The sequence below is a fragment of the Paenibacillus sp. GD4 genome, from assembly GCF_030846225.1.
Taxonomy (GTDB): Bacteria; Bacillota; Bacilli; order Paenibacillales; family NBRC-103111; genus Paenibacillus_G; species Paenibacillus_G silviterrae.
The window spans coordinates 3,990,247-4,220,932 of sequence record NZ_JAVCYK010000001.1 but is presented as its reverse complement, the minus strand read 5'-3'; the positions used below and the strand labels follow the sequence as shown (position 1 = coordinate 4,220,932).

Genomic DNA, 230,686 nt, shown 5'->3' with positions numbered 1-230,686 from the left:
TCTGCACTATAGCAGAATTGTATCCCTTACTTGGGGCATTTCAAGAAAAAGCTGTCCATTGACATAAAAAAAAAGCCGCCACCGAAAGCAGATCAATCTACTTTCAGCGACAGCCTCTTTAAAGTCTTACTTCTTATTGGAATCGATCAATTTCTGAGTACGATCCTGCGAATTTTTCAGCATGGCATCGAGGTTTTGCTTATCGAGAATCAGCTTCTCATATTCTTCGTTGATCACTTTATACACATCCGCTTGGAACGATGTCGGAGGAACCAGTTTGGATGCACGGGAGTTCGCCAGAACCGACTTCAGCGACTCTTTATCGACTTTATCCGGAGATTTCGTGCCGGCCAGGATCGTATCGATGATCTTGCTCATATCTTCATTCTTCACCTTGTTCCAGGACGGAACGTATTTGCCTTGAGCGATGGTGCCTTCGGTTGTGAAGTAGCGAATAAACTGATACGCTTCTTGCTTATGCTTGGAGTTTGCTGCAACCGCCATAAAGTCGGTTGTCACCATGGAATAGCCGCTTGGATCGGAAGCGTTATTTTTCGGGAACGGAGCTACCGCTACATTAAAGTTCAGCGGGAACTGATCCGTACCGCCGATTTCCGAGTTCATCCAGCTGCCGATTACGACCATACTTGCGGATTGGTTAAAGAACTGCGGACGGTAGTGCAGCTTCTGCGAAATCATATCCGCATAAGGAACGGAGGACTTGTCAACCTTCTCCATTTGGTAACGAAGCTCAATCGACTTCTTGAACAAAGGATTCGTTAGGTTGGAAGTGCCGTCTGCTTTCAAGTAATCGGAATTATCCGGCTGATTGGCCAATGCCAGTCTTGTATACTCGAGCCAGCCGCCGCCCTGAGGACCGTGGAAATAGGTGCCGTAACGCTTGCTGGCGCCTTCGCCCTTCGTCAGCTTCTTCGCATAGTCGGCGAATTGATCCCAAGTCCAGTCCTTCGGTACCTCAAGACCCGCTTCTTTCAAATGATCCTTATTCAGGAGCACATACCAAGGGTTGAACTTCCCTGGGAGCGCATAATATTTGCCGTTCAGCGCCGTATCTACCTTATACTCCTCGTTTACCTTGTAGCCTTCCTTTTGGATAAACTCGTCAATAGGCGCTACCATGCCAAGCGCTACACGCTGTGCGTACATCCCTGCTTCACTGAACATCATAACATCCATTGCTTCGCCGGATGCCGCAGCCAGGTCGAGCTTCTTCGCGTATTCCTGTGTGTCGCCCTTCTCGCTCAGGTTAACAAGCTCCACCTTGATGTTCGGATATTTAGCTTCGAAAGAGCTGATAACCTTCGTCCAAGCCTGCTGAGCTTCGCTGCCGAAGGCATGAAACTTGATCGTAACCGGCCCTGCTGCCGCACCGCCGTTAGCCGCTCCTGCGGACGGCGCCTCCTTCTCAGCTCCGCAGCCTGCAAGCAAGCTCACGGCAGCCAAACCCGAAATCATGCTGGTCCATACTTTTCTTTTCATTTTAGCCCCTCCATCATGGTATTGACTATGATTTTTATATTAGTTGTCTACATGCTCATTATAGCTACTGGAGGAAGCTGTCGTATGACGCGATATTTACCACTATCAACGTTATTTTTACTTCCTCCGAGAATACTATCCCTTCACGCCGCCTACGGCAATGCCTTCGATAACGCTTTTCTGACCTATAATGAATACGATCAGCAATGGCAGAATCGCAGAAACCGCCGCCGCCATGATGAGAGAATAGAACTCGCCGTTCATCGATGCGAACTTATCCACCGCAAGCGGAATGGTATACAGTTTGTCCGTACGAATAAAGATGAGCGGGTTCTGATAATCGTTCCAGGTCCAGATGAAACGAAGGATCGCATAGGTTGCGATGGCCGGACGAACGAGCGGGAAAGCAATTTGCCAGAAGATGCGCCAGTGGCCCGCACCGTCGATTTTGGCCGATTCAATAAAGTCGTTGTGCAGTCCCATAAAAAACTGGCGAAGCATGAACGTCCCCAGCACACTGAAGCTTCCTAGCAGGATCAGGCCCAAATGACTGTCGAACAGTCCGATATTGCGGTACAAAATAAATTGCGGAATCAAAATCGCCTGGGATGGAACCATATAGGTAGCAAGCACGATCAGAAATAACCATTTGCCGGCAGGAAAATCTACCTTAGAGAAGCCGTACGCCGCCAGCGCGGACACCGCGCAAGAGATCAAGGTGGTTAAGACGGAAACCTTAATGGAATTCCAATAATATACATAGAAGGCATATTGCCCGGCCCAAATTTCTTTATAATTCTCCACCAAATTCCAGCGTTCCGGAATCCACTGAATTGGATATTTGAAGACATCCGCCTCTATTTTGAAGGAAGCGGAGAGCATCCAGATGAACGGCATGAGAAACAAAATGCTCACACCCAGCATGATGATCGTCGTCACCAGCTTCGATACATTGATAGATTGTTTCACGGGAAGTCCCTCCTAGTAATTAACCCATTTCTTTTGACCGAACCACTGCAATACCGTAATCAGCAATACGCAGAGGAACAGGACAACCGCAACCGAAGATGCATAGCCTACACGGAGACTGACGAACGCTTGATCGTACAAGTAGTAGACAAGCATACTAGTGGACTGCATCGGTCCGCCTTTGGTCAGAACCATAATCAGGTCAAATACCTTGAATGTCGAAATGATCCCCGTTACGAGCAGGAAGAAAGACGTCGGTGACAACATCGGAACCGTGATTTTCGTAAATTGCACCCAGCCGTTCGCACCGTCGATATCGGCAGCCTCGTAAAGATCCTTAGGAATCGATTGCAGAGCCGCCATATAAACGATCATATTATAACCGATCGAGATCCACACGGAGATCATCATGACGGAGGGTAAGGCAAATGCCGGGTCAGCAATCCATTTCGGCGGGTTATCGAATCCGAGCGACATCAAAAATTGATTTACCGGTCCGGCCGACGGATGGAACAAGACCTGCCATACAATCGCTACCGCAACCACGCTGGAGATATAAGGCATGAAGTACGCGACCTTGAAAAAGCTCTTCATATAGACATGCTTGTTAATGAGTATCGCCAGCAGCAGCGAGACGAGCATATAGATCGGTACTGTAAAAATAAAGATGAAATTGTTCTTTAAGGAGATGAGGAAGCTTTCCTCCGAGAACAGCTTGGTGAAATTGTCAAAGCCGGTCCATTTGATTCCCTTCATACCGGCAACGAAGTTCCAATCTGCAAAGCTGAGCACAAATGTAGCCAGGATCGGCAGCAAGGTCAGTAGAGTGACCCCGATTAACATTGGACTTACGAATAAAAAGCCTGCAATGCTTTCTTTGCGACGCAAGGCATTGCGCTTCAGGCTGGCCTTTTTTCGGTCGGATAGTGAGACAGATGTGGTGGTAGTATTCACTGTGCGACTCACCTTTCATTCATATAATAGGTTTGTATGCATTCATTATAGGTTGTTGCCGCAGCCCGAGCATAACGTTATCTTGATTTTTTCACTGCATATTTTGACTTTCTTTCAATAAACAAAGCAGGCTAACGGGGCTGAACCCGTTAGCCTGCTTTGTTTAAAGGTGAAGCTGTATTCATGGTGTGCTCACGCCAATATGGCGTCGATAGCCGCCAATTCCTCCTCGGTGAAATCCAGGGACTGAAGCGCCCCTATGGCATCCTCAATATGGCCGACCTTGCTGGCGCCGATCAACGCGGAGGTCACTCTTCCTCCCCGCAGTACCCAAGCCAAGGCCATCTGCGAAAGCTTCTGACCGCGCTGGGCCGCAAGCTCCGTCAATCGCTTCACCTTGTCCATTCGCTCTTCACTGATATGCTCCGGCCGTAAGAACGGGCTCGGTCCCGCAGCTCGCGAATCCGGTGAAATACCGTTTACATAGCGATCGGTCAAGATTCCGTGCTCCAGCGGAGAGTAGACGATCGAGCCGATGCCCTCCTCCTCCAGGACATCCTGCAGTCCGGCTTCGATATGCCGTGTAAACATGGAATATCTTGGCTGATGGATCAGGCAAGGCGTCCCCAGCTCCTTCAAGATGCGTGAAGCCTCCCGGGTCATCTCGGGATTGTAGTTCGAGATCCCGACATAAAGCGCTTTGCCCTGACGGACGATCTGGTCGAGCGCTCCCATGGTTTCCTCCAGGGGCGTGTTCGGATCCGGGCGATGATGGTAGAAAATATCGACATACTCCAGCTTCATTCGTTTCAAGCTTTGATTGAGGCTTGCAATGAGATTTTTTTTGGAGCCCCATTCTCCGTAAGGACCGGGCCACATGTAATACCCCGCTTTGGTGGAGACGATAATCTCATCGCGGTAAGGGGCCAGGTCCGCTTGCAGCATCCTGCCGAACGTCTCTTCGGCTGACCCGGGCGGCGGACCGTAATTATTCGCCAAATCAAAATGGGTAATGCCGGAATCAAACGCCTTCCTAACGAGATTTCTTCCGTTCTCGTAAGAATCGATGCCTCCGAAATTGTGCCATAGTCCAAGTGAAATCGCCGGCAGCCTTAGCCCGCTTCTTCCGCAGCGGCGATATAGCATGGTGTCATATCGAGTGTCGCTTGCTTGATATACCATCCAGTCAACCCTCCTAAATGAATTACCCTCATTGTAGCGGAACGGCTCGTCTGAGGCTATGTCAACAAGGAAGAACTTTATGGACTTATGTCAGATTCGAAGCTATGCACGGTAATGCTTTGGAGCAACACCTTTGATCTTCTTGAACATTCGGGAAAACAACAGCGAATCCGGATAACCGACGGAACGAGCCACTTCCCCGATGGAATAGTTCCCTTTCCCTAACAGCTCGCAAGCCTTGTCCATCCGGTAATGAAGCAAATATTGCTGTGGCGGCATCCCAACGGATTGTTTAAATAATGCGGATAAATACTTGCGGTCCAGCTTAAGGTACGCGGCGAGCTGGTGAATCGAAATCGGTTCACTATAATGGGCATGCAAATATTCGATGCACTGCATAATATACGCATCCTGCTTTCTCCAGCTCAAGTCCGCCGGGACTGTATGCAGGTAGACCTCCGTAAGAACGGCAAAAAAGTGGTACATTAACGCTTTGATTTGCAAATCGGTTCCCGGCCCTTGCGTGGAAGCGAGCGTCAGCTGCTCGAACATCGTCGGCATGACCTTGACGTCCATGGGGAAGACCGGCTGCTCCGGACTCAGCCGGGTACGTGCCAGGATCGATTCGACCTGCTCCCCTCGGAAGGCCAGCCAGGAATACACCCAAGGCGTCTGCCGGTCCGCTTCATAATAAGTTAAGACATCCGGATAGATAAGGAACGCCTGACCCGGACCAAGGGAGTACGTATGGTCCCCGACTTGTACGATCCCCGTTCCGCTATGAATGAAATGGATTTTGTACATATCGCGGACCATCGGCCCGACGGCATGCCCGGGAGCGCAGTCCTCCCTGCCCCAGTACAGCAGGTGAACATCCGGGTCCTGTCGATACGGATTTTCCGGATTATAATAATATGTTTTCATTGGATCCTCTCCGTCAGTCCTGTAAAGCTTCCTTCAAGCAGGCCATGAGAGCCAGCGCCTCTTCATGCTCCGGCTCCAATGCCAACGCCTTCTGCAGATATTCCACTGCAGCCTCTTCCATCCCAAGCTCATAGCTGCAGATCGCGAGGCACTGGAACACTGTGGGTACCGTGCCCTCTTCATCCGCCTCAACGGAGATATCCAGAAAATACTTCGCATCCTCGTACAAATTCATCTCGAACAGCACCAAGCCGGCGTCCAGCGCCAAGTCATATCCTAGCTTCAGCTCAAAGTACGAAGACCACATGATACGGATTCCGGCTTGAATATCGAGCAAATCCTCGTCGCTTGCTTCCGGGAGCAAGCCGGTGATACGCTTCGCGTTTTGGATGAAAAACTCCGCATCGTACCCGCCCAATCGCCAGAAAGCTATCAACTGCTGCAATTCCATCGTTTCCGTATTCCGGTCTACCCATTCCTTCAGGCTAAAGAACTCGTCCGGTCCGAATCGCTCGATAAACCGCCGGTACGCAAGCCGGGTCTGGGCATAGCTCTTCGCGTTCTCCAGCATGAAGATGCAGCCTACATTAATATTTCTATAATGCTGGGCGGGGAACAGAGAGAAGGCTCCTCTCTGCTCAAACTCATACCAAAGCGCATGGTAGTTGGCCGTTAACGAAAAGCTGCCGTGATGAATCAATTGGGGCGGCTCCGCGAATCTCCAGTTATCCAGCCGATGATCGCCTTTGTCCGAGGTGATGAGGAGGAAGCCCGACACGGACAATCGGCCTAGCCGCTCCATACAGCGTAAACCGGCAACCGGAAGCAGGATATGCGAATCCTCCAGCTCCTGCCGATAAAGGGAAATCAGCTCTTGATATGGGTAATCCTCCGCTTCATAGAGGGGCTCATGCCGATACTCATAGGTCATCGTAATGCTTTGCAATGCTTCCGACGGCGGCAGCTCACCGTAATGCTCAGGAAACTCCAGCACGACATCGCATTCGTAAATGCTGCCGTCTCCTACATAAATGAGCTCTTGCGGGATCCCGTCGAAAAAGTAATTCGCGATCACCAAGAGGGGCTGCTTCAAGTCCCCAGGCCGGATGGTCGTTTCCGATACGACCAAATGCAGCTCCGTGTCCTTCACGGCATCGAACCTTGCGAAATCCAGCAGTCCCTCCTGGACCCATGCTTGCAGGGAAGGATGGCTTTGCCAATCCTTGATATGATTCCAAGAGAAATCCGTGAGTACGTAGCGAAAAGGGGGCAGCTCCAATCCCGCTTCTTCCTTTAGCTCGCATAAGCACTTCAAGATATGATACGCCAGGCGCCCAGAGCCTGCTCCAAGCTCAAGCAGGGTAACCGGCTCCGAAACTTCCCCTTTTGCCGCCAAGTCTTGAAGAAACCCGAAGATCATCTCTGCGTAGGCTGTGGCCATCTTGGGGTTGTTCGTTATATACTGCGGAACCTGGCTCCAAGCCCTTGTTCCTTGTTGCTCGTAATATGCTAGCTGCAGCTCCCAGATGGGTGCTTCGCTGAATCGATAGGTTTGTTTGCCTTCCATCTTCAATCGTTTAGTCCCGCTTTCTTTAGATTCATCAGGGATCAAATGGTGCGCGTCCACCGTCAGTAAAATTATGTTATCACATCTGTTGCAGCGATTACCACTTAAGGAATAAGGGAATCACAGACCATCCCCTCATGAAAAAACCCAAGCACCATATTAGGCACTTGGGTTCGTGGATGATTACGATCCGATGATCGCTCGAAGGTGGCGGCTTATATGTTCTCCCATCAGCATATGGCCGTAGTCCGAGGGATGAAGCAAATCCCAAGCCAGCCCCGAGAAGCCCGGAAGAATATCCGATCCTTCCAGAAGATAAAGCCGTTGATGCTTGCTGCTCTGCACCAGCTCGCGAAGGATGTCGCTGTAAGCCGCCTGATTTTGCCCTGCTATGCTCGGGGTGGTTTCGTAAGTGGCTCCGTTCGGGTATACGGTAATGACGGCTACAGGCTTTTTCGGGTGCTTCGAGCAGATCGACTCGATAAGATACTCCGCCCGTTCCCGGAACTGCTCCGGCGTGAAGGAGCCGCGCATGTTCACCCCGAGCTCGAGAGTAGCGAAGTCCCAATCGACCCGTGAGCTCAAGTAGTCCGAAACGGCCGGCTCGCATAAGCATGCCCCGCTTAACCCCAGATTGAGCACATCCACACCGAGCCTGCGGGCAGCCAGCTGAATATAGGAGTGATAATTGTTCAGCGCGATCCCCCCATGCGTGATCGAGGAGCCGTAGGCAATCCAGCGGCGAGCCGGAAGCTCCTCCGTGGCAGGCGGACGAACCTCATGGCCGAAGGCTTCGAGCCCGTGAAACCGTGCTGTGTACCGGCATAGAAACAAGCGCCAGACCTTAGGAGAAAACCGCTGTCCCTCCAGCACCTTAGGCTCTACCTTGCTCAGATCAAGCTTTCGCTCCAGATGAAGCGTATGCAGTACACCGGCTTGGAGTCTATGATGGGAGTGAAAGAAGTCCCCCTGAAACACCATTACGTCTCCGTCTCCCTCGACCGCCGTCAACCCGACTCTCAGGTTAGCGGCCTCCGTCACGAAGCGGATTTCGCAGCCGCTTGCCTGCTGCGCGATAAACCTGCCTCGTTCGCTCAAGGCTTCCCTAACGTGACGGGGGTATCGCTGCAGGGTCAAGCCCGGAGTGAGCTCGTTTGCCTCCACCTCCGCCACGTTGTGCAGCTCCATATTATTCCACAGCATTCCGATACGCTCCCTTCTAGCCTGCCGTTCGTTCCGCGAATCGGCGCAGTGCCCCTTTGAGGGTCTCCACCATCCGCAGCTGGCATTGAATAACGTAATCCCGCGCAGCGAGTGCTTTGCGCTTAGCCTCCTCGGGCTGCTTCGCGAGCTCCAGCGCCGCTGCAACCAACCGGCTCCGGTCTGCTTCCGAATCCATATCGAACAACCATTCCCCAAGTCCGATGTCACGCCACATATAGCCCTTGCTGGTCTGCTCCTCCCACCGGCAGACAATGGCGGGGATGCCGTTGCCGATGCACATGATCGGAGAATGCATCTCATTGCCGAACAATCCCGCAGAGCGAACATAGACGCTCAGGGCCTCGTCCGTTAACCAGAAGCTTTCCTTCCAAACGACATGACGGCGTACATCCTCAGGAAGCTTCTCCAGGATCATCTCCCGGCCGACCTCCATCTGGGTGCTATCCTCCGGACAGAGCAGGATTTTCTTGCCGGTCTCACGGACGATGGCGATAATGGCCTCACGGAGCAGCACATGGTCGTGCTCCTTCATCTGCTCATTCCGCTGATGTCTGTCTTCGAGGAAGGCACTGTTCCTTATTTTCCAATAGGGGGTATACCGCAGCTTCGGAATACAGCACAGGAAGGCTCCTTCCTCCAGCCCGTTTGCCTGCAAAAATTGCTCCGCCCTCTCCTCGTCACGCAGATCAACGGAGAAGGCTCCGTCCGGACCGAACTCCATGAACGGACAAGCAACGCCCATTTCCTTCGCCTTAGCCAAGGAGACCGAGTCTCGGAAATAGATAAAATCCGCCTGATTCAACATGTCCTTCTCGATGAGGTTGCCGGAATAGGTGATGCCGAAAACGCCGAACGGCTTCCCCGTGGCCGCTACGAAAGCCCTTACATCTTCGGTCGCTACCAGATAAGGACCGGAGCCGTGCAGCAGAAAATCGCACCAGGCTACCGCATCGGCCAGCTCCTTGTTCGTGGCCCTGCCGGTAGCATCGAAGCGTCCCTTGACAATACGTAAATTCGGGAAGCGTTTATGCTCCATGGCCATGACCTCCTCCGTAATGTCGTCGGACGCCCACAGGATGATTTCCGCCTCGGGGATTTGCTGCTCCAGCAGGGCAAGCACCCCCGGGGTATGAGCGATGTCTCCAATGTTGACGACCTGCCAAGAGGAACGAAGCAAAATCCGGGGGGCTCTTCTCTCATTCAGCCTTAACTGCATAGGGTCAACCACGTTATCTCCTCCAACTATATGCTCGATTGTTACTGCGCTATACTCATCATATAGGCTGATATTATGGAGGTAAATGGACGATTAATCTGGATATATAGACAATTGTAACGGTTTTCTAGCCCTTCCTGTACTCACTGGGAGAACGTCCTGTCTCCCGGGAAAAAATGCGTGCAAAATAGAGGGCGTCATCAAAGCCGACCTCCTTGGCAATCAGAGCGATCGGCTCCCTCGTGCTGCGAAGAAGCAGCTTGGCCTTATCCATGCGCAGCTTATGAATATATTGCGTTAGCGTAAAGCCCGAGTATTTTTTAAACAGAATGGAAAAATAGCTCGGCGACACGGCAGCCGCTCTGGCCAGCTCGTCGCGCTGGAGCGGTTCGCGATAGTGATGCTTGATATAGTTCATGGCCGCATGAATCAGCTTGGCATTGGGATCCTCACTCGTTCTTCGCTCCTGAAGCGTAACCAAGAGCTCGTAGATCATTTTCTGAAACACGTGACTCGTATGAGCTTCATAGTCCGCTCCTTTGGAGGTCCACAAACGATGCAGCTCCTCCATTCGGTCCTTCACTTGATATTCATCGGCGGATTCAATCCGGTTGAACGGCAGACCCTCCTCCGGACCTTCGATCATGCGCAAGTCCGAGCCGGCCCAAGACAGAAGCTTATATGTATAATGGATCGTAATATATTGAAGGGGATCCTCCTGTGGCACCGTGAAATGGATCTGCTGATGATTGGCAAAGTGAAACAGCCGGTTCGCGCGAACCTCGTGCTCTTGCCCGTTGACGACCAGCCTCCCCCTGCCGGCAAAGGCATAGCCGAAGTTGCAAAACTGGGTATGATTCTGGTGCACAACGTAGTGCTGATCCTCCCAGAATTGGTTATCTCTTATATGAACACTAATGACCTTAGGATAAAAATGGTACAAAAATTCATACCCCAATGTATGAATCCTCCCCGTCCAGCGGCTTGACTTCCCAAACGATAACAATGACCCGCAGTGGGTCCTTAACAATAGCAACCTGATGCGAGTCATTGTCATTTATAACATCTTCCTCTTACTTTTTGCCGGATTGTTGTGCCTTGTAGGTCGCATTGACCTCATTCGTAATTTCTTCTCCGCCCGCTCTCTTCCAGGACTCCACGAATTTATCGAAGCCCTTATCCAGATCGATTTCACCGGTAATAAATTTGATGAAATGCTCCTTCTCCAAATTCGGCAGATCCGGGTACTTCTGCACTGCGTTGATATTGAACTTGATGTTGAACAGCATTTCAACCCCTTGCGTAACCTGTTCCCGAAGAGCAAGGTCGCTTGCCGGGAAGGAGTACGTCTCGAACGCTTTGGCCTTCTTCGAGAGCAGCCCATAGTAGCTTCCGAGGCCTGCGGAAATTTTCTTCTTCGTATCGACGTACTCCTCTTTGGGCACAGGCATACCGTTTTGCATTGTGTAATGTACGCCCTCCTCCCCGTATTGAGTCGCCATAAAGCTCTCTTTATCCGAATACATGGAATTCAGGATTTCGTAAATTTTCGCTTTTTTCTTCGGATCCTTGCCCGCATCCACGCTCATGCCCAAGTAATTGCCGGTCAGCCCCCAAGCCGACAGCTTGCCTGTGCCGTAAGGACCGTCGAGTGCTTTCCCCGCCGCAATCTTGACGCCGTTCTTGGCGGCAGCCAAGCCGATCACGCCGTTCGGACGGAAGTTAGACCAGTTATGTGTGTCTACGCCGACGCGTTTGTTAACGAACTCTCCCCGCTTCCCGTCGCTAGTGAGGAATTCCGGATCCAGCACCCCATCCTTAAACCATTTGTTCAGAGATCGGAACGCCTCTCGGGATTGCTCGGTCACCATCCCGTACACAAGCTTGCCCTCTTTGTCCTTCACCCAATAGCTCGGGTTTGTTTGGTACGCACCGAACACATACTGCAGCGATTCCGCGATATTCGTTTTGCCTAGTGCCGTAAGTCCGTAAGTATCCTTCTTGCCGTTCCCGTCCGGATCGTTATTCCTGAATTTATAGATGACATCCTCGAATTCCTTCAGTGTCTTCGGCGGCTCATTGTATCCGACAGCCTTAAGCCAGTCCTGATTGTAGAAAGGGTTCAGCGGAATGACACCCTCTAGGTTGGTAATGGGAATTCCATAGCTTTTTCCGTTAATGACCCCGTCATTCCATGCCTCCGGCTGATTTTTGTCAACGAACTCGGCCAAGGTCGGCATATTCTTCTTGATTTCATCAATAGGCAGCTCGGCGAGCAATCCCTGCTGCGAATAGGCGCGGACATCCGCCAAGCCCCAGAGCAGCCATACGTCCGGCAGCTCGTTGGTAGCAAGACGCACATTCAGCTGATCCTTCCAGTTCGTACGGTCGATCCGTATATTTTTGATTTTGACATTGAACTTTTTCTCCATCCATTGCTGAACGTATGAGCCGTCTTCCTCCGGAAAATCAAAGCTAAGCCAGCTGATTTCTATAGGTTTCTCGGCTGAGCTCTTGCCGTTATCGGCCGAAGGAGCCGGAGCCTTGCTGCAGCCCGCCGCCAATATCGATAAGGACAAGGCGATGGCAGCCGTGGACTTGGATAAACGTTTCATATAAAGACCTCCCTAAGCTTCATTTTCATCATACCATGTACTTGTACAACCGGGATAAAGAACCGTTCGATCACCCGTTTCTCTGCTAAGGACATCCCCCCTTTCAGGCAGCCTTCGCATTACCCTTTCACAGACCCGATCAGCGCGCCTTTGACGAAATATTTTTGAATAAACGGATACACCACAAGAATCGGCAGCGTAGCAATCATCAGCACGGCTGCCTTGACGCTCTCGGCCACTACCTCCTGCTCCGACGCTTGATCCATCAGCTGCTTTGTCTCGAGGTCGCTGCTCTCCACAATTAGCCGGCGAAGATAAATTTGAAGCACCAGCTTGGATTGATCCTGGATATAAATCAGCCCTTGAAACCACTCATTCCAATGATGGACGGCAAGCCATAAGCTTATCGTTGCCAGGATGGGCTTGGAGATCGGCAGGACGATCCGAAACAGAATTTGAAAATCGTGCGCTCCGTCCATCTTGGCGGAATCCTCCAGCTCCTGGGGCAGCCCTAGAAAGAAATTGCGCATGATCAGCATATAGAAGGTGTTAATCAATCCGGGAATGATTAGCGCCCAGAGCGAGTCGTATAAGCCTAAGCCCCTTATCAGCAGAAACGTTGGAATCAACCCGCCGCTAAAGAACATGGTGATCACGATGAACATGGTATAAAATCCCCGGTGCGGCAAATATTTTTTCGACAGCGCGTAAGCCCCCATGGTCATGACAATCAAAGAGAGAAGCGTGCCGACAACCGTACGAAAGATCGTATTGTAGTAGCCCATCCAGATGCCCTTCGTCTGCAGCGCCTGCTCGTAAGCGGCGAAGGTGAACTCCTTGGGATAGAGATGAATACCGGGCCGGATCGCTTCGGACGGTGTGCTTAAGGAAACCGACAGCACATGTAAGAAAGGATAGAGCACGGTGATACAAAAGAAAGTAATGACCGCCAGATTCACATATTGAAAAACGCGCTCCGGTTTGCTGAGTCGTGTGGCCGGCATTAGAGAATCCCCTCCTGTCCAAGCTTCTTGACCATGTAATTCGTCAGGAGCACCAGGGTGAACGCCACCACATTCTTAAACAGCCCGACGGCTGCGGTCAAGCTGTATTGCAGCTGGGTAAGACCGGCGCGATATACATACGTATCCAGAATATCTCCCACACTGTACGTATTCGGACTATACAAATTCAGCACTTGGTCAAAGCCGGCATTCAGTACCGCGCCGATCCGGAAAATAAACATGATCGTGATGACCGGAATAATGCCCGGCAGAGTGATGTGCCACGTTTGCTTCCAGCGGTTGGCTCCATCCATTACCGCCGCTTCATACAGCGCGGGATCGACACCTGCAAGCGCTGCCAAATAAATGATCGTCCCCCAGCCCACTTCCTTCCATATGGAAGAAACGACTAAGGTGAAACGGAAATACTGAGGATCTCCCAGGAAATAAATCGGCTCCATCCCGACCATCGACAAGAGCAGATTGACCGTGCCCGTCGTCGGGGAAAGAATCGTGATCAAAAGCCCGCTCAGTACGACCCACGACAAAAAGTGAGGCAAATAGCTGATGGTTTGCGTAATCCGCTTGAACATCTCGATACGAATTTCATTAAATAAAAGCGCCAGCACAATAGGCGCCGGAAACCCGAACACAATGTGGTAAAAGCTGAGCAGCAGGGTGTTCTTCATAATGCGCAAAAAATCCGGCGACGCGGTAAACAAATAAATAAAGTGCTTGAAGCCAACCCATGGGCTCCCTAGGATCCCTTCCCTGATGCGGTAATCCTTGAATGCAATCTGTACGCCGTACAACGGGCCGTACTCGAAGATGATGTAGTAGAGCAGGACCGGTGCCAGCATCAAAAATAAATACTTGCACTTGCGGTATTCCTTTCTCACATCCGCGTTAAACCATGCTGTTATCGCTCTCAAGATGTTTGTCCCCTTTCCTGTAGCTGTTTCTTAAGCTGATCTTATATGCGGAATCGCACTGTTTTCAATTTCAATATCTGAATTGAGCTTACAGGATATGAATTAGCGCCGGCGAGGTACGAAAAAAACAGCCCCTGCCTCAGGTTCAGGCGGGGGCTACGGCTTATTGATTTCGATATTGGGCAGGGGTTACTCCCCAGCATTGCTTAAATTTTGTAGTGAAATACGGAACGCTACGGAACCCGCTCATTCTGGCGACCTCTGCAATCGAATGCGTTTTTTCGGACAACAGCTTCCGTGCCAGCTCCAGCCGCTGCCTGCTCATATATTCAGCAAGCGTGCAGTGATACTGCTCCTTGAACACTCTGCCGATAAACTGCTTGGAGTATCCCGCATAGTCCGCCAAATCATCCAGGGACAAATCGCGTTCCAGCTGCAGATCGATATATTCCTTCAACTGCTGGGCGACGCGTTCGTACTGAGTGTCTCCCATTTCCTTCTGGCACGACATAAACTCGATGCTGGTTTCCTCTAAATAGGCTACGGTTTCTTTCAGCGAGCCTCTGCGATAGCCGGCAATGATATCCGAAGACGTCAGCCTGAAGCTGCCTTTCCCAGTATCCATCACCACCTTCGCCAGCGTCAGCGCCAAGTGATGCAGCAGCATTTCATAAGACTCCAGAGTGAGGTTCGCTTCGAGCAGGTACTTCGAGCATTCCCGATAATGCTCCCGCACCAGAGCCTCGTCTCCTGACCGAAGCTTGTTCTCCAGAGCTTGGCTCTCCAGCAGCTCAATCGATATCGGCTGCTTCTCTTCCAGCTCCTCATAAGCTATGAGAAGTGCCATCCCCTCGACGAATACGTAGGCCATGGCCTCCTGCGCCTCCATATAGGAGACCTGAATCTGCTCCAGCCCTTGAACGACACTGCCTACCGCCGCGGCAAAGCGAATGTCGCCGTTCAGTTTGACTCTCCAATGCTCCAGATCATGACGCACGTGCCGGACGGCATCCCATGCATGGAGATGATCGACACAATAAATCACCGCGGTCTGATAACCGTTCACCTGGATGGCATAGCTCGGTATGGCGTGATTCTTCATCTCGAATTGCTGCTGCAATACCGCCGAGGAATGACCCGATTCCGCCTGCAGGAGAGACACAACAAAGCTGCCGTGGGGCTGTATGGGCAGCTGCTCCCCTTCCGCAGGCAGCTTGCCGACAAGCAAATCCTGCAGATGCTTGTTGTGCTGCACCTCAAGCATCTGCTGAAGACGCAGCATCAGCCCCTGCATCCGTTTATGAAAGCCGATCGACATGACATAAGATAGAATCACGCCGAGCAGCAGCACGACAAGGCTGATGACCCACACCTTGCTCTGCAGCCGATTCGCAAGCAGCATGGTGGAATCGATAGGCCGAAGGCTGACATACTTCCACCCGCTTTCCGATTCGTAGGCCGACAGGCTGATCTCCCTTCCTTCTTTCGTCAACCTAAGTGTCTTGTACTCCTGTTCCCCAAGCTTACTCTCCAGTTCTACTACGGGCGGCTCCGGCAGAGGTCCCCGAGTCAGCATCGTGTTGGAAACCGCAAGGGCCCCCTTCTCGGTATAAATATAGTACCTGTCATCGGCATTCTGAATCAGTGCCTGCAGCTTGCCGACCACATCCATCACATTCAGATCGATGATCATATAACCTTTTACCTGCGTTCCCTTGGACCGGTAGGGCAGCGTATAAATGTAGCTCAGCAGCCGCTTTTCCGCCCCATCGTTGTCTCTGACCGTTCGGGCGAACCATCTGTGCGGCTCGGCTTTGTCGATATCCTTGAGCAGCTCATGATTCGGAGAGCTTGCCGGGGACTCGTAATAATAGTCCTGATCTACCACCATGTTCGAATGCTTATAATAGATCGAGATGTTATCCAAGCCGGGAGAAGCCATAATCAGCGTTCGAAGGTCATTGGTAAGCCTTACGATTTTATAGTAATTTCCTTCCATCCCGTTCTCCAGGAAGAAGTTGATCTCCTCCGTACTGGACGAACGTATGGTGGTCATAGCCTTATTGAGAACGGACATCTCGTACCGATTCAAGTAATTTTCTTCCACGAAATTTTGGACGCGCTGCAGCTGATGGAGATTCTCCTGAGCGAGCTCGCGGGTATAAAGCTCCTGTGCCTGCTTCGTAAGATAGCCGCCGATGGCTAAAATAATAACAATCGTCAGGGCTAAGTAGGACAGGATCAGCCTCCGCCAGTCCGCGGAACGGTTACCCGGAAAAAACTTCATAACGGAACCCCCCTCTTCTGTGCCTCTCTCTACAGTATGCGCTTACATTTTGCCGCGTAAAAGCTGCGCAACATTGTTTGTACCTTATTATATAGACCGTGCTCTCTAGAGTAAATACACGATCATTTCCACAGTATGGACAATTGTTTACAGAAACCAACCCGCCTTCTCTCTACTAAGAAAAGGCGGGTTGGTTCTACAAGTCATGCATGCTTGGCTTCTCAGCTGCCGGAAATGTCCTCTACCACAATATCGTCGAAGTACGTTTTCTGGTTGTAAGCGTACAAGCCGGGATAACCTTCCGAGAAGGAGAAATCCTGAGCCGACAGCACCTCGTTGCCGTCTAAATACAGTCTTAGCGAGGTACCCACAAGATCCAGCTTCATCTCCCGATAACCGGCGGTAAAGTCGGTCGGCATAACCGCAGAGGAAGCGATGGTGCTAACCGTTCCATTGACGATTTTAAACAGCTTGAATCTCTGTGTGGTTTGCTCGTATGCCGCATAATAGAAGTTCGTGCTATTTACGTATCTTCCGATCAAGCCGAGCCGCACCGGATTTCCTGTCCCCCATGCGTCTGCCTTCATTCGCGCCTTAAGCGAATAGTCGGAGCGAATGATGTGCCCCAGATAGCTTCGGGCCGTGTTCGCTGTATTCGTATTCTGATAAGCATGATTATCGCCATCCTCGGCGATCTGCCAGGTTCCCGAAAGCGATACCCAGCCCCCGATGCCGGACCCTTCGAAATCATACGTTTCCAGCTCCGTGGAGGTCACATACACTTCTATCGGCTTGCTGACCGTATAGACGTTTCCTGCCACGGTGACCTGGGCGGACAATACCGCTGTGCCTGTGCCGGTTCCCGTGACCTGACCATTCGAATCAACCGCAGCCACCGTCGGCGAGCTGCTTGCATATTGAACCGATGCACCGGTTACATCGACGTATCTCCCCAAGGCGGAGACGCCGTATACATCCGCATGGACAGAGGCCCCGACCTGCATGCTGTCCGGAAAATGGATCCCTACCGAAGCCAAGCTATCATTAACCAATACATCGAAGCTCGTCGTCTTCGTTACCCCGTTGTGTGTTGCGGAAATCGTAATCGTCGCGGCTCCGGAACCGATCGCTTGAACAACGCCGGACGAGCTCACGGTGGCCACGCTTGGATGACTGGAAGCAAAGCTGATCGATGAGTGTGCGGGTTTGATGAAGTACCCTTGCGCAGTTCGCCCGGATACTTTCAGCTTAGCGCTCTGACTCGGTTCCAGCACGGTCCATGCCTTGTTCGTCGATTCCCCTGCTTTTTTAACGAACAGGACTGCAAGCGGGTCGTTCGGATCGGCGTACGGGTAGTCGCCCTTTAGCCCCATGCTCTGACGATCAAGGTCTATCATTCCCAGCTTGTAGGCTGGCGAATCGTACCTCAGCCGGTAGTCGTGCTCCGCAGCGTTCATGAAACGGGGATCCTCCGCCACGATGGAATGCTGATCGAATTTCCCAAGCTGCAGCTCGAGCCAGCGATCATAATGGGGGGCAGGAATGGAACCGCCGAATTCATAAGTCCCTTTTGTTGTATAGTACACGTTATGATCCGCGTGAGTAAACTTGTTTTCATCCCAATAATTGATGGAGTACAGCTTGGCATCGTTCTGGTACAAAATATTACGGGTAATCTCCAGCTCGGAAGAGATTTCCCCCCCGGTTTGCGTGGAGCCGATCGTCCCGTTCTGCTCTCGGTTACCGGCAATAATGTTATTGTCGAGCCGAATGCCGATGCCCTTCAGCATCACGGAGCTGTTTAGGTAACCGCCCCCCGTCTGCTGCAGGCTGTGAACGATATTCCCTTGAAGCAGCACATCATCGGAGTTGTCGTCGAAATAGAGTCCATACCCGAAGGAACGGCTTGGAACCTCCGTGAGCAGCTGCAGGTCGCTGTCATGAACCAGATTGTAACGGACGATGTTGCCGGTACCCGTGCCCCAGCCTGCGATAATCCCCGCATCCTGTGAATCCGTCGTGGCATTGGAAACATCGTTGTACTCCACAAGATTGTTGCGGGCATGCTGGTAATCGCGATAGTTGTTTTCCGTTACGAGCACATTCTCTATGGTCGTTCCGACCAGATAGCCCTTGCGCTGTGCTTTGATGTGAATGGCATAACGCGGAGAGTGATGAATCCGGTTATGGGAAACAATATTTTCCCCGCTGTCATAGATGCGTACCCCTCCGCTGTTACCGTAAAATTTACCTACGTGATGCACATGATTATTGGTTACGATATTCCCGGAGCTGACATGCTGGGCTGTCTTGGCCAAGCCTTCGATGCTGACTCCGTTGTAGCCGATATTTTGTATTTCGTTGCCCTCAATCCGGTTTGACTTCGCCCAGCCCAGCAGCTGAATGCCGTGTTCCCCCGTGTTGTAGATGCGGCTGTTCAGAACATGGACGCGCTCGAGGTTCTCCCCGTGGATGCCATCCTTACCGACATTGGTGTTGCGGATGGTCAATCCCTCCAGCGTGATATCCGTAACCGGAGCGGAAGTCGAGCTGCCGGTAAGCCTGACGGCCTCTCCCGCGAACGGGGCCGATATGCCTCCAATCAGCTGAGCGGTATCATGAGGATAATAATAAACCGTGCCGGTGCTCCGATCCAGGAAAAATTCACCCGGCTGATCGAGCAGCTCCAGCGCTCCCTGCATGAAATAACGTGACCCCGGACCGATGACATATCCTACAGGCTTGGTTAAGGTAACCGTTCGATTCGCATAGTTGATAGCGCTTACACCGACGGTGTAGGAATACCAGTATTGATATCCTTGCGCGCCTCCGGGCCAAATATACGTCTCCAGAGTAGTCGGATTCGTCACCGACGGAATATCGCTTTGAGCGAAGACAAAGCTTTTCCGGTCATCCCCGGCTACAATCGCCTCCACCCGGTGGTATACATTCGTATCTCCCTGAATATTCGGATATCGGGCCTTCATCGCCTGCACCTGATTTTCGAACAGGACGTCAAAGCTCCAAGATGTACCGACATTGGCCTTATAGATGTTTCCGTTATAAAGCTGCCAGCCTGTAATCGGCTTGCTGGCATCCAGCACCGCACTCTCTCCCGGGTAGCTCCGATAGGTAATGCGATGTCCGTCCCGGCCGGAATCCAGCTCATTGAACGCTAAGGTGCTCTCCAAATGGTAGGTACCTCCCCGCAGCATCACCGTAATATCCTCGTTCATGCCTCCGGCGATCTGCTGCCTCACCACATCTCTTGCCTTGTGAGGCGTTCGGAACGGCGCCTCCAGCGTTCCCGTTCCGGTGTCATCGCTGCCCGTTGTTGAGACATAATAGGTGATTCCGCTTGAAGCGTTCACGACATTCACTCCCTCCGTCAACGATATTCCTACCGTAGAGGCGGCAACTACCATAGCCAGACTTGCGTGAAGACTAAGCTTTCTGCTCCTGCTGAACATCCCCATACCTCCCATGAAATAGATCTGCTCTCAAACGCGACGGTTTTTTTAAAAGGATCACCCCCTTCCCTGGGAAGCTTGACGGCGTGTTACTTGGACTTTTCCGTTGTAATGGCCCGGTTGATCGCTTCCTCCGCAGCTCTCAACGCACTGTTCAAGTCCTTGCCTTCCACAATGACCTTCTCCAGCTCCTTCATGAGCGGCGTCTGAGCGTCAACGTTTACCAAGCCGGCCTTACGTCCGGGAGCTCCGGGTCCTACTTTATTCACGAAATGAGCTGCGATGTTTTTATCTTTATAGAGCGGGTCGTTTTTCTGGAAGTTCTTCCGGACAGCATCGCTTGTTACGACGGGGAATACTCCGAAATCCGCCGCCAGCTTGGACTGCATGTCGTCCGAGGTCAGCCAAGAGGCGATCTGGAAGGCTGCGTCTTTACTCTTGCTGCTGCTCATCACATACAGATTGCGGAAATCAGCAGGTCTTCCGATGCCGGGCTTATCCTTGTAGGTAGGAAGACTGACAATATCCCAACGGAAGTTCCAGTTCATAAAATTGCGGGAGGAGAATACGGACATAGCAGCTCTTCCTTCGATAAACACCTTCCAATCCTGCTCTTTGTTTATCGTTTTCGCATCAAATTTCAATCCCGGGATGGTATAGAAGCGAGCGAAATTCTCGGCAATCCGTTTCCAGCCCTCCGTATTCACGTTGGCCTTATCCTCCGTCAAGCTCAAGTACGACTCCCCATAAGGATTCATCGCAAAAAACGTATCCATCCATCGCTCGGCCAACCCCCGATACTGTACTCCGTCTTCGTTGCGTGTCATCAGCTTGGAGATCTCATAAATTTCGTCCCATGTCATCCCATCCTTGGGATAAGGGACACCAAAACGATCAAACAAATCCTTGTTGTAATGCAAAATTCCTCCTGTCGTGCCGCTAAGAGGAACGCCCGCGATGATTCCTCCCGTTTCATTCTTCATCTGCTCAAGGGCCAATGGATCCAGACGGGAGCTGTCAAATTTATGCTTTTTCATTAAATCGCTTACATCATACAGCAGTCCACGCTTCACCAGCTCTTGGGTAGCCACGCCGCGTGCCGCGAACAAGTCGGGAAGCGCACCCGCCGTCACCATAGTGTCGAGACTCGGTCCACCGGCGTTTGTGTTCGGAATCGCTTTCAAAGTGATGTGCGGAAATTTCGTCTTGGCCTGTTCCGCAATGAAATCGAATTCCGCTTGCGGCATCGTCCATAAATAGATACTGACCTCTGCAGGCTCATTGCTAACCACGGCAGACGGTTCTTCCGGCTTCGTTTCCGTTTGTTTCTCTCCGGTGCAGGCCGTAAGAAGCAAGGCGAAGGCCGTTAAGGCCGCCATACCGGTTGATACTTTTTTGATCATAAGGACACCCTCCGATTTCATCCATATTTTAACTCTACTAGCTATTGTTCCTTGATTATAATAACGGGGTACGCCAGAGTAAATGCATAATTATTCTGCTTGTATGGACGATTGTTACGAGAAATTTTCACTTTATTGCAGCATCCTGGATGGCTCTGTAATGGATTGACAATAGCTGTCATAGAGGGATATTCTATGGTTGGAATCGATACAGCGGGGGGAGTGACGCGGATGCTCGCCGAACATTATCAGTTAACCGGATACGTATATGCCGGACCTCAGGCGGCGTTTCGACATACGGAACAAACGCTGGACCATCCTACCTTGATTGCGATTGAAGCAGGCGAATTCGAGTTTGAAATGGGACAGACCGCCGGGCAGGCCGCCCTTGGGGATCTCGTGTTTTGTCCTGCCGGTGTCAGCTTTAAGCGTAGAGCCTTAAGCAGCATTACGTTTCATCATATCCACTTTGAAGAGATAAAGCGGGACCTGGCCGGTTGTCCGTTTCCTCTTGGCAAAATAATGATCCAGGATGTAATCCGGCTTTCCTCGACCTATCATTACCTACGCCATCTTGCGCACCTGACGAATAACCCTGACATCCGCTTTCGTCTGATGCGGCAGTACGTCGTTCCTGACCTGCTTCTGCTTACGGAGCTCGAGCTGCTCCAGCATAAGAGGCGGCACAAAACGAACGATCTGCTGATGCAGCAGGCATTCCGTTATCTACAGACCCATGCTTGCCGCCCGTTCAGTATGAAGCAGCTGGCTGCAGACCTTGGCATGAGTCCCTCGCAGCTGACCCGCCGTTTCCAGTCGGCCTACGGTGTGGGACCCGCCGCCTATGTAACCACCCTCCGTCTGGAGGAAGCGAAGCGGCTGCTGCTGGAAACGGAGGATACCCTGGAAGCGATCGCTTTCCAATGCGGGTATGAAAGCGGTTCCTATTTGTGCCGGATTTTTACCGCGAAGACAGGGCTTAATCCTTCGCTCTTCCGACAGAAGTACAGGATATAACGCCTTAGGGCTTTCCTTAAAGGTGGATATTTGGGGGGATATTGATTTTGAGAAAAGGACTTATTCAGGCGAAATCGCGGAGGATACCTAAGCGCCCCGCCCTATCTAATTCGCGAAATTTTGCAACATCGATCCACAAATCGATTTCGAAGGGACGGGTGAAGTCGCTTCAGATTCTCAATTCGTACTGCTCGGGCTGTCTCGGCCACAGTCACCTTGCCGATTGGCGAATGGCGCGGTACCGTAAGAGTCAGCAGCAAACCGCCCTTAGCTTAAACGCTGAAGGGCGGTAGTTTTTGTTACATATGAACATAGATTTGATCTTCATCGACGGTAATATCATACTTTTCTACGGTAACGTCGTACGTCATCGTCCTCATCTTGAGATCGACAATCATACAGCCGGTTTTCAAATGAAACTCCCATTGATGCCACGGACAACGGACAATTTCGCCTTCCTTCTCGAATTCGAAATGGCCCGGTCCGTTAGAGGTAACGTAGGATGAGGTCATTCCCGCGCAGAGCGGTGCGCCCTGATGCGGACATAAATTCCTAATCGCATAATACTGACCGTCCACTTGATACACTCCGATGCTTTTTCCGCCTGCTTCGATGATCTTCTTGGAGCCCGGGGTGAATTCACTCACGTTTCCTACATAGTATTTCGTAGTCATCGCCCGGCCCCCGATTCGCTGCGCCGCTGCGGCAATCCGTACAGCTCCGCCGCATTCTGGTAGAAAATCCGCTCCCACAGCTGCTCATCGAGCTTGGGGAACGCTAAGGTAGGGGAATCGAAGTCCCAATGCGGAAAGTCCGTCGCGAACATTAAGTTCGTATCTGCGTTGATCGCTTCCAGCATCGGCAGAAACATCGACGGCTTCGGCGGCAGCTCAATCGGCTGGGAGGTGACGCGGAAATGCTTGCGGTAATATTCGCTAGGCGGCTCCTTTACCCATGGGGTCTGGCTGCGCAGCGCCTTCCAATCCTGGTCGAGCCTCCACAGCAGCGGTGCGATCCAGAGCGTCCCCGCCTCAATCATGACCACCTTCAGCGTAGGGAATTTCTCAAACACGCCTTCAAAAATAAAGCTTGCCAGGTGCGTCGCCATAATCTGCGCCCGGGCTGCCCGGTATTCGATGTAATGACTTACTTGCCCTGCACCTGTAGGCGCGGGATTGATGCCGATGCCTTCCATGCTGACATGAATGGCGAACGGCAATTCGTTACGAACGCACGCTTCGTAGATCGGATGATAGAACCGGTTCCCGTAAGGCTTCTCCGCTCCATTAGCAACAATCACCTGCACCATGTCCGGATTCGAGCCGACTCGATCGATTTCTTGGGCCGACAGGATCGGATCCTGCTTCGGTATGAGGATCGAGCCTTTAATCCGCTCATCCTGTGACAGCAGTTTATCGATTCCGTAATTGTTGTAGGCCGAGCACACCGCCGCCGCATAATCGGCATCGGGGCTGGTTTGAATAGAATAGCTTCCGGTTCCAGTCAAAATGCCGTATTCGATATTGTATTTCTCGAGAAAATTTGTTTGAAAATATTTCAGATAGCTTGCCGAGCCGCCTTCCTTGGGAAAGCTTTCGTCCTGCTTGACTCCTTTGCCCGTGCCGTTCAAATACATCGCATTCTGACTGGGCAAACGCCAGCCGAAGGTCTTGATCTGCTCCCGGTACACCCGGGGCAAATAGTCCATCACCTCATCGCTGAATGAGCCTGCATGAATATCGCAGTCGATAATGGAACGTTTCGTCTTGCGCTCCTTGCTTCCTTGCTGTTGCTGTTGCAGCTGATCCGTCGCTTCCATGGCTTCACTCTCCCCTAGCAGCATAGATTTGTAATCAAATCGCTTGCTTGGGTTTATTATAAAGCCTGGTATTACGGGAGATATATACACTTTTCAAGCGACTATTTTCACTTTATTGCAAATAAATCGGCAGCCCCGGACAATGATTAGGTCCAGGACTGCCGTTCTCACGCGCGTAATTTTGTGTTACCGCTGAAAGGTTCCTTGAAACGATTTGACGAAAGTACTATAGAGCGGCTCCTGACCGCTGCCGTTGAGGCCCCAAAGCTGTAAACTCAGCAAGGCTGCCTCTTTCCCGTTCTTTCCTTCGCTAACCGCCATCATACGTACCCTATAGCGATTACCTTGCGGATCAGTAGCGGTCGTCTGCCAATACGTTTGATCTCCTTCAATAACAAGCCACTCTACCGTTTCCCCTCGAAGCTCCAGTCCAAGCGGTTCGGCATGGAGCCGCAGTTGACCGGTGAGGCTGCCGCCGGCCTGCTGTTCCCAATGGATATTGACATGCAGCTTCTTGGCTTTCGGGCCGAAGAGGCTTCCCGCCTCATCAAGCGGGATGAACCCGTTCATGTCCAAGCCTCTTTGCGTTCTATCGTATACGGCGGCGGTTACTACTGCCGATGTTGTTTGATAGTACGCATTCGGCTGGATGTCGAACCGAATTTCATATAATCCTGCCGGAAGCTGTGCGGGAATGTGTGCAATTCCTGCCTCGTCGGTCGCATACACGGCTTCGGTCACGGATACGGCAATGCGGGAGCCGTCCGGATGAATGCGAGTAACAAGGGCAGTCACCGGGATTCCCTCCCTGCGGCCAAGCTCCGCATCGTCTTGCTGTAAGGTAACCTCTATCGTTTGCAGACCTCCTGCGGCGAAAACCTGTGGATCTGTCGCCCGGAGGAAAGCCTGTTCTTTACGGACGATCAGCTTGGATTCGGACGTGCTTCCTTGGTATTCCGCCCGGATCGGCCATTCTCCGGCATCAGCCGTACTATCCGCAGCTTGTTGAATGGTATATCTCATCGTGGCAACTCCTGCATGATCCGTAACGGCAGAGCCAATCCGCTCCTGCTCGACTTGGAATTCAACCGTCTCGCCGGCGATCGGCTTGCCGTTCGCATCCGTCAAGCTTGCCTTCAGCTCTACGGAATCGCTATACGTTCCTTCGGCCTGCTCCAGGACAAGCTGCGTTCCTTGCTTCATCCACTCCAGGGTGCGGAACAGCTTCGGCTCCTTCGTACCGCCGATGCCCGATCCCCATTCAATATATCCTTTGCGCTGCACACCGTCGTTGTCGTTCAGCAGAAGCGAGAAGCTGACCGCTTCGTTCGCTTCCGACCGGATCGGGGCCAGCTCAGACCAAGGAAGCGCGAGCTCATATAGAGTGGTTTGCTGGGCCTCATCCCGGCTAATCCTCAGGTTTCCCTTGTCGACCAGTCCCGTTGAGTAACCCGACGGTGAAAGAAAACGATAGATTTGCGGCCCGGCAGGAGTCTGAGCAACCCCGTATTCATACCATTGCTTGCTCTCGCCCGGTATGCCCGGTGCCAGGGCAAACTGGATGCCGTCGTTCTGCCACTGGTCGCCGCCTCCGGCCGGGTATGCCCAGACATTGTCGGTAATCTTAGCGGTCATATAAAAATGCTCCCGGTCCCAATGCACCCATACGAGTCCACTGGCATCGGCCGGACCGGAGTAGCCGGATATTTTGTTATTTGCCTTGGACAGATCGATGAGGGCCTCATCTAAGGCTTCATCAATCGTTCCGTCCACTTGAATGGTCCGGTGAGCTACCGGGTTAAATTCAAGGGTACCGGATACGGGGATAGGTCCGAAGCCTTCCAGCCATACCGTTGCCTTAAATGTGTAGCTTTTCCCATATTCAACTGTTGCGGCTTCCCATGAGAACGTTTCTTTCGTTGCCGGCGCGATCACTTTAGCTACATTCGTCGTTCCGGTTCGGCTGCCCATCTCCCAATCAACTTTGACTACCTTCAGCGGCTTGGCGCTAAAATGATTGGTAATGTCCACCCTCAGGCTGCCGGAACGAGAAGCCTCGTCTTCAATCACCGGCCGTACACGAACAGCATAAGGCTCACCGATGCGAACCTGCCTGAGAACATAGCCGATTCTTTTGCCCCCCGAGTGCAAATCGCCCTGGATGCGCTTGACCCCCAGCCGATCCATCGCCCCGAGCTGCATCGTCCGGTTGACGGTAGCATTCGGCCCAGCCGTTAATTCCATCGTCTGGTTTTCGGAAGATAAAGTAACCGTCAGCGGCTCACCTAACGGATTCGTCAGACGTACGCCGAGCTGCACCGGCTCCGTGAGTACGGCCTGATCGCTTGACGTAACGATAAACGTATCATCCGGTACCATGCCCTGGATCGTTCCTTTGATGTACACCGGTTCGCCGTTCAATGTCACGTACACTTTGCCATGAAGCGGCTCATACACCTTCGTGTTGCCCATGATGTCTGTAATTTCCAGCGGCTGGGTCGTAGCAATGGCCATGGCTTGGGGGCTGATCGACCACGCAACGCGTATATCCGAGTTATCCTTTCGGAATGAGTAACTATAGACACCCTCTTGCGTCGTATCCTTGGCTACGTACTCCGCCCCGGTCAGCTGCCGGGTCATCGCTGCATAGGCTGCATAAGCCGGTTTAGGCGTATGCTTGCCCTGCGCATCAGAAGCGTTGCGGATGACTCCGAAGTTGTCTTCGTTATAATCTATTTTCGTGCCGTCATTCATAAAGTCGTACCAGAAAATTTTCTCGATTCCCGAAGCAAGTGCCAATACGTGGCCGCGTACCAAATAGTCGGCTTGCGGCAGCTCTTCCGTCCCCCTGCCTCCGAGATGCGTAGGCCATCCGAACTCGGTAATCCAGACCGGCTTCAGCTGTCCGTTATTGTATTTACGAATCAGCTGCTTTACGTTCTCCAGCTGTTCCGTTAACCCTTCCGGTGCGGCCGGATATTGATACGGATGTATGGAGATTGCATCCATATATTGGAGTCCGCCAAGCTTAAATACGTCCTCCATCCAGGTCAGCGGTACGCCGGCCGTCGCCATACCGACTATGGTCACGTCGGGCCGCTCCGCTTTAACCGTTTCGAAGGTCTTTTTCAGCAGAGGATAGTAATAATCCGGTCTTGAATCGGCAGGACCGTTGCCGCGATCGCCGAAGCCGATGTTAAACTCGTTGTATACCTCCAGCCATTTCAGCTGACTGCCGTAATGATCGAAATACGATTTGGCGTAACGGGCGAAGCCTTCCCGGCCTTCATCCGTATACGGAGTGCTGTTGTTGTCATACAGTGGATTGTTGTAGCCGGCAACAAACAGCATATTTTCCTGCTGCTCCTTCAGCTTTGTCATGTAATTGTCCGGAACCGGCGAGAAGGTATATACGCCCTTCTGCTTTTCAATCCCGTTCCACTCGATTCCATCCCTCACATTTTTCGCTCCGGAGTATTTAATGAGATCAATCAAGTCCGCGCCCCATCCAAATCCCGTTCTATGCAAGTGTGTTGCGAAGCCGAAGGGGGAGTCCTGCACCTGATTTAAATCAAAAGACGACAGCACGGCAAAAGGAGTACTCAGCACGACAGGCTGCAAGCCGGGTGCCTCCAAACTTACCTTCATAGTAAAATAACCCTTTTGCTCTAATGGGATGGAGAGCTCTAGCTCCCCGCCGCTTACCGGCGAAGCCCCCCGGGTCACCTCGCGTCCCCAAGCGTCCTCCACAAGCCAGTTCACCGTACTTCTTCCGGTACGAATTCGGAATTGCACCGGATCGGGCTGCACGAATACATTACCTAGCCTCACTTGCAGCAGCTCATTCCCCGACGTCCGTACCGTAACGAACGGTCCGTCCGTACTCCAGCGACCGGCGCTGTCCCCTGCCTGCACCTGGAAGGTGTAGCTTTGGTTGCTTTTCAAATCGCTTACAGCTATCGACGGGGAAGCCGCTGCAGGCAGCTCCTGCAGTAGCTCGCCGTCCTTATACACCCTGTACGCCGAAACGTCCGCCCCGCCGGTTGTTTGCGGCTTCGTCCAGGTAAGGGCAAGCGACGTCTCCTGAACGTTCTGGGGTTCCAGCTTACTGCCTTGAGGCCAATGAGGGGCCTGTAGATCCGAAGGGAGTGCCGAGATAAGCAAATACGGCTTATGGATATCCTCTTTGCTTTTGAACACAGTGGCATAGCCCGGATTGATGTCCTGGAATAAGGAGAGCGTAGCGTACCCGCCCTCGGAAGCCTGCTTGCGGATATAAGACGTAACGTCGATTTGGTTCCACCTCATGGTCCGGTTCATGTCAAACCTTCCCAGGAAATGCTCCGTCTCCGGTTTATTGTTCCAGGTTAGAGCCTGCTCGGTCCAATCGTGCCGCTCCCCTCCCGCAACCGAGGTGCTTAGTGAAGTCGGTCCGGGCTCCGTAATCGCACCGTAGATCATCAGCTTGGCGGAGCCGATATCCTCCGTCCGTACGCCGTTTAAGTCAAAACGAAGATAGGATCGCCGTGTCAGATCCGGCACGTTGTTTTTCACAAGCAAATCAACCGTTTGGCCGAAATTCCGGTCCCCGGCGGATCCCGCGTTGCCGTAGGCATCATCCGTCGGCACTTTGGTCTGTGTCGTGCTGTAGAGAGGCCCGTCAGTCGTCCAATGTCCGTCCGCATCTCCGGCCTGAATCTGGAACGTATACGGCTTGCCGCTTTGTAAGCCCGTCACCATAAATTCTCGTGAAGTCCCCGGCAGCGTCTGAAGAAGCGTGCCGTTCCGGTAAACCCGGTAACCCATTACCTGAGTCTGATGATCAGCTGGTGTCCACTGCAGGGCAAGATTGCTCCCGGCCGCGCCACCCCCGGTTAAGCTGCTGCCTGATGGCCATGTCGGCATTTCGGGCATTGCGGGAGCCCCTGATATGACCAGTTGAGGCTGGTACGCAGAGCTTTCCTTGCTTTTGAAGGTCGTTACATATCCCGGTGATGTTTCCTGAGTTAGAATCAGGGTGGCGCTCCCATCGCCCTGAGCCTGCTTGCGGATGAACGAAGTTACGTCCACTTCATGCCAACGTGCTGTAGGGGTGACTGCGAATTGGCCGAGCCAATATTCGGCCTCCGGCTTGCTGCCCCAATTCATCGTTGATTCGGACCAGCCGTCCTGCTCCCCGCCAAGCACGGAAATGCCGACCGACGTAACCCCCGGCTCCGTGACACTGCCATAAATTCTAAGCTTGGCAGAGCCAATGGTTTCCAATGAATACGGTTTCAAATCAAACCGCAGGAAGGCTTGACGCGTCACATTGGGATCCGCTGCCTGGTACTTGACCAAGAGGTCCGCGGATGCTCCAAAATTTTGCTCGGATTTGCTTCCGGCATTGACGTAGGTGTCATCCGTCGGGGACAACGTGCCTGCCTCCGCGGCGAAAACCAGTGAGCATTCATATGCTGCGGCTGTACACAAGAGAGCGGCTGTAAGCATCGCCGCCAAGATCCTGCTGTGAGTCAACCTTCGCCAGCTTCGTAACCCTTTCATGCTACATTTCCTCCTCGCTATGTTGGGAATCGTGCGCTAACCTCTTTAGTTAACGCCAAATCGGAGGACGTATCCATAGACAAGAATCGTTCGATAAGCAATAATCCCGATTGGTCGAAACTGTATATGGTGGAAAAGTGTTGATGGCCGGCTCCGGCTGAACAAAAGATAGCCCTAGGTGCCTCCTAATCGCACATTTGCCACTACACATGCCTATCTCGGCCCTCCGGGCACCTGTAATGGCACATTTGCAATAACCGTGCCATAGAGCGCGAAATCCGGCCATACCTCCTGACTAATCGCACATTTGCCACTACACATGCCTATCTCGGCCCTCCGGGCACCTGTAATGGCACATTTGCGATTACCCGGGGCATAGAGCGCGCACCTCTTTATTCCCTATAGATAAGAAAAACCCGGCCAGCGGCCGGGCGTGCTAAACTCATACTATCGGCGCGTAAAGTGGCATGCTCATCGGATCCCGCCCCACTCCACTCCCGCTCCTATGGCTACTCTACAACTCCCGTCCCTTCAGCTGCAAAGCGCTGTTCTTCCGATAATCTCCAGGAGTTACCTTCATGACCTTCTTAAACATCCGGATGAACGACAAAGAATGCGTATAGCCTACCTTCATCGCAATGTCCTGAATGGGAGCCTTCGTTTCCTCCAGCAGCTCCTTCGCATGCCTTATTCGCAGAAGAGCCAAGTAATCGATGAACTTCTCGCCCATCTCATCCTTAAACAGCTGACTGACATACTTCGTGTTCAGCTGAAAGTGATCGCTGATCATTTGCAGGGATAAATTAGGATCCGCATAGCGCTCTTCGATATACGCCTTGATTTCCAGGATCAAGGTATGGCCGCTGCGTTTCTCCCGCATATGATTCAGATGCTCGAACGCCTTGCGCAGCAGCTCGTAGAATTGGGACTCCACCTCGTCCAGCGTTTCGAAGGTTTCCACCGCCGCCGTGAGCCGGGGATGAATTTCCTGCTCCCACAGCCCCCGGTAGTCTTGGGCCATCTCCTTGAGGGACTGGTTGAGATCATAGCTTAAATAGTTGGCCGCAATGACGATTTCTTCCTTTGAGCTCAGGTTGAGGCGCAAATTCGCGAACACTTCCCTGAACACCGTCTCCCACTCTTCATTATTTTGCCTGAAGCAGGAAGTCAGCTTACGGATCACATCTAGATTGTCGTAAATCGTACTTTCGGACTTCGCTTTCATCTCGGAATAGAGAAAGGTCCCCGAGCCCCCAAGCACCGTCTTGTATTTCAATGCATTCATCGCGTCCTCGTAGGAAAGAGGAATTTCATTGACCTCCTCTACCCCTGAACCGAAGCCGGCGGTGACGGAGAAATGAAGATTGCTCGTCACCCAAGCATTTAGCTCTTTCCCGACGGCTTTCAAAGCTTGCAAGCTCTCTTCTTCATCGCCGGTCATTCCGAACAGAACGCCTAAACGATCATTCGCGATCCATTCCGTCCACACCGCGATGTCATGCTTCCCGCCGATTTCATTGACCACGCTCTTCACAACAAATTTCAGCAGGCTCTGGTCCCGTTGATTATAAATATTGACAAAGTCCTGATGTTTATCGATCTCCACCACCGCTGCAATGAAAAGGGGCTTCTCTCCCCCGAAGGACAATCCGTTCAGCTCCCCGCTCCAATCGTCAGCAGAAATCGCCCTGCTGCCGGTCATCACCTCCTGGAAAAAGTACTGGCGCCGATATAGCAAATCCTCCTGAAACTGCTGATCGTATTTATTGGACTGCTCAATTAACCGGTTCAAGGCCGTCTCTATAAAAACAAATTCATCATTCCCGCTGGAGGCCGTGAGCGTTTGGCTGCGCTGTACAGCGAACTGCCGTATTTGTTCCACGATCATCTCCACCGGCCGGTAATTACGCCTTGTTACAATGATGAGTCCAATCGCGCCAATAAGTAATGTCACCGCGGTAATGCCGAGCCAGATCCAGTGGATATGGGAAAACACGTAGAACAAGCCGCCATCGCGTAAGCCGCTGTGAATGATCCAGCCGGTATAGCCGGAAACCGCAGAGTTGATCTCGGATCCCACCCGCGGAGCATTCGCGTTCAGGATGTCATTGCCGTTCTGGTCCTCCAGTCGAATGTAACTGAATTTGGAGCTGTACATCTCCATTACGTACTTGGAGATCATATCCGCTCCCACGTTAACCACGACGAACCCCTTTTCCCCGCTCAGCAAAGGCACATTGCGAACGAGCGTGACGACGCGCCTCGGCGCCTGATCGGCGAACTCTCTATAAGAGCGGACGGGAAGCCACTTGGTCGGCGCCCCTTTCTGCAGGATCGTTTGGGCAAACTCCTGATCCCCGAATTGACTTAGCGGCATAAGGGAGTTGGTGCTGAGCACCATGCCGTCGGCCATCCGATATAAGTACATCGAATCGATGAGAGGCAGGGCTCCCACGATCTCTCGGAGCTTCTCCGAAGGGACAACAAGGCTGCCGAACGTATCCGCAGGCGGCTTAAAGTAATAATCCCTCACGCCTTCGTTGAAATTCGATTCCTTCATGATCTGCTGGTTGATGAGCTCGAGCGTCCGGTCCAGCTGAACGAGCACTTGCTCCATGAACACCTCGTTCGCCCGCTGGGCCTGCTCGCGCGATACATTGTTGACGATGATAAAAAATACGATCGACAAGCTGAATATGACAAGGAGAAAAATCGGCAAATAAGAAAACAACAGCCGTTTAAACCACTTACCCGGCATTCAATATCCCCCAATAACTGCGTTATAACCAATTCTTTACTGAAGTGTTCATTATGATCAATATACACCTTTCCGTCAATATACTTTATTATAGATCGGACGGGTATCAGAAGCTATTTGACTGCGCCTTCATGCAGAAACGGCACCCTCCTCAGAGGGCGCCGTCTCGTATACCGGGTTACTTTTTCTCGTAAATATCCATGACATTCACGATCTTATCTTTGTTCTTGTTATAGTACGTGTTGTACCATTCGTCGATCTTCCCGCCGCCGGCCTTGGTCCACATGTCCTTCGCCGTTTGGGTTGCTTTCTCGGCGGTGTAATCCTTGGTGACGATCGCCTTCGTATACTCATCCCCCAGCTTGGAAACGCTTTGTACAATTAGATTCAAGTCGTTCGGCATGGCAGGGGCATTCAGGAAAAAGCCGGGCATAGGGGTGGCCGGATTCAAGTAAATTTTACGGGCCGTCTCCAGAATCTCTTTGTATTCTTTACCGACCGTTGTAGCTGTGTCAATCTCCATTAAACGAGGATCGCATTTGCGGGTAGCATCGGTCGAGCTGCTGATCATCGAGTAGTCAACGTTCCAATCTCTTTCCTTTTTATTTTTTTCCATGTCTATCGGTGCCGGACAGCCGCTCGCGTCCAGTTTATAGTGCTCGCCCTCGACTCCCCATTTGAGCTTCTTCACCGTGTCCTCTTTGTTCAGGAAGTCAATATACTTGATGACGGATACGGGATCCTTCGCCGCAGCGTTGACAACACCCGGCGTTTGGGCTGGCGCGGAAATCGCCGGAGCAAACTGGCCGAAGGAGCTCTTGGGAAGCACAATCGGGATAACCTGCGCTTCAGGCACGTTTTTCTTCAAGGCCTCAAAGGTTGATTTCACGTCAGCCCACTGCATCGTGTAGAAGCCAATCTTTCCGTTGACAAAATCGCGTTTGGCCTTCTCCCCGTTCGCATCGGCTGCAAAATCTTTATCGATCAGGCCGTCCTGATACAATCGTTTCTTAAAATCGGTAATTGCCTCCAGCTGCTTCCACGGATAGACCATCTTTCCGTCCTCCAGCGCGTGGCCGGCACCCGGCAGTCCGAAGATCCAGTTGAAAATATTTTGGTTAAACCCGCCGCCAAGCGACATCCCGAACGTATCCTTCTTCCCGTTACCGTCCGGATCGTTCTCGGTAAACGCTTTAGCGACGGCAAACAATTCCTCGGTCGTTTTCGGAGCTTCCAGATTCAGCTTCTTGAGCCAGTCCGCCCTCACCAGGAATACCCAGTTGATATCCGTCTGGGTAAACGCGCCGACCTCGTAGAGCTTACCGTCATCCTGTGTCCCCAGCTTGCGCAGGATCGGATATTTGCTCAGCAGCGCCTTATATTCCACGCTGTGCTTCTCGATCAAATCGTCCAACGGCATAAGCTGCTTGGATGCGTACCAGGCATTTTTATTCAGCGGATTGTAGTCCTGGATGAAATCCGGCGCAGAGCCCGAGGCGAGAAGGACATTCAGCTTATCCTCCGGCTTGTTGCGCGGTATCGGCACAAAGGTAACCTCTGCCGGCGCATTTTTGTTAATCCATTCGGTCCAGCGGTTCTTCTCATAATTGCCCTCTTCCGCAGGAACGCGGCCCCTATCGTAGACCATGACGGAAATTTTCCCTTTTTTCGTGCCCGGCGAATCGCCTGAGCTTCCCGCCGTTTGCCCTTTGCCCGCTTCCTGACTGCAGCCTGCTAGAACGGCCCCCGCAGCCAGTACGGAAGTAAGTGCTAACGCGATCGTTTTCTTTTTTTGTTGCATACCGATTCCTCCCTTTTGTAGTGACGAACGAAAAGCTATCTATCTTAACGCTAACCGTATCCTCTTTTTTTCATCACCTCCAACTATAATCAAACCTCGACCAAACATCTAGCCCTTGATGGAACCGATCATGACGCCCTTCACGAAATACTTCTGCAGGAAAGGATACACCAGAAGCATAGGAAGCAGCATGGCGATAACGCCGGCCGATTGAATCGACTGTGGAGTAACCGACTGGGTCATATCCTCGCTGAGCCTTCCTTCCGTAACCTGCTGCGACAGCTGGCTGTTCATAATCATCTGTTGGACAAGAACGGTAAGATTATGCTTTTCCGACGAGTTGATATAAATCATGACGTTGAAGAACGAATTCCAATGCCCGACCGCGTAGAACAAGATCAGGGTAGCAATCACCGGCATGGACAAGGGCAGCATAATTTGCATGATCAGGCGGGTTTCGCTGCAGCCGTCTATGCGGGCGGCGTCCTCGAGCTCTCCCGGGATATTCTCGAAGAAGGTTTTGAGCACCAGCAGGTTGTATACACTGACCAAGGCGGGGAGCCAAAGCGCTCCATAAGTATTGACCAGCCCCAAGCTCTTGATCAGTAAATAGCTTGGAATCAATCCGGCCGTAAACAGCATCGTAAAGACGATCAGCAGGGTAAACGGCTTTCTCCAGTAAAAATAAGTGCGCGATAACGGGTACGCGGCGAGGATCGTAAACAATAGGTTCAGGACGGTACCCACCACCGTAATCACCACGCTGTTCTGAAAGGCTTTCACAATCTGGGTTCCTTCCACCAGCAGCTTGTAGGAATCCAGCGTAAAGCCGACCGGCCAAAGACCCACAAAGCCCGACAGGACGGCGTGCTCGGAGCTTAAGGAAAGCGATGCGATATGCAAAATAGGCAGGATGCAGCTGATGCCGAACAGACCGAGCAGCACATAATTGAAGCCGTAAAAAAGCTTTTCACCGAATGACGGTCTCATGATCTCTTCTCCTTTACCACAGGCCTTCGCCGAATTTTCGAGCGATTTTGTTTGCAAGCAGCACCAGCACCAGTCCGACCAGCGATTGGAAAAATCCCAGAGCGGTAGTAATGCTGAATTGACCGCGTCCCAGCCCCACCTCATAGCTCCAGACACTAATGACGTTCGCAATATCCCCTACCATCGGATTTTTTAGCACAAAGATTTGGTCAAAGCCGACGTCCATGACATGCTCCAAGGAAAGAATCAGCATCAGGATAATAACCGGTCGAATGCCGGGAAGCGTAATATGCCACATTTGCCTGAATTTGTTCGCTCCGTCCAGGCTCGAGGATTCGTACAAGCTCGGATCGATATTGCCGAGTGCCGCCAAATAAATGATGGCGCCGAAGCCTGCTTCCTTCCAGATGCCTGAGCCGAGAAAGACGCCCAGCCACGTCGATTTGTCATACAGGAACGCAATCTTTTCTCCGCCGAAGGCCGTAATGATTTTGTTGACGATTCCCTGCTCCTGGGCAAAGATCAGCACGACAAACGATCCGATGATGACCCAGTTTAAAAAATGCGGCAAATAGACGAGCGTCTGAATCGTCCGTTTATAGAGCATCCCGCGAATTTCGTTTAACAGGATGGCCAGAAGGATCGGAAACGGGAACGAAACGAGAATGGACAGCAGGCTGATAAAAAACGTGTTTTTGATAATATCCAGCATCATGGGGCTGTTGAACAATAGCCGGAAGTTATCCAGCCCTGCCCAAGGGCTGTTAAGGATGCCGTCCGCCATATTATAGTTTTTGAAGGCGATGATCAGTCCCCCCATCGGTATATATTTGAACGTAATAAAATACACCAGGATCGGAGCAAACATCATAATAAGCGGGACATTCATTTTGAAGCGCCGCCTCCGTTGAAGTGCTTTGGCCGTGTGACCTGCAGCCGCCAATTGAACATTGTGATTCCTCATGTACTCTTCTCCTTATCCGTGTAGGATTCCATGCAGTATGCTGTCGTGGTACACCTCTCATTCAAACGCATGCCGAGGCTGAAATCCATACACAAGTTTCATGCCGGTATACGATAATCCGGTTACGGCACGCTTTTGCTGAAATTGTATATCGGCGATTTTTGAATACTGGCGGCGTTTACGGGCACGACAAAAAGCCTGCCCCTGAAGGCAGGCCCGATAACGGGTTATGTTTGGATATATTCATGAAGGACGAACGGCGGTACACTTACCCTTCCTCGCGGTATTGCCCCGGCGTCATGCCTACCGTTTTGCGGAAGGATCGAATAAAGTTGGCGGAGTTGTTGTACTGCAATCGCTCGGCGATTTCGACAATCTTCAGATCGGACTCCTTCAGCCATTTCTTGGCCATATCGATCCGATACTGCGTTAAATACTCGCCGAAATTAATGCCGGTCTCTTGGCGGAATACGCGACTCACGTAGTGAGGGTGATAATTGATGCGGGAAGAGCACAACTCCAGTGTAAGCTCCGAATCGAACTCGCGATGAATCATATCGATAACCGCTTCCGAAATATGCTTGAATTGGGAATCCCGTCGATTGCCCAGCTCCTGTATGTAGGGCAGTACGAACATCGAAAGGAACCAGTGCTCTATCTCTTCTACGTTCCGCAGCTTGAACAGAGACTGAATCAAGGAGGCTTCATCCTCGGCGATCCGGTCCATCGGGATGGACAATTCCTGGCCGAATTTGAGGAGGTCAACCAGCAGCCGCAGCAGTGACAGCTGATAATCCTGATGCTGCGCACGAGGCTGGAACAGCTCTCCGATCAATTGCTTCAAGGCTTGCTCCGACTGCTCCGGGTCTCCTGCCCGGATTGCATCGAGGAGCGCCTGCTCCCCCTCTTGCGGATACATATACAGATTGCTCTTCTGCGGCTGCACATCCTCGATAAACAAGATCGATTCCTGCCCGAGCCCTACTCTGTATTTTAACGATGTCATCGCTTCATGCAAAGCCTGCCGGGCGTCTGCGAACGAGCTGAAGGGACGGCTGATGCCGATGCTGACTTTCATATTTAAGTATTGATAAATCGCCTTTTGAATCTCATCGGACAAGGTGAAAATCTGCTCTTTAAACTCCGCCCCTTCTTCCGATGATCCGATCAGGGTGACCTGGCAATCCGATTTGACAACCGGGACCAGCCGCTGCTCCGTCAGTACAAGCTCACCGACGATGTTACTGATGGCGAACATAAGCAAATCGCGGTCCGTCTCCGCATAGCGGGTTTCCTTCAATGTATCGATTTGAACGGCTAACACGCACATGGAAGGCCAAGGCTTCTCCAAGCCGTATAAGCTCAATTTTTCTTCGAAATCCGACGGATGGATGGCGCCGCTAAACAATTTTTGCATAAAAAATTCCTTAAGCTGCACCTGCTGCCCCTTGAGCTCATTCATAATCAGCGATTGATTCCTGATCAAATAGTCGACGCGTTCCCCGATCACCTGCAGCTCTTCCTCGCTCTTCGGCTTCTCTTCATCCTGGGAGGAAGGAATGCTGGTGAGCGCGGTATAGATCGATTGAATGGGACTGTACATCTTCTTCGACCCGAACCAAGCGAGAATCAGCGTGACCAGCAAAATCACCACACATACGAGAAGCGTCATCCAGCCGATGATTTGGTTCTGCCCGTTCACTTCCTCGTTAGAGGCGACGGAGACGTAGCTCCAGCCGTTGTAGGAAGACTTCCGGTAGGTGACGGTCACGGTCTCGCCATCCAATTCGGCGGCATATTGGCCGAAGGCCTCCTTCGACTCGATGAGGGGCTTTAAGTAGGATTGCCCCGACAGGCTCGTCCCCAGTTGATTACGGTCGTGATGACCGATCACATGGAAGCTCGGATCCATTATGAAGGCGCTGCCGACCTTGCCGTTCTGGAATGTGATCAAATCCTTCATCACATCGGAAGAAAGCATAACGCAGATGATCCCTTTCGGATTGACGGCGTTAAAGGGATACTTTTTCACAAAATAGATGGACTGAAAGGAATTCGTCGGGTCGTCCGGTCCGCTGGTCCAGAAGGAGCCACCCCCCATTCGCGAGAATGTCTCCAGCTGCGGCCTGAAGTCCGGGGAGCTGTATTCATTCACTCCATTACTCGTTACTATCCAATGTTTGCTTAAGCTGAACAGAAAAATATCCTTGATGCCCAGCTCATAGGTTTGAATTTGGGATATTCCTTTATACAGCTCATGCACCATCTCATAATCGTGGTTCGTTATGTCTTTATCGAAGGCGCCGGTAACGACGGGAGACTGCAGCAGCTGGGTTGCCGAGGTGTCAATCGTTCTGAGCGTTTGCTCGACACGCATCTGTGTTTGCTGCAAAAGCTGCTTATTGCCCTCGTTTACTTTCTCCTGCACGGTCCGCGTGGAATTATAGTAGGCAAAGGCACCCAGCACAATGACCGGAATGGTGCCGATCAGGATGGAAAACAACATCAGCTTCAATAAATAAGACGGGGATCGAAATCTCATAATGCCTCCAAGTCATGGTTCCCTGAGTGTACTTCAAGTTTACATAAAATCACTCCATTTTGCCATACACTCCTTACGGAAAAGAGGAAAGGGCCTTATGTCCCTTTCCTCACAACAACAAGCCTCATTACTTCGCCGCTTTGGCGTATTCCGCGTTGAATTCCTCAATGACCTTGCTTCCGCCGCCTTGCTGCCATTTCTCCACTGCTTGCTTCCAGCCGGCCTCATCGATCGAACCCATGATGAACTTCACGGCAGCATCCTCGATAATCTTGGCAAGCTCCTTGCCCTTCTCAATCTCCGTATTGGAGATAAACGGCGCTGCAGGGTTAGCCAGTGCGATGGTAACGTTGTCCTGGAACAGCTTCGTACTCAGCTTTTCGAGCTCCGTGCCGTAGTTGACCACTTCATTTTGCAAAATCATAAACTGGTTGCCGTCCGTAATTTCCGCCTTGATCTTCGGATCCTGATTTGGCTTATAGCTGCCGTTCTCGACCGTATACTGCTTCCCTTCGATACCGTACTTCATCAAATTCTGAATGTCCTTCTCGGATACTTTATCGAAGTAAGCAAGAATTTGCTTGAGCTCCGCTTCCGTCTTCACGCTCGTTTTCGGGATCATGTACATGCCCAGATAGCCTGCGCCGGCGCGGGTTCTTTCGCCCTTCGGACCGGAAATGCGGTTGAGCAGGTTAATCTTCGCGTTCGGATCCACCTTCTTAAGGTTGTCCTCGATTCCTTTGCCGTCCAGCATATTATCGATCCAAAGCCCCGCTTGCCCTTTATTCATAACGGCCCGGCCGTCTTTGACGAGCGCGAAGTCCTGATTGATGATTTTCTCGTCGTACAGCTTCTTGTAGAACTTCAATGTATCCAGGTAGGCAGCCGTCATATGAGCCGGAACCAGCTTGCCGTCCTTCAGCTCCCACTCATTTGGACCACCCATATACACAAGCATATCTTTAAACCCGGCGATGACATTCCCCTGCATCCCCACAGCAAGCCCGATCGTGTCCTGTTTGCCGTTCTTATCCGGGTCGCCCGTTGCGAAAGCCTTCAGAACCGTGTACAGCTCATCTACGTTCTTCGGCGCCTGTAAGCCCAGGTTCGTCAACCAATCCTGACGGATCATCAATCCGAAGCGGGCGAGATCGCGCTCACGGTACACGCCGTAAATTTTGCCGTCGATCGATACGTTCTTCAGGACGATATCCGACATCTTGCTCAGGTTCGGATAGCTTTTCAGATACGGTCCGACCTCCCAGAACATGCCGGTTCGGGCGGCATTCACAATGAAGGAGGCCTTCGGCTCCAGCGCAACGAACGTTTTCGGGAGCTCTCCGGATGCAACGGTAGCGCTTAATTTGTCCGTGTAGGACGAGGAAGGCACCCACGATACCGTCAGCTTCGTATTGGTTTTTTCCTCGAGCTGCTTTAGCACCTGGCTGTCTGCGGGCATTTGCTCGGGATTATAGGTCGGCAGCATCATTGTCAGCTGAAGCGGTCCTTGATCTGCTCCGGCTTTGCCGCTCCCTTGAGAAGCGGACGGCTCCTTCCCTCCGCAGGCGGTAATGACCAAGGCGGATGCGGCAAGCAACGCTCCGGCTTTGGCCCATGTCTTCCGATGTCTTCTGTTCATCTGTAAATCCTCCCTTTTCTCATAAGACTATTATATCTTCAACCTTTAACCGAGCCCAGCAGTACCCCTTTGGCAAAATGCTTCTGCAAAAACGGGTATACCAGCAGGATCGGCAGCGTCGATACCACAATGACCGCCATCTTCACCGACTGCTCCGGCGGAGGGACATAATCCGCTTCCATGGCGGCGGAATCGCCTATACCGCCGGAAGCCAGAATCACGATCTGTCGTAGGAGCACTTGAATCGGCCACTTCGTATTATCGTTGATATACAGCACCGCGTTGAAGAACGTATTCCAGTGACCTACCGCGTAAAATAACGAGAAGGTCGCAATGGCGGGCATAGACAGAGGCAGCACGATGCGGAAAAAGATGCCCAAGTCGTTGCAGCCGTCAATTTTGGCCGATTCCTCAAGGCCGTCCGGCAGCTGCTGGAAGAAATTCCGCATAATGATCAGGTTGAAGGCGCTGATAGCGCCTGGAATCAACAGGGACCAATAGGTGTTGATCATTCCCAGCTGCTTAACGACCAGAAACGTCGGGATCATTCCGCCGCCGAACAGCATCGTGAACACGACCAGCATCAGGATCGGCTTGCGGAAATCCATATCCTTTCGGGCCAGCGGATACGCCATCAGACACGTAAAGAAGATATTGATCAGCGTTCCTGCAACCGTTATGTAAACGGTAACCAGCAAGCTTCTGACAAGGGTTTGCGTAGAGAAAATATACTTGTACGCATCCAGCGTGAACTCCGTCGGGAATAAGATGAATCCCCGCAGCAGCAATTCCTTCTGTGTAGCGAACGAGCCGGCGATGACATAAATAAAGGGGATGACGGTAAGCAAAGCGAACACAATCAACAGCAGCATGTTCAAGCTATCGAATATTCGGCTACCCCAGCTTGGCTTGAGCGGCATGGCCTTTCAACGCTCCTTTTCTAGTAAATACCTTCTTCTCCGAATTTCTTGGCTAAATAATTGGAAACAACGACTAGGATCAGCCCGATTACCGATTTAAACAATCCGACCGCCGTACTGAAGCTGTATTGTCCTTGGCTGATCCCGACCGAGTAGACATACGTATCGAATACTTCTCCTACCTCGCGGTTCATCGCGTTCAGCATCAGGAAGATTTGCTCGAAGCCCGTATCTAGAAAATGCCCCAGCCTAAGGATCAACAAGATGATAATCGTGCTGCGAATGGCCGGCAGTGTAATATGCCACAGCTGGCGAAGGCGGTTCGCCCCATCCATTCGTGCCGCTTCATACAGCTGCGGGTCAACGCCAGCCAGCGCCGCCAGGAAGATGATCGTGCCCCAGCCGGTTTCCTTCCATATCACTTCAGCGGTAATGATCGTCCGGAACCATTCGTTGCTGACAAGGAAATTGATTTTTTCCCCGCCGAAACGGACAAGCAGTTCATTCACGATGCCGCCTTCCGTCGTTAAGAAGATATAAGCTATCCCGACGACGACGACCCATGACATGAAGTGAGGAATATAAACCAGCGTTTGAACCATGCGCTTCATGAACTCCTGCCTCAGCTCGTTGAGCATCAGCGCGATCACGATCGGCAGCGGGAAAAAAAACAAAATATTATAGGTGGCTAAAATCAACGTATTCCGAAACAGAACGATAAAGTTCGAATCGCCGAAAAGACGCTCGAAGTGCTTAAGTCCTACAAACGGACTGTCCCAGAAGCCCAGAAACGGCTGGTAGTCTTTAAATGCGATGAAGATTCCGTACATCGGCCAGTACTTGAAAATGAGAAAGTACAGGAGGCCGGGGAGGACCATGAAATAAAGCCAACGGTTCCGCGCCAGCCTGCCCATCATTGTCGACGTCCTGACATTCGATGACCTAACGGCCCGCGCTTTCATACTTGTTTGCATGCTGCTTCCTTCCTTTCATTTCACCATAAATCCATTCTGCTTATCTGCTAGAGGCTTGTGAAACTGTAGCTCCATCATACCGGGGGTCATCGATTGCCGTCGATAGTCCCTGCTTGTTCAGATCGCTGGCCTCCTGCCGCTTTTGCCTCGATGAGCCTGCGATTGTCATTAGTTGCACTCGTTGTCACTGGTTGCTTTTTCGTTGTCGGAACGCCAAAAAAGCCACTTCCCGGGGAAGCGGCTCCTGCTCTTATGGACAGCAGTCCGGCATTATTTTAGCGGCTATTTCAACACTGTTCTTCCATCTCCTGCCTTAGCAAATCGATCCCCTCTTCAACCCAATCCTGGTTTCCCGTTTGATTTCCCTCCAGCACATAACGGAGCTGATCAAAGGTAACCCATAGCGAAACCTTCCTGATACAGGCATCCGGATCGGCTACACCTCTATAAATCATCACTTGGCGTGCAAACGTCTCCCCGCCATCCTCCAGCAGGTACACATAGTCATAATCCCTATCGCACACGACAGCATCGCCAAAATCGATAATTCCTGTCAGGTCGCCGGTATTCGGATCGATGAGAAAATGATCCGGAGACAGGTCGCCATGAATTAGCGCGGGAACATAACGGAAGTAGTCCGGGTTACCCAAATACGATTCAAAGCGGCTTGCAATGTACCGCTGCAAGGCTTCGTCGAGCCTCGGGAATACCTGTTCCTGCACATCGGTCCATAAGTTAATACAATCCGTCTTCATACAGCGTTCAGGAACGCCTGCCTCCCTTGCCCACCCCACCGGAAAAGAGCTTACCTCCTCCATGAACACGGCAATTTGAGCGGCCAATCTGTTCTGCGCTTCATCGGAAAGGGACGGAAGCTCATCCTCTCCAAGCAGCTGTCCGGGCAGCTTACGATAACCCACGAAGGGCATTCCATTGTCTTGCTTTCCGACATGCACGAATTCCGGAATGGCTGCCTTTACATGGGGGATTAATCGCGGCAACAGCTGAATCTCCTTCCCTAGCTCATCTGCTGCCTGCAGGCTCTTCGGAAATCGGAAAACCCACTCATCATTGATAAGCAGAGCAGTGCTCCGCATGCCTTCGCCCAGCCATTCCATCGTATGAATCTCTACCTCCGGAAAGCAATTCCTGATGACCCTTTCAAACTCCCTATCCTGATCACGTATCATTGCTTCACCTCGTTTGGAGAATAATGGTTTTCCTTATTTTCCTGCTCCGATCTGAAATTTTACACAAGCGCTTCCTTCAAATACCGCTCCAGCTGATCGAACGTGCCGCCGAAGCCCATCTTCATGGACTCGAACATGCCTTCGTAGAATGCACGTTCTTCTTCGGTCGCCTGGAGAGGACCTCCCCGCAGCGTTAACAGCGTACGACCTTCCATCTCTGTAAGCGTCAACGTATTAAGAATTTCGAGCGGGTAAATCTCACTGAAGGGCGAACGTACGACGTCCCCCGCTTCGTTAGAGAAAGCATTGATGAAGACAATCCTCTCAGGAGCTTTCACCTCACGGTATTCGAAGCGTCCCCACATCACCTGTCCTTCGGCGGAGCTCATCTTGTAGTGAAAATGTCCCCCCGGCTTTACTTCCAAATGAGCTACGGTAAGCTCAAAGCCTCTAGGACCCCACCAATGCTTCAAATGCTCGGCTTCCGTCCAAACCTTAAACACCAATTCACGAGGCGCTTGGATTTCGCGGGTGATGACCAGTTGCCCGTTCTCTTGCGTCGTCTGATTGATTGTCATGATTCTCCTCCTCATGCTATTTATCGATCATAATTGAATATAACATTCTAGGAATATTCCCGTCAACGCATATTGATTTTTCAGTTCCCAAAACGAAGAAGGGGCTGTCCCAAAAGTCATAGATGACTGAGGGACTGCCCCTTTTTCTCAATTTTGTAAAACAAAAAGAAACCAATCCTTGGTAAAATGGAAGTGTCGAGCAACCATTGAAAGGAGAGGTTTCTTTGTTTATTCAATATACCATGGATCAGCTATGTCTGCCAATGGATTTGGAAATGGACATCCCACCACGTCACGTAGCGCGAGTTATTAATAGCTTCATCAATCGTTTGGACGACAGCTTGTTTACAGCTGCGTATCCCGGAGGCGGTCGGGATAGCTATCACCCTAAAATGCTTACTAAAATCATTGTGTATGCTTATTCTCAACGTATCTACTCCTCTAGACAGATTGCCAAGGCCGTGCGTGAGAATATCCCTTTCATGTGGCTGGCAGGTCGCCAACAGCCGGACTTCCGGACCATCAATCGGTTTCGCTCCGAGCGGATGAAGGAGCAGCTCGAGAAGATTTTTGCAGGAATGCTGGAACTACTAACGGCCGAGGGGTACATCAAGCTGGAGAACTACTTCGTTGACGGCACCAAAATCGAAGCGAATGCGAACCGGTATACGTTTGTCTGGGGAAAAGCTGTCAAGAAACAGAAAGCCAGACTGGAAGAGAAAGTGAAGCAGCTCTTTATTGAGATTGACCAGCAGGAGATTCAGGAAGACAAAGAGCACAACGGTAAGGACCTGCTCGAGCTGGGCGGAGATGTCGATCTAACAAGCGAGGGCATGGAGGCGGCCTTAACGAAGCTGGAAGCCAAGTTGAAAAGTGAACCAAAGAACAAAACGGTTAAGAAAGCGGTACGGCAGCTGCGTAAGGATTTTGTTCCCCGCCAGCGGAAGTACGAAACTCAGCTTCAGATCCTTGGCGAACGAAACAGTTTCAGCAAAACGGATCCAGATGCGACGTTTATGCGAATGAAGGAAGACCACATGGGTAACGGTCAACTCAAGCCTGGCTACAACGTACAAGTCGGCACAGAGAACCAATTTATCGTAGGTTACTCCCTCCACCAGCGTCCGACAGATACGCGTTGCCTTATTCCGCACCTTAACAAGGTAAAAGAGACGCTTGGTCGTCTTCCTAAAACCGTCATCGCCGATGCCGGTTACGGTGGTGAGGAAAATTATGCGTACCTAGAGAAAGAAAACGTGGAAGCGCTCGTGAAGTACAATTCCTTTCATAAGGAAGTATCAAGGGCATGGCGAAACGACGTATCCCGCTTAGAAAACTGGACGTACAACGAGGACAAAGACATCTGGGTATGCCCAAACGGAAGAACACTACATTTTATTAAGGAAAGCAAGAACAAGACTGATAGTGGGTACGGGGTCAAATTGCGGATCTACCGAAATGAGAACTGTGAGGGGTGTCCGTTCAAAGAGAAATGCACCAAGTCTGAACGCAGCCGTGAAATAAGGGTCAGCATGGAGTATCTTCGCTACAAAAAAGTGGCTAGAGAAAAATTAAGAAGCGAAGATGGACGCAAGCTCTCGGTTCAGCGAATGATCGAAGTGGAAAGTGTGTTTGGGCAAATGAAAAATAACCGGGGATTCCGGAGGTTCCTGCTTCGCGGCTTACCAAAAGTAAGCTTGGAGGTCGGGTGGCTTTCGCTTGCCCACAATTTGCTTAAGGTGGTGACCACGGAGCAAAAAAGACAAATAGCCGGGCAAGAATAAACCCTGCCCGGCCATTTTTATTGCGATATACGAAGTTGTAAAATAAGAGGCGGTCCCCTCGAGTAGATTTTACGCTACTTTTGGGACAGCCTCTTTAGCAAAGCTATATGCGATAATGGGTTATTTCGCGTTCTGACTCGATGTGTAAGCGGCGTTGTATTCTTCCGTAATTTTGTCTCCGCCTTCCTTACGCCATCTCTCCACCTCTTTCTTGAACCCCTGCTCGTCCAGACTGCCAAGCATAAACCGGTAAGTCGCGTCCTTTATGATCTCTTGAAGCTTAGCCGCCCGCTCCGTGTAGGTCGCGGAAAACAGTGGAGCGGTAGGATCATGAATTAAAAATTTCTCATTGTCCTTTACTAGCCCCTCTGCTTTTTTCTGGATCGGATTGCTATAGAATTGCTCCAGAAGCTTAATGGTGCTCGGACCTCCGATGCGAAGCGAATTGTAAGGCTTCACTTCCTTATCGATAAGCTTATTATCCTCAACCCTGGACACTTTGGACCCTTCCACCAGCTTATAGTGGGTATTCTCTACTCCGTAAACGAGCAGGTTTGCAAGCTCCGGGCTCATTAATTTATCATAGAACGCCAGTATGTCCTTTAGCTCCTTCTCAGTCTTCACAGATGATTTCGGGAATAAGACCACCGCTCCATAGCCCGGAAGCGCCCAGATGCCTTCGCCTTTCGGCCCTTTGATGCGGTTCAGTACGTCAAGCTGAGCCTTTGGATTCACTCCGGCAATCTTATCCTGAAGGCTGACAACATCCTGCATGGATCCGATATAAACGCCGGCTTTACCCGAGATAAACAGGTTTTGTTGATCCGTCTTGCTGGTTACAGGGAAATCCTGATTGATGATGCCTTCTTTGTGAAGCTTCTGGATGTACTTCATTGTCTCGATGTAAGCAGGGAACATGAAGTCAGGCTGCAGCTTGCCATCCTGCACTCCCCAATTGTTAGGCGTTCCATGGTAGGAAGCGAGCGTCTTGAACGCACCGTACACGAAGTCATTGCGGTCCGTTAAACCGATGGTGTCGTTTTTCCCATTCTTATCCGGATCGTTTTCCTTAAACTGCTTCATCATGCTGTAGAGCTCTTCCAGCGTCTCCGGAGCTTTAATTCCCAATTGATCGGCCCAATCCTTCCGGTAAATGACTCCCTGGCGCGAGATAGGCGATTCCTGGTACATGGAGTAAATTTTCCCGTTCACCGCCGTATTCTTCAGCACCTCCGGTTGAAACCGGTTCAGGTTCGGATAATCCTTAAGCAAAGGGCCCACTTCCCAGAACTGACCGTCAATAATGGCTTCGCGGAAGTTGCTGATTTGCGTGTATACCACCTGCGGCAAGGAGCCGGTAGCAAACGCTGCATAGAGTTTATCGTTATAAGTACCGTCGGGTACCCATTGGATGTCCAGCTGCGTGTTCGTTTTTTCCTCCAGTAATTTTTCAATTTTGTCGGACGGCACCTCCGGGTTGTGAAGATTGATCATGATGCTGATGCTTCCGGTGCCCGCGTCGTTTCCGGCTGTGTTATCGCTTCCGTTGGTTTTTCCCGGAGCTTGCGCGCAGCCCGCTGCCAAGGATAGTACCAGTACGGGAGCGAGGACGGTTTTACTGAAATTGTTTCTCATGCTTTGACCTCCTGGTTATGTCATAGTCGTCTTGTTCGTCTTGCCCCATCACTGTACCAGCAACCTCCCCATGCCTCAATGCCCACTATTTATATGCCGTTTTTATTAAGAATGGCGGCCCGCAGGCTTCCCTAATCGCATTTCTGCCACTGCAGAGGCTTATTCCGGCTTTCGGGACATCAACAATCGCACATTTGCCACTATAGGGTCCCCGGAGCTGGAAAAAGCCCCCACCGATCACGCCTAATCAAAGAAAAAGGACCAGTCCCGAAGAACTAGTCCCTTCCCGCTCCCGCACGATATTCACCTGGGGTCATACCCACCAATTGCTTAAAACGCCGGATAAAGCTGGATACGTTATAGTAGCCGACCTGCTCCGCGATGGTCTTCAGCGGCCAATCCTGCTCGATAAGCAGCTGCTTCGCAGCTTCCATTCTTAAGCCGGTCGTATAATCCAATAACGTCTCCCCGGTGTGGTCCTTAAAATATTGGCTTAAATTCGGGAGCGCCATTTGGAAATGCAAAGCCATGCTCTGAAAGGTAAACTCGCACTCCCGGTAATGATCCCGAATGTAATCCTTCATCTGCTCCACCGAACGCTGAACCGATCCCGAACCTTCCTCTTGTACGCTCCTAAAGGCGGCGCACAGGTCGAAGCACATAGATTTGATCAGCTGCTCAAAATCATCAATCGTATCCAGCTGCTCCAGAGAAAAAACGTCGGGGTACCCGCTTGAGCCTTGGTCCTGCAGCTCCAGCTCATTCCAGGACCTGTTGACGGTTCGGATGATGTCTAAACAGAGACTCCGAGCGACAATAAGCGGCGGCTGCTTCTCCCTTATAAATTGCAGCATCGCAGATAGACAGGCTTCCACCTTGGCTCCGTTCCCCGTTCGAATGGACTGTGCCAAGCTCTCCATGTCATCAAGCGGATACTCTTCCAAATGGCGGTTGGACGGAATGTCTTTATACTCTATGACCCGGTCGACCCCTTGCAGGAAGCGGTAGCCGATGGCTGTATTGGCTTCCAGGTACGACCGGGGAATTTCCGGCAAAGTGCTCTCGTTCCCTGCCCCCAGCGTGACGGCGTCTTGGGAGACGGCACGCAGAGACTCCCTAAATTCGCGGACTATGGCAGTAAATACGTGGTCCTCCATTTCGTCCGTTGCCATAAGAAATATATATTTATTTTGCTCTACATGCTCGGTACCCAGCCCTTGCCACTGCTTCGGCAATAAATCCTCAATTCTGTGAAACGTCAAATCCGAATCCCGTTCCTGAATCCTCGAAGCAAGCTGAACGATGACCACCCGGAAACGCGTTCCGTGAATCGGCAGCCCCATCTCTTCGCCATAAAGCCGCAGCTCCTCCGAGGAAGTGAAGTCCCCCTTAATCAAGGAGAGGACCAGCTGCTTTCGCGCCGCAGCGTCACGACTTCTTACCTGCTCGCCCAGCTTCCGGTTCTGAAGGGACAGAGAGCTGATGGCATATCGCACGGTTTCCAGCTCGTTCATCGGCTCAACAGCCGAAAGCATTTGCTCCGTTTCCCTTTTCAGCAGGCGAATCGGCCAGTAATTCCAGCGCATGCCTAAGAATACAATGACACAGCCAATGAATAAGACGGCGGCAACCCCATAAATAAAGATCGTTTGGGCCTGCTCCACCTTGCCGAGCACATTCGTAACAGGCAGCAGGGTAACGTATTTCCAGCCGGTTTGCTTCGATTGCATAATAAAAAGATACTGCTCTTCCTTACCCAGTGTAATCCTTTGGGAGGATTGCCCTGAATGCGCGAGGGATAGAGCACTGATGCTGTCCGGAGTAAGCTCAGCTGTACTTCCTACCCCGGCGATGACCCGGTTATCCTGGTCAAGAACCCAGGTGGATCCCCCGGTGGAGCTGTAGCTCTCGAGCAGCTGTTCGACGGATTTCTCTTTAATTAAGTAAACAACGGTCGCATAAGGCTTATTCTCGTAAGGAAGCACAGGAACCACAATTCGCAGATAACGGTCCTGTCCGCGCAGGTCCTGGGCGGGGGGCTTAACCAGCTGCTTGGATAAGGTGCTGAGATCCTTGACCAGCTGATCCTTAGGCCAATCAGCAAACTGATATATATCCCCGGCGAGCAGCGAAAGCGAATACACGCTGCTATTGGAATAAACCGAGGCTTCTCCGTGATAATACAACCATATTTCATGGACAAACGGATTGATTTTTTGATATTTCTTTATTTCTCTAACAATCCCCCAAGCCTTATACCCGTGTTCCTCGGAAACCCTATATTGGGAAAGGCGATTATCTTCGATCATCAATTGATAGGTGGTATCCTCCACTCGCTTCAGCTGCTCATCCATAGCATACCTGACTTTATCAAGCGTGTTCAGGTTGCCTAGGATGGCTTCGTTCTGCAGCTTGTTAACGAACACATTGTAGACCAGGAAGGTCATCACAGTAATCGGTACGAGCAGAATCAGCAAATAAGTAAGCAGATAGCTGACAAAAACCCGGTAAGCTCTCGCCTTCCCCACAGGGCTCCTCCTCTCACGGACAGGGTACGAACGGAATGCAGGGCTGGATACCCAGGTTGTATCCAGCCCATGCTGTCATTATTTTCGGTTTTGGTATCGGTCGTAGGCTGCCTGTTGAATTTTTACAGCCTCCTCAATACCCATCTTTTTTAAGGTAGCGACAAATTTATCGTAGTTCTCAATCGGCTCCGTACCCATAATGAATTTGATCCACATTTCCTTCACATAGGTATTCACCTCGCTCATGATGCTGCCGAGCCGCTGGCTTTCCTCGCCGTTAAGAGATAACGGAGGAATCAAGAGGGATCGATCGGCCTTGAACCAGGTATCATTAGCCTCAACCGCTTCGGGATACCGTAATTCGAAGGCTGCCCAGGCATTATAATCCATCACCTTGACCATCCCGGAGGTCGGCAATGCGTATTTCTTGACCGCTTCCGTCGGTTCGAAGCCGTCCGGATTTTTGAACACCTCGTCCGTGAAGATCTTCTTCCCGTTCTCCACTTTATAGCTTTTCCCCTCGATACCCCAGTTCTGAAGATCGCTGCCCTCCGGTCCGATCATGAAATCCAGCAGCTTGATCGCCGCTACCGGGTCCTTCGCTTGGGAGCTGATGAACGCCCCGTCCAGCGGAACATTCTGAACCATTTGCGAGTGATTGCTGTAGGATTTACCGGCTGGCCCGATAGGCGGAGCCACCCCGATCAGCTTGAAGTCAGGCAGGTTTCCTTTCATCTGATCCTTGAAGGTGTTAATTCCACTTATCACTCCACCGTAGGCACCAATCGTATTCTTGGCAAATTTGGCCTCGAACGCTTTCCGGTCCGTCGCAGCAAATTCGGAATCAATCAGCCCTTCTTTAAACCATTTGTTTAAGGTGGAAACATAGCTTTTGAACTCCGGCTCGATCGGTCCGAAGGTTACCTTGCCCGTTTTGGCATGGAGGTGAAACCGATCGGCTAGGATCCCCCAGCTCGTTGCAAAGGAGCTAATACTGCCCAGACCGTCACCGCGGTCGCCCAGAGGAATCTCGTCATTCATCCCGTTCCCGTTCGGGTCCTTCTCTTTGAAGGCTTTAAGAACAGTATACCATTCATCGATGGTCGTCGGCGCCTTCAGCCCGACTTTTTTCAGCCAATCCTCTCTGACCATGTGTCCGGAATAGGAGACTCGGTGAAGATCGATATCGATTTGCGGGAATTTGGCGATCGTCCCGTCATCCAGAACGACCTGCTTGCGGATTTCAGGATGATCGTTTAATAATTTTTTATAATTTGGAGCGTGTTTGTCAATCAGATCGTTGAGCTTAATGGCAACGCCATCCTGCACCAGCTTGGCAATGCCCCCCGGGTAATTGTTTGGGGCGTACACAATGTCGGGATACGTACCCGAAGCCAGCATAATGTTGAATTGCGAACCGTCGCCGGGCTGCTGGAATTTAATCTTCGTATTCGTCCGCTTTTGGATTTCTTTGAAGGCCTCGATGTCCTCAAAACCCTTCACCGCCTTGGCCGTCAGGTTCGTATTCATGAAAAAGGTCAGCTCCGCCGGCCCTGCGTTCGTTCCGGTGCCATTACCCGTCTGTGTGTTCGTACCGTCCGCACCGCCGGAGCACCCTGCAATCGCCCCGATGCCAAGAGTGAGCGTTACCAAAAGACCCGTTGCTTGTTTTTTGTTCATAGGGAACCTTCCTCTCTATCACCGTATAAATGGAATGGGGAAACCAACCAGATCGAGCGTTATCCTTTCAAAGCGCCAATCATAACTCCTTTGGTAAAATGCTTCTGGATGATCGGGTACACAACCAAAATCGGAAGCGTTGCGACAATGATGGTGGCATACTTCACGACCTCCCCCAGGAACGGATCGCTTGCCGTCGATAAATTGGTTGTCTCCGTGGTGCTGTTCTGAATCAATATCTCGCGCAGCACCAGCTGTAGAGGGAACAGCTCCCGATCCCTCAGGTAGATCAAGGCATTCGCCCACGCATTCCAATGGGCCACTCCGTAGAACAAGACCATAACGGCCAGAAGCGGAACCGATAGCGGCATGATGACCTTCCAGAACACCGTCCAGTCGGAAGCGCCGTCCATCTTGGCCGCTTCCTCCAATTCATATGGGATGGATTGGAACGAGGTGCGCATGATAATCAGGTTCCAGGTTGCAATCAAACCGGGAATGATGAGGGACCACCTGGTGTCGAGCATCCCCAAATTTTTTACCAGCATGTATTCGGGAATGAGCCCTCCGCTGAAGAACATCGTAAATACGATCATCATCATCATGTATTTTTTCCAGTACAGATCCTTACGGGAAAGCACAAAGGCAAAGAGTGCGGTGAAAAATACGTTCAGTACCGTTCCGATGGTAACATAAATCAACGTATTTTTATATCCGATGCCGATCATAGGATTTTTCAAAACCAGCTTATAGCCTTCCAGAAAAAAGCCCATCGGCTTCCATAAGATCCCCGTTTGCTTAACAAGCTCTGACGGCGTGCTTAAGGAAGCAAACAGCACAAAGAGGAAAGGATACAAGGTCACAAGCATGAGGAAACTGAGAATCACATAATTGCAAGCATCAAAGATTTTATCACCCAAGCTTCTTTTTATCATGGTTGCAATCCCCTTGATTGGCCAAATTTGCGGATACCCGGAAGCGCTCCGAATATATTTGTAACCGTTTGCACACATTTGTTAAAAGCACGACATTCCCGCTCGCACCATCACCCTAACCGTACCAGCCTGAACAGAGCGGCACAATGCACAATATTTATATGCCGAATTTATCAAGGTAGGGTTTGGGTGAGAGCGGCATGCCGCCCCACCCAAGGTTGTTTACTGCACATGCCGCAACACTCGAATCGATTGACCGGCCACTAGGTGCAGGGTAATGCTGGAATTCCCGTTTTTGCGGTATGGATAAGCCTTCTGATCTTGGCCTTGTACCGTCACCGGCTCCTGTGTTCTGACGACGCATTCTCCATCATATGCGGCCCTGATCACAGCTTCCTTCAGCTTCCCGCCGCTCCAATGGATATCGACCGTGTAACCGCCTCGAGCCTTGATTCCGCGAATGCTGCCCTCCGTCCAGCGATCCGGCAGCGCAGGAAGCAGATGCAGCTCTGCTCTATGACTTTGCAGCAGCATCTCTGCGATAGCTGCGCTTCCTCCGAAATTACCGTCGATTTGGAACGGAGGATGGTTGTCGAACAAGTTGGGGAGCGTCGATTTGGTTAGCAGCTTACACAAGTGGTCGTAAGCTTCGTTCCCGTTCTCAAGCCGGGCCCAAAAGTTAATGATCCAAGCCCGGCTCCACCCGGTATGACCTCCCCCGTTAGCCAGCCTGCGCCGAAGCGTCGTCTCTGCTGCCTCAGCCAGCTCCGGCGTTTCATGTCGGTTGATCTGCGTTCCGGGGTGCAGAGCAAACAAGTGAGAGATATGGCGGTGTCCCGGATCGGCCTCCTCGTAATCCTCAAGCCACTCCTGGATTTGCCCGTGCTTCCCGATCTTCGCGGCCGGCAGCCTGAGCAGAATGCTCTCAAGCTCGGCGCGAAGCGTCTCATCCTTCCCCAGCAGCTTGGACGCCTCGATGCAGCCAAGAAACAGCTCCGTAATGATCTGGCTGTCCATGGCCGGACCGTAACACAAGGTGCCCGACTCACCGTTAGGCAGCCGATACCGATTCTCCGGAGAAACAGAGGGTGCCGTCACAAGGTGCCCATCAGGCGCTTCCGTTAGGAAATCGACGAAGAACAGCGCCGCTTCCTTCATAGCTTCATAAGCGGAGGCTAAGAAGCTGCGATCCTGTGTGAACATATAATGCTCCCACAGATGCAGGCACAGCCAGGCGGCCCCCATTGTCCAGTACGTTGCCGGCGGATAAATATCCTGTGGTGACGTATCCGCCCAAATGTCCGTATTATGATGGGCGACGAAGCCGCGGCAGCCGTACATCACCGATGCCGTACGGCGCCCCCGCTCCCGCATGCGTTCGATTAACTCGAACAACGGCTCGTGGCACTCCGACAAATGGCAGCTCTCGGCCAACCAATAATTCATCTGCGAATTGATATTGATTGTATATTTACTGTCCCAAGGCGGCTTCATTTCGTCATTCCATATGCCTTGCAGATTGGCTGGAAGCGAGCCCGGACGGCTGCTGGCAATGAGCAGATACCTTCCGAATTGATAATATAGCGCCAGCAGCTCATGGTCCTCTTCTCCGAGCTTCATTCGCTCGATCCGCTCGGGTGTCGGCAGCTCGTTACCTGCTTCAGCAGAAGCCGTCGGCCCTGACAAATCAAGGGAGACCCGTCGGAATAAAGCCTGATGATCATCCACGTGTCTTTGCAGCAGCTCCGGGTACGGGAAGGCGGACGCGGCCTCTAATGCTGCTCTGCAGGCTTTTTCCGGATCTTCAGCTCGGAACGTCGTTGCCGCGGCTAAGCGGAAGGTAATATCCCTTGCACCGGACACCACGATGTGCTCACCGATCGTTTCGACCTTCCCCGTATCCGACGAAGCCTTGACCATAAGTGCATAGTCCGTTCCGTCCGTTCCATAGCAGCTGTTCAGCATCACGATCGTATCGGTTCCTCTTTTGTCTACCTTGTCTACGTACTTGCCCTTCTTGCGGTCAAGCCTTGCATAGAGAGAGATGCCATCGGGAGAGTCGGTTTCCAAACGGAAGCTTAGAATCCCGTCCGGGTTACTGATAAAGGCCTCCCTCCGGTACTTATGCCCATTAAGCTCGTAAGACGTTACGGCAACGGCACGGTCCAAATCCAGCTCCCGGCGATACTGCTGCACCTCTCCCTCGTGCCCGTCGATGAACAGGAGCAGATCCCCGGCCGTCATATAATGGCGCTGGCTGCAGGGAGTTCCCGAGAACGCGGTCTCCGCCAGCCTGTGCGCCTCCCGAAGCCGGCCTTCAAAGAGCAGCTCGCGGATCGCCGGAAGATTCGCCAGGGCATCCGGATTGTCCCTGTTCTGGGGTCCTCCGTACCAAACACTGTCTTCGTTCAATTGAATTCTTTCCTTGCTTAGCTGGCCGAACACCATGGCTCCCAGTCTGCCGTTACCCAAGGGGAGCGCTTCATTCCAATCTGCGGCAGGCTCTTTAAACCAAATTTTGTTCTCCATGGATACCACCTTTACTTAATTTGATCCGTCTCGATTCCTTACCAGAGACTGGTTTCATTCACTTTCCGGCTAATCCGGTTGGCAATGATCAGCAGCAGGAAGTTCACTGCGGAATTGAACAGCCCTACAGCGGTACTGTAGCTGTAATTCGCCTCCAATATGCCTCTGCGATACACGAAGCTCGAAATTACATCCGCCGTTTCGTAGGTTTGCGAATTGTAGAGCAGAATGATTTTCTCAAAGCCTACATTCATCATGCCGCCGATTTGCAGGATAAGCAAAATGACAATGGTCGGCATAATGCCCGGTATGGTCACGTGGAGCATTTGCTTCCAGCGTCCGGCGCCGTCCACCGTAGCGGCATCGTATAGCTGTGTGTCGATGGAGGTCAGCGCAGCCAAATAAATGATCGAGCCCCAGCCGATTCCCTGCCAAATGCCTGAGCCGATAAAGATCGTACGGAAAAATTCAGGGTTCAGCAGAAGATTTTGGCGTTCCATTCCAAACCAGGTCAGAATGGTCGTCAGCAGGCCGGCTTTTTGCGAAAAGTCAACCAGCATCCCGCAAATCACAACCATCGATACAAAGTGAGGTAGGTATGTAACCGTTTGCACTAATCGCTTAAAGACAGTTCTCCGTACTTCGTTCAACATTAGCGCCAGTACGATCGGTGCCGGGAAGGCGAAGAGCAATTCATACACATTGATCAGCAGCGTGTTTCGCAAAATCCTCCAGAAATAATGGCTGCCGAAAAAGTCCTCGAAATGCTTAAACCCTACCCAAGGGCTTCCCCATATCCCTTTTGACGGCAAATAATTTTTGAAAGCAATGATCGCTCCGTACATGGGGACATACTTAAAAATAATGTAATACGCAATCCCCGCGAGCGCCAAAAGATAAAGATATTTGTTTTTGACGAAATCTTTTCTGACCGTCGCTATCCATCCCGTACCCGTCCGTGTACCCCCGACACCGTGAGCCGTAGCCATTGCTTTGACCATGGATTGCCCCATCCTTTCTTTACGGAATGCACCTGCTTCCCTTGCTCTCTATGCATCCCTACGGTATCAGGAAGGAAGCGATTTCACAATGTACATTATTTATGTGCGAATTTTATTCGGGAACAATGCAGGACAAAATTAACCCACCCTAGTGAGGAACCAGGCGGTGGGTTACATTGGGGGTCCTATTAGGCTGCTAAAGGGTTATTTCCACCCGTCACAATGGGGATAATTACAGCTGAACCACTTTGGTAGCGATATTTGTGCAAAATTCCCTGTCGTGCTCCACAAAGAGAATCGTAGGGGCATACTCGAGAAGAAGCTCTTCAATCTGCATCCTGGAAATGATATCGATAAAGTTCAGCGGTTCATCCCACACCAGCAAATGAGCCTTCTCGCAAAGACTTCGGGCAATCAGCACCTTCTTCTTCTGGCCGCCGCTGAAGGCGGACATATCCTTTTCAAATTGAATTCTGGAAAAATCCAGCTTTCGCAAAATGGATTTAAACAGACTCTCCTCGATCCCGTGGCTTCTTGCATAGTCGGTCAAGCTGCCCTGCAGATGCGAGGTATCCTGCGATACATAGCTCAGCTTCAGCTGACTTCCTTTCCGAAAGGTGCCGGTATAGCTCATCTCCTCACCGCAGATGAGCTTCAGAATGCTCGATTTGCCCGAGCCGTTTTTCCCGGAAAGCGCAATTCGCTCCCCTTGCTCGATCGTAAAGCTTACATCGGAGCAAACCTTTTTCTCTCCGTAATACATCGAAACCCGCTCCAGCTCGACAAGCTGATGCTTATGATACGGAAGCTGGGTGAGCTTTAAGCTTTCCGAGGCTTCTATATTTTTCAATAGCTTCGACTTTTCCTCCAGAGCGGATTGCTGCCGCTGCTCAATCGACTTCGAGCGCTTCATCATTTTCGCAGCCTTGTGGCCGATATAGCCTTTGTCTACCTTGGAGCCGGAATTGGTTGTGCCGTTTTTCGTTTTCTCCACCTCGTGCGACCAGCTGCTCGTTCGTTTCGCCGCTTCCGACAACCGTCTGATATCTTTGCGAAGTTTCTCGTTCTCCCCCAGCTCGAAGTGATCCTGACGCTGTTTATTTTCCCACCAATCGGAGAAATTTCCCTTTTGAATATCAATATGGGTCCTGTTGATGGACAGGATATGATCTACACAGTTGTCCAGAAAGGCCCTGTCGTGGGAAACGAGAATAAAGCCGCGTTTGGTCTTCAAATAATCACTTACCAGCCTTCTGCCGTCCATATCGAGATGGTTGGTCGGCTCATCGATTAACAGAAACCGATTTTCCTTAAGAAACAAGGCGGCAAGCATGACCTTCGTTTGCTCCCCGTTGGACAACGATGCAAAAGGCCGGTACAGAACGTCCTCGGCTACCTGCAGCAGGGAAAGCTCCCGCAGCAGCTCCCAGTGTTGGTAGTCCGTAAGCATGTCGCCCACTACATCCAGCGTATGCTGTTCCTTGTTCGGGACAGGAAAAGGAAAATACTCGAACCCGACGCCGGCCGATATGGTGCCGCTGTACTCATACTTACCCAGCAGCAGGTTCAGAAACGTCGTTTTGCCCCTGCCGTTCCTTCCCGTGAACCCCAGCTTCCAATCGGTATCGATGTGAAAGCTGACCTTTTCGAATATATTATCATAGCTGCCTTCATAGGCGAACGTCAGGTTCGTAACCTTAATTAATGACATAATTCCAGCCTCCTGTATTCAAAAAAATAAGAGCCGCAAGAAAGTTACTTCTCGCAGCTCAAAGAAATACAGCAAATCCAACCTGAAACAAAGGGAGGATGAGGATATATCGTTTGAGTGAAAGGATACAGTAACTTTCTTGCGCAGCACAAATAAAACAATGGGCGAAAAATCGCTTTTTTGTTTTAATCGATTAGCAAGAAAGCTCCATTATCCTAATCACTCCGTTCATCATTCGTCGCACACTCAATTATCTCCATTGTATAGCCCCCCCTCAGGTGGGAGAAAGGGAAAGTTTCATTATAAACAAGTGTTCTTCTGCAATCGATTATCACGACACCGAAGGATCAGGCTGCACCATGCCGCGGTTCCCGAATTCCCGAATATGGACTTGTACGGAAATGTCGACGGATAATCCGCTACCTCCTTCCATGTACGAGGGTAGTGGATGCTAAGCTGCTTGCCGAACCCCGCAATATCCGCCCCCAATTCTTTTTGCGTCTTATTCAGCAGTGCCTTGACGGCTTGTTGAATGGTGTCTGCAGCGGCCTTCTCCGATTGCTTAATGAACCGGCTGTCGAAGGCATTGCCTTGTAACCGCCAATCCTCGCGCATTCTGCCTTCCGTTTGTACCGAAACAACAAAAGAGATCTGCTTTCCTTGGACCACCGGGATCAGGTTGGCTCGGATTTTGCGAAGTTCATAGATGAACTGTTGTTCACTTTCCGGATCGAAGACCTTTACAATCGCGGATTTTTTGTTGTTGTTCGGCAGAATGAAGTTCAGTCCTCTCGTCTCCTCCTCGGTTAAGGACCCGATCACTTTCCCGGTGGTCCCTTTGACTGCGACAGCCCCGGATAATACGGCTTCACGATTGGCGTTCAACTCGCTTCTCTGCACGTAAAAGCTTGTCTTGGACGTTAGTTTGGAGGAAACCTCACCAAGGGTGGTTTTAGGCGGAAGCTCTAAGAGCTGTTCGGATCGATCCGCTATTTCGGACAGCTTATACGCGGGATTCATATCGAGAGGACTGGTTACCTTCAGCATTTCGCCGGCTTTCCCCTTGGATACCACCAGCTTCACGGATCTTCTGGATTCGGGGTTACGGAGCAAGTAATCCGTCATTTGCTTCAACGGAACCGATCGCCCCAGCTCCTCGCTAATCACAATGACCTTCAAATGCTCATATGTCGGGAAACGTATGCTGCTTTTGACCAGCCCTCGAACATTTTCGCTTACCAGGTCTCCTGTGTTTTCAAGATTCACCCACTTCTCCGATTTTACATCACTTTTCTCACTGGAGGTTTTCGGCAAGGCAAAGGTATGCAGTGTGGAAATTTGATTGCTTTGTTTGTCGAAGGCTACACCCAGGACAATCCCCAATTCATCGATTTCCTTACGGTCCCAGCAGCCTAGCAGCATCATCATTAGTAAACAAGAAATGCCCGCTTTAAGGATGCGCAATGCCGATCCTCCTTACCATGGCTATGATCAAGCAAAGGACAGGGATGGCTCCTCCGATTATGAGGTCAAAGTACGCAACGGAGGATCCGAGCTTGAATACGGCATTCATATGTTCCGAAGCTGCCGCTACTATGTATATGAACGGAAGCATAGCGAACATAAACAGACGGTAATCCAGATTGGAGAGCGAACTCATCCCCAAGCATCCAAGATAGAAATTGGGGACAAACGAGGTATAGTTTGCGATGACCCACATCACAGAGATTAATATTTCGAACCGGTTGAAAAAAGCACCGGGAATATCGATGGATTTGGCCAGAGACATCAAGGGCCAGGTCAAGCTTCTTACCTCATCGAACGATAATACCCCGTAAGAGACAAAAACAATAAGCGCGTACAGGACAACAACCATGCTAATCCCCAAGGCTGCCGCTTTGACCGCCTTTTTGGGCTCTGCCATAAAAGCGGGGATAATCAACATCACCTCGAAGCCGGTAAAGGAAAGCGAAGTGCTCTTTACCCCCGAGATGACGGGAGCAATGCCCTCTCCCAGAACGGGACGGAGGTAATCCAGCTTGAAGTCCTGCATCGAGAGAAGGAGGACAGAGATCAAGGAAAGCAGAATGACGATAAATACGATTTCACAAAATCGCGCAATCGGTTCTATTCCCCCGCCGACCAAGTAAATGCCGATCCATAAAAATATAAGCATGATCATTTCGATCGGCGTATTGTTAAGTAAATAAAAGCGAATCAATTCCCCCATCGCCCGAATTTGCCAAGCAGAGATCATCAGGAAATACACGCTTAGCAAAAGGGCGAGAAGGGTCCCGGCAGGCTTTCCAAGAATATAATCGTATTCACAACAATCATCATCGCTTGGATGGAAGTAACGGTTCTTTTCGCCGGCTCGCTCATCTGCGGACTCCTTTCGGTAGACGTTTATTTATGCTTTTTTTTATTGAAGGGCGTCCCGATATTCAAAAATGGGATCGGCATACGTATCAAGGAATCCTTCCACTCCACCGGCTTCATCGGACCGAAGGGCAGGGTGTAAGGTACACCGAAGCTCTTTAATTTGACAAGATGAGCGGTAATAAAGATACCAAACAGAACGATCCCGTAGATGCCGAAGATGCCAGCGGAAATCATAGAGAAAAATCGGAGCAGCCGAATACTGATTCCCATCTCATATTGGGCGATGGCGAAGGAGGACATCGCGGTCAGTGCAACAATGATCACCATAACCGGACTGACGATTCCGGCTTGAACGGCAGCTTGACCGATTACTAAGCCTCCGACAATGCCGACGGCCTGGCCGATCGGTTTAGGTAATCGGAGTCCGGCTTCGCGAAGAATTTCAATGGTGATTTCCATCATGAGCGCTTCAAACAGGGATGGAAAAGGAACCCCTTCCCGGCCGGAAGCAATGGATATCGCCAGCTTCGTCGGAAGGAGTCCGTGATTATAGGAAATCATCGCTATGTAAATAGAAGGAAGGAACAAGGCGATGCCTGCGGCCAAATAACGCAATAATCGTACGAATGTGCCAGGCAGCCAGCGTTCATAGTAATCATCCGGTGCAGACATAAACGTGGGAATGGTTACCGGTACGATGAGCGCCATGGGTGTGCCGTCGGTTAATATGGCGATACGTCCTTCCATAAGAGCGCCTACTACACGATCGGGACGCTCCGTGGTCTGCACTTGAGGAAAAAAGGATAAGTAATTATCTTCCATTATCTGCTCAATGTAGCCCGATTCCAACACGTTATCGATTTCTATTGAATTCAATCGCCGTTTCACTTCGTTGAGTATTGCTTCGTCGCATAGATCATTCATAAATACAAGCGATACCGCTGTCAGTGATCGCCTCCCGATGGTATAGGGGATGACGGACAATTGGTGATCTTTGATTCGCTTCCGGAGCAATCCGATATTCAGGCTTAGGATTTCAACAAAGCCCTCATGCGCTCCCCGGATAACCGCCTCCGTCACCGGCTCATCAATGGATCGTCCCTTTTCTTTCGGTGTCGACAGAACCACGGCCCGGTTGGTACCATTGATGAGCAGCACGGTATTCCCGGTTACGATTTCACGAACGCATTGCTCTATATTCGTAACAACGTTGATATGTGCAGCTTGGATCACATGCTGCAATAAATATTGTTTGGTTTGTTCCGCAGAAGCCTCTGTTTCATCCTGAGCCCCCCTTATTCTACCGACCTCCATAATCGGCCTGATAATATGGTCCTGAAGTGCGGATTGGTTGACCAATCCCTCTATATAAACGACTGCGATATTCCTTCGGCCTTCGTCAACAGACAAGCTTCGGAACCTCACGTCCGAGCTGTGACCTATGACTTCTTTTAAGACAAGCAGGTTGTCTTCCAGCGACGGGCGGACCGGTTGATCGATGATAGATTTGCCCTTCGTCCCACCGTCAACACGCTTATCTCTACCTTTCCGCCGCCTCTTCCTTTGATTCTTCAGCCAATAAAATACATAGGAAAGCCCGAACGGGACGATAAAAGCCAGGATGGCGCCAACCCATAATTGTAAGTTGAGGATCGAACTTGATATCTGTTGCAGCATCCGGCAAGTGTCCTTCCTGACAAATATTCTCGATTACTATTTCCAAAACCAAAAAATGTATTCCTTTTTCTTCCTTGGACGTCAAAAAGGCGTGGCACCAAAGCCACGCCCTACTTTTAAATTTCTATTTATAGCCAAGCTCAAGTCCCGCCAGGATAAACGGTGAGATTGCTTTAGGGTCATCCTCTACAATAGGCTCCCCGATGTAATAGGCGAAGGAGCCGTCTCGATAAGGCGAACCCCCGAGGCCGGCCACGCTGTTGCATTGTATGAGATGCACTTGGCCTTGTTCATCCGCTTTCACCATTTGTCGAAGCAGGCCTTCATACCCTCTGCGTGCGGCGTCGCCTGCTCCGCCCGTCAAGTAACCGAGCCGCCTGCCCTTGGCCAAGGCGTAGGCGAACATCGCGGTACCCGACGATTCCAAATAATTGCCTTCCCGGCCGGGCTGATCGAGCACTTGGGGCCATATCCCGGTCTCGACGTCCTGTACGCGGACAAGCGCATCGGCCATCCGAAGCAGCAGGCCGATCAACAGCCCCCGCTTCGGATGATCCGCCGGAAAATGCTCCAGCGAATCGACCACAGCCATAGCGTACCAGCCCATTGCCCGGCTCCACACATGAGGGGACCGTCCTGTAAGGCTGTCGGCCCAGCGCTGTTCCGAGGAGGCATCCCAGCCGTGATGCAGCAGGCCGCTCTCCGGATTGCGGGTTTTCTTCTCTACCAGGATAAGCTGTTCCGCCGCCGTGTTGAACCAGACGCCTTCCCCTGTCAACCTCCCGTATAACGCCATGACCGGAGAAGCCATATACAAGCCGTCCAGCCACATTTGGAAAGGATACCCTTTCTTATGCCAGAAGCCGCCTTCCTCCGTACGGGGATGCCCCTTCAGCTGAGTGATGAGCAGCTCAATCGCCTTCCGATACTTGGCTTCTCCTGTTTTTTCCCATAGGAGAAACAGCAACTTGCCCTGATTGATCTGATCCAAATTGTAATCCTCAAGCGCATAGGTCCTGATGCCTCCGTCCTCCTGAACATACAGATCCATGATCTCGCGAATGTAGTCGAAATAGGCTTCGTTACCGGTTCTCTTATAACACTCCTCGAGCGCCTTCAAGAAACAACCGTTTTCGTAATGCCAGCGCTTCGTCAAATTTCCGATGCCGTCCGCTTGCCGATAGCGGTGCATGAATTGTTCGGCCCAATGCAGCGGGCTGTTGAGCTGATCTGTTCCCATGCTTTTCCTGCCTCCATTATTCAATCATGTTACCTGCCGATGTTCTTTTTTCCGTCGGGGAAGTTCGAATAATCACAAAAATATGCTAAAATAAGCATTGTGATTAAAGAACTTTTTCAATTTTATTGTTCATTGTTGCTCTAAGATTCAGGGGGACTTAGCAGATGAATGACCTTATCGAAAAAAAATATATGATTGGCGACGGTTCGTTTGCCATACAGCGGATGCGCCGCTACGGCTTCTCCGCCATGCAGCGCCCTCATTCGCATTCGTTCTATGAGCTGTACTGCTTGCTCGAAGGGGAACGGGTTTACTTTATGAACGGCAAGGTGCATACCGCACAAAAAGGCGACATCGTCATCGTCGTCCCCCACGACCTCCATTCCACCGCCAGCTCGCAGGTGGAGCAGTTCGAACGGGTGTTGATCCATTTCACGCCGGAATTTCTTCATGAAGCGGACGGTGACATCCTGCGAATGAATCCCTTCTTGGAATCCACGCTGCTGCGGATTCCCCCCAAGGAGCAGCCGGAGCTTGAGCGTCTCCTGCTGCAAATGGTCGGGGAATGCAAGGAAGAGCAGCCCCTGCACGATGCCTATGTGCGCCATCTGCTTCTGGAGCTTCTGATCCGGCTGCACCGGATCAACGCGGACATTCCTGTATCGCCGGCCCCGAGTCATCCGATGCACCAGAAGGTGTCCGAAATTACGGCGTATATCCAAACCAACTACCGTGAGGCACTCACGCTGGAGCAACTGGCGAAGCAATTCTTCATCAGCCCGGCCTATTTAAGCCGCATCTTCCTTAAGCTGACCGGCTTCCATATCAGCGAGTATATTCGGGTGGTCCGGATCCGCGAAGCGCAGAAGCTGCTTAGGACGACCCGTCAGAAGGTGCACGCCGTTGCCGAGCAGGTCGGCTTCGAGCATATTTCTCATTTCAACAAAACGTTCAAGAAGGTGACTGGGGTTTCTCCCCTCCACTACAGACAAGATCATCGTTATTAGCTCAAGCGAATTACTTTGCCATCCACCTCGGGAGCTGTAGAAACAGCCCTGTGTGTAGGCAGAGTCTGCGGATCGCGGCATTCGATTTGGGTAGAGCTGCTGCCGGATACCGCAAGCATCCGATTGTCCGCGGCTCCTCCCGCTCCCCTTAAGCGGACGATCTCGACCTCACGGCTTTGGTGCAGCTTCACCAAAGGGCCTTCCGTCGTGAAGAGGCTCACGTCCTCCAGCGCCAGCTTCGTAACGTTGTGGCACACGATGCCTTCCTTTGCCGTAGCGGTGTAGTTCTGCAGCGTTACCCCTTCCAGAGGCATTTCCGCAAGTCCGTTCACGAGGAACGCCTTCTCCGCCCCGGTGCAGTCCACATCCTGGATGTGAATGTTACGGAAAACCGGGGTCTCGACCGTAACCGGAAAGCTCTCTTCCCTGGCTGTTCCCGATCCTTCCACTCCTTCGTAAAAAAGGTGGAAGGAGATCGCTTCGCCGACAATATCCGTCATACGGATCCGCTCGATGAAGATCTCCTCAACGACACCCCCGCGTCCTCTGGCACTCTTGAAGCGAAGTCCGATATCCGTCCCCATGAACGTGCAATCGCTGATGTGTACGCGGCGCACTCCCCCAGACATCTCGCTGCCGATGACGAAGCCTCCGTGCCCATGGTATACGGTGCAATCCTTGATCGTAATGTATTCACTCGGAATGCCCAGCGCACGGCCGGCCTCGTCCTTGCCCGACTTCATGCAGATCGCATCGTCGCCCACGTCGAATGAGCATGCTTCCACATGAGCATAACGGCAGGAATCGAGATCTAGCCCGTCGCCGTTTTGCGCATACCACGGATTACGCACGGTTACATTCCGGATCGTCACATGCTCCGATGCCCATGGATGCAGATTCCAAGCCGCTGAATTCTGAAAGGTCGGTCCGTCCAGCAAAATATGCTTGCATCTCCGAAAGCTTAACAGATTCGGCCTCAAGTAGTCGCGGTAGGGCAGAAAATCCGCCGTATCCGACTTCTCTTCCCGAAGCAGCTGTTCCACGCGGGATGCTCCCTTCAGCGCTGCATCAGTCGGCCACCACATTTCTTGCGCTTCATCAACAACGCCGCCGGAGCGAACGAGACGGGCCCACTGCTTATCCGTCATCTTCCAGCGCTTCACCGGCCGCCAAGCATCTCCACCGGCGTCGAACACGCCTTTGCCCGTTATGGCGATATGCTCCTCGCCTTCGGCATCCAGCGGAGACTGGCAGCGGATCGACGGCTTCCCTTCAAATGTCGATCGAATAAGCGGATAATCCGCAAACCGTTTGCTGAACAGCACCGTTGCACCCGCCTCCGTGTGAAGCTCCAGCCGGCTCGTCAGCTTCAGAGGTCCGGTCAGCCACAACCCGGGAGGGATCACGACCCTGCCTCCTCCGGCTTGGGCACACGCTTCGATGGCTTGGCGGAAGGCTCCTGTATTGTCCGTTCGGCCGTCCCCAACGGCACCGAAGTCCGTTAATCTTACGGAACGGTCCGGTATTTCCGGAAGCAGCACCTCCGGCATGGTCCACTGTCGTTCCGTTCTTGATTTCTGCGATTTCATGGTATGGCATTCCCTTCTCATCCGTCGGATTCTTTTTCTCACCATCATTATAGAGCAAGAATCTGCTAATTGAATGGGATAATTTTTGACCCTTTTTCTTAAAACTTAAATATTTTTGTCATTGTATATTTGAATCCGGAAAGTTCTCTGCGAATCCTTTGCTATATAGGCCAATTCAGCTTCGAAAGGACATTTCTGCCAAACTGCAAGTTGTATATTCTCACAAATCACGTTCTGAACGTCGATTGGGTTCGTCGATTTCTGTACTTTAAGTCAATTTCATAATAATATTGACTTCAATCGCACAAATTGAGCTTTGGCAGCGCAAATCTGCTTGCGAAATTTACCCATTAAGATGATTTTCCATAACGTTACAAGGAGCATTACCGGCCCGATATAGCGCCAGACGCCTGTAACGCGATGTGTTCATCTTACGGTGGCAGATGAACACATTTTTGGTACAGTATGGTGATTTCATAACGTTACAGGGAGCGTTACCGGCCCGTGTTAAGCACCAGACGCATTGTAAGGCGATTTTTTCATCTTACAGTGGAAGATGAACACATTTTTGGTACAGTAAGGTGATTTCATAACGTTACAGGGAGCATTACCGGGCCGTGTTACGCGCCAGACGCCCTGTAACGCCATCTATCTGCCACAGGTAACCGATTTCGAGTTGTACATTGAGTTCGAGATCGACAAAAGCCCGTTTTTTGCGCCTTCGTGTTGCCCATGCCATTGGGTAACCTTAACATCGAGAATGTGGGGAGGTACTCCTGCTTTTGTATGCCGAATACCCTTATTCAACAAGGGCTTTCTAATTATGAAATTGACTTTTTTAGCGGCCTTGCATCCTTTTGTTGGGCACGTTGCAGCCTAGGACTAATTATCATTAGATAGAGAGTATCGGGCGATTTCGAAGAAAAAACTCCGGATCCGTTTCAACCGGCTCCGGAGTCTTTTTAGCTGTACTTTTTATTGCTTTTTAAAGATTCTGTACAGGATGGCAGCCGTTTCAGCTCTGGTGGCATTGTCTTGCGGGTGGAGAAGGTTCCCATCTCCGGTCACGATGCCTTCCTTCACCATAGTGCGGATGTCTTCAACCGCATAGGAAGCAACACTCGATTGATCACTGAACTTCTGAATCACTTCAGCGCTGCCCTGATTTGTACTCATCCCGGCAATTTTTAACGCTCTTGCGCTGAGAACCATCAAATCCTGACGAGAGATATATTCCATGGGATGGAAGACATTCGCGCCGGTTCCATTTGCGATCCCGAGTTGTTTGGCAATGCCCAACGCCTCATAGTAGTAATCGGATGGGCTGACATCACTGAAGTTGTCACTGAAGTCCGCTGATATTCCCAATGTCTTCACCAGGAGCAGCAGGAAGTCCGCCCTTGTTATCTTCTCCGCGGGATTGAACGCAGTTGCAGAAACCCCGTTGATGATTCCTTTAGAAGCCAGCACTTCAATCGGAACTTGTGCCCATGGATATATACCCGCATCGTCGAAGGTCTTAAAGTCATAGGAAATAGCATATTGACTGAAATGGGTCGTAGTAAAGGTTACCGTTCCCGCTGCGGCATTGTATTTGGCATTCGGAACCTTGACGGCTTTCCCGGCGCCATCGATATACCAAATCACAATATGCTCGTTATTCTTTATTTCCTCGGGTTTGGGTGTGTACTTGACAGACACCTTAACGGCTGCATCCTTATTTGCCCAGCTTATGAGCTTACCGTCCACTTTCAGATTCAATTCTATTATCGGCCTGTCACCTATCGCATCTCTCAATTTCGGGTCTGCTATAAAGGATTTATCAACCGCTTCAATCGGAACGGAAATGATCGTACCGGCTGCAGCCGAAGAAGCTTTGACCATGTTGCCGGGTAATTCCACGCTTCCTATAGGGGTATTTACTTTGATAATCTGCTTTTTGTCTCCCTGTACCAGCACGCTTGCCGGCAAAGTCGGCTCGTACGCTTTGGCACCGTCTACTTTGTCCAGGTTGATTGTGACTGTTCTGATACCCTTAATGTCAGTCGCTGCATTGGCAAAGGCGGAATCGATTACCGCTGCCGCGATTTCCGCTTTCGCTGTAGTTGTGGAACGATCGAGCTTAGGTGTCACGGTAATCGATGCTTGGTTAGCACCTCCGTTGCTGCCGCCGCCGCTGGCGCCGCCGCCGTTGTCGCCGCCACCGTTGTCGCCGCCGCCGTTGTTACCGCCACCGTTGTTACCGCCGCCGTTGTCCCCGCCGCCGTTGTTCCCGCCGCCGTTGTTACCGCCGCCGTTGTCGCCGCCGCCGTTGTCGCCGCCGCCGTTGTTCCCGCCGCCGTTGTCGCCGCCGCCGTTGTTCCCGCCGCCGTTGTTACCGCCGCCGTTGTTACCGCCGCCGTTGTTACCGCCGCCGTTGTCGCCGCCGCCGTTGTCGCCGCCGCCAGTGTTGCTTTCACCGACCTGCAAGCTCAATCTCACCGTTTCGCTGCTGCCGTTCACTTTACCGATAGCGGTAAACTGACCGGATACGTCCGTTGATGGAACATGTGTCCACTGTACGCCGACCTCTCTATTGGCTCCGTCATCAAAAATGGCAATGACGGAGCTTGGCAATACTACCGATGCGCCCTTTGCAACAGCAATGGCCTTCAGCGGTCGGAATCCGACGATGCTCTCTTCTTTCACGATACTGAAGTCCTGAAGATTGACCTTATTGCTGCTTGCGGAACCAACAAATCCGGTATAATCCCCTTTGGGCAATAAGGTAATAAACGTAGCCGCTCCGCCCGCAAGGCTCGCTTGATCCGCAAATACAAGCGAGTTCGTCTGCTTTTGCAGGATGACTATGGTTACCGGATCATTGGATGCCGCCGTATCCGTTACTTTAAATTCGGCTCTATTATTTTCAATCGTTTGCTGAACGGTTAGAGCTGAAGCGGCGAATCCTTTTATAGTGCTTGCATTGACCATCATTGCCGAAAATAGCAGCACCGCTATGAAAGCTCGAAAATACTTTAAATTCATCTTACTCATATGCTCGCCCCTAACTTAGATTCCGCACCGGTCTCCTAGTTACCCCAGTCCGACTAATGAACCGTAATTTCATTTGAAATTTTCATTCCATCTGTCATTTTGTTGATCACGAAAGCTTTGATCTTGAGTCCCTCCAAATGCATCGGAGTGCTGAAGCCCGCTTTCACCGTTTTGGTTTGTCCCGCGCTAAACGGCGATTCTACATAGGAAGTACCCAGTACGTTATCGTTCGCGTCACAAAGCTGAATGGCAATGACAGCAGTTTGATTCGCGCTGGAATTTTTATTTACCGTAACTGCGGCTACCGCATTCAATCCAGGCGTAAGACCGACGACAGGTTTGCCCCAAATATCGGTGATCTTTACATCGCTTACAGTAAAGGAATTCGTAAGCCGAATAGCTGAGAACTTCGCCGTATTGTAATACACATTGGCAATGGACGGCTGCGTCGCATCGACCGCAAAACCGATATAGGCTTCCTTCCCCATGGCAAAGGCCTTCCTCGCAAGCTCCTTCCAGGCAAACCCGTCCGTGGAGGTGTACGCAATTACCGTGTTGTCGACCCGCTCGATTTTCAGCCAGATAGGTAAGTTGTGATCCGTTAAAGCCGGCAGATAGTCCTGAGGATAGGCGGCACCATCCAATGTTTTTACCGCTTCACCCTTATTCATTCTCGTTGAAAAATAAGTCGCATAGTAGGTATCGTCTTTGTCGCCGTTCATATTCTCATCCCTGTCCGCCTTGACGATGGAGGAACTGATGAATGCCTCGGCCGCATCGGGCTCCAGACTTTCCCGGATCATGAGACCGGAAATCGCATTGTTATCCAAGAGTGCGATCGAATCAAGTCGGGCCGTTAATGCTGCATTGCCGCTGATAGGCTGATAGACGAAGTGGAAGCTGTCCTTTGTTCCTGTAATCTTCCCGGATCCCTTAACGGTCAAAACACCGGAGGCATCCAAGCTTCCGCTTCCTTGTACGGGAGTGTTCCCAATGTCCGCTGAATTCCAGGGAGCCGTAACCTCAGGACCATTCACATGGATTGGCATAGAGGTGCTCTGCGTCGCATTTCCTTTGTTATCGTAAGCTCTTGCTGAGATATAATAGGTACCTTCTTCAGCTTGCTCCAAAATATAGCTATACGGAGCTTCCAAGTCTTCACCGAGCTTAGCGTCATTCTTATAAAATTCTACCTTTGCAATTCCATCGGCATCGGAGGCATCTACATCCACTTGTATGGGGCCGCCTGCACCATATAAAGCGTTATAGGTTGGGGTTGTCACCTTCACGACCGGATTCTCCGGTGCATAAGACCAATCCACCAAGCTGTTCAAATAAATTTCCAAATTGCTGTAGCCGCTGGCCGTGATGGCTTTGCCGTCAGAAGCATCGTTCTTGTTCAAGCCATGCGACTCCTCCCATGCATCGGGCATTCCGTCATGATCCGTATCATCTGGAATGGCTCCTGTTCCCAATTCGGGGTAACCGCCGACCTCATATTCCCGATTGATGATTCTTCCTGTTCCATCGATCACATCCTGAATGATTCGGGCATCGGCCGCATCCCGCTTGGGCAGGACCGCGCCTACTTGACGTATCACATGGTTATAGGCTGCCTGAGGATCCTCCACATTCAACAAATTGTACCCATTGTCTTGAAAGGGAGTATTGGAAATCACTGTGGATGCACTTTGGTCTTGAATCCCCTTTCGATTGTCAGCACTTGCCTCGGGATTGCCAAACATGAAATTACCGTTGATATAAAATTCCCCGTCGCCAGGGTTTATGATTCTCCCTTTTACGGAACTATCGGTGGAAGGACCCGGTTTGTAGTAGTTATTGACTACATTGGATTTAAGCCCGATCGTTCCTCCATACGTGTTATTAAAGCCCCAGTTATAGATCACATTATTAGCCATGGTTACAGTGCCTGGGGTCGTACCGTTTCCGAGCCTTGGCATCCGGCTCGTATGGTTAACAAACATATTGTGATGGAAGCTTGTCGCATTTCCTCCCCAGATACCGCCGTATCCATGTTTTCCCTTAATGTGACCGGATACCGTCAGGCTCTCGCTGATCAAGCTCCACTGAACCGTCATATTGTTGTTCTCGTAGAAGGATAGTGTTTCGTCCGTAGACCAGCTTGCTGATACGTGGTCAATCATCAAGTAATTGGAGCCTCTGCCGCCAAGGGAATCCGGTTCACTATGAATATTCGCCGAGCCGGGTCTAAAACGCAGGTAGCGAATGATGATGTTATTCGCATTGCTTACATCCGTGTTGTATCCGGCCACTGCGATCCCGTCCCCCGGGGCGGTTTGCCCCGCGACGGTAATATTTTTTCTGCCCGAAAAGCTTAATGAGCTTGATAAGTGAACGGTTCCCGAAACACGAAACACAACCATTCGGTTATCGCTGCTTATGGCATCTCTTAACGACCCCGGACCGGAGTCATTCAAATTGGTAACTTCATATACATCATAGCCGCGGCCGCCGCTGGCATACATGCCTCCGCCTTCGGCACCGGGAAATGCCGGGATGGTAGAAGGGGCTCCTGCACTCTCGGCTTTGACCGTTACATCAGGAGCCAGTGATGAAAAGCCCACTAGAGCGCACATCACGGCAAATACAAATTTCTTTCTCATGGTAAGCTATCCTCCTAGTTTGGTCCTACTTCAACACGGTCACATCAGATACAGGATTCATATCCATGAAGCTGTCCCATATGAAAGCTTTTACTGTGTAGCCGCTCACATCATCCGGCAGCTTTATCCGTGCAGCGAACTGTTCTGTTTCCCCGTTCGATAAAGTCTTGGCCGCATACACAAATTTCATCAGGTTGTTATGCTCGTCGTATAGGCCAAGAACCATGACAGCATCCTTCGTAGAAGCAATGTAATTTTCAACCTGAGCCTTGACAACAATGTCCTTGCCTGCCGCCAATTCGGTAACTGCTTGACCGTTCGCATCATAGAAGGCAAGGTTTGCCGCTTTATAGGTATAAGTTACATGATACTTCTTCGTGGTTTCATTCCCGTAAGTATCCACCGCTTTGATTTCGATGTCATTCACACCCGGCACCAGAATCAAAGTGACGTTGAAGGCTCCGTTCTTGCTAAGGGATAAGCTTGTTTTCTCTCCATCGAGTTTTACAGGGACGCCGTTATTACTGATGGTTAAGACGCTTTGTTTGTCTACGGCTCCGCTAAGAGGCAGCACAGCGCTGAATACCTGACCTGCCGGCTCAGCGGAGGTCATGGTGATGACCGGCGGCACTAATGCGGAGGCGGTAGGAACAGTGCTTACCACTTGGGACGGAATACTTTCCCCGCTTGCATTGCTTGCAGTTACGACAAAATAGTACGTCTTTTCATTTTCCAGACCGCTGATCTGGGCCTGATATACAGAACCGGTAACCGTTTGTACCTCCGTAAATGGACCTTGCGCACTTGTGCTCTGTTTTACCGTATAGGACGTCGCTGTAGCAAGAGGGTTCCAAGTAACGAGCGCACTCTTATCATATGGCTTTACTGCAACGCTTTTGGGTGCGATCGGCTTCCCCTCATTCGAATCAAAAGCGACTGTGCCGTCAGCCATGACAATGGTTACATCTTCAAAAGTCCCCGTAACGGACCTGGTTGTATTCGCTGAGGTCGCCATCAAACCTACGTAAAGCTCTTTTGGATTTCCGCTGGCATCCAGACCTAATCTTGTGGCAGTAGCACTGATGATTTTCAACGTATCGGATGCTACCGGATTCTCAGGAATGGGTGCAGAACTAACAATCGCTGTGATCTTATCCCCAACCTTGGTTAGCTTCAAATAGGCTGTACCTTGAAGAATAATGGTTTCATTGGAGCCGTTTGATTGTCCGCTGTATCTATACATTTTTCTTGCGTTCGATGTACTATTGAATTGCCCGAAGAGCGAATAGTGGTAGCTGTTGGCATCCAAGCTCTCCCTTACGGTTAACCCCAAATTGCCGTAAGACGCAGATCCGGAGCCTACCAAATTAGCTTTTGCACTGATGGAATAATCCCCCTTGAGCTTAACAGCCTTCAAGTAGAACTGGTCCAATCCGGTTGCGTTTTTATCAATCCCTTTTCCTGACCCTGTTAGAGTGAATACATTTGTATCATCATCAAAGCTTGATGAACCGGCTAGGGTCGGACTACCGATATCGGCGCCAATGAAGTCCTCCGGCTTGATTTTCCCATTGGAGCCCGGTGTTGCTCCCGGCGTAACGCTGACCATGTTCGAATTGGCGCTTTCACCGTAGCTATTGGACGCGGTTACAACAAAATCATATGCCGTTCCATTGATCAAGCCTGAGTAAGTGTAAGAAGTTACCGTCGGACTGTTCAACGTATATACCATGCTGTACACTGTACTTCCCGTCGGCTTGCCCTTTACCGTGAAGTATGTTGCGCCCGTTACGGTGCTCCACGTAATGTTAGCTGTGCCGTTACCGGCGGTTGCCGCGATCGTCGGTGCCGCAGGGACACCTGCAGAAACAGCCGTTGTGGTCGCTTGAACCACCGCACTCGCCGCCGTATTGCCCGCTGTGCTCGTAGCCGTTACATGAAAGCTGTAAGCCGTAGACGGAGCAAGTCCCCCAACTGCGTATTTCGTTTCCGTTGTAGTGGCGATCTTCTGACCATTCTGATGGACGGCATAAATCACTGAGCCAAGCGTACTGGCGGAAGGCTGCCAGCTAAGGTCGATCTGGGTTGAGGATTTTGAGTCAGCTTGCACATTAGGTGCCGTCACGCTTCCAGGTGTGAAATACTTCGGCGTCCAGTCACTGCCCAAATAATAAGTGACATCCGTAACAGCGGCCTCGCCTGTGAGCACCTTTCCCCTTCTTGCCGAGGTGTCCGCCGGAACCCCGTTATAGGTGGTGTTATATTCGTAAAAGCCGGCATTTTCAGGGGTAGAGCTGCTCATGGACGCCCACCCTTCAGGTGTAATAAGAGAGCTGTCCTGAAGCTTCGAGTCCAAAAATTTCACCTTTGCCTCTTGTCCCCAAGGTCTTCCGAAATGGCCGGAGGTCTGCATTTTGCTGCTCGTCGCCGTTATGATGGAATCTCGGAACAAATATCCGAAGGCGGTTCCCGCAGAAGGCTTGGCAGCGGTAATGTAACCCCCCGAGGCTTGATCGCTGTACCCTGCGAAATTCAAGATGCAATTATCGAATACGACATTCCCATCGCCGAAAATATAATCCGTATTTCCTTCGATAAAGCAATCCTTAAAGTATTGATTGGTTGCCGAGTTTCCGGTATACAGCGTATCCTGATTGGAAAGAAATTTGCTTTTGTAAAATTCAACATTATCGGCCTCGATTCCGATCGCCGCAGCTCTTTCGGTAGCTGCCCTCGAAGTCACGTCAAGGCCCATCTTTCTTACGGTAAGATTGGTCGGTGTGCTGATTTTGGTAACCTCGACTCCGTCATCGAGCTCTTCCTGGGTCACGTACTTATTAAACGAATTTTCAAAGGTAATGCTTTCCGCGCGAAACCCTTTCGCTTCTTTCGCCAGAAAAACGGTAGCTCCCCACTTGAAATTTCCGGGAAAACCTTTGGCATATTTGTCAAAAGCTCGATCCTCGTTGTAGGTACCGTCGGGCCCGGCACTGTAGTAATCATATCCGACGCCGTAGTACCACGTGATTTTTACCTCCTGGTTCGGATCTGTGTTGACAAAGCTGATATAGGGAGTTTTCACGATCAGTTGTTCCCGATAAATACCCGGGGCAATATGGATCGTAATTCTTTGCGCTTCACTGGTCGGGTTCATCCGGGCTGCAGCTGCGAGCGCTTCCTTTACTGTCGCAAAGTTATTCGCCTTGGAGCTGTCTCCTACATACAAATCGGAAACTCTTGGAAGTGCGGTAGGAGGTGTGGTCGTCGAGAATTTGACATCCTTCGTTACGCTGCTTCCATTCACCACAACATGCCCGATCGTTGAATAGGTAGGGTCTGAGGAAACCGCCGTGATGGCGTAGGCACCGTCTCTGAGAGTGACCGTGTATCCCCCATCCACCCCGTTCCCAGAGCCGGTAACGATACCGGTATAGCCATAGCCGTCACTCACATTTGTAAATTTGATGCTGGAAACGGTTACGGTTGACGGCAGCCCTACAAACGTCCCCGATGCCGTATAGACCGCCTTTTTGGCTACTGTGATATTTTGTGTTATGTTCACAGTTGTATTGACGCTGCCTCCGCTTATGAGTTCATAATCGTTGACACCGGAAAGCGTTACGGAGTATGCTACCCCTGCCCGGACATCCGCGGTATACGTCATATCGGTTTTATTGACTGCAGCCTCAACGACCGGAGCAAGGCTTCCTTCCGGCGGGTTTAACGTGAGTTTGAAGTTATTCAAGCTGTACCCGCTATCGAACCCGATCATGTTTCCGCTTACATTGGCCATAGCGGTTTGAGCAACATCCAAGGTTTTATTTCCGATTCCATTCGCAATATCCGACGCCGAGGCGGTCAATGTCTTCGAAGTGTCGGAAATCGAGTATTCGGAGCTGACGCCTTGCAGAACGGCAGTGTAGGAATAACCCGCATGAAGAATTGCATCATAAGTACCGTCCGGGTTTAGCGTTGCCTTGAGGACATCTCCGGTTGAATTGTTCTGAAATACAAGCGAATGGCCTGAAAGCGCATACCCGTTCATATTCAAATTACCGCTTACTTTCACGCCGGGCGTTCTGGTAATTCTAGCGACATTCGGTTTAACACTTCCTGTAGACTCTGTAAAATAGATTTTTAAGGTCCCGGACTCTTGAGCCAAATACGTAACCTTTTTTCCGTCCTGATCCACTGTATCCGTATTTTTTCTAGTAGTTACGTTTGCCGCGTTGGTCAAATCAAAATTTACTTTGGTGGTGCCGGTACCATTCGTGACGAATCCATAAAGAGTAATGGTGTCCCCGGCAACCACATTGTCAATCCTCATATACTTGGCTGTATCGTCCCCGTTACCGCCGGAGTAGATGGAGCCTTTCGAAACATATCCGTCACTAAAGGTTTTGCTAGTGGGGTTGCCGTAGGATAACGCACCGTTCGCATTTCCGTCATAATAGTAAAGTCTGTTATGAGTTCCCGATGTGAACAGGGTTAATTCGCCGAAAGGAGCGTTGGCTTTAAACACTCCTTTCGCAGGCGACCCGCCCGCTGAAACATAGTCGGTAAAACCATTCAGCAAGCTGACTGTAATGTGATTTACGTAGGCTTCCCCCGCTTCCGGCACTCCGCCGAAATCCCACACGTCGAAGCCTCTGGTATTGGTCGTGCTGCCGGCCAGTACATGGACGCTGCCCGTGCCAAAAAGCGTTGTCATCAGCATGATAAGCACAAGGAGTCTGCTTATGTTGCGTTGGTATCGATTGTACATTCGATTCTCTCCTATAATCATTTGGTGAAACACAAGTACCTCTTTCCGATTGCTGTAACTGCAAACTGCCAGATCGAAGCTTTCGTTCCACCCCCTTTCCTCGACTGCAGCGTATTCGCCTGCCGTTCCGTTTTCATTATGGCGCCGAAAACTATTGCAATCTATACGTCGCAGATAACCTGTTACGTTAAAACCGCTGTTGAAATGTAACCGCTTAAAAAAGTTTCCTGCCGCATATCGCTTGTTTCCCTCAGGCATATGACATGACATATAGAAGAAAACCGTCTTACCTAGCCATTGCTTGCTAAGACGGTTCTCTTGTTCCTAACGCTGTTATTTCTTCGCTTTTAAATAAGCCGCTTTGTATTCCTCCATCATTTTGTCTCCACCGGCTTTTTTCCATTTGTCGATTTCCGCTTTCCAGCCGGCTTCATCCAATTTGCCCATGATGAACTTCGTTTCCGCATCCGTGATCATTTGCTCCAGCTCTTTGCCGCGTTCTGTAAACATGGCCGAATCTAAGGTGAGAGCCGGATTGCTTACTACATACTTATCATTATCGCTGACCGTCTTTTTGTTCTTCTGGAACAGCTCGGTTTCTTTCATCGGCTTATCCATATTATAGTTGTCGCCGCGTTGAAGCATGGTATCGCGGTAAGGCTTCACTTCCTTGGCGTCCGCGTCCTTATCGAGCGGAAGGGTGAATTCGCCTTCCACCTTGTAATGCTTGCCTTCGATACCCTTGTTAAGAAGGTAGACCATCTCTTTATCCAGCAGCTTATCAAGGAACGTCAGGATCTTCTTCATTTCCGCTTCGGTCTTTACCGTCGATTTCGGAATAGCCAGGATTCCTGCATTACCGCTCTCAGCCGGTACGCGAATGCCTGCTTTCCCTTCCAGTGGAGCTACGTCCATCTGGGCGGTAGGCACCACCTTCACCAGGTTGGTCAGCATGCTCTGAGCGTTACCGCCCGAGATACGCAGGGCCACGCGGCCGGATTCATACGCTTTATCATTCGTCGTAGCATCCACAACGGCAAAATCCTGATTGATCAGCTTCTCATCATAAAGCCGCTTGAACAGCTTCAAGGTGCTGAAGAACTCATCGGTCATGAATTCGGGGGTGAAATTGCCCTGGGCATCGACCTTCCATTTATTCGGACCGCCCTGAGCAACACTGAGTCGAGTCAAGGTTGAGGCCGTACCCTGGTTATAGTTCTTGTCCAGCAGGTAGCCGTACGTGTCATTCTTGCCGTTCTTATCCGGATCGCTCTCCGCTACATACTTCATAACATTGTACCAATCGTCAAGCGTTTTCGGCACTTTCAGACCCGCCGCATCCAGCCAATCCTTGCGATAATGGACTACTGCACGGCCCAAGTCGCGGTAGATCGGAACGCCGTACAGCTTGCCTTCCACCAGAATGTTGTCATAGAACGTTTGGGGCTGAGCGGCCAGGTTTTTATAATTTTTGAGATGAGAGCCGATTTCCCAGAACTGGTCTGATTTCATTGCATTGATGATAGTAGGAACATAGTTAACCTTCATGAGCTTCGGAAGCTCGCCGGAAGCCATCATGATGTTAATCTTCTCGTCATAGGCAGAGGTCGGAATCCATTGGTATTCCAGATTGGTGTTCGTGTATTTGGCGATGCCCTGTTCCATTGGGTTGCCTTTAGGCGGGATTTCCCCTACCTGATTGACGACGATCGACAGATCAAGCGGCTTCGTATCCTCAACCGGCGACGGAGTGCTTCCGCTGCCTGCCTTGTCGCCGCCGGAGCTGCAGGCGGACAGCACGGTCGTTGCCAGCAGGACGCCACCCATGATTACTGCTGCTTTTTTCTTCATTTTTTGTACCCCTCCAGGAATGTTAAAGTTTCTATGTGATCTCCACACGAGCAAGAGCCTGTTCAAGCATCTGATCATGCGGGAGGTTCATAGCCTTACGGCAAAGGCTGCAAGCAACCGCTTACCCTTTCACGGACCCCAGCATGACTCCCTTGGCAAAGTGCTTCTGAAGAAACGGGTAAACGAGCAGGATCGGGACGGTTGCGAATACGATGACCGCCATCCGGATGGTGAGCGGCTGAATATCCGCGCTGTCGATCGTGTTGTCCCCAATGCTGCTTGAGGCCAGGATGACAATTTCTCTGAGCAGCACTTGAATCGGCCATTTGGTGTTGTCGCTAATATAAAGAATAGCGTTGAAAAACTGATTCCAGTGGCCCACGGCATAGAACAGCCCGAAGGTCGCCATGGCCGGCAGCGATAACGGGAGCACGATCCGGAACAGTACACCCACATCGTTACAACCGTCGATCCGGGCCGAATCCTCGAGACCGTCCGGAATTTGCTGGAAGAAATTTTTCAGAACAATCAGGTTGAAGGCGCTGATCGCACTTGGAATCATAAGAGACCAGAGCGTATTCGTCAGATGAAGCGCCTTAACAACAAAATAAGTCGGAATCAGCCCGCCGCCGAACAGCATCGTAAACAATACGCCAAGGAGAATCGTCTGGCGTCCTCTCAGGTGAGACTTCGCCAGCGGGTAGGCCATTAGCGAGGTGAAGAGCAAGTTAATGAGCGTTCCGAGCACCGTGATATAAATGGAAACCATCATACTTCGGAACAGCGTATCCGTAGAAAAAATGTACTTATAAGACGCAAGAGACCATTCCTTCGGCCACAGGATCAAGCCGCCTCTGGCTACCTCGGCGGGACTTGTGAAGGATACGGCCAACACGTACACGAAGGGTAACACGCAAATGAGCGCAGTAAGCAGCAGCAAAGTATAATTCATGATGTCGAAAATACGATTGCCTATTGTTTTATCTTGAATCATCTCGGAGCCTCCATCCTTAGAACGATATAGGCATTAATAAATGCCCTCTTCCCCAAACTTTTTTGCCAGCCAGTTCGAACCCAGCACCAGAATAAGACCAATCACCGATTTGAAGAGACCGACCGCAGCACTGTAGCTGTACTGGGCCTGGGTCAAGCCCTTGGTGTAAACATAGGTATCGAACACTTCCCCTACTTCCCGGTTGGTCGGAGTCAGCATCAGGAAGATGTGCTCGAAGCCGGAATCCAAGAAGTTCCCCAAACGCAGTATGAACAAGATAATGATCGTGCTGCGAATCGCAGGAAGCGTGATGTGCCACAGCTGGCGCCAACGTCCGGCACCGTCGATCCGGGCCGCTTCGTATTGCTGTAAGTCCACTCCCGCTAGTGCAGCCAGGAAGATGACCGTTCCCCAGCCTACCTCTTTCCAGATGGATTGGGTGATGATCATGGTCCGGAACCATTCCGCCTCCAGCAGGAAAGCGATTTTCTTGCCTGTCAGCTGATACAGCAGCTCGTTGAGGATCCCGTTCTCCGTCGTAAAGAGGATGTAGAAGATCCCCACGACAACAACCCACGATACAAAGTGAGGGATGTAAACCAAGGTCTGTACGAAGCTTTTGAATTTGGCTTGCCTTACTTCATTCAGCATGAGTGACAGGATAATAGGCAGCGGGAAGAAAAAAAGTAAGTTGTACACCGCCAAAATGATCGTATTGCGGAACAGCATGCCAAACTGAGGCTCCGAGAAAAATCGTTCAAAATGCTTGAAGCCTACCCACGGGCTTTCCAAAAATCCGAGATGCGGCCTATAATCCTGGAATGCCATAGACACCCCGTACATAGGCACATATTTGAAAATAATAAAATAAAGTACTCCCGGCAGCAGCATTAAGTACAGCCACTTGTCCCGGATGAGATCCCTCAGCAGGATCCCGAACCTGCCTTGCTTTGCAAGTGAGGCGGGCTTTCCTGCCGGGGCATACAGATCTTGCTTCATCTCCGTGTTCCTCCTACATTAAGTTCTCTATGGATTCTGCCTCTCATTATCAGGTCATTCTTCGATGTCCGGCTATACCGCTCATATAACCAAGTGCGCTTTGCGGCTTGAAGTACCGCTGTGTAACCCCGGGGCAACCAAGGGATATGCTTGATAGAACAATTTGTGTGTCTAATTCCTACTATATGAAGGGTATGAGCTCTAACCCATCCTCCTCGTGTCTGCAGCACATTTCTGCAAAAGAGCAACTTTTTCCATAATTTTCTACAAGGTTCGAAGGGATTTCTGCTTAAGTACAACATTTCAAGGCCATAGGCCTCGTTTTCCGCCGGTGACCTCTCTTAAAGATGCCGATTCTCATAAATCTCCGTCTGACCCCTACAAGGAACCGTTGATTTCTGCACTTTAGCAGCTTTGCATCTCTTGTCGGACGCACGAAGGCCTTCTCACAGGTGATTCCAAACAGAAAAAAAGCGGAGCAGCAAGTGATCCTTGCTCTCCGCTTTCGTTATGCATCCGGCCCGATCTTCCGTCACCGCCGCGACGTTACTTCCACTGTTTTTGATACGCTTCCTCGTATTCCCGTATCATCCGTTCGCCGCCGGCCTGCTTCCACTTCTCCAGCTCGGCTCTCCAGCCGGCCTCGTCGATTTTGCCCATAATAAACTTGGTCTCCGCATCCGTAATGAGGATATCAAGTTCCTTTCCCCGCTCGGTGAATGTTTCCGAATCCAAAATGAGTGCCGGGTTCGGAACAATATAAGAGGTGTACTCTTTCCCGATTCGCTGATTTTTGCGGAACAGCTCCGGCTGTACGCTCGGTTTGATTGCTGCTTCCTCTTCCCCAAGAGAAGGCAGCATATCCCGGTAAGGCTTCACCTCCCTGAGATCCAAGGTACGATCCAAAACTTCCGTGTACTCCCCCTTATCGGTCCAATGCCGGTTCTCCACTCCTTTGAGAATAACGGTTTGCATGGACGGCTCCATGAGCTTATCGAGAAAATGCAAAATTTTTCTCACCTCGGCCTCCGTCTTTACCGTGTCCTTAGGGATAGCCAGAAATCCCGCATTACCCGGTTCACCGGGAAGCCGGATTCCATTCGGACCGGCCAGCGGGGCAACATCAACTGTAGCGTTCGGAACGATCTTGACCAGCTTGTCCTGCCATGTCTGCACATTCCCTCCGGAAATTTGAATACCGGCTCGGCCCGAATCATAGATTCTGCTCGTTTCGATCGTATCCACTACCGCAAAATCCGAATTGATAAGGTTCTCTTGATAAAGCCGCCGGAACATTTTCATGGTTTCAAGGAAAGGCTCCGTCATAAACTCGGGTGTGAACCGCCCGTTCTCCGCCTTCCACTTGTTCGGGCCGCCCTGGGAAACGGAAATCCGGGTCAGAATAGAGCTGACATCCTGGTTGTAACGCTTCTCCAGAACCATTCCGTACGTATCGTTCTTCCCATTTCCATCAGGATCCTCCAGAGTCAAGGCACGAACGACACCATACCAGTCGTCCAGCGTAACCGGCACCTTCAAACCCAAACGTTCGAGCCAATCCTTCCGGTATTGGATGACGGCACGTCCGAGGTTCCGGAAGACGGGAATCCCGTAAATCTTGCCCCCGACGGAAATGTTCTCATAATATCTCTTGTCCACTGCCGACAGATGGGGATAGTCCTTCAGGAAAGGCCCAAGCTCCCAAAACTGCCCAGCCTTCAAGGTGGCGATGTAGGTTGGGGAATACGCCAGCTTGATCAGCTTCGGAAGCTCACCGGAAGCTATCATCAATTTTACCTTTTCGTCATAGGCGGATAGAGGAATCCATTGGATTTGAAGGCTTGTATTCGTATAGGCTTCAATAACCTGCTCCACCGCATTATTCTTGGGAGGAAGCTCACCGGCCAAGCTCGCCCCAATGGACAAATAAAACGGCTCATTGGCAAGCGGCGTCGCTTCCTCACCCCCGACTCCGCCGCATGCCGTAAGGGTGCCGGACACAAGCAGGCCGGTTAACAAAATAGCGGAATACGTCTTCATTCTGTACTCCCCTTCATGATCTTTTCCCGGTGCTGCCCAGGGGTGATCTGATACATCTTCTTATAGCTTCGAATAAAGGAGCTGATATTTTTGTACTGCAGCTTTTCGCCGATTTCAGAAATTTTCAGGTCGGTTGTCTCCAGCATGACCTTGGCCATCTTCATCCGGTAGTCCGATAAGTAGTCGCTGAAGGGAATCCCGATCTCTCTCTTGAAGATACGGCTTAAATAAACCGGATGGTAGTTTAATAGCTGGGAGCAGTATTCCAAGGTAATCTCCTGATCGTAGTGCTCCTGAATCATTTTTACCAATTTATCGGCAATTTTAATGTATTGGGTTTCGGACTTTTCGGACAGCACCTGAATCAACGGAGTAAACAGTTTGGATTCAAACCAGTGAATGATCTCCTCGCGTGTTTGGAGCTGAAGCAGTCCTTCCACCGTTCCTTCATCCTCAAGTACTTTTTTCAGCGAAATGCCTTGATCCTGTACGATTTGGAGTATTCGGGATACTAGCTGCAGCAGAAGCGTTTGATGCTCATATAGATAGCCGTCCTTGTAAAGCAGCGCATCGAAATACTGCTGGAATATCTCGGAGGCGCTGTTCGGCTGCATTTCCCGAAGGGCATACACCAGTCTCTCTTCCAGCACCTTCAGGTGGGAATATTCATAATGCTCCGCGCTTAGATGATTCTCAATGTCCCTGTAATGGACGATGATCTCCGGACCGAGGCTGATTCTAGCTTTTAAGGCGGAGAGACTCTCCCCGTAAGCTTTGACCGTACCCATCAGATGGTCGAACGGGTTACTGATTCCGATGCTCACCTTCAATTGAAGCACCTGCTCGGCATTCCTCTTAATACACTCCGCAGCCTCATACAGAATGCGTCTGACCTGGTCCGGATCCTCTTGTTCTGTGGCTATCAGGGTCACCTGGGATTTGTTGATCGTAATCGGGGTGAACCGGGTCGAAGCCGGCAGCACCTCTTGCGTGATATTGCTGATCGCATACAGCAGCAGTTCCCGATCCTCCTCACCGTAACGCGTTTCCTGCAAGTTATCGATCTGAAGTGCGAGGACACCCAATCTCTTCCAGCCCGTAGGGAATCCGTAGGTCACGGATCTGTACAAGTAATCGCTTTCCGTCAGCTGTCCCGTGAACAGCTTTAATACGAAAAATTCCTTCAAATGGGTCGCTTGGCCCAGCATTTGCTGCTCGACACGGTCCTTGGATGACGCTAAGGATTGCATGCTGATTTTAATGAATTCGAGTTCATCCTTCTTCGGAGCAGCGGATGCTTCCGTCCCGGAAGAACCAAGTCCTCTAGCTACCTCAAGCAGATTTCCGATAGGACGGTACATTCGGCGACTGCCGTATAAGACACCAGCAAGCACCAACAGAAGGATGGTAGCACAGACGAGCACAGTGACCTCGGCGATTTTCCGCGTCTCCTTCTTCAGCTCCCCTATGGAAACAACAGATACGTAGGTCCAGCTATTGTAATTTGAGGAACGGTATAACACCGCTACCTCTTCACCCTTCAGCTTCATATGGATCAGCCCCTGCCGCTGCTCCGGATAGGCATTTAACCGATCGGTAACAGCACGTGTGATCTCCTCATTCGTTTCCGTTTCGGACTCCTTGCTCGAATCCTTCCCCAGAATATCCTCTCCGGACCGGTCGAAGATGTAGCTGTGATTGGAGCTTGCAGGAGAACTGAGCGCCCCGGCAATTTCCGATGCGACAATTCGGATGACAAGCAATCCCTGCGGCTTATCGGTCTGAGGCAGAATGGGGATCTTATGGACCAATGTGACGCTGTCAACCGGCTCCGAGAAATCATCCCCGCTGGAGGGAGACAACCCGGTATACCAGAGAATGCTTCTCGGCTCCTTGGCATAATCTATAAATTCCTGCCGGTTCGCGAACTGCTCCAGCGGCTTCATGACATTGAGGTTTAACGCCCAGCTCCGTTCCAGGTTCACGAGGTACGCCTGGGTTATGATCGCGTCGCTGGATTGCAGATTGTACAATTCCTTCGAAAGCTCCCGGACGGATTCAAAATCGGATGAGGTTAATGAGATATTCATCGATGCTTTCACAAGAGAGGAATTGGCGAATTGGGTCGCCGACTTCTCAATCGACTTCAGCATTTGCTCGACCCGCATCTGGGTTTGGGCTAACCATTGCATATTCGCCTCTTTTACCTTATTCTCTATATCTCCCGAGGCAATCGAATAGGAAACAAAGCCGATCAAGACGGCAGGAAGAATTCCTAATATAAGGCTGTACGACAGCAAACGTAACATATACCTGCTCAATGTAATTCCCTCCTGCATGCTGCACTTCGGGTGGCCGAATATGCATGAGACAACCTTTATCTATGATTATATAGCATGTATGCTTGCAGTTATTTATATATTGTTGCTTGGAATCCCCATTTCTTCAATATTTTTGTTCAAAGCTGAAATTTCATAAATCCAGCTACTAGTATCATCCTACGTCTAACGGGTTTCATGCAATATGCAGCAGATAACTTTTTGCCCCCCACGCCCGCTCCGGCAGGACAAAAAGGCGACCAAGATGAGCTTCGCTCTCTTGATCGCCTCTTAAAGAAACGCTATGGCTTACCGATTACTGCTGAGCCTTCTTCCAATCCGCCGCGAATTTATCCATTCCTTGGTCGGTCAGAGGATGCTTGGAGATTTGTTCGATCACGGCAAAAGGAACCGTTGCAATATGCGCTCCTGCCATTGCGACGCGGGTGACGTGGTCCGGATGACGGACTGACGCAGCGATAATTTGCGAATCCAGGTTATGGATGCGGAACAGTTCAGCTACCTTGGTAACGAGCTGAACGCCATCCTCGGAGATATCATCCAAACGACCGAGGAACGGGGAAACATAGGTTGCGCCTGCACGAGCCGCCAGCAACGCTTGATTTACGGTAAAAATCAACGTGACGTTCGTTTTTACACCCTTCTTGGTCAGGTAGCGGCAAGCCTCCAAGCCTGCCAGCGTCATCGGAAGCTTGATGGTGATGTTCTTATCGTAGTTGTTGATTTTGATCAGCTCATCGGCTTGGGCAATCATTTCCTCTGCTGTCAACGCATCCGGCGTTACCTCGGCGGAAACGGATTCCACCTCAGGCACCTCGCGCAAAATCTCGGCAATGCGGTCTTCAAATTTCACGCCTTCTTTGGCGACCAAAGACGGGTTCGTGGTCACGCCGGACAGGACGCCGACTTTGTAGGCCTTCTTAATGTCTTCCAGATTGGCTGTGTCGATAAACAGTTTCATTGATAATTCCCTCCATTGAAATCAATTAATTTAGTATTTCCTTTGCCAGTCGTACGGTATTCGCTACTGAGAAGCCGAAGTATTCCAAGACCGCCGGCCCTGATCCCGACGCGCCGAAGGTGTCGATCGACAGCACCTTGCCGTCCTTCCCGACGAAGCGATCCCAGCCCAGGGATATCCCCGCTTCTATCGCCAGTCGTTTCGTCACGGAGTCGGGGAGGATTTGCTGCTTGTAGTCTTCCGGCTGCCGGTCGAACAACTCTCTGCTCGGCATAGCGACCACACGAACGGAGATATTCTCTTTCTCCAGCTCCGTTTTCGTGTTCATGGCCAGAGAAACCTCCGAGCCGGTGGCGATAAGGATCAAATCCGGCTGCTTGTTCGTATCGTACAAGATATAAGCGCCTCTGGCAACCCCATCCACATTCGCTTTCGTTTCTTCAAAGATAGGAAGGTTTTGTCTGCTTAGGATGAGAGCTACCGGACCCTCATTTTGCTGCAGCGCATAAGCCCATGCACTTGCCGTTTCGTTGGCATCGGACGGCCTGATGACCGTAAGCCCCGGGATGGTGCGAAGTGCAGCCAGATGCTCCACCGGCTCATGCGTAGGACCATCTTCTCCAACGGCGATTGAATCGTGGGTGAACACATAGGTCACAGGCAGCTTCTGCAGAGCGGCCAAACGAATGGACGGGCGCAAGTAATCGCTGAACACGAAGAACGTGCTCACGAAAGGCTTCACGCCGCCGTGCAGTGCCATGCCGTTGCCGGCTGCCCCCATCGCATGCTCGCGTACGCCGAAATAAACGTTCCGGCCTGAATAGGACTCCACGGCAAACTTCTGCTCTCCGCGGATATCCGTCATGGTTGAATGAGATAAATCCGCACTGCCGCCAAAAATGGAAGGAACGGTCTTCACATAATGATTGATGGCTTCGCCGCTCGCGACCCGAGTCGACATCGACTTGGCAGAATCGAACGTCAGAATATCGCCCGCGTCAATAGTAACCGTTCCGTCAATCACCTGCTCCAGCTCTCTGCCCAGCTCGGGATGCTTAGCTTGGTACGACTTCAGAAGCCGGTTCCACTCATCCTCTTGAGTTTGCCCCTTCTGCTTGAGCTGTTCAAAGTGAGCCTTCACTTCATCCGGAACGGTGAACTCTTCCTCGTAGGACCAACCGTATACTTCTTTGGTTGCTTTCGCTTCTTCTTTTCCCAGCGGATTGCCGTGAACCTTGTTCGTTCCCGCCGCCTTGCTTCCGTAGCCGATGATCGTACGAATTTCGATGAGCGTCGGCTGGGACGTATTTAGCTTGGCTGCCGCAATCGCTTCACTGATCTTCGAGAGATCGTTGCCGTCCTCGACCCGCAAATATTGCCAGTTCGCCGATTCCACCCGCTTCTGCATATGCTCGCCGAACGAGAGATGAAGATCTCCGTCCAACGATATATCGTTGGAATCATATAACACAATCAGCTTGCCCAGCTTCATGTGCCCTGCCATCGACATCGCCTCGTAGGAAATTCCCTCCATGAGACAGCCGTCTCCAACCAGCGAATACGTGTAATGATCGATAACCGGGTAGCCGTCCTGATTAAATCTCGATGCCAGGTGCGCTTCCGCCATCGCCATGCCGACAGCCATAGCGATACCTTGACCGAGCGGTCCTGTCGTGGCATCTACGCCGTCCGTGTGTCCGAACTCGGGATGTCCGGGCGTTTTGCTGTTTAATTTGCGAAATTGTTTGACATCATCGAGCGTCAGCTGGTAGCCGAACAAATGAAGAAGGCTGTACAGCAAGGCAGAGCCGTGTCCGGCAGACAGCACGAAGCGGTCACGGTTGAACCACTTGGAATGTCCGGGATTGTGCTTTAATTCCTTGGCCCACAGAGCATAGGCCATCGGCGCAGCTCCCATCGGCAGTCCCGGATGACCCGAATTGGCGCTGTTAATCGCATCAATCGAAAGGGTACGGATCGTATCGATAGCCAGCTGCTCTATCGTTTTGGTAATCGGCATTGTTTTCTTTCCCCCAAACTCTAGTTTCTAACTTCTGATTACAATATAATACGGATAGAGACCATACGTGTAATGAATATATTCCATAGGAGCCATAAATCTGATCTATGACCATTAACTACGAGCTCTACAAAGTGTTCTATTGGGCAGCAAAAACAAACAGCCTCACGCAGGCGGCCAAAATTTTATTCCTCACGCAGCCCAGCGTCAGCCATTCCATTAAACAGCTGGAGGACCGGTTCGGCCTCACCTTGTTCCACCGGAATTCCAAGGGCGTTACCTTAACGCCGGAAGGCGCCGTCTTATTCTCCTACATTGAACAGTCGCAAATGCTGCTCACGCTGGCTGAACAGAAAATGCTCGCTCTCAAAAATTTGGACAGCGGCGAGCTGCGCATCGGCGGAAGCGATTCGCTGTTCAAGCATTACCTGCTGCCGTACCTGAAGGAGTTTCATCAGATTCATCCCGGCATCAAGCTTCACTTGAAGCATGGTACGACACCGGAAATCATCTCCTTCTTAAAGGAAGGCGCGATTGATATGGGCGTCGTTCGTACGCCTATCGTAGATTCTCAGCTGGAAGTGAGGGAGAATATCCAGCTGCAGGAGTGTTTTGTCGCCGGAATCCGTTATGCCGAGCTGCAAGGACAAATTTTGTCGCTGGATCAGCTGCTTCAACACCCTATTATATTATTTTCTCGAAACAGCCGGGCCCGAATGGGCATCACCGAACTATTCCAAAGCTACGGCTTTACCATCAAGCCTGAGATCGAGGTAGGCAGCGTAGATCTGCTCATCGAATTCGCCCGTAATGGACTCGGCATCTCTTATGTGACCCGAGAGTTTGTTTCTAAGGAGCTAGAGGAAGGATCTCTCTTCGAAATCGAATTGGATGTGAAGCTGCCACCCTCCCATGTGGGGATCTTGACCATGCGCAACGTCCCGCTGACAACTTGTGCATGTACTTTTATCGAGCTAATAGAGCAGCACAATTTGTCATCTCTGGAGCATGCCCCTTTCGATAAAGCCAATAGCAGCCCGTCGGTGACCTATGAATAGCTTACCGTTTATTCCCCGGGAAATGACAAAATACCTAGATCCACGCGATTATTCGACAAGTCGGAAAGTCACCAGGGGCGTCCTATATATGACGCTTCTCTTATCTGTTACTAGGAAGGCCCCCAATGATCGGCCGGGGCTATAAATCTTCGAAAGTAATATTTATGAAAAAGTGCAACTTTATCCCATCATTTCTATTAATAGCGGGATGATTTCTGCGTATATACAACATTTCGAGACCATTTGCCCCATTTTCAGCCATTGTACGCTCCGAAATATGTATATTCTCACAAATCTCTTTCGGAGCTACGCTTGGGACCTAGGATTTCTGCAATTTAAGGTATAAAGGGAGCGGTACCGGTTTGTGATAAGCGCCAGACGCCCTGTAACGCGATTTTTTCATCTTACAGTCGCAGATGAGTACATATTTGCTATAGTAAGGTGAATTTATAACGTTACAAGGAGCGTAACCGGGCTGTTGTAAGCGCCAGACACCCTGTAACGCGATTTTTTCATCTTACATTGGCAGATGGACATATAATTTGGTACAGTAAAGTGATTTCATAACGTTACAAGGAACATTACCGGGCCGTCATAAGCGCCAGACGCCCTGTAACGCGATCTATGTGCCGCAGGTAACCTATTTCGAGGTGTACATTTTCAAAAAAGTTACGCGGCTTTTTTGGTCAAACGGAGTTCATGTTCAAATGATTCAGCGCATATGTAGACACGTTGTACGTTAGGTAACATAGTTCGCGATCGACAAACGCCCGTTTTTTGAGCCTTCAATAGCGGTTCGCTGGCACGAAAAACCTATTAGCAGCTTTGCATCCCTTGCTGGCACGTTACCGCCTGCGGGAGGTGTAGGTAGCGGCCGCGATTCAGAGGCAGGTTATCTTGTAATAAAAAAAAGCGAAAAGGCGTCATCCGCCCTTTCGCTCCCCCTGCAACGAAGCATATGCAACCTCCTTATCCCTCCATAACGATGCCCACTTTGCCGCCGCTCACTTCCACTGCATACGTTTTCACCCATATTTTCTCGCTGAATAGCGATTTGCCCGTCTTAATATCAAACTCCCAGCCATGCCAAGGGCAGCGGATGATTTCCCCAACCCTGCCGTACTCGTATTGATACACCTCTGACGGCAGCGTCGTACCGGACACAAGCCCAGCGCACATGGGTGCGCCTTGGTGGGGGCAGTAATTGTTCAGCGCATAAAACTGTCCGCCGATTCGATAGATGCCGATGCTCCGTCCTCCGACCTTCACCTCGGCATGCCCGCCCTCCGGAACATCGGCCGCATCCACCACATAGTGTACCGCCATAGAAGCACCTCCGGTCACTGAGTATTACAGCTTATACAGCTGCTTCGCGTTTTCATAAAATATTTTCCGCTTCGCCTCCGGATTCAGCCGGCGCAGTATCATGTTCGGCGCATCGAAATCCCAGTGCGGGTAATCGCTTGAATACAGAATCATGTTCTCCGCATCGATCATATTGAACAAATCGATCAAATGCTGCGGATTGTCCGGCTCCTCGATCGGCTGCGTCGTCAAATAGCAGTGCTCCCTGATATACTGGCTCGGCAGCTTCTTCAGCCAAGGCACGGTGGAACGGAGTGCCTTGTAGTTCTTATCCAGCCGCCACATCAAGTGCGGCAGCCAGGCAATGCCGCCTTCCACGAACACGACCTTCAGGTTCGGGAATTTCTCAAACACTCCCTCACACACCATACTGACCAGGTGCGCCATGAAGGTTTGCGAAAGGCACGTATGCCACTCGATATACCTTGTGGGGTACCCTGCGGCCGTGGGGACGTTGGAGCTTCCCCCGCCTTCCGCACCCGGATGAATCGCCAGCGGCAGTCCGTTTCGCTCCGCCGCTTCGTAAATTGGATGGTAGAAGCGGCCTCCGAGCGGCCCTCTGGCCGCTCCCGCGATAATGACCTCCACAATATCCGGATGACCACCGACGCGGTCGATTTCCTTGGCCGCCAGGAGCGGATCCTGCGTTGCTACGGCCATCGCGCCTTTAAACGCCCGGTGCTTGCCAAGCCATTCGGCAATCAGAAAGTCGTTGTACGCCGAGCAAATTGCAGCCGCGTAATCCGGATCATGGGTCGATGAGATGTTATACACTACCCCTGTCAGGATGGCGTATTCGAGATCGTAGCCCTCCACGAGCTGCTGAATCAGCAGATCGGGCTCCGAGCCCGCCTTCGCGCCGCTCGGCGGAATGGCATCCTTCTTCATGACGCCAACCGGCGAATAATAACCGGAGCCGGCATAGCCGATGCCTGTGCTGGCTACGCGGGAGCGCCACGGTTCAGGCAAGTACGGCACCAGCGCGGCGTCGCTTTGTTCATTGTGAACATCGGCATCGATGATTTTGAAGCTTTCCTTCAGAGCCATGGACGGTCCCTCCTGACATTTGTTGCGAAGTCTAACCGGCTTCCTTGCCTAAGCCTCCGCTTATCCGCGGCACGATCACTTTTTGCCATAGGTGCGCGTGTAAGCCGAATTGTACATGTTCAGCAGCTCGTCGGAGCCGAGCTTCTTCGCTTGATCGATAAATTGCTGGTAGGTCGTGTCGTTGATCGGCGTTTTGCCCGTTACGAATTCCGTCAGCTTCTGTTCGAGATACTTATTCAGGTTGCTGAGCTTCGACTTCTCGAGCTCGAGCTCCTCTTGGCTCTTCACGATTTGCTTAGGCGCGGGAACGATAAACGATGCGTACCGGGCATTGATATCCTTGCTCTTCTCGCTTAAGCCCCGCTCCCATACTTCCCGGGCTTTGGCGTTATCGAGTCCGATCATGTCATACCATACACCCCAATCCTTGCGCAGCGGAACGAAAGGAGAAGCTCCGAAAGACTTCATGTAAACCGGCTTGCCGTTCTCCATCGTATACGTTTTTCCCTCGATGCCCAGAGATAAATAATTGGAGCCTTCTTCGCTCACCAAGTAATCGAGGAACTGTACGGCCCGGTCCTTATCCTTCACCTTGGCGGAAATGGCACGTCCTGCCGCCCCAACCACAGAACGCGAGAATTGGTAATTTTTGATGCCGTTCGCGGCAAATTGCGGAATGGCGTCAAGCTCGTAATTCGGCGTGCCTGCTTTGCGTGCCTTATCGACCAGCGTCTCGAGATCCGCCTTCCAGAAATAGGTGACGAGTGATTTCCCTTTCAGTATACGCTCTTCCCATTGCGCCTGCGTGAGCAGCGAATATTCCGGGTCGAGAAGCTTTTCCGTATACAGCTTATTCAGGAAAAGAAGCGCGTCCTTATAGCCCTTATGATAAGGCGCAAAAGCGTACTTATCCGTCATCGGATCGATATTATAGAAGCCGTGAATGCCTGTAAATGCTCTGCCGAAGGTCGTGTACAGTCCCGTATCGCCTACAATGGCGTTGGAGATAAGCGGATACGTGTCAGGCTGCTTTTCCTTCAAGGTCTTCAGGAACTGATAAAATTCTTCCAACGTTGTCGGAGCCTTGAGACCGTACTGGTCCATCAGATCCTTACGGGCATACCAGATAAAGTTAAAGCCCTTCCCCGCGGCATCGCCTTCGATAACCGGTACGGTATAGATCCCGCCGTCAGCACCCGTTGCAACCGCTTTAGCCTCCGGGTATTTCTCATAGAAGGCTTTCAGGTTCGGAGCCTTATCCAGGTAATCCTTTAAATTCAGGAACACCTTGTTCGGACCATGCTCCCTCCCTTCAAGCGTATCTACTTGAATGAAGTCCGTGACGGTATTGGTCGCAATCATGATTTGCTTCTTTTCCTTCAGTCCCTCTTGGCTGACAACCTGAAATTCGACCTTGACTCCCGTCTTGGCTTCTATCTCCTTGAAAATCTCCCAGTCCGTCCGTACCTTTCCCTCCGGCCGGTCATACACCAGCCAGGAGAAGGTAATCGGCTTCGGCGCCTTGTCTGTCCCTTTCCCCTCTCCGGCCGAAGGCGCAGGGCCCGTGTCGCTTGAACAGCCTGCTGCGACCAAGCCCCCTAGCATGATCGTGGTGAGTGCCGTTGCTGCATAGCTTTTTCTCATTGACTCATACCTCCCTGGGTATTTACGGATTATCATTTATAGAGATAGACTCCTACGTAAGAGCTGGAATCTATATCACTACCGCTATCCTTTGATACCGCCGATCATGGTACCCTGCACAAAATATTTCTGGATAAACGGATACACACACAGAATCGGAAGCGTTGCGATGATGATCATGGCATACTTCATGGTGCCAAGGTGCGAGAGATCCCCCTCTCCTTGCACTTGGCTGCCTGTAATAAGAATGTTGCGAAGCATGATTTGCAGAGGATACATGCTTCGGTCGTTCAAATAAATCAGTGCATCGAAGAACGCGTTCCATTGGTTTACCGCCGTAAATAGCCCGATCGTCGCCATGACCGGCATGGATAGGGGCAGCACAATCCGTACGAGCACCTGAATCGACCCGCACCCGTCGATGGTAGCGGCATCCTCCAATTCCTCCGGCAGCGCTTCGAAGAAGGTCCGCATAATGAACAGATACCAAGTGCTAATGAGCGTAGGCAGAACAATCGCCCAAATCGAGTTCAGCAATCCCAGCTGCTGGACGACAATAAACGTCGGAATCATTCCTCCGTTAAACAGCAGCGTGAAGGCGGCCATCATCAGAATCAGCCTGCGGCCGGGCAGCCACTTTTTAGCAAGCGGATACGCCATAGCGGAGGTTGCAATCAGCGTCAGCGCAACGTGTACGAAGGTGTAGCGAATCGTATTCCAGTAGCTCTGCCACAGATCCGGGTTGTAGATGAGCTGTTCATAGGCTATCCATGTGATCGCCTTGGGCAGGAGCAGTACTTCTCCGCTGGCCACCATGGCATTGTCACTGATCGAAGCCGAGAAGACATAGATCATAGGATAGACCATAATGACGATAAGGAGCAGCATCAAAGCATAGTTCAAGCTGTCGAATATCCTGGATGCGAGGCTTACCCTGATTTTCATGACAACCGCCCTCCTTACCATAAACTCGTTTCCGAGTATTTTTTGACGATCCGGTTCGCGGCAACGACAAGGATGAACCCGATAGCCGATTGGAACAGGCCCACAGCGGTCGCGAAGCTGAAGTCCGCATCCAGAATGCCCCGCCGGTAGACGAAGGTATTAATGACATCGGAAGTTTCATAATTCATCGAATTGTACAGCAGCAATATTTTTTGAAAGCCGGTCTCCATGAAATTGCCGAGCGTCAGCACGAACAATATGATCATGACGGGAACCATACCCACAAAGGTAATGTGCCTGATTTGCTGGAACCGGTTGGCGCCGTCCATTTTAGCCGCTTCATACAGCGTCGGGTCGATGCCTGCAATGGCCGCAAGGTATAGAATGGTCCCCCAGCCGAGCTTTTGCCATATTTCGGAGCCGACATAGATCGTCCTGAACCACTCCGGCATGCCAAGGAACAGGATCGGCTCGATGCCGAACAGCTTCACCAGAAAGTGGTTGATGATTCCGGTTTGCGGGGAAAGGAACGTAACCATGATTCCCGCAATGACGACCGTGGATAGGAAGTGCGGCATGTAACTGATGCTTTGCGCGAATCGCTGAAACGCCTTATTCTTGATCTCGTGAAACAGGATGGCCAGCACAATCGGTGCCGGAAAGTGAAACAGCAAATCATACACGTTAAGCATGACGGTATTTCGGATTAGCTTCCAGGCGTCTGGGGTTACGTAAAAAAATTCGATAAAGTGCTTCAGCCCGACAAACTTACTGTCCATGATGCCTCTGCCGATGGAGTAGTCCTGAAACGCGATAATGACGCCGTACATCGGCATGTACTTAAAGATCAGGTAGTATAAAATACCGGGAAGCATTAAAAGATACAGGGCTTTATGCTTTTTTACCATGTACCACAGAGGATATCGCTGCCGCATGGTCTCCCTCCTTTGGTCAATCCGGGGCGGTGGATGGCTTTACTATACAGACCGGACGCGGCAAGCGTAAAGCACGCAAATTTGCTGCGGTCTCCTTTTTCGATGTACGAGTTCGGATGAAAAAATGGAGACTTCCGAAAAAAAGAAGTCTCCATCTTACGGCTGGTGGATGGCCCGATATTTGGCAGGGGTTATGCCTTCATATTTGCGAAACGTACGGATAAACGAATTGCGTCCCCAATAACCCACCTTCTCGGCGATGTCATCGATTTTCAGATCGGTTTCGAGCAAATACTGCTTCGCCTTCATAAGCCGGTACTTCGCGATATATTCCACGTACTTCTCCCCCACCTCCTCCTTGAAGGTACGGCTGAAGTGCCCGCTCGACATGTTCATCAGCCCGGCAAAATGCTCGATGGACAGCTCCTCATGATAATGCTCGTGAATATAAGCCAGAATGTCTGCAAGCTGTTTCGTCCTCCGTCCGGTCTCCTCGAAGCGAAACAGCCGGCCATGAATCTCCGTGAAGCAGCTTCTGAGCTCCTCCCAGGTCATGCAGCGATTCAACTGCTCGAACAATCCGGAATAAAACGGGATGTTCACCTCGCTTTGCTCCGATTCTACCGCCCGAATCCAGGTATTGAGCACATCGGCGCACTGCGCCTTCACCTGAATGGCCGCAGCGTTCCGCCGCCGGCCCTCGTCAAGCATTTCGAGCACGGCCTGCAGCAGCTTCTCATATTCTTTCGTCTTATACTGATTCATGATCCGAGTGACCTCTTGCACGGACAAGAAGCTGTCCCCTACAGGACGGCCGCGCAGTCCCGGCCCTGTGCTTTTGCAAATTTCCACATCGGCATCCAAGCCGCGATATTGAAGGGAGGTCATGGCCTGCTCGTAGGATACGTGCAGCTCATGAACGGCATGCACCGTCGACCCGACGCCAATCGTCGCTTTATAATATTGGCTGTACTGCTCAAGCAGACCCTTGATTCGTTCGGCAGCCGGCTCCGGCTCTAGCTCGTGCGGAGTTCCTTGCTGCAGTACACAGGCCAAGATGCCCGGCTTCGTCTGACAGAGCCAGACCGGCGATGGAACCGATTTGAGGATGCGTTCTCTCAGCTCGATCATCATGAACGACTTGCTTGTTTCGGATAAGCGGTCATACTCCTTGATGTCATAATGAAACGCGATGCAGAGCACCGTACGTGCTGTGTTCTTGTCATAAGCAAAATCGATTTCCTTAGCGTAATATTCGATCGACAGCGAATCCCTGTACTCGCCGAGCAATATTTTGGTGATGAAATGCTCCTGCACGACCGGATACATGCCGTTCACCTGCTGGGAGAGCTCTTGATTCTCCGTGATAATGACCTGAGAGAACCGCTTGATGACATCAAATTCGTTGCCTTCGCTCCGAAGCGGTTCATTTGACACACGATGCGCTTCAAGACGCTCCTTGATCTCCCTGATCGGCCGGTATTGCCGCCGGCTTAAATAGTAAGAGGCAATACTGCCAACCACCAGAAAGAAGCAAAGAAAAGCCCAGCTCGCAGCTCTGACCATATGGGCCGGCTTCATCAACGTCCCTACATCGGCGATCGTAGCATAAACCCAAGAATCATCGAACGAGGATTGAAGCAACGATATCGCTTGGTCGTCAGCAATGAGAAATTGCGTGCCCTTCGAACTTACACGGACCTGTTCCGCTACTGCTTTCATATCCTCATCCGTGAGGCCGATGCGGCTTACAACCCTGCCTTCCGCGGCTACTATGGCCGTTCCTGTCACCCACTGCTCGGGGATCCGAATGTGCTCCATCAGCTGATCCTGGCGAAAATTCACGACCAAATAGACCTCCGGTCTATCCGAATTAAACGGATAGCTCATAAGAGCGGAAATGCGTTCCGCATCCGGATCGGTAAAGTCCATCATTTTTTTATTCGTCAAATGGGTCAGAAAAGCCGTCTTTTCCCCTCCGCTCAAAGGATAACGAAAGTCAAAATAATAGCTTTTATCCGTATACGTCTCCGAGTCAATGATCAAATTGTGATTGGCGAAATATAAAAAAGCGTTCGATACCAACGGATCGGAGCTGAGCTTAAGCAGCTGCTCCCGAATGGAGAAGATCAGCTCGGCCCGCTGCGTATTCTCAGGCGAATCATCGGCGACGAGCAGTAAGCTTCGCAGATTCGAGGTACTGAGCATGTTAATCATATTCGTCTTCAGGGAGGTGAACGCGGTGTCCGTCTGCTTGGAAAAATGAGTCAATATAACGTCGTTCAGCTTCTCCGCATCCTTCTCGATCGTACGCACCACCAGAACATGAGCAAGTAGGCTTGCAGCGATCACCGGAATGAGGATTACAACGAAATACGTAGTGAAGAACCGCCAAAAGAGGGCCCTACGGAAGGAGCTTGGTTTACGAACGAAATTCATGCCGGCCAGCCTCCCTCTTCGATCGCTAATTTTGTAAACGTTTGCAATATAATATCTATTATAATCGCGGTGAAATATTACTTCAACGAATGATTTTGTCGTAAAATATTATTTCTTGCCGTCACGTCTCTATTGGGCTCTATTGTAATTTTATCCACTAGCATCATAAATTTTTACATTTGATATCCTGCTGTTACCCCCTATGCTGATAAGTGGAACGCGATGTAACCGGTTGCAGCTAAGATCGCGGGACGCATATATTGTCATAACGAGGAGGGTTACCGTGAAATCAATGAGAACGATTGCTCCTATTCTGCTATTGGCCATGCTATCGACGGCATGCTCCGGCGGCGGTAATGAGGAGACCGTAAAGCCATTGCAAGAAAGTGCTCAGCGTGAGCCCACAGAATTGGTGTTCGCTTCTGAGCTTGGCAAAACACCTGAGGATTTCGAGAAAGAAATCGCAGAACCGCTTAGAAAAAAATTCCCTTGGCTTACTCTGAAATATATCGAGCGGGGCAAAGGCAACGATATTGCCGATCTTGTTACGGCTGGGACGACGCCCGATATTTATTGGTACGTTTACAACCGGTTTCCGAACAAAATACAAAGCTTAGGTCTGGAATATGATATGTCGGACTTGATTAAAAAATATAACTTCGACATGAAGCGGCTTGACCAAGCTTCGCTTCAATCGCTCGACCAATATACAGGTGGCAAAGGTGTTTATGGCTTTCCTTTTGTAGCAAGCACCTCGGTGATGTACTATAACAAAGACATCTTTGATAAATTCGGCGTCAGCTACCCTACGAACGGGATGACCTGGGACGAGGTGTACAACCTGGCCCGGCAGCTTACAAGAAGTGCCGATGGGGTCAATTACAGGGGACTTGCCACCTTCCACGGCTATCTGCTAAGGGAAAATCCATACGGACTTAAGCCCATAGACCCAAGCAAGGAAAAGGCAAGCGTCAATACAGAGGAGTGGAAGAAGCTCTTTCAGAACCTCGTGCGCATCTATCAAATCCCCGGGAACAACCGGGATACGAAAACGAGAGCGACGAACATCGAGCTGCAGGCATTCGCTAAGGACCAAAATATAGCCATGGCGGTCATGAATAATGACTTAAATCATGTGAAGCTGATCCCGGAAGGCATGAATTGGGATGTCGTTTCGATGCCGACCTTTGCGGATAAGCCGAAAATCGCCGATCAGCCCTCCCCTTGGATGTACAGCATTATGTCCACTAGCAAACACAAGGATGCGGCCTTTGAGGTGCTGTCCTACTTGGTATCGGATGAATTTTTCATGATGGAATCCAAACGGGGCGTGCGCACACCGACGACTAACGAGCAAATCAAGAAAGCTTTCGGCTCCGATTCTCCCCTTTTGAAAGGCAAAAATGTAGGCGCTTACTATTACTATCCGTCGGCCCCCCCGCCCGCTTTGAGCGGCAATGCCAAAATATCCAGCCTGATTGGAGATGGCGATACTGTTGTGAATAACAAATTTCTTGACATCGTTATAGACGGAAAGGATATCAATACTGCGCTGCGGGAAGCGGATGAGGAAATCAATAAACGTATTGAGGAGTCTAAGAAAAACTAACGCAAACAGAACAGGCTGTCCCGAAGGAGCTATGCGAGCTGTACACGCTTAGCTCCTTCTTTTGTGGCAAGCCGGTGTAGATCAACAAACCATACAGCTAATGGATTATGACAAGCTCTTTGTCAACATCTTGTAGCACCATAGACTTGCATTCCCAATCCATAAATACCATGAGGAACTCTTGGTCGGCGAATTGTCGTCTAATTCTTTGCTTTTCTTCACATGCAGTGGATTAACTACGCCGCATAAAACTTGTTGTTCTCCCGAGTAATACGCCAGGTTCAGCCAGTAATGGCCGGTAGGTTCCATGCCAACTATGGCTTCCTTGAACCCTTGCTCCGTCGAAATCTTTTGGATCAACTCACAAACGATTTAAAGCCTTCCCGATTATTCTCAAACGTAATGGACCTTCCGAACTCGATTCCGTGTTAAAGCTGCCAGTCATTCTGGCGGCAGCCTCCTAATGTGTAGGATTAAACCATCGTTCATCATTAGCTGAATCACTTAAAAATGTTAGCTACCCAATTGGATATCTTCAAATGGTATGTACTTGTTTGGTTCAATTTCTTTATATACCCGTACGTAATTGACGTGAAAAGACGGAAAGGGAGCTAAGTCGTTAATCGCTGAGAGCTTCATATCTTCAACTTCAGTTTCGCTCATACCCCAATAGGTTTGCCCCAAGGTCAAATGTGGATGAAAGCGATCCAATTCAAAGTAACGATTAATCAGTTCTGGTGATGGAGAAACGGCATCCACTAATCGCTTATGCAGATTGTATATTTTTTCAGATTCAACACCAAGGAATACTACGGCATTACCAAACGCTGCAGGCCCTGAAATTGATAAGTTAAAGCTTTTGAATGTTTGGCAAGTTTCCCTAACATTATTCAGCCAACGCATATCTTCCGTAAGGCCGCCCTGCGCCTTTACAGTAATGTGGGGCTCCACAACATCTTTTAAACGGTTACTAATCCAACGATTACGAAATGTCTCGATTTGTTGTTTATATCCGTCGGAAGGAACAATACCAATGAAATATTGCATATCACACCTCGCACCAAGTAGTTGCTTAACGAGGTTGCCGATCCTTCTGGCAACCTCGCCTTGTGCTGCTTATGAAGCTAACATTCTCCGTTAGCGCAATGCTTCTCTATAATCGAACTTGATCTATGCTTCTCCCCAATATATCACAGTTTCATAATCGAATAGAACAGTACCATCCTGTTAATTCCTATTAAATAGATTTTGCAGTTCATGGCAGCTGCCGCGCGGCGATCCGTTCCCTCGCTATTGCGCTATCGTTCCTCGATAGTTTAATGACTATATAGTTCGCTTCAGTTTCACTTCGAAATTGGGTTTGGTAACGTATTCCATGTACGATGTTCTTCCATTGAAATCTAAGTATGCTTGATACCTTGCACGAACGGCTGGAGCTGTAACCATATCCAGGACTTTATCCTTTTCAATCCAACGGCAATCAGAAGTCTCTTCAGAAGTGCACAATTCTCCACCGAGGGGCTTACAGACAAAGTCTAACATTACTTTCGTTGGAACATCAGTTACACCGTCATGCCACTTATGTGTTCCTGTATTAGAAAAAACCCCAAATAAATGAGAGACCATCACGTCTATTCCGCTTTCCTCTTTTATCTCTCTAATTAAAGCATCCATCAGGTTTTCACCTGCTTCTACTTGTCCCCCTGGACATACCCATCCGCCATGCTTAGTCTTAACCAGAAGGACTTGTCCTTGTTCGCTTTCCACAATACCGCTTACTGCAACAATATGAGTTGGCATTGCCATGAGTCTTACCTCCAGGCATTGTTTCATTAAATTTACTCTACTGCCAGTTACTTTAATGAATTAAGGAGCAGCTGCCGCGCCGGTTCTGCTCCCTGGTTATTCCACTAACGTATCCCGTTAGTTCACCGGTAAGGTTCATCTTCCTTAGCTTAAGGTTTTAGAGCTCCCCGACTTTTTTCAGCATACAGCAAGAATGCGTTCATTATTTTGAACCAAAGTGCCAGAAAAGGGGTAGAAACCGGCAGCAAAATTAAGGCATATTGAGGTGCAAGTCCGAAATAATCATGCATGATACTATTTGCGGGATTCGAGCTGTTCATTACGTAATCAAAGCCGTATTTCGAGATAAGCATCGTCGTTGTACCAATAGACCCCGCGTATAATACAATTATGAATCCTAAAAAGGCACATAAAAGCCAATATACCGATAAACGAACGCTTCTAAAAGCTTCAAAATAACCTGAAATAGCAGAAATAATTGCGACAGGGATAATTGATATCAAAAAGAACCACATCGATCCACCAAAAGAGATCCCACCAGCTCCGAAATTTGCTAGCAACGCAATGATAAAACTCAAAAAGAACGTAGTCACTGCCCCGTAAATTAGACCTATGAGTGTGGAGCGTAATCTAGTATTAATGGTGATTCCTCCTTACCTACCTTTGATTAGCCATTTACTTTTACTGACGACTTTACACATTGACTTGTTGCGTTAAACTGCCCGTTGCTTCAACGACACCAGGGAGCAGCTGCCGCAGCGGTCTGTTCCCTGGTTATTCCGCTAACGTTCCCCTATAGCTTAACAAAACCAAGCTTATTATTCGTTGTATAATCTTGACAATAAGTTATATGCTGGATTTACTTCCCACGTTTCATACGGAACAAAACACTTTGCTTTCATTGCATCGAGTGTACGAGATTTTTGCTGCGGGCGAGTTATGTATTTGTCTATATTTGATTCATTCAATTCAATATACCTAGCTTCTTTAATTTCTTCTGGTTGAATTTTTATATCTCCACTAACGTAATCTGCTTTAAAAACAACCGCTAATACATGCTTCGTTGCATTATAATACACGCCTGTTATGCCAATAGGACGAATTACAATTCTAGTATCTTCCAGAAACTCCCGACAGATTGCCTCGTCCAATGGTTCCCCTACCTCAACATTCCCCCCTGGCATTTCCCACGTATCCGAACGCCAGTGAGTCCTAAGTAATAAAACCTCATTTTTCTCGTTCATTACTAAAGCAGAAACTGAAACGATGTGTTTGGGATTTTCCATTCAACATTCTCCCATTAATTCAGATGTTATTTCTTCAATGACAGCAATAGACTTATTTTTCGATAAGTTTATGTACTCGATAATGTCATCAATTTTGTATACTTCAAGTTCACAATCCTTATTTTCTTCTATAATTTCAAAATCTCCATACATCTCATCAATAAATTTTTGCATGTCGTCTTGAGTTACACCATCTATTTCTCTCGGGAGAGGACCGATTTCCAACCAGTTTTTTAGATATCCCATATTATATTGACAAAGCAGCTGTGTATTCATTTTTCTAAAATCTGAATACCATCTTTTTATAAAGTTTGGGTCTAAATCTTGTTGCTGCCTTAATTCATATGGATAGTAGATATACTCCATCCACATGTTATCAGAAATTAAATGAGTTAAATATCCTTATGAGTAGTCATCTTTTATATCTGATAAATATGTATCAATGTATCTTTGATAGTTTACCTGCCTGGTTCTCTTGTCTACATCTCCTTCGAAATAATGAGTAATGACTTTCCTTTCAAACGAGAAAGCGGCATCAGGTGCTATTGAACCTTTTAAAAAATCTCTCTTGTCTTTTATGATATTTTTAAGGCTGGAAGCAACCATCTCACCAATTATTAAATGCATCAACCGTGAGCCCATAAAATCGCCTCTTTTTCATCAATTATACATAAATTATTTCATAAATTTGGTATTAGGGACAATAACAAATAGTGATAGTGGAGTTGTCAATAAAAGTGCAGTTTGAAAACACACTCATACAGGCATCCCATTACTAGGCTGCTTGCGACAGCATTCTTTCGCGATAAATGGATGGCGGCCAGCCCCCCGGATTAGAGGTGTAGATCCGCCGTCTATTGTAGTAGACCATGATGTATCTGAAGATGATCGATTTAATGTAGGCCATCGGATAGTACTCGGTCTTGATCTTGTACAGCTTTTCTTTCTTGAGCGTAGCAAAGAAGCTTTCCATTCGTGCGTTATCATAACAACGCCCCGTGCCGCTCATACTTTGCACGGCGTCACGTTTAGCCAGGCTCTCTCGGAAAGCGCGGCTTGTGAATTGACTACCGCGATCGCTATGATAAATCATTCCGCGAGCACTTCTTGCCCTGCAGGCGTTCTCGAAAGCTTGGATACATAATTCCTTACGCATGTTGTCGTCCATGGCGATGCCTACAATCTCTCCGTTGAAACAATCCAGTACGGCGGATAGATACAACTTGCCGTCTGAACAAGGAATCTCCGTGATATCTGATAGCCACTTTTGGTTGGGGGCTGAGGCACCGAAATCTCTCTTGATCAGGTTCTCGCTCTTTTGAGCTGCAGCATCCTCGCGTGTAATGCCATTTGGATGACGCTTCACTTTCTTCAGCAGGCCGTGCATCTTCATAATCCGACGGACGGTACTGTAGCTGGTCTTAATATCTATTTGTGACAGCGCCAGCAAAATACGCTGGACACCGTAATTATTGTTGTCTTCATGTTCCCCGATGATTTCTTTAATGTTGACCAGAAGGCGTTCTTGCCGCTCCTGTTTGGGTCTTGGCTTCAAGCTACGATAATAGCCCGATTCGCTGACAGCCAGTACTTCGCACATCTCCTTGACGGTCCAACGGCCACGTCGTTCACGGATGTAAGCATAGAGCTGGCACGCCTTTACCGCTTCCGGTCTAATGCGAAAAAACCGAGTGCGTCCTTGAGAATGTCATTTGCGCGGCGCAACTCGCCTATTTCTCTTTCCAATTCGATTTCACGGGCAGTCTTCTCGGTAGATGGGTAAGCACGTCCGCTTCCGACATGCGCTCCGTCGCCGTGCAGAGTTCTTCGCTTTCTCCAATCCTGCAAGGTGTGGTAGGCTACGCCTAACTGCTCAGCAGCTTTCTTTGGTCCAATCTCGTCGCTCAATCTTACTGCTTCATCTTTGAATACTTTGTCGTACCGTTTCATTGTCTCTCGTCCCCTCGTCATCTTCATTTTATTTCATACGAGGGTGTTTTTCGACTGCATAATTATAGTAGCACTCCATAGTTAACTGAGAGGACCAGCATTAGCAGAATATTACGCCCGCTACTTCAATGAGCAAAGGAGCAGCTTATGGCAATCTGCTCCTGGAAGGCTTTGAATTAACGTTCCCAGATAGTTGTGCGAAGGCTGCCGCATCTGATATTTTCGCAGGGCAGCCTTATGTTTTTCATTTAACTATACACCAACTACACTTTACGAACCGCGAACCAGAATTCGATGTAGTTGAGTCCATCCTTAGTGCCGTACATTTCAAACTCTATCCCATCCACCTGCTCATACCCAGCCGTCGGGAGCCATTCGGTATAAAAGCGTTAGTAAAGCGTTTCTATCGTCTTACCGAACTGCTCCCACGGATGTGGCTCCGACGGGAAGATTACCCACGTGTGCGCGGGAATAGTCACCGAGGTATACCCGTCCGTGTTACTGTCTTCGTCCTTTAAGGATTCCCGCTGACGAATGATGGCAAATTGCCCGCACGTGCTTCAAGTCGCTTAACGTCTCTGTTTGCATGGCTCTGCTCCCATAGCTTGGCTGGCGTTTGCGGTGCCTCACCGACTCCGTCGGTTTTGGTTAGTACTGATCGGCTTCATCGTGATTGCGGCTGGAGCCAACGCCGGACGCTACGGACTTGACTACTACCTGTTGCCGATGCTGCGCAAGTTGTTCACGCTGCATAAGAAGGACGGCACAGCCGGTACCGGTGCAAAGCCTCCCCCTGCACATGCATAACCCAAAAAAGAGACCCACAGCAACGGGCTGTGGGTCTTAATTTTATATATCAAAAAGGGGGTCACTATTATTATAGGCCCAGTTCATTAATGCCAGATGAAAAACAGTTTGCAGTTTGATTACAAATCATAGGATTGTTTACATATCCTACGAAGTCGGACTCAAAATTACATCTGTGGAACAAATCTATTTTTTCAGTATATTAATATATATTTATAATTATAGACAGCAGAAATATTAAACGGTATTATTTCCCATGTTTAGCAAATTATATATTTCGAGAGAGCGGTTATCATTTTTAGAAAGTTACTATCTTTTATGCTTTGTTGTGTTCTGTTGTTTTCAGCTTACTCATCATCTGTATCTGCAAAATCACTAAATACTGATATTGATTCAACAGGGCATACAATTATTATTGGAAACGATGAATTTTCCAAACGAGTCTTATCCTCTGTCGAGAGTATGGCTCCGTATATAACTGTAGGACCTGACAATACATATCAGATTGATCCTAAGGCAAAGGAAATAGTTGATAAAGACATTTATGCGCATTTTGAATTAGGTGTAGAGAAAATCAATCAGTCACGTATTGATTCAAAAACACAACAACCAGAAGTCAGTACTAATTCATATAGTAATTCGTACTGGTGGGGGGTTGCTATCACGTATAGTGATGCTGAGACTAAACAAATGATTTATGCATTACTACAAACTGCAGCTGTAGGAGCATTGATAGCATCTATTGCAGCATTTGTACCCGCTGCACAAGTAGGGGCAATTGTTGCTGCAATCGAAGCAGCAGGGGCTTTAATGATTGCAAATTCCATGTCTTATCATAACCAAGGTAACGGGGTAACTTTAAATTTACACTGGCTTCCTTTCGTTTATTATGAGGTAACTCCTAATTACTAAAATCTAAAACATGAGGATGTGGTTATTACGCCACAGTCGCTGATAATTATTTTACTATTCATACTTATACCTACACTATCTCTTGTTATTGGTTTAAAAATTGTGTTTAAGAACAAACCTACAGTGTATATGAGGATATTGTTATTAGTGGCGGTAATAGCGTTGGCTATTTCGTCACTTCAGGTAATTATTTATCATCAATACTCAGTAAATAACCTATTTTTGACCGTTTTGATTTCCGTTTCAGTAATAGTTGTTAACCAGACACTAAACAAGAGGAAGCAATAAGGACATTAGAAACGCCCTTGATTACGGGGTGTTTTCTATTTTCAATCCACTAGATGCTATTTTTTTACCAGTATACAGTGTTCCGTAACCTGCTAATAATCGTACCAGTTTACATATCGTCTAAAAGCAGCCGCACAAGCTCTTATAGCGAAAAGCGCAAGCCACGGATCTGTTCAAATTTACTCATAGCGGCTGATTGGCCTTCCGTGAAACACTGAAAAAATAAGCTCGAAATCCAGGCAGGACGAGCTTATTGTTTCTTTGATATGCTCTTGTTTTCTATTCCATTGATTTCTGGATCCAGCATCCGGTAGTTGAACCAACGTTCGCCGTTAACTCAATCACCTAATCATTCATATGAAGAATACCTTCGGCTATTTCTTGAACCCTTCGCATTGTAATGCCGTCTTTTTGTTCAATTGCTAGTGGATGTGACGTTGGTTCTAATTCAATTAATGGTCTAATCCCTAGTTTGCGAGTATGTATCATCGTTTTTAAATTCAACGTTTCTTCTGAGTAAGATGTGATTGAAGTTGATAACCAACCAAACATTGGTTCTAACTTCTTTTGTCTTCCCCATATATTCCAGTACGACACTGTTCTTTCAAAGTTTTCTTTACTCAGAGAAACCCAGACATCCCAGATGAAATTCCTTTTATTATCAATTACAGGTATTTCAATATTACCACGTATATAGAAATACTCATCGTCCATAACACATAACTCAGAATCATGTCTAAACTTAAACCTTGCTTCTCTTTCTTCTGGCATTGTTTGATTCCAATAATATGGAGCATTGAACCCATAGCTCATTGGAAGTCCATCATGCTTCTTCCCACAGCAAGAACAGATAAAACTATTAGTGCTTTTCTTAAAAAATTTCATTAGATAGACTCTTCCCCGCTGATTATTATTCAATCCTCGTGTAGACCCAATTTACCCAATATGTATTCCTCAAAGGAATTCAATTATCCTGCCACCAAGCAGCTGCCGCGGCGGTCTGCTCCCTGGTTATTCCACCAACGTTCCCAGTCGTAATGGCTTCTACTTTAACACCACCCAAGTATCCAATCGCTGGAATTCTAAGGATAGTTTTTTCGTTTGCAGCCATTGAATCGCCTGAAGAACGAGTGGAGAAGAATTGTCAGCAGTTATTTCTTTTATCGGTAGCCATAATGCACCAAGTGAATCCTGCCGTTCAAACTTTTTAGGCGTCTGTGTAGGAGTACCACCGATTATTTGAACCAAATAAAACATGGCAATATGATGAATATGAGAAGTGCCCCTTTTGGGTAGTTCATAAGGAATCAAATAATCACAAACGCCAACATTTTCTTTAACTTTTACGGTTATTCCAGTTTCCTCAAGGAATTCCCTTTGCACAGCCACTGCTAAAAATTCATTTGCTTCAACCGTTCCTCCAGGTAGGTCATATCGACCGAAGTATGGGCCACTTCCCTTTTGAATAACTAATAGTTTTTCATCATTCAAACAAATCCCATATGCACCTAAATGTCGATGCCAATGCTCATTTTCACTCAATTCACGCACCCCCGCAGAATATATTTCATTATTTTTAATTTCAGCAAATAATACCCAGCAACCTACCGGTTAACGCAATAAAGCTGCCGTTCATTCGCGCGGCAGCTTCTTGATGTGTAATGATTAAACTATCGTTCGCCGATAGCGTAATGACGAGATGAAAAATGGAGGTTTACATCCATCCCGCTTTATTGTGTTCCCAGAGTTGCGACAAGTCTTTAAAGTTTTAACTTGCAAAGGGGCAATATTAACTCTGAGATTGTTTCCACTTCCCTCAGACCTATGCAAGTTAGAACCCGCTGACGTAATTGCGGCATGGAAATCCTCGATGAAACGACACTCTGGTGTTCGCAGAGCTAAGCTGCTTATTGAACTTGCTAAGCGAACTGTAGGCTCTACTCAGGCGACACATGCTTATAAACTTCACCTTGAGCATCTGCTTCAGGAGTATGACTTAGCTACTACCCAGCTTCAGAGAATCGAAGATGAGGTCAAAGGCGCTCTGGCGCGTATCCCTTACGCAGGTAAACTCCTCGCCATTACAGGCATTAGCGCTACTGCTCTAGCCGGTATCCTGGGGGAATCAGGTGATCTAAGCGGTTACACGCACGGAAACGAGTTACTTCGGCATGCAGGCCTTAATCTGACTGAAGCCAGCTCAGGAAAATGGAAAGGCCAAATGACATTGAGTAAACGAGGTCGGCCACGTCTCCGACATTTTATCTATCTAATGACGAGTTGTTTGGTTATGACCAACAAAGAATTCAGGGCTCTACACCATCATAACGTTCAAGTCAAAAAGCTTAAAAAGATGAAGTCCATCATGAAGTTATGCGGAAAGCTCGCTCGACTTTTAGTCGGTTTGGCACGTAGTGAGCAAGCTTACAATCCAAACGAAATCTTTGCTTTGGCTGCCTAAAACAATTATTTACGTAATTTGGTGTATTCGCAGGATTCAAAGAAAGCACGGAGTATCGGGATACGTTACGCAAAAGGGCTATGACCCGTTCCGTTAGAAAGACCGACCTCCACCCCTTGGATAGATGTGACGAAGGAATGAAAGGGCTACGACCCGTTGAGATATGGGAGCGAAAATCTCTAAGGGCACCGTGGAGATATGCGTGCAGCATATGGAATGAATTGGGTGAGGATGCCTCCACCTCTGTTCCCGCACGCCTACAAATCCCGATCTTTAGCAATCCCTACTCTCTGCTTCCTCCAATCGACGCTTAGAGGGGATGAAATCCTGCGAATAGACGAGCTTACGTGAGAAAATCAAATCGTATCGAGGGAGCTCAACGATTAATTAAATCTCAATCCAGCTCATTGTAAGATTACAATCTCCAGTGCCACGTTTAGACCATCGTTTGAATTGGATTTAGTTAATTTGCCATTCAATACGCTTCCAAGTGCCGGGCATCATTATACTTTATAAGTGACCAAGTTTTGTCTTCGTGTTGCGACCAGTGCGTAATGGACGTATGGTTTGTTTGAAATCCCACCTTCGGCATCTCAAAGGTGTTTAATCCGAAAAAATACTGGAACGAGCAATCGATCACTCCCCCGTGACAGACGATCGCAATGGTCTTTCCCTCGTATTGAAGACATATCCGGTTAAGGGCTGTACCTACCCGCAAAACAAATTGTGGCCAATTCTCAGCTCCGGGGGCTATCAAAGCAAACGGGTTTCGCTTAGGGTTATGTAAGGTCAGTAGTTCATCCAGACTCTCCTTAGTCATGCCGAGTGCTTGACCAGGCCGCATCTCTTGAAATTCATCATCCGGAACAATAGTGACATCTAATCCCTCGGCTAGTATCTCTGCTGTCTGCTTCGCTCGAAGAAATGAGCTAGCTATCCAAATATCAGCTTGGATTTCCCCTGATCTAACTAACCGATCCCTCAGCTTTATAGCCTGAGCCACTCCCGTCTCTGTTAATCCATAATCGTTAACGATTCCATCATTTACAATACAAGACTCGCCATGTCTTATTAGGTAAAGCTGTGTCATTGACTCCATCCCTCCATTTAAAAAATTATAAACACAAGCTATCTTAAAAGTTGTTTTATGATCTTGCGAAGCCCGTATATTACCCTTGTGCAGCACTACTACCAAATAGCGCGAGCCCTATGACTATACCAGATTTAAACATTGTCTGGTTGCTTCTTTATTGCATCAAAAAAAGGGGCAGTTGCTCCACAATCCGCTCTTTTGTTCGGTTCAACTATCGTTCGCCGTTAGTTGAATCGGATAAGGAAGCCAAGTATTTTAGAAAACCATTAAATGTCTCAGAGCACTTTGTTATTTCATCTAAGTCCATACCTATAAATGGGACTTCAACAATTGTTGTTTACTTATACCTCGTATCAAACGCATATGCTGTACCTCCACCATCGGAACCGAAAATAACTAACCAATCAGCAAACTCCTTAACGGCATAGTCTTCGTTTAATTCCACTAACTCATCTATTGGCCATAGATGTAGATACGCGTTTCCTACAGTCCCTACCGCGCCATTATATTGAACAATAAAATCCTTGTAATCACTCGGAAATTTAGCGTTAAACTTGTTCTCCGTTTGTAATTACTAGCTCCATATTTGTAGGAAGATTTAATTCCAGTCCATTAATAAGATAATTCAACATTTTTCTGTCCCTTCGAACCGATATTCATTTTGCAACACCCTCAATATTACCATATAGTTTGCAGTGATTCTTATCGTAATCTGCCCTTTAGCTTAATAGGCCGCATCGATCCCGCGGCGGCCTCATGATAATTGAAAACATCCACTCAGGAGGATAAAACGGCTTGATTTTCCAAATAATAATATTAAATTAAATCATTTTAAGGGGAGTTACAATGGATAATTTTAAACTGGCTTCTTCCGAAATTGGGACATTGTGGGGAGAGTATGTAAACGGAACGGCGGTTCATGTTATAAATCAGTACATGGTAAGCATTGTGGAAGATGAAAAAATAAAAACCCTTTTTGAAGATGCAATAAAGACCTTCGAAAACCAAAAACAGCAAATAACAAAGTTCTTTGAAAACGAAGGTTTTCACGTCCCGATTGGATTCACCGCCGAATCGGACCTCCATCAAGGTGCTAAAAGACTGTTTTCAGATACCTTCTGCTTACATTATTTACATGTAATGACGCTTCATGGTCTATTGGGGCATATCACATCACTTTCTGGTTCAGTGAGAAAGGATCTGCGCCGTTTTTATGGTGATTGTGATAATGCTGGGAAGGAGATGTACGATAAAACCATCGAATTATTATTAGAAAAGGGGCTATTCCAAAGAGACCCTTACTTTTATCCTGAAGAAAGTCCTGAATATGTAACGGGAAAAAATTTTTTAGGTGGCCTTTTTGGTAATAACCGATCTTTAGCCGCTACGGAGATTCTCAGTCTTTCTTTGAACCTAAAGAAGAAAATACTGGAAAAGACAATTACTATCGCCTTTAGCCAAATTACACAAGATGAAGAAGTTAGAAAATTCCTTACATCAACACAAGATACCACGGATGACCAAATTCAAGCATTGGGTAACATTCTAAGGGAAGATAATCTGCCTGTCCCAACGTCTTGGGAGACAGAAGTGACAATTTCGAACGATTCTCCTTTTTCGGATAAGTTAATGCTGTACCATGTTGGATTTTTGATGCAAGCATCACAAGCTTATCATGGAGTAGGCCTTGCATCCGCCATGCGAATAGATCTTGCGGCGCAGTATGAAAGAATCATATTAAAAAACTTAGCGGTCACAAAAGATTGGTTCGATTTAATGACAAAAAATAAGTGGCTAGAGCAACCGCCACTTTCTCCTAACCGCAAAATGATTGCGAATGTTAAGTAAGTGCGGGGTTTCTTCGCAAGAATTAAGACGGCAACAAAAAACAGATCGTTCCATGTGGCGGACGGGTCTGTTTTTTTTGTTACATTGGATTACTCGCTATTCTGGAGGCTTACCTTTATCCCCCGCGAAACCTATCAGTACCTGGGGAAGGGCCCATGTCAAGCATATGAGTGAACATTATGGGGAAGATAGGTCGGCAGTAACTCTCGATTAATTGGAGAAGATGTTCCACATCTCTGCTCCAAGCTAAGCTGTCCCAACTATCCTCCCGTTACTTCAACAAGCAAAGGAGCAGCTGCCGCGGCGGCAAACTACTCCTGGTGGCTCTGAACTAACGTTTCCCGTTAACGTGTAATGGAGTTTACAGATACAACGATGTGTAAAGAAGCCTCTTCAACGGCTAAGAAGAGGTTTCTTTATTTAAGATTGCTCCGTTTAAGTATGGGTACATTCTTAGGGCATAGTCCAATCAGCCTCATTTGGTTTGGAATACACTGGAAACAAAACCAAAAGGAGGCTTTTCCATGCCGGTAAAAGTAAGCACAGAGTTTCAAAGAATGTGTAACCAGTTTGCCAGAATCTTAGGTGGTACCCACGAAATTGAACCTGGACGCGTTTGTTTTGTTAATCGAGGAACAAGGCTAAGAGCAACCATTTTGGGCAGACGTACAACATCGCCTCTGGTGCGGCATCAGCTGTTTTCTTTTGAATCCCTGGACCGGTCGGGACGTGCACTTTGCTTAGGGGAAACAGCCGCTCTTCAGAATCAGGCCAACCGGTTAATCCGCAATCTGCAGCGGCGTGGCATTAAGGTAACCGCTCTTCACAATCACTGGCTGAATGAAAGCCCGCGGATTATGTACATCCACTGGGAAGCGATCATGAACCCAATCGAATTTGCCAGGAAAACAAAAGAATCTATTCGTTTCCTTGGATAATTAACCGGCTGGAGTTCTTGGATGCACAATTAAAGTGACAAGAAGGCCATGTCCGAGATTTATCTTAGACATGGCCTTTAGTGACAAATTCAACGGAGTCGAATTCATTATCCACCCTTCTCCCCGACTTCTTCCATATCGTTGTAGTAAATTCTATGCAGCAATCCTGCCCGTTGAGCGGCAATTTGCAATCACAAATTAGTGGTGGATCGGTTCTATCGCCGCGCTATCGTACTCATTAGGTTTATCCATTTTATTGTACATTCTTTGAGTCCTTGGAGCTTTCCTGTTTCAGTTCAACTGGTTCGCCACACGAGCATTTGGCACCAAAAGAATTGCAACCAATAAGTAGCAATACAGCTGCCGCGGCAAACTGCTCCCTGGTTATAACGCTATCGTCTCCCGTTAGCTGAACTAATTTGGTATTGCAGTGTGCTTTGAAATAAAATCGATTATCAAATCCCAGTCGTCATAATGAAGCTCATGCCCAGTACCTTCTAATGACAGTAAAACCGCATTTGGGATTTCGTTAGCCAGATTTTTCCCATGTTCATGCGGGATAATGGGATCTTCAGTTCCGTGTATAATTAGCGCAGGCACCTTGATTTTAGCCGTCTCAGACAGATAGGACTCACCACCTGTCACCAAGACGTGATTACTCATACTGGCCATATTGGTACTTCTTGCAAATTCTTTTTTAGCCAAAATACCAACTTTTTTCTCATTAAAAAGATGCTTTGATCCTACTAGGATTCTTGATCTATCAATAGCAAAATCGACTACCGATTGTTCGTTATTCCAATCTATAACCCCCATGTTCGAGAAAAAATCCATAATCTTTTCCTCCATCGGTGGAAGATGCGGAGCAAAATTGGACGTTGATAGGAGGGTAATGGTTAGAACTCTCTCCGGATGCCGCAGAGCTATCATTTGAGTCAACATACCACCCATGGACATGCCTACGATATGCGCTTGCTCAATCTTATAAGCATCCAATACTCGAACGGCATCATCTGCCATATCCTCGAAAGTATAACCTGGTTGACCAGGTTCGTAAGTTGTTGAACGTCCCACATCGCGGTTATCATAGCGAATGACAAAACGCCCTGCATCTGCAATACGCTGGCAAAATTCTTCTTCCCACCAAATCAATGAGGATTGGGCACCCATAATCAGCAAAATTGCTGGGTTAACTGGTTCTCCGAAACTGTCGGTACATATTTCAATTCCATCTACTTTTATTAATCGTTCATTCATTTCAATTCCCCCAATGCTTGTATTCAAAATAAAAAACACAGGCTATTGGCCTGTGCATACAGTAATCGAGAAGAATTTGAGAAAGAAGGCAATAAGCTCACAAAAAGCTTCTTCTTCAAATCCAGTCTATGCGACATCAGGATAGAGTTACCCTGTCCCCAATCGCATATAACTAAAGTAGGTTACCGTGAAGGCAAACTATTCTTCGATTACTATGCACACAAAATAGCCTTAAACCACTATTTTATTCATTGTGCAAAGAATAACGAAGAATTAGTTTAACACACGTAACCCCTCCGTTCGTATCAGTTAAAACAATGCTAACATATGATGAGTTTTTATGTCAACACTTAGGAAGTCGTTAGACTGGTAGGATAGGTTGAGGACATTATTTATGTTTCGGTACATTTCCCAATAACTTCGATGAGAATTTGCCATCATTCTCGTTGCCTAGTCAGGAACAACAAAGGCCCGAAGATTCCGAGTCTAACTCTTTCATAAGTTTTATCATTCTATTGAACTATTCTGCCCTTTAGCTTAACGCGGCGGCCTATTTATGCGGCAGCCGTTTGTTGCTATTTGGATTAAGCGAATAGTTCTTCGTTAATGCAACAACCATGCAGTTATTGGTTTATCATCCCAAACCTGCACTTCTATGTACCGCTCCGGTCCTTTTTTTCCTTCGCAATTCCATTCCTGTGGTAATCCAAATTCTCTTATTACTTGATAAATCTCATTTAACGTGTATACCTGATTCCGATATATCTTTCCGTCCTGGTATCTCATCGTGGGAAACAAGTCTCCGTAGGTAAAACTTATGGTGTGAGGATCGAATTCAGTAGTGGGGATACGAAGCATCTCACCTTTCTCGAACCAGTCTAAGAGCCACGGACATTCGCCAACTGTCATATAATGAGGAAACCTTCGAATAGGCTTTCCTCCCTTTAATATAAATAACTCTCTCGCCTTAAGTTCAAGACTTCGTCGAATTGAAAGATAGTCCTTGGATCTTCTACTTGCAAATCCTTTCTTCTGAATTCGGATCTCGTCAAGAACATGCTCTGCTACCTCTGGTTCTAAATCAGATAAATTTCTGAATGGACCAGTCGATTGGTCAAAATAATGATATAGAAAATTGATCATTAACAAACCCCTTTTTCCAACGATAACTGAGTATAATCATACCATTGAACTATGACTGCCCTTTGACATAATGAAACCAAGGAAGCAGACCACCGATATCTATTCACGTATTAGCGCTTATGGCCAACGGAGGTCATGCTGTGGCTTATGTTCTATCCTCATACCCCCAACGTTTCAATAACCACTTGTTATCGATAATATCTTCTTCCGTTAAGCGGCCCAACTTCATCTTAGCTAGCAGAAGGAGTTCTTTGTGCTCGGTGTATGAAAAATCTTTGTAGATCTCCTGATTCTTCTTATGGAATTGATGGATTAACTCAGTTAGTTCGAAATACGGCAATGACCCTGATTTCCATTCCAAAAAAGATTGGTATAATGGTTCCAGTGCTTCTTCAGTTATCAATTTGTGATACTCGTCGATAATTTCACTCTCTTGCTGTCGTTTTTGTTGTTTAGGCGTCAATTTTCTCACCAAGCTCTCTGTCTCCTTTTTAATAATTGAACTTTCACCGCTACTCCAAAATAAAATGACGCTAAAAGAACCGACGATAAAGTTCTCTCCTGCGTTCACCACGCAGTTGAGCATATATCTGTGTGGTGGATGCTTTTTCATGTCCTAGCATACCTTGAATAAAATCTAACGGGGCTCCGTTATCTAGGAGTTGGCAAGCGTAGGTATGACGAAAGCGATGGGGGTATACATTTGCCTCGATCTCTCCGCGATCTGCTAGCCGTTTTAATGCCCACCTGAGTGTTGGAATAGCCATGCGCTTAATTGGTTTTGTATCCGTTACAAATAGGGCTTTGCACGAGTCCTCACGATTAGCTAAGTACTTCTTCAACCATACCTTACACTCAGTGGTGAAGTAAACTTCTCTCTGCTTTGACCCCTTCCCATTTACAATGGCAGAGCAGTTCTCCCAATTCAGATCCTCAATGTTTAACTTCTCGACTTCTCCAATACGACAGCCTGTGCTGTAGAGAAACTCAAGTAGCGCTCTTTCTCTAAGTGTTTGACATGAGATCTTCAGATGAATGATATCTTCTTCCACCAAAAACTTAGGAATACGTTTATCCATTTTGGGCTCACGTAGTTTGAGCGAAGGGTTGGTAGGTAAATAGGTTTCCTCATATGCAAACCGGAATATGGAACGTACAAAACGAATGCGGTGCCCTAAGCTACTTGGTTTCAACCGTTCGGACTGCTTAGCTAGGTATTCTTTTAGCAGATTCAGAGTGATCTGAGAAATATCAATATCCCCGAGATCAGTAACCAGCATCTTGAGCTGCAAGCATATGCTTTTAATGTATTTGGACTAAACCCTTGAATTCGCTTGTCCGCTTCATAAAGAAGCCAAAGTTCGTTTAACATCATAACCAAAACCTCCTATTAGAGCAATTAGTTCTAGTTTGCTTCTAGTAGGAGGTTTTAGACTAGGATTCAATTAGCGTATCCAATAAGTTTAATACGTAATACCCCTGCAACTCTAAATAAATATTCACCTTGATGGTTCTTAATCGTTATCAATGAATTCTGCCTCATCTATGTATTGTTTAGCAAATCTGCCCGTTACTTCGACGACACCAGGTAGCAGGTGCCGCGGTAATCTGTACCTGGGTTATTGCGCTATCGTTCTCCGTTAGCGCAATGCCGATTTTTATTCCAATATTAATGTCCCATTGTACATTCTAAGGTCTTTAAATACTCTTTTATGATGTTTTTCAAAAAGCTCACTTGATGATTCTGGTAAGTTATCTAACGGGTAAAACTTAGCATCTACGCTTTCATCTGTCTCCTTTTCAAGCGTCCCCGTCCATTCATCCACTCGAAATAGGTATTCAATTATGTGATGTTCGTTCCCCCAACGATCTGTAAATGTTTGCGTTACTGGAGAAGAATAAATTGCAATTAATGTAGCCTTTAGAACGTCAAGACCTGTTTCTTCTTTAACTTCACGCTTCATCGCATCAAATACTGATTCATCTAGTTCCATGGCTCCTGCAGGCATACCCCATTTTTTATCGCCACTACGTTTGATGAACAAGGCACGTCCTTTTTCATCAAGTAAGATTGCCCTTACTGAGTTTACGATTATCTTTCGTGTACCAATGACTTTGCGAAGTTTGCCTAAATAGGAATCGTGCCAACCACCGCTCATCCTCTCACCCCTTGGATTATTCTGGATGAACTAATGATAAGGTTATAAGTCTACCAAGAAAATGATTTATATTAGATGGATTCGTTCTAATATTAATATCAAAACTGTACCAAGTTACTAAGTATAAGTATCAATAATCCTCCCATTAACCTTAATAAAGCTGCCGGTCACTTTCGCGGCAGCTTCTTGATGTGTAGGATTAAAACTAAAGTTCCCAGTTAGCTTAATCTTTAGTTGTATTAATGTTACAGGATAAGATAACCGAAACTTAGATTTGTGGTTATTGGTTGTTATCCCCGCGAATCATTGCAGTTGTACCCGTTCGGCACATCTCCAAGATCCCGTAAGGCCGTACAAGTTCAACCATAGCTTCAATTTTGTTAAATTCCCCAACCACTTGAATGATTAAACTTCTTGACCCAATGTCAATTACTGATGCACGAAAAGCGTCAACAACCCCAAGGATTTCGGGACGTTCAGACGGCTCCGCCTTCACTTTGATAAAGGCCAGTTCTCTCTCCACCATTGGGTATGAACTTAAATGGGATACTTGGATAACATCGATCAATTTGTTTAGCTGCTTTTCAATCTGTTCGATTATTCGATCATTCCCTGAAGTAACGATAATCATCTTCGATAATCCGGTCTGTTCACTACCCCCGACCGTAATGCTATCGATATTAAAACCACGGCGGCCAAACAAACTGGATACCCGTTGCAAAACCCCGGGTTGATCATTAACCAGAATAGATATTGTGTATCTCTTAATCATTCGAAATCCCCCAGTATGATTTCATCTAAATTGGTCCCACTGAGAACCATTGGATAAACATTTTCATCTTTCGGTACGTTAAACTCAACAAGTACAGGTCCGGGTGTCTCCATTGCCTCCTGCCAGATTCGCGTCGCCTCTGTTTTAGTACTTGCTCGTAACCCCTTTATGCCATATGCTTCAGCCAATTTTACGAAGTCGGGACTTCCCGCAAGATCAATCTGGCTAAAACGATTGTTATAAATAATTTCCTGCCATTGTCTAACCATGCCAAGTACTTGGTTGTTAATCACGACAATCTTGACAGGAATATTATGAATGGCGCAAATAGCCATCTCTTGGGCACACATCTGCATGCCTCCATCCCCGTTGATTGAAACAACTAGACGGTTTGGATTTCCTGTTTGCGCACCTATTGCAGACGGGAATCCGAATCCCATTGTTCCGAGACCTCCCGAACTGATGAGTGAGCGTGGATGTTTAAATTTGTAAAATTGAGCAACCCACATTTGGTGCTGACCTACGTCAGTGGTAATAATCGCTTCTCCATCCGTTGTCTCACTTATCATTTCGATAACAAATTGCGGTTTAAGTTCCTTTTCGGAATTTGTGTACCGCAATGGATACGCCGACTTATTCTCTTCAATAGTTTTGATCCAACTTCCTAATTTGTAGGGTTGTGCTTTCATATTCGCGTACTCGAGGACATCCTTAATTTCGCCGACACAGGCAATATCGGTCTTGATGTTCTTTCCAATTTCGGCAGGATCTATATCGATATGCGCGATTCGTTTTGCATGAGGAGCAAATCCAGCAGTATTCATTGTAATTCGGTCGTCAAACCGTGAACCAATCGAAATAATCAAATCGGCGTTTTGAACGGCCATATTGGCGGTATACGTACCATGCATGCCTAACATCCCCAACGAGAGGTCGTGACCACTGGGGAAACCGCCCAATCCGAGCAATGTCGTGGTCACCGGAATCTGGGTTTTATTTACGAATTCCAGCAGTTCGCTTGATGCATTGGAATAAACCACCCCACCCCCGGCGATAATAACCGGCTTCTCAGATTCTGCAATCGCTTCGATTAACTGATCTATTGCCGATTGATTAGGTCTCGGTGCCGCTTCATAACCACGCAAGTTTATATTGTCGTCTCGATGATAAAACATTTTTTGATTTGATATATCCTTTGGGATGTCAATTAATACAGGTCCTTTCCTTCCGGTGTTTGCAATATAAAATGCTTCATGGATGATGCGTGGCAGGTCATTTACGTCACGTACCAAATAACTGTGTTTTGTTATTGGCATGGTAATACTAATAATGTCTGCTTCCTGAAATGCATCAGTGCCCATTACCGTTGTCGGGACATTACCGGTAATTACAACAAGCGGAACAGAATCCATAAAGGCAGTTGCAATTCCGGTCACTAAGTTTGTCGCACCCGGTCCAGAGGTCGCGATGCATACTCCTACTTTACCTGTAGACCGCGCATATCCGTCCGCTGCGTGGATTGCCCCCTGCTCGTGTCGAGTTAGAATGTGTTTAAAGTCGGGATTACCCACCATTGCATCATAGATATAAAGAACATTTCCACCCGGGTAACCAAATACACATTCTGTACCTTCCGTTAACAAGCATCGTAAAAGTACCTCCGATCCAGTTATCAAATCTTGTGATTGTTGAATTGACTGGTTGGTGAACATTGAGCCTTGTTCCATTCTAACTACCTCCTATAAAATAAATAACCCCTTTCATCCTTGGCAGACAGAAAGCAACTGTCAAACCAAAAGGGACGAAAGGGGAACTTTTCGTGGTACCACCCTGATTTGCCGGGAACCTTACGATTCCGGCCTCATGAGGTAAGGAAGCCCTTACCTGCAGCACGATAACGTGTGCCACTCCGTTTGAGCCTACTCATCGACTTGCACATTCGACTTTCGATCAAAAGCTCCGAGACGACATCTTACAAAGGATTATGGCAAAGGTTTCAGCATTCCCTCTGCTCTCTGGACATAAGAGCCTTCGTAGTTTTTTCTCTTCATCACTTTGCGATATGTGAAAATAAATAACCCCTTTCATCCTTGGCAGACAGAAAGCAACTGTCAAACCAAAAGGGACGAAAGGGGAACTTTTCGTGGTACCACCCTGATTTGCCGGGAACCTTACGATTCCGGCCTCATGAGGTAAGGAAGCCCTTACCTGCAGCACGATAACGTGTGCCACTCCGTTTGAGCCTACTCATCGACTTGCACATTCGACTTTCGATCAAAAGCTCCGAGACGACATCTTACAAAGGATTATGGCAAAGGTTTCAGCATTCCCTCTGCTCTCTGGACATAAGAGCCTTCGTAGTTTTTTCTCTTCATCGCATTTTATGATGGATATATGATAGCACAGGGCCTACGGTTTTTCAAATGCGTTATTACAGTAAACTCCCTCTATGGAGAATCGTTTTCCTCTTAAATACGCTTGTTTTCTTAGATTCTGAACGTTTTTCTTTCGTACGAGACAAGCACTGTATGGAACAAGTTTGTAGAAGATGTAATATATGGGGGAGAAGAAAGCGCAAAAACACATCCACCCAGACCACCTGTTTTTAAAAAGTGGACATTCTGGAGATTTATGGTCGCACCTTTGGATCTCCACATCGCCTCATGGAGGTCAACCCTCCCATGTCTCACAGAGTCTTCGCTCCCACATTCCTTCATTCAACCTGTCCATGAGGTGGAGGTCGGATATGCTGCCCGACAGGATCTTCGTCCGTATGTTAGTGTTGTTCCGACTCATCCGTGCTTCAGTTGTCTGTACTTCGTTATCTGCGTTCGTCATCTATGAAAAGATTGTATCTAAGCTGCTAACGACACTTCTGTGAACCGAGGGATATCCTGCAACATCTTATCCTCACTAAATCGATGCCCCTTTTTCAGGACACTAAAGAGTATTCGAATCAGCTTACTGCATAGCGCAATGAGCGACTGCATCTTTTTCAATGGATTGGCTGGCCGTTTCGTGTAGTACTGGTGTAGCGCCTTAAATGCACGATTCTTTGCCACTAATGGCATCATGACGCGGAAAAGCAGTGCTCGTAATCGTTTTCGGCCGCGCTTCGTGATCTTTGTCTGTCCCTTGTGTTTCCCTGACGTGTTTTCTTTTAGATTCAAACCCGCAAGCTTAATAATTTGCTTAGGATGCCGGTAACGCTCAATGTCACCAACTTCGGCGAGGAAACCAGCAATACTGTCCCGGCCAATTCCTTTAATGGCCAGTAGTGACTTCACATGAGGGATTTGCTTCAGGAGCCCATCAAGCTCTGCGTCAAGCTCTTCAAACTTGCTTATCAGCAGCTCGTATTGCGTCAATAACAACTTAAGCTCGAGTTTCGCTAACGCTGCACCCTCTCGTATGCCCACGGATCGGCTTGCTGCTGCTTTCAAACTCCTCATACGTTCTAGACCAAGACCTCGCTTGGCTACCTCTCTTAGATGCCTTAACAGGGCTTCCTCTGACTGAGAAACCAACTCATGCGGTAACAAACAAAGGGCGAGCATCTGACGTGCTGACTTGCATTCCCAATCTTTAAACACGGTAAGGAACTCTGGAAAATACCGATCCAGCCAATTATGAACGCGGCCTTGCACTACACGCAGGTCAGTCGACAGATGATCGCGAATTTTCATTGCTTCCCTTAGTTCGGCATAAACGCCCTGGAGAAGATTGGGTACAGCGTATCTTCCGTCTTTGATGAGCTGTGCTATAACTTTGGCATCTTTGATGTCATTCTTGGTCGGCGAATTGTCATCCAGCTCCTTGCTTTTCTTCACGTGCAGCGGATTAACCACAGCGCATGTAACTTGCTTTTCTCTTAGAAAATAGGCCAGGTTCAGCCAGTAGTGGCCGGTCGGCTCCATACCGACTATGACGTCCTGGAACCCTTGCTCCGTCGCAATCTTCTTGAACCAGCTAACGAACAATTCAAAGCCTTCTCGGCTATTTTCAAACGAGATGGATTTCCCGAACTCGACTCCACGGTTGTCTTGTGCTCGAGCCACATGTTTGAATTTTGCAATGTCGACTCCGACAACTAAGGTTGAAGAAGTAATTTGATTAATGCGTTCATTTTGAGTAGAATTCATCTTATAGTCTCCTTGGTTTGTTTTTGGATCCGGTAGCTCGCCAGCGTCGTGGACCCATTAACATCATACCAAGGAGTCTTTTTGTTTCTCAAATCTCGTATTTCTACATAATAGGAATGCTGCCCGTTACTTCAACGATACCAGGGAGCAGACCGCCGCGGCAGCTGCTCCCTGGTTATTACGCTAACGTTCCCATTTAGCGTAATGATAAGATAACGAATAATGATCAAAAAAGGCTTACTACCACTGCAGATGCCTCTTTCTCATTTTGGCGATATATGTGATTTGTGCTGTGTGACCGGGCAAATGTATATAGCGTCTTCAGCTAACGTATCCCGTTAATGCCCTTAACTGGAATCATAGTCAACTCAATGAGGTAGAACACTGTTAATAACATCGACTAACTCAAAACGCTCACATACCAACATCATATCCTGAGAAAATGTAAGTCCTAACTTACTTAACTCCTCAATAAAGAATTTTTCGTGATTTTCATTCCAGTATTGATATGTTCTATCTCCTTCACCTTCGGCAACAGCGAATTCTTCTGGAACCTCATTCATTGGTATTACTCTAACATCTACCGTTTTAATTATCGCTACGGGTTCATCGTTACTATTTAAAATAATGCTATAATCTTCAGTCGACGGAAGTGGCTCATTTTCGATTTCATAAAAAATGAGTCCAGAACAAGTGGCTGATTTAACACCATCAATTACTAAATGAGCCAAGTGGTCTGGATTAGCTCCGAATTTCCACGCACTGACTGATTTCGGTTTCTCATGACCTTGAGATATCCAATATTTATCCCAATATCTTTTTGATGCTACGTTCATTTTGCTCCTCCTAACCATTACCCCCCTTACCACATTCTTGCTCTACTCCATTAGCATTCAGGGAGCATCAGCCGCGGCGGTCTGTACATGGGTTATTGCGCTATCGTTCCTAGGTAGTTCAGAGAATCAGAATAATAACTACTCATATACAATCGTTGAGTTATCAAAGAAGTGATTGAGAATACCGGTAGTTCGAACGGTATACACCATGTTGGCATCAGAGTATGTATCTTCTACTTGGATGTAGAACGGGAGGGTTCGAACATGTTTGCTTTCCCATTCTATAGCATCTTGTCCTCGTTTACATATAATAATTTTACTTGGTCCTCCTACCTCACACGAAATAGCGTGCTCCTTTTCAAGCCACAATTTATAATCTTCCTCATCTGGGCATGTAAAATAAAGCAATATTACTACGAACAACAGAATACTTGTTATAGTCTTTAGGTAGCGTTTCACCTGATCCTCCTCAAATAAACGGATTGATACTACATACTGGTTACGTATTTTGGTACCATTTTTAATCTTCCTAATGTAAACATACCACCAACATATGAAAGCTAGTATTCGGTTATTCTGCTGCCCGTTCAACGACACCAAGGAGAAGCTTCCGTGGGTATTGACCCTATGCTTATTAGGCGTTCTTTAGATGAAAATTATATTTTGGATATTTTGGACTCTTACTACACCAGGCCTCCAGATATCACCCATTATTCTAATAAGGATTACGGTTTTAGGAAATACTCATTATGGATAATCTGGGAGGTGAACTTGTAAATGAGCACGAAAACCAAGCCCGATAAAAACAATCCTAAGAGTAGCCCGTCGCGATCCAACGACCCGAACGATCAAGGAAAGAAGAGCTAGAAATCGAAGTAAAGCTGACATGTCCAGTCGGGAGTTGTCAAAAGAACGGGAAGCGTTAGACCCTATTGGGGTAATGTAATGAAAGCAAGGCGGCCCCATGAAGGGAACCGCCTTATTGGCCTTGTTTAGAATCGAGGTCGGCAATACTAAAAAACTGTAAGCACTTTACGGGGTCGGGCTACCCAGAGGATTGCCATTCTTGTACATGATAGGTCGATGATCGGATGCTACAGCACTTGTGTCCGCTTTGATCGGATAATAGAGGTCGTACGGATTTTTAAACAATTTATCGTTCTGGTTCCAAACAGGGACATCTGTTACCTGATCCGTTAAAGTGGCAATGAGCACATTGGGTGTATTGGTAATTTTAAATAAGTTGCCCTTCTTTGCTGGATCAATATTTGTACCTGTTGGCCGTGTATAACCTGTTTTAGCGGGAGTAATGACACCATCGTAAGGCGCGGTGCCGCTTCCACTATGTCCGAAAACCCTAATATGGTCGGAGTTCTTGATATCCATGTACGTGGTGTTATCTTCGGTCTTGCTTCCATAGATCGATACATACTTGCTGTTATCGATTTCAACGGCGGCAGCGCTCTTAATGTACTCCCAGTTCGTCGCATAAATAGACAGTGGGATGTCTGCCGTTTTACTCTCGATGGCAAGCAGTCTCATCGCAGGGTCTAAGTCTGTATCAAATAGCTGGGCATACATATTATAAATTTTGCCACCGCCATTGCCGGTAATATACAAGAGTGGATGTTTAAAAGTCGCAGGCTTCATGTTGTTGGTACCCGTCGATCCAGAGCCGATGAAGCCGTAGGTACGGTAAGGCTCGATCTGTACACCCCGCATTCTGGAGGTGCCGCCACCTTGCCACTTAATGGCGTAGAGCGGTTGGATATCTGGAGTGTAGCTATCGGGAAGCTCACGGGTTGGCATGACGGTCAGATCGCTGATTACGTTATCCGCGTCCGGATCAGTCGCCGTCCGTACCATCGGTACCGGACCGACGCCGTTATTCCATTTTCCTGTAGTAGCGGTTGAGATATCGTAAAGATCCGCCATAATGACGGAGTAAGCCGGGCTTACACCGAAGAGCTTGGTGTTCTTTTGGAGATTCAACGGTTTACTTATCTTGTAATAGCCCTTGGGCAAAAATACGTACTCGTTGGCATTAATCGCGTTCTGAAGCGCGGTTGTATCGTCCGTTACTCCATCGCCTACGGCGCCGACAGTCTTTACATTGACAGCCCCCGTGGTCTGGAAGTTTGGAAAATCACCTGCGGCCCAGCCATGCTTGGAATGTAAATCCGTAGGAGGCGCGGTACTTGCGGCTCCACCTGGATTATAAGTATTCGACCCTGTTTGTGCTTTATTAATGTAAGGGGCGGTTTGGAAAGTTATAGTATTAGTTCCAGTATTCCAAGTTTGATTAGTGCTCGTGGCATACTCGCTGAAACGGTACCAGTTATTTGCGCTAGCCGTCAGGTCAGTGCCTGCGGTCGTTTTCAACACTTTGCCCACGTTTTTGAAGTAGACGTTATTCATATACAAGCCTTCTACAAGATTTGGTTTCAGTGTTGGCATGGCAAAGGAGCTTATGCCTCCGTTAGCAAATTCACTGTCAATAAGCGTTGTATTATCATCAGATCCTGCAATGGCGTAGAATGTATCCGTACCCGTTACATACGGGTCTGTATATTCGATTGAAGAATCGATGAGATTAATCGTGCCGAACATAGGTTGAGGTTTTTTCGTTCTGACGATAGCAGGGCCCTTATAGCCGGCGGTGATCTTCATGCCGGTCACCACCGCTGTTCCTCCGGCGCCGGCCAACCAGGCTGCATCCGTTTGGCCTGACAGCTTAATATTGTGCATGGACTGAGTCAAGACGGTCGTCGTTCTACTGTCGATGCCGTACTTTCCGCCGGTAATGGTCAGATTGGTCCAGCTTCCGCCATTGCCCGACCCGCCTACGATCCCGGCCAAGCTGGTGCGAGCATTGATCGATACATCCTGCAGCACCCCGCCTTGCGCCGAAGCCATGACAATTCCGATCGCCCGTGGATTGTTGTAACCGGTATCGATGTCTATATTATCAATCATAATATTTCCTTCGATATCCGAGCCATGTTTGTCTCCGTACTTGATCGTGACTATGTCACCGCTTTTTTCGATATCTGGTTGATAGTAATGGATGACGGCTTTAGCGGTAGTAGCCTGGGCAGGATCTGTAGTGGCGTTGAAGCCCGGATTATTGTTTTTCAGCTTAATCTGGGCTCTATCTCCGGTTTTCGGACCTAATAACACGGTAGGCATTTCATTTTTATTAGCCACTATGCTGACAGTATTTCCTGTTCGCAGGGAAATGCCGGACCGAATGAGAATGGTGTCGGATACCAAGTAGGTTCCTGCTGGGAAGAAGACCGCCATCTGGTTCTTCTTTCCGAATTCGATGGCATCCTGGATTTCTTGTGTTGCATCCGCTATTCCGTTGTTTGGCGCATAAAAGGGCGCCGCCGTTACGTCGATAATCCCCATATTCGCATACGCGCTATTTGTACCGGGTGCTGTGTAAACGGCGGGATCCTTATACAGATCCATGCCATCGCCGACCGGTTCATTGGGATCTGCACCTGTTGCAGGATAAGGACCCCAAACAATCGGAATGATCTCCTTACCGGTTGTCACATCAATGCCAGTGCCTTGTGTGGCAATATCGTTGAGATAATTGCTCTTGTTCAGGGTGTGCCCGGGAACCATATCAATGTTCAGCGGAGTCGTACGGCCAGGGAGCGCAATCTTGGCGCTGACCATGGAGGCATTCATGGTGATTAGCATACCCAATATCAATGTGGTGGAAATGACTTTTTTCGATACCTTGGATAACATCAAATTCACTCCTTTTTCATGTACTTGTTAATTCCGGCATGATCAGCATGGAGCCGGATCACCCGCTCGCTGCTCTACAAGGCTGTCGGATGCAGCGCTGATACGCTGCTTTCGTTGATTCACCTCCTAATTCAAAGCTGACTACAATTTGTCACAACTAGAATTATAAGGTTATGTAAGCGGATTCGACATAGACAATATCACACGTATTTGACTTATTTCGTAACTATTGGAGGTCGCTTTCACTAGAGTGGAAGTTGTCTTGGTTACTACAGTTATTAGACGATCTACTAAAGCAAACAACGTCACCATGCATCGTGGTGACGTTGTTATAAATCTACTATTCTACTTTAACCCTGATTGCCCTCGACGGCGATCAGTAGCACCGCGGCGGCAATGCCCAAGCGGCGATCAAGTTTTTCGTTGTGGTCGGCGGAGAAATCGAGGTTTAGTTTTTGGACGAACGGGTTGAAATTCTGTTTGTACTCAGCGACTTTGGTCCCGTTTATTTCCACGTTGTAATGCTGAGGAATCAAATTCGTCAGGAATCTTCGCAAAAGAGCAAGCAGTACGTTATCTTCCTTAATTAATCCGATCTCCGACTCACTTGGGTTCAAAATCGCCCATTCGTCCTTGAAGATCGACTTCATCCCTTTGCGCTGTAAAGAACCTATCTTGGTCCCGGTTTCGACATCAATGACATCAAAAATGGAGGAAAAATCAATGACGCTTCGCGCTTGAATCGTGATCAAACAATCTTGCATTGTTTCATCGCCGTATATTCGGATGTCTTCCTTCAGCTTGAAGGCTTTCATCTTCGAAAACAAAATTTTCTCTTCATTCTCGTCGAAAATATCGATTTTAGCCCCAACTAGAGATAGGATCTGTTTTCTAACTACGAATTTATGATTATTGAATTTCGAATTCAAGTCTTCACCCCCTGCATTCTAGACTCAACTGAGTCATTAATCATTAAATTCGGCAAAGTAGGGAAGATTCCTTTTTGTATCCAAATTCGGTTCATTTCGAGATTTGGATCGCGTAGTGACTGCATTACTTCAACGAGTTACATAACGAGATCACCGTGCTTTAGATTTTTTTATAAACAAATTCTCTATAAGCCACAAAACCTTGCTTATTGTAAAAGTTTTTTGCATGTTCATTTTCAACCCAATAATCTAATTCTACATCATCCAGTCCTTCACTTTTAGCCAGCTCATAAATGTAATTCATTAAGTGTGAACCATATCCTCTACTTTTTCGTTCCTCTATTATGCTTATTTGGTGTACGAATAGAGTTCTACGCTGTTTTGTGAAAACATTCTCTGAGTAAGTTTTCATTTCAATCCATGCATAACCAAGCGGAAAACCGTCATCCTCAATGAGGAGAAAAACAAACTTTTCATTTGTTACTGCTTTCTTAAAGAATTCTCGCATAGCTTCGAAATTGTATGGTTTAAAATAATCGGGGTATAAAGATACGTGCAATTCGTGAGCAGGTTTATTCAAGGTTGCAATTAATTCAAAATTCATAGTGGGAGTAATAACCATGGTTAACCTCCATGTGGTTAGCGGGATAACAATGCTTTATAAAGTTTAATGACGCTCAAATGCATACCCTCATGATATAAACTGAAGCTGAGGAATTGTTCCGGCGTTTCCAGGGTCATTCCAGAAGAGGTAGTATAAGGCGGAACAATCTTCTCCTGCAAGCGATGTCCCAAAACCTTACGTATCCGCTCTTGTTGTCCTACTAGCAGAATTTCTAGCTCCCGCAAGGTCGGTACGGGAATGTTATCCGGTTTTTTTGTAGGTGAAGTACCGTATTCAAACTGTTCATTAAACCCATTGGGCAAGTGTTGTGGAAGTCCTATGTATTGGAAGGAGAATCGTTCCAGGACAACATAAATGTGCCCCAAATTCCAGCGTATCGTATTTCGGAATCCTTCGGGGATCCGGTCTGCGATTTCCTCTGTGACTCCCTCCATCGTTTTTAAGGTTTGGCTCCTTACAAATGCCATCTGTTTAAATAAAAAATGTTCCATCGTCCTCACTCCCCATTTGTTCACATTAGCGATAATTTACCACATTTTGCCTCGTTGGGCTATGGACAACCTGAATTATTGTTAGCACTTAAGCATATACATAGTTAAGCGTCGTTGGAAAAGGAGGCCTCTTTTTGAACTCATTTAAGAAAAAAGAGCAAACCACTGAGGAAGAAACCGTGATTTGGCAATGTAACAGCAACAGCTGCAATGGGTGGATTCGTATGAACTTCGCATTTGATGATGAGCCGAAATGCCCTTTATGCGGAACAGAGACAACAAAAGGCTTGAAGATGCTTCCCGTACTTGTAAATCACGCAACATCATAAAATAGCCATCAATAAATGGACCCGGAACCCGGGTCCATTTATTTTATCTTTTTCGTAAACGTAAAGCAGTGTGACCAATGAGTTCGCAAGATTATGCCTCGCAATACACTCTACGATATGATCGAGAAAACCGTCCGCTGACCAATGGATGGTTTTAGTATCATTTAATTACTGGAATTTTACTAATGTCTACTTTTTCGAGCCAGGAAAAAAATTCGGCATATTCGTGAGGAATATTCGACTTATTCCGTGACACGGACTTTTGAATATACTCCCAATGGTATTTGTCACCTTTACTGAATTTCCACTTCTGCAGAAATTTTACTTTTATATTGTCCAGTGTCCGCTTGTTCATCGTGAAGCCATGCCGATTGGGATCGACTCCTGCTAAATACAATCCCACCATGGTTTTGGAGCACTTTTCACAATGGCTGCAGTTCTTTCCCCCGCTGCTCTTCCAGCACACCCTGATTTGTAAAGAGGGATCTTCTGATCGAATGTATTCCGAAATGACGTTGAGCTTATCTTGTCTTGTTAATTCATATCCATCATGTACTACCGACGTCTCACCCCATTTGACGTTAACGTCAATAGATGGATGGGAGCCCCAGGGATAATCCGGAAGTTTATTCGAATAAGTCGAAGGGATGTAGAGTGTCTTTATGCCCTCGATATATGAAATGGGAGCACATAATCCTAATAAGGCATAGCCGTGCTGAATATTCCCCCACCAATTAAGTGAAAATTTATTAATTAGCTTTTTATAATTTATCATTGATCTAAAATTGGTTTGTAAAAAAAGATTTGATACCTTGTTTTGTTTACCAAAATTCAGATTATTTTGTTTAACCAATTTCCATGATTTATCATTTGTGTGTGCTATATCTGACCCCCAAACCGTAATTAAACCCGGCCCTTCTTGTCTCTTTCGAATGTACGTTGTTATTGAATCTACTCCCCCGCTGAATAAAGCTGCACTCTTTTGTTTATTATATCCTCGGGTTTCAACAATGGACTTGGCATATATCTTTCCTCTGAATTTGAGTTTAGGATATAACGCCTGGAACGAATTCCTTACGATTTCAGCAGAACGCAGAAATTGGCTGTCGATCTCTTCCACATGAACATCGGCGTCTGATGCCCAGGCAATAGGAAGGATATTGGAGAGCAACGGAATGGCCAGTAAACTCTTAGGTACGCCTTTAATTTTCCTATTAAATTTAACCCACAGCACTTTTTCTTTAAAAAAAGATTCCAGCTTCTTAGAACAGCTGAAAGAACACTTTAAAGTATTATCACCGACAATTTCAGGATGTTTTACAATTATTTTGTTTCTATCCAATATCCTTCCTCCTATTCGGATTAAGGTCGATATCCCCTGCTACGCGGAATGATAAGCTGCCTGCAGCCCTTTTGGCGAAGCAACTCGATAACATGGGATTCGAGAAAGCCCGAACCGCCGGTAACTGTGCTCATCAATTATTACTGATACGGCTTCACCTTGCTGTTCCAAGGGTCGTAAACCCCTTGATGGGGAAACGGAATTACCCAAGCATACTGGTTGAGTAGCTTGGCTGCATCGATCAATATTGCTCGATTAAAAAGATCTCACCGTCTACAATAACGAATATATCTCTGGTCGCCTTCTTTGCAGCTAAATTCGTCCCTTGCGATCTACTAAACGCCTTCTCGATAGATACTCCAATGCATAGCTCGATCTTGGGCTTCATCGTCTGATAGTAATTTTCACCTACTGCATAGCAGCGTCCCTTGGCCCATAATCAGGCATATAAGGCAACAGAACAGACATTTTTTCAAACATAGTCTCCCTCCCCGGGGTCTTTTCCTCATAGTATTCATACCCTCTACTGCATGGAATAGTGAGCAGCATATTTTATAAAAGTCAATCAATTGACCATTACTTTTTGCTTTATCAGACATATAGTATGGGAAACCATCTAACCTCAGGAAGGTGATTCTAGTGCTGCTTAAGCATAAATCTCCCATAGACATGCTCAAGGCAAGGCTCTCAGAGATTACAGCAGTCATCCCGCCGGGCTCCAATATTGTTTACCTGGACTATCCCGTCCACGGCAACATCGGTGATTTGCTAATATTCAAGGGAACTGAACAGTTCTTCAAAGACTATGAAATAAACGTCCACGCCAGATACAGCTACTTAAATTTTCCGGAGAAGCTATCCATCCCGTCCGACCATATCATCGTCTGCCATGGGGGGGGGAATTTCGGAGATATCTACGGTTCGCATCAGGCGCTGCGGGAGAAAGTTATTGCAGAATACCCCCGCCACCGAATCGTCATCCTTCCACAAACGGTTTACTTCCAGAATAAAAAAAAATACAGAAAAGCAAGGAGTATTTTCTCTAAACATGAAGATCTTCACATTTTTGCCAGGGACTCATTAAGTTTGTACCGAGTGACCGGCTTTAGCCCCCATATACGCGTCATGCCCGATATGGCTCATCAGCTATGGCCTATTCGTCCGTTAGAAGCTAAGCACAAAGCAAAAACGCTCTATCTGCTGCGTAAAGACGTAGAAAAGAAAGAGGGTTTGCATCCGTCGGTTAAAGCTAACGCGATCGATTGGAATAATTTACTCTCGGAGAATGAACATCACGATATTCGCCGGATGAGAAAAAGACATAAAGATTCGAAGGGAGCTGCTAATTCCGCGGAATTGGCACAGTCTTGGTATAATATCGCGGAGAAGCTTATTCACAAGGCGATCATTGCTTTCAGCCAGCATGATGAAATCACGACTTCCCGACTTCACGGCCATATCCTCGCCTGCCTCATGAGTAAGAAAAATGTTCTGATTGACAACTCGTACGGCAAAAATTCCTCTTATTACAAGACATGGACATACCGGATCGGTTCGGCCTCCATAAAAACGAAAAAATGAGTCTCTTACCTATTACGTAGGGGCGTTTATATAGTTCATAGGACCACCAAGCTCCCTCACAAAAAGAGACGGTCACCTCAAGCAGGTTTTACCAGCCTGAGGAGATCGCCTCTCCTTTTTTTACGTAACTACCCTTTAATCGACCCGATCATAACCCCTTTGACGAAGTGCTTCTGTACAAATGGGTACATGACCAAAAGCGGCAGACATGCAAATATAATCAACGAGTACTTCAACAGTTCATTCAAATAGAGACGCTGGTTCTGATCCGCTATATTGGAGGTCAGGTCATCCGCCGTATTCAATAAGAGGATTTCACGCAGAAAAATTTGCAGCGGGTACATCTTTTTGTCCGATAAATAAAGTAACGCTTCAAAAAAGCTATTCCAGTGCTCCACGGCGTAGAACAACGTCGTTACTGCAATAATCGAGCCCGAAAGCGGCAGGACAATGCTCCATAAGAAGCGAAAGTTGCTGCAGCCGTCCATCATGGCCGATTCCAGCAATTCATCGGGAATCGAAGAACGGAAGAAGGACATCATGACGATCACATGAAATACATTCATCGCATTCGGAATGAGAAGCGCCCACCGGGTGTTCAGCAATCCGAGTTTTTTCACAAGAAGATAGGTGGGAATCATCCCGCCGGAGAAAATCATCGTAAAGGTAAACAGCAGCAGGATGAATTTTCTTCCGTCCAAATCCTTGCGGGATAACGGGTAGGCCGCTGCAATAGTAATGATGACATTAAGCGCCGTTCCGACCACGGTATAGAACAGACTGTTGGAATAGCCTGTCCACACCTCTTTATGTTCAATCACTACCCGGTAACCCGCCAGCCCCGGCTCGACGGGAAACAACCACACCTTCCCGGACATCAGTGCCGTAGGAGAGCTGAAGGAAGCGCTTACTATATAAACAAGGGGATATAATACAAGCAATAATATGATGCCCGCCAAGCAACAGATGAATGCCGTGAACAGCCTGTCTCCCCCGGATTCTTTCATCAGTGCGGTTTCTCTCACGCCGCCGCCTCCTTACCACAAGCTGGTTTCATTGACTTTTTTGGCGATACGATTGACAGTAATAATGAGAATAAATCCAATAATCGATTTGAACAGCCCAATGGCAGCCGCATAAGAAAAGTTCGGCATCCCGGAAATGATACCGACTTTATAAACATACGTATCAATAACCTCCGAGGCTTGTACGGTCAACGGATTTTGAAGCAGCAGCACCTTCTGGAAACCGATATTCATGATTCTTCCGACATCGAGAATCAGCAGAATGACAATAGTAGGGAGAATGCCGGGCAGATCGATGTGCCAGATCCGCCTTACCTTGCTGGCTCCATCAATCGTTGCGGCCTCATGAAGCTGAGGGTCGATGCCTGCGAGGGCCGCCAAATAAATAATCGAGCCCCAGCCTGCTTGCTGCCACACGCCTGAGAGCACATAGATGGACTTAAAGTAGCCCGGGGTACCGAGGAAATTGACCGGCTGTCCGCCCAACGCGGTGATGATGTCATTGACCAGCCCCTCTCGGGAGAGCAGCTGTACGATGATACCTACAATGACAACCACGGAAATAAAGTGCGGTGCATAGGTAGTCATCTGCAGCACATTTCGAAACCGCCGGCCGGGCAAATAGTTGATGCATAGCGCAAGCAGAATGGGGGCCGGAAAGCCTACCAGCAGGTTGAACAAGCTCAGCTGCAGCGTATTTTTCAACACCAGCCAGAAGTCATAGGAATGGAAAAAGCGTTCGAAATGAACCAAACCCACCCACTTGCTGCCAAGCACGCCTTTCACAACACTGTAATTTTTAAAGGCAATAATAAGTCCGTACATAGGAACGTAGTGGAAAATAATGACATATAGGACCGGAACCAGCAGCAGCAGATACAGCTGCCAGTTGTCCCGGATCCTCTTCATGACGCCGCTGCCCGGGTTTTTCAGCGTACGCGGTATAGCAGGAGATTTCACTTCCGCGTTGTTCAGCATACCCTGTTCTCTCCTCTTTCTTAATGAAAAGGCCCGGTAATCGCCCCTTACTTACGAGGCATCCTCCGGGCATCCTCTTACTTTTTCAATTTGGCGTAGTTCGCTTGAATAATTTGGGTGTAGGATTTCACTCCGGCATTTTCCAGCTCCTTGATGTATTTGTCCCAATCCTTATCGATATCAAGCGTTCCCGTCACGAATTTCAGCATGAAATCCTGTACGACGGTGGTAATGCTTTTCTGAATATCGCCGAACTGGGCCAGATCCTCATCAGAGAAATACATATGTGGCACATACCGCTCCGCCGCCGAATACGGTTTATAATAATCCTTCGTGATCTGCTGCAGCCGAACCTCCGTTTCCGCTTCCTTCGTTGCCGCAATGCCGTTACGGAAGCTTAGATCCTGGAAGCGCGGCGCCGTTTGGGACCAGCGGAAGTTGTTCTTGGTGCCGAACGGAACGAGCATTTGGTAGGTTGCCGGACCGCCGTCAAGTCCTTTGGTGCCGGGCTCCGGTTTTTTCCAGCCTACGCCCTCCTTGCCTAAATAATCGCTCATCCCCTCCGCCAGCTTGGCATCCTCGTTAAAGAACCAGTCGATCCACCGCATGGCCAGTTGCGGATTCTTGGCATCCTTAGTAATGACGAAGGCGCCGTTGTCCACGCCATAACCCCGATCGAACCCATAGCGTTTCCCGTCGGGACCGGCCAGGATCGGCACAGGGACATACACCTTGTATCTTCCGCTCGGCCCGTTGTCAATCGACAGGTTCCCCCAATAAAGCGCGGTTGCCGAGCCCAGTCTCGATCCTGCCGGGTCCTCAGCCAGTGCAGTCAACGCCTTGCGGTCCTGTATGAACGCATCCGGCTGCAGCAGCCCCTCCTGTACCAATTTTCTTAAGTATCTGAGTCCTTCCCTATAAGCCGGCTTATCCGCAGAGAACTCCACTTTGCCGTTATCGAGCATTAAATAATTCGAACGGTCGTAGAAGAGAAACGATTGCATAAAGAAGCTCTCGATTTCATTGTTTCCGTTGGTGGTTCCATTGGCGCCGGATAGCGGGATTTCGTCAGCCTTGCCGTTTCCGTTCGGATCCTGGGTTTTGAACGCCTTCAGCACGTTATAATATTCCTCCAGGGTAGTTGGCACCTGCAGGCCCAGCTTATCCAGCCAAGGCTTGTAAATCCACAGCTTCTTCGGCATGGTGGCATGGAAGGTTTCCCCTACATTCGGAATGGAGTAAATTTTCCCGTCCGGCGCGTATAAATAATAGCTTAAATACGGTGCCTTTTCGATCATACGTTTCACATTCGGCGCGTATTGATGGATCAATTCATTCAAGGGTAAGAACAAGCCTTGACTTCCGTAACCGACCAGCTGGCTGTCCGAAATTCCGGAGGACATGAACACATCAGGGAGATCGCCTCCTGCCAGCTTCACCTGAAGCTTTTCCTTCATGGCGGAGCCCGGCACGACCTCCCATTCTACTTTTACATTCGTCTTGTCCTCATACCATTTGGTGAATTCATTGGTTTCATAATTCTCCACATTTACGTCTTGTTTCGTGAAGACCTTAAGGGTTGCTTTTTCATTCACAATGGGATACGTTCCCACGGGGGTCATCTTGATGTCACCATTGCTATTCCCGGAGGCTCCTGTCGTGTTACCGTCATCTCCGCACGCCGCAAGCAAAGCGGTCATGCCCAGCATAATACCGGATAACGCGATTACTGGCTTTTTCATAAATGCCCCCCTACTCATTTCTAATTATTGTTCCCCTTGTTACTTTATTATCCACTATTTCCTTGCTTAGGGACAAGAAGGCAATATATGAAAAACCATAGCAATCGTTCTACGAATCATTCCGGCCGCACGAACAAACCCGGTTGCTTGCAAACCGGGCTTGCACGATCCTATGAGTTTATTCTACATGAAGATCCACCATGCGCCTGTAGTCTTTGGGGGAGACCCCATAGTATTCTTTAAAGAGCTTGGAGAAATGTTCGCTGTTCTCATAGCCGACTTTAGCGGCCACCTCGTAGATTCTAAGCTTCTGATCCAGGAGCAGCAGCTTCGCATTCTTCATCCGTACCTCAACAAGGTAGTTCCAAACCGTTTGTCCCGTGCTTTGCTTAAACAATACCGCCAGATAGGACCGACTGATTGGGATTAGATCGGCAAGCTCCTCCAGATTGATTTTCTCGGCATAATGTTCATCGATGTAATGTTTGATTTGACGTATCATCTTTACATTCTCATGCTGATAGCTGTTCTTCAGCACATCAATCAGGCTTAACATGCCCTTCTCGAGACGCATCACGGCGCCTAAGCGAAAATAGAAACGTACCGAGTCATGGTGCAGTGTAAGCTCCGTATCACCCCAGTCACCGCTTCGCAGCTCCTCCTGCCCGGGCATCTCCAGGTTCAATTCCTTAGCCACCATCTCAATCCACTTCGTGGTCAACGCATCGAACAAATAATAATCCGTATGTACCCAATCCTCGAACATCTGGAGAGTGTCCACCACGAGAAGAGGATAATTGCTGAATTGCCTGGTCTCCAGAAGATCCTTCCAGCGGTTCATGAGCCCCTGGGAAGGGTGCATCTTCTCAACCAAAATTTGAAAGGCCCGGTCAAGACGATTCTGCTGGAGCGTCATGGCTACGCCAGCCAGCGACTCCTGCAGCATCTCCCGGTCGATAGGCTTGAGTATATAATCCTTCACGCCGAGCTGAAGCGCTTGTTTGGCATAGTGAAAATCATCATAGCTTGACACGATGATACTAAGCATCCATGGATACTTTTCTTTGATGCAGCGGATCAGCTCAAGCCCGTCCATCACGGGCATCCGAATGTCGGTAATGCAAATGTCCGCGAAATGAGAGGCTAACCAATCCAGCGCTTGTGTGCCGCTTGCGGCCTCTCCGCTGATCAGGTAGGCATCTTCCTCACATTGCTCGATCTTGGCTGCGATCCCTTCCCTAATGTGCTGCTCGTCATCCACGATAAGTATCCTTTTCATTGCACCCCTCCGTTCTAAATCATCTATTCAGTGGAAACGTGAAAGAAACGACGGCTCCGCCCTCTTCCCGATTGAAAATGTCAATTCCGGCAGCAGTCTCATGATACCTCGTAATCAACCGATACTGGATATTCAGCAAACCGATCCTTTTGAACTCGGAATACTGCAGATTCGAGCTGCGCAATTGGCCCTGAAGCTCTGTCAGCTTCTCCGGCTCAAAGCCCTTTCCGTTATCCGCGAACGTTACCATTACCTGTTCCTTCCTGCTATCCAGCCTAATCCGAATGGTTAAGTGAATCGGCGTTCCTGTCTTCTCGAAGCCATGCTTCACGGCATTTTCCGCAATCGGCTGGAGAATGACCTTCAGGCATTTGATATCCAGGCACGCTTCATCTACCTCCAGGTCATAGGTGAATAGCTCTCCGAAGCGAATTTGAATGATTCCCAAATACCGTCTCAAGTGCTGTAGCTCATCCCGAAGGGTGACCTCCGTTACTTTATAGCTGGCCGTATAGCGAAACATATGTGCCAAAGAAACGGTAATTTGCTCGATTTCCTTATGCTTGATTTTGGAGGCCATAGAATTAATGATTTCAAGAGTATTATACAGAAAATGAGCGTCGATTTGAGATTGCAGCGAGAACAGCACCGATTGCTGCTCCACCAGCTTCGATTCTGCGAGCCGTTTAATATGCAGCTGCAAATCCTCCAGCATGAGGTTATACGACTGCGCTACACTCGAAATTTCATCCTGCCCTTCTACGGCAACGGGAACATCCATCTGGCCTTGGCCCGTTTGCTTCATACGCTGCCGGATAGTAGTCAATCTCCGAGTAACGGAGGAAGAAACAAGAACGATCAGGAACGCCGACAGCACGAGACAAATGCCCGTTGTTATCAGCATGGCATTTCGTATCTTATAGATGCTGCCTACAATCTCACGATAGGGAAGGATGATAACCGATTTCCAATTCGTACCGGCAATGGCCTCAAAGATCACGATTTCCTTGGGATTGTCCAGCACGAAGGCCCCTTTGTCAGAGTCGGTCATCCGATCCATCATGGTCCTGTCCAGCTGCGTCTGAAAGCGGTCTGTTTGCGGATGGGCGATGATTTTACCTTTAGCGTCAACGATCAGGCCGACACCATTCTCCCCTAGGTTGATTTCATTGAGAATGCTCTGGAGAAGCGTAGGCAAAATATCCATCTTCACATAGGTTGAGCCGTTATAACCGAAACGCTTAATAATCGAAATAACAGGAAAAGAGAGCGGTTTCAGGTCCGTATCCACATAGGTTTTGCTCTGCTCGACGATAAAGGTCATATTCCCGACCGGCGGAACCTGGTCAATCCAGCTCTCCGCACGAAGCGAATAGCCGTAACGAATTCCGTATTTGGGGGAGTAGGGAACTTCATTTCCGTTCTTATTATAAAAAAAGATGGAAACGAGCTCGGGATGCGAGCTGGCGAAAGGGCGAATGTATTCCCTCTGAATAACAGAGTACGGTACGATCGATGCCGCTGCCTTCTCACCGCTTAAGCTTGTCCAAGCCTGCAGCTCTTGGCTGGTTCCAAGCGTTATCATAAAATGGTCGTAGTCCTGCAGATACCGGACCAGGTTCAGATTCGCCTGCTTGAGCACAAGACGGCTGAATTGAATGTCATCGTGCTCGATCGCATTCGTAACCTGTTCGTTGACCAAATAAGCAATCACCAGCAAATTGCTAAGCACGATAGCCACAAAAATCGAAACCAGCTTCCATTTGAGCGAGGATTTCCACCTGGCTACCAATTTTTTGACCGGCACGAGACACCGCCTCTCCGTTGTCACTTGGCTAATAAATAACACCTTATTATTTTACTAGAATCATCCATAAGATCAAACGAAAATTAAATGGAAAAATGGGGCAGCCGCTGATTCGGCTGCCCCATCTGAAACTGCTTCCTATTGACCGTTCTGCTTTTTGAACTCCACGAGCTTCGTCAACTGCTCATCCGCCTCTCGGAGTGCCGTATTGATATCCTTTTCTTTCTTCAGCACCAGGTCATACGCGTCCAATACAATTTTGTTGGTGTCGCTGCCCTGATATTTAGAGATGCTCGGCACCGATGGCTTCAGCTTCACCATACTGGTGAGGTTTAGCGACTTTCCGGCAAATTCCGGGATTCCTTTCCCGTATTCCTGTTTCACAACCTCACTGCTGAGAATGGACATTTTGGCGTTCCTCGCAAGCTCCAGCTGGACCTCATCGGACAATATGGTTTCAATGACCTGGAAGGCGGCATCCTTTACCTTGCTTTGCTCGGTAATGGACATATTCGGCGTATCCACATTCGTACTGTAGCCCATATTTTTCTTATGCTGCGGGTAGGTCACCACATCCCAGCTCATCTCCTTGGCTTGACGCAAGGCCAGCAGGGTAGAGCTGAAGCCTGCAATCATGGCGAGCTCTCCTTTCAGGAACGCTTCCTGATTCGGAGCAAAATTCATCGTGTCGTAAGGAGCGTCCGCATTCCCCGGATAGTTATAGATCCGGTTCCACAGCTCGAAGGCTTCCTTCCAAGGCTCCGTGGTCAAGGTGGATTTGTGATTATTGTTTTTGTCCAACTGGTAGAGCACGATCTGGTTGATCATCCGATTGACGTTATCCGGGTAAAATCCGCGGTACTGAACTCCATCGTAAACCCGCGTCATTTGCCTGCCGAGATCTCCCGCTTCCTCCCAGGTCATGCCGTCTTTAGGATAGGGAACGCCGAATTTATCGAACAGCGCTTTGTTATAAAACAGGGCGAACGTGTTATTAAATATAGGCAATCCTCCGAGGTAGTCCGTATCTGCATTGACTTTAATGTAGCTAAGCGTTTCCGGGATGATCCGGTTCAGGTCAAGGTTATGCTTCTTGATCAGCGGATCCATGTTGGACAGCAGCCGCAGCTCCTTCAGCTGCTTCAGGGTGCCTCCATATCCTACGATAATATCGGGAATGCTGCCGGCGGCTACCAGCTCCGTAATACCAAAGCCTTTCTCCGAAGTATTGATGTACTCAGCCGTAATATGGGGATATTTCTTCGCCAGCGGATCCTGTACGTACTTCTTGAATTCGACATCGGTGAAAATGCCTCTGCTGGTTGCAAACTTTACGGTTACCGGTTCCGTACTGATTTTAACCGCTTCCTTGTTGTCCTGTGTTGCCTGCGGGGCGCCCGCGTCTCCACCGGTACATCCGGCGAGCAGAAACGCAGTGCATAGACTAACGATTCCAATTTTTCTCCAGTTCATAAGACCACCAAGCTCCCTCACCCATTATTTTTTCTGACTGAGCTTATCTTGGATTAACTTGTTCATCTCTTCGTCCGCTTCCCGCAGCGCGGTATTCAGATCCTTCTCGTCAACGATATAAGCGTTAAAGGCTTTGGCAAGAATTTTGTCTACATCCCCATCCGGCAAATAACGGAACGGCGTCATCACCGCGAATTTCAGCTTGGTCATGACACTGAGGTTTTTGCCCTCGAACTCCTTTAGTCCTTTGGCGAACTCGCTCTTCAGCTTCTCATCCTTCAACACGGTCATGCGGCCGCCGCGCATCATTTCGGTCTGAACCTCAGTGGACAGCAAGGTGTCCAGAACGAGGAAAGCCGCATCCTTCACCTTGCTCTGCTCTGTGATGGACAGAATCGGGGAATCCATCCGCTGACCGATCCCGGGGGCCTTCCTGTGCTGCGGGTAGGTCACCATATCCCAGTTGACGCCTTCCGTTTTCTTTAGCGTGTTAAGCAAATTGCTGTGACTGGCAATCATGGCGAGCGTTCCTCCGGCGAAGGCGGTCTGGTTCTTCCCGGCATTGGGTACCTTAAAATCCCCTTCGGTTAGACCCGGCATTTTAAACAAGGAGCCCCAAATTTGGAACGCTTCACGCCACTGTTCGGTGTTCACAAGCGATTTATTGGCGGTAAAATCCGCGAAGGGGATCGACAGCTGCTGCTGAATCCGGCCGATGCCGTCCGGGAACACGCCCCGGTACATCACGCCGTTCTCCATACGGTTGAACTTCTTGGCGAGCTCCGCAACCTCATCCCAGAACATTCCGTCCTTCGGATAAGGCACACCGAATTTATCGAAGATGTCCTTGTTATAAAAGAGCGCGAACGTATTCGTATACGCAGGAAGACCCGGCAGAAAATCTTGACCCCCAGCTATTTTCAGCGTTTGCAAGGCTTCATCGGAAAACCGCCCTGTATCGAACCGATACTTCTTAATTAAGGGCTCGATATTATACAGCATTTTGTATTCGGCCAGCGCGTTGCCCATCGGACCGGGATAGCTCGCATAAATATCCGGGATTTCGCCCGCCGTGATGAGATCCTGAATTTTCTGCCCGCCCGAATTGATTCGTTCTACACTAATCTGAGGGTACTTCTTCTTTACCGGCTCAGCGAGATAACGGGCAAACTCCTCGTCCGAAAACATGCCTGTGCTCGCAAAAATTTTCACGGTGACCGGGTCGTTGCCCAGCTGCGGAAGCCCTTCGGAGGCGGTGCTTTCGACCGGCGTCTGGGTGGCTGCATTGCAGCCCGTCAAAGCTAAGGCAAAGCTCACTAGTAAAGCGGAAATCGTTTGCTTTTTCATATATTTCCCCCCTTAAGTAATTGGCTTGCTTATGGCTCTCAGACATTTGCCTGTTTGATGAACATGCCGACGAAGCCGCCTCCGCTATGAAGCTCGATGGCAAGCGTTTGACTCCGCTCGGCCATGCGCTCTTCCAGCACAACCGCACCGTCGTTCTCCAAGTCGTCCCGAACGAGTGTCGCTTGGTAGGTTCCCTCCGCTAAAAAGGATAATGGCACCTGAACGGCTCTGGCCGGTCCTGCGCTCATGACAGCCAGGATCCACATGCCGCCGCTTCGGCGTGCAAACAAGGTTAGCTCTCCGATGCTCGATTCGGGCAGCACGATCGTCTCGTCCCATACCGGCTTGATATTCCGAATGACGGCCAAGGCCGGATTGTCCAGCACGCTCTGCGGATGTGCGGCTATCGTCAGCATAGGGCTGTGGAAGGTGGCAAGACAGGCGATTTGGTGCGCCCAGGTTGAGTCTCTGCGCCGTTCCGTGAAGATCATGGTGGTGTAATCGGCAGGACCTGCAAGGTATCGGGTGAACGGCAGAATCGTCTCATGACGGGCCCGCTTCTTTAACCCGCTGGACTCCATTCCGCGAATGCCTTCATAGATCATTGCATTAGGCCATGTCCTCGTCCTGCCGGTCGGCTTATTCGATCCGTGGAAGTTCAGCACCAGCTGGCGCTCTGCCGCCATCCGAAGCAGCTCTTCATAAAGATCGATGTTTTCCTTGGCTTCATGATCGAAGAAGTCGATCTTGGCTCCTGCTACGCCCAGTCGGTGAAGGCGCGAGAAGAACGACTCTCTGCTTTCAGCGGTTCGCAGGTCCTTGCTGTGGCGCCAGAACATGACACGGATACCCAAGTCCTTGGAATACTCAACGAACTCCCTTATCTGTTCATCCGGCCATTGATAGGCGAAGCCCTCCAGGATGTGATACTTGGCACCAAGCTGGTGTCCCATGAGAGAAAATTTCTTCATCAGCTCGTAGGCGTCGATCCCCTCTCTGGGTTCATACTTGCGGTCCACATAATCCCATACGGCAAGCCCCGGCTCCACCCATGCCGTCTTCACCTGCTCAGGAAACAGCTTGGGGTCCGCTGCAGGACTCAGGTTATGCACGATATCGCAATTGACCAAGCCATTCAAATCCCGGGCAAGCATCATCACCCTCCATGGAGTGGTAACCTTACCGTACACGGCTGCAGGGGAAGCCAGGCGTTTGGCCTCCTCCCGCCCGTAGCGGAGCTCGAAAGGATAGTTGATTGGGTGACGGTGGGCAAGAGCGACGGTCCATCCCCTGCGCCCGTCGTTCTCCAAGGCCATTCCGCTGTAATTGACCAGGTTGGCCTCTGTAATCGATCCGTATCCGGCATTTCCCGGCAGCCGGAAGGTTAGAGGCGGGGCTCCCCACTGACCGGACTGGATATTCGATATCTCCTGCTCGGCGTACTCCGCTTCATAATGCCCGTCGAGGTCATGATACCAGCAGACGGTACCCGCAGGCAGGATGAATTGCGAACCCTCATCCGGCACATGGGCTTCCTCCGGCTCGGCTTCGATGATATGCCGGTAAGCGAAGCCGTCATCAAACACCCTTATGTCCAGGACATAAGTAATCATGCTTAGGTCATGCGTTAGGCTCAACCGGAGACCGTTGCAGCGATGGACCGCTGCATCGTGTGCACCGTGCCAAGGGTAGGCTTCATCGACCGTGTAACGTTCCATCCGATTAAAAATAACGCCGGAGGACAAGTGGTAGCCATCCAGTATCATATGAAAAGCAGACGGCTCCGTGACGATCCTGCCGTCCATGGTCACCCAGTAGGTCAGCCGTTCCGGGTTCGGGCCTACGGTAAAGGCCAATTGCCCATCCGGGCTGGTTACTTGCACCTCCTGCATGGGAATAACCCGCCGGGAGCGCCTTGTCGGCATTTGCTCCTCCTCCGAAACCGTATCCGCCGAAGGTTGCGTTTTGATCTCCATAGAGCTACCTCCTCCAATGTAAGAAAGCGTATTCAAATTACTGTCCCCGTGGGCACCAGACTAAGAGCCTGACCTTTGCCTAGGGAAATCGAAATCGTCCCCCCGTGAATGATTTTATTTTGCTCCAATAGCTTCACGCCCTGAACGCTTACCGAATACAGATCCGCGGCATCGATCGATCGCCACGGCTCAGGCAGCTTCCAGACCCGATTGACATAGCCGTCCCTGCTGTACGCAAGGATCTCCTTATATTTGTGTTCATTCCATAGCACGGGGACGAACAGATCGTTACCTTCCCTAATCTGGATTTCTCCCTGACGGATGATATGCTTTCCGTTTTCCTCATAGCTCGTAACGCCGTCAGTGAACGTAACGACTCCGTCCAGTTCGCTAAGTCTGCCCAGCCGGTTCAAGTAATACCAGCATAAGGTTTTGCGGCAAAACTCATCCAGAAATCCATCCAGGTTGCCCGGGTCGGACTTGATAATTTTCTGTCCCAGCATGGAAACACCGAAGCGGGGGTCGCCTCCTTCGCCTCCGACGCAAAGTGCCGCCGGGACCCTCATCGGATCCAGCTGCCCGAAATGCCAGGCCAGCGGCTGCAGCCCGAGGAACGGATCCATCCGGTACTTATGATCGAATTCGGAGGTGACATCCACTCCCTTATCCCGCCAGTAGCGGAACATTTTCTTTTGGGTTTCCGCCTCCTCAAGCAGGCTGATTCCGTGATAAGGACTTATGGTCTCGTGCTCCAGGCGGGGAATCAACTGATGAAACGCATCGATGTGTATGGTCCCAGCCTTTTGCAGCGGAAGCATCTCCAGCAGCTGATCGATCCGGATTTGCGTGAAGCCGGCATTCCATTCTCTGGTATAGGAGATCGGATGTCCCCACAAATACGTTTTCAAGCTTCCGTCCGCGTTTCTTGCGAGCAGGTCCCGTTCGACATAAACGTCCCACATGGGGCTCGACGGGTTGATATCCAGCATGTTGATGTGCAGGCTCACCGTGGTGTTGTAGGCGAACGCCTCCTCCATCAGCCATTGCAAGCTCTCCAGCGCCGTTTCGTCCTGCGGGCGCTTAAGCTTCGGGTTGACGATATCCCAAGCCGGATATCCGGTATCGTGTCCGTCGTACTGCCAACCGGTCAAATAAATAATTTTGGGTATTTCGCGTGTCAGATGGTCCAGCTTTCTGATGACATCGAGGCTTTGTTCAAAGGAGCTGTATACCGTACCATCGGGAGTGCAAGAGGTGATTTTCATCGTTAAAGTCTGATGGTATGGGTGGATAAAGGGTCTTGCGGGCTCAGGAATGACGGTGAAGAGGATGCTCTCGGTGAATGTCTCCCCGTCCTGGTCAGTGACGGTTACCGTCACACTCGCTTCTCCATCGGTTCTTGTGCCGGCACGGATGAAGGCTCCCGCCCCCATCCTAGTTACCGTGCTCAATACTTCCGGGTCGCTGCATGTATAAGCTATGCGGGTGCCCAAGAAATTGGTTTCACTGCCGTCGCTCATCCTGCCGCTTAGCCACAGGAATACCGGCTCATCCAGACGCAGCGTGGTCTTCGGCGCCCGCAGCCGGATTGCTTGAAGGCGAGGCTGATCTTTCATTTCATCCATTGGCATCATGCCCCCTACGATTACGATTTAACGGATCGGCTTCGTTCGATGCTTGCTAGGAGGTAAGCTGTTCGATTAAAGCCCGGCTGTAAGCAGTAATGTACTGTCGGGCCGGTGATGAAATCATGGCCTCTTGAGGCGGTTGTTGAGCGGCTTGAATCAGCTTCCCGAGAAAATGAATCGCTTGCTGCTTCGCTTCCGCATCTTTATCCAAATGGTGGCTTGCCTGCTTCAATCGGTTTAACGTTTGCATCACAAGCGGTCCCGACACCTCGCCTGACGCGATGTAGCTATCTGCGACAGACAGCAGCGTTTCAAGCGTCGGTATTACCTTATACCAATGGACTGCTTCCGTGACGTTCCCGGCTGCATCTTCGATCAAAACATGCACCGCTTGTTCGCCCAGTTTCCCTGCCAGCGGTACGCTCGCTTCTCTCTCGTATGTTGCCCCGCTCACCGTAAGGGATTGTCTTGCCACTCCGGATAACGAGTCCTCCCCCTGAAGCTTCAAGGCTAGCGTTGACGTGTCCGGGTATACAGCCTCTTCTGCCATGGGCTGCCCGTTAGCAAGCAGCCGGTAGGCGGGTGCGGTCTTGTCGATGCGGATGCCCAGCTTCTGCTCCTGCTCCGGAACCCCTTCGCCGGCGTAGCGATAACGAAGAACATGCTCCCCTTCCTCAGTGAAGCGGATCGCTTCTGCGGGCAGCGGCTGCCAGCTTGTTTGTGAGCCTAATCGAAATTCAATCTGACCTGCTCCCTCTTCAGCATTCACCACACCGAGCTGCACGCTCACGTCGGAGGAATACCACCCGTTCCCCGTATGTGTACCTACCGCCCGGGAGGTCATAGCCATCCGAGCGTTCGGTCCTACCTCTGCCGGGGTTAACGGCTTCCTGAGTACAAGGCCGGTCTCTAGCTCGTCAGCCCCTACGTCTGCCCTGCCGCGTAACTGCCCATCCATATCATCAATTACCGGATAATCTCCCGCAGCCGCATCGATAGCCGGGCTGTCTGCAGACAGCCTATAGAGTCCGTTCACAGGCTGAAGCAAAGGATCCGCTTCCTTAATCTCCGAGGAGGATCTGGGCAGATTGCTCAGGGTTCCTCCGAAACCGATGTTGCCTTCATACCGGATATTGTCGCCCTTCACTTCGTTGTACAGCGGTCCGCCGGAGCCGATCACAAGATTGTTCGCTACAACACTGTCCACCGGACCATAGGTATAGCTCTTGCCTACAACAATACCGGAGGAGCTGTTCACGATGGTATTATGGAACACCTGGGCCCGATAGACGCGCCAGTGCCTGGTCAATACGCTGGAATCATAATTACTACCGTCCGGACCTGCGTCGTAGTTGGCGCCGTCGATGTGAATGGTGCTATCGATATTCTCGAAATAGTTATTGTAGATCTTATGATCATTGCCGTAAATCCGCAGTCCGCCAACGCCAGGCTTATCTACCGTGCGGAAAAAGTAGTTGCCGTAATAGCTGTTGCCGTGACCGTGTCTGGCCGTAACTTGTCCTCTGTTGTTAATAAACGTATTGAAACGCACCGTGTTCTGCCCGCTCTTTACCGAAATAATTTCGGGGTCGCTGTCCAAATTTTCAAACAGGTTGTACTGGATCGTCGTATAGCCGTTTGTCATGGAGGAGCCGGACAGCCCTACGCGAATCGTCTCGCCGCCGTTCACCGTTTGATGAGCCGCATCATGGAAATAGTTGTACTCAATCACATCATATTGGGACATGACCGAGCTCTGGAAAGCAATCATCTGCCCCAAATCGACCCGAGGCCCGAATTCGTTGTGATCGATCCGGTTATGATGACTGTTGTTGCCGCTGAACTGGACCCATTTGATATTGTTCCCCGCTCCAAGTGCAAACGTGTTCCGGGTTACACGAATATGGTGGGAGCTGTTCATATTGACCGCAGTGGCCGTTCCTGTAAACTTCATTCCTTGAATGACAATGTAAGAGGAATTGCTGATATTGAACCCTGCCCGCCCGGTCATGACGACCTGCCCTTGGTTAGCCGCGCGGATCGTGATGGGATTGGATGCCGTCCCGTGTTTATCCGTAATGGGAAAGCTGCCCGTATGGGTGTAGGTACCGTCCGCAAGAACAATCGTCGTGCCGGCTGAAGCGGCATTGATTGCGCTTACAAGCTCTGCCGTAGTGGATACGTTCACCACGGTACTGGCGGTAACGGAGCTGGCGGCAGCGCCATCAGCGGCATAGCCTGCATTCGGAAGAGCTACCGTTGCCATGCACAGCAGCTGAATGACGGCAAGAAACTTTTTCCTGTTCAACCCGTGATCACTCCTTATCCCTTCTGCTTCTTCAAAAATATACAAGGTATTCGGTTATCACTATAGCATAGGAGCGTGTGTATTTATTTTCGGTCGGCCTTGGATTTTTTACGATTTCTTATTTGATCCCCAGCTGTCCCCGAAATTCGGACGGAGTAAACCCGACGATCTTCTTGAAGGTTTTGGTAAAATGCTGATAATCATCGTAGCCTACCTCCGCAGCTACATCCGCAATGCGAAAGTGCGGCAGACACAGCAGCTCCTTCGCCTTCTTCATTCTCCGGTTGGTGCGGTATTGCACGAAGGATTCGTTGGTCTTTTGTTTGAAAAGGGAACTGAAATAAGTGGATGTCAAGCCGACCATCGCCGCTACATGATCTAGGGTAATATCCTGGGAAAGCCTGCGTTCGATGTAGGTCTTCGCTTCCTCCATCGGGTCTTTATAATTCCCGTTGCGGGCGATCAGCAGCTCATCCGCAATTTGCCGGATTTGTTTCTCGAAGCAATCCAAAGCTTCCGAAATCGTAGCGACCGGATGCTCCCCTGGGGTAAATTCCGCCGGGAAGCTTCTTGCCTGAAAACGCTTTTGAAGTAAGGATGCGCAGTCGCTGAGCAGCTCCTTCACTTGAGAAAGGGTCAGACCGGCGGATCGGCAGAAGGCTCTTCCTTTCTTCAGCTGCTCCTCCAGCTCCTCCAGCTGCAAAGTCCAGACGCAACGCTCAATGGAATCCATCCATTCCAGACAGCGATGGAAGGACAGGTACCCTTGGGCTGCATGCTTCACCAGCTTGCGAAGCACCTCATGCATTTCTTCGTCAGTAACAGGCTTTACCAAATAATGCTTGACCCCTGAATTCATACACTGCCGAGCGTCCTCGAACTTACCGCTTTCCGAAATGACTGCAATCGGGATATGGGGATATTGCTTATGGACAGCTTGGCACAAACGCAGTCCGTTCATGTCAGGCATATGAATTTCGGTTATCACCATATCCGGTTCCTTCGAACGAATGCTTGCCCAAGCCTCCATGCCGTTTCGTGCCGTGCTGATCTTGGAAAAAGCCGGCGTGAAGGCCTGTGCCATGCTGCGGAATGTTTGCAGCATCACAGGATTGTCGTCGACGATTAATAAATGCATGCCGTTCCACCCTCCAGTTTCCTCGTGGTTCCTGATCATGGAATTCCTACTTTTATTATTCATCAGCGGAATGTCGGACAACAATAAGGCAATATTTTAAAAATCGTAGCAATTGTTTTACGATAAAGAAAAAAACACCGGTTCCACAGGGAACCGGCGGCCATTTTGCCGATTTTCTCGAAGCGACGGTCCAGCACGTTCTTGCTCTGCTCCAGCACTACTTAATTCCTAACCGGGTCCGGAATTCGGATGGTGAGACTCCAACGATTTTCTTGAAGGTCTTGGTGAAATGAGGGTAATCGTCATAGCCGACCCCCGTCGCTACATCTACAATTCGAATATGCGGTACGGCCAGAAGCTCCTTGGCTCGTTCCATTCGCTGCTGGATCCGATATTGAACGAAGGTTTCCCCAGTCATTTTTTTGAATAAGGCGCTGAAGTACGTGGGGGTCAGGCCCACCATCTGAGCAACCTGCTCCAATGTTACCTCTTCTGCGAGCCTTCCGTTAATGTAAGCTTTGGCTTCCTCCATCGGGTCTTTAAAATTCCCATTACGGGAAGCGAGAAGCCCATCGGCCATCCGCTGCAGCTTGGCCTCGAACACATCCAAGGCTTCTTTGGCGGTATGCGGCACCGTCTCCCGCGGGGAAAGCTCCGGAGTATAGCTCCTCTCCTGGAACCGTTTGTGAAGCATGGACATACAATCCTCCAGCAGCTCCTTTAGCTGTGGCAGCGTAAAATGGGCCGTTAAACAATACAATCGCCATTGCTCCATCAGCTTGACCAATTCATCCGTTTGCAAAGACCAGATGCATTGCTCCATGCGGTCGATCCAATCCACGAACCTTGTTATGGGCACAAAGCTCTTCATTTGAGATTTGATCATGGTGTTGAGCACTTCATGTACGTCCGGCTTCGTGACCGGCTTCAGTAGATAATGCCTGATTCCGTAGTTCATGCATTTTTGCGCGTATTCAAAGTCGCTATAACCAGAGATAACAACAATCGGAATATGGGGAAAATCCTCATGAAGCGTCCGGCACAGCTCCAAGCCGTCCATCTTCGGCATCCGAATATCGGTAATAATCAGATCCGGCTCCGACGCCTGTATGATGTCCAGTGCTTCCAGCCCATTGGCCGCCGTGCATATCTTGGAAAAGGCCGGCGTGTAGGATTCGGCCATTTTCAACAGTCCTTTGCGGATGATGGGCTCATCGTCTACGATTAACAGATCCATACTCGACCTCTTTTCCCAATGACTTACGGTTCATCATAAAGTGCTTAAGTCCGCTGCACAATGCAAAGGCTTTCAGTACAACTGTGTTTTTTTACGATTTGCAGGCGCCGAGGGCGATCATAAAAAATAACATAGCCACCATAATTCAGCCAGTACTTGGGAAGGGCCAAGCTGAAGTATGATAGAATGGGATCGCTATATCACAAGCAGGAGGGAAAGCAAAATGAATTATCGCAAGCTCGGGAACAGCGGTTTAAAGGTTAGTGAAATCAGTCTGGGCAGTTGGCTTACGTACGGCGGCTATGTGGAGAATGAGAACGCTGTAAAGTCGATAGAGCAGGCATATGATCTGGGGGTCAATTTCTTCGATACCGCCAATATGTATGAACGGGGCGAAGCGGAGAAGGTCATGGGCAAGGTGCTGAACGCTTATCCGCGGGAGTCCTACGTCCTGGCAACCAAGGTGTTTAACAAAATGGGCGAGGGTCCGAACGATCGCGGACTATCTCGTAAACACATTATGGAGCAGTGCCATGCCAGCCTGAAGCGGTTAAACGCCGAGTATATCGACATCTACTATTGTCACCGCTACGACCCGGAAACCCCTCTGGAGGAGACATTGCGGGCTCTGGATGATCTGGTAAGCCAAGGCAAGGTGCTTTATATCGGAGTGAGCGAATGGACACCCGCTCAGATAACGGAAGCCTTCGCGATCGCCGACAAGCTGCTGCTGGACAAATTGATCGTGAATCAGCCGGTTTATCATATGTTTAACCGTTACATAGAGAAGGAGATCATTCCGCTTGGCCAAGCCAAGGGCTTCGGTCAAGTCGTATTTTCTCCGCTGGCCCAGGGCATCCTGACGGGAAAATATCGCCGCGGTCAGGCGGTTCCGGAGAACAGCCGCGCAGCAAGCAAGGGCTGGGATGAAAAGCGGCTGAATGAGGAAACCTTGTCCAAGGTGGAACAGCTGGCGGAGATTGCGGATGGGCTGGGACTCCGCATGTCGCAGCTGGCGATTGCCTGGATTTTGCGCCAGAGCAATGTGGCAAGCGCGCTAGTGGGAGCAAGCCGCCCGGAGCAGGTTGTGGAGAATTGCTCCGCCTCCGGTGTGAAGCTTTCGCAAGAAATACTGGAGCAGATCGAGCAGATCTTGAAAGCGTAGGGAAATCACGGCTGCTTCTCCTTACTAAAAAGCGGATGACACAGGCGCCTTGCCTGTCGTCATCCGCTTTTCTTTCATCTTCGAGTAACTACACGGCGACAATCCGGTAGGTCCGGTCAGGCTCGGCGGTAAACTCGACGATTTCCTCGCCGGCACGGCTGCGCGCCACCTCGGCGTCGCCCGACCAGATCACGACCGGCGTCGCAGTACGGACGCGGCACATTCCCTGCTTCAGCGGCTCGATGGCGCCCTCCTGCAGCGCCCCGTCCGACCAGCGCAGCGTCACCCTGTAGCCGCCTCGCGCGCGTAGTCCGGTGACCTCTCCCTCCGGCCATTCGGCGGGCAGCGCAGGCAGCAGAAGCAGCTCTCCGGCATGGCTCTGGAGCAGCATCTCCGCCATACCGGCCGCCGCGCCGAAATTACCGTCAATCTGGAACGGCGGATGGGCGTCGAAGAGATTCGGGTAGGTCGACTTGCGAAGCATGTTCACCAAGTGCTGATGAGCGTCCTCCCCCTCGCCCAAACGGGCAAACATGTTTACGATCCAGGCGCTGCTCCAGCCGGTATGCCCTCCTCCATTCGCCAGCCGGTGACGGAGTGTTTCCTCTGCTGCCTTAGCGAGCTCGGGTGTACGCTGCTTATCGATTTGGGTTCCCGGATGCAGGGCGAACAAGTGGGAGATATGACGATGCCCGGCGTCCGCCTCCTCGTATTCCTCCAGCCATTCCAGCAGCTGCCCCCTGCTGCCTATCTGCGGCTTGGGCAAACGCTGCAGGAGCGAGGACAGCCGGTCGGCGAATTCGGTGTCCGCCTCCAGAAGCTTACAGCTGTCGATGCAGGCGTCGAACAACTCACGCAGGATCTGCGTATCCATGGAAGGCCCCATGCAGAGCGCACCCTTCTCGCCGTCAGGCAGGATGAAAACATTTTCCGGAGAGACGGACGGTCCCGTGACAAGGCGGCCATCCGGCGTTTCCACCAGGTAATCTACGAAAAACTCGGCAGCTTCCTTCAGCACGGGGTAGGCCCGCTCACGCAGGAAAGCCAGATCCCCGCTGTAGGCATAATGCTCCCAAAGGTGCAAGCTAAGCCAAGCTGCTCCCATCGGCCAAATGACGCAGGTAGGGAAAATACCCTCCGGCCGGGTTTCCGCCCACAGGTTCGTGTTATGATGCGCCACGAAGCCATTGCAGCCGTACAGCTGACGTGCTGTGTTCCGCCCGTCCGCTCTCATTCGCTCAACCAGCTCGAATAACGGCTCATGGCATTCCTGCAGACCGCATACCTCCGCCGGCCAATAGTTCATCTGCGTGTTGATATTGATGGTGTATTTCGACTCCCACGGCGGGGTGAAGCTATCGTTCCAAATCCCCTGCAGCGTGGTCGGCAGGCTGCCCGGACGCGAGCCGGCGATCATCAAATATCTTCCGTATTGAAAAAACAGCTCCAACAGCCCCGCATCAGGATCACCCGACCTGCAAAGCTCCAGCCTCTCATCTGTCGGCAGCTCTGCCGCCGGCACCGCTTGGTCCGCCCCTCCAAGCTTCAAATTGACCCTGCCGTAGAGCGAAAAATAGTCGTCAATGTGCCTCCGCTTCAGCTCCTCATAGCTAAGCTTCGAAGCAGATGTAACTGCCTTTAGGCTGGCGGCTTCGGGATCTTTCTCCCGGAAGGTCGTCGCTGCGGCAAGCAGAAGCGTAACCTCGGAGGCTCCCTCTACGGAAACGAAATCGCCAAGCACACGAAGCTGGCCGTCTGCCGCTCCCTTCAATACGCAAGCATATTCGACCCCGTCCTTGCCGCAATCCCCCCGCATGGCCACGGCATCGTCGCTTACCTTCCGGCTCTCACCTTCATAAGGCCGACGGTTGAGATTCGCCCCGAAGCTCAGTCTTCCAGAGCCTTCACAGGTGAGACGAACCACGAGCACCTGATCGGGATAGCTGCTGAACACTTCTCTCCTGTACGTGGTATCCCCTATACGGTAGCGGATGCTGACGATGCCCGTCGACAAATCCAATTCCCGCTCGTAGCCCTCCACTGTACCGGTTTGGCCGGTAAAAAAAAGCTTTAGCTCCCCCAGCGGCTGATAAGGATTGTAATACTTCGGAGTAGAAAACATCGACATGCGAGCGAGCGCCGCAGCCTTTTCCACCTCGCCGTCAAATAACAGCCTGCGAATTTCCGGCAGATTCGCAAGACCGTCGGGATTCACCGCATTCGCCTTCGGTCCTCCATACCAGACTGAATCTTCGTTCAGCTGAATTTTATCGTCCTGCACTTGCCCGAAAACCATGCCGCCCAAGCGTCCGTTGCCCACAGGCAGCGCTTCCACCCACTTCGCTGCTGGCTTGCGGTACCATAGCCTCTTTCGATTCACTGTAAGGTCCCCCTCCTCATTCGACTGCCGGGAGCGCCGCCTCAAAGACAAGTAAGCGCAGAGGCGCATCCGTGTGATTTTCAAGACCATGACTCCAGCCCGGCTTATTCAGCAGCACATCCCCCGGACCTACCTCGCGCACTTCTCCATTGACCGTCATCCGGCCGCGGCCCTCCATTATCACATAAACCTCCTCATCCTGTCCGTGTGTGTGATAGCCGATGGAGGCTTGCGGAGGAATTTCCGTGTAATAGAAAAATCGCAAGGCCGTATCAAAATCCTTGTTGTCGTACAGCCTCACGCTTTTGACCTCGCCTTTGCCTTTATGACTGCTTCCGAACTTGTATTCCGCGTTTAAGTAATTGCGAATGATCATTCCAAATCTCCTCCACTTTTGGGTGCGGACGTAGGAATCGACGGCATCATCATCGTGAATCTCGTTCCCTCTTCCAGCACACTCTCCACTTGTAATCCGTACTCTTCCCCATAAACCATCTGAATCCGGCGGTGTACGTTCAGAATGCCGATGCCGCCCTTCTTCCCTGCATCGTCGGCAAGACGGTTGGCATCCAGCTTCGTTCTAAGCGCCGCAAGCTGCTTTTCCGTCATCCCCGCTCCGTTATCTTCCACACTGATCCAGAACAAGCCGTCCTTCTCGCCGCCATCGATTCGAATGTAATGGTAATCCTCCACCCCGTCGCAAAAGGCATGCTGAAACACATTTTCTACCAACGGCTGCAGTGTCAGCCGAACCATATGATGCAGCAGATAGTCCGCCGGCAAGGCTACATTGATTTCAAATTCCCTGCCGATGCGGTGGCGAAGAATCACAAGATAATACATCACATGCTTCAGCTCGTTCGCAACCGTAATCTCTTCGAGATTCGCCTGTACGGAATAACGGAGCATATAGGCCAGCGATTTGACAATTTCCGAAATCTCTTCGGACTCCTGAATCGATGCATAACAAACAATCGTCTCCAGCGTGTTATAGAGGAAATGGGGATTGATTTGCAGCTGAAGCGACTGCAATTCCGCCCGCTGGCGCTCCATTTGACTTACTTGGTTCTTGAGCTCGGCCTGATACACTTTCTCGATCAGCTCCGATAAGCGTCCGACCATGAGGTTATACCGTTCCATCAGCTCCACGATCTCGTCGCTATGCTCCGGAAGCGGAATCTTGGCCCAGTTCCCCTGCTCGGTCTGGCGCATGCCGTTCTGGAGGATACGAATCGGACCCGTGATGGATTTACCGAACCGGTAAGCGAACAATAACGCGAAGAGCATCGTTATGAAGCCGACGACGATCGTCGTCATACGAATGTTGGCCACCGGCTTACGCAGCTCCTCCAGAGGCATGGTGACCGTAAGAGTCCATTTGGAATAGTCCGATTTCCGTGCCATATACATTCGTGCTTCTCCGGTGTCCCCATTCTCGAAGAGAGAGGGTCCTGCCTGCTCGATGTCCTTTGTTAGGGCAGCGGGAATGGAAGAGCCTACCTGACGTCCGTCCGGATGATACAGCATTTGACCCTTCTCGTCCGTGATGAAGAAATAGCCGTTTCCGCCAAGCTCAATGCCCTTCCACAAAGCAGACAGGTCTGCGGAGCGGATTTCGATAGCCAGCACGCCCAGAGGCTCGGGGGAGGTTAATCCCCGTATTTGGCGCACCAGCGTGAGCATTTGGTTGTTCTGATCCTTAAGAATGGTCGAATTGAGAATACTCATTTGACCCGTCGGGCTGGTATTCCCCCGGAAATATTCCAGCTGCCTCTGTACCTGCTCCCGGGTAAACGACTGTTCCTCGACTTCATTGAAATAGTACAGCGCATTGCCGGAATAACTGATCATATAGATGGCCGCGATCTCCGGATTGCGGATAAACAGCGGATCGATCCCGACCTCGCGAACCAATTTACGGTGGTAATAATATTCGTAATCGGCAAGGTTAGCCGGCAAATCGATAAACTCCTTCACTTGACGGTTCGTCAGCAAGGACAGCATGGAGCGGCCATAGGCCTTAAGATAAAAATCCGTGTGATAGAGTGCATTGTTTACCATCTGCTTCATCTGGGATTGAACCAGCACATCGAGCTCCTTGGATGAGGAGCGGTACGAGAACACCCCCACGCAGGCTAATGAACCGATAATGATAATTAAGAAATACACCGTAAGCTTCCGATAGAGACTGCGCCGTTTTCTCACAAGAGACTGCCCCCTTCTGTTTTCATCATGGTTCCGGATGCGGGTGCGGGTGCAGGTCACGAGCTTAGTCAAGCTATCGGAGGCGACACAGTGAACGTTAGCCGAGCTTCGTTAATCCAAGCTTCCAGGTTGTGGAGCTATAGGACGATGCCGTGTTCGCTCCGGCGGTTTCCTCTTCGATCACACACTCGAGAGTTCCATCCGCGCCGGCACGGACCTCCGCTTGCTGCCAAACGCTGTTCCCCCGTTCATAATCAAACGACACCCCGTCATCGTCATACAGCATACCGCGTCCAGGCACGGTACCGAAATGGAGCCATTCCAGCGGCGTCTGCTCCCCTGCCTTCGGTGCGTGCGGCCTAACCGGCATCGTTGGGATGACGGCTCCCTCACGGACAAAGATCGGAATCCGCTCCAGCGGGGCTTGCACATGGACAATACGTCCTCCCTCGAACCGCTCGCCCGTTTCAAAGCCATACCATACGCCTGGCGGCAATAGCACATCCCGCTCGTGCTCTCCGGCGAATACAGGAGCTACCAGCAGATCGTCTCCCATTAGAAATTGATCGTCCCATTCTCTAACCTTCTGCTTTCCGTATGCCGCATCGGTCGTATTCAACACCTCGCCTTCTCCCAGGCTCTTCAGCGCAGCTGCGGCACGGTACTCTTGGGCATTCTCGAAGGCCAAAGGCATCGCACGGAACGGCGGCAGGCCCTCGAAACGGTACCGGGCAAATGCCGTGTACAAGTAAGGAAGCAGCCTCATGCGAAGCTCGATATAATGCCTGATAATCGGCTCCACCTCCGGGAAGGACCACGGCTTCGTGCCGTCCCCCCAAGCATTCAGCATAGCCATGGGGGAGAAGCAAACCGCCTGCATCCGGCGCACCCATTCCTCGCTGCTGCCGGCTTTACGCACCTCCGGTGTCCACAGGATCCCGCTGAATGAAGCGTTGCACATCGCACGTACGAACTGCTTATGGTCATACAAATCCGAATAAATCACATAGGGCAGCGTGGAAGCCGCAGCGTTCGAGGCGCGAACCAAGCCGTAGGTTCTGCGGTTATGCTTCCGGTACAGATCCGTTGTCATTTTCTGGAACAGCAGACCGTACATCTGCCGCATCTGCTCTCCGTCACTGCCGGAAGGGAAGCTCGCGTGAGCCGGAAACATCCACGAATTGTTCGTGAGCTCGCTCCCGTCGCATTCATCGAGCTTGTAGCCGGACACGCCGATACGGACATGCTCCTCTTCATGCTGATTCACATACAGCGCCTGGGCCTCCTCCAGCGTGTAGTCCGGCGCTAACCCTCCCCAGACGGCGTGGCTTCCGGAAAGCGGCTTCAAAGGCTCGTAGATTTCCGCATCGGGAGAAACATAGGGATGCTCCCATAGATTGACCTGAAATCCTTGCTCCGCCAGCTCACGAACGAATCCGGCAGGATCGGCAAACCGCTCCCGAGCCCATTCATACGTGACGGGATAGCTGCGGCTGTGCCAGCCCGGCTCCAAGCCGATCACATCGCAAGGAATGCCGCGTTCACGGAATTCCTGCGCTTCCGCCACAGCCTCCTTGTCGCTGTATAGCTTCGGCACCCGGTGCCAGAAGCCGAGCCCCCACTTGGGCGGTAAGGTGCCTCCGCCGCAGAACAGATTGTATCGGCTAACTACACTCGCCACAGACGGACCGCTGAACACATAGATGTTCGCCCCTTCGTCCGGCAGCCGCACCTCAATTCGGCTGGATAACGGCGTGGCCTTCCAGCCTTTATCCGTATTCCGGTCAAGTACAGCTTCGCGCCTGTTATCCTCAATGTGTACGGTTGAGCCGCAATGGACCGTCACGATCCGGGAGGTGTCGATCAGCACGCCGTAGCCCCTGTCCGTAACAAAGAACGGTACCGGTGCATGGGTTTCTCCCGTATCCTGCTTAGGGTCGCTGTTCACCCGGAGGTATTTGGTTCTTCCCCGCTGATTCAACCGCATGAACTGCAGCCCTGTGCCGTAAATGGCTTCGCTCTCCGTTAAAGGGAAAGAAAGCACCAGCATCTTCCCGACATGGTCCAGGCGCACCTCCTCCAAGTCAAAAGGAAGCTCCGCATCACCTAGCCGCTTAAGAGCTTCATGCTTCGGCTCCTGTTTCATCCAAGCAAGCGGAGATAAGGAGGAGGGCTCTCCCACTTTGGAGTGCCATACTCCTGTCGTCGTTTTTTGCCAAGTCAAGCCTTTCATTTAGCTCATCCCATCCTCTATATGGATTCCGATTCATTCACTCGGTTACACATGGTAAAGTTACATCGATGCGCCGTGACTTCTCGCTCGACAGCTTCGCATAATGAACCAGAGCCTGCGTATATAAGTAATCCCTTCCGCTGGATTCGGACTCCCGCCGCTCCCGAAGCGAGGCAAGAAATTCAGCCAGCGTATCGCTAACTTGAACTGCGCTGTGATCGTTATAAACCTCCGTTTGACCCTCACGATGCAGATAAATGACTTGATCGGTCAGCTCCAAGGCACCGGCAGTCCCCTCGATCCTCAGCTGTCCGCACCACGGTGTTTGCTTGCTGCGGGAAGCAATCGTGCCGGAGTAGGTCGCGCGAATCCCGCCTTCAAGGTCTATCCAGGCCTCCGTGCCGAGCACGGAGCCCGGCTCCTCCCAGCCATTCAGCGGGTTATACAGCTGAGCGGCAATCCGAACCCCTTCCGCCCCGGTCAAATAACGGATCATATCGAAGTGATGGACGCCGATATCATCCAGCAGGCTGACCGTGTAATTACGCTGTACCTGATGATAGCGGTGAAACCGGATATCAATCGAAGCTATTCGCCCGATCGCTCCTTCGTCAATCAGCTGCTTCAGCCTGCGTATGTATGGAAATCGCCGGTAATTCTCCGCGATCATGAACGGAATGCCCTCCCGTAGCGCCCGCTTCACCACCTCCACCGACTCCTCATAGTCGAAGGATATCGGCTTCTCGCAAAGCACCGGCAGCCTCCGGTCGAAGGCCGCATGATTGATAGCCGTATGCGCCATGGGCGAAGTAACATTCACAAGAAAATCGGCTTCTTCGTTATTCAGCGCTTCCTCAAGCGAGGTGTAGAAGGGATAAGGATCGTTCTCCAGCTTCACCTTCATGGATGAATTCGTTTCCACTACGGCAGCAAGCAGCCCCTGCGCCTTCAACCGCTTATACCAGCTGAAGCCTGCCGAGCCGAGTCCGACTAGTATTGCTTTCATAAAGCAGCTCCTCTCTTTATTCAGGTGCGATGGGGATTACCATATTCCATGTATTCGAAGCATTTCTAAAGCCGCCCGAGCCGTCAGCCGTTGCAGCGAACAAATGGGTGGGCTTGCCGTTTTGGAACAGCAGGAACGGCCTCTCCAAATTGCCCATCAGCTGCACCTCACCATCGTCCCAGGTCACCCGGCGTGAGTATGCCTTCGGCTGCTCAAATAAGCTCCAGCTCTTCCCGTCGGCCGAATAGGCGTGAATTCCGGAATGCTTCTCCCCGCACAGTGTTCCCTCCATGTCCTTGGCAATCAATTCATACCCGTCCTCCGTCTTCCATACGTACGGGTCCTCTATATGAAAGCGGTCCGGAGGAAACACCGGCTCGTCCGTCAGCACCCGGTAGGGACCCTGAAAGCTGTCGGCGCTTGCTGCCCCGATGGTCATCTGACCATGGGTATGCCCTTCATACCTACGAGCTTTATAGATCAGGAGGATGGATCCGTCTTCATGCACGCAAGGCGCAGGGTTCGAGGTCAGGAAGCTGTCGAACCGCCCCGGACGTGTGGGGAGAATCGGTGCGTCCTTTCGTTCCCAAGGGCCGAACACACTTTGCGAGGTGGCAATACCGACCCGCTTGTTTGCTCTCGCAGCTATACAGCGGGGATCCTCAAGCCCGTAGTCCTCACCCGGCTGCACATCCGCGAAAGGATGGGTTGAGCCCATATAATACAGCACATAGCTGTCGCCGATCTTTTTGATGTGCGGGTTATGGGTGCTGCGACCGTCCCAGTACTCCGCACCCCTGGCCGGAAGAACGACCTCTTGGAACTCGTACGGTCCTTCCGGCGTATCGGAAACGGCGCGGACAATCTCCGACGCCACCAGCCAGCCGGGGTGCATCGGCAGCCGCTTCGGCCAGCGGGAAGCAAACATGTGGAAGCGTCCGTCCTCACCTTGAACGACGGATCCGCACCAGACCCAATATCCTTCCATACGAAACCCGCCGTTTCTCGGGGCAGGCAGCAGCCGGTCCGCTAAACTTCTTGCCATGAGTTCATTCCTCCTTAATATGGCTAAATCCTCCCCCTTACCGGGGGAGGACAAGCTCAACCTTGAAGTTATCCGTTACTTAGAGAGAATCATTACGCCTTCTTTTTTATTATATCGATCGGTAGCTTCCTTAATGATTTCGTTACCGCCCTTCGACTTATACTCTTCGATTACTTTAGGCCAGTCGGAGATCGGCTCTTTGCCGTAGATCATCTTGATCATGTGATCGATGATCAGCTTCGGTCCTACGTCCTGCTGCGGCGCGGCAAGATCCGGGAATTTCGTGAAAGCAGTGAGGTCCGGATAAAATCCGATGCCCCCCAAGCCTTCCTTGGCGAGAACCTCATCGAAGGCCTTCAATGTGTCCTTGCCGTTCTGATCCAGCTCCAGCCGCATTTTGTTATAGGTCGCATCATGCGCTGCCCAAAGCGTGCCGCTGCGGAAGCCTTCCTCTTCCGTCTCTTCCTTCGTTTGCGGGAATTTATACTTAATGGCTCCATTCTCCGTCGTGTACGTGTCGCCTTCAATTCCAAATGTAAAGAACTTCTCCGCTTCCGGCGTGACCATCCAATCGAAGAATTTGATAATCCCGACAGCCGTCTCCGGCTTTACCTTGGCATTGATATAGAAGGATCGGATAACCGGAGTATAGTAGAAGTACCCCCCTGTTCCTTCAGGACCTTTCGGCGAAGCGATAATGTCGACTTGGGAGTCCGGCACCACCTGCTTGTTGTTCACGCGGAAGCCTACGAGCCCGGTTGCATTAGAGGACCAGCTGCCTGCCTTGCCGCCGTTAATGTTCTTGGTATAATCCGTGGAAGTAATCGTTGCGAAATCCTTCGGAATCAACCCTTCATCGTACATGGTTTTGTACACCTGAAGCGCCTTCATCATATTGTCGGCATCGAAGAACTTCGGAACCACCTGCCCATCCTTCACTTCGAACTGATCCTTGTAGGGAAGCACGTCGAACGCTCCAAGAATGACGTCCGCGTATTTAAAGTTCTCACGCATTTGATACGGATTCTCAACACCGAGCTTTTTGAAGGCGCGCAGCACATTCAAAAACTCATCCACCGTCTTCGGCGCCGGCAGCCCCGTTTGCTTCAGCAAGTCGGTTCGGATAAAAGTAGCCCGTCTCGACGGGTTCGCCAAGTATTCCGGGATCCCATAAATTTTGCCCTTGTACGATACTGCTTCCCACGCAGCCTTAGGCACCGCCTTCATCAGGTTCGGTGCATGCTGCTTCAGCAGGTCGTCCAGCGGCATGAACATGCCTGCCTCGACGGAGCCGGACATTGCTTTATTCGTTGGCGTTCCGATGTTGCCCACGACGTCCGGGAGGTCGCCGCCGGCGAACATCACGCTCATTTTCGTTTCCTCCATGACCCTAACATCAAGGTCGGTATTCGTAAGCTCTTCAAGCTTCAGAACCCATTTGTCCTTGTTCAGATCAGGTATGCGGGCATGATAGCCTGTGTTGACCGTAGTCGGATAGGAGATCGAGAACTTTGCCTTCTGGGCGGCTGGCGGCTCTTTGGACGTCGCTGCTTGCTCGCCGCCTCCACAGCCGGCAAGGGCTCCCGCTGCTATCACGGCAGCTAAAGATACATGAACCGCTTTCTTCTTTTTCATGGATACCCCTTCTTTCTACATGATTACGATTTTATTGAGCCTACAAGCATCCCTTGAATGAAATGCTTTTGCAGGAATGGATAAACCAGCATAATCGGCAGCGTCGCAACCACGATAACCGCCATCTTGATTCCTTCCGGAGAAACAGTTAGCATCATTTCAGCGGTAGGATCGGAGCTGCCCAGCATATCGGTAAACACAATCTCGCGAAGCCGAACCTGCAGAGGAATGAGCGCACGATTATTGATATAATAAACGGCCGCTGAATACGTATTCCAGTTAGAAACGGCATAGATGATCCCCATTGTCGCCATAGCGGGCTTGGACAGCGGCAGCACGATGTACCAGATAGTGCGGAAATCGCCGCAGCCGTCCATTTTGCCCGAATCAATCAGCTCATTCGGCAGGTTCATGAAAAAGGATCGCATGACGAACAGGTTAAAGGCACTGATCGCCGAAGGCAGCATGAGCGCCCATAGAGTATCCAGCAAGCCGAGCTGTTTAATCAGCAGGTAATTGGGAATGAGCGGTGCGCTGAATATTAAGGTTACCAGCACCAGGATCAGCACCTTGGTTCGGCCCAGGTATTCGGGTCTGGATAAAGGATAAGCCAGTGACGCGGTAGCCGTCAGGTTGATCAACGTACCGAATACGGTGATAATGACGCTGTTGCGGAATGCGATCCAAATCGACATATCCTTCAGGATTAGCAGGTAGTTGTCCAAGGTGAACTCCACCGGCCAGAAGGCGACCCGTCCCGTATTAATGGCCGCGTTGCTGCTAAGCGATTGAGCGATGACGTGAATGATCGGCATAACCATCGTTAAACCGAGCAGAGCCATGAAGATGACGTTGGCACCATTGAATGTTTTTTGCGCTTTGCTGATAATCACGATTGTTCACCCCTTTTCTAATAAAGACTTTCCCCTGTGGCTTTGCGGCTGAGGGTGTTGCCAATCACGATGAGCAGTAAACCTACAACCGATTTAAAAAGACCGATGGCCGTCGTGTAGCTGTATTGCCGGTCCACCAATCCCGCCCGGTATACGTAGGTGTCTATGATTTCCCCATTCTCGCTGTTCAGCGGATTAAGGAAGACGAATACTCGTTCAAAGCCAAAATCAAGGAAATTGCCGATCTGCAGCAGGAATAAAATCATAATCGTCGGCAGAATGCATGGAATCGTAATGGAAAAGGTTTGTTTCAGTCTCCCGGCGCCATCGATCTGTGCAGCCTCGTAGAGATCCGGGTTAATGCCGGCAATGGCCGCCAAATAAATGATCGTTCCCCAGCCGCTGTCCTTCCATATCCCCGACCCGATGAGTATGCTTCGGATATAGTCGTTATCCCCCAAAAAATAGATAGGCTCAAAGCCTAAGGACGAGATGACGGTATTGACAAACCCGGTTGTCGGCGATAGGACTCCCACGAGAATCCCTCCGACAATAACCCAGGATAAGAAATGGGGCAAATAAACAATGGTTTGGACGATCCGTTTATAAAGGACCTGACGCAGCTCATTGAGCAGAATCGCCAGCAGGATCGGCAAAGGGAAAGCGAACGCCAGATCGTATATACCTATAAGCAAGGTGTTCTTCAGAATCATGAGAAATTCCGGATAAGCGAACATTCGCTTAAAATTGTCCAGCCCGATAAACGGACTTCCCGTAATCCCCCGAAAAATATTGTAATTTTGAAATGCGATGACAGACCCCAGCAGCGGTACATATTTGAAAATCAGGAAGAAGAAAATTCCCGGAATCGAGATCACATACAGCCCCCAATGCTTGCGCATGAAGGTCCATTTCTCCCGCTGTGTCGTAAATGTGTACTGCAGCTGTCGGTCAGCGGCCTTGATCTTAGCAGCCACGTTACTCCCCCTCCACTTCATCGTTTGTTTGTTGTCTCTTTAAGCTCATGTTCATCATACAAAGCAATTTCCGTTTCATCCATGTTGTTTCTTCGCTATGACGTGTGTTTTTTTACGAATCCTGTCGAAGGCCGTATCTTGCGGCGGCACTGGAATAAAGCCATTCCCTTGCGGTGAGCAGCGCCGTCTCTTCGTCAAGCCAGCCTCGGGCTGTCTGCTCGGCAAGAAATTCGGAGGCGAGCCGCTTAATGAGCAGAATCTTGCCGAAGCTCCACTCGATGCAGCGGGCATCGGAGACAACCAGCGAGCTCTTCATCGGACTAATCGCCTCTAGCCGGTATTGCATGCTTTGGCGGTACGTGCTGGTGCGGAAATTAAACCACCACATGCCTCCTACATGCACATTGGAGAAGTTCCAGGCCGCTTGAACCACATCCATGTTGTTCAGCTCGGAGGCGACCACCAGCTCGAAGGTGCATTTGCCGTATCGTTCGAAGAGTGCGGTCAGCTTAAGAATCCGAGCCGGGTCGTTCGCAGGGACGGCGGTGCCGCACCAGGAACGCTCCACTCCCAGAAACAACTGGACAAGCAGCCCCTCACGTTCCGCAATCCCGCATACATAGTCCAGGATCAGCATCATGATTTGATCGAAGCTTAGCCCGTCCTCCAGACGGTACGTCTCATTAGCGGAAGCCTCATAACGCGGAAGCGTCGTCATGATGCCGGGGTATCCTTTAGCTTTGTAAGAGGTCAGCAGACCTTCTATGCTTTGTTTGATTTCCTCGAAGGCTTGGGCAGGCTCGGCCGATTGCTGAACGGTTTTTGACCACTCATGAATTTTGCCGTCAATGCGCGGTATGACGATGGCATCCTCACGCATTCCCTGAAACGCCGCGTGCTCCGGGATATTCGTAACAAAACGCTTGATGTTCAACCGATCGGCTACAGCTTGCGCCCAGCCTGCCTTTGCGCCGCTCTCCCGCACCGCCTTGTCCGCTCGGCGAATGGAATTCGCATCGGTGATATCCAGGTCGTATAGGTACTTAAAGATGTGGGTAAACACCCAGTTCATATTGGTATTTCTAGTCTTAAGGTAAGCAGAGAGAAATGCAGCGATTCTTTCCTCTTCCGGCAGCTCTTCAGCATTCAAGGGATACCCTCCCGATTGCAGCTCCTGCTTAAACCAAAAGTAATGGGCAATCTCCCAGAAATTACGCGCGGCGAGCCGTTCCCCTACCAAATGGGTATGGGTATCGAGCACCTCCATTTGCTGTATGGCTTCCATCCATCTCTCCTGCGGCTTCACACTGTCTCCATCCTTTCCTTGTCTCTCTGTCTATTATTTAAGACCGATTGCCGGCCGGAAGGTATGGATATAGTTACAACGGAGTTGTGTTTTTTTTCGATGGATACTAGAAAAGGCTCTTCAGCCGGCAATCGTAAATTTTTACATACGCATGACGGATTTCTCCATCTGCTTCTCCGTGTCGATTTCTTATAATGGATGCAAATTCATTCATACGTTGGAGGAACTCATGAGCATTACGTACGATTCCCAGCAATCGATCTTTCACTTACAAACGGCGGGAACGAGCTACATCATGCAGCTCGTCAAAGGCAAATACCTTGCTCATGCGCATTGGGGACGCAAGGTCAGGGGGACGCATCTTGGGGGCCATTTATCGCTCCGCCGACGCTGCTCCTTCTCTCCGTCCACCGATCCGGACGACCTCAGCTTGTCTCTCGACACGCTGCCTCAGGAGCTGCCCGCTTACGGCGGCAGCGATTTCCGCGTGCCCGCCTATCAGATTCAGCTGCCCAACGGCAGCACGGTTAGCGAGCTGGTTTACGAATCTCACCGGATTTATCCCGGGAAGCCCGGCTTAGCCGGTTTGCCTTCTACCTATGTCGAATCGGAGGAGGAAGCACAAAGTCTGGAGATCGTGCTCACTGACGACGTTGCCGGACTTAAAGCCGTATTGACCTATTCGATTTTCCCCGAGCTGGATGTGATTACCCGTTCCGTCCGCTTCGAGAATGTCGGGTCCATGCCGATTCGCCTACTGCGGGCGCTCAGCATGGGAGTGGACCTGCCTCACGCCGACTTTGATGTCATTTTCTTATCCGGCACCTGGGCGAGAGAACGGCATGTTCAGAGGCGGCCTTTGGCACCGGGCGCAGCTGTCATCGAAAGCCGCCGGGGAGCCAGCAGCCATTCGTTAAATCCATTTATAGCTCTGCTCGGCAAGGGTACGGATGAACAGCATGGCGAGGTATTCGGCTTCAGCTTGGTCTACAGCGGAAGCTTCCTCGCCCAAGCCGAGGTGGATCCTTACAGCACGACGCGCGTCGTCATGGGCATCAATCCGTTTGATTTCAGCTGGCTTCTGGGGCCGGGAGAAGCTTTTCAGTCACCGGAGGCGGTCCTTGTGTATTCGGGAGAAGGACTCGGCCGTATGTCCCGTACGTATCATAAGCTGTACCGTACCCGTCTTTGCCGGGGGCCTCACCGTGATCGAACCCGTCCCGTCCTGGTAAACAACTGGGAGGCTACTTATTTTAATTTCACTGCAGACAAAATTGAAGCTATTGCCTCCGTCGGTAAGGAGCTTGGCATTGAGCTTCTGGTGCTTGATGACGGTTGGTTTGGAAAGCGCGATAACGACAGGAGCTCGCTCGGTGATTGGTTCGTCGATCGGAAGAAGCTTCCCCATGGCTTAGAGGAGCTCGTTTCAAGGGTGAACCGGCTGGGGCTGCAGTTCGGTCTTTGGTTCGAGCCGGAGATGGTGTCGCCGGACAGCGAGCTCTACCGTACACATCCGGATTGGTGCCTTCATGTGCCCGAGAGACGGAGAACCACGGCGCGGCATCAGCTGGTTCTTGATTACTCCCGTGCGGACGTCCGGGACTATATTGTAGATGTGCTTACAGGAATCTTGTCGTCCTGTCCGATCTCTTATGTCAAATGGGATATGAACCGGAACATGACCGAAATCGGCTCGGCCCAGTTACCCCCTGAACGCCAAAGGGAAACAGCCCATCGGTATATCCTGGGGCTATATGAGGTACTGGAGCGTATCACTACCGCCTTTCCCAATATTCTCTTCGAGAGCTGCTCCGGCGGCGGAGGTCGTTACGACCCCGGGATGCTGTATTACATGCCTCAGACTTGGACCAGCGATAATACGGATGCGATGGAGCGGTTAAAAATCCAATACGGCACCAGTATCGTTTACCCGATCAGCTCGATGGGAGCGCACGTATCGGCGATTCCCAATCATCAGGTGCACAGGGTTACTTCGCTCGAAACCCGCGGACACGCAGCCATGTCGGGTAATTTCGGCTATGAGCTGGATCTAACGGCCTTTAGCGAGCAGGAAAAGGAAATCGTTAAGCAGCAGGTGGCGTTGTATAAAGAGCTTCGCCCGCTTATTCAATTTGGGGAATTTTACCGCTTGCTAAGTCCGTTTGAGGGGAACCATACCGCGTGGATGTTCGTCTCAGAGGACCAATCGGAAGCGCTGGTTGCTTATTTTCAAGTGCTGGGCGAGCCAAATCCTCCTTCCCGAAAGCTCCGTTTGTCGGGGCTGAAGGAAGATGCCGATTACTTGTTGACGGAAACGGGAGAAGCAGATGTACCGGCAATACGCTGCGGCGGCGATGAACTGATGTCCATCGGACTTCATCTGCCTCGCTGGAAGGGTGATTTCCGCAGCCGCCTGTATCGGCTCCGGCATATTCGATAAGGAAGGACGATTCGTATACAATGGGAACAGGCATGAAAACAGTAACTGCCACTAAGCATATTTTTACGTTGATTGGGGACAATGATCTCTTTACCTCGGAGCTGACGGCTGAGCAGGTAAGCGAAGGCGTACAGATTATCCGGCTTCGCATCACAAGTCCTGAGCCGGCCGTCCCTCCGGTCTATACACTCAAATGGGAGCATCCCGTATGGGATATTCAAAATTTTTGGCATCCTGCGATCGATCGAGCCAGAGGGTTAAAGGCCGATTGGATGCGTAAATTGAGGTCCAACGCCGCCTCCTCCGCTCCGGTTATTTCCCTGTTTAACCTCAGCGGATACAATCGGTTAACCTTTGCCTTCTCCGATGCGTTGAATACGGTCAGCTATGCTGCCGGGATTCATGAGGAGTCCGCTTGGTTTCATTGTCACGTGGAGCTGTTCACGGAAACTACGCCTCCGCTAAGCAGTTATGAAGCTTGTCTCTTGGTGGATACAAGAGGCGTCGCTTATTATGAGAGTCTGCGAGACGTTCAGAGTTGGTATGCGCAGATGCCGGAGTACCGGCCGGCCTATGTTCCTCCCGCGGCCTTGAGCCCCATGTATTCCACCTGGTATAGCATGCATCAGAATGTGACGGCGGATGCCATCGAGATGCAGTGCCGTCAGGCTAAGGAGCTCGGGATGGAAGCAGTTATAGTAGATGACGGCTGGCAGACGTCGGATAACCGGAGAGGCTATGCCTATACCGGCGATTGGGAGGTATGCCTGGAGAAATTTGCGGATATGAAGCAGCATGTGGACCGTGTGCATGAGCTTGGCATGAAATTTCTGCTATGGTACTCCGTTGCCCATGTGGGCAAGCACAGCAAGGCCTGGAGCCGGTTTCAGGATAAGCTGCTAAGGTTTATCGAGAGCCACGGAGCAGGGATACTGGATCCCAGATATCCCGAAGTGCGGGAGCATATCATTACCAAGTACCGGCTAGCTGTGGAGGAGTGGGGGCTTGACGGCTTCAAGCTGGACTTCATTGATACATTTTACTCAAAGGATGCTCCTGTTCCCGAGCCCGCTGCGGGAATGGATTACTCCTCCGTGCCTGCTGCGGTGGATCGGCTGCTAACAGATTCCATAGCCCGGCTTCGGGAAATCAAGCCGGATATTATGGTAGAGTTCCGGCAGCCTTACATCGGGCCTGCCATGCGCAAGTACGGAAACCTCTTCCGCGCATCGGATTGTCCCAACGACGCCGTCCAGAACCGGCTCCGCACCATCGATATTCGCTTGCTCTGCGGCAACACCGCCGCTCATGCGGATATGATCATGTGGAACACCGATGAACCGGTCGAAAGTGCGGCTCTCCAGCTGACCCATATTTTGTTCAGCGTCCCGCAAGTATCGGTGCAGCTGGAGAAGCTGACCGCTCCGCATGCCGCTATGCTCCGCTTCTGGCTCTCCTTCTATAAGGAGCACCGGGATGTACTGCTGGGCGGAGAACTGGCGCCGGAGCATCCGGAGCTGAACTATCCTGTGGTGCGGGCGGCGAAAGGCCAAAAGACGGTAATCGTCACCTACCACGATAAACTGATTCCTATACGCGAGGTACGTAAGGGGTCGGAGCTGATTCTTGTAAACGGCCGACTGGAAAATGGAGTTTATGCGGAGTTTCCGGCAAACCATCCGCCGGCTCAAGCTGCGGTTCGTCTGGTGAACTGCTGCGGGGAAACCATTCATGAGTATGTTTTAGAGGTAAATGCAGGAGTGCATCTGATTGACATTCCTGCTTCAGGTGTTGCATTGGTAACGGTAGAATAGTGAACAGGCCTGCCGGGGGGCAGGCCTGTTCCATGTATTTCCGTTAAAGCCAGAGCAGCGGTTGACGAATGGCGATGTTTCTGCGCACTTCGCCATCCTTCGGATCCCGCTCCAATGCTTCAAACAGATCCATGTAGTCCGGGGTGCCGAGCCCTGCCCAGGCGAATAATAAGCCTGATATCCGTACCGGCCAGCCCTCGTCATGCTCGATATCCGCCGGATAAGGCCAGCTTTCTTTGTCAGCCATATAGGGGAACAAAAACTCGAAGCCCTTGCGGATGCCGCGTCCGTCCGGCAGCTGAAAGGTCCATAAATTATCGGCAGCCGTAGTTAATACATGACATAAGGTAGCCATGTTATCGAGCACGAAGATGGAGTAGCCGTAAGGCTTCGTCCGCGCCAGCTCCCGGGGGAAGCTGCCGTTCCCATCCATTTGGCTTGGAAGCAGCACTTCTTTATATTTTTTGCGGCAAAATTCCAGCATTTCCTCGTGGCCCGTGAAGCGGGCGAATACACTGGACTGTACAAACCAGCAAACGCTGTGGTTGTTTGCAGCTTTCATCTCCTCTAAGCCATGCGGATGGGTGCACATCCAGCGCAAGTAGTCGGCAAACCATTGCTTTAAACCGCTTGTCAGCTCGGAAGCAAGGGCGTCGGAGCCCTGCAAGGCATCGACTGCAAAAGGGATATCGATCAAATGAAGGGTATCGATAATACCAATACCCCGTCCCGAGCAGATGCCGGGTATCGCTTGGGCGTAGAGCAGATGCGGGTTCATCCGTGTAGCCTCGTCCAGGAAAAACTCCTTCAGCCATTGAACCGCCCGTCCTGCATATTTCTCGTTCCCGGTAACCATGTAGCCCGCTGCCAAATGAGCAACATGCGTCCGCATCTCCCTTAGAATGAGGCGATGAGCGTCGAAATTGTTAGGGTTCGATTCGCCGTCCCGTTTAACGTAAGGAAGTCCGTCCTGTGTATCGGGATTCGGCCACCAGTAGTCGCCGTTCGAATAATAATCATGTGCCCCGCCCTCACTCCTGTCAGCGCGCACGTCGGTAATATGTTGGATCTCCGTCTGCAGCGCTTCATTCGCTTTGCTTATGATCCACGAGCGATCTAAGGCTATCAGTCGTTCCCGATATGGATTCTTGTCCTGTATGATCCGATTCATAGATAGTACCCCTCTCCTGCTTTTCGTTACGATGAACCGCTGACCCTCCCATTGTATAGACAAGGTCCGCTCACAGGGATGGGATATTTTACGTTTCCTTATTGTTTTTTTACGATACGTTCGATCTGAATAAGCTCCCTCCATGCTTGCCCATCCAGCCGATAGAGCTGATTGATCAGCTCCGTCTGGAAGCTGCCCGGTTGTTCCGGGCCGGAGTTTCGTTCTGCGAGCACGGCCGCAGCCCCATAAAAGGATAACGCGGAAACCGCCGCTGCTACCGGATCGTTCACCGCAGCGGCGAACGCACCGATGATCGACGTTAATAAGCAGCCTGTGCCTGTTACATAGGTCAAGAGAGGCGTACCGCCTATCACCTTATAGGTAACACGGCCGTCACTGACGTAATCATCCTTGCCGGTAATCACAACGACACAATCGAATGCTTGGGCCGCTTGGACCGCGAGCGCTTCCGTGTCTTCCGCTGCTCCGGCAGCATCAACTCCTTTGATCGTCCCTGCCAAGCCCAGAAGGTTAGCGATTTCAGCGGCATTGCCTCTGACAATCGTAACTCGGAGCTCCTTCAGAATACGGTGCGAGGTATCCGTACGGTAAGCGGTAGCGCCTGCGCCTACAGGGTCGAACACGACCGGGACACCGTGGGCATTCGCGGATCGGCCTGCAAGGAGACTGGAGGAAACGATATCCTCATCCAAGGTGCCTATATTCAAAACCAATGCTCCCGCAATCCGGGCCATATCGGCCGCTTCATCCCGAGCGACGGTCATAACCGGGGAAGCGCCCAGAGCCAGCAGCCCGTTGGCCGTGAAGTTCGTCACGACGACATTGGTAATATTATGTACGAGCGGCTTCATCGCCCGAACCTTCTCAATCGTTTCCAGCATGCTTTGTTGATCCATCTCGATTCCCCCTATACGTAAAAAACACTTTGCCTGGAGCAAAGTGCACAGATTTGCGAATTCCTCCCGTCAAGCACGACGAGCGGATCCTATCTCCCCATCATACCGGAGCTTCCCCCGGTCGGTCAATTCCTTCCGGCATGGCAAAAAGATGATGCACGAACCGTCGTTTGGAACTACAATAGGAATAACTCCAAACAAAGCGGGCGATAACTCATGAGTAAACCTCAAAAGCTGGCTTTATTCGCCATTACTTGGCCGCTCTTTATCGAATCGTTACTGCAGATGTCCATGCGAATGGCCGATACGATTATGGTCAGCAAGGTGTCCGACGGAGCCGTCGCGGCCGTAGGCGTAGCCAACCAGCTGATCATGTTCACCTTTCTGCTGCTTCAGGTCATCTCTGCCGGCTCCGCCATCGTCATTTCTCAATATTTAGGCGCCGGCAAAACCGGTGAGGTTCGTAGCTACGCCGCAGTCGCCCTCCTGCTCAACCTCCTGCTCGGACTCCTGCTGAGCGCCGTCATGCTGGTGTTCAGCAAATCGCTGCTCAGCCTATTCGGCTTGGAGCCGGAATTGCTGCTCCTATCCCAAGGCTACTTGAGGATCGTAGGGGGCGTTCTCTTTCTTCAGGCACTCAATCTTACGATCTCTGCCATTACCCAGGTCCACGGGTATACCCGCTATACCATGATGGTCAGCATCGGCATGAACCTGCTGAATCTTGCCGGTAACTATTTATTTATCTTTGGCCCGTGGGGCTTTCCGAAGCTGGGCGTTACGGGGGTCGCCATCTCCGCCGTGCTCAGCCAATGCTTGGCGTTAAGTGTTTATATTGTGATCCTATTCCGAATTGTTCGACTGAATCTCGGCATCAAGGATTTCGTTCGAAGCCGAATGGACGACGTAAGGAAGATTTTATCTATCGGCATTCCTACAGGAAGCAACCAGCTGTCTTACTCGGTGAGCCAAATCGTTACGACCTACTTTATTACCTCTCTAGGCGCGGAGATGTTATCCACGAGAATTTACACGCAAAATGTCATGTACATCATCATGGTTCTCGCCATCGCGCTCGGCCGCGGAACCCAAATCATTATCGGACGCCTCGTCGGCGCGGGCGAAAAAGAAAAGGCTTACAGGCAAATGTTCCGGAGCCTTCAGCTCAGCCTGCTCCTCTCTCTGGCTGCCGTTATTGTGATAGCCGTATTCCGTGAAACGCTTATCGGGCTGTTCACCAAGGATACGCAGATCATCGCTTTAGGCGCGCTGCTGCTGCTAATGGGCTTTCTTCTGGAGCCGGGACGCTGCTTGAACATCGTTGTCGGCGAATCGCTCCGTGCGGCGGGCGACGCCCGTTTTATTGTCTACACCGGGGTTTCGGTCATGTGGGGGCTCTGCATTCCGCTTACCTACCTGGTGGGTATTCATTGGGGCTTCGGATTGGTGGGAATTTGGGCGGTGTTCATCCTCGACGAGTGGCTGCGGGGAGTCATCTTATTGTATCGCTGGAAAAGCAAAGCATGGGAGAGCAAGGCGCTTGTATCGCCTAATGCCAAAGGGAAATCTGCTTCCATGTAGCGGCCGACGGCAACGTATAAAATGTTCCTGTGATGGTAAATCTATCTGCGACTAAAATAGATCGACTCGTGAAGGGCATAGGGAGTTATGAGAAAACACACGACCATCATACTGCTGCTCAGTCTCACTCTGCTGTCATCCTGCGGAGCAGCGGATACGGCTGTGGATGATCCTGATTTGTACTTCGGGGATATCGGGGTAGAGCGACAGCTCCTTACCTATCGGGTAAAGAGCTTCGTGACCCAAGGGAAAGACGCCAATCCGCTGCTGGATCCTAACGGGTTCCCGCTGATAAAGCAATTACCGAACCCTGCCATTCGCCCGATCCGCGGCAGCTATGTGGAGAATGCCATCCAGACCGCCCGCTCTTACATGGGAACCCCCTATGAGTACGGCTCCGATCGGCGAGAGCCATCCACCTTCGATTGCTCCGATTTTACGAGGTGGGTGCTCCTGTCTTCCTTGGGGATGGATTTGCCTTGGGACGCCAGGAGTCAAGCGGCGTATGTCAAAGCCTTTGCCCCAAAAACCTATACTTCCCTCCGAAGAGCACGGCGGGGCGACTTGCTGTTCTTCACAAGCTACAGAGGCGAGGATCCGGCAAGCTACAAAGGCTTGAAGCCTTCGGAAAAACCGATTACGCATATGGCCATCTATATGGGGAACGGGAAAATCATCCACAGCGCCTCGAAAAAGAGCGGCGGCGTACGGATCGACAAGATCACCTGGCGGCAACTGAATCACCGCTTCCTGTTCGGAGGCGGGATTATTCCCGGAACGCAAACATAGCCCGATGGCTCGGGCTATGGCTATAAACGGGAGCATCCCTGGGGTGTTACCAAAACGCGCCGCCCGGCCTAGGGCAATGCTTGTCGGCCATCCTCGCTCGTATACGGACGATGCATCCGCAGTATTGACACGTGGTCCCATACAGAAGGGACGGACATTGCCCGCAGCTGCTCAGCCGCTCTTGATACAACTCCCGAGAGACGCATTCGATTCCCTTCGCTTCAAGCGAAGCCAGCACCCGCTGAATTTGCGCTTCGGATACATTCACATCCGCCGAGCAGCCCTTACATGAATCTGTGCCGTTCCGCATAGGCTCAGCTTGGCTCCACAGCCAGCACGACGACGGACATCGGCGGCAGGGTAACCGTCAGCTTGTTCTCCTTGAGCGCAAATCGATCAAACAGGGCGGGCCGGATCCGCTCCGGCTGCTCAAACGTATTGTGACCGTCGAGTTGTTCGGAGGTTAAGATTGTGCCGCGGATCGGGCCAATCTGGGTTTCGGCGGAGCCGCGCAGTTGAATGTCCACGTCCGCAGCAGTCAAGTGGCTGACATTACATAGACTGATATGTACGGTCCCATCCGCCGCTTTGGAAGCAGAAGCGCTTACCTGAGGGATCGACTGCCCCTCCATTTCATAGAGCTCCGAATCGTTATGAACGTGCAGCGCCGACGCATCCTGATGAACCTTGAACATCTCGAATACGTGATAGGTAGGCGTCAGAAGCATCTTCTCCCCTTCCGTCAAAACCATCGCCTGCAGCACATTCACCGTTTGAGCAATGTTGGCCATCCGGACGCGCTCACTGTGCTTGTGGAAAATATTCAGCGTAAGCCCGGCCACGATAGCATCCCGGATCGTATTTTGCTGATACAGGAAACCAGGATTGGTGCCCGGCTCTACGTTGTACCAGGTCCCCCATTCATCCACAATCAAGCCTACCCGCTTGGCCGGGTCATACTTATCCATGATAGTGGAGTGCTTGGTTACCAGCTCGTCCATCACCATCGCATTTTTGATCGTAGCAAACCATTCGTCTTCGGAAAAGCCGGTAGCCTCCCCTTTATCCTTCCACGTCTTCGGAACCGTGTAATAGTGCAAGCTCAGACCATGCATATGAGAAGCAGCCTGCTGCATTAACACCTCCGTCCAATGGTAATCGAAGGAATTGGCCCCGCAAGCGATTTTATATATTTTGTTATCTCCGTAATTCCGTACATAGGTTTGATAACGGCGATACAGATCGGCATAATATTCGGGACGCATATGACCGCCGCAGCCCCAGTTTTCATTGCCTACTCCAAAGAAGGCAACCTTCCACGGTTTTTCCCTTCCATTTGCTCTTCGCAGGTCGGCCATAGGAGATTCGCCGTCAAATGTCATATACTCTACCCATTCCTGCATTTCCTGAACGGTTCCGCTGCCGACATTGCCGTTGATGTAAGGCTCGGCACCAAGCATTTCACACAGCATCAGGAATTCGTGGGTGCCAAAATGGTTATTCTCCACGACGCCGCCCCAATGGGTGTTCACCATTCTCTTGCGCTGCTCCCGCGGGCCGATCCCGTCCTTCCAGTGGTATTCATCCGCGAAGCAGCCTCCCGGCCAGCGGAGGTTCGGAATCTCGAGCCTTCGCAGCGCATCCAGCACATCGTTTCGAATGCCTTGGGTGTTGGCAATGGGCGAATCCTCTCCCACCCAAATGCCTTCGTATATGCACCTTCCGAGATGCTCCGCAAAGTGGCCGTAAATATGCCTGCTGATAATTCCCGTCGTGATATCCGTATTGATGATAAGGTTACTTTTCATCCTTCACATTACCCTCCCTGGAAATTGCTCTGTCTGTAAAAAGTATAGGCTGTTGTTACCCGGCATTCAATAAATTATAATGGTGAAAAACTGACCTTTTGTGCTTTTTGGGGAGAGCTCGAATGATCCAATTGATAAGCTGCGGCTATAACTTTATTCATCCGAACGGGATTACCATTGACCGTCCGAACGGATCGGGAGATTATGCTTTTGTTTTTTTTCGCAGCGGATGCGAGATTGTAGTCGACGACAACGCAATGCGGCCGGATAAATACAGTTATATATTGTTTAGTCCATACAGCCGTCATCTATATCGGGAGGTGGACAAGCCGTTCGTCAACGACTGGTTCCACTGCAGCGGGGATGACGTCCGTGAACTGGTAGGCCGCTTACATTTTCCGTTGGATAAGCCGGTTCAGGCCAGAGACCCGTTTCAAATTTCGAGAAGCATCATGGAGCTGCAAAGCACCTTAAGGCTGGGCGGACCGCTTCGGGATTCGATCATCGACTCGGAGATCAGAACGCTTTTTATGAAGCTGTGCAATTTAAATGAAAGAAAGCCGCTGCCTGAAAAGACGAATCAATACTTTCTCCTGTTTTCGGAGCTGCGCAACGAATTGTACAGTTCGCCTGGCAACCAGGTATCGGTGGAAAAGCTCGCTTCCAGGGTGAATTTGAGCAAATCCTACTTCCAGCATATTTATAAGGAGCTCTTCGGCTGCTCCGTCATCTCGGACATGATTAACGCCAGACTGGAGTATGCCCAATATTTGCTCAATAACAGCTCCTTATCCGTCGCCGCGATCGCCAACATGTGCGGTTATGAGAACGATACCCATTTTATGCGTCAATTCAAAAAATTTATCGGCATTTCCCCGGGCAAGTATAAAAAAAACAGGAGCTGACCGCTTGCTATAAAAGCAAGGTCAGCTCGACGTCAACTTTATGTAACCGGTGCGGGGTTAAACAAGCACAGGTCGTTATGCAAGCCCCAGTGATCCGCCCACGTTTTCTTGTTTCCGCTCGCCACCTCAAGAATGGTATGGAAAATACGCCAACCCACCTCTTCGATGGTCTCCTCGCCGGTTGCTATCGTCCCTGCGTTAATGTCGATCAAATCGTGCCACTGCTCCATCAAGGCGCTGCGCGTGGCTACTTTAATTACAGGAACAACGGCCAGCCCATAAGGCGTTCCTCTCCCGGTCGTAAATACCTGCATGTTGACGCCGGAGGCCAGCTGCAGGGTGCCGCACACGAAGTCGCTCGCGGGTGTCGCTGCGTAGAGCAAACCTTTTTGCGCAGCCTTCTCGCCCGGGGACAGTACACCTATGATCGCGCTTGTGCCTGATTTCACAATCGATCCGAGCGCCTTCTCTACGATATTCGCAAGTCCGCCTTTTTTGTTGCCCGGTGTCGGATTCGCGCTGCGGTCCGCTTGTCCCTGCTTCAGATAATTGTCGTACCAAGCCATCTCGCGCAGCAAATGACGGCCGACCTCCTCGTTCACCACCCTTGGCGTCAGCAGATGAACGGCATCCCGCACCTCCGTTACCTCCGAGAACATGACCGTCGCCCCTGCGCGTACTAATAGATCCGCCGCGTAGCCGACGGCGGGATTCGCCGTTACGCCCGAGAAGGCGTCGCTTCCGCCGCACTGCAGCCCCACGACCAAATCCGAAGCCGGACACGTAACCCGCTGCCTCCGGTTCAACGCAGCCAGCCGCTCCTCCGCCTGACGCATAATCGATTCGAGCATGCTGTGAAAGCCGGGATGGTCCTGCAGTGTGATCAGCTTGCCCGTATCGCCGTCCGGGATTAACCGGTCCGGCACGAGCTTCTCGCAGCCGAGCCCGACCACCAGCACCTCGCCGCCAAAATTCGGGTTGACGGCGATATTCTGAATCGTTCGAATCGGTATGATTGCGTCCGGTGCCTGGATGGCTACGCCGCAGCCATAGTTATGGGTTAAAGCCACGACATCCTCCACGTTGGGATAATTCGGCAGAAGCTGCTCCTTTATCCGCTTGACCGCGAATTCCAGAACCCCAGCCACACATTGAACGCTCGTGGTGATGCCGAGGATGTTCTTCGTGCCGACACTGCCGTCCTTATTCCGGTATCCCTCGAAGGTATAGCCCTCTAGGGGCGGCAGCGGCTTCGGTATCGCGGTTGCGAGCGGCAGCTCCTCCAGCCGGGGAGGTGTCGGAAGAGTCACCATCGACTCCTCCACCCAGCGTCCCTTGGCTATCGGTCCGGAGGCACAGCCGATGATTTCGCCGTAGCGAATGATTGGGTCCCCCTCACGAAGATCCTCAAGCGCCACCTTATGTCCCTGAGGGATGCGCTCATAGAGCTCGAGACCGCACGGGAACACCGTCCCCTTCGGCAAGCCGCCGGAATTGACTATAATGGCAACATTGTCCTTCTCGTTCACCTTAATGTACAGTGGTGTCTCATTTCCCTTTGGTTCCGCGCCTGTCATAGCAGCCCCACCTTCACTATGATTTTAAAGCTCCCATTTGATACAAAATGTCTCGAAGCTTCTCGCGATTGGCCTCGGAGCAAGCCGTATTCGGAAGAATGGACGCTCCTACATCAACGCCGACCAAATTCATCGCTTCCTTCGTCACGACAGGGAAGCTGGCAAGATTAAAGGCCATTCTCAGCGGTGCCAGCTTAAACTGTGCCTCCAGCGAACCCGGCAGATCACCATTTATAAAGCGATCGTATATTTCCACAACCAGCGCCGGAACGATATTGGCTGTCGAAGCGACACAGCCGACGGCACCATAAGCAAGCGAGCCGAGAATCATCACATCCCGTCCCGCCATGACGCGAAATCCGAGGTGCCGTGTTCGCCTAATATACTCCGCGGTCAGTGTCAGGTCGCCGCTGCTGTCCTTCATCCCGACAATGTTCGGAACCGTCGCCAGCCGCTCGAGCAGCGAAAGCGAAATGTTGTTGCCGACGCGGTCAGGATTGTTGTATAACAGCAGGGGAAGCGGCGTCGCTTCGGCTACCGTGCGGAAATGCCGGTACAGCTCATCGTCCGAAGGGGTCAGAAACATCGGCGGCAGGATCGTAAGCGCCTGCGCTCCCAGCTTCTCTCCCATACGCGCCAGCTTCACGCACTCCTTGGTCGTAATCGCTCCGATCCCCATATAGACAGGAACCCGTCCGCCGACCTGGTCCAGGGTAATCGTAACCGCCCGTTCCTGCTGCTCATGATCCAGCCCATAAAATTCTCCGTTGCTTCCCAGCGACAGGATCCCGTGAACCCCGCCGGCCAGCACGTGCTCGACCACACGCCGAAGTCCTTGCTCCTCTACGTTCTCCTCCGCATCCACCGGGGTGACGATCGGCGGTATGACTCCGCGAATCCAGCTTGTATCCATGTGCATCTCCTCCTAGTGTACGCGCCTGTCAAAGCAGCTTGATTTCGTTATAACACATCAGCAGCGGCGCCACGCCGTGTCCGTTATTTTCGACGACCTGCTCCTGCAGCAGATAGTATTCTACGCTTCCGTCTCTGACCTGACCGCTCTCCGGCTTCGTCCCAAGACCCGCGCTTCGGCAGATGCCGCCAAGCAGCACGTTGTCCTCCTCCTGACGCAAGTACATGCTGAGCGTGCCGTCGAGAGCCTCCACCCCATAGCCGCGGTACTTCAGAGGCAAATAACCTAACCGTACTCCCTTCAGAATCGCATAGCCGAGCATCAACGTTCCGCTGGATTCCAGATAGTTGCTCGGATGGTCCGCCCGGTCGACGACCTGATACCACATACCGCCGGGATGACGATGCGGAAGCATATCATCTACGAGCTCCTTTAAAGCCATCTTCATCGGCTGCGTATCGGCAGGCTCGCCTTCCAGCAGCTCCAGCACATCCACGAGCGCCATCGCATACCACCCTACCGCCCGCCCCCATACATTCGGGGAGTGGCCTGTAGCTTTATCGCACCAGAACATTTCGCGGCTCTCATCGTACGCGTGGCGGTATAATCGTTTCCCATCGTCATAAAGGAACCTGCGGACGTTCGCAAACTGGTTAAGCGTATCGGAGTAGTCCTTCCGTTCGCTGAATTGCTTGATGCAGCCGACATAGAAGGGCTGCCCCATATATAAGCCGTCCAGCCATACCTGATTGGGGTAATTTTGCTTATGCCAGAACGAGCCTGCCTTCGTCCTAGGATACTGTTCCAGCTGCCTGTAGAGCAGGTCGAGCACCCGTCGGTACTTCGGATCCCCCTCCCGTTCGTAGAGCGGAAGCAGGATCGAACCCATTCGGATCTGATCGATATTGTATTCGTCCGGCTTGATCCCCGCGATCACTCCCTCGGAGTCATACAGTCCGTCGATAAAAGCCTTCACGAACCGGTAATCCTCTTCATTCCCCGTAAGCTGATAGCTATCCATGTAGGCTTTCAGAATGCAGCCTTCAATATAATGCCATCGGTGCTCATACCATGTGATTGCTGCTTTGTACTGCTCCTTCAGCTTCTCCACTTGCTCATACGGCATCGGAAGGCCCCCTCTCATTATATTGCCGCGCAGACAGCTTCTATGAATCCGTTTTCGAATGAAGCTCGCGGTATTGCCCCGGCGTCATCCCGGCCGCCTTGCGGAACGTTCGGATGAATCCTGTCGAGCTCGTATAATTAAGCCGCTCCGCGATCTCGGTAATTTTCAGCTGGCTGTCCTTTAGCCACAGCTTGGCCATATTCATCCGGTACCCTGTCAAATAATCGATAAAGGTAACGCCGATCTCCTTCTTGAACACACGGCTTAGGTATACCGGGTGATATTTCAGCTGCTCCGCACATGACTCCAGCGATAGGTCCCGGTCGTATTGCTCATGAATCATCTCGACCAGCTGATGAGCGATATTGATGTACTGCGTATCGATGCGACTCTGCAGGAAGGCGATGGTCGGCGGCAGCAGCGTTGTCTTGAACCAGTTAACGATTTCCTCTGCCGTGCTTAGCTTCATAAACTTATTTAGGACCGATTTCGTTCCGGTCAATCCGTCAAGCGAGCCCCCTTGCTGGTGGAGCAGCCGATAGATCCTCGAGATCAGCTGAATCATCAGCATCTGGAAATCATTAAACAATACGTTTCTTTCCAGGATGGAAGTAGCATACTGCTGATAGTAATCATAAACCGCCTTCGAATCGCCCGTCCTCAGCGCATTGATAAAACAGTCCTCGAGGTGGCTCCACGAAGCGGATGAAAGAACCGTATCGGAATTGACCTCTTCGATATCCTCGTAGCTCAGAATCAGCTCGTGCCCCAGGCTGATACGGCGCTTCAACGCTTCGAGCGCCTCCACATAGGCATCCATCGCATCCGTATAATGTTGAAACGGACGGCTAATGCCGATGCTTACCTTGAGCTGCAGCAGCTCGCGCAGCTTCAGCCTGATCTGCTCGGCCATCTCGTGCAGGTAGACGCTTAACGCTTCCGGCTCGTTCGTATTCCCGGTCAGCAGCGTTACCTGCGATTGATCGAGCAGCAGCGTGCCGACGATGCATTCACCGGGAATCAGCTCCCCGACAATGTTGTTGATCGCGAACAGCAGCAGCTCCTTATCGCTCTCGGAATATCGCGTACCTTCCAGCGTATCGATTTGCAGCGCCAGCACGCCCAGCGGCTTGCCCCGCTTCCCGAAGCCGTACGCCTCCGATTTAAACAGAAACTCACTCTCCGTTACCTGCCCCATAAACAGCTTAAGCAGAAAAAACTCCTTCACCTGTCCGCGCTGCGCCTGCAGCTGCTGCTGCATATGCTTCCTCGTGCTGAACAACGATTGAAAGCGGTCCTCAATAAAGGCAAACTCGTCCTTCTTCTTGAGGCTTGGCAAATCGCCGCCCCATTGCTCCATGATGATGAACAGCCGGCGGATCGGCTTATACATGCGGCGCGTTCCGTAGAAGGCGGCTACAGCAATCACCGCGAAGATGATGAAGCACGCATTAGCCGTAATGACGGCGATTTTCCTGGACTCCTTCGTAATCTCCTCAATGGACACGATAGAAACGTACGACCAGCCGTATTGCGGGGATATCCGGTAATTGACCGCCATCCCATCCTGCTCGTAATAGTTCTCGGATGCGGTTTGTTTCCCCAGCTGCTGGAGGATTTGCTTATGTCCGCTTCCTCCGCCCGGGCTAGAAAGAAACGGCTCCCGCTCGCGGTTCAATACATAGGTGCTGCCCCACTGGAAGTTCGGCGCTAAATCGCTTTCCAGCGTGCTGTGGGACATGTCAATGATGAGCAGCGCTTTGGGCACGCGGGTCGATGCGATCATCGGCAGCTTCACGACAAGGCGAACCAGCTCACGGCCTCCCGCATCAACCGTATCCTCGACCGGCTTCCTTCCGGAGCTCTCCGCCAGCCAAAACAGGTTTTCCGGCCTTCTTGCGTATTCATTCAGCAGGCTGCGATCAGGAAACTCCTGGAGCGATGTAAAGCCTAAATTGCTGATCATCCAGTCATGCTCCAGATTGATAATCTGCGCATCCGCCACACCCCAGATGGAATGCAGGTTGTACAGCCCCTTGGACATGTCGGTTATGATTTGGAAATCATCACTGGACAAATCCCGGTACAAATAGTCGCTCATGAGCGAGGAATTGACGTACTGTACCGCGCCCATTTCCACATTTTTCAGCGCTTGCTCCATTCGCATCTGATTTTGCAGCAACAGCTGGACATTGCCTTCATTGACCTTCCTCTCGATATCCCGCGAAGCAATAAAATAGGAGATGATCCCCGTCATAACGACCGGAACAGCGCAGAGCAGCAAGGTAAACACAAGCAGTCGGTATAAATATTTCGGCAATGGTACCTCCCCCTCTCTTCGCCCTCAAGGCTGCTGCACGAGCTGCTCCAAGCACGGACCGATCGTTACGGCCGGGAACACGGATTACTTATTCAGCTTCGCATTCTCAGCCGTCAGCTCATCGATCACCTTGCTCCCTCCGGCCTTCTTCCAGTTCTCTACTTCGGCCTGCCAGCCGGCTTCGTCAATTTTGCCCATGATAAACTTCGTTTGGGCATCTCGGATCAGCGTATCCAGCTCGCCGCCCTTCTCCGAATACGTCTTCGAGGAAAGGGTCAACGCCGGATTTGGCACGACGTTTTTCAGATTATCGGCAACTACCTTCCAGCCCTTCTCTTGCAGCTCATTCAGCTTCAGCGGCAGCCCGGTGCCCGTAACTTCAAAGGAAGGAAGGCTGTCCCGATAAGGCTTCACCTCGAGGTTGAACAAGGATAAATCCTTGAACTGCGCTTTCCCGTCATCGGTTTTCGTGTAATGCTTGCCCTCCAAGCCTCTTGTCAGCAGCGTCGACATCTCAGGCTCAAGCAGCTTATCAAAGAAGCCCAGCAGTCGCTTTAATTCCGCTTCCGTTTTGACACTGGATTTCGGGAAAACGAAAAATCCGTTATTCCCCGGCTCTGCCGGAACTCGATTGCCCGAAGGTCCCATATAAGGCACGATGTCGACCACCGCATTCGGCACGGATTTGGATACGTTTTCAAATGAAGTCGCCGCCGCAGAGGCTACCGTGTTGATTCGGATCCCCACCTTGCCCGCATTCCATTTGTTGTCGGCATCCGCCGCCTGCACTACGGAGAAATCTTGATTCATCAGCTTCTCTTGATACAGCCTTCTAAGCAGCTTCATCGAATCCAGATACGGCTTCGTCATAAACTCAGGGACGAGCCGGCCATTCTCGAGGCCCCATTTGTTCGGCGCTCCCTGGGATACGGCAAGCCGCGTCAAGAAAGCACTGCTGGCGGACGCATCGTTATACGATTTATCCAGGAACATGCCGTAGCTGTCGTTTTGGCCGTTTTTATCCGGATCCTTTTCTGCGAGCGTTTTCATAACGTGGTACCAGTCATCAAGTGTAACCGGAGGCTTGAGGCCCTGCTCGTCGAACCAGTCCTTCCTGTACGTGATGCCGGCGCGTCCGATATCCCGGTACAGAGGCAGCCCGTAGAGCTTCCCGTCTACTTTGATATTATCGTAATGCATCGCGTTAACGGCAGCTAAATGCTTGTAATTTTTAAGATAAGGGCCGATTTCCCAGAAAATGCCGGATTGGATTGCGTTCAGCGTCGTCGCATTGTAGGTCAGCTTGAACGCCTTCGGCATCTCGCCGGAAGCAATCATAATGTTCTTCTTGTCCTCGAAGGCGGCTGACGGAATCCATTGGATGTCGATTTTGGCATGGGTGTATTTCTCGATGGCAAGCTCGATCTCATTGTCCTTCTTCGGAGCTTCGCCCACCTGAGGTGTGGCGATCGTCACCTCAAGCGGTGTCGTATCCTCCTTAGCGGCTTCGCCCTGCGGCGACGATGAACTCTCCGCACAGCCAATCAGTACGCTTGTTGTCATGACGAGCGAGCATGCGACGGCGATGAATCGTTTTTTTGACATACAAACCCCTCCATTGCTTTCATTATCATTATAAATCAAACCTGTGCCGGACGCCTCCTCAAATTGAGAAGCACCCAGAAGCAGGGCCGATCACCCTTTTACCGAGCCCAGCAGCACACCCTTGGCGAAATGCTTCTGCAGAAATGGGTATACCAGCACGATCGGAACGGTAGCAACCACAATGGACGCCATGCGGATCGTCTGCGGCAAGTAATCCAGCTGGTCCTGCTGGGAGGAATCGCCGATTTGATCCTGCGAAAGCAAGACAATTTGTCTGAGCACCACCTGCACGGGAAATTTTTCCGCATCATTGATGTACATAACGGCATTGAAGAAGGTGTTCCAGTGGCCTACGGCATAGAACAATCCGAAGGTAGCCATCGCCGGCATCGACAGCGGCAGAATGATGCGGAACAGGATGCCCAGATCGTTGCAGCCGTCGATTTTGGCCGAATCCTCCAAGCCGTCGGGAATTTGCTGGAAGAAGTTCTTGAGTACAATCAGGTTGAAAGCGCTGATGGCCGTTGGGATCATGAGCGACCAGTAGGTGTTGATCATACCGAACGCCTTGACCACAAAGTAGGTGGGAACAAGTCCCCCGCTGAACAGCATCGTGATCAGAATCATGAGCATCAACATTCTGCGTCCGCGCAGATTGGCGCGGGCTAGCGGATAGGCGGTAAAAGAGGTCAACAGCAGGTTGATGAGCGTTCCGACTACCGTCACATAAATCGAAATCAACAGGCTTCTCAGCATCGTGTCGGTTGAAAAAATATACTTGTACGCTCCCAAGGTGAACTTGGAAGGAAACAACAGCAGACCTCCCTGGGCTACCTCCTCCGGAGTCGCGAAGGACACCATTACGATATAGATAAACGGAATGATCGTAATCACGGAAATCAACGTAAGCAGGGTGTAATTGACCGTATGAAACCATCGGTTGCCCCAGCTTCGATCCTCACTTGGCATAGGTGCCTGACCTCCCTTGCTTAGTTAATAGACGCCTTCTTCACCGAATCTCTTCGCCAGCCAGTTGGCGGCGAGTACAAGGACAAGACCGACCAGTGACTTAAACATGCCCACGGCCGCGCTATAGCTGTACTGCGCTTGCGTTAAGCCTTTCAAATACACGTAGGTGTCGAATACTTCCCCGACCTCCCGGTTCATCGAGTTCAGCATGAGGAAAATATGCTCGAAGCCCGTATCAAGGAAGCTGCCGAGCCGCAGGATGAACAAAATGACAATCGTACTGCGAATCGCCGGCAGCGTAATATGCCACAGCTGCCGCCAGCGGCCCGCGCCGTCCATTCGGGCCGCCTCATACAGCTGAAGGTCTACGCCGGACAATGCCGCCAAAAAGATAATCGTCCCCCAGCCCGCTTCCTTCCAGATCGATTGCATGATGATCATCGTACGGAACCATTCCTCGCTCAGCAGGAACGGAATTTTCTCCATGCCCAGCCGTTCGATGAGCTCGTTGACAACGCCGCCTTCGGTAGTTAATAGAACATAGAAAATTCCGACGGCGACCACCCAGGATACGAAGTGGGGCAAATACAAGAGCGTCTGGGCGAACCGCTTAAACAGCTCCTTGCGCACCTCGTTCAGCATGAGTGCGAGCACAATCGGCAGCGGGAAGAAAAATACCAGATTGTACACCGCCAAAACAATCGTGTTGCGAAACAGCATCCAGAACTGCGGTTCGGTGAAGAAGCGTTCGAAATGCTTAAGTCCCACCCAAGGGCTCCCGGTGAAGCCGAAATGCGGCTTGTAGTCCTGAAAGGCCATCACGAGCCCCCACATGGGAACATACTTGAAAACGATAAAGTACAAAATTCCTGGTAATAAGATGAGATACAGCCATCTGTCCCGAATCAAATCCTTGAGAAGCAAGGAGCCTGATAAACTCATCCTGCCGGTGACATGCAGCCGGGCTTCATATTGCTCCTTCATTCGGTGTCCCCCTCTGACGATTTTGTTTAGCTTGGTTTGATATCGTGTCGGCCTGACAATTCACATGGTAGACGCAGGCCAAACATCACGCAATAGTATCGATCAAACCATCTTTCAGCATGGCGATGAAGCCCGCAGCGGCGCGGATGTTTCGGCACGAAATCGTGGCATCCACATCTTTTGCAGCCGCATCGTACTGATTTAACTTGCTTGATTTTGAGGTGATGGATCCGTTTTTTCCAGTCCCCTTGCTTGAACGCCAAATAACCCACCGTTGTGTTGAACGGTGGGTTATGGAGCTTGCCAAAGTACCCTTTACTTATTGTACAAACGATAGATGAGTGCCGCCGCTTCCGCGCGTGTCGTGTTTGCCAGCGGTTGGACTTGCTTGCGGTCATCCCCTTGAACCAGTCCTGCCTTCGCCATGACGGCCAGGTCGGATACAGCGTAAGAAGCTACAGCTGCGAGGTCGACAAAGCTGTTGATTGCCGCGTCGGCATTGGCGGAGGCTTCAAGCTTCCCTGCAGCTCTAAGCGCACGCGCCGCCATTACAATCATATCTTGTCGCGTAATCGAAGCATTCGGCTCGAAGCGGTTGTTCTCCCGGCCATTCACGATGCCGAGCTGCTTTGCCGCAGCAACTCCCTCGTAATAGTAATCGTCCGGTGTTACATCGGCGAAGCTTGAACCTTCGGTAGCCGTCAGTCCCAGAGCCTTAATCAGTAGAATCGTGAAATCCGCTCTAGTGATGTTTTTCTCCGGCGTGTAAGTATGCTCTGAAGTACCCTGGATAACCCCTTTGGAAGCCAAAACTTCAATCGCCTTGCGCCCCCACTCCACATTGCTCAGATCGCCGAACGATTTCTTGACATAGGCGACTGCGTACGTGCTGAAGTGAGTGGTAGTGAAGGTCACCTTACCGCTTATCGCATCATATTTACCGCTTGGTACCGGATGCTGCTTACCGGCATGATCGATATACCATACCGTAATGAATTCCGGATTCGCCAGCTCCTGGGCGGTTGGCCGATAGGGAATGGCTACCGTAACCGGAGCCATCGGATTGTTATAGGAAACCGGCTGTCCTTCGGCTTCCAGGCTGAGTGAAACGACCGGTCTGGCGCCGATTTCGCCCTGTACTCCGGAAGGAAGACTTGAGCTTTCTACCGGGGTGATTCGAAGCACTACCTCTTGAGCTCCGACTTTTGTGTTGCTTAGCATGTTGCCTGGCAGCACGACCCCAGCTACCTCTGTCGATACAGCCAGCTTCTGCCCGCCCCCTGCGGTTGACAGAACAGGTGTCGGTACGGAGACCCCGTATGCCTTAGCTCCCTCTACTTTAGGAACGTCAATAGCTACGGTCTTCTCCCCTTTGTCATTTGCCTTTGCATTAGAGAATGCCTCATTGAGCTTGGATTGCTCAAGCTTACCGACAGCTATCTCTCCTGCAAGGACCGGGGAAACGGTCAAGCCTGTACCTTCGTTGCTTGGAGCGGAGGTGCCCGGGACAGAACCACCACCAGCCGGAGGTGCTGACGGAACTACCGGTGCTTCACCTTGATCCGTATCCGTTGTATCCGGCGTTGTTCCCGGAACGGTTGGCTTTAAGAAGGTCAGGAAATCCCCGCGTTGAATGCTGCCGCTGGCATCCCGCGTGAACGGAATGACCGGAGTTAAGCTTACAAAGTTAGCGTCGGTCAGCTTCACTCCGAGGCTGTTCACGGATTCCTTGCCATTGAACAAATAGTTACTTGCAGAATTCAGGTTTGCCGGATAGTTATCTTTGGCGGTGTAGTCCTTTTGATATGAAACAAAATCGTTCAGCTTGAAATCCGTCGGTATATGGGAATACGTAACGAAGTTCAAATTGCCTTTGGCATTGTTAAACGCAATGTTATTGTAGGCAATGACGCCAGGGTTACTATTGCTCGCAAACCCGTATGCACCGTTGCCGAACGCAATACTATTGCGGATGATATGCGGCACATGAATTCCTTCGCCGCCGAGCTTGAACCCGTTCTTATCCCCGGCCCCAACTGTACCGTTAGTTAATGTTCCGTTGTTATAGGCGATGCTGTCCTCAATAAGGACGACTCCAATGGCGCCTGTTCCCGCCTTCGTGTACAAATCCCAGCCATCGTCGATGTTATTGTGCGCGATGGTTCCGCGGAAGACGTTCCCTTCCCCGACCGTCAGCTTGGCGGCAAAGCCGTCGGCATTGTTATCGGACGGGTCGCGGTTATCGAAGGAGGTGCTGTTCAGAATCAGGTTGTAGGCCGGCCATTCGGCGCGAGTGGCCGATTCGTCCGTGCGGCTGATCTGCAGGCCGGTATCACCGTTCTCATAGAAGCGGCTGTTTTCTACGATGTTGTAGCTGCCGCCAACAGTAAAGCCTTTGGTGTTGCCGGCCGAGCGTGTTACATCGATTCCCTGCACGTGCCAGTAATTGCCGCTGAGTACGACACCCTCCGATTTTTTGTCAAAATCCAGGATCGGTCTGGCGTCCGGTGCTGCAACTAAGGATTTTTTCGCTTGGGCAGTGCCGTCGTTATACTTCTTGATCTCCAGCTTACTGCTGCGAATATATCTTCCGTCTTGCAGGATGATTCGCTGACCGGGTCTCACGAAATCAATCGCCGTATCCAAATCCAGCGGACTGCCCTGTGTTCCTGTTCCCGTGCTTGTACCCGCCGGCGATACATAAATGTCTCCGTCAGGCACATAGGTTTTCATCGTAACCGTAAAGTTCTTGATGATCTTATCGTAGGAGGTCAGCTCCTGCGTATCTGCCGGCAGCAGCGTTATGCTGAAGTTCGTGCTGCTGTCAGCTGCCAGGGTTGCCGGAATTGAGGCCAGCTGCCCTGCGACAACAGGCACGTCCTGTGCAATTACGTTATTCCCCTGCTTCACGGTAACCGTACCGTCCACATTGGATTTCAGCTTCAAGGAATAACTGCTGCTCGAGGTCTTAGCCAGCGATACAATATTATAATTTGGCGTTACCGGCAGCTTCGGAGCTTCCACCTTAGGAGCATCCGCCTCCGCCGCGGTCACCTGGAGCTTGATATTGCTTACTTCAATGGTGGCCAGCCGCGCTGCATAAAAGCCCACATACATCTTATCGTTCTGTGTTTTTAGAATGTCCGGCTCATAGTATAGAACCTCTTGACCTTGATTCAGCTTGCCGGTAAAGCCTGTATTCGTCTTGGCCAGCGTGAGCCTATACGGCGCAGCAGGATGCGTATTCTGCGCTTCCGGCTTGACGCTGCTTAAAAATTGATTCTGAATGCCTTGGCTGCCCGAACCGTCGGACGATTCCACACCGGTACGGACAAACATCTGGGTGCCGTTCGGCTTCGTCGTTCCTCCGCTGTAACCGCCCACAGCCGCAATGTTGGAAGCGAATACGGCGGAGTCCCCGGACTTCCCAATCGCATCGCGCGCCATAATCCCGAACGATTCCTGCCCGTCATGCGGTGTCTTGGCATAAGCCTTCACTTGAATATCGGCGGAAAGGACAAAATTATCCTTCAGCGCGTCCAGCTCCACATAATAGAACGAAATGCCGTCGTGGTCGCCGGTCACTTTACCGCCGCCCTCCAGCGCTACAACTTCTACAACGCCGGGACTTTTTACAGTGACTGTATTATTGGTGCTTGACGTGGACTGACCGAAACGAATGGTCTTCCATTCGTAGGTAACGGGCTCCCGTACTACGGTCTTCAACACCGTACCTGAGAGACCTGCAGCCTTGGGTACAATTCGTACTTCGTAGGTTCCTGCCTGAGCGCTGTTGAACTGAGAGTCGTCCACCGTGTAGTCCGCATCCGATAACGGCTCGCGATCTCCGCTGTCATACACCTTCGATACGGCTAGCCCTGTCGGGCTGAATGCTTCGCCGACCGTATAGGTCGTCTTCGGATACTGAGCTACCTCAACCCCAACAAGCTCTCTAGCCTTAACGGTGACCGTAAGCGGAACGGTTGTGCCCTTGTGTGCGAGGAGCAGCTGCTTCGTCCCTGCCGTCGTCGTATCCAATGGACTTACCGTGTATTCCTGCTGAGTCAGCCGTACCGAGGCGCCGTCGCTATACTTGGCATAGACGACCAGCCCTGCAAGATCCAGCTGATCACCCAAATAATACAGCGTCTTCTGAGGAGCTTGTCTAACTTCAAGACCAAGGAGCGCTGCATCCTTTACATTCACATCAAATGCAGCCTTTGTAGTTGGCGTATCTGTCGATATCACCGTCACTTGCTTGACTCCCGGCGTGTCAAACGTATAAGTGGCCCCGCTTACCGTCGCCCCCGGAATGGAGAAGGCATACTGTTCAGGAGCAAGCTCCTTCCGGCTGAAGCCGTGATTATATTCTCCGATGACCACCAGGCCTTCGGGATCGAACAGATCGCCCGGATAATAGGTCGTCTTGGCTGGCGTATAAGGAATTTCCAGCGCAGTGACCTGCATCGGAATGATTTGGAAGGCGATCGGCACCGTTATGCCGTTGAAATGCAATACGGCTTGATTGGTTCCCGCCTTACTGCTGTCAAAGCCCGTCAGAAGATATTCCGATGAAGAAAGCCACTCCGACCGGCCGTTGGCGTAGAGTGCCTTGACCTTCAGACCGTTCAGCTCCAGATTCTCGCTGACAAAGTAGGTGGTCTTCATCGAAGAGCTGTCCACGAGCAGCTGCGTAGGAGCTCTGCCGTCTACATGAAGGGAAATTTGGCTGAATGTAATATCAGCGTCCCGAGCTACATACAGACCCGCATAGTTCCCTCCGGTCATCAAATTCGGTAAAATGACCGTCTCGCTCTTGCCGTTCACAGTAAGAACGTAGACATCACCGTTCTTGCGGATTCGAAGGTCGTATTCCTCACTCGCCGCCGGCGCATTTACCCCACTGTAGGCCTCCAGCTTATTCTGAGTACCCAGCTTGTAGAAGCCCTTCATCGCCAGATCAAGCGCACCGACCGCGGCGTAATTGGATGTACTCACATTGATTTGGTCCTTAATCATAAGTCCGAAGGACTTTTGGTTAGGACTGCTCTTGCTGCTATCGCTGTTAAAGGTATTTACCTTAGCCTTCGCCCGAAGCTCGAAGCTGGCATTGGCCGGAACTTCCTTGTAATAATAGGAAATGCCCTCATTGCTTGAGTCAATCTTCCCGCCGGAAGCCGTCAGCTTCACACTGCCGCCTGACACGACCGGCGCCGGATTTTTCGTACCGCTCGTGTCGGACCCGAAGGCGCTGTACTGCCAATCGCCCAGGTTCACCTTGGGCTGAACGTGCAGCTTGACGTTGGTGAACGTGACCTTTGTATTTCGCGCTGTATACAGACCGGCATAGGCCATTGTCCCTGTAATATTGTCCAGCACTCGAATGTCGCTTCCGATTCTTACAATGTACTGACTGCCTTGCTTACGTATGCTCAGCTCATATGTGTTGTCCTTCCCCGGGGCCGGGGCCGATGGAAAGTCCAGCCCTGCCTTCACTTGCGCATTGTTCTGATGGTAGAAGGCCGTCATCTTCTGATCCAAAGCCCCCACCGCAACATAGTCACCAAAATAAACGGCATACGTTACGTCGGTTACCGTAAAGCTGCGATTCACCGCAACCTGATCACGGAGCATGACGCCGAATGAGACCTGGTTATTAGCGGTCCAGGAATCCACTCTTGCCGTTGCCGACAGCTCATAATCCCCATCTTCCGGAACGGCTTGGTAATAATAAGCGATTCCCTCCGATGCGCTGGCTATTTTGCCAACGTTATTAGAGCTTCTAAGTACCACTGAATCGTTAGTACCCTCTGTAATTTCAAAGTTTGAAGCATTGATCTTGTCCTGACCGCCCACGTCTCCGTACACGGAGCCCTGCCATGCGCTGCCCGGGGCAATCGTAATCATGGCCTGCTCCACACCTGCCGCGGCAGGTAAGACAGAGGTCACGAGCAAGATCAAGGACATCATCCAGGCTAATACCCGCTGCTGCATTTTCACGGTGCTTTGTCCCCTCTTCCTCTTCGTATGATTTTCTTTGATTAAATCGCTTACATATTCGAATTATATAAATCGACCCTGCATTACAACAATAATCATCAACTCAGGTTGTACGCTGCAACCCTTGATTCTACTGGGTTTTCAGCGTATTGGTTAAAATCAGGCTATTCCTGTTATTGGAATTGCAGCTAGCAAAAAAAATACGTCCGGGAACGGGCCCGAACGTATCTTTGCTGCTTTATTCATTTACAGCCGCCATGGCGGAGGCCAAGGAAAGCGCGCCTGAAGCGACATCATCTATAGTCCTGGAAAACATGTCGAGCATCAGCATAAACAAATCAATGAGCTCCAGCATATCCTCACGTCTTAACGTTTGCCCGCCAGGCGCCGCATAAACATACCGGTAGTAGATTTCATCATCCGACTTGATGCTGAAGTGTCCGATAGCCAGTTGGCAGTTGATCGCAAGCAGCAGCTTCTCTACGCTGCTTCTCGTCCCTTCCTTCCAGTTTACCGGAACCGTCGTATAGATCTGCAGCAGACGTATACTCTCAAGTTCATCGTCAGTAAAGGGCACAAAGCTAAAATTAACGTATCGATCCCGACCCTTATGGTCCTTAAGCATCGGAGCCAGCAGCACGTTTAACGGTACTTCCTCGCTTCTTTCCAACAAATCCGACTGAAGTCCGGCCTCCTCCAAATATTGCTTCAAAAAGCCAAGCTCCGCCAAATGGCGCGCATGTATTGATTCATTCAAGGTGTCGGCCTCCTATTCTCTCTTCTTCATTCCGTTTACCAGATACTCCCGCTGTTTGGTCACATTGCCATTCAGTCTATACAATTGAGTGGGACTTATTCCGGTGGAGGCAATAAAATTTTCCACTCTCGTATACTGCTTCTTTATCCCTTCATCTCCAGGAACATATTCCGGCAGCTTCGCGATCATATCCAGAATCAGGTTTGCTTGTTCAACCCGCTTCGCCTGCTTGCTCGCCGAAGACTTCTCGGCATTAAACACTGCTTTAGTTACCTTCCATGCACCCGGCTTGGCCGCGCGGTCGCGTCCGAATTGCTTTGCTTTACGGGCGATGCTCATCGAGACGCCGGCCCCGGCCGCAACCGCCTTAAGCGGAATGCCTACCTTCGCGCCCACCCCGCTTAGGGTAGCGATTTCCCCGGCAATGTTAACCATTTCAAGCCCCGATTGAATACCTGCGCGGGCCAAGCGCTTCATGTTGATATATTTCATTTCCTTGGCCAGCTCGTATTCCCGGATATCCTGAAGCTCCTGTTCCTCGTCAGCGCTTCGCCCCGTGTTCCCTTCCAAATTGGTTTTCCGTGCGTTCAGCTTATCCTTGTCCGTTCCCGTGGAGGACCATAGGGTTTTCCCTTTCACGCTTAACGAATTTTCCTTCACATAATCGGCGCCTCGGGCTTTGTACTTGTCCTTAAATTCCCGTTTCACCTTGGTCATTTTGTACGTCGATATAAACGCCTTGATCGAATCGTATACCTTAATCGTGATCGTGATGCCGCTGATGGCAATCCCTATGCCCGGTATCGCCGCGGCCAGTCCGGCACTGCCGATCTTCAGGATATCCAAGATCGCTTTCACGGTTTTCACCGCACCCTGTGCCGCAGACAACCCGTTCTTGACAGCGGACAAGCCGCCGCCTATCGCTTCATCCGCACTAATTCCTTCGCTGCTCGTCGCTTTCTTGAATAGGTCGTAGACGTCCTTGACCGTGAAGAAGGCGCTCTTGATCGCGTCAATCGCCTCTCCAACAGAACCGGCCCAGTCGCTTACCCCGCCCGCCGCTTCGACGGCATCGCTGCCGGCAAGCGTTCCTACATCGTCGATGAAGCCGGAGGTGCCCTCCACACCTTCCTGGACGGCTTTGCCGATATCCAGAGAATTCTCGGTCACATCGGAAATTTTCTCCCCAACCGATTTATTCGAATCCCGGAGCGAGCCGACCATCTTTTTCATCGCCACAAGACCGCCGAGACCGGACAGAACGGCATCTGCCGGTGCGCTGGCTACGCCAAGACCGGCTCCTCCCGTCTCGAGCTTATTCTTCAGCTCCTCCTGACCGCCAGCCTCTTCCAGGGCATCGACGGTTTCCTCGATGCTTTCGGACGCGGCTCCCGGTCCGGTCATGAGCAGCTCTCCGCCCTCGGAGATGTTCTCGGTGATGTCATCGAATCGGTCGCCTTCCTCCTCCGGCGCTTGTCCGATCTCGCTCATCTTTTTACCGCCGTTCGACCGCTTCGTCTCCGCCAGTACATTTCGCGCCTTGGACAATCCGCCCTTTTCGCCGATTTTATCCTTGCGGACAAAACCGGTGTCGCCCCCATACTTGATCAGGGTCCACTGCCCCGTTTCATCGGTAATGCCAAGGTCCTCGAATTCAGCGCGGAAGCCGATCTTCGGGCCTTTCATTTCTTTTTCCTTTACCTTATATGTATCCGTGCTTGTCGAAGGGTCAGTATCCTTCGTATACGCTCTCATATGAGCACCGACTAGCGACTTCATCACGGCCGCTTTCAATTGAAGAGGCGGTGACGATTGCGGGGATTTCGGAGCTAAGAAAAGACTAGCCGTGCCGGAAGCCGCTCCGCCCGCAGCCTTCTTGCGCTGTGCGGCTTGGTGAGCCAGCAGCTGCGCCGTTCCTCTGTTCCCGAGAGCCTTTTGCAGAGCTTCCATTCTTTGGGCTACAGCGGATACCGCTTGCGGCCCCCCGGGCGATGCATTTCCTCCGAAGCGCTTACCAAGCCCGCCTTTGGCGATATCGGCCGCACGATTAAGCCCGCCCTTTGCTCCTTGTGACATATGATGGGCTCCCCCTCTAGTCATCATCATAAATAGCCATTTTTTCCGACTTTATACCTATCCCCTATAGTTTATCGACATAAAGCGATCTTGTGAAGCTTTTTTTGAATACGGCAAAAACCCCGACGACATTGCGGAGGCTTATTCCGATGTCGCCAGGGTTTCCGGCAAGAAATCATTTGGCATGTTCCACATCCAACTGCTCTCCGGATTGCGCGGATCGATAAATATGCTCGAGTACATGAACGATGCTGCGGGAATAAGTCATGGAGCATTGCGGTTCACGGTTGGTTTCCATCGTTTGCAACAGATCAAGAAATTGCAGCCGGAACGGGTCCTGTTGTTCACCTGTATTCACTCTGCGATACTCACCGCCTTCGCTTAGCCACAGCCCTTGCCCGGCGTTCAGCCTGAGCATTCCATGAGTAAAGATCAACTCCGTCTCATTCCTTGGCGCTCCGATGTATCCTGACTGCGTGACGGTAGCCGGTACGCCGTGCTCATTCTCCAGGAACATGATACCGCTGCCCTCCACATCCCCTCTCGCCCCATGATAGCTGAGATTTGCCCGCACCTTGGTTATGGCGCCGCCGCTTAGCCATTGAATCTTATCGATCGAATGTGAGCCCAGATTGGCGATGATGCCGCCACCCGACTTCGCCTTCTCAAAAAACCAGCCCGGCCGATCGTCGGAGAAGTAGGAGAGGTGCCTCGTATCATTCACCATCACCAGCTGTCCCAACACTCCGCTGTCGATCAGCTCCTTCGCCTTCCGGTTCTCGGCCATATAATGCTGAGTATGACCCACCAAGACTGCTCTGCTGTGGAGCCGAGCGGCATCGATGATCTCGTCACACTCAGCGGCAGTTAACGCCATAGGCTTCTCCAGAAGCACATGAGCGCCATTTTCCAAACAATATACCGCCGCCTCCTTATGAAGGTGATGCGGAAGAGTAATGACAGCGATATCCGGCTTTTCCCGCTCGATCATCATTTGGTAATCGGTATATGCCTTCATATTATAATGAGCGGCCAGCGCCTCGGCACGTAACGGCTGCACATCCGCTATCGCCGCCAGTTGCAGCTGCTCCATACGGGAGGCGGCCATCAAGTGAGACTCAGCGATCTTCCCGCCGCCTACCACAGCCAAACGGTATCCCATTCCTCATTCCCCCCTGAATATGAATGGGCTCATCATATAACATGGCAAACCGTTTGGCTATGTACGTTTCTTTTAAAGGACATGCCGATGATTGAAAATCAATAGAATTGTAGAGTTAGTAAAAACAGTGCATATCCGGGTCGTTCTCTGCCCCAGAAAAGCAAAACCAGTCCATACCCCGTATAGGATGAATTGACTGGTTTTTTCTCGTCTTCAATGCCGCCTAATACCCGGAAAGATCATGGGGGACGGTGACTATGGCAGAAGCGGATGCGCGGTTACCGGCCAAATCGGTTGCTGTGTAGGTGATCGTATATACTCTTCCGGTTCCGCTGCCTCTTCGTTCCGCCCTGATCTTAAAGGAACGATCGTCGGTGCCCGGCTCAGCCCCCTCCACATCCGCCGACGGATCGTCAGCTTCATTATGCAGAATGCGATCCAGCGCGACGCTGCCGACCCCGGATAGGGAATCGTTCGCCTTCACATCGACCCGGATGTCGATAAGCTTATGATTGGCAGGCCAGAGCAAGGAGCTATCCGTCAGTACCTTTAGCTCCGGTGCACTTTTGTCCACCTTCACCGTCAACGATTTGGCTTCTTCGACGTTCCCTGCCTTGTCGGAGCTCTTGTAGGAAAGGGTATGAACCCCCTCCGCCGTGATGAGTACAGGCCCTGTATACTTGAACCAGCCGCCTCCGTCCACGCTATACACCGTATCCGCCACACCGGAAAGCTTGTCGCTGGCGGCAAGCGTGATCGTCGGGTTCGTGACATACCAGCCGTTCAACCCGTCCACAGGGGTGGATGTGGGTGTCGTTTCCGGTGGAACCACATCCGCCGGCGCCGGGTCCGGGACGAAACGAATCCAGTTCAGACTCGCCACTCCGCGCGTATCCGGCCTTTTAAATACAAGAACCAGCTTCTGCGTACCGCTGACAGGCGTAATCGGCACCTCCACTGTTGCCCAATTCGTCCATTGACCGGTGCTGGGTACCGGGTAGGTCCCTAGCAAGGGGCCCGCCATGCTATCCTTCCTAAATTCGATCGTTCCACCGGAATACGCGGCTGCGAGCCGGAGGGTCAGCTTGCCGGTGGAAGCCCCGAAATTCACCGCGTCGTAAGCGATCCAGTCCCCATTGCCGATATTGCCGACATGGCCGCCGCCGCCTTCAGGATCCGTCGTCGGATTTACGATACTGACACCGCTCATCGAGCTGTACGTTTCTCCTTCTATCGTCGTCACAGCTTCTTGAATCGGGTGGAAATCGAACCAATTCACTATGGCGACTCCCAGAGAATCCGGTCGCTTGAACACCATGTAGAGATCATGCTTCCCGCTGGCACCCGACAGCGGCACGGTTACGGTTTTCCAGCTGGACCAGCCGCCCGTGCTTGTGATGGCATAGGTTCCGATGACGTCTCCCGAGGGACCGTCGATTCGGAGCTCCATCGTCCCGCCGGTATTCGCGGAGGCAAGACGAATGTCCATGCTGTCCGTTCCCACTCCGAAATCCATTTGCTTGTATGCCATCCAATCGCCATTGCTTATGCCGGACACGTGGGAACCGCCGCTGCTGTCGGTTGTAGGCGTATACACAGTAACACCGCTCATGCTGCTGAAGCTTTCCGCCTCCACAACCGTCGTGACAGGTGGGCTTCCCAAGACGAATTTTGCTTGCAGCGCCTGCCCCTTGGAGCCTCCGGTATTCACCGTCAGCTGTAAGCTCGGACTCAATCGGTTGACTGTAATTCTTGGATCCTTCGATAGGACCTCGGAAGCGCTTCGGTCCAGAGTAATCGTCACTGTCCCGGAAGCCGGCATGCTTGGATCGGATACGGACAGCTCGAGCTCGCTTCCCCCGTTCTCCTTTACCAGAACCGATGCGCGTCCGGAGCTTGTGATCATATCCACGGTTTGCGTCGTATTCGTCCAGAAATTAGCCCCGATCATGCCCAGGCTCTTCTCCTTGACTGCTTGAACGCCGTCAGTGTTGGCAAGCACTATAAAATCGGGATTGCTTGCATAGCTGCTTACCTCAGAGGGGGTCTGATTGGGCAGCAGAGCGTATGCATAGGAACCGTTCGCCGGAGCAACGCCATGATCCATGTACAGGCTTAAGAATCGATTCGTATACGTCGGGTCTCCCGGCTCCAGTACGCCGGAATACTTGGCAATATCCGACCATTTGCCCGACCTTTGCTCGCGCAGCCCTTTGATCGTCGCGCCTCCAGGGAAATAATAGCCGATACCGGACCCCGTCGATTCTCCGTCCAGATGCGCCCAACGAACCCCGGACATCGATTCCGCCCAGCCTATGGAGGATGGCTTAACCGTACCGTTCACCGTCAGTACGTTGCTTCCGCTCTCGTTCAGCTTCCGGTTCTCTACAACCGTCTCAATGGCATTGCTCGGATAGGATGAGGTTATGCCCGCACCTAGAGCAACGATTTCGTCGTCAAATAGGAACCAGGATTTCTTAGCTGTAAGGTCCGCCGTCGTATCTGCGTCCACATGCTCATAGGACATGCCTGCAACACTGTAGGTATTCGCCAGCGTCGTGCCGCCTACCCAGGCTTGGGTCGACTTCGAATTAGCGGCCATCGTCTTATTCGCTGCTACCGTCGTCCCCGGAAGCCTGTAGGAGTTGACAGTGGGCCAGTAGTTCCCGCTAAATTGCCCCAGATCGCCATTATATAAATAGGTCATACCGGCACCGGTATACCAGCCTTTAATATTCTGGCCGTTAATGGCTTCATAGTTGGCAATACGGCTGGAAAACATACTTAAACCGAAGCCGAAGCCGGGACGATAATGAACCGCTCTGTCCATGGCCGGGAAGATTTTGGACACGGAGGGCTCAGCGGCAGGGACAACACTGGAATCGCTTACAATTTGTTTGGCTAACCGGAGAAAGTCGATCGTCTGATCTTGGTAGACATTGGTGTAGGTATCGTTCTGCAGCCAATATTTGGCCACCCTTTTGAAGATTCCCGCATCTGCACTTGGAGCCGATTGTGCCATCTTGAGAATGGCCCGGATCAGTTGGGTGCCCTGCTCATGATCCTCCCTGCTGTATACGGAGATGTCTCTTCCCCGAACCATATCCATCAGCGCGCCCTTGTAAACGACCGGTACGAAGGAATCATGGACCCACTTATACGCATTGGCCACAGATGGATCCGTAACATCCCAGGCAGAGCCTTTTACCAAATACAACACTCTGCTTAAATTATCGATCAGACTGAGCCCATAAGAACCCGTATAAGCGAACTTTTCATGCTGGATGAAGGAACCGTCCGTATAAAATCCGTCCCCCGAAGTAACGTACTTGAATACCGGACTTAATCCGTTCACGCCGTTCTGTATCGCCGTGCCGTCTTTGGAAATCACCCCTCGCACAATCGTCACCGCGGCGGTCCATACCCGGTTGGCTCCCACATCCCTAGGTCCGGCGATAAAGTACTTAATGGCATTCATATAATCGGCAATCGGGGCACTCGGATCTTGGATCAAATCGTCATACATCAAAACAGTAGTATCATTCAAAGCGAGCGGAGTTCCGATCTCCCATTCCCACCAGTTCCCGTATCGGGTTACCGTAGTATTGTAATAATGGTCGTTAAGATACTTCAAGCCGTCAAGGATACTAATCTTTAAGCCTTCGTTACCGTTCAGTGAAGACCCGTGCGTTCGGTAAGCAAGCGCCATCTTATTCAAACGCTCATAGGATAACCGGATGTGAGTCGGATTCGTGGATAATGCCGCAAGATCGCTCCATAAGTAGGTCCTATTGGCAGGATCACCGTTCATTGTGCTCCAATTCGTTTGCGCCTTTTCCGTGACGGAAGCTATCGCCGCGGCGAAATCGCTTTCATTCGGATCGTAAGAGGTACCGCCTGTCAGCATATCGTACCATTTGAGCCGTAAGTCGTCGAACGAGTCTGCAGCTTGAGCGTGCTTCGAGGAGAAGCCCATTCCCACAATGGAAAATAACATCATTGCTGCCATAAACACGCTAAAAACTTTTCGCCGATTCTTCACTTATTTCCCCCCCTATGAATTTGGAAAATAGAAAGAGAGAACCTTGTTCGGCATCCCTCTTTCTCTTGTAAGCGTTCAATTATTTATTCGTTTTAAGAAAATCGTTATGTCGCTTGACCATGGAAGACAACGTCGCTGCCGCATCCTGATTGCCCAGGAAAAACTTCTCGTATTCTTCCCTGCGAAGATCCATCACCTGCTGAGGGACGCTTCGGGAATAGATCGGAGTCTGATCCTCGAAGAGCACGTATTTAAGAGAAGCAATATCATATGTGCTGTCATTGCCGGCAAGCAGCAGCTTAAGCGCGTCATCCGCCTTCGCCTCCTTAGAGGCCGGAATTCGTCCCCCTGCGGCAAGCGGCATCAATCCGCCGTCGGCGTACCATTTCAAGAACTTCCAGGCTTCGGCCTGATGCTTCGACTTCGCGTTGATGGACACAAAGTCACCGAGTCCGCCTCTGGTTACATACTCATTCTGGCTGCTAGCCAAACGAGGGACCGGGGCGAAAGCAATTTTGAACGAACGCGGATTATCCTTCAGGTTGTTCGAGCTGCGGAAGATCCACGATCCGGCATTCAGCATCGAAGCTTCCCCTTTCAGGAACATCGTTTCCACCGGCATCTTCGTCGTTAATTGTTCGCCGAGCTTCGGCGTGCTCTTCTCGTTCATCATCGTATTCAACAGCTGGAGCCAATCCCCAACCAACGGATGATCCAGATTGGAGCCCCCGCCTTGCTTCGTATAGCCCTGCTTCACCAATACCGAATCCATTGGATCCGGGTATACCTCCAAATGCTGCACCAGTCCGAATCGGCTATCCGTCTTGAGCTTGGTCGCGTACTCCTTCATTTCATTCCACGTCCAAGAGGTCGGAACCTTAAGTCCCGCCTGATCCAGCAAATCTTTATTAAGCCAGACAAAGAAAGGGCTTCTCACGGTAGGGATACCGTAATACTTTCCGCCTACTTGCCAATCCTTTGCCGCAGCCCCCATTTTGGCCTCGATATCATACTCGCCGGCATAACGGCTCAGATCCAGGGCAACTCCTGAATCCACTCTTTTCTTCAAGGCTGTTCCCGTGTAGGAAACGAATAAATCGACATCCTGTCCGGTCAGTAGCGCGGTATCGAGCTTGAGATTACCGGAATCGTCGTTGACATATCTTTCATACGATACCTGGATGTCAGGATTCGCTGCGTTCCACGCATCCACAACCGCCTGGGGACCGGACTCCGGCGGTACGCCGCCCCACATCTTAAGCTTAACGGCTTCTTTCGAAACCGGCTTGGCGGAGCCTGTTTGCGCCGTATCCGTCGAAGCGCTATTACAAGCCGGAAGCACCATCATTAATGCCATAGCAAGCAAACCTGCGGACTTTGTTTTTTTCACCTTTATGACCTCCCGAGAATAAATGCCGTATCTTTACTTTATCATTCCGTCTGCCTGTGATCGAATCCCTTCTTGGGGCATCCCTCCTTTCAAGCTGGAAGCAGTGCCATCGACCATGCCGCATTGCTCGAAATATCGAGCCAAATTGCGTCCCATTTCAATCATGCCGTTGTTGCCCGGATGCAGTAAATCGTGCGACATGCCGTAAAAACCGTATCCGAAAAGCTCGCGGCCGTCGACATAATGAACATGCTCGGATTGAAGCCTCCGCACGATCGTCTGCAGCGCCTCTCTGTAAGCCCCCGGTGTTGAGACCGGATCCTTATCCGGCCACAGGAAACCCTGATCCATGAAAAGTGGAATCAGCCCGATGCAAAGGAGCGGCTTATTCGGCTGCCCGGCTGCAATCCGCCGGACCATCGCCTCCGCCCTCCCTTCAAACTCCTCCACGGATACGCCCTGGTTCAGCATATTGACCGAGATGCACAAGGAGGCGAAGTCCCAGTCGTTTCGGTCGGCGATATAGTCCGCAATTGCGGGCTCGCAATAAGCATTGCCTGCGACTCCAAGATTGATCGCATCGGCTTTTAAGCACCAAGCGGCCTGCGATACATACGTTAATTCCGCGCTTGTCGCCGACACCCCCTGTGTAATGGAGGTGCCATAGGCCAGGTATCGGCGTGCGGGAAGCTCCTCGGGCGCAGGCGGACGAAGGCTTGCCCCTTGAACATCCAGAAGATGCACCTCCCCTCCCTGCAGCATAATGCGCCATACCTTCGGCGAGAACGCATATTGGAGCTTCTGACCTGCCTCCATGGCCAGGAAATAAGGCGATGGCAATTCCAGATGAAGTGTGACCGCCTGCTGCGTGATTACATGCTGGCTGACGAAATAATCGCCGATATATACGGTGGCGATACTGTCGCCGTTATAGCTCGCGAGCTGCACTCCTACAGGCTCCAAATCGCTGACGAATCGAATCTCGCAGCCCGCCGCTCTGCGGTATATCGCTTGGGCCGGCTCCCGAAGCGCATGCAGCACGCGATTCGGAATTCGTTGAAGCAGCCTACCGGGCCGCCCCTCTATAACGGGGAGTTCCTCCACGTTATGCAGTTCAACGTTATTCATGTGAATCATAGCCTGGACCTCCTCATCCTTTCACCGCCGAATTGGAAATGCCCTGAATAATAAAGCGTTGGCCGAGCAAGAACACGAGGATCATCGGTACGATCCCGGCTGTAGCGGCCGCCATCATGCCGTTGTAATCGATCGTATTTTCCAATATAAAATTTTGAAGTCCCAGCGGAACGGTATACAAATCCCGGTCGATCAGAAAGACCAGCGCATTCTCATAATCGTTCCAATGCCAGGAGAAATCGATGATGGCTAAGGTTGCCAATGCCGGCTTGGCCAAGGGCAAAATGAGCCGGAAGAAGATGCGGAGGTGACCGGCGCCATCGATAAAGGCGGACTCTGAAATTTCAATCGGAATCGAGAGCATGAACTGCCGCATCATGAACACTCCGAATACCGTAAACATTCCGGGCAAAATCAGTGCCCAATGCGTGTTGTAAATTCCCGCCCATTCGAACATCATAAATTTCGGTACGAACAGCACCTGCGGGGGAATCATCATCATGGATAAGTAGACGACAAACAGCGGCTCGCGTCCCTTGAACTCCATCCTGGCAAAGCCGTACGCCGCGAAGGCCGACAGGAAGGTCGCCCCGGCCGTTCCAAGGATCGCTACCTTGAGGGAATTCAAATAGTAAGTAAAGAAGGTATCGCTCCCCATCCAAACCTTCACATGGTGCGCCCATGACAGCTCCGCCGGTATCCAGCGGATCGGATACTCGAACACCTCCGCCGGACTCTTAAAGGAGGTGCTGATCATCCACAGAAACGGAACGACCATCAACACTCCGAGAAACAGCATGACGAACGTGGCGAGCAGCTTGGTGAGCATGGGGCGATGCGCGAGTCTTTCACTTGCAAAGGCCTGCGGAAGCCGGCGCATCTCAGCTTGTGGTTTTATCATAACCTAATCCTCCTACCTGACTGCTTAATAGTGAACCCATCGTTTCTGCCCCCACCATTGAAAGAGCGTGATCAGCAGAATCACCAGAAACAACGCCCAGGAAATGGTTGAGGCATAGCCCATCTCGTAATAACGGAAGGCATTCTGGTATACGAAGAGCGAGAGCACCGTCGTGCTGTTGCCCGGACCGCCCTGCGTTATCGCCTGAATAATACCGAACGTCTTAACGGACATAATCAAGCCGGTAATCAGCAGCAGGAACGTCGTCGGACTAACGAGCGGCCATACGATGCTCCTAACGATCTGCCAAGGCTTCGCCCCGTCCATCTTGGCCGCTTCCAGCTGCTCGGTAGAGATTTCCTGCAGTGCAGCCAAGTAAATGATCATGTTGTACCCGAGCATGAACCAGATCCAGATGATATCGATGGCATACATGGAGGTTTCCGTAGAGGAAAGCCAGCCCGGCGGATTCGCGATGCCGATCTCCCGCAGGAAACCGTTAATCGGACCCAGCTTGGCATGGAACAAAAGCATCCAGACGAATGCCACGGCCACGCCGCTCGTAATGTAAGGCATAAAGTACAAGGCCCGAAGGAGCTTGACCAGATACACGGACCGGTTCAACACAACCGCTACGAGAAAAGCCAGCCCGATCGAGACGGGGACGGACAGCAGGAAGATCGCCGTGTTTTTCATCGATAAATAAAACAGCTCATCCTGCAGCAGCCGCTTCACGTTAGCCAAGCCGACAAACTCGAATTTCGGGTTCATAAACTGATAATTCGTAAACATGAGAAAAAAGGACGTTATCGCCGGTACAATATAGAACAAGAGGACACCGAGCATATTGGGTCCAATAAATAGGTAGCCCATCATTTGCTGACGTTTCATCCAGTTGCCTTTCACTTGCTTCACCCCATTCGCTTATTGACCCCATTGTAGCAAGGAACGATGCCGGGCATAATGAACAAAACCTTTTGATTTATGATACAAAACCTCACAATTTGGGCTGGTCAGGCTTTGTAGATTTGTTCTATTCGTTCTGGCTGCGCAAGACAAAAACCGCCCGGCTGCCCGGACGGTCGTTTCAGGTGTTATTCGGAGCTTTCGCTCTTACGGTATTGGTTTGGCGTGGAGCCGGTCATGCGCTTGAATATTTTAATAAAGTAGTTATCGTTAAAAAATCCGACCTTGATGCCGATTTCACTGACTGTCATATCGGTATGCAGCAAATACTCAATGGCCTTCTTGACGCGCAGCTCATGCAAATAATGGATGATCGTTTTGCCCGTCTTCTTCTTGAACAAGGTACTCACGTAGTTTTCCCCCATCATGACCTGCTGCGACAACTGCTTCACGGTGATTTCCTCTTGATAATGCTCTTCAATATATTGAATGATCTTATTCACTTCGGGATGCTTGATCTTGTCCTTCGCCGAAGCAGCCTCAGACTCCTTGACTGTCGGTGCTGTTTTCTCCAGCTCCAAGCGAATCTTCTGCAGCGTATCCCGCAAATCCTTGACACTCATCGATAATTTTAAAATATAATTGGACGCTCCGTACTCCATTGCCTGCCGCACGTATTCGAAATCCCCCAAGCAGGTCAGCATCACGAAACGGCTTTGGATGCCTGCTCTACGCGTTTCCTTCAACAACTCGATGCCATCCATCTTGGGCATAACGATGTCGGACAATACCAGATCCGGAGGCTCCGCCGTAATCAGCTCCAACGCCTTGGCGCCGTCCCCCGCCTCGCCCACCACCGTAAATCCCATCTCCTCCCAGCGGATAAGCTCCTTCACTGACTCCCGAACGAACACCTCATCCTCCACCAGCAGTACTTTCCACATCCCGGTTTGCCTCCGTTTGAATAGAATTCGAAGTCTCCACAGCATAAGGTATGGATAACAAGTAAGGAATCACCATCCGAATCAGCGTCCCTTGCTCCAGTTCGACGATATCGAGTGAGCCCTGCTCTTTAAACAGGAGCTTTAATCGTTCACGGATATTCGTAAGTCCGATGCCCGGTCTTTTCCGTTTGCTCTGAAGCTCACGAGCCTTGTCAAAGCCGATTCCGTTATCCTCCACTTCGATCTGCAGCATTCTCCGCTCCGTTTCACTCACTCGGATCGTCACGCGTTGATCGCCCGTCGCTTCGAGAAAGGCATGCTGAATGGCATTCTCTACGAGCGGCTGCAGACTGAATTTCGGAACAAGCGCATAGTCAAGCCTCGTATCATATTCATAGCGAATATCAAAGCGGTCCTTATATCGGGTTTGCTGGATAAAAACGAATGCCTGCGTCAGCATAATTTCTTCTTTAAGGTGAATCAGGTCGACGTCGGTGTTTAAGCTCATTTCAAGCAGCCTGCCCAAGGATACGCACATATCGGCGATGTCCTCACAGTCACGGCGCAAGGCGATCCACTTCATCGTGTTCATCGTATTCAGCAGAAAATGCGGATTCATTTGCGCCAGCAGCATCTGAAAGCGGACGGCGTCCTTCTGCCTTTCCTCCGCCCACAGCCTTTGAATCAATTCATCCATATCGACCAGCATCGTATTGAACGTACGGGTTAATTCGAGAATTTCTCCCTTGTATTTTTGCTCGGGAATACGAACCTTCAGATTACTATGCGCGGCCTGCCGCATCTTGATCTGCAGCTGCGAGAGCGGCCGGGTGATCGTATGCGCAATCAGGAACGCGACGAGAATAAAGGCACCCGCCAAAAGAAAAAACATGCTGAAATATTGACGTTTCAGCACCTCGATCTCGTTAAATAAAATGGGCAGCGGGATGCGGTTAACGATATACCAATCCAAGGATTCGATATAGCTGTAGTTGAGCAGCGCGCCGGAAGCCGCATCCACCGTATAGCCCTCGGCCTCCGGGTCCGATGCGATTTGCTTAATCGCCTTGGCCGTTACGGCTTGCGCCTGCGGATTCGATTGGGTCACCACCTCCCCGCTGCGCGTTACGATGAAGTAGTCCTGTCCAAGATCCGACGCCGGCTTTAAAAAGGTTTGAAACCAATAGGCATAATCAATGCTGATCCGTGCGATACCGTAAACGGCATTATTATGATCTCGCAGCAACGCGTAAACGGATAATAAGTACGGGCTCTTCGAGAGATCCCTAGACACATTGTTCTCGTCACTCGGCACCCAAACAATCGGTGTTTTACTCGTGCGGATTTCACGGAACCTCGGGCTTGCCATGATCTCCTCATAGTTGAGGGAACGCCTCGAAGGATAGGAGGTATACACATTACCGTGAAAATCAAGAACCGTGAAATATACATTGGAGTTGTACAAGAAGAAGCTGTTATTCAGATTCAAAAATTTTTCTTCAATTAGCGCTTTGTTCTCCAGCGGATTGAATCTTGCCGGGTTGTCAAGAATCGACTTCACGAGAGAATCCTGCTCCAGGAAGATGAGCGTCTTAAAAGCGATGCTTATATGGTCTTGGACGGTTCGGTGCATCCTTTCCAGCTGATCGCGACTTTGTTTGCTGATCTTTTTCTGAACAACAGACTCAATTTTTTGGAAATTATAGATATTCAAGGCGCTAAACGGCAAAAGTAGTAACAGCAGACACGCTATAAACAAACGATATTTTAATGTATCGGGCCATAATCTGTTTAAATTTCTCAGCACGTGACCGCCCCCCTCACCTCAAAAATATTATAGCACGTGATTAAAGATGGAAAGGGGTTTGGCATGAAATCCGTTGTTCTGTTCTATTTAGGCCTATTTCCAGGAATGTGAAACAAAGAAATGTTCTATTTCCATACATTTCTCAATGTTCGTCTCTAGACTCGTTACCATACCAAAAACAAAAACAGGGTGGAAAACTTTTCCACCCTGAAGTTTATAATCCTGTCAGACAGCTGACAGGCTAAGAATTATAGTGCTTATATTTTGCTGACAAGCTCCTTATTTTGAAGCAGAGCCACAAGGTACGCCAAGGTTAATCCTTGCCCCCATCCCTGAACTCTCTTCCTGGAAATCGCCTTGTAGTCTTCCGCAGAGTACATTACCGCCGTGCCTGCCGATACGTTCCGAACGGAGCCGTCTTCGTCTATGTTGGCCAAGATGCCGTCATAGGCTTTGGCAATCGCATTTTGGTGCAGCGGATGCCCATTGATGACCAAAGCTGCGGCAATGCCCGCGGAGGCTGATGTTTCGGTATACGAGGTTTCATCGGTCAATACCGTCCGCCAGAGCCCATCCGGAGTCTGCAGTCTTACCAAAGCGCTCAATTGATCCCGAAGCGCATCGCCGAGCTTCATCCACATCGGCATGAAGGGATTCAGCATTTTGTAAGCTTGTGCCATCGTATACGCAGCCCATGCATTCGCTCTGCCCCAGTAAATACCGGACAAATGGTCTTGTCTGACATTGTCCCAAGCATGATAGAACAGGTTCGTCTTCATGTCCTGCAGGTATTCCTCGTGCCAGTAAAATTGATTCAAGGCATCGTCAATATAGTCCTTGTTGTCCAGCTTAAAGCCCAGCCGGAGCAGGAAGTAAGCTGCCATAAACAGCGTATCCGCCCACGCCTGCTCCGGAAAATCATTTTTGGAGGACACCGTATGCTGGAATACGCCTTCTCCGAACCGGATGGCATCCTTGCGAAGATACTCGGCCTTTACCAGCGCTAAATCAAGATATTTAGAGTCGCCTGTGGCTTCATGCAGAGTCAGCATCGTATGCCCCATGGCACACGCATTGACCATCATAGGCGGCAGGCCCAGCTCCAAGTATTCGTCCACCCATTGGACCAGAAAATCAATATATTCTTGATTGCCGGTTACTTCCCACGCTTTGGATATTCCGTAATAGGCAACTCCGCAGGACCAGTTCCAGGTAAAATCCATATTCATCGTTCTGCGGACAACACGGTCAATAAGCTCTTTCACTTCATTTTCATTGCATTCAAATTTACGCATTTCACCCATCTCCTTTTGACAAAGCTCTACCCCTACAGCCATTTCGCTTTATCGAGAAGACTATCATAAAATGCGAATTATTTCCCCGCTTATATGGACAATCATTCCCCAAACCCCGCATATATTGATATAATGAATATATGAATCATTCATTAATCAAAGGAGCCCTTCATGACGATTGCATCGCTGCCCGGCATGCTGCGCTTCGGGTCGAGGAATGATCCGCTTTGGATCGAATTCGACCGCAGAATCGGGCATTATTCCATGAACACCAGCCACTACCATATAGAGTATGAAGTGTTTTACCTGTTACGCGGGGAAAGAAATTATTTTATCAAGGATTCCGTATATCATATTCGCCCAGGCGACATGATGCTGGTAGACTCCTATGCCCTGCATAGAACCTCCGAGATCAGCGAGCCCAATCATGAGCGTATCGTCTTTCATTTTAATCCGTCCTTTTTCAATGGTTACCCACAGGAGGATAAAGAGCTGCTGCTTGCTCCCTTCTCCGGGGGCTACCCGTTTGTCAGGCTAAATATGCAGGAACAAATGCAATTGGAAGCCCTGCTTATCTCTCTCTTGAATGAGCTTAACGAACGTCCCCCGGGTTATCCGCTGCACATCCGAAACATGGCTAACGAAGTACTGTTGTTCGCGGCGAGACACATTCTGAAGCGCAAGGCCCAGCCTGATGTAGAGCTTACGCCCGTCCAGCGAAAGGTTACGGATATCGTTCGCCACATTAATCTGCATTTTAGAGAACCTCTGCACCTGGACCTCCTGACCAAGCAATTTTTTATCAGCAAAGGTCACTTATGCCGTGTATTCAAGGAGGTCACCGGCTTTGGCTTCACCGAGTACGTGAATATTACCCGAATCAAGGAAGCCGAGCGTCTTCTGCGGGAAACGGATTGGAGCGTCACGCAGGTGTCGGAGCACTGCGGCTTTGAAAACTTCTCTCATTTCGGCAAGGTGTTCAAAAAGCTGTCGGGTCTCTCCCCTCGTGCCTACAGGAAGCTTGAACGCTCCGGCTCCGGCGGATGAAGCCGTTCTAAAGCAACAAAAGGAGGAAGCCCTATGCGTCGCAAGGGCTTCCTCCTTTCTCCATGGAGCGTAATCATGGTTATGTAGTAATAACTGCCTCAAAAACAAGAATGCGTAAAGGAGCATCCGTGTGATTTTCCAATCCATGACTCCAGCCCGGTTTATTTAGCAGCACATCCCCGCGTCCTACCTCCCGCATTTCCCCGTTAACCGACATCCGACCGCGGCCTTCTATAATGACATAGATCTCCTCATCTTGACCGTGAGTGTGGTAGCCGATGGACGCCTGCGGCGGAATCTCAGTATAGTAGAAAAACTTCAATGCGGTATCAAAATCGCTGCTATCATACAATCTCACGCTTTTCACCAGACCATTGCCTTTGTGACTCTTCTCCATCATATACTCGGCATGCAGGTAGTTACGAACGATCACCACAGATCTCCTCCTAGTTAGTTAATGCTCTTTAAGCCCAGCCTCCAGGTTACGGAACTATAAGAGGAGACCGCATCCGCAGCCCCGGCTTGTTCCTTCATCTCGAATAAGAGGTCTCCTTGTTCATCCACCGTAACCTCCGCATACTGCCAAATATGCTTGCCCCGTTCATAATCAAACGACTCGCCGTCGTCATCAAACAACATTCCGCGGCCCGGCACATTGCCGAAATGGAGCCATTCCAACGGAGTGCGCTCCGTACCGTTCGGTGCATGCTGTCTGACAGGCATCATGGGAATGACAGCTCCCTCGCGAACGAAGATCGGAATCAGCTCGAGCGGAGCTTGAACATGCACAACCTGATCACCCTCGTAGCGTATTCCTGTTTCGAAGCCGTACCATCCACCCGGCGGCAGCAAAACGTCCCGCCCTTGCTCACCTGAAAACATCGGGGCTACGAGCAGGTCATCTCCGATAAGGAATTGATCGTCCCATTCCTTGATCCTTTGTTTTCCGTAGGCGGCGTCCGTCGTATTGAGCACTTCTCCATGATCAAAGCCGGTTTTTGATGCGGCTTTACGGTATTGATCGGCGGTTTCAAAGGCCAGCGGCATGGCGCGAAACGGAGGAAGACCTTCGAAGCGGTATCGCGCGAATGCCGTATAGAAATAAGGCAGCAGCCGCATGCGAAGCTCGATATAGTGCCGAATGATAGGCTCCACCTCCGGGAAAGACCAGGGCTTGGTACCGTCTCCCCACGCGTTCAGCATGGCCATAGGCGAGAAGCATACGGATTGCATGCGACGCACCCATTCCTCACTGTTATCCGCCTTACGTACCTCCGGAGTCCAGAGAATACCGCTGAAGGAAGCGTTGCTCAGTGCACGAATGAACTGTTTATGGTCATACAAGTCTGAGTAGAGCACATAAGGCAGGGTGGATGCCGCCGCGTTAGAGGCTCGAACCAGACCGTAGGTTCTACGGTTATGCTTCCGATACAGGTCGGAAGTCATTTTCTGAAAAAGAAGACCGTACATCTGCCTCATCTGCTCCCCATCGGCGCCGGAAGGGAAGGTTGCGTGAGCCGGAAACATCCACGAATGATTCGTAAGCTCGCTCCCATCGCATTCGTCAAGCTTATATCCCGATACACCGATACTGGCATGCTGCTCTATATGCTGATTCATGTACAGCTCCTGCGCAGCCTTCAAGGTATAATCGGGAGCCAAGCCGCCCCACACCGTGTGACTTCCCGATAGCGGTTTCATCGCCTCAAAAATAGAGGCATCCGGGGAAATGTACGGATGCTCCCAAAGGTTAATTCGAAAGCCTAGCTGCTCCATGCTGCTCACGAATTCGGAAGGGTCGGGAAAACGCTCCTCTGACCATTCATAAGTGACAGGATAGCTTCTGCTGTGCCAGCCCGGCTCTAAACCAATGACGTCACAGGGAATAGCGCGCTCGCGGAACTCTCTCGCTTCCGCTAAGGTCATCTTGTCACTGTACAGCTTCGGTACCCTGTGCCAAAAGCCAAGCCCCCATCGGGGCGGTAAGGTTCCTCCCCCACAGAACAGATTGTATCTTTTCACCACATCGACTACCGTCGGTCCGCTAAATAAATAAACCGTGGCCCCTTCCTCGGGAAGACGTACCTCCATTCGGCTGGACAGCGGAGTGGCCCTCCAAGCCTTATCCGTATTCCGGTCCCGCGCCGCCTCCGGGCCGTTATCATCGATATGCACGGTTGAGCCGCAGTATACGGTCGGCACTCGTGAAGTATCGATCAGTACACCATAACCGCGGTCCGATACAAAGAAGGGCACCGGCGCGTGAGTTTCTCCCGTATCCTGCTTAGGATCGCTATTTACACGAAGGAATCTGGTTCTTCCACGCTGGTTCATTCGGGCAAACTGCAGTCCCATCCCGTAAATGGCTTCCTGCTCCGTCAGAGGGAAGGATAAGATCGGCATGGCGCCTACGTAATCTAATCGTAGCTCTTCCATAGAGAAAGGCAGAGGCATATCTCCTAACTGATGCAATGCTTCGTACTTCGGCTCCCGGTTCATCCAGCTAACGGGTGAAAGCACGGATGGTTCTCCTATCGTTCCCCGCCATACTCCGGAAGCATGCTGCTGCCAAATAAGTGCTGCCATTGTATTTTCTCACCCCATCTTCCCTTGTTAAGTTATGTCGCTCAAGTCCTAAGCGGCAACTCAATGTCCGTCCACTGCCTCTTTTCGCTCGCCAGCTTGGCATAATGAACAAGAGCTTGCGTATGCAAGTAGTCCCTTCCGCTCGATTCCGCCTCCCTCTCTCCTCGTAGGGAGGAAAGGAACTCGGTCAACGTATCGCTTGCTGCAAATGCGCTATGATCACTGAAGGTTTCGGTATGTCCCCCTCGGTATAAGGAAATTACTTGATCCGTTAGTTCCAGTGCGCCATCACTGCCCTCCATACGCAGCTGTCCACACCATGGAGTTTGCCTGCTCCGAGAAGCTATCGTTCCGGAATACGTAGCACGAATGCCCCCCTCGAGTTCAATCCATGCCTCGGCATTGAGATCGGCTCCGGACTCTCCCCATCCGTTTAACGGCGCATACAGCTCAGCGGCAATCCGTTTTCCCTCGGCTCCGGTCAAGTACCGGATCATATCGAAGTGGTGCACGCCGATATCATCCAATAAGCTGACCGTATAATTGCGATGCACCTGATGGTAGCGATGAAACCGGATATCAATAGATGCAACCTGCCCTATCAAGCCTTCATCTATCAATCGCTTTACCCTTCGAATATAGGGAAAACGGCGATAATTCTCAGCGATCATAAAGGGAATTCCCTCCCGCATCGCTCGCTTTACAATGTCCACCGACTCTTCGTAATCAAATGAGATCGGCTTCTCGCAAAGCACCGGTAGCTTCCGATCGAAGGCTGCATGGTTGACCGATGTATGAGCCATAGGCGAGGTCACGTTCACGAGGAAGTCCGCCTCTTCTTTCTCAAGCGCCTCCTCCAGTGAGGTGTAAAAGGGGTACGGGTCGTTACCCATCTTCGGCTTCAGGGAAGAATTGGTTTCCACAACAGCGACTAACAGCCCCTGGTTCTTCAGCCTTGTATACCAGCTAAACCCGGCGGACCCAAGTCCAACCAATATGGCTTTCATATGACTGCTCCTCTCTGAATCCGGATGTTATAACCATAAAATCGGCTGGCGAATAGCGATGTTTCTTCGTATTTCCTTATCCTCCGGGTCACGCTCCAGAGATTCAAAGAGGGATATGTATTCCGCCTTACCAAGTCCCAAGCCGGCAAATAATAAGCCGGAAATTCTTGCCGGCCAGCCCTCATCATGCTCAATGTCCGGTGGGTAGGGCCAACGTCCCTTGTCGACAAGATAGGGGAAGAGATAAGCAAAGCCTTTACGTATACCCCGTCCGTCCGGAAGCTCATAGTTCCACAAATTGTCCGAAGGGGTGGATAGAATATGGCATAACGTTGCCATGTTGTCTAACGCAAAGATGGAGTAGCCGTACGGCTTGGTACGAGCAAGCTCTCGGGGAAAGCTTCCGTCATGCTCCATTTGGCCGGGCAGCAGGATACGTTTATACCTGTCGCGGCAATACGCCAGCATCTCTTCGTTGCCGGTGAAGCCGGCAAACACGCTTGCTTGTACATGCCAGCAGATGCTGTGGTTATTGTCCGTATTGCGTTCTTCCAGGCCGTAAGGATGGGTTGTCATCCAGCATAAATAATCGGCAAACCAGCGTTGTAAGCCGGAAAGAATCTCCTCCGCAAGTGGGGCCGAGCCCTGCAGCGCGAGAATCGCCTGCGGGATATCAATCAGATGCAGCGTATCAATGATCCCGATGCCTCTCCCGGGGCAAATGCCGGGAATGGCCTGAGCGTAAAGCAAATGCGGATTCATCCGTGTATCCTCATCGAGGAAAAATTCCTTGAGCCATCGTACCGCCCGCTCAGCATATTTCGATTCTTTGGTTACTGCGTATGCGGCGGCCAAATGTGCCGTGTTCGTTCGCATGTCCCGAAGGATCAGCCGATGGGCGCTAAAATTGTTCGGGTTCGACTCCCCGTCCCGCTTGACGTAGGGCAGCCCGTCCGGGGTATCCGGATGGGGCCACCAGTAATCGCCGTTCGAATAATAATCATGCGGTCCGCCTTCACTTTTATCTGCCTGTTCATCGGTAATGTGCCTTATTTCCGAACGGAGTGCCTGCTCCGCCCTCCTTAAGATCCATGACCTATCCAGGTCGATAAGTCTGTTTCGAATGTCACGAAATCCATGACTTGAATGCATGCTGCTTCTCCTTCCGTTCACATCACGAAATCGGTATCCCGTACAGACGCCAAGGCTTGCGGCCTCCAAAGTATCCGCACAAGTGATGAACCGCTGGAAGGGGCTTGACTTCCCAAGCTTCATTTCCTGAGTCAGATTCTGTGCAGCCTGCATGGTAAAGAACGACCTCTTCGTCAACTGACAGCTTGAGCTCATAGACGCCGGGAGCGACCCATCGAACCGCTTCGGCAGGGACGCCGGCTATACCGATGTCTCCGGTCATATCGGTCTTGATCCGGCAAGTCCCTCCGGCCAAGCTTTTGACCCTGATCCACGACGTCTTCCCGCCTGTGCGAACGGCACTTACCTGGAATGCGCCTTCGGCCCGCAGGTTGTGAAACACCGCCTCCTGCCAGTCGGTGGGAACAGCCGGGAAGACGCGAATCTCCTCGCCCCAGCTCTGCAGAAGCATATCGTGAAGAGCCTCCGCTCCCGCAAGCGGCGTCTCTATAACGGGGCCCGCCTCTTTATACATGGTATTCGACTTGAGCATGTGCATTAAAGTGTGCACGTATTTCAAAGCCTCATCTCCCTCGCCGACCTTCGCAGCCAGGGATGCCGCTCCCGTAAACGTGAACCCGCGCAGGTCCCCCTCGCGGGAAAGCCAATGCCGCAGGGACCGGATGATCAACTCACGCTCTTCCTTCGTATCCCCGCTCATGATATGCAGCGGAAAGGCGGCCATCAGATGACTGAAGTGCCGATGTCCGAACTCAAGCGGCTGATCCCTGCCGATCATAAAACCTGTTTCGTCTGTCGGCAGTGGCGTGAGACGCTCCAAGGTTTCCATCCACCTTTCACGAGTTGGATCCTCAACCTGGAGAATCTCGCAGACACGCAGGAGCGTCCGGCAGCCCCATTGGAGTAGAGCGAGATCATAATGCGTATCCGGTACCTTGAGCTGAAGAAAGGACCCGTATTCCGGAGAAATCATGGGAGGCAAGTGAAGCCTGCCATCCTCCCCCTCTTCCAGCAGATGCAGGTAGTACTGAACTGTTCGCTTCAGCAGCGGATAAAGCAGATCCTTCAACAGCTCCTGGTCCATCGAATGTCTATAGTGGCGCCACAGGTTATGGCATACCCAGGCCAAATTGCCCACTTCAGCGCCGACAGGGGCCGCCAGATCATAGCTCATGCTGCGACCGAGTCCCGCAGAGTCGTGCCGGTACCGCTCGGGAACATTGCGGATCAATTGCTCCATGCGATCCCGAAAAGCTTTTACCAACGATTCGCCTATTTCCAGCCGACCTGATGTGTACACCGGGGAATAGCTCATCTGCACGTTCATATTGAACCAAACACCGGCCCACGGTGTCGGTGCGAGCCATGGTCCCTGATTATCGATAATCATGCCGTCGGAACGCGTAGCGGCTGCGAGCTTATACATCTGAATCCAATAAAAGCCTTCAAGCAGCGTATCCGGAATGGATACAAAGCTTTGACGATAGTAATCGTGCCACCAGCTGCGGTGAGCTTCCAGCCATTCCTCCCACGGTTGGGAGGCAGCATGAACTACAGCCCTCTCCGCTTTTTCCCTTGAGGAGGCATCATCACCATTCATTACAGAGAGCCACAGCCGCCGCCGGTTGCAATCAATTTCATCCACCAGCCAAGCGGTTGTGCAGCCGCCGCCGTACTCGAACGATTGTACTCCAACAGAAACGCCAGCGTCCGAGGTGTGCTTGGAAACCTGCGTGGCAGGAATAAATTGGTTCAGGTTGAAGCCATCGGCATTCTTCAATACGGGATCCACTTCATTATGCGGATACCACTGCAGCCGGGTCCCCTGCTCGCTTTCACTTGTTTCCAGTTCAACCGCGAGTACCGGCTCCCTGCTGTGGACGAAAGCGCGTACCCTTACATTCCCTACCGTCGTAGTAATCTCCGCACGCAGCTCCGCATTCCATAGATCGATTCGAATGCTTGAAGGCTGATAATACCAGCCGGTCAATTCAAGATGCAGCTCGCCTACAGGTACCCTGGGAGTGAATTCTCCTTTAGGTTTGCCGGCCGTTACGTCCGAGCGGCCTAGCACGAAGCGAACTATATTCCGCTTGTTTCGATGCTCTTCACTATAGACCATGGCTCCTATCATCCCATTACCGATAAAAGCCCCTTCCTCCCAAGAAATCGGTTTGACCGACCAGGTCATATCGTGACGTGCCAGAAAGGTATCCCATTGAATTTGGTTTTTAATCATGCGAGTTTCTCCCCTCTTTTGTTCCGTGCTGCATCGCCCCGTTTAGAAACCGAACAATAGGCTCCGGATTTTCCAAACTGTGAGGATGATGACCGATCCCTCTTTTAACTATTACGGTGATGGTGCCGCCTGCTTCACGGTATTGGCGCTCGAAGAGCTCCCCATTCTCTGGGTAAGGAACGACGGTGTCGGCATCCCCTGCGATTAAAAGGACCGGGATGCCGGCATTGGCCAGCCTACCCGCACTAGCAAGCGGCCGGCTCTCCTCAGGTATTGCTTGCTCCTCCGATACTCCGTACACCGCCAAGCATTCCTCCCAATGAGTGGGAGAGCCTATTCCCGCTCCTTTACCGCCCGGCCAGCTGCGGTGGTCCAGAACAGGAGCGTCCAAGTAAAGGGCCATAACGTGCTCGGGATAAACAGCAGCATAATTGACGGCATACAGGCCCCCCCGACTGAAGCCGAATAACGCCGCCTTGGAAGCAAGGCCGAAACGGTCGACAACCCGGGCTCGAAAGTCTTCCATCCTGCGAACCGCAAAGGGACAGCCATACAGATGGCTTAGCCGAATATAAGCGATGTGCCACCCCTGCTCGAGCAATGCCAGGTCCGCCGTTGCGAAAGCGCCAAAAAACTCCGTTCGCCAAACCCACGGCCTGCCTGCAGCCTCCTGCTTAGGTGCGACCACAAGGGCCTCTCTTCCCGACAAATAAAATTGATATTGCGTATATCCATGCCAATCGGTGGTCATGGGTTGAGTAAGCCCGTTTTTCTCTAATTCGAAGCATGCCGCGGCTGCAATTTCCTTCCGAAGGCGTTCCCCAAGCATTAGCGCTTCTGGAAGCGGCTTCGCGTCAGCCTTGTTCACATGACTATGACCGACATGCTCTTTCCAGGCAGTACTGAGTAGACGATGGCGTTCTATAGTTTTCCGAAACCAAGGTACGGTGTTCGGCTCATTCACGTAGTCAGGAATACGTTCCAAGGTGATATTGAACAATCGGCTTAGCAGCGTTTGGGCGATGCTCCAGTGCCCATGGGCATTCGGGTGAATCCCGTCGCCATACATGTATTCCGGCTCCCTCCGGCGTCTGTGCTCCAAGTCCCTGCGGAGCGGGTCATAAATGTTGATCGCCGCGTCTGCCTCTCCCAGGACAGGAAGACTCAGTACCCAATCGGCATAGCGGCTTAAAACTTCATTGTAGCTCGGGTCAGGAAACCTCCAGCTGGGGCTGTCGTTTTCATTGATGTTTGGTCCCAGGTGCCTCAGCCTGGACGAATGGTCGTACGGAGTGGGAGTAAGAACGATGATCTTCTCCACCGATGGCCTAGCCTTGCTAATTGCTGCGAGCATACCTTCTTGATATGCCCTGAAGCGATCCTCAGAGTACGGATGATAAATTCCGTCGTTCATACCGTAGAGGAATACGAGCCAATCGGGCTTGCTCTCTCGAAGCACTCGCTCAAGCCGGTCATGCAGGCAAGGACGCGGCCATGGATGGGCTTTTTCACTGAGGCCCGATACCGTTTCGCTGCTTACTCCGAGATTAACGAAGGTAAGCTCCCGCTCCGGCATATGTTGTAAAAAGTAAGCCTCCATAAAGGCAATGTACAAGCCGTTATCTGTGATACTATCGCCTACAAAAACAATGCGTTTAGCTTGCGGAAGGTCTCCACCCCGCAAGAACAACGTTCCCAAGACCGGTTACCTCCCATTCGTTACATCCTAAGCAAAAAGTCAGGCGTGCCGCTAAAGCGGCACACCTGAAATCAACTCCATTAAGGAGCGAGAGGGCCAACATCCGATGCCGTTAGAGGACGGACTGGGAATGTCGTTGCACTGGAGCGTTCATCGGCTCCCGAATCGTTCGCAGAACGCGTTTCCCCGTCCATATCCTTTGTAACATACGTGTAGGTTCCCTTCGCATAATTGATCGCCGGACTAGATGAGGATAGCTTCTGTAAACCGCCCACCGTTGTGAAGAGCGGATTCGTGTTCCAAATTTCGGCGCTGGTTCTCGCCTTATTGGTTACGGTGCTGCCATATCCGATATTGCCTTCAAACACGGTGTTCGTCGTTGCAGCCTCGTTGTAAAGCGTACCTGTTGTGTTTCTTACAATATTATTCGCAACTCTGCTATCCTGAGGCGCATAGGTCTTGCCGGAGCCCACGATAATTCCTGTGGCACTGTCTACAATGGTATTGTTTACAACATGGGCGCGATAGATTTTCCATTGTGCCGTTAAATCACTTGAGGACGGATTGGACGGGTACCCGCCGGAGCCGCCGTCATAATCGCCGCTATCAAGCAGAATCGCCTTGCCTGTCAGCTTCTCCATATAGTTATTATAAATCTTATGGTCGTTACCATAGATCCGAATACCGTCTTGAGCGCTTTCTACTCCGTCCCCAAGGAAGAAGTTGCCGTAAAAGCTATTACTGTGACCGTGTCTCGAGGTAAGCCCGCCCTTGGAGGTTTTGAAGGTATTGTAACGGACCGTATTGTTGCCGCTCTTCACGGAAACGATCTCCGGCTCTCCGTCCGTATTCTCAAAAAGATTGTATTGGATCGTATTATAGCCGTTCGAGAGGGAAACGGAGGATAACCCTAAACGGATGGTCTCCTTCCCGTTAGCAACCCAAGGTCCTACATCGTGGAAGTAATTATACTCGATCACATCGTATTGCGAGACGTTCCCGTTCCCATCGCCTTGATAGGCGATAAGCGGTGCAGTATCGCTTTTATTCCCAAAGTCGTTGTGATCGATTTGGTTATGATGACTGTTGCTTCCGCTGACCTGAAGCCAGATGAGGTCCCCTCCGGTAGCTGCAAGGGCGAAGGTATTCCGAGTAATGCGGATATGATTGGACCCGTCCAGAAGAACGGCAGTGTTCCCGGTATTTGTGAATTTCAATCCTTCCACCGTGACATAGGATGAGCCTGTTATGTGAATTGCCGCACCTCCGGAAATAACGGCCTGCCCCTGATTGGCGGCTTTTATCGTAATAGGGGCAGAAGACGTACCCTGCTTTCCGCTGATAGTGAAAGGCGTACTCTGCGTATAGGTTCCGTTGGCGAGCACAATCGTGGTACCGGCGCTCGCATTCGTTAATGCAGAGCTTAATTGGGAAGACGTCGAAACCTGAACCGTACTGCCGGAACCGCCGGAACCGCTTGAAGCCCCCCCATAAATTTCTACCTCCGTATAGCTGTTCCATGCAGTAACGGAGTTCCCGTGCCCTACGATTCTCACATACCGGACGGGATCCGCATCGGGAAAGTCGAAGGTCTGAAGAGATGCATTGAGGGCGCTCGTTACATTAGCACTTATCGTGGTAAAGCTGATGTTATCCGTAGAGGCTTGGATATCAAAGGTAGAGGTCCGAGTATCGCCGTTTAAAAAAGCGATTTTCACATAATCAACCTTCTTATTTGATCCCAAATCGTATTGGATCCACTGCCCGTCGCCACTCGCGGACCATCGGGTCGAAAGGCTTCCATCCACCGTATTGGCCGGTACATTCCCGTCGTCGGCACTGGCTGTCACGGAAGTGCCGGGGATTGAGAATTTCGCGGATGCATTGGAGGTGTCTCCATAAATCTCTACCTCGGTATAGCTGTTCCAAGCATTGACGGAGTTACCGTGCCCTACGATTCGCACATACCGGACGGGATCCGCATCGGGAAAGTCAAAGGTCTGAAGAGCCGCGCTTAAGCTGCTGGTTACATTAGCGCTTACCGTGGTATAGCTAACTTGATCCGTAGAGGTTTGAATATCGAAGGTTGAGGTTCTGGAATCCCCGTTAAGAAACGCTATTTTCACATAGGATACCTTTCTATTTGATCCCAAATCGTATTGAATCCACTGCCCGTCTCCGCTTGCAGACCATCGGGTCGCTAAGTTTCCGTCAACGGTATTCCCGGGAACGTTCCCATCGTCGGCACTTGCCGTTACATTCGCAGACACGACGGTTAGCTTGGCATCGGCCGCATGAGCAGCCATGGGCATCAGGGACAGCATCATGCAGAAGCATAAAAGGAAAGAGAAGAGCTGCTTTTGTTTTTTCACTGTTTTACACATCCTTTTCGATTGATTTTAAAAGGAAATGCTTACTCGCTTTCTACCTCCTTTCCTCGATCTGGCCATTCTCGCAGCTTTATTCGAATATATGCACACTCATCGCTTGAAGCCATGCTTTGGCGATGAGTGTGTGGCCGGCGGTTGTAGGGTGTACCCCATCGGATGCCCGGAAACTCGGGGGTAGCCGTTTGGTCCCGATTCCGTGCTGCAGCTGTAAGTTCAGTTATCCCCTGTCTACCCTTTAATGGCTCCAATTAAGGCGCCTTTCACAAAGTATTTTTGAAGAAAAGGATATACAAGCAGAATAGGTACGGTAGCCACAATGATTGTGGCGTATTTTAAAGTAACGGATAACATCACTACATCCGTCGCCGAAGCGCCGACAGCCATGGAGCTGGCTTCCCCCTGCAGCAAAATCTCTCTGAGAATCAACTGAAGCGGATACATGGAGCGGTCCTGCAGGAAGATCAGCGCGTGAAACCAGGAATTCCAATGACTGACTCCGTAATATAAGAGCATAACCGCAATAACGGGCATCGATAAGGGAAGAATAATCCGAAACAGAATGACGAAGTCGTTGGCGCCATCCATCTTCGCCGACTCCTCCAGCGCATCGGGAATCGCCTCAAAGGCTGTTTTCATCAGAATCAGGTTAAAGGTATTGATGGCCTGAGGGATGATCAGCGCCCACAACGTGTTGGCCAGCCCGACTCCCTTCACTGTCAAATAAAAGGGGATCAAGCCGCCGCTGAAAAACATCGTGAATACGATAAAAAGCATGAGATGCTTGCGATACTTCAAGCTTTTGCGCGACAAGGCATAGGCCCCAAGCGAGGTAAGCAGAATGTTAAAGACCAGCCCCGTCAGGACGACAAAAAAGGTATTTCCGTAGCCCTTCAAAATCATAGGATTCTCAAAAACGCTTATATAAGCATCGAGTGAAAATCCAAGCGGCTTCCAAAGAATGCCGTTGAAAGCCATTAGCAAGGAAGCGTCGCTCACGGATGCAAATGCTACATAAATGATTGGGTATACCGTTACCAGCATCAATAGGGTTAAAAATAGGGCATTCGTTGCATCGAAGCATCTTTCCGATAATGTTGGTCGATTCATATGGTTGCTCCTTCTTACCAGAGGCTCGTATCGTTTAATCTTCGGCTAAGCCAATTAGAGAACACAAGCAGCGTGAAATTGACTGCGGAGTTAAACAGACCGACAGCCGAACTGAAGCTATAATTGAAATCCTGCAGACCGACCCGATACACATAGGAGGAAACTACATCCGCCGTTTCATATGTGCTGGGGTTATACAGCAGTATGATTTTTTCGAAACCAACGTTCATCATTCTTCCCATCTCCAGGATGAGCAAAATGACGATCGTAGGCATGATCCCCGGAATCGTAACATGAAGCAGCTGCTTCCAGCGCCCGGCGCCGTCCATGCGGGCCGCTTCGTATTGTTCGGGATCAATACCTGTTAATGCGGCTAAATAAATGATCGTACCCCAACCGATATGCTGCCATATTCCGGAAGACACATATATCGGTCGGAACAAATCCGGATCCAGCAGGAAGGTAGCCCGCTCTCCTCCGATCCAGGCAATCAGGTCGTTGATAATACCCTCGCTTGAGGTAAAATCCTTAACAATACCGCAGATAACAACCAATGAGATGAAATGCGGCATATAAGTAACTGTTTGAACCGTACGCTTAAACAGGGAATTCTTCACTTCATTTAACAAGAGCGCTAATAGGATCGGGGCCGGAAAGCCGAAGATCAGTTCATAGAGGCTAATCAAAATTGTATTCTTGATCGTTCTCCAGAAATAGGCTCCGGTAAAGAACGTCTTAAAGTGCTCGAAGCCGACCCATTCGCTCCCCAAAATCCCCAGTCTCGGCGAGAAATCCTTGAAAGCGATAATCGCTCCATACATGGGACCATAGTGAAAAACGATATAGTACAACAAGACCGGAAGCAGCATGAGGTATAACATTTTGTTCTTGCGTATGTCCAGCAGCAGACCCATCTTCGTTTGTTTGGCGTCTTGCGCGATGGTTGTTGCTTCTTGATGAATCGCAGCCATTCGATTCCACTCCATTCCTTTTATGTCCTTTTACAAGAGAACGTGTCCTCTTCAGATGGACACGTTCTCTTGTTCGCGGTCATGGTGTTTCTTAACGCTTATTGTAACGATCATAAGCGTCCTGATAAATTTTCACTACCTTGTCGCTGCCCATATCCTTAATTCGCTTTACATATTCATCGAACTTATCCAGCGGCTCTTTCCCCATTACAAATTTAACGAACATTTCTTCTTTATAGCTGGCGATGGCCGTATTGATTTTCGCTACCTCTTTGCTTTCTTCTATCGTCGGAGTAATGAACAGCGGAAGCACGTGCTTGTCGGCATCGGTTTGCTCCCAAATTTTAATGGCCTCATCCTGTTCCTTGAAGGTGTTGAAGCTTTTTCTCGAATCACCCGGGAAAGGACCGTTCGGCTTCGTATACTGGGTTACCATCTGCTGCAGGCTGTACTTTGGATCCTTCGTAATCTTATCCGAGAAGACCGGTTTCCCGTTCTGCATGCTGTAGCTTTCTCCTTCGATACCGAAGTTGAACAACAGGCTTCCCTTTTCGCTATAGGCATAATCCAACCACTTGACTGCAAGCTCAGGGTTTTTGGCAGCGGTGGTGACAGCTTTGCTGGCCGCCGGGTTATATTTGAAATCGCGTTGTCCGATGAAGGCCCGCTCCCCCTTCTTCAGCGTAGGATACGGGGCAGCCACCAATTGAAACTTCGGATCCTGCTTCTTCCCCGATTCCATCCAGCGTCCCATGCCGCCGCTCAGCAGTCCGACCGTAGCGCCGGAGGCATGGCTCAGCATCTTATTGTCGTACGATTTGGAGTCCGTGTTCAAAGCGAAATCCTTATCGATCAGCCCCTCGGCATACCATTTGCGAAGTAGGGTTAAAGCTTCCTTGAACTGCGGATCCACCGGTCCGTACTTGACCTTGCCCTGATCATCGATATAGTAACGGTTAGCCGTTCGATAGGCTCCGATGAATGCATCTTGAATATTGAACTCGTTGCTGTATTGTGCGGTAAAGGGGGCCGAAGCATTCTTCTTCTCCTTAAACGCTTTCAACACCGTGTACCATTCGTCAATGGTAGTAGGAACAGCAAGCTGCAGTTCGTCCAGCCAGTCCTTACGAATCATCGGGCCGCGGAATACAAGGCCGTTATCCGGGCGAATCATAGGAAATACATAGTATTTGCCGCTGTCCGTCTTCAGCATTTTATCCAGCTCTTTATCCTGCTCCAGCCTCTTCTTCAAATTCGGTGCATGTTTATCGATGAGTTCGTTCAAAGGGAGGATGACCTTATCGGCCATCGCCTTCTCCGGTCCTCCCGGATAAGCATTGTTCCAATCGTACTCGATGACATCGGTTAAATTGTTCGAAGCGATAAGCAGATTGAACTGCTCCTTCGATTGTCCGTCGGCCGGGTGGGAATATTTCACTTTGACACCGGTTTCCTTCTCCAGCTGCTTGCCGAAGGGCGAATCTGCCAGGTTGGGTACGAACGTAGTTAAGTTCGAATTGATTTGCTCCCAAGAAGTGATGGTTTCCGTTGTACTGATCGGGTATTTGCCCGCTTCCGTCGCCGGTGTCGTCGGTTTTTTCGCCGTATCGGCTCCCCCATCCTTTGTATTGGAGCATGCCGCCAACAGGCTCGTTGATGCCAGCATAATGGAAACGGCAAGACCGATCGATTTGTTCATAGATTGTTTTCTCATCGTAATCCCCCTTGTGCTTGTCGTCGAATTTTGTTTGGTTTGAACCGGTGAAGCACTGCTCACCTATGGCCCTAATTATGGCCCCGAAATCACGTTTTGGATATCTTCAAAAAAGAGAATCCGTCTTTATAATTAGCAGTAAAGGATATGTAAAACCGCGAGAACCCCTTTAAAAAACGGGAATAGCCGCGCGAGGCGGCTACTTTGGTGACAAGTGCTATAGAATACTTTTATATTTGCCGGGCGTAATGCCTTCATGCTTCTTGAATACCCGATTAAATGTGTTAATGTCCGAATAACCTACCCTTTTTGCAATTTCCGCAATCGAACAGGACTGGTCGGCTAGAAGGCGCTTCGCCTCTTCGATCCGAGTCCGGCTGATAAATTCCAGAAGCGCTTCGCCGGTCTGGGCTTTGAATTGTTTGGCCAGGTAAGGAGGGGTTAACCGGAACGTCTCCCCGATCATCGTAATATTCAAGTTTTCGGAGCTGTAGTGCTCTTTCACGTAAGCCATTACCTGCCGGCTGAGCTGATTATGCTCCTGCTTCCGGGCGTCCTCAATGGACTGACATATTTGCTGAAGCACAGCACCGATCTGCTCTCTCATTTCATGAATCGTCTGGCAGGCGGTTAATCGCTCCACCGGGTTGATGATGTCGACGAAATCCCGCTTGTCGCCGGTACTGATTTCGTCCAGCGTCTTGAGCATGGTACTAATGAGGTCAAACATGAGACATTTAGCCAGCGGAACGGATAATGACGCATCCGCTACATTGGTTTCAACAATTTCGTCAACCGTAGCCTTGGAGTTCTCGTAATCGCCTACCTTGATGAAGTTGATGAGCTGCTGCTCCACATGGAAAGGGTAATAGTAACGGTTTCTGCCTCGAATCGAGCCAGCAACCGGAAGATCTTCATAGCGGATGATTTCTCCTTTATCCTTGACTAAACGGTACTCCAGGGCGGCGAGTGATTCCTGGTACGCGGTCGATACCCCTTCCGGCCCCTGATGAATTCTGCTGATAGCTACGGTCAAGTGGATGTGGTAGTGATCCGATACGAACGATTTGACTTGTTCCGCGATCCGATGTAATTCTCCGGCTTCATGCAGCTCATTAAAATTAATAATACATGCCTGCTTATCGTCGATTTCCGTTGTCATGGCCTGGTGCCTGCTTCCCGCTATTTCCTCCGCCACATTCATAATGATAAAGTGTACGAGCTTCACCTTCTGAGGCTCTACAAAGCCGGTGTCATGGAATTTGCCGTAGTGATCCACGTGAAATAACAAAACGGCAAAATCCGAGGTGAGTAACTGGATATTATGACTCTTGAACAGCTCATGCACGGGTATTTTTTGTTCAAGCCGCCCCTTCAGCAGGTCCTGAAGAAAGTGGGAACGGATGACGTCACGATGCTGCTCCAATCGTTTGCCGATCTTCTCTTTCTCGTCAAACGTATTGTTCAATGCAGCTTGCAAATAGCCGAATTCATTCACCCCAGCCTCAAAGGTAATTCCTGATTTGGTGGATAAGCTGCGTATTAAAGTATGGATCGGATTATAGTTTCTTCTCAGAAATATGACGGTGACGAGTCCCCCGATCAGCAAGCTTACCGTCAAGCTGATATAAATCAGCTTCTTAACGTATTTCATTTTCTCGTCGAACATTTCGGCGGGAATCATCGATACATATTTCCATCCGGTCTTCTCCGAAGTAGTGTAGGAAACCGCTACCTCCTGTTCGGCATGACCGGCGTAGAACAAACCATTCGTTCCGGAGAGCTTGGCTGGGACAAGAAAATCCGGGGTCTGCTCGATGCCGGTCGAGGCAATCAGGCGATTGTCCTTATCCAGCACGGCCACCGACGATTGGTTGGCGGAGCTGATGCTTTCAAGGAGCTTTGAGTTCTTAATAACAATTAAGATTACGGCGCCCGGTTGCTCAGGGTTATCGAGCAGAATCGATTTGGCATACATAACGGCTTTGACCGCATCACCGTTCTCCCGAAGCGTTATCGGTGCGTATTCCTGGATGTACCGCTTGTTGAAAAACGTTTGCCATTCCCCATAGCTCATGTTATCGCGTTCCCTAATCCTCTCGAATAGCCCGCGGCTGTCGAGTCGTTCACGAGCGGAAACTACGGTATCGCTATTCTTGTAATACACGTAGATTTGCTCGATATAATCGTTGGCCATCTGATACAGCCGAAGATCCGCCGCAATATTGACAATATCATAGTAGTCATTGTCTGTAAGCGGCTTGGACGTGCCGATGAAGCCGGCAAGCCGTTTACTCAACGCCATTTCTACGCTTAGTCGTTCGATGCCGCTTAGATTGCCGTCAATCGCCTGTTCCATCTGTCGAAGAAGCGACTCGTTAGCCCGATTTACTTCGGATTCCACCACATGCCAGGTTGCTGTATATATAAAAGCGCTTACTACAATCGGTACCAACAATACGGAGATGTAGGAGATGAGCCAGTTGAATACGATGCTGTGTGTTTTGAAACGAATCCTTCGAAGACTCATGTTCGTTACCTCCGTGAGCTTGTTCTACAAGTTATACTTTGATCCCATTATACACAAAAGTTTGGTTCTAGACAGCATCCCTCAAAGCTGCCCATAGCATCGGTCATAGGAAATAGCAGGGCCGACTGCTCGGCGAGCGGCCGTCCCTGCTTGATTTACTTACCCTTCTTCACTTCCAGCATGCGCAGCAGCACAGTAACAGCTTCGGCCCTGGTGGCGGTATCGCCGGGGGCAAAGCGACGATCCTCCTTACCCTCGATCAGACCTTGCGAAATGGCATAAGCAACGGACGGCTTTGCCCAATCCGGGATTTCTTCTCTATCGCGGAAAGTCGCTGTAGCCGGAACGGCAGCGAAGTCCGGTTTTTGCGCCCGCATCAGCATCGTGATCATTTCCGCACGGTTCATCCTTTGATTCGGACGCAGGGTTTGATCTTCATAGCCCTGAAGAATACCCGATTGAACGGCAGCCGCGACCTCTTTTTCCGCCCAAGCAGGAATGTCCGATTGGTCGGCGTACGTAACTGGCGTTGTACCGGGAGTCAGCTTCAAGGCACGAACAAGCATAGCGGCGAACTGCAGTCTTGTCATCGGCTCTTCCGGCTTAAAGGTGCCATCGGGGTATCCGTTTACGATCCCCATCTCTACCGCCTTGGAAATAAACTTCTCCGCCCAGTGCTTCCCAGCGTCAACGAAGGGGGCCTGAGCAGTGGACGGCCCAGCAGGTACAGGCGATACCGGTGCCGGGTTAGGCGCCGAAGGAAGCGGTGCGGGCGCAGGGGCAACCCCCGGCATCGAAGCAGGTATCGAACCGGACGTGTCTCCTCCACCGGTATCCGCCCCATCCCCATCCCTATCCACCGGTCCCGGGGTCGGTCCCGGGGTTGGTCCCGGGTTGACCTTAAGTCGTTTCACCAGCAGGGTATACACTTTATTCTTCCCCGAAGGAAGCGCTGCTTCGATGACAATGACACTGCCGTCTTCGGCGATATTTAATTCGCTGCTCGCCTGTCCGCTGATCACCTTCTGGCTAAACACTCCGTCTACGCTAACGGTAATTTGGGAGTCAATAGCGATTGTAGTCGGTACTACTTGTAGACGATTCATCTGGAACGGAACGGTTACATGATACATCGTCTTATTCGGATCAAAGTCCGGCGTCAGCTTCCCACTCGGGAGAAGCCATAGCCCGCTCAACCCCGCTTGTTCTTCCTCTGCGGGCACACCCGCATGGGGACCGACATCCGAGGCGGTGAGCGGCTTTCTGATCCGATTCGCATCCCGGCTATATTCGTCTGCTCCGGCATCAGGCGTATGATATCGTGTCTCCCCGTCGATATCCTCCTGAGCATGGAACGGAGCTTTGGATGCATCAATAGCCGGACTCGTGCCCGACAACCGGATCAAGCCATCCTTGCTGCGAACAAGCTGCAGCGGCTTCTTCTCGATCGCGGCGGCGGTAATCCTTGCCGGATCCGTAATATTCGTAGGGTTGGCCAAGCCTTCCACCAGATTTCCTGCATACATCTGACGTTCGTTTACGGGAGCATTCTGAGCAGCTGTCGTTTCGTTGAATATGGTACCGGCATTGCTGAATACTACATTGTTGTAAACCGCCGCTCCAACAGGCTGATACACTCTGCCCCCAAAGCTAAAGCCCGTCGTATTGTTCCCTATATTGACCATCGTATTATTGAAGATCTGTACGTTATATTGCCGCCAATGGCCCCGCAGAATCTCGGTCTGCTTCTGTTCGGGAAGCGTATTGAGAACCGCTGTTTGCTGAGTCGCTCCTTCCATCCATTTCACTGTGGGATTCGTTCCTCCGTCCGGACCGGCATCATGGGTGCCTCCGTCAAGACGAATCACCTGCGTCGTCAGACCCTCCATATAATTATTATAAATTTTGTGATCATTTCCATAAATCCGGAATCCGCTGAAGCCCGGCGTTTTGCCGTCCCCGATAATAAAGTTGCCGTAGAAGCTATTGCGATGCCCGTGACGCACCACAATCCCGCCGTAGGAATTACGGATCGTGTTGTATCGGATGATGTTATCACTGCTTTTAACGGAAATAATTTCATCCTCTGCATTAAGCCCTTCGAATAAATTATACTGCACGGTGACATAACCGGAAGCAAGCGATAAGCCGGACAAGCCTAGCCGTATCACTTCCAGACCGTTCGTTACCCGAGGTCCGATCCCATGGAAATAATTATGCTCAATGACATCGTACTGCGAGACGGTGTGGCCGCTTTCTCCGTTGTACGTGATAGTTGCTCCGAAGCCCTTCTTCGGACCAATATCATTATAGGCTATACGGTTGTGGCTGCCGATCCCCTCAACGCGGATATAATGCCGATGGGTCCCGTTGTCGGTTACGAGGGTCGGATTCGTATGCGGTGTGTCTCCATTGTATACGGGCCGATCTGCGATGTACTTGTCCCCTCCGCCGATTCGACAGCTGCCGGCAATATCGGTTAAACACCATACCGGACCGATGCCGTCGGGCGCATTGAAGCGGTAGGGCTGCCCCGTTTCATCAAGAGCAAACTTATTTCTGAGAATCGAGATGTTGCTGGAGTGATACAATTCAATGCCCGGGTGGACCTGCTCATTGGGTCTCACTTCTTTCGTTTCCGGGTTCTCCCCCTTTAAAATAGAAGCAATTTCATCACTGACTCCCCTGTAATTGAGGCCCGGGATGCCGATCCCGCTGTTGAATTCGAGCCCCGTCACTTCAATGTATTTCGAATTTTCAATGTGTAAATAACTGTTTCCTTTTATCACTGCCTTGCCCAGTTCCTCGGCTGTAATACGGATCGGAAGGGCCGGCGTCCCTTGCTTTCCCTTGATTACGAAAGGTCCGTCTTGTGCATACACTCCGTTCTTTAACCGGATTTCCACGCCCGGCTTCGCTTGATCAAGAGCCGTTTGGAGCTGATCCGCCGTGCTTACCTCGATCACCTCCAGGACCGGGGCGGGACCTTCGGGGATGTCCCCTGCTTGCGGCGGTCCCGCAGGCTCTTCAGGCTCTACGATGACCGGAGGGGTGCCGGTATACAACGCAATTTCCGTCAGACTGTTCCAATTGCCGGAGCTGCCCGTCGCACTGTTTCCGTATCCAACAAGACGCAGGTAGCGCGCGGTTGCCGGCTTATCGAGCACGTAAGACTGAAACACGCTGTCGGCAGCCAGAAGGGTCCTGCTCTTCCTTTTGGCCAGCAGCACCGTACCGGTTGCGAAATCTGGATCATTGGATTCCAGTACTTCAAAGGTAGATAACCTCTCCCTGGCATTTAAGAACGCGATTTTCAGATAGGTGACCGCAAGAGGCTGTCCCAGATCGAATTGAAGCCATTGCCCTTGACCCGATGCCGACCAACGGCTTTCCGGATCTTCCCATTCGCCGTCGACCACGTTCGCAGGAACATAGTTCGTATTCGGCTGGTAAGTGCTGGCGGTTACCGTTCCTGCATTAAGCCCTACTTGTCCGTCGGGAGCAACGGCAAGACCTCGAATCACGTCCACTTGGTACACATTGCTGGAGCTGCCTTTGATCAGCTCAATCCTTAGCTTATTTACGCCGGGAACAAGCGGTACTTGGGCAGGATCAGTGATAGGCGCTTGAGAAAGCGTATAGTTGGTAATCGTCATGGTTACTGCAATTCCGTTTTCCGCTTGAGCATCAACGCGAACCGCAGCTGTCTCGTATGGAACCGTCGCCGAATAACCATTCGTCTTACTCGGCAGGAAGCCTGTCAAGACATTCTGGGCTCCGCTCTGGATTTCAAGGCGGCTCAATTGCACCTCGGGCAGCTTCTCGGCGAAGGTGAAATAAACACCGCTGTTCAGCTGGACATCCGCAACATAATACGATGCGCCGTGCATTGTTGCTTGTGTAAGTGGAACAGACACTGCATTGTCAAAATTGCTGTGGGAGCTGGTTAGCAGTAACCCGCCTAATGGAAGCATCCCCGAGGGTATGGCTACCTGCACTGTGCCGAGATGGCCCGTATTTTGAACCTTCCAGGTACGCGCCCATTTCATATAGCCGGCCCCATAGGGACTATGCTGCTCCGTACTGGCATTATCCCCCCATACCAAATATTGTTTATCCGATAAGGCTTCCTTCGATGAAACGATAACTTGCTCCGCAGCATCTCCCTGACTGCTCCTGCTCTGTTGAAGGTCTAATGCTCCAATCCGATCAAGCCCGATACCGGCGATATGGTTATTATATCCGTCGTTTGCCGTCGCGTCCCATACCACATCGGGGGACGGACCCGCCGAAAGATAATTGCCCGCCTTCAAAGTCAAACCAAACTTCAGGGCAAGGTAAGTCTCGACTTGACGCTTCTGCACTCCGGAAAGCGGTGCTGTAAATAAAATAAGCTCTCCCATGTTCCCATCGTAGCCCGAGCCTCCTCCCGCTGCAGAGCCTAACGATGCAGCCGCGTTCAACGATCCCGTCAGGGAGGCGCGTGGTTGCGTGGTTTGTGCTTCCGCCATTCCGTCGCGAACAATGGATTGGTATACATTGGAACCGACGCTAGGATTCGCGTCAAAATGAAGTCCCCATAAATTGTAATCCACCGGGGCTACCACATTGAAAGCCGTTAATCTTGTTGAGGTTGTCCCTACATCCCACAGGACGTTGCCTTTACCGGCGGCTGCACCGGACGTGTGGGGAATATGTGCCCCTAAGCTCCCCGAGGTCAACGGCTGGTTGAAGATGGAGGAATTCGCCATAGAAGGCGCGCCTCCCGTGACCGTAAACAAGCTTGCATGGTTCACAACCTCTCCTTCCCCTAGCAAGCCTGTTACGTCCTGCAGAATGCTTCCCCCGCTGCGCACGAATTTTACGGTAGGCTGAAAATTAAGTGCCTCATTAGAAGCTACATATCTAGGCTTCGGGCGCGAAGCTATAGGGGCGATCGTGCCGTCGTTCGCAAAATGATTCGCGTTCGGGCTGCTGTCCTTCCATACGGTAACC

Annotated in this window: 156 protein-coding genes, 2 pseudogenes and 1 other annotated feature (1 of these 159 cut by a window edge); of the genes and pseudogenes, 18 read left to right on the top strand and 140 right to left on the bottom strand. The window is 50.5% G+C overall.

The annotated features are described in order from the left end of the window. Window positions 1–126 precede the first annotated feature (126 nt). The 15 genes from RAC89_RS20090 to RAC89_RS20020 form a co-directional block, all read right to left on the bottom strand. On the bottom strand, window positions 127–1,500 hold the full coding sequence (locus RAC89_RS20090; protein WP_284638412.1) for an ABC transporter substrate-binding protein: 1,374 nt from the start codon (window positions 1,498–1,500) through the stop codon (window positions 127–129). Between the two features lie 135 nt (window positions 1,501–1,635). Continuing rightward, window positions 1,636–2,424, bottom strand: a complete 789-nt coding sequence (locus RAC89_RS20085; RefSeq protein WP_372516700.1) for a carbohydrate ABC transporter permease — start codon at window positions 2,422–2,424, stop codon at window positions 1,636–1,638. 57 nt (window positions 2,425–2,481) lie between these two features. After that, window positions 2,482–3,423 carry a carbohydrate ABC transporter permease gene (locus RAC89_RS20080; protein WP_306615470.1) on the bottom strand — a complete coding sequence of 314 codons (942 nt, stop codon included), beginning with the start codon at window positions 3,421–3,423 and terminating at the stop codon, window positions 2,482–2,484. 192 nt (window positions 3,424–3,615) lie between these two features. Further along, the gene (locus RAC89_RS20075) at window positions 3,616–4,605 is read right to left on the bottom strand and encodes an aldo/keto reductase (protein WP_306615469.1); all 990 of its coding nucleotides are present in this window, start codon (window positions 4,603–4,605) and stop codon (window positions 3,616–3,618) included. Between the two features lie 102 nt (window positions 4,606–4,707). After that, window positions 4,708–5,529 (bottom strand): AraC family transcriptional regulator, encoded by an 822-nt coding sequence (locus RAC89_RS20070; protein ID WP_306615468.1) that lies wholly within the window; start codon window positions 5,527–5,529, stop codon window positions 4,708–4,710. A gap of 13 nt (window positions 5,530–5,542) precedes the next feature. Beyond that, complete coding sequence (locus tag RAC89_RS20065; protein WP_306616149.1) at window positions 5,543–7,096, bottom strand: tetratricopeptide repeat protein; 1,554 nt, start codon at window positions 7,094–7,096, stop codon at window positions 5,543–5,545. A 183-nt stretch (window positions 7,097–7,279) separates the two neighbouring features. Then, entirely contained in the window at window positions 7,280–8,299 is a 1,020-nt protein-coding gene (locus RAC89_RS20060; RefSeq protein ID WP_306615467.1) for an SGNH/GDSL hydrolase family protein, read from the bottom strand. Between the two features lie 16 nt (window positions 8,300–8,315). Next, the gene (locus RAC89_RS20055; RefSeq protein ID WP_306615466.1) at window positions 8,316–9,548 is read right to left on the bottom strand and encodes a polysaccharide pyruvyl transferase family protein; all 1,233 of its coding nucleotides are present in this window, start codon (window positions 9,546–9,548) and stop codon (window positions 8,316–8,318) included. Between the two features lie 115 nt (window positions 9,549–9,663). Next, entirely contained in the window at window positions 9,664–10,479 is an 816-nt protein-coding gene (locus RAC89_RS20050) for an AraC family transcriptional regulator (protein WP_306615465.1), read from the bottom strand. A 130-nt stretch (window positions 10,480–10,609) separates the two neighbouring features. Continuing rightward, complete coding sequence (locus RAC89_RS20045) at window positions 10,610–12,151, bottom strand: extracellular solute-binding protein (RefSeq protein ID WP_306615464.1); 1,542 nt, start codon at window positions 12,149–12,151, stop codon at window positions 10,610–10,612. 119 nt (window positions 12,152–12,270) lie between these two features. Continuing rightward, window positions 12,271–13,155, bottom strand: a complete 885-nt coding sequence (locus RAC89_RS20040) for a carbohydrate ABC transporter permease (RefSeq protein WP_306615463.1) — start codon at window positions 13,153–13,155, stop codon at window positions 12,271–12,273. Next, window positions 13,155–14,087, bottom strand: coding sequence for an ABC transporter permease (locus tag RAC89_RS20035; RefSeq protein ID WP_306615462.1), 933 nt, complete (start codon window positions 14,085–14,087; stop codon window positions 13,155–13,157). Before RAC89_RS20035 ends, RAC89_RS20040 begins: the two co-directional genes overlap by 1 nt. A gap of 163 nt (window positions 14,088–14,250) precedes the next feature. Further along, entirely contained in the window at window positions 14,251–16,374 is a 2,124-nt protein-coding gene (locus tag RAC89_RS20030; protein ID WP_306615461.1) for a helix-turn-helix domain-containing protein, read from the bottom strand. Window positions 16,375–16,595: 221 nt separating this feature from the next. Beyond that, complete coding sequence (locus RAC89_RS20025; RefSeq protein ID WP_306615460.1) at window positions 16,596–19,844, bottom strand: right-handed parallel beta-helix repeat-containing protein; 3,249 nt, start codon at window positions 19,842–19,844, stop codon at window positions 16,596–16,598. 89 nt (window positions 19,845–19,933) lie between these two features. Continuing rightward, a complete protein-coding gene (locus tag RAC89_RS20020) occupies window positions 19,934–21,247 on the bottom strand; it encodes an ABC transporter substrate-binding protein (RefSeq protein WP_306615459.1) in 1,314 nt (437 codons plus the stop codon). A 195-nt stretch (window positions 21,248–21,442) separates the two neighbouring features. Between RAC89_RS20020 and RAC89_RS20015 the strand changes: the two genes are divergently transcribed. Continuing rightward, window positions 21,443–22,264 (top strand): helix-turn-helix domain-containing protein, encoded by an 822-nt coding sequence (locus RAC89_RS20015; RefSeq protein WP_306615458.1) that lies wholly within the window; start codon window positions 21,443–21,445, stop codon window positions 22,262–22,264. A gap of 299 nt (window positions 22,265–22,563) precedes the next feature. Here the strand turns inward: RAC89_RS20015 and RAC89_RS20010 are convergent, their stop codons facing one another. From RAC89_RS20010 to RAC89_RS19950, 13 genes are all read right to left on the bottom strand, one after another. Next, complete coding sequence (locus RAC89_RS20010) at window positions 22,564–22,938, bottom strand: Rieske (2Fe-2S) protein (RefSeq protein ID WP_306615457.1); 375 nt, start codon at window positions 22,936–22,938, stop codon at window positions 22,564–22,566. Continuing rightward, window positions 22,935–24,083 carry an amidohydrolase family protein gene (locus RAC89_RS20005; RefSeq protein WP_306615456.1) on the bottom strand — a complete coding sequence of 383 codons (1,149 nt, stop codon included), beginning with the start codon at window positions 24,081–24,083 and terminating at the stop codon, window positions 22,935–22,937. Before RAC89_RS20005 ends, RAC89_RS20010 begins: the two co-directional genes overlap by 4 nt. Window positions 24,084–24,269: 186 nt before the next feature. Then, a complete protein-coding gene (locus tag RAC89_RS20000; RefSeq protein WP_306615455.1) occupies window positions 24,270–29,627 on the bottom strand; it encodes a CBM96 family carbohydrate-binding protein in 5,358 nt (1,785 codons plus the stop codon). Window positions 29,628–30,141: 514 nt separating this feature from the next. Beyond that, complete coding sequence (locus RAC89_RS19995) at window positions 30,142–32,385, bottom strand: helix-turn-helix transcriptional regulator (protein WP_306615454.1); 2,244 nt, start codon at window positions 32,383–32,385, stop codon at window positions 30,142–30,144. Window positions 32,386–32,563: 178 nt separating this feature from the next. Next, entirely contained in the window at window positions 32,564–34,186 is a 1,623-nt protein-coding gene (locus RAC89_RS19990) for a type 2 periplasmic-binding domain-containing protein (protein ID WP_306615453.1), read from the bottom strand. Between the two features lie 108 nt (window positions 34,187–34,294). After that, a complete protein-coding gene (locus tag RAC89_RS19985; protein ID WP_306615452.1) occupies window positions 34,295–35,176 on the bottom strand; it encodes a carbohydrate ABC transporter permease in 882 nt (293 codons plus the stop codon). 13 nt (window positions 35,177–35,189) lie between these two features. Further along, window positions 35,190–36,140, bottom strand: coding sequence for an ABC transporter permease (locus RAC89_RS19980; protein ID WP_306615451.1), 951 nt, complete (start codon window positions 36,138–36,140; stop codon window positions 35,190–35,192). Between the two features lie 268 nt (window positions 36,141–36,408). Next, on the bottom strand, window positions 36,409–38,682 hold the full coding sequence (locus tag RAC89_RS19975) for a helix-turn-helix domain-containing protein (RefSeq protein ID WP_306615450.1): 2,274 nt from the start codon (window positions 38,680–38,682) through the stop codon (window positions 36,409–36,411). Window positions 38,683–38,809: 127 nt separating this feature from the next. Beyond that, a complete protein-coding gene (locus RAC89_RS19970; protein ID WP_306615449.1) occupies window positions 38,810–40,321 on the bottom strand; it encodes an extracellular solute-binding protein in 1,512 nt (503 codons plus the stop codon). A 38-nt stretch (window positions 40,322–40,359) separates the two neighbouring features. Beyond that, a complete protein-coding gene (locus tag RAC89_RS19965; RefSeq protein WP_306615448.1) occupies window positions 40,360–41,241 on the bottom strand; it encodes a carbohydrate ABC transporter permease in 882 nt (293 codons plus the stop codon). A gap of 20 nt (window positions 41,242–41,261) precedes the next feature. Continuing rightward, window positions 41,262–42,158, bottom strand: coding sequence for an ABC transporter permease (locus tag RAC89_RS19960; RefSeq protein ID WP_306616148.1), 897 nt, complete (start codon window positions 42,156–42,158; stop codon window positions 41,262–41,264). Between the two features lie 344 nt (window positions 42,159–42,502). Beyond that, window positions 42,503–43,402, bottom strand: a complete 900-nt coding sequence (locus RAC89_RS19955; RefSeq protein WP_373430032.1) for a phosphotransferase family protein — start codon at window positions 43,400–43,402, stop codon at window positions 42,503–42,505. Window positions 43,403–43,464: 62 nt separating this feature from the next. Then, the gene (locus tag RAC89_RS19950) at window positions 43,465–43,983 is read right to left on the bottom strand and encodes an SRPBCC family protein (protein WP_306615446.1); all 519 of its coding nucleotides are present in this window, start codon (window positions 43,981–43,983) and stop codon (window positions 43,465–43,467) included. Window positions 43,984–44,207: 224 nt separating this feature from the next. Between RAC89_RS19950 and RAC89_RS19945 the strand changes: the two genes are divergently transcribed. Further along, window positions 44,208–45,767, top strand: a complete 1,560-nt coding sequence (locus tag RAC89_RS19945) for an IS1182 family transposase (protein WP_306613164.1) — start codon at window positions 44,208–44,210, stop codon at window positions 45,765–45,767. Between the two features lie 120 nt (window positions 45,768–45,887). On the opposite strand, the gene RAC89_RS19940 is transcribed toward RAC89_RS19945, so the two are convergent. The 11 genes from RAC89_RS19940 to RAC89_RS19890 all read right to left on the bottom strand — a co-directional run bounded on the left by RAC89_RS19940 (window position 45,888) and on the right by RAC89_RS19890 (window position 63,085). Further along, entirely contained in the window at window positions 45,888–47,402 is a 1,515-nt protein-coding gene (locus RAC89_RS19940; RefSeq protein ID WP_306615445.1) for an extracellular solute-binding protein, read from the bottom strand. A 275-nt stretch (window positions 47,403–47,677) separates the two neighbouring features. Beyond that, window positions 47,678–49,930, bottom strand: coding sequence for a helix-turn-helix domain-containing protein (locus tag RAC89_RS19935; protein ID WP_306615444.1), 2,253 nt, complete (start codon window positions 49,928–49,930; stop codon window positions 47,678–47,680). Window positions 49,931–50,008: 78 nt separating this feature from the next. Next, window positions 50,009–51,610: an extracellular solute-binding protein gene (locus RAC89_RS19930; RefSeq protein ID WP_306615443.1), complete on the bottom strand. Its 1,602-nt coding sequence runs from the start codon at window positions 51,608–51,610 to the stop codon at window positions 50,009–50,011. Window positions 51,611–51,669: 59 nt separating this feature from the next. Further along, window positions 51,670–52,545, bottom strand: a complete 876-nt coding sequence (locus RAC89_RS19925; RefSeq protein WP_306615442.1) for a carbohydrate ABC transporter permease — start codon at window positions 52,543–52,545, stop codon at window positions 51,670–51,672. Between the two features lie 222 nt (window positions 52,546–52,767). Beyond that, window positions 52,768–55,074, bottom strand: coding sequence for a glycoside hydrolase family 95 protein (locus tag RAC89_RS19920; RefSeq protein WP_306615441.1), 2,307 nt, complete (start codon window positions 55,072–55,074; stop codon window positions 52,768–52,770). Between the two features lie 38 nt (window positions 55,075–55,112). Further along, entirely contained in the window at window positions 55,113–56,063 is a 951-nt protein-coding gene (locus tag RAC89_RS19915; RefSeq protein WP_306616147.1) for an ABC transporter permease, read from the bottom strand. Window positions 56,064–56,307: 244 nt separating this feature from the next. Further along, on the bottom strand, window positions 56,308–57,786 hold the full coding sequence (locus tag RAC89_RS19910) for an Lsa family ABC-F type ribosomal protection protein (protein WP_306615440.1): 1,479 nt from the start codon (window positions 57,784–57,786) through the stop codon (window positions 56,308–56,310). 300 nt (window positions 57,787–58,086) lie between these two features. Beyond that, window positions 58,087–59,250 carry a Ger(x)C family spore germination protein gene (locus RAC89_RS19905; RefSeq protein ID WP_306615439.1) on the bottom strand — a complete coding sequence of 388 codons (1,164 nt, stop codon included), beginning with the start codon at window positions 59,248–59,250 and terminating at the stop codon, window positions 58,087–58,089. Beyond that, window positions 59,237–60,043, bottom strand: a complete 807-nt coding sequence (locus tag RAC89_RS19900) for a GerAB/ArcD/ProY family transporter (RefSeq protein ID WP_306615438.1) — start codon at window positions 60,041–60,043, stop codon at window positions 59,237–59,239. The genes RAC89_RS19905 and RAC89_RS19900 overlap by 14 nt, the downstream gene beginning before the upstream one ends. A gap of 149 nt (window positions 60,044–60,192) precedes the next feature. Next, window positions 60,193–61,845, bottom strand: a complete 1,653-nt coding sequence (locus tag RAC89_RS19895; RefSeq protein ID WP_306615437.1) for a spore germination protein — start codon at window positions 61,843–61,845, stop codon at window positions 60,193–60,195. Window positions 61,846–61,969: 124 nt separating this feature from the next. Next, entirely contained in the window at window positions 61,970–63,085 is a 1,116-nt protein-coding gene (locus tag RAC89_RS19890) for a glycoside hydrolase family 88/105 protein (protein WP_306615436.1), read from the bottom strand. A 164-nt stretch (window positions 63,086–63,249) separates the two neighbouring features. On the opposite strand from RAC89_RS19890, the gene RAC89_RS19885 reads away from it, so the two are divergent. Next, window positions 63,250–64,092 carry an AraC family transcriptional regulator gene (locus RAC89_RS19885; protein WP_284638336.1) on the top strand — a complete coding sequence of 281 codons (843 nt, stop codon included), beginning with the start codon at window positions 63,250–63,252 and terminating at the stop codon, window positions 64,090–64,092. On the opposite strand, the gene RAC89_RS19880 is transcribed toward RAC89_RS19885, so the two are convergent. The 11 genes from RAC89_RS19880 to tkt form a co-directional block, all read right to left on the bottom strand. Then, window positions 64,089–65,681, bottom strand: a complete 1,593-nt coding sequence (locus tag RAC89_RS19880; RefSeq protein WP_306615435.1) for a glycoside hydrolase family 28 protein — start codon at window positions 65,679–65,681, stop codon at window positions 64,089–64,091. The genes RAC89_RS19885 and RAC89_RS19880 overlap by 4 nt on opposite strands. A 975-nt stretch (window positions 65,682–66,656) precedes the next feature. Further along, complete coding sequence (locus RAC89_RS19875; protein ID WP_306615434.1) at window positions 66,657–68,717, bottom strand: S-layer homology domain-containing protein; 2,061 nt, start codon at window positions 68,715–68,717, stop codon at window positions 66,657–66,659. Between the two features lie 53 nt (window positions 68,718–68,770). Next, window positions 68,771–71,362, bottom strand: a complete 2,592-nt coding sequence (locus RAC89_RS19870) for an Ig-like domain-containing protein (protein WP_306615433.1) — start codon at window positions 71,360–71,362, stop codon at window positions 68,771–68,773. A gap of 25 nt (window positions 71,363–71,387) precedes the next feature. Further along, window positions 71,388–76,127, bottom strand: coding sequence for a pectinesterase family protein (locus RAC89_RS19865; protein ID WP_306615432.1), 4,740 nt, complete (start codon window positions 76,125–76,127; stop codon window positions 71,388–71,390). A 333-nt stretch (window positions 76,128–76,460) separates the two neighbouring features. Continuing rightward, on the bottom strand, window positions 76,461–77,978 hold the full coding sequence (locus tag RAC89_RS19860) for an extracellular solute-binding protein (RefSeq protein ID WP_306615431.1): 1,518 nt from the start codon (window positions 77,976–77,978) through the stop codon (window positions 76,461–76,463). 121 nt (window positions 77,979–78,099) lie between these two features. Then, entirely contained in the window at window positions 78,100–78,972 is an 873-nt protein-coding gene (locus tag RAC89_RS19855; RefSeq protein ID WP_306615430.1) for a carbohydrate ABC transporter permease, read from the bottom strand. Between the two features lie 33 nt (window positions 78,973–79,005). Beyond that, complete coding sequence (locus RAC89_RS19850; RefSeq protein WP_306615429.1) at window positions 79,006–79,971, bottom strand: ABC transporter permease; 966 nt, start codon at window positions 79,969–79,971, stop codon at window positions 79,006–79,008. A 546-nt stretch (window positions 79,972–80,517) separates the two neighbouring features. Beyond that, window positions 80,518–82,011: an extracellular solute-binding protein gene (locus RAC89_RS19845; protein ID WP_306615428.1), complete on the bottom strand. Its 1,494-nt coding sequence runs from the start codon at window positions 82,009–82,011 to the stop codon at window positions 80,518–80,520. Next, a complete protein-coding gene (locus RAC89_RS19840; protein WP_306615427.1) occupies window positions 82,008–84,332 on the bottom strand; it encodes an AraC family transcriptional regulator in 2,325 nt (774 codons plus the stop codon). Before RAC89_RS19840 ends, RAC89_RS19845 begins: the two co-directional genes overlap by 4 nt. A gap of 313 nt (window positions 84,333–84,645) precedes the next feature. Beyond that, a complete protein-coding gene (gene fsa / locus RAC89_RS19835; RefSeq protein WP_306615426.1) occupies window positions 84,646–85,311 on the bottom strand; it encodes a fructose-6-phosphate aldolase in 666 nt (221 codons plus the stop codon). Window positions 85,312–85,336: 25 nt separating this feature from the next. Next, window positions 85,337–87,325, bottom strand: coding sequence for a transketolase (gene tkt / locus RAC89_RS19830; RefSeq protein ID WP_306616146.1), 1,989 nt, complete (start codon window positions 87,323–87,325; stop codon window positions 85,337–85,339). 113 nt (window positions 87,326–87,438) lie between these two features. Here tkt and RAC89_RS19825 point away from each other — a divergent pair, with 113 nt between their 5' ends. After that, window positions 87,439–88,389, top strand: a complete 951-nt coding sequence (locus RAC89_RS19825) for a LysR family transcriptional regulator (protein ID WP_306615424.1) — start codon at window positions 87,439–87,441, stop codon at window positions 88,387–88,389. A 969-nt stretch (window positions 88,390–89,358) separates the two neighbouring features. On the opposite strand, the gene RAC89_RS19820 is transcribed toward RAC89_RS19825, so the two are convergent. The 6 genes from RAC89_RS19820 to RAC89_RS19795 form a co-directional block, all read right to left on the bottom strand. Continuing rightward, window positions 89,359–89,715: a Rieske (2Fe-2S) protein gene (locus tag RAC89_RS19820; protein ID WP_306615423.1), complete on the bottom strand. Its 357-nt coding sequence runs from the start codon at window positions 89,713–89,715 to the stop codon at window positions 89,359–89,361. 24 nt (window positions 89,716–89,739) lie between these two features. After that, on the bottom strand, window positions 89,740–90,801 hold the full coding sequence (locus tag RAC89_RS19815) for an amidohydrolase family protein (RefSeq protein ID WP_306615422.1): 1,062 nt from the start codon (window positions 90,799–90,801) through the stop codon (window positions 89,740–89,742). Window positions 90,802–90,876: 75 nt separating this feature from the next. Further along, window positions 90,877–92,445: an extracellular solute-binding protein gene (locus tag RAC89_RS19810; RefSeq protein ID WP_306615421.1), complete on the bottom strand. Its 1,569-nt coding sequence runs from the start codon at window positions 92,443–92,445 to the stop codon at window positions 90,877–90,879. 84 nt (window positions 92,446–92,529) lie between these two features. Then, window positions 92,530–93,390: a carbohydrate ABC transporter permease gene (locus RAC89_RS19805; RefSeq protein WP_306615420.1), complete on the bottom strand. Its 861-nt coding sequence runs from the start codon at window positions 93,388–93,390 to the stop codon at window positions 92,530–92,532. Between the two features lie 14 nt (window positions 93,391–93,404). Further along, entirely contained in the window at window positions 93,405–94,298 is an 894-nt protein-coding gene (locus RAC89_RS19800; RefSeq protein ID WP_306615419.1) for an ABC transporter permease, read from the bottom strand. A gap of 183 nt (window positions 94,299–94,481) precedes the next feature. Then, window positions 94,482–96,764, bottom strand: a complete 2,283-nt coding sequence (locus RAC89_RS19795; protein WP_306615418.1) for a helix-turn-helix domain-containing protein — start codon at window positions 96,762–96,764, stop codon at window positions 94,482–94,484. Between the two features lie 292 nt (window positions 96,765–97,056). Between RAC89_RS19795 and RAC89_RS19790 the strand changes: the two genes are divergently transcribed. Beyond that, window positions 97,057–98,373 (top strand): ABC transporter substrate-binding protein, encoded by a 1,317-nt coding sequence (locus tag RAC89_RS19790; protein WP_306616145.1) that lies wholly within the window; start codon window positions 97,057–97,059, stop codon window positions 98,371–98,373. 105 nt (window positions 98,374–98,478) lie between these two features. Here RAC89_RS19790 and RAC89_RS19785 read toward each other — a convergent pair whose 3' ends face one another. The 9 genes from RAC89_RS19785 to RAC89_RS19745 form a co-directional block, all read right to left on the bottom strand. Next, on the bottom strand, window positions 98,479–98,682 hold the full coding sequence (locus tag RAC89_RS19785; RefSeq protein WP_306616144.1) for a hypothetical protein: 204 nt from the start codon (window positions 98,680–98,682) through the stop codon (window positions 98,479–98,481). Window positions 98,683–98,886: 204 nt separating this feature from the next. After that, a complete protein-coding gene (locus RAC89_RS19780; protein WP_306615417.1) occupies window positions 98,887–99,420 on the bottom strand; it encodes a 2'-5' RNA ligase family protein in 534 nt (177 codons plus the stop codon). Window positions 99,421–99,696: 276 nt separating this feature from the next. Then, on the bottom strand, window positions 99,697–100,179 hold the full coding sequence (locus RAC89_RS19775) for an NUDIX hydrolase (RefSeq protein ID WP_306615416.1): 483 nt from the start codon (window positions 100,177–100,179) through the stop codon (window positions 99,697–99,699). Between the two features lie 149 nt (window positions 100,180–100,328). Further along, window positions 100,329–100,757, bottom strand: coding sequence for a hypothetical protein (locus RAC89_RS19770; RefSeq protein WP_306615415.1), 429 nt, complete (start codon window positions 100,755–100,757; stop codon window positions 100,329–100,331). 240 nt (window positions 100,758–100,997) lie between these two features. Then, on the bottom strand, window positions 100,998–101,465 hold the full coding sequence (locus RAC89_RS19765) for an NUDIX hydrolase (RefSeq protein ID WP_306615414.1): 468 nt from the start codon (window positions 101,463–101,465) through the stop codon (window positions 100,998–101,000). Continuing rightward, window positions 101,466–101,837 carry a PX domain-containing protein gene (locus RAC89_RS19760; protein WP_306615413.1) on the bottom strand — a complete coding sequence of 124 codons (372 nt, stop codon included), beginning with the start codon at window positions 101,835–101,837 and terminating at the stop codon, window positions 101,466–101,468. Between the two features lie 30 nt (window positions 101,838–101,867). Further along, window positions 101,868–102,107 (bottom strand): hypothetical protein, encoded by a 240-nt coding sequence (locus RAC89_RS19755; protein WP_306615412.1) that lies wholly within the window; start codon window positions 102,105–102,107, stop codon window positions 101,868–101,870. Between the two features lie 133 nt (window positions 102,108–102,240). Continuing rightward, on the bottom strand, window positions 102,241–103,143 hold the full coding sequence (locus RAC89_RS19750) for an IS3 family transposase (protein ID WP_306616143.1): 903 nt from the start codon (window positions 103,141–103,143) through the stop codon (window positions 102,241–102,243). Continuing rightward, window positions 103,125–103,415, bottom strand: a complete 291-nt coding sequence (locus tag RAC89_RS19745; protein ID WP_218094447.1) for a transposase — start codon at window positions 103,413–103,415, stop codon at window positions 103,125–103,127. The genes RAC89_RS19750 and RAC89_RS19745 overlap by 19 nt, the downstream gene beginning before the upstream one ends. A 1,125-nt stretch (window positions 103,416–104,540) precedes the next feature. Between RAC89_RS19745 and RAC89_RS19735 the strand changes: the two genes are divergently transcribed. Further along, complete coding sequence (locus RAC89_RS19735) at window positions 104,541–105,134, top strand: hypothetical protein (RefSeq protein ID WP_306615411.1); 594 nt, start codon at window positions 104,541–104,543, stop codon at window positions 105,132–105,134. 633 nt (window positions 105,135–105,767) lie between these two features. Here the strand turns inward: RAC89_RS19735 and RAC89_RS19730 are convergent. Both RAC89_RS19730 and RAC89_RS19725 read right to left on the bottom strand, forming a co-directional pair. After that, a complete protein-coding gene (locus RAC89_RS19730) occupies window positions 105,768–106,307 on the bottom strand; it encodes a DUF2199 domain-containing protein (RefSeq protein ID WP_306615410.1) in 540 nt (179 codons plus the stop codon). 159 nt (window positions 106,308–106,466) lie between these two features. Continuing rightward, entirely contained in the window at window positions 106,467–106,964 is a 498-nt protein-coding gene (locus RAC89_RS19725) for an NUDIX hydrolase (RefSeq protein ID WP_306615409.1), read from the bottom strand. Window positions 106,965–107,154: 190 nt separating this feature from the next. Here RAC89_RS19725 and RAC89_RS19720 point away from each other — a divergent pair. After that, window positions 107,155–107,883 (top strand): annotated as a pseudogene (locus RAC89_RS19720) (transposase); the annotation flags it as partial. Window positions 107,884–108,358: 475 nt separating this feature from the next. Here RAC89_RS19720 and RAC89_RS19715 read toward each other — a convergent pair. Both RAC89_RS19715 and RAC89_RS31740 read right to left on the bottom strand, forming a co-directional pair. After that, window positions 108,359–108,973, bottom strand: a complete 615-nt coding sequence (locus RAC89_RS19715; protein WP_306615408.1) for a histidine phosphatase family protein — start codon at window positions 108,971–108,973, stop codon at window positions 108,359–108,361. 340 nt (window positions 108,974–109,313) lie between these two features. Further along, a pseudogene (locus RAC89_RS31740) lies at window positions 109,314–109,529 on the bottom strand (SMI1/KNR4 family protein); the annotation flags it as partial. A gap of 293 nt (window positions 109,530–109,822) precedes the next feature. On the opposite strand from RAC89_RS31740, the gene RAC89_RS19710 reads away from it, so the two are divergent. Beyond that, window positions 109,823–110,824 carry a DUF3231 family protein gene (locus tag RAC89_RS19710; RefSeq protein WP_306615407.1) on the top strand — a complete coding sequence of 334 codons (1,002 nt, stop codon included), beginning with the start codon at window positions 109,823–109,825 and terminating at the stop codon, window positions 110,822–110,824. Between the two features lie 524 nt (window positions 110,825–111,348). After that, on the top strand, window positions 111,349–111,762 hold the full coding sequence (locus tag RAC89_RS19705) for a DUF1259 domain-containing protein (protein WP_306615406.1): 414 nt from the start codon (window positions 111,349–111,351) through the stop codon (window positions 111,760–111,762). Window positions 111,763–112,176: 414 nt separating this feature from the next. On the opposite strand, the gene mle is transcribed toward RAC89_RS19705, so the two are convergent. The 13 genes from mle to RAC89_RS19640 form a co-directional block, all read right to left on the bottom strand. Then, complete coding sequence (gene mle, locus RAC89_RS19700; protein ID WP_306615405.1) at window positions 112,177–113,019, bottom strand: alpha/beta fold macrolide esterase; 843 nt, start codon at window positions 113,017–113,019, stop codon at window positions 112,177–112,179. Between the two features lie 603 nt (window positions 113,020–113,622). Continuing rightward, entirely contained in the window at window positions 113,623–114,162 is a 540-nt protein-coding gene (locus RAC89_RS19695; RefSeq protein ID WP_306615404.1) for a hypothetical protein, read from the bottom strand. A 145-nt stretch (window positions 114,163–114,307) separates the two neighbouring features. Continuing rightward, window positions 114,308–114,637, bottom strand: a complete 330-nt coding sequence (locus RAC89_RS19690) for a hypothetical protein (RefSeq protein ID WP_306615403.1) — start codon at window positions 114,635–114,637, stop codon at window positions 114,308–114,310. A 58-nt stretch (window positions 114,638–114,695) separates the two neighbouring features. Beyond that, window positions 114,696–115,454: a tyrosine-type recombinase/integrase gene (locus RAC89_RS19685; protein ID WP_306615402.1), complete on the bottom strand. Its 759-nt coding sequence runs from the start codon at window positions 115,452–115,454 to the stop codon at window positions 114,696–114,698. A 366-nt stretch (window positions 115,455–115,820) separates the two neighbouring features. Then, the gene (locus RAC89_RS19680; RefSeq protein WP_306615401.1) at window positions 115,821–116,321 is read right to left on the bottom strand and encodes an NUDIX domain-containing protein; all 501 of its coding nucleotides are present in this window, start codon (window positions 116,319–116,321) and stop codon (window positions 115,821–115,823) included. Window positions 116,322–116,601: 280 nt separating this feature from the next. Further along, window positions 116,602–117,093 (bottom strand): acetolactate synthase small subunit, encoded by a 492-nt coding sequence (gene ilvN, locus RAC89_RS19675; RefSeq protein ID WP_306615400.1) that lies wholly within the window; start codon window positions 117,091–117,093, stop codon window positions 116,602–116,604. Then, window positions 117,090–118,820, bottom strand: a complete 1,731-nt coding sequence (gene ilvB / locus RAC89_RS19670; protein ID WP_306615399.1) for a biosynthetic-type acetolactate synthase large subunit — start codon at window positions 118,818–118,820, stop codon at window positions 117,090–117,092. Before ilvB ends, ilvN begins: the two co-directional genes overlap by 4 nt. A 391-nt stretch (window positions 118,821–119,211) precedes the next feature. After that, window positions 119,212–119,477, bottom strand: a binding site (T-box leader). A gap of 471 nt (window positions 119,478–119,948) precedes the next feature. Then, window positions 119,949–121,235, bottom strand: a complete 1,287-nt coding sequence (locus RAC89_RS19665; protein WP_306615398.1) for an IS110 family RNA-guided transposase — start codon at window positions 121,233–121,235, stop codon at window positions 119,949–119,951. A gap of 368 nt (window positions 121,236–121,603) precedes the next feature. Next, window positions 121,604–122,071 (bottom strand): ASCH domain-containing protein, encoded by a 468-nt coding sequence (locus RAC89_RS19660; protein WP_306615397.1) that lies wholly within the window; start codon window positions 122,069–122,071, stop codon window positions 121,604–121,606. Between the two features lie 1,032 nt (window positions 122,072–123,103). After that, window positions 123,104–125,833, bottom strand: coding sequence for a glycosyl hydrolase family 28-related protein (locus tag RAC89_RS19655; protein WP_306615396.1), 2,730 nt, complete (start codon window positions 125,831–125,833; stop codon window positions 123,104–123,106). Window positions 125,834–126,183: 350 nt separating this feature from the next. Further along, window positions 126,184–126,762, bottom strand: a complete 579-nt coding sequence (locus RAC89_RS19650; RefSeq protein WP_306615395.1) for an LURP-one-related family protein — start codon at window positions 126,760–126,762, stop codon at window positions 126,184–126,186. Window positions 126,763–126,922: 160 nt separating this feature from the next. Beyond that, window positions 126,923–127,384 (bottom strand): GNAT family N-acetyltransferase, encoded by a 462-nt coding sequence (locus RAC89_RS19645; protein WP_306615394.1) that lies wholly within the window; start codon window positions 127,382–127,384, stop codon window positions 126,923–126,925. 17 nt (window positions 127,385–127,401) lie between these two features. Next, window positions 127,402–127,878: a DinB family protein gene (locus tag RAC89_RS19640; RefSeq protein WP_306615393.1), complete on the bottom strand. Its 477-nt coding sequence runs from the start codon at window positions 127,876–127,878 to the stop codon at window positions 127,402–127,404. 134 nt (window positions 127,879–128,012) lie between these two features. Here RAC89_RS19640 and RAC89_RS19635 point away from each other — a divergent pair, with 134 nt between their 5' ends. After that, window positions 128,013–128,207: a cold-inducible protein YdjO-related protein gene (locus tag RAC89_RS19635; protein ID WP_284638270.1), complete on the top strand. Its 195-nt coding sequence runs from the start codon at window positions 128,013–128,015 to the stop codon at window positions 128,205–128,207. Window positions 128,208–128,367: 160 nt separating this feature from the next. Here the strand turns inward: RAC89_RS19635 and RAC89_RS19630 are convergent, their stop codons facing one another. Then, window positions 128,368–129,549 (bottom strand): hypothetical protein, encoded by a 1,182-nt coding sequence (locus tag RAC89_RS19630; RefSeq protein WP_306615392.1) that lies wholly within the window; start codon window positions 129,547–129,549, stop codon window positions 128,368–128,370. A gap of 639 nt (window positions 129,550–130,188) precedes the next feature. Here RAC89_RS19630 and RAC89_RS19625 point away from each other — a divergent pair. Further along, a complete protein-coding gene (locus tag RAC89_RS19625) occupies window positions 130,189–131,130 on the top strand; it encodes a polysaccharide pyruvyl transferase family protein (protein WP_306615391.1) in 942 nt (313 codons plus the stop codon). 128 nt (window positions 131,131–131,258) lie between these two features. On the opposite strand, the gene RAC89_RS19620 is transcribed toward RAC89_RS19625, so the two are convergent. The 12 genes from RAC89_RS19620 to RAC89_RS19565 all read right to left on the bottom strand — a co-directional run bounded on the left by RAC89_RS19620 (window position 131,259) and on the right by RAC89_RS19565 (window position 149,068). Then, window positions 131,259–132,155 (bottom strand): carbohydrate ABC transporter permease, encoded by an 897-nt coding sequence (locus RAC89_RS19620; protein WP_306615390.1) that lies wholly within the window; start codon window positions 132,153–132,155, stop codon window positions 131,259–131,261. A 12-nt stretch (window positions 132,156–132,167) separates the two neighbouring features. Beyond that, window positions 132,168–133,133, bottom strand: coding sequence for an ABC transporter permease (locus tag RAC89_RS19615; protein WP_306615389.1), 966 nt, complete (start codon window positions 133,131–133,133; stop codon window positions 132,168–132,170). Between the two features lie 77 nt (window positions 133,134–133,210). Then, a complete protein-coding gene (locus RAC89_RS19610; protein WP_306615388.1) occupies window positions 133,211–134,875 on the bottom strand; it encodes an extracellular solute-binding protein in 1,665 nt (554 codons plus the stop codon). Window positions 134,876–135,053: 178 nt separating this feature from the next. Further along, on the bottom strand, window positions 135,054–136,154 hold the full coding sequence (locus RAC89_RS19605; RefSeq protein WP_306615387.1) for a response regulator transcription factor: 1,101 nt from the start codon (window positions 136,152–136,154) through the stop codon (window positions 135,054–135,056). A 19-nt stretch (window positions 136,155–136,173) separates the two neighbouring features. Beyond that, on the bottom strand, window positions 136,174–137,961 hold the full coding sequence (locus tag RAC89_RS19600) for a sensor histidine kinase (RefSeq protein ID WP_306615386.1): 1,788 nt from the start codon (window positions 137,959–137,961) through the stop codon (window positions 136,174–136,176). 138 nt (window positions 137,962–138,099) lie between these two features. After that, window positions 138,100–139,434: an ABC transporter substrate-binding protein gene (locus RAC89_RS19595; RefSeq protein WP_284638253.1), complete on the bottom strand. Its 1,335-nt coding sequence runs from the start codon at window positions 139,432–139,434 to the stop codon at window positions 138,100–138,102. Window positions 139,435–139,458: 24 nt separating this feature from the next. Continuing rightward, window positions 139,459–140,781: an ABC transporter substrate-binding protein gene (locus tag RAC89_RS19590; RefSeq protein ID WP_306615385.1), complete on the bottom strand. Its 1,323-nt coding sequence runs from the start codon at window positions 140,779–140,781 to the stop codon at window positions 139,459–139,461. A 38-nt stretch (window positions 140,782–140,819) separates the two neighbouring features. Beyond that, window positions 140,820–142,757, bottom strand: a complete 1,938-nt coding sequence (locus RAC89_RS19585; RefSeq protein ID WP_306615384.1) for a glycoside hydrolase family 97 protein — start codon at window positions 142,755–142,757, stop codon at window positions 140,820–140,822. A 32-nt stretch (window positions 142,758–142,789) separates the two neighbouring features. Further along, the gene (locus tag RAC89_RS19580; RefSeq protein ID WP_306615383.1) at window positions 142,790–144,382 is read right to left on the bottom strand and encodes an endo-alpha-N-acetylgalactosaminidase family protein; all 1,593 of its coding nucleotides are present in this window, start codon (window positions 144,380–144,382) and stop codon (window positions 142,790–142,792) included. Between the two features lie 55 nt (window positions 144,383–144,437). After that, window positions 144,438–146,693 carry a polysaccharide lyase 6 family protein gene (locus RAC89_RS19575; protein WP_306615382.1) on the bottom strand — a complete coding sequence of 752 codons (2,256 nt, stop codon included), beginning with the start codon at window positions 146,691–146,693 and terminating at the stop codon, window positions 144,438–144,440. Between the two features lie 118 nt (window positions 146,694–146,811). After that, a complete protein-coding gene (locus RAC89_RS19570; RefSeq protein WP_306615381.1) occupies window positions 146,812–147,831 on the bottom strand; it encodes a response regulator transcription factor in 1,020 nt (339 codons plus the stop codon). Window positions 147,832–148,048: 217 nt separating this feature from the next. Further along, a complete protein-coding gene (locus RAC89_RS19565; protein WP_306615380.1) occupies window positions 148,049–149,068 on the bottom strand; it encodes a response regulator in 1,020 nt (339 codons plus the stop codon). Between the two features lie 223 nt (window positions 149,069–149,291). Between RAC89_RS19565 and RAC89_RS19560 the strand changes: the two genes are divergently transcribed. Next, the gene (locus tag RAC89_RS19560; protein ID WP_306615379.1) at window positions 149,292–150,233 is read left to right on the top strand and encodes an aldo/keto reductase family protein; all 942 of its coding nucleotides are present in this window, start codon (window positions 149,292–149,294) and stop codon (window positions 150,231–150,233) included. A gap of 88 nt (window positions 150,234–150,321) precedes the next feature. Here RAC89_RS19560 and RAC89_RS19555 read toward each other — a convergent pair whose 3' ends face one another. The 10 genes from RAC89_RS19555 to RAC89_RS19510 form a co-directional block, all read right to left on the bottom strand. Continuing rightward, window positions 150,322–152,613 carry a glycoside hydrolase family 95 protein gene (locus RAC89_RS19555; RefSeq protein WP_306615378.1) on the bottom strand — a complete coding sequence of 764 codons (2,292 nt, stop codon included), beginning with the start codon at window positions 152,611–152,613 and terminating at the stop codon, window positions 150,322–150,324. A gap of 16 nt (window positions 152,614–152,629) precedes the next feature. Next, complete coding sequence (locus tag RAC89_RS19550) at window positions 152,630–152,989, bottom strand: cupin domain-containing protein (protein WP_306615377.1); 360 nt, start codon at window positions 152,987–152,989, stop codon at window positions 152,630–152,632. Continuing rightward, window positions 152,986–154,818, bottom strand: a complete 1,833-nt coding sequence (locus tag RAC89_RS19545; RefSeq protein WP_306615376.1) for a cache domain-containing sensor histidine kinase — start codon at window positions 154,816–154,818, stop codon at window positions 152,986–152,988. The genes RAC89_RS19550 and RAC89_RS19545 overlap by 4 nt, the downstream gene beginning before the upstream one ends. A 97-nt stretch (window positions 154,819–154,915) precedes the next feature. Continuing rightward, window positions 154,916–157,051 carry a TIM-barrel domain-containing protein gene (locus tag RAC89_RS19540; RefSeq protein ID WP_306615375.1) on the bottom strand — a complete coding sequence of 712 codons (2,136 nt, stop codon included), beginning with the start codon at window positions 157,049–157,051 and terminating at the stop codon, window positions 154,916–154,918. A 37-nt stretch (window positions 157,052–157,088) separates the two neighbouring features. Further along, a complete protein-coding gene (locus tag RAC89_RS19535) occupies window positions 157,089–158,057 on the bottom strand; it encodes a Gfo/Idh/MocA family protein (protein WP_306615374.1) in 969 nt (322 codons plus the stop codon). 16 nt (window positions 158,058–158,073) lie between these two features. Beyond that, complete coding sequence (locus tag RAC89_RS19530; protein WP_306615373.1) at window positions 158,074–159,102, bottom strand: glycoside hydrolase family protein; 1,029 nt, start codon at window positions 159,100–159,102, stop codon at window positions 158,074–158,076. A gap of 75 nt (window positions 159,103–159,177) precedes the next feature. After that, a complete protein-coding gene (locus RAC89_RS19525) occupies window positions 159,178–160,737 on the bottom strand; it encodes a type 2 periplasmic-binding domain-containing protein (RefSeq protein ID WP_306615372.1) in 1,560 nt (519 codons plus the stop codon). 23 nt (window positions 160,738–160,760) lie between these two features. Next, complete coding sequence (locus tag RAC89_RS19520; protein ID WP_306616142.1) at window positions 160,761–161,633, bottom strand: carbohydrate ABC transporter permease; 873 nt, start codon at window positions 161,631–161,633, stop codon at window positions 160,761–160,763. A gap of 14 nt (window positions 161,634–161,647) precedes the next feature. After that, on the bottom strand, window positions 161,648–162,607 hold the full coding sequence (locus RAC89_RS19515; RefSeq protein ID WP_306615371.1) for an ABC transporter permease: 960 nt from the start codon (window positions 162,605–162,607) through the stop codon (window positions 161,648–161,650). A 112-nt stretch (window positions 162,608–162,719) separates the two neighbouring features. After that, window positions 162,720–163,892: a glucuronate isomerase gene (locus RAC89_RS19510; RefSeq protein ID WP_306615370.1), complete on the bottom strand. Its 1,173-nt coding sequence runs from the start codon at window positions 163,890–163,892 to the stop codon at window positions 162,720–162,722. A 250-nt stretch (window positions 163,893–164,142) separates the two neighbouring features. On the opposite strand from RAC89_RS19510, the gene RAC89_RS19505 reads away from it, so the two are divergent. Continuing rightward, on the top strand, window positions 164,143–166,353 hold the full coding sequence (locus RAC89_RS19505) for an alpha-galactosidase (RefSeq protein WP_306615369.1): 2,211 nt from the start codon (window positions 164,143–164,145) through the stop codon (window positions 166,351–166,353). 32 nt (window positions 166,354–166,385) lie between these two features. Further along, window positions 166,386–168,167, top strand: coding sequence for a glycoside hydrolase family 36 protein (locus RAC89_RS19500; protein ID WP_306615368.1), 1,782 nt, complete (start codon window positions 166,386–166,388; stop codon window positions 168,165–168,167). 43 nt (window positions 168,168–168,210) lie between these two features. Here RAC89_RS19500 and RAC89_RS19495 read toward each other — a convergent pair whose 3' ends face one another. Together RAC89_RS19495 and thiM are read right to left on the bottom strand one after the other, a co-directional pair. After that, window positions 168,211–169,338 (bottom strand): alginate lyase family protein, encoded by a 1,128-nt coding sequence (locus RAC89_RS19495; RefSeq protein ID WP_306615367.1) that lies wholly within the window; start codon window positions 169,336–169,338, stop codon window positions 168,211–168,213. 98 nt (window positions 169,339–169,436) lie between these two features. Beyond that, window positions 169,437–170,255, bottom strand: coding sequence for a hydroxyethylthiazole kinase (gene thiM / locus RAC89_RS19490; protein ID WP_306615366.1), 819 nt, complete (start codon window positions 170,253–170,255; stop codon window positions 169,437–169,439). 216 nt (window positions 170,256–170,471) lie between these two features. On the opposite strand from thiM, the gene RAC89_RS19485 reads away from it, so the two are divergent. Continuing rightward, window positions 170,472–171,836, top strand: coding sequence for an MATE family efflux transporter (locus tag RAC89_RS19485; protein WP_306615365.1), 1,365 nt, complete (start codon window positions 170,472–170,474; stop codon window positions 171,834–171,836). An 87-nt stretch (window positions 171,837–171,923) separates the two neighbouring features. Next, window positions 171,924–172,625 (top strand): C40 family peptidase, encoded by a 702-nt coding sequence (locus tag RAC89_RS19480; protein ID WP_306615364.1) that lies wholly within the window; start codon window positions 171,924–171,926, stop codon window positions 172,623–172,625. Window positions 172,626–172,671: 46 nt separating this feature from the next. On the opposite strand, the gene RAC89_RS19475 is transcribed toward RAC89_RS19480, so the two are convergent. Both RAC89_RS19475 and RAC89_RS19470 read right to left on the bottom strand, forming a co-directional pair. Next, window positions 172,672–172,935, bottom strand: a complete 264-nt coding sequence (locus RAC89_RS19475; RefSeq protein ID WP_306615363.1) for a DUF6171 family protein — start codon at window positions 172,933–172,935, stop codon at window positions 172,672–172,674. 4 nt (window positions 172,936–172,939) lie between these two features. Next, window positions 172,940–174,433: an alpha-N-arabinofuranosidase gene (locus RAC89_RS19470; RefSeq protein ID WP_306615362.1), complete on the bottom strand. Its 1,494-nt coding sequence runs from the start codon at window positions 174,431–174,433 to the stop codon at window positions 172,940–172,942. A 122-nt stretch (window positions 174,434–174,555) separates the two neighbouring features. Between RAC89_RS19470 and RAC89_RS19465 the strand changes: the two genes are divergently transcribed. Then, window positions 174,556–175,338 (top strand): helix-turn-helix domain-containing protein, encoded by a 783-nt coding sequence (locus RAC89_RS19465; RefSeq protein ID WP_306615361.1) that lies wholly within the window; start codon window positions 174,556–174,558, stop codon window positions 175,336–175,338. Window positions 175,339–175,376: 38 nt separating this feature from the next. On the opposite strand, the gene garD is transcribed toward RAC89_RS19465, so the two are convergent. The 19 genes from garD to RAC89_RS19370 form a co-directional block, all read right to left on the bottom strand. Then, the gene (gene garD / locus RAC89_RS19460) at window positions 175,377–176,915 is read right to left on the bottom strand and encodes a galactarate dehydratase (RefSeq protein WP_306615360.1); all 1,539 of its coding nucleotides are present in this window, start codon (window positions 176,913–176,915) and stop codon (window positions 175,377–175,379) included. Window positions 176,916–176,931: 16 nt separating this feature from the next. Beyond that, window positions 176,932–177,828 carry a dihydrodipicolinate synthase family protein gene (locus RAC89_RS19455; protein WP_306615359.1) on the bottom strand — a complete coding sequence of 299 codons (897 nt, stop codon included), beginning with the start codon at window positions 177,826–177,828 and terminating at the stop codon, window positions 176,932–176,934. 28 nt (window positions 177,829–177,856) lie between these two features. Next, window positions 177,857–178,954: a glycoside hydrolase family 88/105 protein gene (locus tag RAC89_RS19450; protein ID WP_306615358.1), complete on the bottom strand. Its 1,098-nt coding sequence runs from the start codon at window positions 178,952–178,954 to the stop codon at window positions 177,857–177,859. 40 nt (window positions 178,955–178,994) lie between these two features. Next, complete coding sequence (locus tag RAC89_RS19445; protein ID WP_306615357.1) at window positions 178,995–181,274, bottom strand: helix-turn-helix domain-containing protein; 2,280 nt, start codon at window positions 181,272–181,274, stop codon at window positions 178,995–178,997. A gap of 84 nt (window positions 181,275–181,358) precedes the next feature. Next, the gene (locus RAC89_RS19440; protein ID WP_306615356.1) at window positions 181,359–182,879 is read right to left on the bottom strand and encodes an extracellular solute-binding protein; all 1,521 of its coding nucleotides are present in this window, start codon (window positions 182,877–182,879) and stop codon (window positions 181,359–181,361) included. 90 nt (window positions 182,880–182,969) lie between these two features. Next, on the bottom strand, window positions 182,970–183,848 hold the full coding sequence (locus RAC89_RS19435; protein WP_306615355.1) for a carbohydrate ABC transporter permease: 879 nt from the start codon (window positions 183,846–183,848) through the stop codon (window positions 182,970–182,972). A 24-nt stretch (window positions 183,849–183,872) separates the two neighbouring features. After that, on the bottom strand, window positions 183,873–184,832 hold the full coding sequence (locus RAC89_RS19430) for an ABC transporter permease (RefSeq protein ID WP_373429970.1): 960 nt from the start codon (window positions 184,830–184,832) through the stop codon (window positions 183,873–183,875). Window positions 184,833–185,147: 315 nt separating this feature from the next. Next, the gene (locus RAC89_RS19425) at window positions 185,148–190,826 is read right to left on the bottom strand and encodes a bacterial Ig-like domain-containing protein (RefSeq protein WP_306616141.1); all 5,679 of its coding nucleotides are present in this window, start codon (window positions 190,824–190,826) and stop codon (window positions 185,148–185,150) included. 244 nt (window positions 190,827–191,070) lie between these two features. Next, a complete protein-coding gene (locus tag RAC89_RS19420) occupies window positions 191,071–191,589 on the bottom strand; it encodes a YbjN domain-containing protein (protein ID WP_306615354.1) in 519 nt (172 codons plus the stop codon). Window positions 191,590–191,601: 12 nt separating this feature from the next. Further along, window positions 191,602–193,665 (bottom strand): hypothetical protein, encoded by a 2,064-nt coding sequence (locus RAC89_RS19415; RefSeq protein ID WP_306615353.1) that lies wholly within the window; start codon window positions 193,663–193,665, stop codon window positions 191,602–191,604. A 175-nt stretch (window positions 193,666–193,840) separates the two neighbouring features. Then, window positions 193,841–194,827 carry a Gfo/Idh/MocA family protein gene (locus tag RAC89_RS19410; RefSeq protein ID WP_306615352.1) on the bottom strand — a complete coding sequence of 329 codons (987 nt, stop codon included), beginning with the start codon at window positions 194,825–194,827 and terminating at the stop codon, window positions 193,841–193,843. Between the two features lie 223 nt (window positions 194,828–195,050). After that, the gene (locus tag RAC89_RS19405; protein ID WP_306615351.1) at window positions 195,051–198,836 is read right to left on the bottom strand and encodes a polysaccharide lyase family 8 super-sandwich domain-containing protein; all 3,786 of its coding nucleotides are present in this window, start codon (window positions 198,834–198,836) and stop codon (window positions 195,051–195,053) included. Window positions 198,837–198,948: 112 nt separating this feature from the next. Continuing rightward, complete coding sequence (locus RAC89_RS19400) at window positions 198,949–200,259, bottom strand: ABC transporter substrate-binding protein (protein WP_306615350.1); 1,311 nt, start codon at window positions 200,257–200,259, stop codon at window positions 198,949–198,951. Window positions 200,260–200,292: 33 nt separating this feature from the next. Next, window positions 200,293–201,396, bottom strand: coding sequence for a GDSL-type esterase/lipase family protein (locus RAC89_RS19395; protein ID WP_306615349.1), 1,104 nt, complete (start codon window positions 201,394–201,396; stop codon window positions 200,293–200,295). 13 nt (window positions 201,397–201,409) lie between these two features. Further along, complete coding sequence (locus RAC89_RS19390; protein WP_306616140.1) at window positions 201,410–202,225, bottom strand: carbohydrate ABC transporter permease; 816 nt, start codon at window positions 202,223–202,225, stop codon at window positions 201,410–201,412. Between the two features lie 96 nt (window positions 202,226–202,321). Further along, window positions 202,322–203,203, bottom strand: coding sequence for a carbohydrate ABC transporter permease (locus tag RAC89_RS19385; protein WP_306616139.1), 882 nt, complete (start codon window positions 203,201–203,203; stop codon window positions 202,322–202,324). 188 nt (window positions 203,204–203,391) lie between these two features. Beyond that, complete coding sequence (locus tag RAC89_RS19380; protein ID WP_306615348.1) at window positions 203,392–204,147, bottom strand: response regulator transcription factor; 756 nt, start codon at window positions 204,145–204,147, stop codon at window positions 203,392–203,394. Then, window positions 204,119–205,780: a sensor histidine kinase gene (locus tag RAC89_RS19375; RefSeq protein WP_373429969.1), complete on the bottom strand. Its 1,662-nt coding sequence runs from the start codon at window positions 205,778–205,780 to the stop codon at window positions 204,119–204,121. Before RAC89_RS19375 ends, RAC89_RS19380 begins: the two co-directional genes overlap by 29 nt. A 431-nt stretch (window positions 205,781–206,211) precedes the next feature. Further along, the gene (locus tag RAC89_RS19370; RefSeq protein ID WP_306615346.1) at window positions 206,212–207,249 is read right to left on the bottom strand and encodes a glycoside hydrolase family 88/105 protein; all 1,038 of its coding nucleotides are present in this window, start codon (window positions 207,247–207,249) and stop codon (window positions 206,212–206,214) included. A 171-nt stretch (window positions 207,250–207,420) separates the two neighbouring features. On the opposite strand from RAC89_RS19370, the gene RAC89_RS19365 reads away from it, so the two are divergent. Then, entirely contained in the window at window positions 207,421–208,296 is an 876-nt protein-coding gene (locus RAC89_RS19365) for a helix-turn-helix transcriptional regulator (RefSeq protein ID WP_306615345.1), read from the top strand. A 79-nt stretch (window positions 208,297–208,375) separates the two neighbouring features. Here the strand turns inward: RAC89_RS19365 and RAC89_RS19360 are convergent, their stop codons facing one another. The 12 genes from RAC89_RS19360 to RAC89_RS19305 all read right to left on the bottom strand — a co-directional run. Then, complete coding sequence (locus tag RAC89_RS19360; RefSeq protein ID WP_306615344.1) at window positions 208,376–208,729, bottom strand: cupin domain-containing protein; 354 nt, start codon at window positions 208,727–208,729, stop codon at window positions 208,376–208,378. A 17-nt stretch (window positions 208,730–208,746) separates the two neighbouring features. Then, entirely contained in the window at window positions 208,747–210,882 is a 2,136-nt protein-coding gene (locus RAC89_RS19355; RefSeq protein ID WP_306615343.1) for a TIM-barrel domain-containing protein, read from the bottom strand. Between the two features lie 41 nt (window positions 210,883–210,923). Then, a complete protein-coding gene (locus tag RAC89_RS19350) occupies window positions 210,924–211,889 on the bottom strand; it encodes a Gfo/Idh/MocA family protein (protein WP_306615342.1) in 966 nt (321 codons plus the stop codon). A 27-nt stretch (window positions 211,890–211,916) separates the two neighbouring features. Further along, on the bottom strand, window positions 211,917–213,041 hold the full coding sequence (locus tag RAC89_RS19345) for an alginate lyase family protein (RefSeq protein ID WP_306615341.1): 1,125 nt from the start codon (window positions 213,039–213,041) through the stop codon (window positions 211,917–211,919). Between the two features lie 22 nt (window positions 213,042–213,063). After that, window positions 213,064–215,280, bottom strand: coding sequence for a glycosyl hydrolase family 95 catalytic domain-containing protein (locus RAC89_RS19340; protein ID WP_306615340.1), 2,217 nt, complete (start codon window positions 215,278–215,280; stop codon window positions 213,064–213,066). Beyond that, window positions 215,273–216,979, bottom strand: a complete 1,707-nt coding sequence (locus RAC89_RS19335; RefSeq protein WP_306615339.1) for an SGNH/GDSL hydrolase family protein — start codon at window positions 216,977–216,979, stop codon at window positions 215,273–215,275. The genes RAC89_RS19340 and RAC89_RS19335 overlap by 8 nt, the downstream gene beginning before the upstream one ends. 80 nt (window positions 216,980–217,059) lie before the next feature. Then, window positions 217,060–219,351, bottom strand: a complete 2,292-nt coding sequence (locus tag RAC89_RS19330; protein WP_306615338.1) for a chondroitinase-B domain-containing protein — start codon at window positions 219,349–219,351, stop codon at window positions 217,060–217,062. 246 nt (window positions 219,352–219,597) lie between these two features. Then, window positions 219,598–220,476, bottom strand: a complete 879-nt coding sequence (locus tag RAC89_RS19325) for a carbohydrate ABC transporter permease (protein WP_306615337.1) — start codon at window positions 220,474–220,476, stop codon at window positions 219,598–219,600. Window positions 220,477–220,490: 14 nt separating this feature from the next. Next, window positions 220,491–221,447, bottom strand: a complete 957-nt coding sequence (locus tag RAC89_RS19320) for an ABC transporter permease (RefSeq protein ID WP_306616138.1) — start codon at window positions 221,445–221,447, stop codon at window positions 220,491–220,493. Between the two features lie 91 nt (window positions 221,448–221,538). Further along, window positions 221,539–223,161 (bottom strand): extracellular solute-binding protein, encoded by a 1,623-nt coding sequence (locus RAC89_RS19315; protein WP_306615336.1) that lies wholly within the window; start codon window positions 223,159–223,161, stop codon window positions 221,539–221,541. A gap of 217 nt (window positions 223,162–223,378) precedes the next feature. After that, window positions 223,379–225,691 carry a helix-turn-helix domain-containing protein gene (locus RAC89_RS19310; protein WP_306615335.1) on the bottom strand — a complete coding sequence of 771 codons (2,313 nt, stop codon included), beginning with the start codon at window positions 225,689–225,691 and terminating at the stop codon, window positions 223,379–223,381. A gap of 155 nt (window positions 225,692–225,846) precedes the next feature. Beyond that, window positions 225,847–230,686: the 3' portion of an S-layer homology domain-containing protein gene (locus RAC89_RS19305; RefSeq protein WP_306615334.1), read on the bottom strand. Its footprint extends 158 nt past the window's final position; the window shows 4,840 of its 4,998 coding nt (coding positions 159–4,998); the start codon falls outside the window, past its right edge — the gene reads right to left on this strand; the stop codon is at window positions 225,847–225,849.

Coding starts and splice junctions, on each gene's coding strand:
- RAC89_RS19310 (WP_306615335.1), bottom strand. CDS start 225,691: ATGAGTCTTCGAAGGATTCGTTTCAAAACACACAGCATCGTATTCAAC.
- RAC89_RS19510 (WP_306615370.1), bottom strand. CDS start 163,892: ATGGAAGCCATACAGCAAATGGAGGTGCTCGATACCCATACCCATTTG.
- RAC89_RS19755 (WP_306615412.1), bottom strand. CDS start 102,107: ATGGGCTCACGGTTGATGCATTTAATAATTGGTGAGATGGTTGCTTCC.
- RAC89_RS19870 (WP_306615433.1), bottom strand. CDS start 71,362: ATGAGAAAGAAATTTGTATTTGCCGTGATGTGCGCTCTAGTGGGCTTT.
- RAC89_RS19990 (WP_306615453.1), bottom strand. CDS start 34,186: ATGCAACAAAAAAAGAAAACGATCGCGTTAGCACTTACTTCCGTACTG.
- RAC89_RS19715 (WP_306615408.1), bottom strand. CDS start 108,973: ATGACACAGCTTTACCTAATAAGACATGGCGAGTCTTGTATTGTAAAT.
- RAC89_RS19705 (WP_306615406.1), top strand. CDS start 111,349: ATGCCGGTAAAAGTAAGCACAGAGTTTCAAAGAATGTGTAACCAGTTT.
- RAC89_RS19775 (WP_306615416.1), bottom strand. CDS start 100,179: ATGGCAATGCCAACTCATATTGTTGCAGTAAGCGGTATTGTGGAAAGC.
- RAC89_RS19965 (WP_306615448.1), bottom strand. CDS start 41,241: ATGCCGCTCAAGCCAAGCTGGGGTAGCCGAATATTCGATAGCTTGAAC.
- RAC89_RS19815 (WP_306615422.1), bottom strand. CDS start 90,801: ATGGCTCTGAAGGAAAGCTTCAAAATCATCGATGCCGATGTTCACAAT.
- RAC89_RS19820 (WP_306615423.1), bottom strand. CDS start 89,715: ATGGCGGTACACTATGTGGTGGATGCGGCCGATGTTCCGGAGGGCGGG.
- RAC89_RS19950 (WP_306615446.1), bottom strand. CDS start 43,983: ATGACAATCAATCAGACGACGCAAGAGAACGGGCAACTGGTCATCACC.
- RAC89_RS19910 (WP_306615440.1), bottom strand. CDS start 57,786: ATGTCATTAATTAAGGTTACGAACCTGACGTTCGCCTATGAAGGCAGC.
- RAC89_RS19695 (WP_306615404.1), bottom strand. CDS start 114,162: ATGATCAATTTTCTATATCATTATTTTGACCAATCGACTGGTCCATTC.
- RAC89_RS19785 (WP_306616144.1), bottom strand. CDS start 98,682: ATGGAACCTACCGGCCATTACTGGCTGAACCTGGCGTATTACTCGGGA.
- RAC89_RS19530 (WP_306615373.1), bottom strand. CDS start 159,102: ATGGCAAGAAGTTTAGCGGACCGGCTGCTGCCTGCCCCGAGAAACGGC.
- RAC89_RS19580 (WP_306615383.1), bottom strand. CDS start 144,382: ATGGATGAAATGAAAGATCAGCCTCGCCTTCAAGCAATCCGGCTGCGG.
- RAC89_RS19885 (WP_284638336.1), top strand. CDS start 63,250: ATGAATGACCTTATCGAAAAAAAATATATGATTGGCGACGGTTCGTTT.
- RAC89_RS19325 (WP_306615337.1), bottom strand. CDS start 220,476: ATGAATCGACCAACATTATCGGAAAGATGCTTCGATGCAACGAATGCC.
- RAC89_RS20000 (WP_306615455.1), bottom strand. CDS start 29,627: ATGAAAGGGTTACGAAGCTGGCGAAGGTTGACTCACAGCAGGATCTTG.
- RAC89_RS19345 (WP_306615341.1), bottom strand. CDS start 213,041: ATGCATTCAAGTCATGGATTTCGTGACATTCGAAACAGACTTATCGAC.
- RAC89_RS19985 (WP_306615452.1), bottom strand. CDS start 35,176: ATGAGACCGTCATTCGGTGAAAAGCTTTTTTACGGCTTCAATTATGTG.
- RAC89_RS19810 (WP_306615421.1), bottom strand. CDS start 92,445: ATGAGAAAAAGCTATGCAGCAACGGCACTCACCACGATCATGCTAGGG.
- RAC89_RS19855 (WP_306615430.1), bottom strand. CDS start 78,972: ATGATTCAAGATAAAACAATAGGCAATCGTATTTTCGACATCATGAAT.
- RAC89_RS19395 (WP_306615349.1), bottom strand. CDS start 201,396: ATGATTCACATGAATAACGTTGAACTGCATAACGTGGAGGAACTCCCC.
- RAC89_RS19920 (WP_306615441.1), bottom strand. CDS start 55,074: ATGGAGAACAAAATTTGGTTTAAAGAGCCTGCCGCAGATTGGAATGAA.
- RAC89_RS19470 (WP_306615362.1), bottom strand. CDS start 174,433: ATGAAAAGTAACCTTATCATCAATACGGATATCACGACGGGAATTATC.
- RAC89_RS20065 (WP_306616149.1), bottom strand. CDS start 7,096: ATGGAAGGCAAACAAACCTATCGATTCAGCGAAGCACCCATCTGGGAG.
- RAC89_RS20030 (WP_306615461.1), bottom strand. CDS start 16,374: ATGAAGTTTTTTCCGGGTAACCGTTCCGCGGACTGGCGGAGGCTGATC.
- RAC89_RS19495 (WP_306615367.1), bottom strand. CDS start 169,338: ATGAATCGGATCATACAGGACAAGAATCCATATCGGGAACGACTGATA.
- RAC89_RS19550 (WP_306615377.1), bottom strand. CDS start 152,989: ATGATCATTCGCAATTACTTAAACGCGGAATACAAGTTCGGAAGCAGT.
- RAC89_RS19430 (WP_373429970.1), bottom strand. CDS start 184,832: ATGAAGGAGCAATATGAAGCCCGGCTGCATGTCACCGGCAGGATGAGT.
- RAC89_RS19465 (WP_306615361.1), top strand. CDS start 174,556: ATGATCCAATTGATAAGCTGCGGCTATAACTTTATTCATCCGAACGGG.
- RAC89_RS19485 (WP_306615365.1), top strand. CDS start 170,472: ATGAGTAAACCTCAAAAGCTGGCTTTATTCGCCATTACTTGGCCGCTC.
- thiM (WP_306615366.1), bottom strand. CDS start 170,255: ATGGATCAACAAAGCATGCTGGAAACGATTGAGAAGGTTCGGGCGATG.
- RAC89_RS19405 (WP_306615351.1), bottom strand. CDS start 198,836: ATGGCAGCAATGATGTTATTTTCCATTGTGGGAATGGGCTTCTCCTCG.
- RAC89_RS19590 (WP_306615385.1), bottom strand. CDS start 140,781: ATGAAAAAGCAAACGATTTCCGCTTTACTAGTGAGCTTTGCCTTAGCT.
- RAC89_RS19390 (WP_306616140.1), bottom strand. CDS start 202,225: ATGCTCACCAAGCTGCTCGCCACGTTCGTCATGCTGTTTCTCGGAGTG.
- RAC89_RS19790 (WP_306616145.1), top strand. CDS start 97,057: ATGAGAACGATTGCTCCTATTCTGCTATTGGCCATGCTATCGACGGCA.
- RAC89_RS20045 (WP_306615464.1), bottom strand. CDS start 12,151: ATGAAACGTTTATCCAAGTCCACGGCTGCCATCGCCTTGTCCTTATCG.
- mle (WP_306615405.1), bottom strand. CDS start 113,019: ATGAATGAACGATTAATAAAAGTAGATGGAATTGAAATATGTACCGAC.
- ilvN (WP_306615400.1), bottom strand. CDS start 117,093: ATGATTAAGAGATACACAATATCTATTCTGGTTAATGATCAACCCGGG.
- RAC89_RS19710 (WP_306615407.1), top strand. CDS start 109,823: ATGGATAATTTTAAACTGGCTTCTTCCGAAATTGGGACATTGTGGGGA.
- RAC89_RS19825 (WP_306615424.1), top strand. CDS start 87,439: ATGACCATTAACTACGAGCTCTACAAAGTGTTCTATTGGGCAGCAAAA.
- RAC89_RS20005 (WP_306615456.1), bottom strand. CDS start 24,083: ATGGAAGCGACGGATCAGCTGCAACAGCAACAGCAAGGAAGCAAGGAG.
- RAC89_RS19350 (WP_306615342.1), bottom strand. CDS start 211,889: ATGAAAGCCATATTGGTTGGACTTGGGTCCGCCGGGTTTAGCTGGTAT.
- RAC89_RS19340 (WP_306615340.1), bottom strand. CDS start 215,280: ATGATTAAAAACCAAATTCAATGGGATACCTTTCTGGCACGTCACGAT.
- RAC89_RS19845 (WP_306615428.1), bottom strand. CDS start 82,011: ATGAAGACGTATTCCGCTATTTTGTTAACCGGCCTGCTTGTGTCCGGC.
- RAC89_RS19925 (WP_306615442.1), bottom strand. CDS start 52,545: ATGATAAAAAGAAGCTTGGGTGATAAAATCTTTGATGCTTGCAATTAT.
- RAC89_RS19615 (WP_306615389.1), bottom strand. CDS start 133,133: ATGCTGAACAACGCGGAAGTGAAATCTCCTGCTATACCGCGTACGCTG.
- RAC89_RS19605 (WP_306615387.1), bottom strand. CDS start 136,154: ATGAAAAGGATACTTATCGTGGATGACGAGCAGCACATTAGGGAAGGG.
- RAC89_RS19970 (WP_306615449.1), bottom strand. CDS start 40,321: ATGAACAGAAGACATCGGAAGACATGGGCCAAAGCCGGAGCGTTGCTT.
- RAC89_RS19980 (WP_306615451.1), bottom strand. CDS start 36,140: ATGAGGAATCACAATGTTCAATTGGCGGCTGCAGGTCACACGGCCAAA.
- RAC89_RS20025 (WP_306615460.1), bottom strand. CDS start 19,844: ATGTTCAGCAGGAGCAGAAAGCTTAGTCTTCACGCAAGTCTGGCTATG.
- RAC89_RS20015 (WP_306615458.1), top strand. CDS start 21,443: ATGGTTGGAATCGATACAGCGGGGGGAGTGACGCGGATGCTCGCCGAA.
- RAC89_RS19315 (WP_306615336.1), bottom strand. CDS start 223,161: ATGAGAAAACAATCTATGAACAAATCGATCGGTCTTGCCGTTTCCATT.
- RAC89_RS19680 (WP_306615401.1), bottom strand. CDS start 116,321: ATGAGCGGTGGTTGGCACGATTCCTATTTAGGCAAACTTCGCAAAGTC.
- RAC89_RS19850 (WP_306615429.1), bottom strand. CDS start 79,971: ATGAAGCAAGATCTGTATGCCCCGGCAGGAAAGCCCGCCTCACTTGCA.
- RAC89_RS19875 (WP_306615434.1), bottom strand. CDS start 68,717: ATGAGTAAGATGAATTTAAAGTATTTTCGAGCTTTCATAGCGGTGCTG.
- RAC89_RS20020 (WP_306615459.1), bottom strand. CDS start 21,247: ATGATCAAAAAAGTATCAACCGGTATGGCGGCCTTAACGGCCTTCGCC.
- RAC89_RS19480 (WP_306615364.1), top strand. CDS start 171,924: ATGAGAAAACACACGACCATCATACTGCTGCTCAGTCTCACTCTGCTG.
- RAC89_RS19800 (WP_306615419.1), bottom strand. CDS start 94,298: ATGGTAAAAAAGCATAAAGCCCTGTATCTTTTAATGCTTCCCGGTATT.
- RAC89_RS19505 (WP_306615369.1), top strand. CDS start 164,143: ATGAGCATTACGTACGATTCCCAGCAATCGATCTTTCACTTACAAACG.
- RAC89_RS19410 (WP_306615352.1), bottom strand. CDS start 194,827: ATGGGATACCGTTTGGCTGTGGTAGGCGGCGGGAAGATCGCTGAGTCT.
- RAC89_RS19655 (WP_306615396.1), bottom strand. CDS start 125,833: ATGTTATCCAAGGTATCGAAAAAAGTCATTTCCACCACATTGATATTG.
- RAC89_RS19960 (WP_306616148.1), bottom strand. CDS start 42,158: ATGATGGGCAGGCTGGCGCGGAACCGTTGGCTTTATTTCATGGTCCTC.
- RAC89_RS20085 (WP_372516700.1), bottom strand. CDS start 2,424: ATGCTGGGTGTGAGCATTTTGTTTCTCATGCCGTTCATCTGGATGCTC.
- ilvB (WP_306615399.1), bottom strand. CDS start 118,820: ATGGAACAAGGCTCAATGTTCACCAACCAGTCAATTCAACAATCACAA.
- RAC89_RS19895 (WP_306615437.1), bottom strand. CDS start 61,845: ATGCTGCAACAGATATCAAGTTCGATCCTCAACTTACAATTATGGGTT.
- RAC89_RS19915 (WP_306616147.1), bottom strand. CDS start 56,063: ATGGCTACGGCTCACGGTGTCGGGGGTACACGGACGGGTACGGGATGG.
- RAC89_RS19450 (WP_306615358.1), bottom strand. CDS start 178,954: ATGCCGTATGAGCAAGTGGAGAAGCTGAAGGAGCAGTACAAAGCAGCA.
- RAC89_RS19560 (WP_306615379.1), top strand. CDS start 149,292: ATGAATTATCGCAAGCTCGGGAACAGCGGTTTAAAGGTTAGTGAAATC.
- RAC89_RS19455 (WP_306615359.1), bottom strand. CDS start 177,828: ATGGATACAAGCTGGATTCGCGGAGTCATACCGCCGATCGTCACCCCG.
- RAC89_RS20075 (WP_306615469.1), bottom strand. CDS start 4,605: ATGGTATATCAAGCAAGCGACACTCGATATGACACCATGCTATATCGC.
- RAC89_RS19500 (WP_306615368.1), top strand. CDS start 166,386: ATGAAAACAGTAACTGCCACTAAGCATATTTTTACGTTGATTGGGGAC.
- RAC89_RS19805 (WP_306615420.1), bottom strand. CDS start 93,390: ATGAAAATCAGGGTAAGCCTCGCATCCAGGATATTCGACAGCTTGAAC.
- RAC89_RS19585 (WP_306615384.1), bottom strand. CDS start 142,757: ATGGAGATCAAAACGCAACCTTCGGCGGATACGGTTTCGGAGGAGGAG.
- RAC89_RS19995 (WP_306615454.1), bottom strand. CDS start 32,385: ATGCCGGGTAAGTGGTTTAAACGGCTGTTGTTTTCTTATTTGCCGATT.
- RAC89_RS19665 (WP_306615398.1), bottom strand. CDS start 121,235: ATGAATTCTACTCAAAATGAACGCATTAATCAAATTACTTCTTCAACC.
- RAC89_RS19570 (WP_306615381.1), bottom strand. CDS start 147,831: ATGCATTTATTAATCGTCGACGACAATCCTGTGATGCTGCAAACATTC.
- RAC89_RS19540 (WP_306615375.1), bottom strand. CDS start 157,051: ATGAAAGGCTTGACTTGGCAAAAAACGACGACAGGAGTATGGCACTCC.
- RAC89_RS19435 (WP_306615355.1), bottom strand. CDS start 183,848: ATGCCAAGTGAGGATCGAAGCTGGGGCAACCGATGGTTTCATACGGTC.
- fsa (WP_306615426.1), bottom strand. CDS start 85,311: ATGAAACTGTTTATCGACACAGCCAATCTGGAAGACATTAAGAAGGCC.
- RAC89_RS20070 (WP_306615468.1), bottom strand. CDS start 5,529: ATGAAAACATATTATTATAATCCGGAAAATCCGTATCGACAGGACCCG.
- RAC89_RS19865 (WP_306615432.1), bottom strand. CDS start 76,127: ATGTACAATCGATACCAACGCAACATAAGCAGACTCCTTGTGCTTATC.
- RAC89_RS19780 (WP_306615417.1), bottom strand. CDS start 99,420: ATGCAATATTTCATTGGTATTGTTCCTTCCGACGGATATAAACAACAA.
- RAC89_RS19370 (WP_306615346.1), bottom strand. CDS start 207,249: ATGCGTAAATTTGAATGCAATGAAAATGAAGTGAAAGAGCTTATTGAC.
- RAC89_RS19795 (WP_306615418.1), bottom strand. CDS start 96,764: ATGAATTTCGTTCGTAAACCAAGCTCCTTCCGTAGGGCCCTCTTTTGG.
- RAC89_RS19380 (WP_306615348.1), bottom strand. CDS start 204,147: ATGTGGAAAGTACTGCTGGTGGAGGATGAGGTGTTCGTTCGGGAGTCA.
- RAC89_RS19365 (WP_306615345.1), top strand. CDS start 207,421: ATGACGATTGCATCGCTGCCCGGCATGCTGCGCTTCGGGTCGAGGAAT.
- RAC89_RS19940 (WP_306615445.1), bottom strand. CDS start 47,402: ATGAGAAACAATTTCAGTAAAACCGTCCTCGCTCCCGTACTGGTACTA.
- RAC89_RS19745 (WP_218094447.1), bottom strand. CDS start 103,415: ATGAAACGGTACGACAAAGTATTCAAAGATGAAGCAGTAAGATTGAGC.
- RAC89_RS19975 (WP_306615450.1), bottom strand. CDS start 38,682: ATGAGATTTCGATCCCCGTCTTATTTATTGAAGCTGATGTTGTTTTCC.
- RAC89_RS19645 (WP_306615394.1), bottom strand. CDS start 127,384: ATGGTTATTACTCCCACTATGAATTTTGAATTAATTGCAACCTTGAAT.
- RAC89_RS19730 (WP_306615410.1), bottom strand. CDS start 106,307: ATGAAATTTTTTAAGAAAAGCACTAATAGTTTTATCTGTTCTTGCTGT.
- RAC89_RS19355 (WP_306615343.1), bottom strand. CDS start 210,882: ATGGCAGCACTTATTTGGCAGCAGCATGCTTCCGGAGTATGGCGGGGA.
- RAC89_RS19425 (WP_306616141.1), bottom strand. CDS start 190,826: ATGCAGCAGCGGGTATTAGCCTGGATGATGTCCTTGATCTTGCTCGTG.
- RAC89_RS19760 (WP_306615413.1), bottom strand. CDS start 101,837: ATGTGGATGGAGTATATCTACTATCCATATGAATTAAGGCAGCAACAA.
- RAC89_RS19595 (WP_284638253.1), bottom strand. CDS start 139,434: ATGAACTGGAGAAAAATTGGAATCGTTAGTCTATGCACTGCGTTTCTG.
- RAC89_RS19735 (WP_306615411.1), top strand. CDS start 104,541: ATGCTTTGTTGTGTTCTGTTGTTTTCAGCTTACTCATCATCTGTATCT.
- RAC89_RS19765 (WP_306615414.1), bottom strand. CDS start 101,465: ATGGAAAATCCCAAACACATCGTTTCAGTTTCTGCTTTAGTAATGAAC.
- RAC89_RS19660 (WP_306615397.1), bottom strand. CDS start 122,071: ATGAACGTAGCATCAAAAAGATATTGGGATAAATATTGGATATCTCAA.
- RAC89_RS19320 (WP_306616138.1), bottom strand. CDS start 221,447: ATGGCTGCGATTCATCAAGAAGCAACAACCATCGCGCAAGACGCCAAA.
- RAC89_RS19535 (WP_306615374.1), bottom strand. CDS start 158,057: ATGAAAGCAATACTAGTCGGACTCGGCTCGGCAGGCTTCAGCTGGTAT.
- RAC89_RS19415 (WP_306615353.1), bottom strand. CDS start 193,665: ATGTCACAAGGAGCAAAGGGCGGGCTTAATCGTGCGGCCGATATCGCC.
- RAC89_RS19890 (WP_306615436.1), bottom strand. CDS start 63,085: ATGGGAACAGATCAGCTCAACAGCCCGCTGCATTGGGCCGAACAATTC.
- RAC89_RS19930 (WP_306615443.1), bottom strand. CDS start 51,610: ATGAACAAAAAACAAGCAACGGGTCTTTTGGTAACGCTCACTCTTGGC.
- RAC89_RS19565 (WP_306615380.1), bottom strand. CDS start 149,068: ATGGATCTGTTAATCGTAGACGATGAGCCCATCATCCGCAAAGGACTG.
- RAC89_RS19440 (WP_306615356.1), bottom strand. CDS start 182,879: ATGTCAAAAAAACGATTCATCGCCGTCGCATGCTCGCTCGTCATGACA.
- RAC89_RS20040 (WP_306615463.1), bottom strand. CDS start 13,155: ATGCCGGCCACACGACTCAGCAAACCGGAGCGCGTTTTTCAATATGTG.
- RAC89_RS19610 (WP_306615388.1), bottom strand. CDS start 134,875: ATGAAAAAGCCAGTAATCGCGTTATCCGGTATTATGCTGGGCATGACC.
- RAC89_RS20060 (WP_306615467.1), bottom strand. CDS start 8,299: ATGCTGTGGAATAATATGGAGCTGCACAACGTGGCGGAGGTGGAGGCA.
- RAC89_RS19525 (WP_306615372.1), bottom strand. CDS start 160,737: ATGAAAAAGAAGAAAGCGGTTCATGTATCTTTAGCTGCCGTGATAGCA.
- RAC89_RS20090 (WP_284638412.1), bottom strand. CDS start 1,500: ATGAAAAGAAAAGTATGGACCAGCATGATTTCGGGTTTGGCTGCCGTG.
- RAC89_RS19375 (WP_373429969.1), bottom strand. CDS start 205,780: ATGCACCGAACCGTCCAAGACCATATAAGCATCGCTTTTAAGACGCTC.
- RAC89_RS19880 (WP_306615435.1), bottom strand. CDS start 65,681: ATGAAATCGCAGAAATCAAGAACGGAACGACAGTGGACCATGCCGGAG.
- RAC89_RS20010 (WP_306615457.1), bottom strand. CDS start 22,938: ATGACTACGAAATACTATGTAGGAAACGTGAGTGAATTCACCCCGGGC.
- RAC89_RS19860 (WP_306615431.1), bottom strand. CDS start 77,978: ATGAAGAAAAAAGCAGCAGTAATCATGGGTGGCGTCCTGCTGGCAACG.
- garD (WP_306615360.1), bottom strand. CDS start 176,915: ATGACAGGCGCGGAACCAAAGGGAAATGAGACACCACTGTACATTAAG.
- RAC89_RS19475 (WP_306615363.1), bottom strand. CDS start 172,935: ATGCGGAACGGCACAGATTCATGTAAGGGCTGCTCGGCGGATGTGAAT.
- RAC89_RS19900 (WP_306615438.1), bottom strand. CDS start 60,043: ATGATCTCTGCTTGGCAAATTCGGGCGATGGGGGAATTGATTCGCTTT.
- RAC89_RS19640 (WP_306615393.1), bottom strand. CDS start 127,878: ATGGAACATTTTTTATTTAAACAGATGGCATTTGTAAGGAGCCAAACC.